We start from the raw sequence: 227,599 nt of genomic DNA, 5'->3' as shown, positions 1-227,599 counted from the left end.
GTGAGGGCCAGCTAGTGTGCTGGTCAAATCCGATGCAAACGACTGATCAATTCGAATGCAAATGAGTGGGCAAGTGGAATGCAAATGGGTGGTCAGGTGGAGTGCAATTACCCACTTCGGCTCTGCGACGACTGTTTTCGCATTCGCTCCATCCACGAATCAATGAAGACGCTCTAACCGCAAAATCCTTGGCAGTCCATCGGCCAGTTCTGCTGACCGACGCTATATCCTGCTTCTGCAGGGTGCGATTGGGTACCGTGTCGCTGGAACTGTTCGTGGTAGCAGTAGCTCGGCGCGCCGCAATGTTGGCAGTAGCATCATGTAGGTAAATAAATAAAGCAATGCATACGTGGGTGATCGTTAGCCTGCGGATCTCTTCATCATTGGATAGTTTTGTTTAAGGTGGTGATTACCCGCAATGCCGTACCAAAACCAAAAAGGCTAATGCTACGGTCTTTGTTTGAGTCGTATGGCCATTCCACATACCTGGTCAGCACGGACGTCCCCGCGTTCATCGCAGCTACTAGATCTGCCTCCTGCTTTGGGGAAAAGCCAGGATCAGCAGGGGCGTTAACGGGCGCCGCTTTGTCGATGCGTAGGGCTATAGAAGAGCCGGGGAAGTGGTCATTCCCTACCTGCACAAAGTAGGAGGAAGCGCCGGAGACACCTACCATCAGGCTTGCTCTGGACATTGCACAATAATGAGTATCGCTCATGCCATCTAGCTTACAGCGCAGATTCCAGTTTTCATCATGTTTGTCCTTCAGGATATCAAGCACGTTTGTAGGCAGCCCTTGTACTGAGCCGCTCCCATCTGTGTAGTAGAAACGGTATTTGGCACCGTTGAGCGTTCCCGACTCTACGCGATGAAGCACATTATTCTTTCCCGACATCAGGTCGAAAGAGACGTGACAGACGACTGTCCCTCCTTGGAAAATCGGACCTACAACATTGACCATCTCTGGCGCGGCCACTGTTGGCTTATCCTTTTTGTACCCCGACTCATACTGCGTCTCGGGGCACTGTGCTGCTTGGATTACATGCGGTAAAAGGGCGGCAACCGCAATGGCGAGCGTGATGGGCCGAAAATTGTACATTTCATTAATCCCTTAATATGAATGGCCTGCACATAGGTAAGTGAAGGGCCGCTAGAACTAGAATTTCTGGATATCAGTGAGGGTTGCGGCAAACGCCTGGAGAATCTCCACCTTGCTTCGGCCGCCGCCGGTGAGGTGGATGAACTCATCAAAATGGATATTCACGAGCTTGCCCGTTCTCGGATTCATTAAGACACACGACCGCCACTCATAATTGCCCGTCTCTACAGCCGCCGCATAGCTTAACAGCCAGTACATTGCGACTTGCCTATAATCGGCAGCGGAGAAATTACCGGCTATGCATTTCACTTCGATCAGCGTAGATCCGGCAAAAAAATCGCCAGTTCCTGAGGCGATCCAGCGAAAGCCGGGTATCACCGGGGCCGCCCCATAAGCCGAGTCACAATCAGTAGCTACCTGCTTAACCATAGTCACCAGGTTGTCCGCTACGCGCAGGGCTATACGTTGATCATTCTCAGAAATTTCCGATGGGCTGATTGCATCGAAGAACCTACTCTGCCTGTCTGTTGCGGTAGCAACGCATTCTCCCCACGTCGGATTGTTACCAAGGACGCGCTGTTCACCTACGGCAAAAGCCAGTTCGAATAGCAAAGATTTTTGTAGTTCACTTGCCTGAATCGCTTCTGCCGGCACGACGATCACCGCACAATCGATAGCTAACTTGTTATAAAAGGACACGATGCCAGGCGTTAGCCCTGGAAAAATAGCGTTCAGTATGCCGGGAATATTTCGAGCAATCGTTCTAGGATCACGCCCAGCATTAGTTATCATCACACCAGCTCCGATAGAGACCGGCGAAGGTCGGACGATCCTGACGCTCTATTCCTAGCCTCCATGACTGTTCTAAGCTTGGCCCTATCTGACGGCGTAGGCCATCCCCTTGATCCCCAAAGGATTCGGCTGCGAGCCACGTCAATCGCTGACACTCAGCGTTGATTTCACTCCATCTGCTTGAGACAGAGCTGAAACCAGACCTGTCTTTCCATAGACGCCAGCAGTCTATACACGCTCTTTTGACTGTGTGGGACGAGTTGTATTTATAAGTACTTTGGACAAAAGCGGCTCTAGCCGGCGTTTGCGCAAACTTCAACACCCGAAGGTAGTGCAGCAAGCTGGCTTCAGCTTGCAATAAATGAGCAGAGTGGACAGCTACTCTATCTATCACCGCATCCAGATTGGAGTGGATTTCTTCATATTCCGCGCCTGCTCTGAGATTGGCTACACCTCGCATAATGGTTGACCATGAAGCGCGAAAGGCATGCAAGTTATTCGGTTCCAATAGCGTCGTGGCAAGCTGTAGGGCTACTACTGGGCTATGGAACTTAAGGGTCCTACCTATTTGGGTTATCAGGAAATTATCCGGGAGCGACTTTTGCAATTCGTTGCCGAGTAATTTCTGGACGTCTAGATTTTCGACAGTCATTTTCAGCGACTCATAATCCCCCTCGGGGTTATCAGAGTATGGATCATAATGTAGGTCGATATGTCTCAAGATTCCGGCGTTGGTATCGTCACCACCAAGCTGAGTAGTAACGTATTCCTCATAATGCTTAGCTGTCATCATGATAGTTTTCGATTTATTTAGCGTGATCCCATAGTCCGCGAGAGCATGTGATAAAAATGCAAGCCCTGCGTAAGCGGCGGAATTCGAATCTGCAATGAGCACATAGTCGTCAACATATCGGTGCCAACGTAACCCGTCATGCGTCATTCGGTGGTCGACAGAGTTCAAGAATAGCTCTGCCAGAATCCGCGAGCACTGTCCTCCGACAGGTAATCCGAAGGAGCGTCCCGCTGAAAACTTGGATAACAGTGCGGTGATTTGGTTACCTACCCTGCCATCCGGGAACAGGTCATCGATGAGGTTTTCTAAGTAATGATGCGAGATGTGTTCGTAAAAACTTGAAATGTCGGTTTGGACGACTACCGTCCCCTTGGGAGCGAGCGCAGCCTCTTTCGACGTAGCCTCTCTGAACACTCTCCAGGATGAGCCCCGGTCGAATAACTCAGACCCGCCCTCCGCCTGGAACCTATATGAGAAGGTTCGCTGATCACGTCTTTGTTCTAACTGATCGGCGATAGCTACGCCAAGTCCGTTGAAATAAATGCTCCAAAACGGGTGAAGTTTTGTAGTAACCCTGAATCCTGATGCACCGGTAGCGACCAAAAGGCGCTCGCTGAATACGGTTAATGCTGCGATTTTGTTCTTGCTGTTGGACACACTGTCTTTGCGAAGCTCCTCCGAAAAACCGAAAGCGACCTCGGCTAGCTCATTTTGCTTAGCTGAAACGAAATTCGTGTCGACATCGAAAGGTAGCGTGTCGTTGTCACCGTGCGCTCCGATATCAGCAGCGGCACGCAGAAAATGCTCAAGTGTTACTTCAGACATGTCCTTCCCCCGCCCGGCCGACGATCTCTGATAGCCGGGCTCAGTGCACCGACAATCCTCACCCAGCGATCATCTCAGTACGCCCAGTGCATGTCGATAGACGGCCAAGAGCTGTCGCCCACGCATGGCCTTTTCCAGCCCAAAACGATAATAATCGGAGCGGAGACGGCCTATTGAAAATTGGCAACATGGCTGAATCCGTCTCTTCTTCAGCATTCCATTATCGAAATCAGAGTAAGACTCATGGGCGCGCCCATCATTATCGGCAACAGCTATGGCCTCTGGGTCAGCAACAGCATGAAAGATACTTTTTGCGAGGTGCTAACCGCTGTCGCGACCTTGGAAGGCCATGATGTGAAGGCCATATATGAGGAGGCACCAGGTGTGGCCGGCACCTATGGTGTTCCAGGCGTGGGTATCCTTCTCGACGAGTTCTATATCTATCTTGGCGGATTTTCAGGCGTTCGACGCCACCTCGATGTTTGCCGAGTACGACTAGACGAAGTCAGAGAGTCTTGCGGGCTGTCGCCAGTTGCTGCCGAACGCATGGCTCACCTACTGGCATGGGCCGCATACCATATGGATGGCAACCCGATCCCTGTAGGCGGCTCTTTCTATGAGAGCTGGCCTCCTGACGCAGCTGAAACAAGGTAATACCCGCCTGCTTTCGGCCAGAAGCGGCCGTTCAGTTTCGGGCTGTTGTCGGCATGGTAGTGAATTCTGGTAGATGACGACTGCATTTCGGAACCAATATTCCTATAACTCCACGACGGCTTGCTGTTACCCTTTTCAGAAGGCCCCGCCGCAGCTCTCAAAGAATCGAGCTCAATCTACTGGCAAGCTACAATTAAACGATAAGTTGCGCGGGCTGTGCTGGCAGATGCAGTGTCTGAACCACCGTCAATCAAAGGAATGAAGAACCTAGTCATGAGCAAAGAATTAAACAACCAAGTCGCTCCACCACTGCTGAACACCCCTCTGACGATTACTCTGTCGATCAGTGAATTAAAACACCTGAATGCTTACCGAGAGGCGGTGTATGCGCTTCAAACCGAAAACTGGCCTACGGAGGCTAAAAAAGGTTCGGGGCCTGACGCGTATCGTAAGCATTTTAGGGAGCAGCGAGACGCAGCAAAAGAGGCCTTGGTGCAAATGCTCAATGATGCCGTTGGTGCGCAACCAGTTTGCGCTGACAAATAGGAAAATTGTAGTTGTCACCCCCGGCGCGTTAATCATCAAGGAGTCAAAGATGCATCCAATCGAAAAGGAAATTCTTCTCGACGAGGAAAGTCCAGTTTTTAAAGCAGAAGCAAAAGGTAATGGTGTAGAGGTTCATACTGCCAATGATCTCGAGTTTTACATCGTCCGTTGCGGAAAGGCTCTAAGCCATTTAAGCGGCTCAATGGACAAAGCTCGGTTGTCGCTGGAGCTATTAAATACGAAGTACCTTGACTCTATTTCTATGGAAGATCGGCCTAGAAGCGCTTTAATAGAGATGATGGTAGAGAATAGCATCATTAGAGTTCAATCAATATATGACCGGGCGCTAATTCTTACCAATAATATTTTAGATCTAGGGATTGACAATCAGTACATCCATCACCCGCTTATTGTCACGAATGAAAATGTTGTACGGTATGGTTTGGATAAACCTCTCAAAGCATTTAATAAGGCGTGTAGGGAGTTCAAAGATATACGAAATAGGGTAATTCACCATGATCGCTTCACTGAGGAGCAGTTCGATCAGTTATCCTTAATCATTAACGCAGACCATTTGGCTAAGACAGTAGGTAGAAAGGGGATTGTAAATGAAGATGTGCTGCGTGCGGTGATCAAGAACTACCTTGACTCTAAGCAGGAAGAGCTAACCAGTTACCTAGACGGAATAGAAACACGGCTTCATGAGCTTTATGACGTCATGCTGCCGGTTTATATTCATTACAAGGAAAAGTTTCGTAGGAAATAAATATTGTGCTGCCCAATACAAATTAGAGTCTCAGAGCAGAAATTTAGCGGAAAATAACACCGCGCACCACCGACCCTTAATTGAGCATTTTACAATATCCTCTAAATTAACAACGTACAGTTTTCGCCAGCCCTGCCGCTGACTGAACGACTACCCTCTCGAGGAGAAACAAAGTGACTGCTTTTGGCCGATTCTGTTGAAAAAGTCGGATTTTCAGATCGCCTAAACTCAGGCACGACCACCACTGGAGAGCCTACTCACCACATTGAGTGGTTTTTCGGCCCTTCGTTGACCGTTGCTGCTCTGTTATTGGGTTAATTTGAGGTTTTTTGCTTGGTGCAGGCGCACCTATCCCGTGACTGGTGGCCCTTGAGATGAAAATTTGGCCAGCCGTCGTAGGTTCTGCACCGCAGCGGCCAGCGTGAATTCATCCGTCGCGCCACTCATGCCACGTAGTCGCAAGCGATCCAATTTCAGGATGCGTTTGAGGTGGGCAAACAACATTTCGACCTTTTTACGTTCGTGGCGAGAGCGCTGATACGACGGAGTTACTGCAATGCGCCGGGCCGTATCCCGAGCAGCTTCATGGACGCTGCGGGCGATCTTACGAAACGCAGTGTTCGGGCAGCACTTGGTTTTCATCGGACACGTCGCGCAGTCGGTCTGTCTGGATCGGAAGATGATGGTGTTGGCTTTGGTGACGTGTGAGCGCTCATTTTTGAAGGCTCGCCATTCGCTGCGCAATGGGTTGCCGGCCGGGCAGGAGTACTCCTCAGCCTCGTCATTCCAGTGGAAATCGGTGCTCGAAAAACTGTCGTTCTTGCGCTCGGTTTTGTCCCACACCGGCACATGCGGTTCGATATCTTTCTCTTCCACCATCCAGGCCAACATCGGTGCTGTGCCGTATGCGGTGTCACCGATTAAGCGATCCGGTTTGATGTCGAACAACTCTTCGACTCGATCAATCATGGTTTTGGTACTCTCGACCTCAGCCGTTCGATGAGCCGGTGTCGGTTCTACATCCATGATCACGCCATGCTCGACATCAATCAGGTAGTTCGTGGAATAGGCGAAAAACGCTGGGCCACCCGGGGCGGCCGTCCAACGGGCTAAAGGATCAGTCAGCGATAAGCGCTTGGGAAGAGCTTCAGCGAGCCCCTCCTCATCGAGTGCTTCGAGGTATTCACTGACAGCACGAGTGCTCAGAGACGGGTCGCGCCAGTTGATCTCTTCATCGCTAGGCGCTCCATGTTGCCGACTCGCGTCCGCCTTGATGATGCTGGCGTCCACGGCAAAGCCTTCGCCCTTGACCAGACCCGCGTCCATGCAGCGATGCAGCACTTCATTAAAAAACCAGCGAAACAGATCGCTGTCCCGGAAACGGCCGTGTCGATTCTTGGAAAACGTAGAGTGATTAGGTACTTCATCCTCAAGGCTCAACCGGCAGAACCAGCGATACGCCAAGTTCAAATGAGCCTCTTCACACAAGCGCCGTTCGGAGCGAATGCCATAGCAATAGCCCACGACTAGCATGCGGATCATCAACTCAGGATCAATCGAAGGACGCCCAATTGGGCTATAGAAATCGGCGAGGTAGTGGCGCAGGTCGCTCAGATCGAGGCACCGATCAATGCTGCGCAGAAGATGATTTTTTGGGATGTGGTCTTCAAGATTGAACGAGTAAAACAGCCGATCCTGCCCACTCGATAACTGTCCCATCATGCTGCGTACTCTCCCGCTGGCCGATGGAGTGATTTTGCCGCAGATCAGTCGATGGAGCTACTCAGGGAATCAGTTAACCTTGGGAGCGTTTCCCTGCGCAATCAGCAGCGAGCGCTCAATCATTTCAACGGTGATGTATGGGACGAACCCCAGCCTTTCGCCCTTTTCAAAGTTTTTTTTGTAATCCTCTAACTGATCGACATCTTGCGCAATTGCTAGTGCAGCTAGATGCCTGAGTGGCATTGCTCCTTTGGCGTCTGTAGGTAAAGACCTGTAGAGCGCCAGGCCCGCATCTATATCTTGATTCTGAGCCCAAGATAACGCCCTGTCAGATAGCTCGACTACATCGTCAGCGCCAATGGTCTCTAACTTCTGGGGCGTTTCGTTGCTTACGATGACAGGTGAAAAATATTTTCCCTCCCCAAAGATGAACGCGACAGCATCCGAAAACGCTGTCGAGGAGATGGAGGGCGTGAACGAAACTCTAAAATGATCCGAGCGCTTCCCTATAGTCGGAATGATCTGGACTTGGATCTCGCCCAAACACTTGATGCAAAAGCGGTCACTTACCTCATCCTTTCCACAGGCCCAACCTTGTGCTTGCAAAATCGCACATGCCTCTTTCTCTGTCATGGTTCTGCTCTCCATATCACCTATCGGATGATACTGGTTTCTTAGGCTCTCAAGGGGGCGCTTTCTAGCCAACCTGCTTTAGCTGGTCGCGCGCTACAGATCGACAGGAGACCTACTTTTTCAACAGAATCGGCCGTTTGCTGCCACTCACGTTCCACGGTTCCCAGCCATCTGCGGCCCGTTACGCCAGGCTGTGATCGGCCATTGTCTATCAGTCGCGTATGCAAACTGCCTGGTAAACACGATGCAAATGACTGATTAGTTCGAATGCAAATAGATGAGCAGGCATGTGAACCCAACCAAACCCTCCTAAAAATCAGTCAGAAACATCTCACAAAGCCGAAAGACGCATCCACTTTGCCAAACCCTCCTCAGGCACGTATCGCCTTTAAACATGCGGCCTAGAAAGCTTAAACGCCGATTCAACCAGGCTCCCAAAAGAGTCGCCGTTTCCGCAAACCATCCCAGCAACCGCACAGCCCACCGTTGCCTCGCCAAAATCAGCCCTCTATAGTCCGTTCCGTCGTCAGCTTGATCGACGATGGGATTCGCAGCCCTAAAAAGGAATTACACCAAAAACCGTTAAACCCGACAGAGCCGATTTCCGGTGATGTCTTGTTCTACGGCTGTTCGATATTTTTCTTTCTTAGGGATTACTACCTTGAAAAATCAACACCCGCCCCGCCGCTTCACCCCCATGTCCCAAACCGCAACCGAATACCCTGTCCTCCTCATCGACAGCGACGCCCCGCTCAGCGAGCTTCACGCTTGCGCCAGCGAACGTCTCAACGCCGCCCTCGCCTACCTGCATCTGATGGCGTGCTCCAATGTGTCCGACTATGCCGAGCACGACATCAATACTGTCGCCAATACCGCTCGAATCATGGTGCAGGATGTGGCGGACGTGTTTACGGTGATGGAGCGGCGGGGGTTTGATGTGGCTACTGTGAGTTGATGTGATGTGAGCTGTGTGGAAACCCGCTTTGGCGGGTTTTCTGGTTTTTGGTGAACTTAAACAGGCGTACTGATCCGGCTTTGATAGTGCCTGTACCGCCGCCTTCGCAGCCTCGCGGGGGCTCGACAGCTCCCACCGTTTGATCTTTGTTCGACGCTGCCGGTGCGGCGATGGCGAGTGTTTGGGCGTGCCGCTATGATGTGGCCTTTCGTTTAACGCCCCAGGAAACGCCCATGCCCGCCCTCACCTTCCGCAACGCCCGCCCCGCCGATGCCGGCCGTTGCTTTGACATCGAAATCAGCGCTTACGAAGGCGATGAAGCCGCGACGCTGGAAAAGATCGCCACGCGCATTGCGCAGTACCCCGAGGGCTTTTTGATTCTGGAGGCGGATGGCGCGGTGGTGGGTTTTATCAACGGTGGCTGCGCGCATCAGGTGGTGATGTCGGATGAGGCGTTCAAGGAGTTGGTGGGGCATGCGGCCGAGGCGCCGAATGTGGTGATTATGTCGGTGGTGGTTGACCCGGCGCAGCAGGGCAAGGGTTATTCCAGGCTGCTGATGACTGAGTTTGTGCAACGCATGCGGGCGATGGGCAAGCAGACGATTCATTTGATGTGCAAGGAGCAGCATGTGCCGTTGTACACGCGCATGGGCTACACCTATGTGCAGCCTTCGCCGTCGGAACATGGCGGGATGGCGTGGCATGAGATGGTGATGGCGCTTTAACCGAGGAAGCGTTCCGTGATGACTGCAGCGCAGATTGAAATCAGCGACCAACCCCACCCCGACGCCGAGCGCCTGCTCGGCAACGGCCTGGCTGCGTTCAATGCAGCCATCACCGGCTCCAACGATCGCCGGCCGCTGACGGTGCTGCTCAAAGACCCTGACACCCGGCAGATTCTCGGCGGCATCACCGGCAAAACGTCCCTGGGCATGGCCTTCCTCGACCTGTTCCACCTGCCCGACGCCCTGCGCGGTTCGGGCCTGGGCAGCCAATTGCTGCAGGCGTTTGAAGACGAGGCGCGGCGGCGCGGTTGCCGCAACGCGGTGCTGTACACCCTGAGCTTTCAGGCGCCGGGGTTTTACGAGAAACACGGCTGGGTGCGGTTTGGCGAAATACCCTGTGAACCAGAAGGCAGCAGCCGGGTGTTTTTGTCTAAAGCGCTTTGATCAACGGCCATGGCGATGCAGCACCGGGCTGTGTAATGATCCCTGCTCGTTCCTCAAGGGATGGGGCCACCGCCATGACGCTGAACACCTCCGCTCACCCCGCGCAAGCGCCGCGCTTCTGGCGTGACGAGCGCTTGCCGTTCATTGAGGCGCGCACCATCGCGGACGGGCGCAAGGTGACGTACACCCGCCACTCCCACGAGCATTTTTCCATCGGCGCGATTACCACCGGGCGCAGTTATTACCACTACGGCGCGCAGACGTTTGAGATCAGCGCCGGCACGGTGGTGTTGATGAACCCCGGCGATGTGCATGCGTGCAACCCGATCTACGATCAGCCCTGGTCGTATCACATGCTGTACCTCGACACGCCTTGGCTAACAGACCTGCAATACCAGCTGGGTTTCAGCACCGACCAGGGTTATCGGCCGTTCAACACGCCGCACACCCGCGATACCGTGTTGTACAACGGCTTGATTGAACTCTACGCAATCCTGTTGGATGAGCAGGCCGAGTTGCTGCAAAAGCAGAGCGCGCTGGTGAGTTACTTCACCGAGGTGCAGCAGCGCTTGAACCCTTCGCTGACGCCGGTGCGGGAGGTCAACCACAAGCTGGAGCGCGCCGCCGAGTACATCCGCGCGCACTGCACCGAGGCATTGAAGCTGGAAGATATTTGCCTGGCGGCCGAGCTGTCGCCGTCGTACCTGATCCGCGCGTTCAAGCAGTATTACGGGCTCACGCCGCATGCGTTTCTGGTGAACCGGCGCATCCAGTTTGCCCGCACCCAGTTGCGCAACGGCGCGTTGATCGCGGACGTGGCGCTGGCCGCCGGTTTTGCCGACCAGGCGCATTTCCAGCGCACCTTCAAACAGCACTTCGCCGCCACGCCCGGGCAGTACCGCGACTTGCTCAAGCCATCAGCAAATAACCCACACTGGCCACCAGCAACGCGGCCATTGAGCGGTTGAACAGGCGCACGCCGTGCGGGTTGCTCAGGTAGCGCCGCAAGAAGGTGCCGGCATACGCCCAGCACGCCACCGACAGGTAGCAGATCACCAGGTACAGCGCCGCGAACAGCCAGACCTGGCGCGCATCGCCATCGGCCACAAACAAGCCCATGCCCGCCACGCAGGCCAGCCACGCTTTGGGGTTGAGCCATTGCATGATCGCGCCGTAGAGCATCGACGGCGCGGTGGCGGTGCCCTCGGCGTCGAGCCGGCCATCGTCGACCGCGAGTTTCCAGGCCATGTACAGCAAGAAGGCCACCCCGCCCCACTGGATCAACTGGGTGAGGAGCGGCCAGCGCATCAGCACTTCATGCAGGCCCAGGCCGATCAGCACCAACAGCAAGGTGAAGCCGACGGCGGCGCCGACTACGTGTTTCTGGCTGGCAACAAAGCCGAAGCGCGCGCCGGCGCTGAGCGCGACCACATTGACCGGGCCCGGTGTGATGGAGGTGGCCAGGGCGAAGGCCGCCATGGAAATGATCAGGCTCATTGCAGTTCCTTTTTATGATGCCGCATGAAGATGGCATCACGGTAAAGGGCTGAGCACGTGGGGTATTGAAGAAAATGCCCCTGGGTCCGTGGGCGCGTTCAGTTCAGGCGGGTAGCTGAGTGAAGATGTCTTCGAGGCCCAGCACGCGGCCGTCTTCGGACAGGATCTCGACTTTGCGCAGCGGCTTGAGCGCCTGCGCATCCAGCAAGCGGGTGCTGCCAGCCGCCGGCTCGGTGAAGGCTTCGCCCCATTGGGCGAGGGTGACGAGTACCGGCATCAGCGCGCGGCCTTTGTCGGTGAGTTGATATTCACTGCGCGCGCCGATTTCGCTGGTTTGCAGCAGGCCTTGCTCGACCATGTCCTTGAGGCGGGTAGCGAGGATGTTTTTCGCCACGCCCAGGTTCTTATGGAAATCACCGAAGCGCGTCACCCCGGCGTACGCGTCGCGAATGATCAACAGGGTCCACCAGTCGCCCACCACATCGAGCGCACGAGCAACCGGGCAGCAGTCGCCTTCCAGGCATTTGCGTTTCATCGTCGAGCCTCCCGGCAGTCAGAAATATTAGGTTGCATTATAGGACCAGCAGGCTCAGGATAAAAACGGTTTCATCATTAAACCTAATTCGTCGCCTGGAGTTCGTCATGGATATTCGTGGAAAAGTAGTACTAGTTACCGGCGCCAACCGTGGCCTGGGCAAAGCGTTCGTCACCGCGCTGCTGGCAGCGGGCGCCGCCAAGGTTTACGCCGGGGCGCGGGACCCGGCCAGTGTCGATATTCCCGGCAGCACGCCGGTTGCGCTGGACATTACCGACCCGGCCAGCGTGCAGCGCGCCGCCGAGCAGTGCAGTGATGTGAGTGTGCTGATCAACAACGCGGGCTGGCTCAAGTACGGCTCGTTGCTGGCCGAAGACAGTGTCGAGAACCTGCAGCAGCACTTCGACGTGAACACCTTCGGCACCCTGCGCGTGAGCCGCGCCTTCGCGCCGATCCTGGCCAGGCACGGCGGCGGCGCGCTGATCAATATCCTCTCGGTATTGAGCTGGCTGAGCCCGCCCGGCGCCGGCGGCTACAGCACTTCGAAGTCCGCCCAGTGGGGCCTGACCAACGGCCTGCGCGGCGAGCTGCGCGAACAGAACACCCTGGTCATCGGCGTGCACCCGGCCTACATCGATACCGACATGGTCGCCGATGTGCAGGCACCGAAAAGCACGCCTCAGGAAGTGGTCGCCATCACCCTCAAAGCCCTGAACGAAGACCGCGAGGAAGCACTGATTACCGACATGACCCATGCGGTAAAAGCCTCACTGTCCACCGACAGCCCGGTTTACCTCACTCAGTGATCAACGAAAAGTGCGCGCCCACCCCGGCGCGCACGCCCTCGCCCACGGCCAGCGCCACCGAGCCGGCGGCAAGCGAGGTGTCGCCACAGGCAAACACACCGGCCACAGAGGTTTGGCGCATGTCGTTGGTGTGCAGATAAGGGCCGGTGGGGCCATCGGCCAACTCACAGCCCAATTGCTCGATTAATGGGCTGATGCGTGTGCGAGATTGAGTGAATACGCCGTCCAGCGCTATGACCCGGCCGTCGGCCAATTCCAAATCAGCGCGGTCGCCGCTGATGCGCGTGACCTTCGTCCTTTCCAGCGACACCCCACGTCGATCCAACTGCGCCTGCTGTTCGGCATCCGGCGTAAATACGCCATTGGTGAACAAGGTGGTGGTGCCCCAATCCGGCAGCATCAATGCGTGATGCATCGCCAGCGGTGAAGTCGCCAATACGCCGATACGGCCTTGATCCAATTCGTAGCCGTGGCAATAAGGACAGTGAAAAACACGCGTGCCCCAGCGTTCCTTGAGGCCTTCGATGTCGGGTAATTCGTCGACCACGCCGGAGGCGAGGATCAGGCGCTTGGCTTTGAACTCGCCATTGCCATGGGTGCGAACGCTGAAACCACTCGGCTCGCAAGCAGCCTGGACCACGCTGTCTTGCACCCAGGTCACCGTCGGGTATTCCATCAACTGGCTGCGCCCTTCAGCGGCGATGACGTCCGGCGCCTGGCCGTCCTGGCCGAGAAAGCCATGAGAAGTAGCCGCAAAGCGATTACGCCGCTGCCCGGCATCAATCACCAATACCTTGCGTCGCGCCCGCGCCAATTGCAGACCCGCGGACAGGCCGGCATAGCTGCCGCCCACGATAATGACGTCATGCATCATGAAAGTGATCTCGTGTTGTGCGCTCGCGGTGGTCCGCGCGCTTTCACGACACACCATATGTTACGTAAAAATACCGCGTCAAGGGTCTCGCAACTTTTTAGGTTACAAACGATACTTTGCGCCGAATCGAATTGAGGTTTTTTGATGAGAAACGACACCCGCCTCTCGCGCATGCTGCATGTGCTGATCCATATGGGCCGCCATGAAGAGCGCGCCACGTCGGAGACCATCGCGCAGATGCTCGGCACCAACCCGGTCGTGGTGCGGCGCACCTTGGGCCTGCTCAAGGAGCAAGGTTACGTGCGCTCGGAAAAGGGCCATCAAGGCGGCTGGAGCCTGGGCAAACCCCTGAATGAAATTACCTTGCTGGATATTCACAACGCCTTGGGCACGCCGTCGATATTCGCCATCGGCCTGTCCACCGATCACCCGGCGTGCCTGGTGGAGCAAGCGGTGAACGCGGCACTGACGGACGCGTTCGATCAGGCGCAGGCGCTATTGATGGCGCGCCTGGGGGATGTGACGCTGGCGCAGTTGGCGGATGATTTCGATGAGCGCTACCGCATCGCAATCGCGCCCTGACCCGCTACAGCCCGCGATTACGCAGCCACTGCAAAAAGCCTTTCTTGACCGGCACCACGGGCGCCTCCTGGGTCAAGGCCTGCGCCGTGTGCACACGGAAATCCAGCAGCGCCTTCATTGCTTCGCTGATGTCATGCCGCGCATCCAGACAAGGTTTGAGGTATTCCCTCTCGATGCGATACAGCGTGCAGAAGGTCTTGGCCGAGAAGTCCGCCAGCGTCGCCTGATCCGACAAAATTCCCGCCTCGCCAATCACCTCGCCCGGCCCCATGCGCCCGGCTTCGAACTTGTGGCCAGCCTTGACCAACATCACCGAGACCACGCCGGATTCGATAATAAACAAATGGTCGCTGACCTCCCCCGCCGGCAAGATCATCTCGCCGGCGCGGTAGGTGTGCTGGGTCATGTTCTGGCTGAAGGTGTCCTTCTCTTCCTGGCGCAGGGTGGAGAAAATCGACGAACGCTCCAGCAAGGCCCGCGCGGCAGACATCGCCGGTGGCGCGCTGCTTTCGGTGGCGGACAACAGGCCTACGCCCGCCGCTTGCAGGTGCCGGAACGCCAGGTCGTAAAGCTGGTTGCGCACTTCGCGCTTGAGGGTCATGGCCGGCACAAACCCGCTGATTTCATATTCGACGCCGCCACTGGCCGAGGTTTTGAACGCCACGCTCGGCGCGGGCTTGGCCAGCAGCGGCCGGCAACCTTGCATCGCGCGCTCCAGCGCCTCGATCACGGTTTGCGGGCGCGCATGGGGGCTGACTTGCAGGCTGACGGCCAGGCCGAACATGTCCGCCGGGCGTGAGAAGTTGATGATCTTGGCTTTGGCCGCCAGCGAGTTGGGGATCACCGCCATGCTGCCCTGGGAGGTTTGCAGGCGTGTGGCGCGCCAGTCGATATCCGTGACGCGGCCTTCGGTGCCATCGATGGAGATCCAGTCATCCAGTTGGTAGGGCTTGGTGGTATTGAGGACGATCCCGGAAAACACATCGCTCAAGGTGCTTTGCAGCGCCAGGCCGACGATGATCGCCACGGCGCCGGAGGTGGCGAGCACGCCTTTGACCGGCAGGTCGAGCACGTAGGCCATGGCGGCGATGATCGCGATCAGGAAAATCACCGCGCCCAACAGGTCCTGCAACAATCGCCCGCCATGCCCGACCCGATTCATCATCACCGTGCCGAGCAACACCGTGAGGGTGCGCGCGGCGAACAGCCACCAGCCGATCTGCAGCGCAGTGGCCGCCAGGTGCAAGGCGGTGTTGTCGGCATACGGCGCGAGTTGCATGGGGTTCATGCCGTCGTTGAACAGCACGGCGCTGTAAACGGCAAAAATCGCCAAGCGCGCCGCGAGTTTCCAGTTGGCGAGGTTGGCGGAAATAAGACGCCACACGGCGATGTCGATAAAGATCAGCGCCACGGCGCACAACATCGGGTGATCAGCGATAAATGAGGGCATCCAGGCGACTCCAGGGCGAATGCCGAGAAGATCGCATGAAACAGGAACGCAGGAAAACAAAATGTGGGAGCTGGCTTGCCTGCGATGCAGGCACCTCGGTGTATCCGTTGCACCGAGGTGATGCTATCGCAGGCAAGCCCGCTCCCACAGGGGTATTGCGCCAGGCAATCAGCCCGCCATCTGCCCGAAACGCCCCGACTGGAAGTCGGCAAACGCCTGATGGATTTCCTGCTCGGTGTTCATCACGAACGGGCCGTGACCGACGATAGGCTCCTCAATCGGCTCGCCACTGAGCAGCAACACTTTAGCGTCATCGTTGGCCTCCAGCGTGAGCTGAGCACCATCGCGCTCGAACAACGCCAATTGCCCTTGGCGCGCCACCTCTTCGCCATTCACCCGCACCGTGCCGCGCAAAATAACCAGCGCAGTATTGCGCCCGGCGTGCAGGTCCAGCGTCACCGTTTTACCGGCGTTAAGGCGCAGGTCCCACACGTCAATCGGCGTGAAGGTACGCGCAGGCCCTTGAGTACCGGCGAACTCACCGGCGATCAAGCGCAGTTGCCCGGCGTCGTTGGCCAGCGGCAGCACCGGGATATCACCGTCGACGATGGTCTGGTAACCGGCGTCGGCCATTTTGTCCTTGGCCGGCAGGTTGACCCACAGTTGCACCATCTCCAGCGCCCCGCCGCTGCGGGCAAAGGCTTCGGAATGGAACTCTTCATGGATGATGCCTTTCGCGGCCGTCATCCATTGCACATCGCCGGGGCCGATCTTGCCACCGGCGCCGGTGGAATCACGGTGCTCGACTTCGCCGTCATACACGATGGTCACGGTTTCAAAACCGCGATGCGGGTGTTGGCCGACGCCGCGACGTTGATCGGTGGGCGTGAAATCGGCGGGGCCAGCGTGGTCCAGCAACAGGAATGGGCTGATGTGCTTGCCCATCGAGTCGTAGGAAAACAGCGTGCGCACCGGGAAGCCATCGCCGACCCAATGGGCGCGGGGGCTGGTGTAGATGCCGATGAGTTTTTTCATGGTGTACCTCCAAAGTACGACCACCATAAGGCTGCTGGCGTTTGAGCACTAGCCGGCAAACGCGGCCTTATTCGTTCTATGTATAGGACAGTGCTTTGTCCGGGGGGCTGGCGCCGAAGCCTTGCAGTATGCGGGCGGCAATGCCTTGGCTGACAGCGTTGACCAGCCGCGCTGTGCCGTCTGGTGTTTGGGCGGAAGAGGACAAAAGCCGTTGAAACTTCCCACGTAATAGCCGGAAAAGCTCTACAGATCTCTCCTTAAAACCTCTGCAAAGTCCTTCGCCTGATCACACAGTGCGAGGGATTGCAGATGGTTTTTTTCGTTAAAGCCCAGGTTTTTTGGGCTGTCGCTTGAACCCGGCCATTGGCAGGCTGGCCCTGGCCCCAATGGATGCAAAGACGGTCGATGTTGAAACTGTCTTGCGCGACTTTAGAGAGTGCCTAAACACCTTTGACGACTGGGCTGCGAGCTTCTGGAGCTTTTCGGCGCTGGATGTCGAGCAGGTGTTCAAGGTCGGCGACGAGGTGGCGCTGGTTGCGCCCATCAACCGCTCCATTTTTCCCGGCAGCACCGTCGCCACGTGCCAGGCCAACGGCACGTTGACCCTGGTGCACATGTTCCAGAGCACGCGGTTTGTGCCCATCGGCAACACGCCGGTGGTGCTGCAACGCGTCGATCCCAACGGCGGCCCACTGGGCGAGCCGATCCACAAGACCATCGGCCCCAGCGGCATTCTCGAAATCACCGAGTGTGATCGCAACCAGCAGTACCGAATCAGCTTCTATCCCAACGTTTCCACGGAGCACGTCAAGGCGCTGTACGCGTCTTATCAGTCGGTGATCGGCGAGCTGGAAGCGCGCCTGCGCGGCGAGTGGAACAGCACGTTCCAAGCGCAGTGGAAAGACTATACGGACGCTACTGCGCTGGATCGGCGCCGGATGGTGGAAGCGGCGTTTCTCAGTGGCATGGGCAAAGCGCTTTACGGGCTGTGGGACAACTTAACCCAGCTGTATGAGCTGTTGGCGGACATCAAGCCCAACAGCGAAAAGCTGCTGCAGTACATCTCCCAAGCCGAGCTTGATGAGCTGCTGAAGCTCGGCAACGACGCGATTGCCAACGGCCTGCTGGTGCTCAGCGACGAGCCGCTGCTGTTCATTTATGTGTCGGCGATGGTCAGCTGGATGCGAATGCTGCCGCCGCAAGAAATGAACGAGCTGATGGGGGAAATCACCGGCGAGGTGTTGATCAACCTGCTGCTGATCTGGGCGACTGCGGGAATGGGTGTGGCGGTGCGCTTGGGTACGCAGGTGCTGGGGCACATCAAGTCTGGGCGGACGCGGGATCTTCTGGAGTTGTTGGCGACAAAGCTGGTGATGCCCAGGTTGGAGCCGCATGCCGTGGTGGTGAAGCCGTTGCTGTTGAGTAGTACGGCGACGCCGATCAAGACCGTGCCGGTTGCGTCGTTGAAGGCGGGTGAGCAGTTGGTTTCCAACGCGGTGCCTGCGGTTCGTAAGAAGACCCAGCAGACGGCATTGGTGCGCCAGGAACATGTCGACGATGTGCCCGCTGCGGGTAAGAACCCGAACGGCGATGCGGCGGCCCCTGCGGACAAGACCGCCACCAATGGCTGCCCGGTGTCGATGGTGACCGGGGAGGAACTGCTGACCCTCACCGATGGCACCTTGGATGGGGTTTTGCCGTTTGAGTGGACGCGGCTGTATCGCACCAGTGCGGTGGACGTGGATTGCGGGTTGGGGTTTGGCTGGAGTCATGCGCTGGCGCAGCGGTTGGTGGTGGATGGCGATTCGGTGGTGTGGACGGATCATGAGAACCGGTCGACTGCCCTGCCCTTGCCTACGGTGGCTCGGCCGGCGATTACCAACAGCTTGGCCGAAGCCGCGATTTACTTGGGTGCTTTACCCGATGAACTGGTGCTGGCTCAGGCGTCGCGTTTCTACCATTTCCGCGACGGTGTGCTGACCACCATCAGCGATGCTTATGACAACCGACTGCGCATCAGCCGTGATCGTTTGGGGCGGATCGAGCGGCTGGATAACGGTGTAGGCCGGTGTTTGTTTTTGCGCTACGAACAGGGCCGCATTGCTGCGGTGGACTATCAGGTTCATCGCGCCAAAGGGCATGAACCCTTTGAATGGGTGACTGAACAGAACGTCGTTTCATACGCCTATGACGAAGTTGGACGGTTGGTTTCAGCGACCAACGCTGTCGGTGAAAGCGAGGTTTATCGGTACGACGATCAGCACGTCATTCTGGAACGGCAGTTGGCCGGTGGGGCAAGTTTCTTTTGGGCGTGGGAACGGGCTGGCAAGGCGGCACGCTGTGTCCGGCACTGGGCCAGCTTTTCGCAGATGGACACGCGGTATGCGTGGGATGACAACGGCCGGGTCACGGTTCAGAACGCTGATGGCAGTCGGGAAGTTTACGTCCACGATCAGCGGGCGCGGCTGGTGCAGCGCATTGATCCCGACGGTGCCGAGCACTTCAAATCCTACGATGACAAGGGCCGACTGACGGTCGAGCAGGACCCGTTGGGGGCGGTGACGGCGTATCAGTACGACGACGCCGGACGTTTGGTGGCGTTGTTTCCTGGGGAGGATGAGCCGACTTCCTACGAGCATGACAACGGGTTCGTACGGGTAGTACGGCGTGGTGAGGCGGTCTGGAAGTATGAGCGCAACGATCAGGGCGACGTCATTCGTAAGACCGATCCCGACGGCCACATTACTGACTACAGCTACAACAAATACGGGCAACTGACCGGGATTTGGTATCCGGATAACAGTTGTCACCGGCTGGTCTGGAATGAACGTGGTCAGTTGCTTGAGGAGCAGCTGCCGAATGGCGGTATCAAGCGCTATCGCTATGACTATCTTGGGCGCAAGGTTGCGCACGAGGATGAACAGGGCGCGCTGACTCAGTATCAATGGGACAGCGTGGGTCGGTTGACTCGTGTTGTGTTGCCAGGCGGCGCGACGCGGGAATACAGCTACAACCCCTACGGAAAAATCACCGCCGAACGCGATGAACGGGGCCACGTCACCCGCTACGAATACGCCGACGGCCTGCACCTGATCAGCCGCCGCATCAATGCCGACGGCAGCCAGGTCAACTACCGCTACGACAACGTACGGTTGCTGCTGACCGCCATCGAAAACGAAGTCGGCGAAACCTACCAGCTCGATTACCACCCCAATGGCCTGATCCAGCAGGAAATCGGTTTTGACGGCCAGCGTACCGCCTACGCCTACGACCTCAATGGCAACCTGCTCGAGAAAACCGAATATGGTGATGACGGTAGTCAGCTCGTCACCGGCTACGAGCGAGACCACGCTGGCCGACTTGTACGAAAAACCCTGCCCGACGGCAACCTTGTTGACTACGCCTACGACCGCCAAGGCAACCTTCTCAGCGTCGACGACGGGCACTGGGCGCTAGCCTACGAATACGACCCGCAAAACCGGCTCACCGCCGAACACCAGGGCTGGGGCACCTTGCGCTATGGCTACGACGCCTGCGGCCAGCTGCAAAACCTGCGCCTGCCGGACAACAACCGCCTCACCTTCAACCACGACAAAGGCGGCCACCTTTCCACCGTTGAACTGAATGGTGAAACGCTCACTTCTCACCTGTTCAAAACCGGTCGCGAGCACCAGCGTCAACAAGGCCAGCTCCTCAGCCATTACCACTACGACGAACAAAACCGCCTGCACGCCCATGCTGTCAGCCAACAGCAACACACCCTTTACCAACGTCAATACGACTACGACAAAACCGGCAACCTCACCCGGGTTCTCGACACCCGCAAAGGCGAACACCACTACCACTACGACCCCCTCGCCCGTCTGACTCGGACCGATCACTCGCAAGGCGTGCAAGAACGCTTCGGCCATGACCCTGCGGGCAACCTGCTGATGCAGGATCGACCGGGCCCGGACATCGTGGCGGGGAATCGTTTGATGATCCAGGGCGATCACCATTACGACTACGACGCCTTCGGCAACCTGATCCGCCAAAGACGCGGCAAGGGCCATCAACTTGTCACCGAATATCGCTACGACTGCCAGCATCGGCTGATCGGCATTACCCAGCCGAACGGGAAAACCGCCAGCTATCGTTATGACCCGTTTGGTCGACGGATCAGCAAAACCGTCGACGACATCACCACAGAGTTTTTCTGGCAAGGCGACAAGCTGATTGCCGAACACCATGCAGATCGCCATCGCAGTTACATCTACGAACCGGACAGCTTCCGCCCTCTGGCACTGCTGGAAGGTTTTGGTCCGAAAGAGACCCAGCCTTACCACTATCAACTCGACCACCTCGGTACCCCGCAGGAACTCACCGCCCCCGACGGTGAAATCGTCTGGTCGGCGCACTACCGCGCCTATGGTGAAATTGCCCGACTCGACATAGATAAAGTCGACAACCCGCTGCGCTTTCAGGGCCAATATTTCGATGCGGAAAGCGGGCTGCACTACAACCGCCATCGCTACTACAATCCGGACAGTGGTCGCTATCTGACACCCGACCCGGTGAAGTTGGCGGGTGGGATCAACGCGTACCAGTACGTGCCGAACCCTACGGGGTGGGTAGATCCGCTAGGACTCAGTAAATGTCCTGGTAATTGCGGTCCCTTTGAGGACGTCGTAGATCCGGCAAACAGTGCAATAGTCAAAGGCAGCCAGCCGGCGCTGCCTGCACCTGAAGAAATCGAGTGGACAGCTCATGGGTATAAGCACAGCCCCTCAAAAAAAATGCCTTGGAAAGATATTTTGGCTACAACAAAGTCCGGCCCAGCCAAGTACAAGCCAGGCATAAATATTGAAAATCTGGAAAGAGAAGCCTATAAAAATGGCAGAACAGTTACTAATGGAAAAACGTGGAAAGTGATGGAGTATCCTGAGAGCATTGGCGCCAGCGAAGGAGTATCTAGCCGTTGGATACGTATTGAATTAAGCGCGAAAACAATCCACGGCCACCCTATATCAGAGCAAGAATTCCGGAGATTAACTAAATGATTTCGTTAGATTTTCTACAAGGCAAAGTAACTTACGACGAACTCTCGATGTTGCAGGAATCAGGGATTGAGCATCAAGCCCACCATCTGAAAGAGGACTTGCTTCAAGTGGAGTATCCACACGGCTTCCTAATTGACGTAGGTTGGTATCCTTCATTCGACGCAAAAGGGCACTTCCAAATAAAGGTCGTTAAAGACTATGAATGGGAATCTCCCACTTTAACGCTTACCGCGCAGTCAATTGATTCGCTAATCGAGCAACTGCTGCTCGCTCAAGTTTCGATTAGCGCAGAACTTCAAAAAACGCCAATTCATTGATCGATTGAAAACATCTAATGAAGCGTGTTCCCCCAAGCTGGTACCTGCGACGAGCACACTCGCTCGCCACAGGACCACGGACCGGAAAATGATCGCGCAACGGCAGAGTTAGCAATATCAAACGTATTAGATGACAACAAAGCCAAGATTAGCAACTTTTTCAAAGGGCAAAACAATCAAGTTGTCATTATCCAAAAAGTCAAACACCCTATAGGGACCAGCTTTAAAAAAGAACACCACGACTTCCGTTCCCGGAACGGAAATTCACCTTGTCATTCGCAGAGATAACAACATGCATAATGGCTACCGAATTCATACTGGATTTCCAAACCCATGAACCAAGACTATCCCGAACTACAGCAATTCCTTGCAGGCTATTTTAATCAAGATTGGGTGCACGACTACAAGAACGCAGATGATGTAATTGACTTTTTCATCTCCGATGTTTCTGCGGACGTACTATTCGAAGTACAGTCAGAATTAGACAGATTAATAATGACCAACAAGACGGAGCAAGAGCTTCAAGACTATTTATTCGCCGACATTGGATGCTACTACTATTATCTTAACGAATGGAAGGACGCTCGAACGTGGTTGAAACATGTGGCTTCAACCCTGAAAAAACAAAGCTTCAAATAAAAAACAAATAAGGCAGCAGAAAACCTTGTAGTGAGCGAGCTTGCGTTGAGCTGAGAAGCAGCCCCAATAGGAGCGGACGAGGTACCACCACTACGATCCCCTCGCCCGTCTGACTCGGGCCGATCACTCACAAGACGCACATGAACGCTTCGGCCACGACCCGGCAGGCAACCTGCTAATGCAGGATCGACCCGGACATCGTTGCCGGTAATCGCCTGATGATCCAGGGCGATCATCAGTACGACTATGACGCGTTCGGCAACCTCATCCGCCAACGACGCTGTAAGGGTCACCAACTTGTCACCGAATATCGCTATGACTGCCAGCATCGGCTGATCGGCATTACCCAGCCGAACGGGAAAACCGCCAGCTATCGTTATGACCCGTTTGGTAGACGGATCAGCAAAACCGTCGACGACATAACCACAGAGTTTTTTTGGCAAGGCGACAAGCTGATTGCCGAGCATCACGCGGATCGCCATCGCAGTTACATCTACGAACCGGACAGTTTTAGGCCTTCGACACTACTGGAAGGCTTTGGCCCGAAAGAGACCCAGCCTTACCACTATCAACTCGACCACCTCGGAACACCGCAGGAGCTGACCGCGCCTGACGGTGAAATCGTCTGGTCGGCGCACTACCGCGCCTACGGAGAAATTGCCCGCCTCGATGTCAGCAAAATCGACAACCCGCTGCGTTTCCAAGGCCAATACTTCGACCCGGAAAGCGGGCTGCACTACAACCGTCATCGCTACTACAATCCGGATAATGGTCGTTACCTGACGCCTGACCCGGTAAAGCTGGCAGGTGGGATCAACGCGTACCAGTACGTGCCCAATCCCATGGGGTGGGTAGATCCGCTAGGCTTGAATACATGTCCAGGTGGAGATGGTTGCAAGCCAAGTGCTAACGTTCAAAACCCAACTCGTATATTTTAACGGCACTTTCAATATTCGACCTTGAACAAATCAAAGGTGAAGCGTTGTAAAACTACGACCCTAACAATAAAAAAGACAGAGAAAAAATCATTGTTCTTTTTTTTGAAAGACCTTATGTATCCAACGTTCAATCCTTCGATGAATGGTGCCGAGATGAAATTCCGTGAAGACGGCACGCCTTTTACTCTGTTTCCGCTCAAGGAATAAAAATGCTATTTCACCCATTTTCCGAGCACATACCTTTTGATGCGAGCTTGTATTATTTCGTAGGAGTTTTTGACATTTACGACAGAGAGGAAACCAAGGGAGCAGAGCTTCACGCCTATGACCCCAACGACAAAAAAGATAGAGAAAATCTAATTCTCAAATATTGCCTGGATCCATACAACAAGCTTTCCTATCGCCACCGATACAAATTAATGGAAAACCTGGACGCCGCATTAAATACAGAAAACTTTGATTTTCATTGTTTTTTTGAGGATGACCCAGATAAATATTCAACGATGGCATGGGACGAAACAGAAATAGTTGACCCTCAAAGCTTTTTTGCCGACATCTACCGATTAGCCAACGAGGTTTGGAAAGACGACCTCCAAAGAGCCAGTCTCGAAGACCCATCCACATGGTAAGAACACCACTTGCCTCACTGACAACCCCAACCCTGTGGCGAGCGAGCTTGCTCGCGTTGGGTTGCGCAGCGGTCACAATAAGCCAGCTGGCCAGAGAATCGGGCTCACCGGAATGAGTGAGCCCTGCAATCAAATCAGCGCTTGGAAAGCTCCATAATCATCCGGCTCAACAGATAAATCCGCGGCGCCACACTCTCCACCTCGGCATATTCCTCCGGCGTATGAATATTCCCACCGACAATCCCAAACCCATCCAACGTCGGCGTCCCCACCCCGGCGGACAAACTCGCATCCGCCGCCCCGCCGCTGCCTTCAATGGTTAACTTGCGGCCCAGCTCCCCATAAATGCCCTGGGCAATGGCGACCAACTTGTCCGATTCCGGCGTTTGCGGCATGGGTGGCAGGCCTCGCAGCAAGCTGGTCTTCACTTCGGTTTCGGGGATCAACTTATTCGCTGAAACACGCGCCAGGTCTTTCTCGATTCGATCAAACTCCTCCGGCAACGCTGCGCGTACATCCGCCTTGGCGGTGGCTTGGTCGGGGATGACGTTGGTGCGGTCACCGGCCTTGATGACCGTGAAGTTGATGGTGGTTTTCTTTTCTTCATCGCCCAGTTTGCCCAGTTGCAAAATCTGGTGCGCCGCTTCCATGGCGGCGTTGCGGCCCAGTTCCGGGGCGACGCCGGCGTGGGCGGCTTTGCCTTTGACTTCGACCACGGCGGTGGCGCTGCCTTTGCGCCATACCACCAGGCCGTCGGCTGGGCGGCCGGGTTCGAGGTTCAGGGTAACGTCGTGGCCTTTGGCGGTGTTGCGGATCAGCTCGGAGGCGGCCTCGGAGCCGGTTTCTTCGCTGGCGTCGAGCAGGAAGGTGATTTGTGCGTAGTCCTTGAAGCCCTGGTTTTTCAGGACTTTCAGCGCGTAGATACCGGCGACGATGCCGCCCTTGTCGTCCATCACGCCCGGGCCATAAGCGCGGCCGTCCTTGATGTGGAACGGGCGTTCGGCGGCCGAGCCTTCCTTGAACACGGTGTCCATGTGGGCCATCAGCAGGATCCTGGCTTTACCGGTGCCCTTGAGGGTGGCGATCACATGGCTGTTGTTGGCGGCCTTGTCCGGCACCAGTTCGATGCTGAAACCGAGCTGTTTCAATTCATCGACGGCGATGTCGCGCACTTGGGTCAGGCCTGGCTCGTAGCCGGAGCCCGAATCAATATTCACCAGGCGCTCCAACAGTTTCAGGGCCTCGGCCTTGTACTGCTCGGAATCCGCCTGGATCTGTTTGTGGGGTTCGGCGCTGTAGGCCGGCATTGCGAAGGACAAGGCCAGGGTCGCGGCCAGGAGGGTACGGGAGAAGGAAAAGAGCATGGACCGATCCTTGTTTTTTGTTGGGAGGGGCTGCGACACCCTACCCCACTAAACCGACCGCAACCAACTCCCCTGCACTGAGCTGACCCGGTTACGCCCGCTGCTCTTGGCTTCATACAAGGCCTGGTCGGCGTCGTTGAGCCAACTGGTGGAATCGGCGTGGGCCGCTTGATACGGTGCCAGGCCGATGCTCAAGCTGGCGCGCAGGGTCGGGTCCTGCGCATACGCTAGCGCACTGAAGCGATCGCGCAAGGCATCCATCACTTCCGTGGCTCGATTGAGTGGCATATCCGGCAGAATCACACAAAACTCATCGCCGCCATAACGCCCGGCCAGGTCGGAGGTCCGCAGGTTCTGGCGCAGGACTTTACTCAATTGGCGCAGCACGATGTCGCCAGTGACATGGCCGTAGGTATCGTTGATGGTCTTGAAATGGTCGATGTCGATCAGCGCAATGGCCGCGCCTACCTGCTCGCGGCGGCAGCGCTGAAACTCGATTTCCAGTTGGTCTTTCCAGGCACCGTGGTTGAGCAGGCCGGACAGGCTGTCCGTGCGGCTCAACGCCAGCAACTCGCGTTTGTGTCGGGCCAGGGTCACGGCCTGGCGATAGCAGATCCAACCCAGCGCCAGGGGATACAGCATGAGGATCGGCAGGCACGCATACAGCTGGATCTCGGTCGTCACGGCGATAAACGCCGGACCAAACATCAGCAACGACAGGCCAATACCCAACCCCTGCGCGACCCAACCGGCCAACATAAAGCGAAACCCGCCGATGGCGACGTTGTTCATGGTCATCATCGACACGGTGGTGACGCTGGGCAGCGGGTTGAAGTGCATGGCGCCGACCCAGAACCCGCCGCAAAAGGAGTCGAACAGCAGGTTGCGGCGTTCGCTGCGCAGTGAATTGCTCACGCGGCGCGACCATTGATAGGCGAGGTGCGGCCAGACAAAGGCGTTGATCACCATCCACACCCACACCCACGCCGGTGGGTGAAGGGGATACATACCAAACACCACGCACACGAAGCCGAGCGTCAGCCCCAGTGCACGTGATTTATACAACCGTGAAGCGAGCGGAAGTCCTTTTCCTCCGGCAGCTGACATGGTCGGGTGTAATCCTGGATGAATGCCTGGAGTCTATCAGGGCAACGGCAAATCGCCACTACCGCTCATAAGGCTGTAGATCAGGCCATTCAGTGCGAAAAACCGCGCGCCAGCATCAACGCCACACCCAGTAGCAACACCGCCGTGACTCGCTGCAACAACACCCGGCGCTTGGGGTTTTCCAGTACGTGCTTGATGCGCTGGCCGAAATAGCAGTACAGGCAACCGCTGGCAAATTGCAGCGTCAGAAAGGTTAACCCCAGGATCGCGATATCCGCCGATGAGCTGTGCTCACCTGACCCGGCAAACTGCGGGAACACCGCGCTGAACATGATGATGGTCTTGGGGTTGGAAAACCCGGTCAGCAAGCCTTTGCCGAACAGGCTGCGCGAGCCTTCCACGGCACCGTCCTTGTTGATCGCGACGCCGCTGCTGGTCCACTGCTTGTAGGCCAGGTAGAGAATGTAGGCCACGCCGACAAACTGGATGGTCTGGGTAATGGCGAGGTTACCCTTGATCAACTCCGAAAAGCCTACGGCAAAGATCAGGATCGAAATCAGATAGGACACCGTGGCGCCGATCTGCGCCGGGATCGAGCTGCGCAGGCCGTCTTTCAAGCCCAGGCTCAAGAGCAGCAAAGTCATGGGGCCGGGGCTGAAGGTCATGGTGGCGCAAAACAGCAGAAAGTAGAGAAACGAAGACAGCGTTAACGCAGTTGTCATGGTCCGGGACCTTGGATTGAAAAAAACAACGGGGCGGGCCACGCAAGCGCCCGCCCCTGGGCCCATCAGGCGACCGCGATTTCGGTCGTCAGGGATTCGCGGTACATCAGCGCCAGGTCAGCCAGGGCAGCTTTGGCGGTCTGGTTGCGGGTTTCGAACGCCACCAGGCCTTTCCAATTGGTTTCGACGATGGCCTGCATCACGTCGGCGTAGTCACAGTTGCCGTCATGAATGCCGAAGTGCTGGTCTTGCACGCCGTTGTTGTTGCTGAAGGAAATGCCCTTGATGAGGTGGTGATACTTGCGCACCACTTCCGCCGGCAGGCCGTTTTCGATGTTGGCGTGGCCGGCATCCAGGAAGAAGTACACGTTGCTGTGCGCTTGCAGGCGCTCGAATACAAAGGCGTATTCGGCTTCATGGGTAAAGATGTAGTGGAACGGCCGGTAATTGACGTAGTTGGACAGGTTCTCCAGGTAGATATCCGTGCCCTTGGCCTCGGCGTAACTTGCCAGTTCCTGTACCGACTTGAGGTAGTGCTCCAGGGCAACCTTCTTGGCCATCAGCACCATTTTCGGCTCGACGATGCAGCCACCGTGAATGATCAACGGCGCGCCCAAACGGCTGGCGATGTCGATCTCTTTTTTCACGTACTCCACGGCCGCCACACGGAACGCCTCGACGTCACTGCCCAATGGCGCCTTGAAGTTGCCGTGGAATATTGGCTTAACACCGGTCGCCTCGATGTGCGCCTGCAGGCTGACGATGCGTGCCTCGGTCCAGTCGTCGACCATTTCACCAAACAGGCTGCCGTCGATGTACCAGTGGGTGCAGTCGCCTTCGACAGCGGTTTGCAGGCCTTTTTCGGCGCCGAGGTATTTCTGGTGAGCCACACCGGTACAGAACGGCACGGTGGGGTTGATCAGTTTGCTGTCCATGGAGCGATTCCTTTCGTTGATGGAGGGTTAAAGTTCGATGGCCATGAAGTCGGCCTTGGTCACGCCGCAATCGGGGCATGTCCAGTCTTCAGGCACCTCTTCCCAAGGGGTGCCTGCCGGGATTCCGTCCTCCGGAATGCCCAATTCTTCTACGTACATAAAGCCGCAGGGTGCGCACATATAAGTCTTCATAAGGATGCGAAATCCATTGCTCGCCTGTAGGGAATGTCGCCAACTCCTGGCGAGATGGCGCGCAGTCTAGGGGAGCGGCATTGCACAAGGCAGGTAAAGTGATGCCTAATCCGGCCTAACTTCACCGGTAAAAGCACCGGCAAAGACAAGGAAGGTTTATGTTTGTATCCGCCATCGCCTTTGTGGAAGGCACACCCAAGGTCCAGCAGATCGTCGCGGCGTTCAGCCAGGCCATCGAGAGCGGTGAATGGGCGCCCGGCAGCAAGTTGCCATCGGTGCGTGAGTTGACCCAGACCCTGGGTGTGAGCAAATTCACCCTCAATGAGGCACTGGACCGTCTGCGCGGGCGCAACCTGCTGACCTCAAGCCAGGGGCGCGGCTACTTTGTGGCGATGGAAACCGCCCACCCGACTTCGGCGACCTGGGTCGACCTGCTGCCCCAGGACCTGCTCAGCGTGTTGCGGCGCCCGCTGGTCACCGTCAGCGGCGAACTGCGCCCCGGTGGCGGCCACTTGCCGGAGGAATGGCTGAACGGCGAAGCCATCCGCCAAACCCTGCGCAGCGTGGTGCGCGCGCCGTCGTTGCGCATCGCCGGGCTGGGCACGCCGGCCGGGCTGTTACCGTTGCGCCAAGCCCTGCAACAGAAACTGCACGCCGAAGGCCTGTCGGTGCCGGTCGAGCAAATCATCACCACCCCCAACACCGTGCAGGGCCTGGACATGCTGATGCGCCTGCTCGCACGCCCCGGCGACACCGTGCTGCTGGACGCGCCGTGTTACTTCAACTTCCACGCCAACCTGGCCCTGCACGGCGTCAAAGTGGTGACTATCCAGCGCCGCCCCGACGGCTTTGACTTCACCGCCCTCGAACAGCTGCTGGCCGAGCACCGCCCCAGCCTGTATCTCACCACCAGCGTGCTGCATAACCCCACCGGCCACTCGTTCAGCCCCAGCCAGGCGTTTCGCCTGCTGCAACTGACCCAGCAGTACCACTGCCATATTGTCGAGGATGACCTCTACGGCGACTTGCACCCCAACCCGCCGCCCCGACTGGCCACCCTGGCGGGCCTGAACCAGGTCACCTACCTGTCGGGGTTCTCCAAGATCCTCAGCGCCAACACGCGCGTCAGCTATGTGGTGGCCGCGCCACAACTGGCCGCCAACCTGACCAACATGAAGTTGATGAGCGGCGGCGTGACCTCGGAGCTGTTCGAACAGATCGTCTATCGCATGCTCAGCGAAGGCAGCTACGCCAAACACCGCAAGCGCATGGTGCAACGGTTGATGGAATCGGGTGGGCGCGTCGAGCAATGGCTCAAGCGCTGCGGCTGCGAATTGCCGATGGCCTATGAAGGCGGCATGTTTATCTGGGCGCGCCTGCCAGCGGGCGTAAACGGCGAGTTGCTGGCCCAGGAGGCATTGAAACGCAGCATGGTATTGGCGCCGGGTGCGCTGTTCGGCTATGACCCCGCTCACCTCAACTCGATGCGTTTCAATGTTGCCCACAGTGATGAGCCACGCGCGCAGCGGGTGTTCGAGGCGCTGCTGCTCAAGGCCGTGCGCGCCCCTTGACCCGCTGCAAACCGATCACGTTTAGCGACGATGCGCCAACGACCTCACACAGCGATCCCCCAGGCTTTGCACGCCCTGCACCAGCACCACCAACACGATGACCGTCACCACCATGATCTGGTTGTTGAAACGCTGGTAGCCATACCGTATCGCCAAGTCGCCGAGGCCACCGCCGCCGATCACGCCGGCCATGGAGGAAAAGCCGATCAGCATCACCAACGTCAACGTCACCCCGGCTACCAGCGCCGGCAAGGCTTCGGGCAGCAGGACTTTTAGAATCACATGGCGGATATCACCGCCCATGGCCACAATGGCCTCGATGCGGCCCTTGTCCACTTCATCCAGGGCGTTCTCGACGATGCGCGCAAAAAACGGAAAGGCGCCGATGGTAATCGGCACGACCGCCGCCGTGCTGCCCAGCGTCGTGCCGACGATCAAGCGTGTCAGCGGAATCAACGCAATCAACATCACCACAAAGGGCAATGAACGCCCCAGGTTGATCACCCCGCCCAACACACGGTTGAGCCGTGGCAGGGGGAACAGGCCACCGCGTCGGCTGATAAACAGCACCACGCCCAGCGGCAGGCCGATCAACAGTGTGAACCACCCCGCCAGCAGCACCATGTAGAGGGTTTCGCCTGTTGCATTGAGGAGCAATTGAAGCACGTCGTTCCAGTCGGTTTTCATACGGCCCGCACCACTTGCAGGCTGGGCGCCAGCGAGCGGCCCAGGCGCGATGCCGGGTCAGCCTGCAATTGCAGCAAGGTGCCGCTCTCCACCACGCGGCCCTGCGCCAGGGACACCGCGCTGTCGCAGATGGCCTTGACCACCTCCAGTTCGTGGGTAATCAACACGATGGTCACCCCCAGCTGTCGGTTGATGTCGCGCAACAGCTCAAGGATCGACGCGGTGGTTTCCGGGTCAAGGGCGCTGGTGGCCTCATCCGACAGCAAATACGCCGGGCGCGCCGCCAACGCGCGGGCAATACCCACCCGTTGTTTTTGCCCGCCAGACAATTGCGAAGGAAATGCCTGGGCCTTGTCGCCGAGCCCTACCAGCGCCAGCAACTCGGCCACCCGCGCCGCTCGCTCAGCCTTGGGCACCTTGGCGATTTCCAGCGGCACGGCCACGTTATCCGCCACGTTGCGCGAATGCAGCAGGTTGAAGCCCTGGAAGATCATGCCGATGCGCTGGCGTTGCTCGCGCAATTGCTTGTCGCTCAGTTGGGTCAGGTCCTGACCATCCAGCAGGATGCGCCCGCTGGTTGGCCGCTCCAGCAAATTGAGGCAGCGCAGCAAGGTGCTTTTGCCCGCCCCGCTGCGGCCGACGATGCCGAAGATCGACCCGTCGGCAATCTGCAAAGACACGTTATCCAGCGCCGCCGGCTGGCCACCGGCGTAGGTTTTGCTGACCCCTTCGACGACGATCATTCGGCCGCCACCGGGATCACCGAACCGGCATATTTTTCGCTGATGAACTGGGCAACTTGCGGTGAACGCAGGTCCTTGGCGAGCTGCTTGATACGCGGGTCGTCCGCCAACCTGGGCGTGGTCACGAGGATATTCGCGTAGGGGTTGCCCTCGGCCTTTTCCAACCCCAAGGCATCTTTGGCCGGCACCAACCCGGCCTCCAGCGCGAAGTTGCCATTGATCACCGCCAGGTCCACATCGTCCAATGCACGAGGGATTTGCGGCGATTCGATTTCCAGGATCTTCAGGTGCCTGGGGTTCTCGGCAATGTCCTTGGGCGTGGCCTGGTCCTTGGACGCATCATTGAAACCTGGCTTGAGTGTTATCAGGCCATTGGCTTGCAGCAGGTAGAGCGCGCGGCTGAGGTTGGTGACGTTGTTCGGCACGGCCACGGTGCCTTTATCCGGCACCTGGGCGAGGCTGGTATGGCGATGGGAATAGATGCCCAACGGTTCGATATGCACGGTGGCCGCCACTGCGAACTTCTGCCCGAGGGCCTGCTCCTGTGAGTTGAGATACGGCAGGTGCTGGAAGTAATTGGCGTCCACATCACCGTGGGCCAGCAACTCGTTGGAGTTCACGCCGCTGGGGATCTCGATGATTTTCAGGTTCAGGCTCGGGTCAAGCTTCTGCACGTATTCGAGGATCTGTGCATGGGGAATCGGGTCGGCGGCGACGCGCAACGCATCGGCGGCCGACACACTGAATGAGGCCAGCAACGCCGCCAGGGTAAGTGCGGTGGTTTTCAATATCGTGATCTCCTGATCAGGCGGACAGTGCTTGGGGAAGTGTGGCGTCGGCGTAAAAACGTTGGGCGACATCAGGGTGCGAACGCAGGCGGCCCTTGAGGTAATTCCAGCCGACATCGCGCAGCAGCGGGTTACGCGGGTCGCTGGCAGGGCCATGTGCATCACGCAGCAGTTCCGGCGCCAATGGGTACACCGGCACCACCGCATCCAGCTGTGCGCCGAGGAAAAACGCCAGGGACAAGCGCTCGCTGCCCACCGGCGGCGAGACCACCCGGTGCACGGTGGCGCGCAGATAGCCGTTGCTGGCCAACTCAAGCAATTCGCCGATATTGACCACCAGCGTACCGGGGCGCGGCGCGGCGTCGATCCAACGGCCCTCCTCCACTTCCACCTGCAAACCGGCTTGCTGGTCTTGCAGCAAGAAGCTCAGGAAGCCGGAGTCCTTGTGCGCACCTACGCCCTGGCGACTTTGTTGTGCATGACGACCGGGGTAGCGGATCAGCTTGATGTGTTCGTTGGGTGTGCTGCCGTACAGCGCGTCAAACGCATTCTCGGGCAGCGACAGCGCCTGGGCGAAGGCGCGCAGCAGGCGCAACGACATCTGCGTCATCGCTTGCTGCCAGGCCAGCACCCGAGGCTTGAGCTCGGGCAAAGCGGCCGGCCATTGGTTCGGACCTTGCAGGCGCGCCCAGGCGGCCGGGTATTGTTCTGCATCCAGGGGCTCGCGCTCGGCGCCGACGTCGAACTGTTCGCGCAGGTCGGGCTGGCCCCGGGTGATCTCCGAAGCGGCGCGGTTGTAACCGCGAAAGTGCGGGGAGTTGAGCATGCCGACCGCGCGCTTATCGGCGTCGGGCAAGGCGAAAAATGCGCGTGCCTGCTGCTGCACCTGGCTCAACAGCGCCGGGTCGATCCCGTGCCCGGTGAGGTAGAAAAACCCGATATGCCGCGCGGCAGATCGCAGCTCATCAAGGAATTTGCCGCGCTGCTGCGGGCTGCCGTCGAGCTGTGACAGGTCCAGCAACGGCAACGTGGTAATTGATTGCAGCATCAAAGGCTCACTCCATGAACGTCTTGGGTTGGAGCGACCAAGCTAAACGATCTTAAAAACGCGTAATAAATACCTTTTTAGAATTAGCTTAGGCGCTGGGGTGAACGATCCCCGCACGCGTGCCTGTCGGTTTTTTGCATCGCCGTGTATCTCGTTATCGCCAGATACACTGCAATACAAAGGGCACAAGGCAAAGCAGGCGCCGATGGCTAGACTGCGGCTCATGAGCATTTAACGAGGAAGGCAGCATGGATCATGTCGATCACATCCTGATCGTCGATGACGACCGGGAGATCCGCGAACTTTTGGGTAATTACCTGAAGAAAAACGGCATGCGCACCACCGTGGTTGCTGACGGCCGCCAGATGCGCAGCTTCCTCGACACCACCCCGGTTGACCTGATCGTGCTCGACATCATGATGCCCGGCGACGACGGCTTGCAGCTGTGCCGCGAGCTGCGGGTGGGCAAGCACAAGGCTACGCCGGTGCTGATGCTCACCGCGCGTAACGATGAAACCGATCGCATCATCGGCCTGGAAATGGGTGCCGATGATTACCTGGTCAAACCCTTCGCCGCCCGTGAATTGCTGGCGCGGATCAACGCAGTGTTACGCCGCACGCGCATGCTGCCGCCGAACCTGGTGGTCAGTGAGAGCGGGCGATTGATTCGTTTTGGGCGCTGGCGCCTGGACACGACTGCCCGCCACCTGCTCGACGAAGACGACACCCTGGTGGCCCTGAGCGGCGCGGAATACCGCCTGTTGCGGGTGTTTCTCGACCATCCGCAGCGCGTGCTCAACCGCGACCAATTGCTCAACCTGACCCAGGGCCGCGACGCCGATTTGTTCGACCGCTCCATTGACCTGTTGGTCAGCCGTCTGCGCCAACGCCTGCTGGATGATGCCCGCGAACCGGCCTATATCAAGACCGTGCGCAGCGAAGGGTATGTGTTCTCCCTGGCTGTGGAAATCCTCGGGGCCACGCAATGAAATGGCGGTTCGGCTGGCCGCGCACCCTGGCGTCGCAGTTGTCGCTGATCTTCCTGATCAGCCTGGTGTGTGCCAACGGTTTGTCCTTCAGCGCGCAGTTCTACGAGCGCTATATCAGCGCGCGCACGGCCATGCTGGGCAACCTGGAGAACGATGTCTCCACCTCGGTGGCCATCCTCGACCGACTGCCCGCCAACGAGCGCGCCAGTTGGTTGCCGCGTATCGACCGGCAGAACTACCGCTACCTGCTAAATGCCGGCGAGGCCGGTGAGCCGATGAACAGCGATGACGTGCCGATGGCCGCCACCTCGATTTCACAGGCGCTGGGTGAGCAGTACGCGTTGACCTTGCGCAACATTCCCGGCATGCAGAAACACTTCCAGGTGCACCTGACTCTGGCCGATGGCAACCCGATAACCCTCGATGTGCGCCCAGCCGCCTTGCCCGTCGCCTATTGGTTGCCCGTGGTGCTGGTGCTGCAACTGGTGCTGTTGCTCGGCTGTACCTGGTTTGCCGTGCGCCTGGCCATCCGCCCGCTGACTCGCCTGGCACGCGCCGTCGAAACCCTTGACCCCAACGCACACCCCACGCCTCTGGACGAGAAAGGCCCGGCCGAGGTTGCGCATGCGGCGATAGCGTTCAATGCCATGCAAACGCGCATCGCCGAATACCTCAAGGAACGCATGCAGATCCTTGCGGCGATTTCCCACGACCTGCAAACACCGATTACCCGCATGAAACTGCGCGCCGAATTTATGCAAGACTCCGCCGATCGCGACAAGCTGTGGAGCGACCTGGGCGAAATGGAGCACCTGGTGCGTGAAGGAGTGGCCTACGCCCGCAGCGTCCACGGTGCCACCGAGGCCAGTCACCGCATTGATCTGGACGCCTTTCTCGACAGCCTGGTGTTTGATTACCAGGACATGAACAAGCCTGTCAGCCTCACCGGCAAAAGCGCCCTCGTCCTCGACACCCGCCCCCATGCACTGCGCCGCGTGCTGGTGAACCTGCTGGACAATGCCCTGAAATTCGCCGGCAGCGCGGAACTGGAAGTCGGCTCGACCGCGTCCGGGCAGTTGTCCATCACCGTGTCAGACCGTGGGCCTGGCATTGCCGAAGATGAATTGGTGCAGGTGATGCAGCCCTTTTACCGGGTGGAGAGCTCACGCAATCGAGGCACAGGCGGCACCGGGTTGGGGCTGGCGATCGCGCAGCAGTTGGCGGTGGCGATGGGCGGCTCGCTGACCTTGAGTAACCGAGTAGGCGGCGGATTGTGTGCGGAGGTTCGGTTGCGTCTTTAGTGCGGCCTTTAATGCACATTGCTGATAACTAAAATAGAAAATGATTCAGTATTTTAATAATTAGGTTAGAACCAACAGGCATTTTACAGACCCGCCCGCTGCCCTTACTTTTGACCCGAGTGACCGACCCCACGCCCGGAGGAGGTGTCAATCCCGTCATTAGCAAGGACAGACCATGAGCATTGAATTCATCGGCTATATCGGTGGTCACCACGCCTCCGAGATCCACCCGCGCAGCGGCCCTACCCTGCAACCGGACTACGTCGAAAGCGTGGCCCGCGCCCACGAAGCCGCAGGGTTCGACCGCGCCCTGGTGGCCTTCCACTCCAACAGCCCGGACAGCACGCTGATCGCCGCACATGCCGCCAGCGTGACCCAAAAACTGCAATTCCTGATCGCCCATCGCCCAGGCTTTACACAACCCACGCTGGCTGCACGCCAATTCGCCACGCTGGACGTATTCAACGGTGGGCGAACCGCCGTGCACATCATTACCGGTGGCGACGACCGTGAACTGCGCGCCGATGGCAGCCATATCGGCAAGGACGAACGCTACGCGCGCACCGACGAATACCTCAGTGTGGTACGCCAGGAATGGACCAGCGAACAGCCCTTCGATTTCGACGGCACCTACTATCAGGTAGAGGGCGCACACTCGACGGTGAAATCGCCGCAGCAGCCGCATATTCCTGTGTATTTCGGTGGTTCCTCCAAGGCCGCCATTGAGGTCGCGGGCAAGCATGCCGACGTGTATGCGCTGTGGGGTGAAACCTACGAGCAGGTACGCGAAACCGTGACCCAGGTGCGTGCGGAAGCGGCCAGGCACGGGCGTACAATTCGCTTCAGCTTGTCGTTGCGACCGATCCTCGCCGAAACCGAGGAGCTGGCATGGGCGCGGGCCGAAACGATCTTGCAACAGGCGACCGCACTGGCCGAAAAGAATGGCTTTGTGCGCCGTGAACCGCCGAATGAAGGCTCGCGTCGGTTGCTGGCAGCAGCGGCGCAGGGCTCGCGGCTGGATAAGCGTTTGTGGACCGGGATTGCCGGGTTGCTCGGCGCGCAGGGCAATTCCACTTCGCTGGTAGGCACCGCCGAACAAGTCGCTGAAGCGTTGTTGGATTACTACGACTTGGGCATCACCACCTTCCTGATCCGAGGATTCGACCCGCTCAATGATGCGATCGACTATGGCAAACAGCTGATCCCGCTGACCCGCCAGTGGGTCGCAGAGCGCGAGCAGGCCAAACAGGTCGCTTAAGCCCCCCAAAAAACCCAGTGTGGGAGCGGGCTTGCCCGCGATGACGGTGGATCAGTGGATATTTCCGTTGACTGACACTCCGCATTCGCGAGCAAGCCCGCTCCCACATTTTGCCCTGCGTTTTACCCAAGTAAACGTGCCAGTTCTTCTGCGCAATAGTCACCAAACAATTGCCCCGCCTTGGTCAACGGCGCACTGCCAGGGTGGATGGCGCTGTTGGCAGGCGGTGATGTCATATCGCTGCGCATGCCCGATTCGATTCGCGCCTGAGCCGCGCACAACCCTGATTGGCAACACAGACCTACTGTGGGAGCGGGCTTGCTCGCGATGGCGGTGCATCCGCCAACACTTCTGGCAACGAACACCCCGCCGCCTGAGCCGCCTCTTTGCCAGGCACCCAAAAATGTCATGTGTGCGGGCTTGCTCGCGAGTGCGGCAGGCCAGTCAGCATGTGTATGACTGATCCACCGCCATCGCAGGCAAGCCAGCTCCCACATTTGCCCTGCGTTTTACCCAAGCAAGCGTGCCAGTTCTTCTACGCAAGTCGCCAAACAATTGCCTGGCCTTGGTCAACGACGCACTGCCAGGGTGAGTGGCGCTGCGCATGCCCGATTCGATTCGCGCCTGAGCCGTGCACAACTCTCATTGGCAACACAGACCCACTGTGGGAGCGGGCTTGCTCGCGAAAGCGGTGGGTCAGCCGATATTTCCGTTGACTGACACTCCGCATTCGCGAGCAAGCCCGCTCCCACATTTTGCCCTGCGTTTTACCCAAGCAAGCGTGCCAGTTCGTCTGCGCAATAGTCACCAAACAATTGCCCCGCCTTGGTCAACGACGCACTGCCAGGGTGAGTGGCGCTGCGCATGCCCGATTCGATTCGCGCCTGAGCCGTGCACAACCCTGATTGGCAACACAGATCTACTGTGGGAGCTGGCTTGCCTGCGATGGCGGTGTATCCGCCAACACTTCTGGCAACGAACACCCCGCCGCCTGAGCCGCCTCTTTGCCAGGCACCCAAAAATGTCATGTGTGCGGGCTTGCTCGCGAGTGCGGCAGGCCAGTCAGCATGTGTATGACTGATCCACCGCCATCGCAGGCAAGCCAGCTCCCACATTTGCCCTGCGTTTTACCCAAGCAAGCGTGCCAGTTCTTCTGCGCAAGTCGCCAATCAATTGCCTGGCCTTGGTCAACGACGCACTGCCAGGGTGGGTGGCGCTGCGCATGCCCGATTCGATGCGCGCCTGAGCCGTGCACAACCCTGATTGGCAACACAGACCTACTGTGGGAGCGGGCTTGCTCGCGAAAGCGGTGGATCAGTCGATATTTCCGTTGACTGACACTCCGCATTCGCGAGCAAGCCCGCTCCCACATTTTCTACTTGTTCAGTGATTTCAAATTCAGTTTTTGTAATCGGTATCGGTGCGTTCCAATTGCCGAATCAACGCATTCCAATGCCGTGCCACGCCCGGCCCTTCGCCATTGCTGAATACCTTGGCCTGCTCTTCCACCTTGGCCACCACCTCTGCCGGCGGGAAGATCAACTCAGCATTGCCGCCCGCCTGCGCCGCAATCTGGATAGTGCACGCGCGCTCCAACCCTTGCAGCTGCTGGAACGCATGCTCCACGCTGACGCCAGCCGTCAACAGCCCATGGTTGCGCAAGATCATCACACTCTTGTCACCCAAATCCGCCACCAGCCGCTCACGCTCATCCAGGTCCAGGGCCACGCCCTCATAGCCGTGATAGGCCACCCGGCCGGAGAACGCGATGGAATGTTGGGAGATCGGCAACAGGCCGTCTTTTTGCGCCGACACCGCAATACCGTCACGGGTGTGGGTGTGCAGCACTGCTTGCAGGTCGTGGCGGGCACAGTGAATGGCGCTATGGATCACATAACCGGCGTAATTGATGCCCAGGCCGGTCGGGTCATCGACCAGGGTGCCGTCGAGGTCGACCTTGACCAGGTTGGAGGCGCTGATTTCATCGAACAAAAGCCCGAAGGCGTTGATCAGAAAGTGCTCCTGCGGCCCCGGCACACGGGCGGAAAAGTGCGTGTAGATGTGGTCGGTCCACTTGTACAACGCCGCCAGTCGATAGGCCGCGGCCAGTTTGACGCGCACCTCCCACTCTTCTGGCGTGACGCGCTGGCGAACGTTGCTGGAAACGCTGGAGATCGGGGTGACGCTGCTCATGGCAAAACTTCCTGGATAGCCTTAAGGACTTCCAGTCAGCCTATGGGATGGCAAAAAATAATAAAAATCACATTTTAATCTAAGCTAATTATTATTTTTTTTCATAACCATAATGCTCAGGCCGCGTCCCGCAGCTTGTGCAACGACGCCGCCACCCACTGGCCAAACGCATCCACAGGGCTTTGCAGGTTGCCCAGGAAGTGCGGGTAGATCAGCCACAAATCCAGCACCGGTTTGAAGTCCTTGAGCGGCATCACCGCCAGTTGCTCGCGATGGGCGCTGCGCTCCAACAGCGGGCGTGGCACCAGGCCCAATCCCAGGCCGTCAGCCACAAGCCCCAATTGCAGCTCGGTGCCAAAGGTTTCCAGGTTCACCCGCAATGCCAAACCTTGATCGGACAGCGTGCGCTGCAAACCGGCACGGAAACCGCAGCCATCCGGGTTGAGAATCCAGCCATTCTGGTACACGTCCGCCAACTTGCACGGCTTCTTCGGTAACTGTGCCTTGGCGCACACCACCACCAGCTCCATCTTGCCGATGGACTCACCGACAATGTTGTCCGGGAATATCTTGCCGGCCGGGAATAAGGCCGCCGCCGCATCCAGCTCGCCGCGCTCGATCTTGCCCACCAACTGGCTGCCCCAGCCGGTGGCGACTTGGGCGCGCAGGTCCGGGTATTCGGTACGCAGCTGCTTGAGCGCATCCAGCAGCACCACATCGCCGATGGTTTGCGGCACGCCCAGGCGCAGCACGCCGGTGGGCGGCGCGTCCGTGGCCACCAGTTCACGCAGTGCATCCATCTCACGCAGGATCAGGCGGCATTGCTCATAGACCCGGGTGCCAATCAGCGTAGGCTTCAGAGGCTTGGTATTGCGGTCGAACAGCTCCACACCCAGCGCCTGCTCGAAGTTCTGCACACGGCGGGTGATGGCCGGCTGGGTCAGCTGCAACGACTCGGCTGCGTGGCTGATGGACTGGCAACGAATCACTTCGACAAAGGCATCGATATCGTCAATTTTCATTTGGGCCGCACATAGAGAACAGTCATTAAGATGTGTGCGAAGCATAGTTGCCGCAACGCTGCCTGGATAGTCCATGCTGGGATCGATAACGTCTAACGCTATTCAGACCGGTTCTAAATTACCTAAAGCTATAAGCTAATCATTAAAAAATAGCATATTAAATATAAACATTATGCTTATATAAAACCATCAACAGCACGATGGAATTGCCATGACCCAGGCCCCGCACCCCGAGAGACTCAGAGCCTTTATAGGCGCCCTGGCGGAATTGATCGACGGCAATCCACGCGAAGGCGACCTGCTGCACCGTGGCGGCAAGTTACTGGCGCAACTGGTCAGCCACGATGACTGGCTGCCCGACGAATACGCCCAGCCCGACCCGCAGCGCTACCAGCAATTTTTGCTGCATGCCGATTCCCGCCAGCGTTTCAGCATCGTCAGTTTTGTGTGGGGGCCGGGGCAAAGCACACCGATTCATGACCATCGGGTGTGGGGGCTGATTGGCATGTTGCGTGGCGCGGAGTTTTCCCAGGGTTTCGAACGCGCGCCTGACGGCAGCCTGGTGGCCGAAGGCAAGCCTGTTCACTTGGTGCCGGGCCAGGTCGAGGCCGTGTCGCCCAAGGTGGGGGATATTCATCAGGTCAGCAATGCACACAGCGACCAGGTGTCTATCAGCATCCATGTGTACGGCGCCAACATCGGTGCCGTGCGCCGCGCGGTGTACCAGCCCGACGGCAGCGAAAAACTGTTTATCTCCGGTTATTCCAACGCCTACCTCCCGAACATCTGGGATGTGTCCAAAGAAAAGAGTCCTGCCCTATGACCACCGTATCGACCCGCAGCTTTGCCCAGATTCGCCAGGCCTTGTTGGACCGTGAGGAAGTCGCTCTGGTCGACGTGCGCGAAGAAGCGCCGTTTGCCGAGTCTCACCCGCTGTTCGCTGCGAACATCCCGCTGTCCAAGCTGGAACTGGAGGTGTATTCGCGCATTCCACGCCGTGATACGCAGGTCACCGTCTACGACAACGGCGAGGGGCTGGCGCAGCGCGCCGTTGAGCGCCTGGTTGCGCTGGGCTACACCCAGGTCAGCCAGTTGGAAGGTGGGCTAGACGGTTGGCGCCGAGCCGGTGGCGAGCTGTTTATCGACGTCAACGTGCCAAGCAAGGCCTTTGGCGAACTGGTCGAAAGCGAACGGCATACGCCGTCCCTGGCCGCTGAACAGGTGCAGGCCTTGCTCGACAGCCAGGCTGACGTGGTGGTGCTCGACGCGCGCCGTTTCGACGAATACCAGACCATGAGCATCCCCACCGGCATCAGCGTGCCCGGTGCCGAACTGGTGTTGCGCGCCCGAGAACTGGCGCCGGACCCGGCCACCCGTATCATCGTCAACTGCGCCGGGCGTACCCGCAGCATTATTGGCACCCAGTCACTGATCAATGCCGGCATTGCCAACCCGGTGTCGGCCTTGCGCAACGGCACCATCGGCTGGACCTTGGCCGGGCAGAAACTCGCCCATGGCCAGTCGCGCCGCTTTGCGCCAACCTCCGAAGAACACCGCCGGATCGCCGCCCAGGACGCGCGTCGCGTTGCCGACAAGGCCCGCGTCGGCCGCGCCACGCTGGCAGATCTGCAACGCTGGCAGCAGGAACCGACCCGCACCACCTACCTGTTCGATGTGCGCACCCCGGAAGAATTCGAAGCCGGCCACTTGCCCGGCGCGCGCTCCACGCCGGGGGGCCAACTGGTCCAGGAAACCGACCACGTCGCCAGCGTGCGCGGTGCGCGACTGGTGCTGGCGGATGACGATGGCGTGCGGGCCAATATGTCGGCGTCCTGGCTGGCCCAGCTTGGCTGGGAAGTGCATGTGCTGGACGCTCTGCAACCGGCGCATTTCAGTGAACACGGCGCCTGGGTTGCCCCGGTTCCCGCGCCGCCACAAGCCGAACTCATCAGCCCACACACCCTCGCAGACTGGCTGGGACATGGCGACACGATCGTGTTGGACTTCACCGCCAGCGCCAACTACGTGAAACGCCATATTCCGGGGGCCTGGTGGGCGCTGCGCGCGCAATTGCCCGAGGCCCTGGCCAAAGTGCCGGCTGCCCAGCGTTACGTGCTGACCTGCGGCAGCAGCCAACTGGCTCGCCTGGCGGTGCCCGAGGTCGAAGCCATTACCGGCAAACAGGTGTTCCTGCTGCAAGACGGCACGGCCGGCTGGATCAAGGCGCAACTGCCGCTGCAGGAAGGTGAAACCCATCTGGCCTCGCCGCGCATCGACCGTTACCGCCGCCCCTACGAAGGCACCGACAACCCCAAGGAAGCCATGCAGGCTTACCTGGATTGGGAGTTCGGCCTGGTCGACCAACTGGCCCGCGACGCCACCCACGGTTTCCATGTGATCTGACCCATCACCTGACGCTACAGCTGCACCGCGAACGGTGCAGCGCCCCAGGACATCCGACCCCTTCTCCAGGCGGAGGTATCCGTACCCCTTTAACAAACGCCTGGAGTTTGTCCCATGCTGTTCACCACACCGTTCAAGCGCCTTCTGCTGGGCGCCGCCCTCGCCTTGGGCCTGGTCACCACCGCCCACGCCGCTGACCTGCAACCCCTGCGAGTGGCCAATCAGAAATCCACGATCAAGGCGCTGCTGGAAGCTTCCGGCGAAACCAAAAACGTCCCGTATGAAATCAAGTGGTCGGAGTTCCCGTCCGCCTCGCCGTTGGGCGAAGCCTTGAATGCCGGCGCCGTCGATATCGGTGCGTTGGGCGATGCACCGTATGTGTTCGCCCTGGGTGCAGGGGCATCGCTCAAGGTGGTCAGCATCATCCACGCCGAAGGGCGCAACACCACTGCGCTGTTGGTGCCCAAGGATTCACCGATCAAGACCGTGGCCGACCTCAAGGGTAAAAAAATCGTCACCGGGCGCGGCTCCATCGGCCATTACCTGGCGATCAAGGCCCTGGCCAGCGCTGGCCTGACGACCCAGGATGTGCAGTTCATTTTCCTGCTGCCCAGCGAATCGCGCCTGGTACTGGATAACGGTACGGTCGACGCCTGGGCCACATGGGACCCCTACACCACCGTGGTCACCTCACAGAGCCAGGCCCGCGTGTTGATCAGTGGCAACCAGTTGCTGAGCAATCACCTGTACTTCGCCGCCACCCGCCAGGCCATCGCCGAAAAACGCACGCAACTGGATGACTTTGTCGCCCGCGTCGATCGCGCCTACGCATGGGCCAACGTGCACCCCGATGAGTACGCCGCCGCCCAGGCCAGGATCACCGGCCTGCCGTTAGCCGTGCACGTGGAGGTGGCCAAAGACACCCATCTGTCCCCCGTGCTGATCGACGACGCCGTCATCAGCGGCCTTCAAGCCACAGCCGACACCTATCAAAAAGAAGGCCTGCTGCCCAAGCACATCGACGTGTCGCAGGGCTTCGACAAGAGCTTTAACGCCGAGCGTGTCCCCAATTCCCAAGCATCGCGCTAAAAGGAGCAGCACATGAGCAAGCCAGGTCAATTGAAGCCACGCCATTTGAAACTGGGCGCCATGGTCCACGGTGTCGGTCACGGCTGGGGCGAATGGCGCCATCCGCAGGCGCAAGCCAATGCCAGTACTCACTTTGGCTTCTACAAACAGCAGACTGAATTGGCCGAAAGCGCCAAATTCGACTTCGTGTTTATCGCCGACAGCCTGCACATTCACGCCAAATCCAGCCCGCACTACCTCAACCGTTTCGAGCCGCTGACGATCCTCTCGGCCCTCGCCGCATTGACCACTCATATCGGCCTGGTGGCGACGGTGACGGTGAGCTACACCGAGCCTTACCAGGTGGCGCGCCAGTTTGCCTCCCTGGACCATATCAGCGGTGGCCGCGCCGGGTGGAACGTGGTGACCTCCTGGCTGAGCGGCACCGCCGATAACTTCGGCAAGGCCGAGCACCCGCCACACGCCGTGCGCTACCGTATCGCCAAGGAACACTTGAATGTGGTCCAGGGCCTGTGGGACTCCTGGGAAGACGACGCCTTTGCCTACGACAAACAGAGCGGCGAGTTTTTCACCCCGCACAAGCTGCATGCCCTGAATCACAAAGGCGAGTTTTTTTCGGTGAAAGGCCCGCTGAACATCGCCCGCTCGCGCCAGGGCCAGCCGGTGGTTTTCCAGGCGGGCACCTCGGAAGATGGGCGTAACTTTGCCGCCGAAAATTCTGATGCGATTTTCGTGCACGTCGAGAATATTGAAGAGGCCAAGGCCTACAGCGCCGACTTGAAGCGCCGCGCCAAGGGCTTTGGCCGTGACGCCGACAGCCTGTCGATCTTGCCCGGCATCCGCCCGATTGTCGGGCGCGATGCAGCGGAGGTGGAACGCCGCTATCAGCAGGCCGTGGACCTGGTGACCGTAGAGGACGCCATTGTGGCGCTGGGCCGTCCCTTCAACGACCACGACTTCAGCCAATACCCGCTGGATGAACCGTTCCCGGAACTCGGCGACCTGGGCGCCAACAGTCAAAAAGGCGGCTCCGACCGCATCAAGCAATTGGCCAGGGACGAAGGCCTGACATTGCGCGATGTGGCCCTGCGTTTTTCGCGGCCCAAACGCGATTTTGTCGGCACCCCGGAGCAAGTCGCCGATGCTATCCAGACCTGGTTTGAAGCCGGCGCCAGTGACGGCTTCATCATCAACTCGGTGCTGCCGGACGGCTTGCAGTTCTTCACCGAGTTGGTGGTGCCGGTGCTGCAACAGCGCGGGCTGTTTCGCACCGAGTACAGCGGCCATACCTTGCGCGACAACCTCGGGCTGCACGTGCCGGCCAACCGTTACAGCGTGGCTGAAGCGCCCCTCAAGGCCCTGGCTTGAACGATGCGGCTGGCTCCCGATAACGCTGTGTCAGGCAGCCTATTCATTGGCTGAACCACCGCCATCGCGAGCCAGCCCGCGCCCACATTTGACTGAGTACAGACTCATGACTCAACCGTCTTTACGCTCCGTGGAAGTCGCCAACTTCGAAGCCCTGCTCGAACGCCTCAGCGCTGAATTGGCCAGCAACGCGCATTTGTATGATGAGAGCGGCGCCTTTCCCCATGACAATTTCAAGCGCTTGCATGAGCATGGATTGGTCGCCTTCACCGTGCCCAAAGCCCTGGGTGGAGGCGGCGCCAACCTGCCCCAGGCGCGCAAAGCCATCAGCGCGATTGCCAAGGGCGAACCCTCTACCGCACTGATCCTGGTGATGCAGTACCTGCAACACACACGCCTGCAAGACAGCAAAACCTGGCCCCGGCACCTGCGCGTGCACGTCGCCGAAGACGCGGTGCGCAACGGTGCGCTGATCAACGCCCTGCGCGTCGAACCCGACCTCGGCACCCCGGCCCGTGGCGGCCTGCCGGCGACCACGGCGGTGCGCACCGCCGAAGGTTGGCGCATCAGCGGGCGCAAAATCTACTCCACCGGCAGCCATGGGCTGAGCTGGTTCAGCGTGTGGGCGCGCAGTGACGACGCCGACCCGTTGGTCGGTGCCTGGCTAGTGCCCAAAAACAGCCCGGGTGTGAGCATCATCGACACCTGGGACCACCTGGGCATGCGGGCTACCTGCAGCCATGAAGTGGTGCTCGATAACGTGTTGGTGCCGCTGGACCACGCCATCAGTGTGAGCCCCTGGAGCGCGCCGCAGCCGGAACTCGATGGCGATGCGTTCCTGTGGATGTCGGTGTTGCTGTCGTCGGTGTATGACGCCGTGGCCCAGGCTGCGCGGGACTGGCTGGTGAATTGGCTGGAGCAACGCAAGCCGTCCAATCTCGGCGCCGCGCTGTCGAGCTTGCCGCGTTTTCAGGAAACTGTCGGCCATATCGACACCCTGCTGTTTGCCAACCGCAGCCTGCTCGATGCAGCCGCCGAAGGTCACACGCCTGCCGCCAATGCCGCGCAGCTTAAATACCTGGTGACCGGCAATGCGATTCGCGCCGTGGAGCTGGCCATCGAAGCCTCGGGCAACCCTGGCCTGTCGCGCCACAGTCCGCTGCAACGGCACTACCGCGACGTGCTGTGCAGTCGCGTGCATACGCCACAGAACGACGCCGTGCTGCAAGGCGTCGGCAAAGCTGTCTTCGCCCAACGTGCCCCAATCTGAAGAAGGAACGCTCATGAGTCAGGTGATTATCGCCAGCCAACTGGACGAAGACTATAACGATGTGATTCGCGAACGCCTCGCCTCGATCCACCCGCAGGCCCAAGTGATCGGCGTGCCCGCCGGCGTACCGAGTGACCTGCCGCCCCAGGCCAATATCCTGCTGCTGCGCCCGATCAACGTGCGTGGTTACACCGCGCCGGACACCCCGCCGCCCGGCTGGCCCTATGGCGCGCAGTGGGTGCACCTGGTGTCATCGGGCATCGACTTTTATCCGCAATGGCTGTTCAACGGCCCGCCGGTCAGCACCTCCCGGGGCAGCGCCGCCGATAACCTCGCCGAGTTCGCCCTGGCGACGATCTTTGCCGCGTCCAAGCATTTGCCGGACATCTGGGTGAAGGACGCCCAGTGGCATTTCACCGCACTGCGCCCGCTCAAGGGCACCACCCTGGGCCTGCTCGGCTTTGGTGCCATCGGCGAAGCCCTCGCGCACAAGGCCCTGGCCCTTGGGATCAACGTGGTCGCACTGCGCCAACGCGCGGCGCCCATTGCGGTGGAAGGCGTCGAAACCGCACGGGATATCCACGACCTGTTCGCCCGCGCAGACCACCTGGTGCTGGCCGCGCCACTCACCGAGGCCACGCGGCATATCGTTAACCGTGATGTGCTGGGCAGCGCCAAGCCGGGGTTGCACCTTATCAACATTGCGCGTGGTGGTCTGCTGGATCAGGCGGCGTTGCTGGAAGCGTTGGACAACGGCCAGATCGGCTTGGCCTCGCTGGACGTGACCGAACCGGAACCGTTGCCGGACGGGCACCCGCTGTATACCCATCCGCGTGTGCGCTTGTCGCCCCATACCTCAGCCATTTCGACTAACAGCAAGCAGGAAATTGCCGATACGTTCCTGGCCAATCTGGAGCGTTATGTAGGCGGTTCGACGCTGGCCAACCGGGTCGATCGCTAAGCCGAACGCCTACAAAAATGTGGGAGCGGGCTTGCTCGCGAAAGCGGCGTATCAGCCAAACCCTATGTTGACTGAGCCGATGCTTTCGCGGGCAAGCCCGCTCCCACAGTGGTCATGTGTTGTGTCAGTGACTCAGCAGCCGCCGGCCAGGCGTTCGCGTAGAAACTCCAACAGTGCCTGCACCGGCCTTGAGCTTTGCCGGTGCTGCGGGTAAACCGCAGACAAGGTCAGCGCTTCGGGGGTGAAGTCTTCCAAGATTGTGACCAGACGCCCATCCTGCAAGGCATCGGCGACGATAAACGTCGGCAGATACGTGACGCCCAACCCGGCAATGGCCGTGTCGCGCAGCAGCTCGCCGTTATTGACGCGCATGCGTCCGCTGACATTCACCGACTGCACCTTGCCCTTGGTCAGGAATCGCCATTGCACCTGGCGGCCATGGCCGTAGGGCAGGCAGTCGTGGTCGCCCAAGTCTTCGGGTTTGAGCGGCGTGCCGCGCTGGGCCAGGTACTCGGGACTGGCGCAATACACCCGTTCGACACTGCCGATGCGCCGCGCGATCAAGGTGGAGTCTTCCAGCGTGCCAATTCGCAGCACCAAGTCATAGCCCTCGCCGATCAGGTCCACGGGGCGGTCGCTCAGGTCGACTTCCACCGACACGTGCGGGTGGCGTTGCAGGAACATCGGTAACAGACAGCCAAGATGAGCCATGGCAAACGACAACGGCGCGCTGAGGCGAAGGGTGCCGCGCGGCTCGCTGTTCTGGCCGGCAATGCCCTGCTCCACCTGCTCGACTTCACCGAGCAGGCGCAAGGCGGATTCGTAATAACTCTGGCCCAGCGGCGTCACGTCCAGACGACGCGTGGAACGGTTGAGCAGCCGCACACCGAGGCGGTCTTCCAGCTGGATCAGACGGCGGCTGACAAACTGCTTGGACAGGCCCAGTTGCTCGGCGGCGGCGGTGAAACTGCCGGACTCCATGACCTGGCAAAACAGGCGCATGTCTTCGAAGGGATTCATTGTCGCTTCTCGGTGGACATTTTGCGGTTTTATAGCCTGTCGGTAGCCACACCACAAACCCAATGTGGGAACACAATCAAATGTGGGAGGGGGCTTGCTCCCGAAAGCAGTGTGTCAGCCACAGACGAGGTGACTGAAATACCGCTTTCGGGAGCAAGCCCCCTCCCACAGGGTTTTACCTGAATGCCTGAGGGCCGGTTACTTGGCGGTAAACGCCGAGTAGCTGTTCATCAGGTTGCGGTAGTTGGGAATACGCGGCGACAGCAGGTTGGCCAGGCCTTCCATGTCGTTGCGCCAGTCGATCTGCAACTCGCAGGCCACCGAGAACCAGTTCACCAGGTGCGCACCCGCCGCGCTCATGCGTGCCCACGACGCGCGTTGCACGGCTTCGTTGAACGTACCGGAGGCGTCAGTCACCACGAACACTTCGAAGCCTTCAGCCAGCGCGGCCAGGGTCAGCACGTTGTTCTTGAATTCGTTGGGCGAGAAATGCTGCACCAGCGAGATCAGGCCGGTCTGGTGGTCCACCAATAGCACCACGGCGTCGTCTTTGTTCAAGCGTTTGTAAGTCATCGGGTAGCTCCTTTGGGGGTTGAGAGTCAGAAGGCAAAACACGAGGAGCCAAACGCGCCCCAGAAACACTGGAAGTCGCTCGAAGGCGCCCTGGAACACAAGGACACCCTGGGCACCGGCTCGGTGATTCGCCCTGGCGATGTGCAACTGATGAGCGCCGGCAGCGGCGTGGCCCACAGCGAGTTCAACCACAGCCAGAGCCTGGGCGTGCACTTTCTGCAAATCTGGATCGTGCCGAATGTGGCCGGCGCCGAACCGCGCTATCAACAGGAACACTTCAGCGCGACGCAGAAACGTGGACGCTTGCAGTTGATCATCTCGCCGGATGGCGCCGAGGGCTCGCTCACTGTTCGCCAGGATGCGCGGGTGTATGCCGGGCTGTTCAAGGGCGACGAAGCCGCGACCCTGGACCTGCCGCCGGATCGCCATGTGTACGTGCATGTGGCCCGGGGCAGCTTAGAAATCAACGGCCAGCGCTTGCAGGAAGGCGACGGCGCCCGCGTGCGGGACGAACGCCAGATCCGCCTGAGCCAGGGCGACGATGCCGAGGTGCTGGTGTTTGACCTGCGCCCTCAGGAACTGCCGCAGATGCCATGACCGTGTCGACGATGGCCCGCAAAACGGGCCATCGCTGGCGTCGATAGTCACCATCAGCGCAATGAAGTTCTCTTAAAAAATCCAACGCGTAACATCAAACCCATGCCAAACGGCAACTCACTAAAACACTCGGAGCACACCACCATGAAACGCCAAATCTTGCTTAGCCTCGCTTTCTCGGTACTCGCTGCAAACGCTTTTGCTCATCCGGTTGTCGCTGAAGGCGGCGCGGATCGCCTGCAAGGTAACCACGTAGCAGAAGGCGGTTCTGATCGTCTGCTGGAGCGTCGTGTCGCCGAAGGTGGTGCTGATCGCTTGCAGGAACGCGGCCTGGCCGAGGGTGGTGCTGACCGTCTGCAAGAACGCGGCCTGGCTGAAGGCGGTGCTGATCGTCTGCAAGAACGCGGCCTGGCCGAAGGCGGTGCGGACCGTCTGCAGGAACGTCGCCTGGCTGAAGGCGGTGCGGATCGGCTGCGCGGCAACAACGCATAACCCCGCACTGTTTGCGGGGCACCCCAAACCGGCCTGATCAGCCGGTTTTTTTTCGTCCCCGATTAATGCAGGTTGTGGTCCACCCACAATACTGCCTTGCCGATCTGTTGCCGTGCCTCAATGCGTTCATGCACCTGCTGCACCGTCTCCAGGGTGTAATGCCCCTCGATCGCCACTGTCAGCGCCCCCTCCAGCATGGCCGCAAATACCGCATTGGCGCGCCGTTGCACGGTCGCCCCATCGGCCATATGGTCGGCCAGCCGCGGTCGCGTCAAAAACAACGAGCCCGCCTCCCCCAGCTCAATCGGGTCAAGGTCGGTCAGCGAGCCCGAGACGTTGCCGTAGTTGACGATCAAACCGCGCGTGCGACAAGCCCGAAAACTTTCACGCAAGGTATTTTTGCCCAGCGAATCGAAGACCACGTCCACCCCTCGCCCGCCAGTGGCGTGCAAGACCTGGTCGGCAAATCCATCATACGTCCAGGCCTGATGGGCGCCGCGCTGCCGGGCAATCGCGCATTTCTCGGCGGTGCTGCCGGTGGTGAACACCGTCGCCCCCAACCGACGCGCCATTTGCACCAGCAATTGCCCGATGCTGCCGGACGCCGCGTGAATCAGGCAGGTACTGCCTGCTTGCAAACGCGCCACCTCGTCAATCAGGTAGTGCGCCGTGCAGCCCTGAAACATCGCCGCAGCGGCTTGATCAAAGGGGATTGCGCCGGGAATCTGCGCGACTTTGTCGGCCGGCACATTGGCGTACTCGGCATACGCGCCCCAGGCAATGCACCAGGCCACGCGATCGCCCACAGCCAAGTGACTCACGCCGGGGCCGACTTCCACCACGACACCGGCGCCCTCCATGCCCAAGGTGCACGGCAGGCGCACCGGGTAAGTGGCGGAGCTTGCGTATTTGCCTTGGCGCGTATGAATGTCCATGAAATTGATTCCGGCGCAGGCCACTTTGACCAGCACATGCCCGGCTGTGACCTGGGGTTTTGCAACGTCGTGGCGAAGGTGGGCGACTTCGGGACCGCCATAGGCTTGCAGGGTGATGGCTTTCATGGGGAACAACTCCGTTTGCACTGGGAAGCGGCCATGGTAAAAGGACATGATCGGCTGGAATATTCCCCAATCTCTCCCAGCCTCTGTGCGGAAATAACCCGATGTTCGATTGGCAGGATCTGTATTACTTCACCGTATTGGCCCGCACCCAGTCGCTGTCGGCAGCCGCCCGCGAGTTGCAGGTGGAACACGCCACCGTCGGGCGCCGCGTCGATGCATTGGAAAAAGCCCTGGGCGTGAAACTGGTGGACCGCCTGCCCCGCAGTCGCCCACTCACGGCCCAAGGCATGGCACTGGCCGAATTGGCGGCAGGCATGGGCGAGATGGCCACCGAAGTGCTGCGCCTGTCGCGCGTCGCCTCTATCGAACTGGCCGGCACCGTACGGGTGAGTTGCCCGCCGTCCATCGCCAACCATTGCATCGCGCCTCACGTGGCGCGGTTGCGCGCCCAGTACCCGCAGTTGAACCTGGTGCTGATGCCCTCCACGCAACTGGCCGCGCTGGACAAGGGCGAAGCCGATATTGCCTTGCGCACAGTGCGTCCCGACGAAGACGCACTGGTGCGCCGCAAGGTCGGCGTGGTGCGTTTTGGGCTCTATAGCGCGCCTGAATTCAACCAGCTACCTGCCGCGCAGTGGACCTTCATCGCCTACGACAGCAGCCGTGACCACCTGCCCCAACAAGCGTGGCTGCACCAACTGCGCGGCCAACGCCCAATCGTTTTTGCCGCCAGCGACCTGATCACCCAGCAGATGGCCGCCCGCGCGCACGTCGGCGCCGTGGTGCTGCCCACCCTGGTGGGCGATCACGACCCGCTGCTGGCGCGATTGCCCACGGCCACCGACGGCCCGGTGCGCGATATCTGGCTCACGGTGTACCCCGATATCCGTCGTTCGCCGTCGGTGAAAGTGGTGATGGAGTTTCTAGTGGAGTGCGTTGAAAGCAAGGCACAGTTACGTCGCTGAATCAGCCCGAAACTGCCAGGAATTTCTTGCGATACGCTGCCGGCAGCATCCCTACGCGCTGCTGGAACAGGCGGCGAAACGAGTTACTGTCTTCATACCCGACCGCGTAGGTGATGCTGTCGAGGGTCATGCGCGTCGATTCCAGCATCTGCTTGGCGCGCTCCAATCGCAGGGTTTGCACATAGGCGATGGGCGTATAGCCGGTCGCCTCCTTGAAACGCCGCTTGAAATTGCGCACGCCAAAGCCAAAACGCCGGGCCACGTCGTCAATCACCAGCGCCTGGGCAAAGTGCTGTTCCAGCCAGCGTTGCACCCGCAGGATCGCCCCGTCGCCGTGGCTCTTGGGCAACGACCACACCGCATACACCGACTGCTCGGTGCGCACGTTGTCGATCAGCAGGTATTTGCCACAAGTATGCGCCAGCTCCGGTGAGCCGAAACGGCGGATCAGGTGCAGCATCAAATCCATCGCTGCACTGGCACCACCGCAGGTGATCACGCGATTTTCTTCGCAGAGGATCTGCGCGTCATCCAGGACCACATCCGTGTAACGCCGTCGGAAAAACTCGGCAAACGCCCAGTGGGTAGTGGCGCGCAAACCTTGCAGCAGACCGGTCTCCGCGAGCAAGAAAGCCGCCGTGCACATCGACGCCAACACGGCCCCTTGGGCATGCTGTTCACGCAACCAGGGGCCGTAGGCAGAAAAAGTCGGCAAGGCATCTTTGAGGGTAAAGAGGAAGCCGGGGATAAGGATCAGGTCGGTCTGGCGCACCTGCGCAGTCGCGCACGCCACCTGCAAACGCTGCCCGCCCCAGGCGTCCACGGCCTGGCCGTCGAGGGAGGCGACCACGATCTCGAACGGCGGGCTGTCGGCAAACAGGTTGGCGGCACTGAGCATTTCCAGGGCCAGGTTCGCACTGGCGGCGGAGCATTGATCGGCCAGGAGCAAGGTAATGTGCATAAAAGAGCCCGCGTGCGTTTTTCGCATGAAATAAGTCATTTGCGCACCTACCTTAGCCGATCTCGCGCCCGTAAAGTGCCGCCACTGATCAACTGCCTGGCGCTTTTATGAATCTCTGGTTTCGCTTGCTGTTCATGTTGTCCCGCCGCCCCTGGCGCAAGCCCGCCCATGGCTTGGCAACCACCGTGGTGCGCATGCGGGTGTGGCCGCTGGACCTGGATATCAACCGGCATGTCACCAATGGCCGGTACTTCTCCCTGGCGGACGTCGCGCGGATGGATTTTGTACTGCGCACCGGCGCGTTTCGCGTGGCCCTGCGCAACAAGGCGTTGCCGATCGTAGGCGATACCTGGGGCAAGTTTCGCCGCGAGTTGAAGCTGTTCGAAGTGTTCGAGGTGCACACCCGCATGCTCGGCTGGGACCACAAATGGAGCCTGATGGAGCACCGTTTTGTCAGCAAGGGTCGGGTGGTGGGCGTGGTGGTGATGCGCGGGCTGTTTAAATCAGCCAAGGGCACCCTGCCCCCGGCAGATTTTCTGCGGGAGCTGGGCTTGGCCGAGGCGTCACCGCCTATGCCACAGTGGCTGAGCGACTGGGCGCAGAGTTGTGATGATATGAGTGTGCAGTTGCGCGAAGAGGAGCAGGTTTGAGGTCACAGCGCTGACGCGTACTGCCCTTCACTTACCGGCTCCAACCAGTCCACCACCTTGCCGTCCAGCACCTCGGCAATCGCGATATGAGTCATCGCGGTGCCGGGCGTAGCGCCGTGCCAATGCTTGACGCCGGGGGCAATCCACACCGTGTCGCCGGGGCGGATGGCACGTACCGGCTGGCCCCATTCCTGCACCAGCCCGGCGCCGGCGGTGACGATCAATGTCTGCCCCAAGGGGTGGGTATGCCAGGCGGTGCGTGCGCCCGGTTCGAAGGTGACGGTGGCGCCACTGATGCGTGCGGCATCGGTGCCTTTGAAGGGCGCATCCACGCGCACGGTGCCGGTGAACCAGTCGGCAGGGCCTTGGGCTGAGGGTTGCGAGCCATTGGGGGTGATGGTGAGCATGGGGGTCTCCTGTGCGCTGGATTCTTGAACGAGCAATGACAGCGAGAGCGCTGCGGCGGCGAATGTTTTCAACGGTCGTTCTCCGATTGAAGGGCTGGATTCAATCTAACAGCACCCTATTGAGATAATTAGCCGCTAGAATCTGAAAATACTTATGAGAGCTGCTCATCAATGCTCAAAGAAAATGCCAATGACCTGCTCGCCTTCCTGGCCGTTGCGCGCGAGCGCAGCTTTACCAAGGCGGCAGCGAAACTTGGGGTGTCGCAGTCGGCACTGAGCCATACGATCCGCGCGCTGGAAGCGCGTTTGGGGCTGCGCTTGCTCACACGCACCACACGCAGCGTGTCGCCCACCGAGGCCGGGCAACACCTGATCGACACCGTCGGGCCGCACTTCGATGAAATCCAGATTGGCCTGGAAGGCCTGAGCAATTTGCGCGACACGCCCTCGGGCACGATCCGCATCAACGCCATGGACCATGCGCTGGAGGACATCCTCTGGCCGGTGCTCAAACCTTTCCTGGCCCAATACCCTGACATCGCTATCGAAGTCTGCTGCGACTACGGTTTCGTCGATATTGCCGCCCAGGGTTTCGACGCCGGCGTGCGCCTGGGGGAGGACGTGGCCGAAGGCATGATCGCCACTCGTATCGGCCCGGACATGCGCATGCTCGTCGTCGGTTCACCCCGCTATTTTGCCGACCATCCCCTTCCGACGACGCCACGCGACCTCACGGCCCACGCGTGCAACAACCTGCGCCTGCCCACCAACGGTGGCCTGTACGCCTGGGAATTCAAAAAGGCCGGGGAAAGCCTGAACGTGCGGGTGTCAGGCCAAGTGACCTTCAATGGTGTGTACCAACTGCTCAAGGCCGCCGTGGACGGGTTTGGCCTGAGCTACATTCCTCAGGACATCGTGGCGCCTTACTTGGCGGATGGCCGCTTGATCGCCGTGCTGGACGACTGGTGCGCCCCCTTTGCCGGTTTTCACCTGTACTACCCAAGCCGGCGACAGGCTTCGCCGGCGTTTGCGTTGCTGGTGGAAGCGCTGCGTTATCGCGGCTGAAGAAAACGCGCTCATGACTACCAGCTCTCTCCCAAACCCAGCAGGCCCAGTATCTGCCGGCGCAGGCCCACCAGATAAGGGTCATCGCGGTGCCGAGGGTAAGGTCGATCAATGCTCAACTGCGCCTGAACCTGCGCCGGGCGGTCACTGAACACAATCACGCGGTTGGCCAGCAGCAAGGCCTCCTCCACATCGTGAGTCACCAATAACGCGGTATAGCCTTGGCGCTGCCACAGGTCGATGAGTTCCTTTTGCATGGTGATGCGAGTCAATGAATCGAGTTTGCCCAAGGGTTCGTCGAGGATCAGCAATCGCGGCTGATTGACCAACGCCCGCGCCAACGCCACCCGCTGCGCCATGCCGCCAGAAAGCTGTCGAGGGTACGCGCGGGCAAACGCGCTAAGGCCGACTTTTTCCAACGCCTCATCCACCTTGAAAGCATGCGTCTTGAGCAAACCCTGGGCCTCCAGGCCAAGCGCCACGTTGTCCCACACGCGGCGCCACGGGTACAGGGTCGGGTCCTGGAAGACCACCACGCGGCTCGGGTCCGGGCCGAGAATGGGTTCGCCATCGGCCAACAGCCTGCCGGCGTCAGCCGGTTCCAAACCGGCCACCAGGCGCAGCAAGGTGGATTTACCACAGCCCGAAGGCCCGAGCAGCGCCACACACTCGCCCGGTGCTACGTCCAGCGAAACCCGCTCCAGCACTGGTAGAGGGTGCCCGTCCAGGGCAAAGCCGTGACTCAGATTTTCTATCCGCAGCGCCAACCCCGTCGATGCCGATGCCGCGTGTGCCAGGGCTACCATTTCATTGCTCCTTTCTGCCAGGCCAGCAAGCGGTCGCGCACCAGGAACAACCCGGTGATCAACCCCGAACACGCCAGCGCCATGATCAACAAGGCCGCGTACATATTCGCGTACGCCGCCCACCCCTGTGCCCATTGCAGGTACCAGCCGATGCCGGATTTCACCCCCATCATTTCCGCCACTGCCAAGGTCGAGAATGAGGCGCCCAGGCCCATGAACAGGCCGACAAACACATGGGGCAACGCGGCGGGAATCGCCACCTTGAAAACCAGGAAAGCGTGCTTGGCACCCAGGGTACGCGCCACGTCGTAGTAGGCTTTATCCACACTCGCCACGCCGGACCAGGTCAGCACCGTGACCGGAAACCAAGTGGCCAGGGCGATCAGGAATACGCTGGCGCTCCAACTGCTGGGGAACAGGAAAAAACACAGCGGCAACAAAGCCGTCGACGGCACCGGCCCAAGGATGCGCAACACCGGGTGCAGCCAGTAGCCGATCCGTGTGGACCAGCCGATGGCCACGCCCGCGACGAAGCCGGTGGCCGCCCCCAACGCTACGCCCGAGCCCAGCAGCAACGCCGAATGCAACAGACTGTCGGCCAGGCGTGCGTAGTCTTCGATATACACCGCGAGCAACGCCTGCGGCGGCGCGAAAAATGGCACCGGCAGCAATGCCAGTTTGGCGGTGAGCAGTTCCCAGATGCCCAGCAACACCGGCAACGCAATCAGCCAGGGCCCGGCATTGCGCAACCGTCGGCCCAGTATGGAAAAGTGCCGCCCCAACAGGCTCAACCCAATAAACAGTGCGGCCATACCGACGCACAGGTTGGCCAGCCCCTGAGTCATCGGCCAATGGCGCGTCGCGTTGGGCCAGTAGCTGATCAGCAGCGCCACTGCGCCCCAGGCACCCACCACGCCTGCGCCCTGCCACCAGACTTTGAATGCCAGAGGCGGGTTCAGGGCCGTCGTATCAACTGAAGACATCAGCGGTGATCTCCTTGGCGAACTCCACCGGGTCGGTGCTTTTGCTGATCACTTCCACGGTTTTCAGGTCGGTGACGTAAGTGGTGATTTCCTGGGTCAGCGCCGCGCCAACCGCATGGTGGCCGTGGGTATGGTCATGCAGAATCGCCTGCACTTCTTCGGTGGAAGTGTTCAGCGCATAGGCCTGGAAGCCCTTGGCGACTTCTTCCGGGTGCTGCACGGAATAGTCATGGGCTTCCAGAATGGCCTGGGTCAGCGCCGCGACCACGCGCTTGTCTTCGCGCACCAACTTGCCGGTGACGCCCACCACGCAGCAGCTGAGGTTGGCGTATTCCTCCACCAGGTTGGTGGACAATTCACGCGCCACACCGGACTTGATCAGGCGGTACATGAATGGGTCACTGCCGCTGACCGCCTGCACTTCCCCGCGCTCCAGGGCCGTGCCCAACAGGTCAGCCGGGTACAGGCGCCACTCGACATCGCGCACCGGGTCGACACCGTGTTTTTTCAGCAGGATCGAGAAGAAATTACGATCCGGGCTGGCCATGTCGGTCACGCCGATGGCCTTGCCCTTGAGGTCTTCCAGCTTGGTCACGCCGCCGTTCACCGCACTGAGCAGCCGCAGGCAACCGCCGTGGGTGCCGGCGGTGAGTTTCACATCAAAGCCCTGCTCCAGAGCCTTAAGCCAACGCAGTGCCATGCCCACGCCCGCATCGGCCTTGCCGGTGGCGATGGCTTCGAGCAGCACTTCGGTGGAGTTGCCGAAGTTGACGAGTTCAACGTCGAGGTTGTGCTTCTTGAAAAAACCCTGGCCGTGGGCAATCACCACCGGGGCCAGGCATACGGCATTGAGGTTGACCGCCAGCTTGAGTGAGCGCGGCGCGTCAAGACGGATAAAGTCGCCAGTACCGGCGGGCTCCTGTGGGGTGTTGTGCCCCGCATGTTCGTCGGCTGCCAAGCCCAGGCGTGGCAGCGACAGCAGCAAGGGACTGGCCAGGGTGATGCCGGCAAGGCCCAGGAGCCGGCGGCGGGTTAAGTGATCAAAAGCAGCCATGCGAAATATCCCTTTAAAAAATTCAGTTGTTGAGATCGGCCAGCCCCAGATGCTCGCGCAGCGTCGAGCCTTCGTACGCCGTGCGGAACACCCCCTTGCGCTGCAAATGCGGAATCACACTCTCGACAAACTCGCTGAACGAGCCCGGCAAGTAACCCGGTGAAATCACAAACCCGTCGCAGCCTCCCTGCTCGAACAGCTCGGCCAATTGGTCGGCGATCTGCGCCCCGGTGCCCACCAGTTGCGGCACGCGCACACTGCTGGCAAAGATGCGGCCGAGTTGTTCCAGGGTGATTTCGGGCCCCTGCATCAGCAGCTTTTCGGCGGCCGCCGCAGGGATCAATGGCGACCGGGCCACTTCGGCCAGCGTGGCGTTCAGCGGGAATGGCGACAGGTCCACATTCAGCTGCGAAGCCAGTGTCACCAGGCCCAACTCAGGCCGCGCCAGGGCGTTGTGCTTGTCGCGTTTGGCCCGGGCTTCGGCTTCGCTGCCGCCAATAAACGGCATCACCGCCGTCAGCACTTTGCAACTGTCGGCGTCGCGGCCTTGTTGCACCACGTGGGCGCGCACGTCATCGCGGAAGGCACGCATGGCCGCCAGGTGCGGGTGAATGGTGAAAATCGCCTCGGCCCAGCGCGCGCCAAACCGCCGACCGCGCCCGGAAGAACCCGCCTGGATCAGCACCGGTCGACCCTGGGGCGTGCGTGGAATATTCAGCGGGCCTTCCACCTTGAACCAATCGCCTTGATGCTGCACCGACTGGATCAGCGCAGGGTCAGCGAGCACGCCACTTTCGCGGTCCAGCTTGAGCGCGCCCTTGCCCCAGCTGTTCCAGAGTTTCAGCGCGACCTCGACAAATTCATCGGCGCGGTCATAGCGCAGGTCGTGCTCCAGGTGCTTGTCCTTGCCGAACAGGCGCCCTTCACTGTCGTTCATCGAGGTCACGATATTCCACGCCGCGCGACCCTTGGACAGGTGGTCGAGCGTGGCGAATTCGCGGGCGATATGCGCGGGTTCGTAATAGGTCGTGGAGCGGGTCGCGCCCAGGCCCAGTTTGGTGGTCTGGCCTACCAGGTAGGAGAGGATCGGCAATGGGTCGAGGCGCGTAGCGTCCTGGGCGCCGTAGCGCAAGGCGAATTCGCGCGAGCCGCCCATCTGGTCGCCCACGGCCAGGCGATCAGCGAAAAACAGGAAGTCGAACAGGCCTTCTTCTACCACTTTGGCGATGCGTGAATAGTATTGCGGGTCGAGGTAATTGCCGACGGTTTCGGGGTGGCGCCACACGGCGTGGCTGTGCACCACGGGACCGCTCAACAGGAAGGCCGATAAGTGGATTTGGCGGCGTTTTGTCATGAGGAGCCTTAGCAGCGAGACGTAAAATATTCAGGCCCAAAACTTATATTAATAATCACCTATTATGAAAGAACGATATAATTCTATGGTTATGCCCGATTCATCGAAACCTTGAAAAAGCCCCCTAAGCTCAGATCGAAAGAGTATTTATCGAATGCTTTTTAGAACTTTAAGCTTGAAGATATTTCGCTGAAAATCGAGCGCGCCATGTCTATCCGTCGTCCCCTCGCCATTGTTATCGGGCTGCTGGCCTTTTCCGTCGCCGTGAGCGCCGAGGCTCAGGAAACCGTGCGCATCGGTTACCAGAAGTCTTCGACCCTGATCACCCTGCTGAAAACCCAGGGCACCCTGGAAAAAGTCCTCAAGGCCGACAATATCGACGTGAGCTGGCACGAGTTTCCCAGCGGCCTGCCGTTGCTCGAAGCACTGAATGTGGGCAACGTCGATATCAGCGCTGACGTGGCTGACACCGTGCCGATCTTCGCGCAGGCGGCCCAGGCCAAGCTCACCTACTTCGCCCAGGAAGCGCCCTCGCCGTCAGCCCAGGCCATCGTGGTGCGCAAGGACTCGCCGATCCAGCAGTTGGCGGATCTGAAAGGCAAGAAAATCGCGGTAACCAAAGCGGCCGGCACCCACTACTTATTGATCGCCGCGCTGGCCAAGGCGGGCCTGGCCTTCTCGGATATCGAGCCGGCCTATCTGTCACCGGCCGATGGTCGCGCAGCGTTCGAGAACAACAAGGTCGACGCCTGGGTCACCTGGGAACCCTTCCTCACCAGCGTGCAACGCCAGCTACCGACGCGCACCCTGGCCGATGGCGCCGGGCTGGCCAGTTACAAGCGCTATTACCTGACCGGCACGCCTTACGCCAAGGCGCACCCCGAGGTGTTGAAGTTGGTGTATGAGCAGTTGGAAAACGCGGGTAAATGGGTAAAAACCAACCCGCAGGACGCGGCGAAAGTGCTGGGCCCGCTGTGGGGCAATCTGGATGTGGCCACGGTCGAAGCCGCCAATGCGCACCGCAGCTATGAGGTGCAGCCGGTGACGGTGGACCAGTTGGGTGAACAGCAGAAGATTGCCGATGCGTTCTTCAAGGCGGGGCTGTTACCCCAGGCGGTGGATGCGCAGGCGGTGCAGACGTGGACGCCGTGAGGCCAAGCGTCGCGCCTCATTCGTCAAGCGTGCCTTGATATAAAACCTATCGCCGTTTGTTCTGAGAGCCTGTTAGTTATCACAGTAGACGCTCCCTGCGATGCTTCTTAGTCTGAAGTGGTCAACCCACCCTGCAAGGAACATGGCCATGGCATTCGTCGAAGACTACAAAGGTTATCGAATTGAGGCAGGGCCATCCGGCGGTCACTACGACAGCTATGGCAACCTGGTCGGTCAGGCCAACGCCTATCGCGTTCTAAAACCAGATGGAAGCAGGACCGTGAGCCAACCGACGTTAGCTGACTCGAGGGGTTACATTGATACCCAAACCTTGTCTCGTACAGACATGCCTCGCTATCAAGTCCGTGTATAAAATGGGTAGGCCGCCGGTGGGCGTGAACGGTCAAAGAAGGGGAAAGGTTTCATTTGGCCAATGCGTTTGCCGGGCCGTTACTGGGCGCCGAGGGCGAACCGGTGAGTTCGCTGATGGTGGTGGACTTTGATGATCAAGCCCACGTGCAGAAGTGGCTCGCGACAGCGCCGTTTACTCGCAACGGCTTGCTCCATCAGGTAGACGTGCAGCTGTTCCAGAACCGTTGGCCGCAGAAAACCGGCTTTCCTGAGGCTTGACGGGTTGGCGAGCGGGTAAACAAGCGGCTCGGGAAATGGTACAACGGGTGTCCCCTGCCGCCTCTGGAGACCGCCGCCCATGACGTCCAAACTCGAACAACTCAAGCAATTCACCACCGTGGTCTGTGACACCGGCGACCTGGAAGCCATCAGCCGCCTGCGTCCGGTCGATGCCACCACCAACCCGTCGCTGCTGCTCAAGGCCGCCGCCATCCCGGAATACGCCGAGCTGCTGCGCAACGCGGTGAACCTGTCCAAAGGGGATGTGGGCCTGGCGTGTGACCACTTTGCGGTGTCAGTGGGCGCGGGCATTCTCAAAGTGATCCCGGGACGCATCTCCACCGAAGTCGACGCGCGCTTGTCCTTTGACGAAGACGCGCTATGGGCCAAGGCCAACCAATTGATCGCGCTGTACGACCAGGCCGGCATCGGCCGCGACCGCGTGCTGATCAAACTGGCCTCCACCTGGGAAGGCATCCGCACCGCCGAGCGCCTGGAAAAAGCCGGCATCCAGACCAACCTCACGCTGCTGTTCTCGTTCGCCCAGGCCGTGGCCTGCGCCGATGCGGGCGTGTTTCTGATCTCGCCCTTCGTGGGCCGCATCTACGACTGGTACCGCAAAAATACCGGCCTGGACTATACCGGCGCCGAAGACCCGGGCGTGCAGTCCGTGACGCGCATTTATAACTACTACAAAGCCAACCAGATCAACACGGTGGTCATGGGCGCCAGCTTCCGCACCCTCAGCCAGATCGAACAGCTGGCCGGTTGCGATCGTCTGACCATCAGCCCGGACTTGCTGCAAAAACTTGCTGAGGATACCGACCCGCTGGTGCGCAAATTGGTGCCGGGCGCCGAGGGCGAAGCGCGTCAGCAGTTGACCGAAGCGCAGTTCCGCTGGGCGTCGAATGAAGATGCGATGGCGACTGAGAAGCTGGCGGAAGGGATTCGGCAGTTTGCGCGGGATCAGGAGAAACTCGAGGCCGTGCTGGCTGCCTTGTGATAATCCTGCCTATGAATCACAGGCTGTTTATCAAAAGCCGGAAGTAGAATGACGAACAGGGTCTCAGAACGGCCCTTTCGTCATCACCTGCTCATCAATAAACCGGCGCAACATCCCGATCCGCTGCGTATAGGCATCACTCAAGCAACTCACCTGCGCGCCGCACGCACGACGCTGCTTGAGCCACGCGCCTTGCCCGTCCATTAACGAGCCCCGCGCGCCCATGGCCATGAAGTGTTTGTTCAAGTCGTAGAGCAACGCCATTGTCACGTCCTGGTCATTCAGGCCGACGTGCTTGCAGACAGCGATTTCGTCTGGCGCCCTGGCCTTGGCACAGTCGAAACTGGCGGCCGACGCTACAGGGCTGAGCAGCAGCCCGCAAACACCCGTAAGAACTGCAACAGCAAGGGTTTTGATCATCAGACGTTTGCTCCTCAGTGACGCACCACACCCTGCCCGAACCGATGAATCGCCAGGCAATACCCAATTAACGCCAGTGCCGCCAACAACCCGCCTGCCGCGCCGATCCAGGCGAAGCCGAAGTGGCTGCCAACCCAACTGCCCATCAGCGCGCCGCCGCCGATGCCGATGTTGTAGATGCCGGAAAACATGGCCATGGCCACGTCGGTGGCGTCCGGTGCCAGCACCAGCACCTTGGACTGCATGGCCAGGCCGAAACCCATGATCGCCATGCCCCAGACTATGCTCAGGCCGACGAGGTACGACTCGGCGCCGCTCAATGGCAGCATCAGCGCCAGGCACGCGGCGAGCAGGAACACTGCGCTGACCACGAACAGGTGCGGGTTGAAGCGGTGCACCAGGCTGAACAACAGCGAGCCGATGATGCCCGCACCGCCGAATACCAGCAGGATCAGGGTCACCGCGTTGCCGCTCATGCCGGCGACGCCTTCGACGAAGGGTTCGATGTAGCTGTAGGCGGTGAATTGCGCGGTGACGGTCATGGCGGTGAGCACATAGAGCGCCACCAGTGCAGGGCGTTTGAACAACAACGGCAGGCTGCGCAGCGAGCCGGAGTTCTGGCTTGGCAGCGGCGGCAAGGTGCGCGCCAGCCAGAACACCAGGGCGGCGGCGAACGCGGCAATCACCAGGAACGTGGTGCGCCAACCCATGGCTTCACCAAGCAGGCGACCCAGCGGAATACCCAGGACCATCGCCAACGACGTGCCGGTGGCCAGCAGGCCAAGGGCTTGCACCTGTTTGCCTTGTGGCGCCAGCCGCACCGCCAGCGACGCGGTGATCGACCAGAACAACGCATGGGACAAGGCAATGCCGATGCGGCTGACCATCAGTAAGCCAAAACTGGTGGCGACACTGGAGAGAATGTGGCTGGCGATAAACAGGCCGAACAGCACGATCAGCAGCTTGCGCCGCTCAACGTTGCGCGTCAGCAGCATCACCGGCAGCGAGGTCAGCGACACGATCCAGGCATAGATGGTGAGCATCAGGCCGACGCTGGCGATGGGCATGTCGAAGCTGGCGCCGATGGCGCTGAGCAAGCCAACGGGCACGAATTCGGTGGTATTGAACACAAAGGCGGCCAACGCGAGGGCGATGACCGGTTGCCAATTGGCTTGGGGCGTTGCGGCTGAAAGGCTCATTGACGGGCGAGGTACTCTGGCGGTGATCAAACGGCCACGCAGAACAAGCGCCGCCGCCGAGCATTCTATAGGTTTCTCGGCCCTTTGTTGGCGCGGATCGTCGCCGTGGAGCTTATGGCGACGTCATGGTAATCACGTAGTTGCCCGACTGAATCGGTTTGCCGGCGTCGTCCACCAGTTGATAGCGCTGGTCGTAATAACGCCCGTTGCCGCTGTCCGACACCAGCTTCACATGGGCCGTATTGACGCTGGCCACCGGCGTCACATTGCGCACATCGAGGTGGCTGCCGCGATTGGACTGGGCACAGCCGGTCAGTTCCATCACTGCACCGCTGCGCGCATTTGTCGCACACCCCGGCTCGACGATGGCGCCTCTGAACTGAATGGTGCCTTGCCCCACTGTCTGCGCGGCACCACAGGCACCCGCCCATAGGCAAAACAGGCCGGTAAACACCGAAATACCTTTAACGTTCATGCCGACTCTCCTTATTGGGCTCTCAATAAGTAAGTCGTCTGGCCGGCCTTTAACTTGAGGTGATTCGGTCAAGGGTGTGATCTAGATCACGGATCCACCTGCCCCATCAGCTCAGGAATGCTTTCCGGCCGCCGGGCATAGCGCTGGGCCAGCGCCGCACACACCATCAACTGGATCTGGTGAAACAACATCAGCGGCAGAATCAACACGCCCATGGTTGCCCCGGCAAACAGCACCTGGGCCATCGGCACACCCGTCGCCAGGCTTTTCTTCGAGCCGCAGAACAGGATGGTGATGCGATCTTCCTGGTTAAAGCCGAAGGCCTTGCCCAGCACGGTGGACGCGACCAGCACCAACGCCAGCAACACACAGCACGCCACCACCAGGCCGCCGAGTTCCCACAGTGGGATCTGGTGCCAAATGCCTTCGTTGACCGCTTCGCTGAACGCTCCGTACACCACCAGCAGGATTGAGCCTTGGTCGACGAACTTCAGCCAGGATTTATTGCGGCCGACCCACTCGCCAATCCAGCGCCGGGCGATCTGCCCGGCGACGAAGGGCAGCAACAGCTGCACGCTGATTTTCAGGATCGCGTCGACGGTGGAGCCCGCGTCACCGTGCACATTGAGCAACAGCGTCACCAACAACGGCGTAAGAAAAATGCCGAACAGGCTGGAGGCTGCCGCACTGCAAATCGCCGCCGGGATATTGCCGCGCGCCAAGGAGGTGAAGGCAATCGCCGATTGCACGGTGGCCGGCAGCGCACACAGGTAAAGCATGCCCATGTACAGGTCTTTGCCGATCAGCGGCGACAGCACCGGCTTGAGCGCCAGGCCCAGCAACGGGAACAGCACGAAGGTCAGGCTGAATACCAGCAGGTGCAGGCGCCAGTGGCCGGCACCGGCGACGATGGCCTGGCGCGACAGCTTGGCGCCGTGCAGGAAAAACAGCAGCGCGATGGCCAGGTTGGTCACCCAGCCGAAGGCCACGGCGGTTTGGCCACTGGCGGGCAGCAGTGACGCGAGGATCACTGTGCCGATCAGGGTCAGGGTGAAGTTGTCAGGTAGAAAACGTGGGCGGGTCATAAGCAATTCTTCCAGGGGTTGCCAAGAGCATCGTCGCGACTCTAACGTAACGGCTTGTTACCGACTAACGCCAATGAGCCAGTAAATGCCGCCTAAAAGACATGACAAGACGGTTCGACGCAGTGTGCCCGGCCTTTCCAGCCTGCCACGGCCGGTGTATGGGCGTACTGAATCACTGCCCAACCGGGCCCTGACGCGCCGGCACAGTCACCCGTGGGTGCAATTGTCCTACGCGATTTCCGGGGTGCTGGAGATCCAGACCAGCGTCGGCCGTTTCGTCGCACCGCCCCAGCGCGCGGTGTGGATTCCGGCGGGCATGCCGCACCGGGTGTTCAGTTCGCCGCACACGGAAATGCGCAGCCTGTACCTCGATTGCAGCGTCACCACTTGGGCGGCTGAGCGTTGCCAGGTGCTGGAGGTGAGCAGTTTGTTGCGCGAGTTGATTCGCAGCTTCAGCGAACTGCCGGTGGAATATGCCGAGAATGGGCCGGACGGGCGCCTGGCTCAAGTGGTGTTGGACCAACTTGCCGCCGCGCCGCAGGTGGACTTGATGCTGCCGTTGCCCCATGACTCGCGGCTGCGGCAGATTTATCGCAGCCTGAACCTGCACCCGGAGCAGCAAACGACGCTGGGGGCGTGGAGCCAGAAGCTGGGGGTCAGCGAAAAGACCCTCAGCCGGTTGTTCCTGAGTGACACCGGGTTGACCTTTCGCGCCTGGCGCCAGCGCTTGCGCCTGCTGAGCGCCCTGCCCGCCCTGGAACAAGGCGAGCGGGTCACGGATGTGGCGTTGGCGTGTGGGTATGAGTCGACGTCGGCGTTTATCAATGCGTTTCGCCAGCAGTTTGATGCGACACCGGGTGAATTCTTTCGCTGATTCTTAGACGACGAAAATCCAATGTGGGAGCTGGCTTGCCTGCGATGACGGAGTGTCAGCTGACATATTTTGGGCTGACCCACCGCTATCACAGGCAAGCCAGCTCCCACAAGTTGTGCGTATCTCAAGTCAAGCAGGTGACTCAGCTGCCATTCCCGCCATGGGCCTCTTCAAAGAAGTAATCCTTCCAGCTCGCCGCCTTGTTCTTCAATACGCCCAGCGCCTGCAACTTCTCGGCATAGATATAGGTGCGCTGCGGCACGATGGTGAAGTCGATTTCCGGGTCCTGGACGATTTTCTCCACCAGGTCCAACGGCAACTTGGATTCTTCTACACGGATATACGTTTTGGCGGCGGCAGGCTTGTCGGCCTTGATGATCTGCTCGGCCTCGGCCAGGGCATCGTAGAACGCCTTGTAAGTCTTGGGGTTTTCGTCGTGGAATTTCTCGGTGGTGTAAAGCACGTTGAACGACGCCTGCCCGCCCAGAATGTCGTAGGAACTGAGCACCTTGTGCACGTTGGGGTTCAACAATTCCTGGTACTGGAACGGCGGGCTGGAAAAATGCGAATTGATCTCCGAACCGCCGGCAATCAAGGCGGCCGTGGCGTCCGGGTGAGCCAGGCTGATGGAGATGTCGTCGAACTTCTTGTAGTTGGCATCGCCAAACTGCTTGGCGGTTTCAATCTGCAACGTGCGTGACTGGAAGCCCACGCCCGCCGCCGGCACGGCAATGCGGTCTTTCTCGGTGAAGTCCTGGAGGCTCTTCACGTTCGGGTTGTTGGTCAACAGGTAATTGGGCATCGAGCCCAGGGAGGCGATGGCCTTGACGTTCTGCTTGCCCTTGGTGCGGTCCCACAAGGTGAGCATCGGCGGTACACCGGCCGACACCACGTCCAGAGCGCCGGCCAGCAGCGATTCATTCATCGCGGTGGCGCCGGAAATGCTGTTCCACTCCACCTGGATATCCAGGCCCTGCGCCTTGCCGTGTTTTTCGATCAGGTGCTGGTCGCGCACCACATCAAGAATCAGGTAACCGATACCGAATTGTTGGGCGATGCTGATTTTGCCCTCGGCCTGGGCGCCAGGGCTGAGCAAGGTACTCGCGGCCGCGAGGGACGCGGCCAGCAGGGTCAAGGAGGAACGCTTGAAGGTCATGGGGAATTTGCCGCGTTTTCGAGAAGGTGATGAAGCCTAGCGGCGATTTTTAAGACTGGAAAAGAATATCGGGATCTATTCTTATGCAATAAATCCACAGCATCGAGCTGCTATATTGCGCCACTGCTTTCGCCGCCGTGAGTCGCCCCATGCTGCGCACCAACCTCAATGAAATGCTGATCTTCATGGCCGTGGTCGATGGCGCCAGCTTTGTCGCAGGCGGCCAGGCCATGGGGCTCACGCGCTCGGCGGCCGGCAAGGCGGTGATGCGCCTGGAAGACAGCCTGGGGGTGCGTCTGTTGAACCGCACCACCCGCACCTTGAGCCTGACCGATGAGGGCCGCGCGCTTTACGACCAGGGTTTACAGATTCTTGCCGCTGTCGACACCGCGCAAAACAGCATCGGCCAGCCCAGTGGCACGCCACGCGGGTTATTGCGACTGACACTGCCCGACGCCTTTGGGCGGCGCGTCATCCTGCCGCTGCTCACTACCTACTTGAAAGCCTGGCCCGAGGTGCAAGTAGAAGCCAGCTTCACCGACCGCATGGCCGATATTGTCGAGGACGGCTTCGACCTGGCGATCCGCATTGGTGGCGAACATGCCGACCGCCAGTTGATATCTCGCGTAGTCGCACGCTATCGAGCGTTGCTTTGCGCATCGCCCACCTACCTCGCCGAACACGGCACACCTCGTGACACGGACGCCCTCGCCCACCACGACTGTTTATATTTCAGCAGCCGCACACGCAAACAAAGCTGGCGCTTTCGCGACGAACACGGCGAATGGCTCAAGGCCCCCGGCCGCAGCCGCCTGCGCCTGGACAGCGGCGAAGCGTTGCGCGACGCCGCCGTGGCAGGCATGGGCATTGCCCTGCTGCCGGACTTCCTGATCGCCGACGACCTGGCCAACGGCCTTCTACTGCCGGTGCTGCCCGACCTCAACGCCGGCAACGTCGAAATCATGGCCATGTACCCGAGCAAGCGTTACCTGGAGCCTCGGGTACGGCGCTTTATCGACCTGCTTGCCGAACAGCTACCGGACTGATCAATCGGCGTGGGCCACGGCCTTGATCTCGACGATCTGCGCATCCGACGCCAGGTAGTTCACCCCCACCAGCGTTGCCGCCGGGCGATGCGTGCCGATGTAGTCCTTCCACACGGCCACCACCGCCTCGAAATCGCGCTTGGCGTGCACCAGGAAAATATCCACGGCGGCGATGTTCGAACGACCGACACCGAACCCGGCCAACACGTGATCGAGGTTCTCCAAGGTCTTGCGGGTTTGCGCAGCGGCGTCGCCATCGACGAATTCGCCTTCCAGCGTGTGGGAAAACTGCCCGGCGATGAAAATCGTGCCGTTGACGCTATAGCCCTGGCTGACGCTGTGGCCCTCTTCCCATGCAACGCCGTGGTTATAGATAGAAGTCTGAGTGCTCATGTCGTTTTCCTGTGGGGTTGATTGGGGAAACTCTAACAAGGCCATTGGCGAATGGACGTCAACACTGAAGCGAGCACCGTTCGCGCAAAAAATCCCCATGGATGCTGCTCGGCTGGTATTGTGCCGCGCTTTGAAAGACTGCCGAACCTGCGAGGAAATGGACGTTGAACACTGACGATAAAATGACCGGGGACCTGTTCGAGGTGGATAAGCGCCTGTCACTCAAGCCCGTGGTGGACTTCAACACCTACCTGCGCAGCGCCTTCGGCGACGGCCCCTGCACTTGTGTGCGTTGCGCTGCGGCCAACGGCGATGAGACCGGCTATGCGTTCCAGCACACCTTCCACTTTGACGGCAAACCCACCCACCGCCGCTTCGCCTCAACGGCGGGCAGCGATGTGTTGATGGCACTGAAAAAAGCCTGGTTGTCGTACACCAAGACCGAGCTGCCGCTCAGTGGCGTATTGGTGCTGGACACGGTCAAGGAATTCGTCGAGCCGCAGTTGCACAAGCGCCTGGCGCCGCTGTTTCTGGCCAGTGAACTGGTCAAGGATGTGGACGGGGAATTACGCATCCAACCGCAGGCAAGCGCGTAACTTAACGTTTCCCCGCCCCTGGTAAAGCGGGCACTTGTTGTGGCGAGCGGGCTTACCCCGCGTTGGGCAGCGCAGCGGCCCAACAAACGGGTCTGCTGCGCAGTCCAACGGGCGCAAGCGCCCTCGCCACAGGTACAGCGTTGTCGCCTATCAGTTACTGACGCGCCGCCTCCCACTGTTTGAGCAAGTCGTTGTAACTCACGGTTTCCCCTTTCGGTTTCTCGTTGGCCAGTTTCGGCTTCGGCGCGCCCGGCTGGTCGAACCAGTATTGGGCATCACGCTCGGGGTTCATTTTCGGGCCACACACCGGCTGCACCTTGGAGCGTTCCAGGCGCGTCATGATCGCGTCCTGCTCCTTGGCCAGGTTGTCCAGCGCCTGTTGCGGGGTTTTCTCGCCGCTGGCGGCGGCCGCGATGTTGCTCCACCACAGTTGCGCCAGGCGTGGGTAGTCCGGCACGTTGGTGCCGGTCGGGGTCCACTCCACCCGGGCCGGGCTGCGGTAGAACTCCACCAAACCACCGAGTTTCGGCGCCAGGTCGGTCATCGCCTGAGAGTTGATGTCGGACTCACGAATCGGCGTCAGGCCGACGATGGTTTTCTTCAGCGAGACGGTTTTTGAGGTGACGAACTGCGCGTAGAGCCAGGCCGCGAGTTTTTGCTTCTCAGGTGTCGACTTGAGGAAGGTCCAGGAGCCCACGTCCTGATAGCCCTTCTTCATGCCCTTTTCCCAATAAGGCCCGACTGGCGAGGGGGCCATGCGCCATTTCGGCGTACCGTCGGCGTTCACCACCGGCAAACCCGGCTTGGTCATGTCGGCGGTGAAGGCGGTGTACCAGAAAATTTGTTGGGCGATGTTGCCTTGGGACGGCACCGGGCCGGATTCGGAGAAGGTCATGCCCGCCGCTTCCGGTGGTGCGTAGGCTTTCATCCAGTCCACGTATTTTTGCGTGGCGAACACCGCCGCCGGGCCGTTGGTGTCGCCGCCGCGCGTTACGCTGGAGCCCACCGGGTGGCAGTCCTCCACGCGAATGCCCCACTCGTCCACCGGCAAACCGTTGGGCAGGCCTTTGTCGCCGCCACCGGCCATGGAGAACCAGGCATCGGTGAAGCGCCAGCCCAGGGACGGGTCTTTCTTGCCGTAGTCCATGTGCCCGTAGATACGCTTGCCGTCGATTTCCTTGACGTCCTCGCTGAAAAATTTGGCGATGTCTTCATAGGCCGACCAGTTCACCGGCACGCCGAGGTCGTAACCGTATTTTTCCTTGAACTTGGCTTTCAGCTCCGGGCGCTCGAACCAGTCAGCGCGGAACCAATAGAGGTTGGCAAATTGCTGGTCGGGCAATTGATAGATCTTGCCGTCCGGCGCCGTGGTGAAGGAGAGGCCGATAAAGTCCTTGATATCCAGGGTCGGTGAGGTGAAGTCCTTGCCTTCATTGGCCATCAGGTCGGTGATGGATTCAGTTTTTCCATAGCGAAAGTGCGTACCGATCAAGTCGGAATCGTTGACCCAGCCGTCATAGATATTCTTGTCGGACTGCATCTGGGTTTGCAGCTTCTCCACCACGTCGCCTTCCTGCAGCAGGTCGTGGGTCAGCTTGATGCCGGTGATTTCGCTGAAGGCCTTGGCCAGCACCTTGGATTCGTACTCGTGGGTGGTGAGGGTTTCCGACACCACGTTGATCTTCATCCCACGGAACGGTTCCGACGCCTTGATAAACCACTTCAACTCTTCGAGCTGCTGATCGGCCGTCAGCGTGGACGGTTTGAATTCGCTGCCGATCCATTTTTTCGCGGCATCTTCATACGCATCGGCCCAGGCCGTAGCGCTCAAACCGCTGAGGGCCAGTACGGCGGCCAATGAAATGCTATGTCGCAGCTTATTGTTTTTATTCAACATAGAGACCTCCTGGTTGTTTATTCACGGAGCACTAGCCCCAACGCATCACACACAACAGCCACACCAGGGACAGCGCGGTCGCCACCCAGATGCTCCAGCCGGTTACGCCGATCACCAGCAGATGCAGGTAGGCGCTGCCGAGAAGACCGATAAACAAGCGATCACCACGGGTGGTGCTGATCGGCAACAAACCGCGCCGCGGGATACTCGGCGAGCGCAGTTCCCAGGTGGTCATGCCCACCAGCAACAGGCCAATCGCCGCAAAGAACAACGCGGTGGGGGTGGTCCAGGCCATCCATTCCATCATCGACTCCTTTAGACCCGGCCCAGGGCAAAGCCCTTGGCCACGTGGTTGCGAACAAACCAGATCACCAGCATGCCGGGCAGGATGGTCAACACCCCCGCCGCCGCCAGTACGCCCCAATCGATACCCGATGCCGACACCGTACGGGTCATCACCGCGGCGATAGGCTTGGCGTTAACCGAGGTCAGGGTGCGCGCCAGCAGCAGTTCGACCCAGGAAAACATGAAGCAGAAAAACGCGGTGACGCCAATGCCGGAACCGATCAGCGGGATAAAAATCTTCACGAAAAACTTGGGAAAGCTGTAGCCGTCGATGTAGGCGGTTTCGTCGATTTCCTTAGGCACGCCGGACATGAAGCCTTCAAGAATCCACACCGCCAACGGCACGTTGAACAAGCAATGCGCCAACGCCACCGCGATATGCGTATCGAACAGGCCGATAGACGAATACAGCTGGAAAAACGGCAGCAAGAACACCGCCGGAGGCGCCATGCGGTTGGTCAGCAGCCAGAAAAACAAGTGTTTGTCGCCCAGAAAGCGATAGCGCGAAAACGCATAGGCCGCCGGCAGCGCCACACTCAGAGAAATCACCGTGTTCAAGCTCACGTAATACAGTGAGTTGAGGTAGCCGGTGTACCAGCTCGGGTCAGTGAAGATCACCTTGTAGTTGGCAAGGGTGAAGTCCTGCGGAAACAGCGTCAGCCCGCCGAGGATTTCGGTGTTGCTCTTGAACGACATGTTCAGCAGCCAGTAGATCGGCACCAACAGGAACAGGATGTAGATCAGCAACGGTACGACCTTGCGCTTGCTCATGTTGGCGGCCTCAGCGGTTGGCGTCGGAATGGGTCATGGCGGTGTAGAACAGCCAGGACACCAACAGGATGATCAGGAAGTACACCAGGGAAAACGCCGCCGCCGGGCCCAGGTCGAATTGGCCTACGGCCATCTGGGTGAGGGTCTGACTTAAGAACGTGGTGGCATTACCCGGCCCGCCGCCGGTGAGCACAAAAGGCTCGGTGTAGATCATGAAGCTGTCCATGAAGCGCAACATCACCGCGATCAGCAGCACGCTTTTCATCTTGGGCAACTGAATATGTCGGAACACCGCCCAGGCGGATGCACGATCAATCCGCGCGGCCTGGTAGTACACGTCCGGAATCGCCCGTAGCCCCGAGTAACACAGCAGCGCCACCAGGGAAGTCCAGTGCCACACATCCATCACCAGCACAGTGACCCAGGCGTCCATGGTGTTGGCGGCATAGTTGTAGCTGATGCCCATGGCGTTGAGGGTTGAACCGAGCAAACCGATATCCGCGCGGCCGAAGATCTGCCAGATGGTGCCCACCACGTTCCACGGAATCAGCAGCGGAATCGCCAGAATGATCAGCACCAGCGATGACCAGCGGCCCTTGGTGGGCATGGTCAGAGCGATGGCGATACCCAGCGGAATTTCAATCAACAGCACGCAGGCTGAATAGATGAACTGGCGCAGCAACGAGTCGTGCAGGCGCGGGTCGAGCAGCACCTGCTTGTACCAGTCGGCACCGACAAAGTAGCGGCTGGACTGGTCAAAAATGTCCTGCACCGAGTAGTTGACCACCGTCATCATCGGGATCACCGCACTGAACGCCACCAGCAGGAACACCGGCAACACCAGCCACCAGGCCTTGTTGTTCTGCACCTTGTTCATGGCAGCACCTCCAGCAGGTAATCGTCGGCATACACCATCAACCACTGCGTGGGGAAGCTGATCGAGGCTTTGCCTTCCGGCACCGGTTTGTCTTCGGCCAGGCGCACTTTCAACGGCGCGCCGTCGAGGTTGAGGGTGATGATTTTGTAGGTGCCCAGGTCTTCCACATGGATGACGTCGGCCTGCAGGGCGTCGGGGTTGTACTCGTCCCACACGTGAATAAATTCCGGGCGGATGCCGACCTGCAGTTTTTTGCAGTCGGTCTCACGGATACGTTGCTGCAATGCCGCGGATAAAGGCAGCAGCGTCCCGGCAAAACGCACCCCACCGGCTTCGGCCTGCACTTCGATCAGATTCATCCCAGGGCTGCCGATGAAATAGCCGACAAAGGTGTGGCTTGGCCGCTCGAACAACTCGCGCGGCGTGCCGAACTGCACGATCTGCCCGCCGTACATCACCGCGATCTTGTCGGCAAAGGTCGAGGCTTCGAGCTGGTCGTGGGTCACGTAGACCATGGTGATATTGAACTGCTCGTGGATCTGCTTGAGCTTGCGCCGCAGCTTCCATTTGAGGTGCGGGTCGATCACCGTCAGCGGTTCATCGAACAGGATCGCCGACACGTCGTCGCGCACCAGGCCACGGCCCATGGAGACTTTTTGTTTTTCATCGGCGGTGAGGTTGCGCGCCTTTTTGCTCAGCAGGTTTTGCAGGTCGAGGACTTCAGCTATTTCCTGCACCTTGCTGTGAACTTTCGCTTCGGCCATGCCTTGGTTACGCAGCGGAAAGGCCAGGTTGTCGAACACGGTCATGGTGTCGTACACCACCGGGAACTGGAACACCTGGGCGATGTTGCGTTTTTCCGGGGTCAGTTCGTTGACTACTGTGTGGTCGAACAGCACCTGGCCTTCCGAGGGGCTGAGCAGGCCCGAGATGATATTGAGCAGGGTCGACTTGCCGCAGCCAGACGGCCCAAGCAAGGCGTAGGCACCGCCCTGCTCCCACACGTGGTTCATTTCCCGAATGGCGTAGTCCTCAGGACCGCTGGGTGTAGGGCTGTAGCTGTGGGCGAGGTTCTGCAAATGAATCTCGGCCATCAGGCAACCCTCGCGACACGGCGCCCGGGTGCCTGGACCAAACGGCCCTGACCATCGAACACAAACAGTTTATGGGTGGGGATATACACGCGGATCGGTGCGTCGACGTCGTACTCATGCACCCCCGGCAGGTGCAGCACCAGCAGGAAGTGTTCGCTGCGCACATGCAGGAAGGTTTCCGAGCCGCTGATCTCCGCGACCTCCACGGTCACCGCCAGCTCCAGGTCATCGTCGTTGCTCGGCACCAGGCTGATATGGCTGGGGCGCACGCCAAAGCGGAACTCGCCTTCGCCGATGGGGCGCAGGTCGACGTTCAGCGGGAAGTGCACGACATCGGCGAAGCTCACTTCATTGCCGCTGATACGCCCGGGCATCAGGTTGATCGGCGGTTCGGAAAACAGCTCGGCCGCCAGCACGGTCTGCGGCTGGTGATACACCTCGGCGGCCTTGCCGCTTTGGATCACCCGGCCTTCGTGGAGGATGGTGGTGGTGCCGCCCAGGGCCAGCGCCTCGTTGGGCTCGGTGGTGGCATAGATCGCGATGGTGTGGCGGGCCTTGAACAGTTCGCGCATTTCCTGACGCAGTTCTTCACGCAGCTTGTAGTCCAGGTTCACCAGCGGCTCATCGAACAGGATCAACTCGGCATCTTTCACCAACGCGCGGGCCATGGCCGTGCGCTGCTGCTGGCCACCGGACAGTTCGAGTGGGTGGCGCTGGAGGAATTTCTCGATGCGCAGCATCTTCGCGGTTTCCAGCACTTTGCTCTGGATCAGCTCGTTGGACACACCGGCCTGGCGCAACGGCGAGGCGATGTTTTCGAACACGGTCATGGTCGGGTAATTGATGAACTGCTGGTAGACCATCGACACGTTGCGCAGGCGCACCGGCTTTTGCGTGACATCCACGCCATTCATCAGGATGCGCCCGCTGTCGGGCTTGTCCAGGCCAGCCATCAGGCGCATCAGGCTGGTCTTGCCGGACAGGGTACGGCCGAGCAATACGTTGAAGGAACCGGCTTCAAAACGCAGGTTGGCGTCGTCGATCCAGGTTTGGCCTTCGACGACGCGGGAGACATGTTCCAGAGTCAATGACATGACACGCCCTTTTTATTATTGGAATGAATCTGGCAACGATGCAGAGCGAGTTTCGTGCCAGAAGCGGCAGGTGGTTGATCTGTAAGGAAATGGGCGCAATACGCTGTTCAAGCGTGAACACAACTGAACAACCGAGGCTGAACAACTGAACAGGCGCGAGGTTGACAATGAACAGTTCTGAACAACAATTGATTGGCGACACAGATCTAAATTTTTGAACCTGTTCCTCCAGGTAGCGTTTGCAAGACTCCATAACAATAAAAAGAAGGTCGCCCTCATGGCCGAACCCCTGGCTCACGACACCCTTATCCAGGATTCCTGGCGCCGTTGCCGCGCATTTGGCCTGGACCACCAGAGCACACCGAGCTTCGACCAACTGCCTGCCGAAGGCATCAGCCAATTGCTGGAAAGCCAGCATTCCCTGGTGCAAACCACCCATCAGGAAGTGCTGCCCTACTACGAAAACATCCTGAGCAATTCCAACTGCCTGATCATGCTGGCCGACAACCAGGGCCAGGTCCTGACGTCGTGGGGCACCCAGCGGTTTATCGAGCCGAAACTGGCGCGGGGGTTCAATGCCGGCGCCAGTTGGCGGGAGCGCTCCAGCGGCACCAATGCCATCGGCACTGCGCTGGCGTGTGCCCAGGCGGTGCATATCGAGCACGACGAACACTTCCTTAAAGCCAACCGTTTCATGACCGGCTCGGCGGCGCCGATCTTCGATGCCCAGCGCGAAATCATTGCGGTGCTGGATGTGTCCAGCGACAGCTACCTGCCGCCCTCCCACACCCTGGGCATGGTCAAGATGATGAGCCAGACCGTGGAAAACCGGCTGATCCTCAACCTGTTTCGCGGCGAGCATTTTCAACTGACCTTCAACACCGGCCTGAACAACCTCGACAGCCAATGGGCGGGCCTGCTTATCTTTGATGATAGCGGCCAGGTGCTGTCGGCCAACCGCCGCGCCGATAACTTGCTGGGCATCAGTTTGTCGCGGGTGCTGATCGACAGTTTGTTCAAGGTGTCGTTGCTGGAATTGCTCAATCAGCCGGAGGGGCTGCCCTTCTCCCTGCAGGCGGCCGGGCGCAACCGGTTCCAGTGTTTATTGAAGCGGCCAAGGAAAATGCCGGTGCAGGCGCGCGTCTTCAGTGAACCCAAGCCCAGCGCTCCACCCCCGGCGACGCCGGCCCCGATCAGTCTCAAGACCCTGCACTTTGGCGACACCCGTGTTGAAAAAGCCGTGCGCCAGGCCGAGCGGTTACTGGAAAAGGACATTCCACTGCTGATCCACGGCGAGACCGGCGTGGGCAAAGAGGTCTTCGTCAAAGCCCTGCACCAGGCCAGTTCGCGCAGCCGGCAGGCGTTTATCGCCGTGAACTGTGCGGCGATTCCGGCCGAGTTGGTGGAATCGGAGCTGTTCGGCTACGAAAAAGGCGCCTTCACCGGCGCCAACCAAAAAGGCAGCATCGGCCTGATCCGCAAAGCCGATAAAGGCACCCTGTTTCTCGACGAAATTGGCGATATGCCGCTGCCGACCCAGGCCCGCTTGCTGCGCGTATTACAGGAACGCTGTGTGCAGCCGGTGGGCAGCAGCGAGCTGTTCCCGGTGGACTTGCGGATCATTTCCGCCACTAACCGTGCGCTGCGCGAATGGGTGCAGGCCGGGCGCTTTCGTGAGGATCTGTTTTACCGCATCGGCGGCCTGACCCTGGAATTACCGCCATTGCGCGAGCGCACCGACAAACAGGCGCTGTTCCAGCAGTTGTGGCAGCAACACCGCGAACCGACCCAGTGGGCCGGGCTGAGTGCCGAGGTGCTGGCACTGTTTGAGCAGCACCCGTGGCCGGGGAATTTGCGTCAGGTCAGCAGTGTGTTGCAGGTGGCGCTGGCGATGGCCGAGGAACAGCCGGTGCGCCCGGAGCATCTGCCGGATGATTTTTTTGTCGATCTGAAGGGGCCGACGCCGTTGCCCACCCATGAGTTTCTGGATGACAACACCGACCTGACACAACGCCTGAAGGCGGCGGGCGGGAATATTTCCCACCTCGCGCGGGAACTGGGGGTCAGTCGCAATACGCTTTACAAGCGCCTGCGGCAGAACGAAGCCTGATCGACAGCGGTTTGACCACCACCCGCCAGTCGGTGAAAGGCTCCACCTCGATCGGCAGGTTATCCGCCAATGCCACAAGCGCCGCCAGCCGTGCAGCGCTCGCCACAACGGTGCTTAACGCCAGCTCCATGACACGCCGGTGTAAATGCCCCGACCGTCGGCCGGCGTGGATCGCGCAACATCCATCCCCTTGTCGTCGTAACCCGGTGTGACGGTGTTGGCATAGCGCCGGTTAGTGAGGTTGCGCAGGTCGACCCAGGCTTGCCAGTCCTGCTTCGGTGCGTCGTAGCCGAACGTGGCGCCGAGTGTGGTGTAGGCCGCAGCAAAGTAGGAGTTGGCGTAGTCCACCGCCACCCGCGATGCATGCTCGGTGTTGAGGCTGGTGTAGAAACCGGTCGGATGGCTGTAGCGCAGTTGCGCCTGGTAGTAATGTTTGGGGATGCCCGGCAAGGTGTTGTCGCCGAAACGGTCATCGTTGCGGTAGTGGAAGTCGCTGAAGGTGTAGGCCTGGCGCAGGGCAAGCTGGCCGTTGCGACCACCGTCCCACAGTGGGCTGAGCAGGCCCAGTTCCACGCCTTGATGCACGGTTGGGCTGGCGTTGGACTCGGCAACAATCGCACTGCTGTTGGCGGTTTGGGCCTGGGTTTCGACCGTGAGCAATTCGTGGCGCACTTCGGAGCGGTACAGCGCCAGGTCCCACTGGCCGAACCACTGCTCGCCGCGCCCGCCGACCTCCAGGGTGGTAGCGGTCTGATTGCGCAAACTCACGCCTTCGCGTTGCAAACCGGTAGCCGGGCCGCTGCCGTTGGGAAAGTACTTATTGGAACCCCAGATCATCGACCACGCGTGCGGCGGCTCGACCGAGCGGCTCAGGTTGCCGTACACCTGCAATTGCGGGGTGAAGTCATACCGCAGGCCAATGCGTGGCGCGTAGTCCCAATCATGTTGACTGAGCGGCGCCTGGCCTTCGGGATAGGTGACCTGGGTTTCGCGGCGCGTGTAAATCGCGGCCAGGCCAGTGGTCAGCCACAGGTCCGGGACCAATTCCAGTTCGTTGCCGACATGCAGGACGCTGTCGGAGCCCAAATAGCTGTAGTCGCGAGTCTTGGTGCCGGGGGCATACGTCGCAGTGTTACCGACTGGGGTACGCACGTATTCAGAGGCGCCGTTGTTCGGCATCGCCTGGGTGGTGCGCAGGCCAATCGTGGTGTTGCTGTCGTGGCCGAACAGACTGTCCTGGCGGATGTAGTTGAAGGTGCCGCTGACGTCGGTGTAGGCGACTTTCAGGCGGTTGGTGCCTTCGCGCAGGTCCATCGGGTAGTCGTGATAGGCCAGCCCGACTTCGACGCGCGAATGATCGTCCAGCTGCAAGGTGGTCTTGTTGGCGATCCAGGTCGAGCCGGGCTGCAGGCGTTTGGAGTCGCGGGCGGCATTCAGGCTGTTGGCGGCGCTCGGGTCGTGACGGATCTGGTAGCGCGTCAGTTTGCCGGGTGAGTCGTTGGTGGTTTCGCGGTAGCGAAAATAGAAACGCGTCTCCAGGTCCGGATTGAAACGGTAACCGAAGTTGGCCGCGACGCCCTTGCCGGTGCCGGCGCTCTGGTGCTGGTAGCCGTCGGATTCGGAGTCGGTGAGGCTGATGTAGTAGTCGGCGTCCCCCAGCACCTGGCCGGAACTGATCTCGCGCTGGGCATAGCCGCGGCTGCCTGCTTCATAACGTAGTTGCAGCTTGGGCGCGTCATAGCCGGTATGGGTGATGTAGTTGACCGAGCCGCCCAGGGCCAGCGCGCCCTGATCAAAGCCGTTGGCGCCGCGCAGCACCTCGACGCGGCTTTGCCACAGTGGGTCCTTGAGCTCGTAGGGTGTGCCGCCCGGGCCGGTCAGCGGCAAACCGTCGAACATTTCATACAGCCCGGAGGCGTGGGCGCCGGGGCTGCGGTTCAATCCGGAACCACGGATCGACAGCTTCACCCCTTCATTGTTCGCCGCCTTGGCGTACACCCCGGGCTGGTACTTGAACACATCTTCGTTAGTGCTCACCCGGCCCTGTTGCACGCTGCTCATGTCGATGTAGTTGGTGCCACCGGGCACGCTTTTCAGCTGCGCCTGGGCCACTTCGCCCGCGCTGGCTTCGCTGCTGGTGACTTCGACGGGCGCCAGTTGCAGTGTCTCGGCGTGCGCCAGTGAACTGAGGGTCAAGGCGGCGAAAAGGAGCGGAGGTTGGCGCAACAGCATGGTCAGGTCCTTGGAATTCAGGGGCGTGACAGGCAGGGGGCATATTGCTGCCCATCACGCGAACAGTGATGGGAAGCCAGGCACGCTCACCAGGTCACGCCTTATTGACGGACCAGACCCTTCCCACAACCGCGTCAGACCGGGTTTGCTTTTTAAGTCCAAAATCGAATTAACACATGCGAACTCAGTATTTAACGAAATAACAGCCACGCATTATTGTTGAACCCCTGAGTCACCCACGACCCACGAGATCGCCCCCATGCCAACATCCGCCACCGTCATCGACTTCACCCTCCACCGTAAACGCCGCCAGGCGCGCGCAGCGGCCGAGTTGATGTGGGCGATCTACGCAGCGCGTGCAGGGCTTGCGGTGGTTGCCGCACAGGCGGCGACGCCCAGCGATACTCGCCGGGCGTAAACCGATGAATTTTCTGCAGGTGCTGGCCGAGCCCTCCGAACCGCTTCCCAAGCCTGGCCTGGATGACGACGACACCAGCCTGTGTGTGGCGCAGAACCTGCAACGGCTGCGCAGCAAACGCTACCTTTCCCTGGACGGCCTGGCACGCGCCTGCGGCGTCAGCCGGGCGATGCTCGCGCAGATCGAGTCCGGCCGCAGCGTGCCGTCGATCAAGGTGCTGTGCAAAATCGCCAAGGGTTTGAAGGTGTCGGTGGCGGCGTTCCTGGAAGATCGCGCCTTTGAAGGCGTCGAGGTGTTGCCGGCGCAACACAGCAAACGCCTGGTGAGTGCCGACGGTGCGTTTGTCAGCCGCGCGTTGTTTCCCTACGACACGGCGCGCCAGTCCGAATTCTACGAGATCCGCCTGCGCGCCCTCGGCGAGGAAGTCTCCGAAGGCCACGGCCCCGGCATCCAGGAAAACCTGGTGGTGGCCCAAGGCGTATTGGAAGTCAGCGTCAACGAGGAGCGCTACCTGCTCTCCACCGGCGACTCGATCCTGTTCTATGCCGACCAGCCCCACCGCTACCGCAACCCTGCGGACAGCGAGGCGGTGGCGTTCCTGGTGATCACCTACCCGGAACGGCTGGACTGAATGCAAAACGCCCCGATTAATCGGGGCGTTTTTTATTCTGCGGGATCTATCAGCAGGTGCAGCACATCATCGGCATGCCGTTGCAGCTCATCATCATCGGCATGGCGCAGTCGTTCATCAGCTTGTTCATCAGCATGCAGCAGTTTTCCATCATGGCCATGCTCATGCCCGGCATCGGCATCATTTTGCACTGCATGCTGTCGCCCATCAGGGTGCATTCCATCATGCACTTCATCATCGGCATCGACATGCCCATTGCCATCATCGGCATGTTCATGTCCGTCATCATCTTCATGGCCTCGGCCGACATGCACATCATCGACATATTGGCGCACTGCATCATCATCGGCATGCCGCAGTTCATCATCATCGCCATCATCTCGGCGTTGGTCTTGAACTGAGCCATGTCCATACCGGCCGCCGGCTTCAGGGTGCACATCATGGCGTCGCCAGCCATTTCGCACTGCAGGGTAGCCATCATCATCGGCATGCCCATCATCGGCATCATTGGCATGGAGGTGTTCATCGGCATCTGCATTGCGTTCATCATGTTCGAAACTCCGTAATCGACAGGAAAGGGCTAAGTTCTGGCGCCGATTCTAGAGACGCCCGGCGCAGGCGCAAGACGACGGCAGAGCAGCAGGAATGGCTGTTCGGCAGCACGCTTGGTTGATCTACACAGCTGTGAGCACCGCGATAACAGACAAACGGATGCATCAACGTAGGCAGCCACCGCTACAACCGCATAAACGCCGCAGTGGATATTCGATTCAGGCCTTGAGACCAATCTTAAGGAAATAAACGATCTAACCCGCTCAAGAAATCAGGCCCTTGGTCTCGTGTGTGAGAGGTTCCAGCGCCTGCATGAAGTCATCTGCCTCCGTCCCCGGCGGGAATCTGAACCCATACATCTCATCGCAAGCCAAAATGCGCGCGAGGGTGTCGCGCAGCTGCAACTCGCTCGGCGCGTTACGCAGCAGTTTCTGTGAAGGCAATAACAACTCAGCGCGAACACCTTGGGCGCTCGCGACGTCGATGACCGCAAAGAGGATAAATCGCAGGCGAACTTCGCGATCAGTAGACCAAACCGTTTTTCGCTTACCCAAGGTAGGCACTCATCGTCAAGAAAAGTCCGAGGCTATTGCCGACCCAGGGTGTGTTTCAAGCGCAGGGGCCTAACATAGGCCGTTTCCTACATGGGAAAGGGAAACACCGCACTGCCTGATCCAGCCACGCGTCACTGCACCGGCAGGAAGTTCATCAGCAGCAGGCTCTGCGCGTAATTGAGCGCGACACGTCGGTAACGCTCATCGAGCATCTGGGCGAGCAGGTCCAGACGCGCGACCACCTTGCCAAACTCAACGGCAAAACTGAGGTTGCTGCCCTCCTCTGATAGTTCATTGGAAAACAGCAGCAAGACGCCGTTGGCATCCTGACGCTGGCTGAGCAGCCAGGTGGCTTTCTCGATATTGCGCGCGGCGTTGCTGACAAATTGCGGGTTGATCGAGTCAGTCATATAAAACTGGGTGCGACCGCCGTGAGCCGTCACCAGCATGCTGCCGATCGCATAGATGAACGCCCCGACGCGATCGCCGCGAAATTCCGGGCCCAATGAATAGCTCAAAGCGGCCAGGTCATGGCGGTCCCCCAAGGCAGGCAGTGACTGACGGCTCTCGATGGCCTGGCGGATTGCCCGCGCAGCAGTCACCGCGTCCGGGTAGCCCGATTGACGCCACTGGTTGGGGTTGCGCAGGTAGAGCTTGTTCATCAGCAGATACAGGCTTTGCAGGTTGTCACGCATGCTCAGGGTTGCCATGCGATCGACACTGGTTTGAAAGAATTCATCGGGTTTGCCATCGCTGAACTGCCTGGCGATATCGCGCCCCTGTTGCTGGCTGCAACCGGTCGAACTGAATATAAACACCGCTGCAAACAGCAGCGGCCATCGGCTGATAAAAGCTATAAACGTTGGATCCATCGGCACCGGGTCTGGCTGCTGTCCACGCGCTGAATGAGCGTGGTCGTGACAGGAATAGATCAGGAGAATGAAAAAAAGTGCGGCACGCAGGCTTGGATCAGCGAAGGCCTACAGGCTGGGGGACCGTCATTAAGCGTGCAATCCTCTTGAATACTTGCCTGATCCTGCGAGTTATCGATGACGGGATAGATAGGCCTTGCACCGTGGTCTAGAGTGCAACGATGGGCAACTTATAAGAAAAGCCACATCAACCGATGATCAGCAGGTGAACCATGCAATTACGTATCAACCAAAAAGCCTATGAGGTCGATGCCGACGCCGACACGCCGTTGCTATGGGTGATCCGCGATGACCTGGGGATGACCGGCACCAAGTACGGCTGCGGCCTGGCCCAGTGTGGCGCCTGCTCGGTACTGGTGGACGGTAATGTCGTGCGTTCCTGCGTCACGCCGGTGGCCGCAGTGGTCGGCCGCGAGGTCACCACCATCGAGTCGATTGAAACCGATGACGTGGGCAAGCGCGTGGTCGCGGCCTGGGTCGAGCACCAGGTGGCGCAATGCGGTTACTGCCAATCCGGTCAGGTGATGGCCGCTACCGCGCTGCTCAAGCACACCCCTGCGCCTACTGATGCACAGATTGAAGCCGCCATGATCAACCTGTGCCGCTGTGGCACCTACAACGCCATCCGCACGGCCGTGCACGACCTGGCCGCCCAACCTGCCAGGACGGAGAGCGCCTGATGAATACGCGCAACGAAATACTCGATGCGCCATTGGGCGAACCGGTCAATCTGTCGCGCCGGCGTTTTCTGGCCAGCACCGCCGTCGGTGCGCTGGTCATAGGTTTCGGCCTGCCACTGGGCGCGTCCAGGGCTTACGCCGCCACGGCCGGCCCGGCAGAACGCGGGACCCAGGTGCCGGCATTTCTCGAGATTCGCCCGGACGGCAGCGTGCGCCTGCTCAGCCCCTTCATGGAAGGCGGCCAAGGCACCCACACCGCCATGGCGCAGATCGTCGGCGAAGAACTGGATGCCGACCCCGCCACCTTCGTGGTCGAGGCCGCACCGCCCGGCGAAGCCTATGTGGTGATGGAAAACGGTATGCGCATCACCGGTGGCAGCATGTCCATCCGCATGAGCTACCCGACCATGCGCCGCCTCGGCGCCCTGGCCCGCGCCATGTTGCTGCAGGCCGGTGCCGAGCAATTGGGCGTGCCCGTGGCCCAACTGACCACACAGCCCGGCCGCGTCGTACACGCTGCTTCCGGCCGCTCGCTGGGTTACGGTGAGTTGGCCGGTCGTGCCCTGGACATGCCGGTGCCCGACCCGGCCACGATTACACTGCGCGACCCCAGCCAGTTCCGCTGGATCGGCAAGCCGGTGAAACGTCTGGATGCCTACGACAAATCCACCGGCAAGGCGCAATACAGCATCGACCTCAAGGTAGACGGCATGCTCCACGCCGCCGTCCAGCACGCGCCACGCCTGGGCATGACCGTCGGCAGCCTGCGCAACCAGGCACAGGTCGAGGCCATGAAAGGCGTGCACTCGGTTCACCAACTGCCAGGTGCAGTGGCGGTCGTTGCCGAACGCTGGTGGCATGCCAAGCGGGCGGTGGAGGCGATCCAGGTGGAATGGCTGGAAGCGGCTGCCGGTTCGACCGTGCGCGCGATGCCCGCGGACTTCTCCAGCGACAAGTACCGCGACTTCCTCGCCGCCCAACAGGGCCCGGCCCGTGACGACGAGAACGAAGGCGATGTGGCCGGCGCGCTGGCCAACGCCAAGACCAAAATTGAAGCGACCTACCACAACCAATACCTCAACCACGCTCAGCTGGAGCCCCCTTCAGCCCTGGCGCGTTTCAACCCAGACGGCTCGCTGGAGGTGTGGTTGCCCAACCAGGCACCGGATATGTTCCGCGCCGACATGGCCAAGCGCACCGGGCTCTCCATTGAACAAATCACCCTGCACTCGCCGCTGCTGGGCGGTTTTTTTGGCCGGCATTTCCTGTATGACTCGGCCAACCCCTACCCGCAGGCCATCGCCTTGGCCAAAGCGGTAGGCCGCCCGATCAAACTGATCTGGAGCCGCGAAGAAGAGTTCCTGCGCGACGTGTTGCGCCCGGTCGCTGTGGTCAAGTTCCGCGCTGCGCTGGACGACAAAGGCTTGCCAGTGGCCATTGAGGCGGTCAGCGCCACCGAAGGCCCCTCCGAAGCCATCGCCGGCAAACAGGGCGAAAAACTCGACCCCACGGCGCTCGAAGGGTTGTCGGGCAAGTCCTACGCCATCCCCAACAAACGCATCGCGCAGATCTACGTCAAGGGCCCGGCCATGCTCGGCTACTGGCGTTCGGTGGGCAATTCGCTGAATGACTTTTTCTACGAAGCGTTCCTCGACGAACTGGCCGACAAAGGCGGCCACGACCCCTACGAGCTGCGCCTGCACCTGCTGCGCGACAACAAGCGGCTGACCACCCTGCTGCAAGCGGCGGGCGATTTGTCCGGTGGCTGGAAACGTGGCCCCTACACGGCCGAGGACGGCACGCGTCGGGCACGGGGCGTGGCCATGGCCTCGCCGTTCGGCTCGCACGCGGCGGTGATCGCCGAAGTGTCGATCGAAAGCGGCCAGGTCAAGGTGCACCATATCTGGGAAGCCATTGACCCGGGCAGCATCGTCAACCCGGCAATCGTCGAGGCGCAGGTCAATGGCGCCGTGGCTTTGGGCTTATCTCAAACGTTGCTGGAGGAAGCGGTGTACGTGGATGGCAAACCACGGGCGCGCAACTACGACCTGTACCCGATCCTGCCGGCTTCGCGTATGGCGCAGGTGCACGTACGGATCGTCGAAAGTGGCGAAAAGATGGGCGGCATCGGTGAACCGCCGTTACCCGCAGTGGCGCCAGCCGTGGCCAATGCGGTGGCGCACCTGACCGGCCAGCGTATCCGCAGCTTGCCATTGAGCCGATACACCTTCAGCTAACCGACAGGGAACGCCCATGAACAACCGACGATTGGCTGCAACCGCAGGCTGGCTGGCGCTGGCCTGCGCGGTCATAGCCGCACTGCTGGCGTGGTACGTCACCCGCCAGCCCGCCTCACCGCTCGAACACGAACAAACCACCAGCTTCGACCCGGCCCTGGTCAGCCGTGGCGAGTACGTTGCCCGCCTCAGCGACTGCGTGGCCTGCCACAGCCTGCCGGGCAAGGCGCCGTTCGCCGGCGGCCTGGAGATGGCCACCCCGCTGGGCGCCATTCACGCCACCAACATCACCCCGGACCGCGAAACCGGTATCGGCGCCTACACCGCAGCCGACTTCGACCGGGCGGTGCGCCACGGTGTTGCGCCGGGCGGCCGACGGTTCTACCCGGCCATGCCGTACCCGTCTTATGCCAAGCTCAGCGATGATGACATGCGCGCGCTGTACGCGTTTTTCATGAAAGGCATAGAACCGGCCAAGCAGCCCAACATCCCTAGCGACATTCCCTGGCCGCTCAACCTGCGCTGGCCCATCGCGCTGTGGAACGGGGTGTTCGCGCCGAACGCCACCTACGCCGCCAAACCCGGCGAGGATGCGCTGTGGAACCGTGGCGCGTATATCGTCCAGGGCCCGGGCCACTGCGGCAGTTGCCACACGCCACGCGGCCTGGCCTTCAACGAGAAGGCGCTGGACGAGTCCGGCGCGCCGTACCTCGCCGGCGCGTTGCTCGACGGCTGGTACGCGCCGAGCCTGCGCCAGGACCCCAACACCGGATTGGGCCGTTGGAGCGAGCCTGAAATCGTGCAGTTCCTCAAGGTCGGGCGCAACAAACATGCGGTGGTCTACGGCTCGATGACCGAAGCGTTCAACAACTCCACGCAGTTCATGGCCGATGAGGACCTGGCCGCGATCGCGCGTTACCTCAAGTCACTGCCCGGCGACCCGCAGCGTGACGGCACGGCCTGGCAATACCAGGCCGTGGCCGCCGACGCGCGCCCGGACATCCCCGGTGCCCACACCTACGCGACCCGCTGCGCGTCCTGCCATGGCCTCGACGGCAAGGGCCAACCCGAGTGGATGCCTCCCTTGGCCGGCGCCACCTCGGCACTGGCAAAGGAAAGCGCCTCGGCGATCAATATCACCCTCAACGGCTCGCAACGCGTGGTCGCCGCCGGTGTACCGGACGCCTACCGCATGCCAGCGTTTCGTGAACAACTGTCCGACCCGGAAATCGCTCAGGTGTTGACCTACGTGCGCAGCACGTGGGGCAACCACGGTGGCGCGGTCGACGCACAGGCGGTCGGCAAGCTGCGCGGGCATACCGACCCGGCCAGCAGCAGTCCGATTATTCTGCACATGCGCTGAAAAAGGCGTTCAACTCGCCGTCAGGTCAACCGAAAAACAACACCCATTCGGTTGCCTGGCGGTGAGTTCAACCCGCCACCGCTGGGTGCTGCAAATACGCTGCACCAACGACAGGCCAAGCCCCAGCCCTTCTCCCCGGCTGTGTTCACCTCTGACAAAGGGCTGGAACATCGCCTCGCGCTTGTGATCGGGAATGCCAATGCCGCTGTCCTCCACACGAAAACCGTGCTCGCTCAAGGTCAGTCGAATAAAGCCGCTGTCGGTGTAGTGCCAGGCATTACGCAGCAGGTTGCCCATAACCGACTGCAACAGCGTCAGGTTGTACTCCACGGGTGAGGTGTGTTCGCTTTCATAAATGAACTCGAGGCCTTTTTCGCGAATCATTCGCCCCCAGATTTCCACCAGGCCATCCGCCACGTCCTTCAACGTTGCTTGAGCGCCATGGCCCTGGGCACCCGAGGCCCGCGCCAGCATCAGGAAGGTGTCCACTAGTTGCCGCATCTCATCGGTGGCCCGCGCAATCCGGCCCACCTGGGCCACCGAACGTTGATCCAGCGAAGGGTCACCGAGCAACAATTCGCAGGAGCTGGCCAAGACCATCAGCGGTGTGCGCAGCTCGTGGCTGACGTCACTGGTGAACAGTTTTTCCCGGCTCAACGCATCGCGCAGGCGCCCCAGGGTCTTGTCGAAAGACAAGGCCAACTCCCCCACTTCATCCACGGCGTAATCCGGATGCAACGGCGGGGCTACATCCAGCAACTGGTCGCGATGACGCACTTGCCGCGCCAGGCGTACCACCGGCGCCATCACGCGGCGCGCCAACAAGCGGCCCAGCAGGACCGCCAACAGAATGCTCAGGATAAAACCCACCGCCACCGCGCCGAACAGCACACGCTCACGTTGCTTAAAGCTTTCCTGGTTGCGCATCAGCACGTATTGGCGCCCATCGACCACCTGAGACACCGCGTAGTAGGCCCGCCCCTGATAGTCGACCTCCTGGAAACCCGGCGCCAGCTCGGTCAGCAACGGGTCGAGCGCCAGGTCACCCTGCTCACCCTGGGCGAAAAACAATTCGCCTTTGCCCGGGCGGTGGCTCCAGCTGGCCGTGTCATCCTGGCGCAACAGGCGGTTCAACCCGCTGCCGAGGTCGGCGCTGGTGAGTTTGTATTCGACCACATGCACGGTGGCGATAATGCCCGCTGCAAACACGCCCGCCACGAAGGCGCTCATCAGCGCAAACACAATCACGATCCGTTTCGTCAGGCTGTGCCTGAAGTCCATTGCCATACGGGGTCCCACGGCTGTGTTCAACCTGAAATACCTGCTGAGTCGGGTAATGCCTTTCGACGCCGACGTTCGAACCAAAGATAGACCACGGACGTCGTGTAGCGCGTAAGCACCTGCGAAACCGCAAGCCCGCCACTCTCGCCATACCCCGCCGTGGGTACAATTCAGAACCGGCGTTATACCCGAACGCCTACGGCAGCGCACTCAGCAACACTGCCAGCGAGGTTATAAGCGTTGATGCAGTGCCTGGGTGTCGGGTGGAGAGGCGATTGAACAGGGCAGCCGGCTCGCGATAGGGGCTGATTTGTCGAGCAATAACCGTAGGCTACCAGCCGTACAAGACAGTCCAGAGGATACAGCCGGCAATCCATGCCATCCCAAAATTAAACGGCCACAACGCCCAACGCCTGAGGGACAAGGGGACGGACGCCAGTTCAGCCTCGGTCACATTCCCTCTTTTGACGTGCATTTTAGGCATTCCCAACAGTTCAGTGATCACGAGCATGCGATGAAACCTGTCGATATGCTGATTTCTGCCCCAAAACCGTTTGTTGTCGCAGACCAGCTTGTTCTCGCTGAAGCAGCTTTCCAGCGCGTCGAGCTTTGTGCATTCAGCATATAAAGTGAGCCCTGAGCCAACCAGCGCCCCAGCAAATAAAAAGATTGCCAGGATGAGTTGAAAATCCATGCTTAAGTGCCCTCTGGCTGAAAGATCAAATCACCGTCGATCTGTTCGATTTGCCCGCTCAGAAATGCACCGCCAGTGCCCAAGAAGTTACCTCCTGCATACCCTCCCGCAGCGCCGCCGATCACTGCGCAGGCCAGCGCACCGTTTCCTTTAGCCACGACGCCCAAAAAAACCTCACAGCCGCGACGGGCTAATTGCGCGCCCAGCTTCCCTCCCCAATGAGCCCCCGCCACGCCGCCCACCAACTTCCCCGTCTCCACATACTTCGCCCGCCGACACTGCGCCTCCCGCCCCTGCACACACGCCTCCTTGATCTCCAACCCTGCCACGCCCACGTCCAGTCCCAAGCCCACATAGGTCCCCTTTCCCAACCACTTCGACATCTGCGCAATGTCCCTCGTCCGCTGCGCATACCCGGCGATCTCGCCCTTATGCAGATAGCTTTTGGTTGAAATCCCCAACACCTTCTTCAACGCCTGATTGCCCTGCAACCCGGTGCCAAATCGCGCCGCGCCTTGCAATTGGGCGTCCAGCAGGCCGAACAAAGCCTTACGCTGGCGTAAAAACGCCTTACGATCCAAGCCACCGCTTTTCAGGTGCTGATGCAACCGCTCAATCTCTTCCAGCGTATGCGCCACTTCGTCCAGGTGCCGCGCCCACGCCGATGTCGCGCTGCCCACGCCCAACGAGCCATACCCCAGAAAGCTTTGCAGCAGGTCGTAGTTGTTGACCACTTGGGTTCCGGCGCCAGCGTCCAGCTCCCGACGAATCACCTCGGCCTGGCGCATCAGCCAGGCCTCCTCCCTCGAACAGCTCACGCTGTAGGTATCGGGCACAATTACCAACTGCCCCGGCGTCACCAGCCCAGGGCGCAGGTGCCGGTTCAACACGTCGAAATGATCGGAGCGCGGTCGACTCAGGGCGCCGTCCATCAACCGGGATTTCAAGCTGTGGTAGTCCGTCGTGCGCTCATTGATATAGCCCTGCGCCATGCCTCACATCCCTGGATGCAATGAAGATGGCGTCGGAATATAAGCAAGCGAATACGCCCTGGACACAAGCCCGGGAAGGCCGAGCAACATTTGGGAAGTTGCCTACATCGCGGGGAAGCAGCGCCTACAAAAAAGCCACTTACCGCCACGGTTTTAGGGCCTTGGGGTTCGGTGTAGAGCCCACGATGTGTGGATATCAATGGCAATCACAGGCAAGCCTGCTGCCCTATTTTAGGGGTCGGGTTAGTGGCATTTGGTCATGGTTTGTAAAGGGCCAGCAAGGCGTGTCTCTTTAAAATGCAGGACGTTTCCTAGACAATCCCTGCCGCCTTGTGCCTGTTGGAATCGATGACTAGTCTGCGGTCCGTCACTGCTCATCAGTGATCGGGTTTAGTCGCTCGGGGTTCAGAACAGGCGCATTGTCCCATGAAGTTTTATGGTGGCTGTGCGCAGGGCGCCTTCGGGCGCGCCGGGTTCCTGATCTGACCGGTCGACTAACCTGCGTACAGCCACCACCCTCGTTTAGTCGCGCAGAGTGTCGGTTCCTTGATCAGACAGGTACTAAACAATGAAAAAAGTTGTCCCCGATCCTCCCCGCAGTTCAACCAAAGACCGCGCCGCCTTCAATCGCGCCATCGACCATTACCTGCCCACCCAAGGTGTTCAAATCGAAGACCTGAGCTTCGAAGATGCCCTGCTCTACACCGCCAGTGTGCTCGACAGCGCGTCTGCCACGGCGCTCAATTGCAGTGAACTGCTGACGAGTCCCGAGCGGGCGAAGATTCTGGCGGTGTGGCATTTGCTGGAGCTTGCCAAGACCACCGTGGATCGCTCCATCGAGTGCCTGAACCCCGCGCATCTTCCCGCCTAAACTCAGTTAAACCCTGTGGGAGCTGGCTTGCCTGCGATAGCGATACATCAGTGAAAAATCCGCCAACTGAACCGCCGCCATCGCAGGTAAGCCAGCTCCCACAGTTGATTTGCGTCATTTGATAACGCTCATCACGTTTATTTACCGTTTATTTGACGTATTTTTCTCATTTCTGGCTCTACATTCGCCGCGCGCAAACATGCAAATGATTCCTATTGGTCCAGTCTCAATCGACCTCTCACGGGTTTCCCGTGCATTCATAAAAACCGGAGCGTTCAGCGTATGGCTTCCCGTCTACCTTCTTTCTTCACTAAAGCCCTGCTCGCCACCGCACTGCTCGGCGCCGGGTCTGTGTATGCCGCCGACTCCGTGGGCATCGTGGTGTACAACGCCCAGCACGAAAGCCTCACCAAGGCCTGGGTTGAAGGGTTCACCCAGGAAACCGGGATTCCGGTGACCATACGCAACGGCGACGACACCGAGATGGGCAACCAGATCGTGCAGGAAGGCGCGGCCTCCCCGGCTGACGTGTTCCTCACCGAGAACTCCCCGGCCATGGTGCTGGTGGACAACGCCGGGCTGTTCGCGCCGGTGGCGCCAGCCACCCTGGAACAAGTGGACGCCGCCTACCGCCCGGCCCACGGCAAGTGGCTGGGCATTGCTGCACGCTCGACGGTGTTTGTGTACAACCCAAGCAAATTGAAAGAAGCCGACCTGCCGAAATCCCTGCTGGACCTTGCCTCGCCAAGCTGGAAAGGCCGCTGGGCCGCCTCCCCGGCCGGTGCCGACTTCCAGGCCATCGTTGCCGCTGTGCTGGAATTGAAGGGCGAAGCCGCCACCCTCGACTGGCTCAAGGCGATGAAAACCAATGCGAGCATTTACCGGGGTAACAGCGCGGTGCTCAAGGCCGTCAACGCAGGCCAGGTCGACAGCGGCGTGATTTACCACTACTACAGTTTCGTCGACCAATCCAAGACCGGCGAAAACAGCAAGGACACCCAATTGCACTACTTCAAGCACCAGGACCCGGGCGCTTTTGTGAGCATTTCCGGTGGCGGTGTTTTGGCCTCCAGCAAACATAAAGACGAGGCCCAAGCCTTCTTGAAGTGGATTACCGGCAAAGACGGCCAAGCGATCTTGAAAGACGGCAACGCCTTCGAGTACGCCGTGGGCCAGAACGCCCAATCGAACCCCAAGCTGGTGCCGTTGGCGCAACTGGACGCACCGAAGGTTGACGCGTCCAAGCTCAACAGCAAAAAGGCTGTCGAGCTGATGACCCAGGCCGGACTGCTCTGATTGTTGCCTCAAGCCCCAGTGCCAGGTATCGCCCACGCGATACCTGCGCCACCACAACGACGCACCCAAGGCCTGTTCAGAGGCCGTGGGGGCACGTGGGTCACCAGTTTGTCAGTATTGGTTTCGCTGATGGCGCTGTTGCCGATTGCGTTTGTAATCGGCGTGTCGTGGCAAATCGGCTGGGCGCAAATTGAGGCGCTGGTGTGGCGCCCGCGCGTCGGCGAATTGTTGTTCAACACCGTGCTGTTGGTGGTGTTCACCCTGCCGTTGTGCGTGGTGCTGGGCATTGCGCTGGCCTGGCTGACCGAACGCACCAACCTGCCGGGGCGACGCGTGTGGTCACTGTTGGCGGTGGCGCCGCTGGCGGTGCCGGCATTCGTGCACAGTTACGCCTGGGTCAGCCTGGTGCCGTCGATTCATGGCTTGCCGGCCGGTGTGCTGGTGTCGGTGATTGCCTACTTCCCGTTTCTATACTTGCCGGTGGCGGCGACCTTGCGCCGGCTTGACCCGGCCATTGAAGACGTGGCCGAGTCCCTGGGCCTCAAGCCCTGGGCCGTGTTTGTGCGGGTGGTATTGCCGCAGTTACGCCTGGCAATCTGCGGCGGTGCCCTGTTGGTGGGCCTGCACCTGCTGGCCGAATACGGCCTGTACGCGATGATTCGCTTTGACACGTTCACCACTGCGATCTTCGATCAGTTCAAATCCACCTTTAATGGCCCGGCAGCCAATATGCTGGCGGCCGTGTTGGCGCTGTGCTGCCTGGCGATGCTGAGCGCGGAGTCCGCTGCACGCGGCCATGCCCGCTATGCGCGGGTCGGCTCCGGCAGCGCCCGGGACCAGCGCATCGTGACCCTGAGCACCCGCACCACCCTGCTCGCCCTCGGCTTGCAAGGCATGACCTGTGCACTGGCCCTGGGTATCCCACTGATCACCTTGGGCAAGTGGTTGATCGCCGGTGGCCGTGAGGTCTGGCAGTTCAGCGAACTGTTGCCGGCGCTGGAGCAAACCGTGCTGCTGGGGATAGCCGGTGCGGTATTGACCACCTGCGCGGCGGTGCCGATTGCCTGGCTGTCGATTCGGGCGCCGGGGCGCTTGCAGCGCATCCTGGAAAGCTGCAACTACATCACCAGCTCGTTGCCCGGGATCGTAGTCGCGCTGGCACTGGTCACGGTGACCATCCACTTCGCCCGGCCGATTTACCAGACCACGATTACCGTGCTGCTCGCCTACCTGCTGATGTTCTTGCCACGCGCGCTGGTGAGTTTGCGCGCGGGTATCGCCCAGGCCCCGGTGGAGCTGGAAAACATGGCCCGCAGCCTCGGTCGCTCGCCGGGCCGCGCGTTATGGCTGATCACCCTGCGCCTGGCCGCACCGGCCGCCGCTGCGGGGGCGGCGCTGGTGTTCCTGGCGATCACCAATGAACTGACCGCCACCCTGTTGCTGGCGCCCAACGGCACCCGCACCCTGGCGACCGGCTTCTGGGCGATGACCAGCGAGATCGACTACGCCGCCGCCGCGCCTTACGCGCTGATCATGATCCTGTTGTCACTGCCGTTGACCGGCCTTCTCTACCATCAATCCAAACGCACGGCAGGCCGATGAACGCCCTCGAACTCCACGCCATCTGCAAATCTTTCGGCACCCAGCGCGCCCTGGCAGACGTCACCTTATCGGTGCCCACGGGGAGCCGCACGGTGATCGTCGGGCCTTCGGGCTCCGGCAAGACCACTTTGCTGCGCATGATTGCAGGCTTTGAATTCCCCGACACCGGCAGCCTCACGCTGAACGGCCAGACATTGGTCGACGCCACTCACGCCGTGCCCGCCCACCAGCGCCAGATCGGGTATGTGCCGCAGGACGGCGCGCTGTTCCCGCACATGACCGTGGCCGACAATATCGGCTTCGGCCTGGCCACCAAGGGCGAGGCTCGCCACACGCGTATCGCCGAACTGATGGACAGCGTAGCCCTCGACGCCAGCATGGCCGGGCGTTGGCCCCATGAACTCTCCGGCGGCCAGCAGCAACGGGTGGCGCTGGCCCGGGCCTTGGCGCAACAACCACGGCTGATGTTGCTCGATGAACCGTTTTCCGCGCTGGACACCGGCTTGCGCTCGGCCATGCGCAAGATGGTCGCGCGGCTGCTGAGCGACGCGGGCATTACCACGATTCTGGTGACTCACGATCAAAGCGAGGCGCTGTCGTTCGCCGATCAGTTGGCGGTGATGCGCCAGGGTCGCCTGGTGCAGTCCGGTCACCCGATGGACCTGTACCAGTACCCCGTCGATGAGCAGACCGCATTGTTTCTCGGCGAGGCCGTGGTCATGCCCGCCAGGATCGAAGCGGGCTGGGCGCATTGCGGCCTGGGGCGCGTGCAGGTCGACAGCAAGACCCACTCCACCACGGCGCGAATCATGCTGCGACCGGAGCAATTGCAGTTGAGTACCACCGACGTTTCCGGCTGTCGAGGGGTGGTGACCGAACGCGAGTTCGGCGGCAATACGTGCACGCTGACTGTGGTGTTGCAACCCGATGACGCCGAGCCAGGCCCCGCCATTCTGGTGCGCAGTTCAGGCCTGCAAGCGCCTCCCATCGGCAGCGGGGTTCACCTCACCACGCTCGGTATGGCCCATGTGTTGAAAAAAGCTTCGCCCCTCAGTCTCAGCTAAGTTTCGGGGCCTACCTTCTCCCCTGCGCCCACCACCGCGCAGTCAAGGAGAGGTAACCCCATGAATGCCACAGCAGCCCGTTGGCTGAATAAAGTACCCGAGGTGACGCTGTCATTCTGGGTGATCAAGATATTGTCCACGACCGTGGGCGAAACCGGCGCGGATTACCTCGCCGTCAATGCCGGCTTCGGCGCTGGCTGGACCAGCCTCGGCATGGCTGCGCTGTTGGCCGTCGCGCTGTTCGGGCAGATGCGCACCAAAGCCTACACACCCTGGATTTACTGGCTCACCGTGGTGCTGGTGAGCATCGTCGGCACACAGATCACCGATATCCTCACCGATAAACTCGACGTCAGCCTGTACCTCAGCACAGCGATTTTTGCGGGCCTGCTCGCGCTTAACTTTGTGGTTTGGTATCGCACCGAGCGCAGCCTGTCGATCCGCGACATCGTCACGCCACGGCGTGAGTGGTTTTACTGGACGACGGTGCTCTGCACGTTTGCCCTGGGCACCGCTGCCGGTGACCTGGCCACCGAAGCGCTGGGCCTGGGCTTCACGCTCGGCGCGGTGATTTTCGCCGGTTTGATCGCCGTGGCCATGGTGGCCTGGCGCGTGGGCGTCAACAGCGTGCTGACCTTCTGGGTCGCCTACATCCTCACCCGACCTTTCGGCGCCTCCCTCGGCGACCTGCTGACCCAAGCCAAGACCTATGGCGGCCTGGGCATGGGCGCCAGTTGGACCAGCGCGCTGTTCCTCTGCGTCATTGTCCTGCTGGTGGCCGTCGCGCAAATCAGTGTCAGCAACCGCAAAGTCATCCCCCAATAACGACTCACCTCTAGGAAACCCTCATGCGCGTTCAAAACATGATCCGCCACGCCGCCATTGTTTCAGCGATCTTTATGCTGGGCATTGCCACCGGCTGCTCCAAACCTGCCGACAAACCCCAAGACACCGCCGGCGGCTCCACCGTCACGAGCAGCCAACCCCATGCGTCAAAACTGGGCGACCTGTCCGAATTCCGCGCCATCGCGGCGGACGTGTCGGCGCTCGTCGCCAAGCACGACCTGGCGGGTGCCAAAGCCCGCATCAAAGACCTGGAAACCAGCTGGGATGCCGCCGAGGCCGGGATCAAACCTCGGGCCGCGAACGACTGGCACGTGCTGGACAAAGCCATCGACCGTGCGCTTTCAGCCCTGCGTGATGGCAACCCGAACCAGGCCGACTGCACCGCCTCGATGGAGGACTTGCTCAAGACCTTCGATGCGATGAAAGGCTGACATCAGACAATCATGCTTCAATACAGACGCGGTGATCCTTTCACCGCGTTTGCTTTTGCTGCGGAGGCGACATGCGGATACTGCTGGTCGAAGACGACCCGATGATTGGCGATGCCATCCAACGCGCGCTCAGCGATGCGAGCTATGCCGCCGACTGGGTCAAGAACGGCCTCACCGGCCTCGCCGCACTCGACACCCAACCTTACGACCTGGTGCTGCTGGACCTGGGCCTGCCCGGCAAGGACGGCCTCGATGTGCTGGACAGCATCCGTGGGCGCAACAACCCAGTGCCGCTGCTGATCATTACCGCCCGTGACAGTCTCGATGACCGCCTGCGCGGCCTCGACAGTGGCGCCGATGACTATCTGCTCAAACCGTTCGACATCTCGGAATTGCTCGCGCGTATCCGTGCGGTGTTGCGCCGCAAAGGCGGGAACGCTCTGCCGTTTCTGGACAATGGCAGCGTGTCGCTGGACCTGCTCACCAAGCAAGCCAGCACCGACGCGCATCGCAACGTCGCCCTTTCCAGTCGCGAATTTGCGCTGCTGCAAGCCCTGCTGATTCGCCCAGGAGCAATCCTCTCGCGCAGTGAGTTGGAAGACCGTCTGTATGGCTGGGGCAATGAGGTCGAAAGCAACGCCATCGAATTCCTGATTCACGCCTTGCGGCGCAAGTTGGGCAGTCATGTCATCAAGAATGTCAGGGGCATGGGATGGATGGTTTCAAAAAGCGTTTGAGTGAATCGGTCCAACTGCGGCTGTCGGTCACCCTGTCCCTGGCCATTTTGCTGGTGGCGCTGGTGGCCAGCGTGTTTACCTTTGTCTCGGCCTTCGACGAAACCCACGAACAGCAGGACGACACCTTACGCCAGGTCGCGATGCTGTATGACCGCCAGCAGATGACCCTGCACTACCCACAAGGCCCGGCCATTGATGGCGATGACGAGGAATCCCGGGTGATCATTCAACACCTGGGTGACGGCCGGCGCGCCACGGGCACCAACGATGAAGCCTTGCCCTTGCCCTTCCCCACAGACCTCGCTGACGGGCTGTCCACCGTTGAGGTGACCGGTGAAAACTTTCGCGTGCTGGTGCACACCACGGCACGTGGCGAACGCATTGCCGTGGCCCAGGAATCCGATGCCCGCGACAAGGACGCCCGCGAAAGCGCCTGGCGCAGTTTGTTGCCGTTCCTGATCTTGTTTCCGGTGCTGCTGTTGGTGGTTGGCGATCTGGTGCGCAAGTTGTTTCGCCCGATTGGTGTGCTCGCCGCCGAGATCGACCAGCGCGCCGAGCAGGAACTGCACCCCATTGAAGAACAACACCTGCCCAGCGAGGTGCGCCCGTTTGTGGTGGCGATCAATCGTTTGCTGGCCCGCGTTGAGCAGTCGATGGACAGCCAGCGGCGCTTTGTCGCCGATGCCGCTCACGAACTGCGCTCGCCGATGACCGCCCTGGCCCTGCAAGCCGACCGGCTGGCCGCCACTGACCTGTCGCCCATGAGCCGGGAGCGTTTTGAGCCGCTGTCACGCGGCATTCAACGCGGCCGCACATTGATCGATCAACTGCTGAGCCTGGCGGCGGCGCAGTCGGCGTCGGAGCGCGTACAAACGCCGCTGTCGGTGCATGCCGTGTATCGCCAGGTGCTGGAAGACCTATTGCCGTTGGCCGAGCACAAACAGATCGATATCGGTGTTGAAAGCACTCAGGACGTGCAGGTGATGTTCAACGCGATGGACCTGTTCACGCTGGTGAAAAACCTGGTGGATAACGCCATTCGCTACACCCCGCCGGGTGGGCGTATTGACCTGTCGGTGGCGGTGATGGCTGACACCATTCAACTGCAAATCAAAGACTCGGGGCCCGGTATTTCAGTCGAGGAACAGGCGCGGGTGTTTGACCCGTTCTATCGCAGCCTGGGCACCGACGAGGCCGGTTCCGGCTTGGGTTTATCGATCGTCAAGGCGATCACCGATCGCACCGGGGCGCAGGTGCAACTGTCATTTACCGACGCTGAGGAGCAGCGCGGGTTGTGTGTCAGCGTGTGGCTTGCGAAATAGCCCTCAGCCGCCAGCTTTTTTTCGCCTGGATATTGCTCGCCAGAACTAAAAGTCCATAATGGACAAATTAGTTTATCTGCGGAGATAGCCATGTCCAGCACGCCTCAAGTGATTGACCAAGCCCAAGCGCGCGAACTACTCGCCAAGGTGGACGTGCCCCGGGTGCTGCGCAAGCTGTTCCGCGACCTGGCCGCCGGGCAGGCGGTGCAGCCGGCGCAGCAATGCGTGGAGTTCCCACGAGGGGCCGGCGATTTCATCAACTATTTGGGTGTGCTGGCCGAAGACGGGGTGTACGGGGTCAAGACGTCGCCCTACATCGTGCGCGACCAAGGGCCACTGGTGACGGCATGGACATTGTTGATGTCGATGCACACCGGCCAGCCGCTGTTGCTGTGTGATGCGGCCGAGCTGACCACCGAACGCACGGCCGCCACGACCGCATTGGCGGTGGACGCCCTGGCGCCCGCGGCAGCCCGACGCCTGGCGATTATCGGCAGTGGCAAGGTCGCCCAGGCGCACCTGCGCTATGTGCAGAACCTGCGCGACTGGCAGCACATCAGCCTGTATTCACCGCGCTTGCGCCGCGCCAGCGCCGATACCCTGGCCCATCTCACCGGCCTGGACCCACGCCTGACCGTCGCCAGCACCTGCGAGGCCGCGCTGGAAGACGCGGACGTGATTCTGCTCTGCACCTCGTCGGCAGGCCCGGTGATGGACCCCTCGCGCCTGAGCAAACCGGCGCTGATTACCTCCATCAGCACCAACGCCCCACGCGCCCATGAAGTACCGCCGCACTGCCTCAACGACATGCAGGTGTTCTGCGACTACCGCCAGACCACCCCGGGCGCGGCCGGCGAAATGCTGATCGCCGGCGAACAACATGGGTGGGACAAGCGTGCCGTCGTCGGTGACCTGCCCGAATTGCTCAGCGACATGGCGCAGCGCCCGAACTACGACCGCAGTGTGTTTTTCCGCTCGATCGGGTTGGGCCTGGAAGACGTCGCACTGGCCAATGCGTTGTATCAAATCCAGCGCTAACCCCTTTTTCAGGAGATATTCATGAGCCATGCAGACTTCATCATCATCGGCGGCGGCATTGCGGGCGCTTCCACGGGTTTCTGGCTGTCGCAGCACGGAAAAGTGCTGGTGCTGGAGCGTGAAAATCACCCGGCCTACCACGCCACCGGGCGTTCGGCGGCGCTCTACACCGCCGCTTATGGCACGCCGCAAGTGCGCGCGTTGACCCTGGCCAGCCGCACGTTTTTTGATAACCCGCCGGCGGGCTTCTGTGAGCATCCATTGCTCACGCCGCGCGGTGAAATGACTGTGGATTTCAGCGGCGACCCGGCGGAACTGGAAAGCCAATACCAAAGTGCCAAAGCCACGGTGTCGCAGGTGCAGCGCCTGACTGCCGACGAAGCCTGCGCGCGGTTGCCGATCCTGCGTCGCGAAAAAGTCCACGGTGCCATCTTCGACCCGACGGCCAGCGACATCGACACCGACGCCCTGCACCAGGGTTATTTGCGCGGCATCCGCCGTAACAACAGCGAAGTACGCACCGACAGCCACGTGCTGGGGCTGAGTCGTGACGCCGAGGGCCTGTGGCAGGTGCGCACCCAGGATGCGACGTACACCACGCCCATCATCATCAACGCCGCCGGGGCCTGGGCCGACCATATCGGCGGGCTGGCCGGCGCGGCCTCCATCGGCTTGCAGCCCAAGCGTCGCTCGGCGTTTATCTTCGCCGGGCCCGAAGGCGTGGACACCCATCAGTGGCCGATGCTGGTGGCCCTCGACGAAGCCTTCTACATGAAACCCGACGCCGGCATGTTCCTGGGCTCACCGGCCAACGCCGACCCCGTCGAGCCGCAGGATGTGCAGCCCGAAGAGCTGGACATCGCCATGGGCATTTACCAGATCGAAGAAGCCACCACGCTGACCATCCGCCGCCCGACCCGGACCTGGGCCGGGCTGCGCAGTTTTGTGCACGACGGTGATTTGCTCTCGGGCTTCGACCCGCACGTGCCGGGGCTGTTCTGGGTCGCGGCGCAAGGCGGCTATGGCATCCAGACCTCACCCGCCATGGGCCAGGCCAGTGCGGCCCTGGTGCGCGGCGCGCCGCTGCCGGAGCAACTGACGCGGTTCGGCCTGGACGCTGGTATGCTCTCGCCCGTCCGCCTGGAGCCGCATTGATGAACACCGCTGAACACGAAAAGGTTGTCCAGAACTTCCGGGCGATTGCCGATGCGATCGCCACGTTGTTCTTCCCCCACGCCGAAGTGGTGCTGCATGATTTGCGCACGCAAAAAGTCGACTACATCGCCAATAACCTGTCGAAACGGGCCATCGGCGACGACTCGGCGCTGGAGGACATGCTCAGCGATGACATCCGCGAAGTGAATATCGGTCCGTACGAAAAGCTCAATTGGGACGGCCAGAAAATTCGCAGCCTGAGCACCGTGCTCCACGACCACAAAGGTCGCCGGTTGGCGGTGCTGTGCATCAACCTGAATATCTCGCTGTTCGAAAATGCCAAGGCGGCACTGGACCTGTTCCTGTCGCCGAGCAAGCTGATCCCGCAACCGGACTCATTGTTTCGCGATGACTGGCAGGAACGGATCAACACCTTCTTGCATGCGTGGATGCGCGAGCGCCAGTTGAGCCTGAATCTGCTGACCCGTGACCATAAACGTGAGCTGGTGCTGGCGTTGCATGCCGAAGGCGCGTTCAAGGGCAAGAGTGCGTCGAACTATGTGGCGAATGTGCTGGGGATGGGACGGGCGACCGTCTACAAGCACCTCAAGGAATTGAAGGGCTGAGCAGATCATCTTCGCAACACCACCGATCAACGGTGGTGTTCAGAGCCGTATTCGCAGTCAGTCGCCGTAGATATCCGACTTGAAGTACTGCTGTGAAATCTTCTGGTACTCGCCATTGGCACGGATGCCGTCGATGGCCGTGTTCAACTCACTGACCAATGCCGTATTGCCCTTGCGCACCGCGATCCCGGCGCCCTCGCCCACGTATTTCGGGTCCTTGAGTTCGGGGCCGACAAAGGCGTAGCCCTTGCCGCGTGGCATCGCCAGGAAGTCACTCAGGGGGATGGTGTCGGCAAAGATCGCATCCAGGCGACCTGACGCCAGGTCCATGTAGATTTCTTCGTTATTACTGTAGCGCTTGACGTTGATGCCCTTGGGCTCGAACACCTCGGTGGCGTAGCGGTCGGTGGTCGTGGCGCGTTGCACGCCGATGGTCTTGCCCTTGAGGCTGGCGTACTGGTCATCCACGGCTGCACCGTCCTTCATCACCAGGCGCGAGGACGTAAAGTAATACTTGTGGGTGAAATCCACCGATTTCTTGCGGTCTTCGTTGATGGTCATGGACGACAGGGCCATGTCGATTTTCTTCACTTTGAGGGAAGGAATCAGACCGTCGAACTCACCCTCTACCCACACGCACTTGACCTTCATTTGCGCACACAACGCGTTGCCGATGTCGTAGTCGAACCCGACGATTTTGCCGTCCTGGGTCTTGGAGGCGAACGGTGGGTACGCCGCCTCGATGCCGATGCGCAGGGTTTTCTCGGCGGCCAGCAAGTGGCTTGAGGCAATCAGGCTCAGGGCCAGGCCGGTAATCAGCGTGCGTTTCTTCATGATCGTTGTCTCGCAAGTTGTTGTTGGTTTGGCAAGCGCGAAGAAAGGGAGAAGTGAACCCTGTATTTGTACTTATAATTCCATACTGGACTTTTACGTATTGATCGTCAATCCACCGCTATCGCTGCCACTTCCATAAATCCTGATCCAAATCGCTACAGGTCCTGGACTCACTCGCAGGCACTGGATGGCAAAAACGGCGGTGATGAGCACGGCGGGCAAAATTATTGCCCGTCTCCATCGTTTCTCCACAAAACCTCCCATGAAAGTGCATGTTGATTACGCACAATTGCGATCGCCGTAGCGCCCTGTCGCGCAGGCTTACCAGGAGAAACAGCTGCTGGGCACCCTCACCCAGACGCTATGATCACTACTTGGCAACGTGGCCATGGACCGGCAGCCACGACAAGGCAGATAAGCGCGAGCACACGGACGCAAAGGCTCGCAGCGTATTCACCGAGCAGACCATGACTGATTTTCCCGTAGCACCGATGCCCCGTCCGGAGAGCGCCAGAGAAACCCAGGCACTCGTGCTGATTGCCGAAGATGAACCTGAAATTGCCGACATCCTGATTGCCTATCTCAAACGCAGTGGCTTTCGCACCGCACACGCACGTGACGGCCGACAGGCCCTGGAAATGCACCTGGCGCTCAAGCCGGACCTGGTGCTGCTGGATGTGCTGATGCCTCACGTGGATGGCTGGCAGGTGCTTGCCGAAGTGCGCCATCGCGGCCATACGCCGGTGATCATGCTGACGGCGCAGGACCAGGATATGGACAAGCTGATGGGCCTGCGCATCGGGGCCGACGACTACATCGTCAAACCGTTCAACCCGGCCGAAGTCGTCGCGCGCACCCAGGCTGTACTCAGACGTTCCATCGATTACCACTACCGCGCCAGCCCCACAGTGCTGCGGGTGGACGCGTTTGAAATTGATCTTGAAAGCTATGAAGTCACGGTGACCCTCGCCGGCCGCAGAGTGCCGCTGGCATTGACGGTGACTGAGTTCAGGTTGCTGGCCCAACTGGCCAAGGCGCCGAAAAGAGTGTTCAGCCGCGCCGAACTGCTGGCCCAGTGTTCACCGGAAAGTGACAGCCTGGAGCGGACGGTCGACAGCCATATCAGCAAATTGCGCCGCAAGCTCGAAGACCTCGGGTTACAAGGCGTACCCACCTGTATCCGAGGGGTTGGCTACCGGTTTGGGAGTGTCGCGTGAAGGGGCTCAATGGCTTGAGCCGCCAGATCATCCTGTCCATGTCCGCCGTGGTGTTGTGCGTGATCGCCCTGGCGGTGATCGGCTCCTATATTTTCTATGCGTTGCTATGGACGTACTGGCCACTCACGGACGAAGAAGTGGATGAGTGGCTGCCCGCCAACGTTGAATGGGTGTGGATGGCTTTGACCACGTGCGTGAGCCTGGCAGTGGGCTCGATTGTGGCCTTGAAGCTGTCTCGACGGATTCTGATGCCGTTGAACTCCGTGGCCGAGAACCTGCGCAAACTGGCCGACGGCGACCTGGATGTACAAGCCGTTGCCGGTGACCAGTCAATCGGCGAAGCGGCCATCCTGGTGGACGATTTCAACAGCATGGCTAAACGTTTGCAGCGTATGGCGCAGGAACAGGCGTTCTGGAATGCCGCAATTGCCCATGAGCTGCGCACACCGCTGACCATCTTGCGTGGGCGCCTGCAAGGCTTGGCCGAAGGCGTGTTCGAACCGGACACCGCGCAGTTCTACAGCTTGCTGGGCCAGGTAGAGGGCCTGACACGCTTGATCGAGGACTTGCGGGTGGTCGGCTTGGCCGACAGTGGCTACCTGGAGCTCAACCTGCAGGAAGCCGACCTGGCCACGGGCATTGAGGACGATGTGCGGCTGTTCGAACCCAGCCTCACCGCTGTCGGTTTTGTCCTGCAACTGGACCTGCAACGCCGCACGATGCGCTGCGACCCCGCAAGAATCCGTCAGGCGCTGCTGGCTCTTTTGGACAATATCCGGCGGCATGCGACACCCGGAAACGTGATCGTGCACCTGAGTACCCGCGACGGCTTCAACTACCTGCGTGTGCGCGATGACGGCCCCGGTATCGACGAACGCTTCGCGACGCATTTGTTCGAAGCCTTCCAACGCGGCGAAAACTCCCGTTCACGCGCCCAAGGCGGCAGCGGCCTGGGCCTTGCGGTGGTACGCGCCATCGCCCTCGCCCATGGCGGCGCCGTGACCTGCCGGCGCATGGAAAACGGCGGCACGCTGTTCGAACTCAGTTGGCATGTTTGATTTAACGAGGTACCGCGATGCGTATCTTTTCCTGGGCATTCAGGAAAACCACCGGCTACAGGCATTTTGCTTTGTTGGATGCCCGGCACGTGTGTATTGCGTTCAAGAGCTGTCGCGCAAAACCCGCCGGCGAGCAGTGGGTAGAAGTTGAGCGCGTCAACCTGTCCTGGCTCGGAAGAACACTCCCAGGCTGCACCCGTGCCGTTGAGCGAGTGTCAACATGAGCAATGACTTGGCCCGACTTGAGGCGTCGTTAAGACTGCACACGCTGCGCTTGAAAAAACTGCAGCGCGTCTGGGTTCCACTGCAGCAATGCGCGCCCAAGTGGGTAATGGTGTTGTGGATTGTGGGCCTCTGCGTGACCCTGGGCACCCAGTGCTACTGCCACTGGCTGGTGACCGCACCGATGATCTGCGTATTGATCGTGGTGGAAATTATCGTCGAGGAACGGCAAATGACGCTGATATTACGCGCGGACCACGCACGTGATTTGCTCAGGCAGGCGCAGCTTGACGGCGTGTATTGATCGCAGAGCGTTTCAGCACAATCAACGCGCGCACGTCGCAAAACCTTGGCCGCCAAGGAACGGCAGCCCCGGTTCAGCGTTTTACACGGCTATTTACAGCCGATTCGGCTCGGCAATTGGCCTTGCTTCGCCTTCAGCGCGGCCTGCACCGGCTGCGGCAATTGACTCCAGAACGTAAGCCCGGAGCGCTCTTCGATGTGATCAACCGTCACCTGATAATCACAGAAGTTCGCACCTTTGGGCGTTTCCTGATTCATCACAAACGAAGCATACATGCCGTTTTCAGGTGAGCTGCCAACGAAGATGATTTTCCAGTACCCACTTGGAATGGTATGGACCTTGTTCGTCCCCGGCAGCGTGCCGACAAAATGCTCATACAAAGGCCCGGTGGCGACATACACTTGGTCGATGCCTGGCGCTTTGCTGAGGTTGCGCTCCTGGTCTTCAAGATGCGCCCAGGGCCCCTGGTTAAGCTCGGCCTTTTGCGGCGTGATATTGGACAGGTAATTGAGGGTCTGCCAGTCAGGGACGCCGGCCATCGAAGCGAGATTGGCCTGATGGCCACGGTCGACTTTGAGCGCGACATTGGCGCCGTTGTAGTCCACCGGGTCGAGGGTTTCCCCTGCGGGGATATCCGGGTCTGTCTTCCAGTCGCGCGGGCGACCGCTGGCCGGGGTGTCCTTGGTGATTTTGTACGAGACCCAGTTCGCAAACTTGGTCGAGCCATTGTTGTTCAACGTGTACGCCTGACGGTTCAACGTCAGGGGACTGCCGCCAGCGGGGCACCCCACCGAACAGTTATCGAACGGCAATGCCTGCTGCGGCTGGGGAGTGATAGCGGATTCGCGTGTTCTATCAGGCGTCGTACAGGCCGCAACGAGCGGGATCAACAGAAACGCCAGGTGCTTGAACTTCATACTTCCTTGCATGGTGTAGCTCCTTGAGGGTGAATCAATGACAACGATAAATGGCACGTCGACTGCTGCGGTTCCTTCGCGAGACGACCTGCACACTAAACCACTCCAAACATTTCAATATGAGGAGAGGCTATGGTTTTTGTTTGTGATTCCGGCTGGCCGAATGCTGAATGCCGAGAGAGGCGCGATGAGCGCCTGCTAGAGCGTCAGCACCTGATGCCCACCTGGAGACTCGAGCGGAGCCCGTCACCAGACGGATTCGAACTGGCCCGCCCTGCGCTTAATCCTGTACAGGTTCGTACCGGATTGCCCTGGATGCCAGTGGCTTTGCGCAGAAACGAAAAAAGACGCCTAAGCGTCTTTTGTCGTTGACCCCAGCGCCCAGTGGGCATCTGTGGATCTATATTTGGAGCGGGAAACGAGACTCGAACTCGCGACCCCGACCTTGGCAAGGTCGTGCTCTACCAACTGAGCTATTCCCGCGTCTTGGTGGTGTGCATTCTATAGAATCCAGAACCCCCGTCAACCCCTTGATTCAAAAAAGTTTTATTTCTTTTCAACGGTGGTGCGCAGGTGAGGCCAGGCAGCGCGCAAATACTGGAGCATGGACCACAACGTCAGGCCAGCGGCGACGAGCAGCAAGGCATAGCCCATCAGAACCCAGAAGGAGAAGTCCGAGGGGTTGGCCAGCAGAATCACCAACGCGAGCATCTGCGCGGCGGTTTTCCATTTGCCCATGTTGGAAACGGCCACGTGGGCGCGGGCGCCGATTTCGGCCATCCATTCGCGCAGGGCCGAGACGACAATCTCGCGGCCGATAATCACCGCGGCCGGCAGGGTCAGCCACAGGTTGCCGTGTTCCTGCACCAGCAGGACCAGGGCGACGGCCACCATCAGTTTGTCGGCCACCGGGTCCAGGAACGCGCCGAAGGGCGTGCTCTGTTCGAGGCGGCGCGCCAGGTAGCCATCGAGCCAGTCGGTCGCCGCCGCAAAAGCAAACACCGAACTGGACGCGGCATAGCTCCATTCGTAAGGCAAATAGAACAACAAAATGAAAATCGGAATGAGCAGGACGCGTAGAACGGTAATCAGATTAGGGATATTCATCGGCACAACTGGCTACGAGGTGAGAAGGCATTCTACTCGCTGTGCAGACTTGCATAAATCAACTCAGCGAGCTTTTTACTGATACCGGGTGCTTTGGCAATTTCTTCAATGCTGGCACGGGATAGCTCCTGCAAGCCACCAAAATGTTTAAGCAGGTCACGCCGACGGGTCGGACCAACGCCTGCGACCCCTTCCAGGGTTGAGGTTCGGCGGGTTTTGCCACGGCGGGCACGGTGGCCGGTGATGGCAAAACGGTGGGCTTCGTCGCGGATCTGTTGAATCAAGTGCAACGCAGGTGAGTCACCTTTCAAGGTGAACTCATGCGCGGCATCATTCAAGTACAACGTTTCGAAACCGGCCTTGCGCGTGGCGCCTTTGGCAACACCCAGCAGAATCAGATCGGGAACGGCCAGCTCGTTGAGCACGTCACGGGCCATGGACAACTGGCCCTTGCCACCGTCTACCAGCAGGATATCGGGGAGTTTGCCCTCCCCGTCCTTCAATTTGCTGAAGCGCCGCGTGAGGGCCTGGTGCATGGCGGCGTAGTCATCGCCGGCGGTGACGCCTTCGATGTTGTAGCGCCGGTAATCGGATTTGATCGGTCCTTCCGGCCCGAACACCACGCAGGACGCCACGGTGGCTTCGCCGCTGGAGTGGCTGATGTCGTAGCACTCCAGGCGCTGGGGCGGCTCGTCCAGGTTAAGGACTTCGGCCAAGGCGTCAAACCGCGCAGCCACGTGCTGTCGATTCGCCAGGCGTGCGCTCAAGGCCTGTTCGGCGTTGGTCACCGCCAATTGCTGCCAGCGCGCGCGCGTGCCGCGTACGCGGTGGCTGATGTCCAGCTCGCGGCCGCGCAGCCCGTGGATCGCTTCGATCAGCGTGGGGAAGTCTTCGTGCACCACGTTGACGATCAGTTCGGACGGCAAGTCGCGCTCGGGGCTGCTGACGTAGTATTGGCCAAGGAACGCGGCCATGACTTCGGCCACGTCCTCGTCGATACCGGTCTGCGGGAAGAAATTCTTGCTGCCCAGCACTCGCCCGCCACGCACGCTGATCAGGTGCACACAGGCGCCGCCCGGGTTGACGAACGCGGCGATCACATCGACGTCACCCGTGCCGCCCTCCATGCTTTGCTGGTCCTGCACGCGGCGCAGCAAGGAGATCTGGTCGCGCAGTTCAGCGGCGCGCTCGAAATCCAGGGTGCTGGCGGCCTGCTCCATGGCGCCGGAAAGCTCATCGGTAAGCGCATTGCTGCGCCCTTCCAGGAACATCACCGAATGGCGCACATCCTCGGCGTACTCCGCCGGGTCAACCAGGCCGACACAGGGCGCCTTGCAGCGTTTGATCTGGTATTGCAGGCAAGGCCGCGTGCGGTTTTTGTAGAAGCTGTCTTCGCACTGACGCACGAAAAAGGTCTTTTGCAGCAGGCTCAGGCTTTCGCGGATTGCGCCGGCGCTGGGGTATGGACCGAAATACTTGCCCTTCTGCTTCTTCGCGCCACGGTGAATACTCAGGCGCGGGAAGTTACCGTCAGATAAATACACGTAGGGATAGGATTTATCGTCACGCAGCAGAATATTGTAGGGCGGCCGCCACTCCTTGATCAGCGTCTGCTCAAGCAGCAGCGCTTCGGTTTCATTGGCGGTGATGGTGGTTTCGACCTGGGCGATACGCGCCACCAGGGCGGCGGTTTTCGGCGCAAGACCGGTCTTGCGAAAGTAGCTCGCCAGACGGCTTTTCAGGTTCTTGGCTTTGCCCACATAAAGCAGGCGTGCCTCGCTGTCGAACATGCGGTACACGCCGGGGCGGCCACTGCAGGTTGAAAGAAAGGCACTCGGATCAAACGGTGTGGTCATGTCAGGCGCTGGCGTCCACCATGCCGTGACGCACCGCGAGCAGGGTCAATTCAACATCACTGCTGATGGCGAGCTTCTCGAAAATGCGATAGCGGTAGGTGTTGACGGTTTTTGGCGACAGGCACAGCTTATCGGAGATCGACTGCACTTTCTGGCAACCGACGATCATCAAGGCGATCTGGATCTCACGCTCCGACAGCGCATCAAACGGCGAGTCACTGGTAGGCTGGAAGGATTTGATCGCCAACTGCTGGGCAATCTGCGGGCTGATATACCGCTGGCCGGCAAACACCAGGCGAATGGCTTGCACCATCTCTGCCAGGCCTGCGCCCTTGGTCAAGTAACCGGCCGCTCCGGCCTGCAGAAGGCGCGTGGGAAACGGGTCTTCCTCGCACACGGTGACCACCACGACTTTAATGTCCGGGTGGCTGCGTAATAATTTGGTAGTGGCACCAAGACCGCCGATCCCAGGCATCTTGACGTCCATCAAAACCACATCGGGTTTCAACTCCCGGGCCTTGATCAGGGACTCCTCCCCCGACTCGGCCTGACCGACTACTTGCAGGCCATCGATGTCAGCCAGCATTCGTGTAATGCCTGTACGAACGAGATCATGGTCATCGACTACTAGCACCCTAATCAAGCAGACACCTCGCGATATGGTCTTATAGGTTGCTGAACACCTTAGCAAAAAACCAGGGCGCAGACCTAGCTGCAAGCGTCATATATATTGAGTTTGCGCCGGATACAGGCTTCTACCGAGCGACATACTGCAGATTATGCTGAGCAAAAGGTCAGGTTTGCTCGAACATCGGCTTGGGTTTTTTGTTATGCGCCGCTGAATGCTCCGCCAACGTGGTGGTCAATCGACGGATAGCATCCTGATCCTCCTTGAACATGGCTCGGTAGTTTTCAAGGATCTTTTCTTCAAGCTGACTCAGGTTTTCAAATTGAATGGGAGTGGGGCTCCCCGTCAGCACATATAAAAGGTCCACTCCACGCTCCGCCACGCGTGACAAATAGTCTGCCTTGGGCGCGCGGCCACCGCTCTCGTACTTACCTTGGGCGTTAGCTTCAACGCCGCCTATTTCACCAAAATTCTTCTGAGACAGGCCAAGACGTTCTCTTTCCTGCCTTAAGCGCGAACCGATTCCACTCATTTGGATGTATGATCCTTTATGGCACACCCCTAGAGGTGACACACTCATCTCGTTTTACACAAACTTGAACGGTTTTGAACTATGCCCGGTATTCGCACTGCTGCACAAGCCAAGGCTTGGTTGGAACATCAAGGAAAGTCAGTTCAAGCGTTTGCTCGTGAGCACGGCGTCGATCCAGCCACGACGTATCAAGTGCTCGCTGGGCGTAAAAAGGGACGGCGTGGGGAAGCCCATAAGGTGGCGGTCCTGCTGGGCATGAAAGAAGGGATTATCGTGGACGAACCTGTCGCTCAACTCTGCGAGACACAAGCTCTGTCCTGACAGCAGTATGCGCTTATTCGTACAGCGTGCCTGTTTTAGTCAAATGGGGTTGTGTGACACTCGCGCTCCATGCACCAGAAGCACTCCTCTTCCCCGACGATACTCAACCCCTGGCGCTGATACAGCCTTCTCGCCGGATTGGTCTTGAACACGGTCAACCGTAAAAGACCCAACCCCTGCGCACGCGCCTTGAGCACCATTTGCTCCAACACCCAACTGCCTGCGCCTTGCTTGCGACAGCGCTCGAGCATGTGCAATTCACGTATATAAAGCGCCCTGTGATCACGATTGACGCTGATAAACCCCATCACACTGTCATCGTTGCAGATCAGCCAGTTTTCACGCCCTGCCCAGGCGACGTCAAAGCCGCTGTCAGACCACAGCAAACCGTACTGCTGGTAATAGCGGTTCATGGCGTCATGGGTCAGCGTTCGCGCAAACGGCAGGTCCTGGCTTGTGGCAGCGCGCAGGTGAAAGGCCATTTAGAGCGCTTCCACATGCCCAGCCCAGTGCTCGCCATCGCGGCGGGCAATCACCAGCGCGTCGCCAATACCCGGCGCGGCAGCAAGCAGACTGCCATCGGCTGACCAGATGGCACTGCGACCCGCACAGGCCCAGCCACCGGATGGGCCACCGTGGTTGGCCATCAGCACCAGCATCCGATGCTCGGCGGCGTAACCCTGCAGGAGCGCACTGTCCGTCGCGTAGCCGCCTTCACTGATCAGCACACCTGCGGCGTACACATTGGCACCGGCTTCAGCCGCCTGACGCGGATGGCTGGCGTGGGAAAAGTCTGCGCAGACCGCCAGCGCAATGCGGTCATCCCCCCACTCGAGGGCTGCACCACCCTGCCCCGCGACAAACGCCACTTCTTCGCCCGGGTGCAAATGCTGCTTGGTGTAGACCGCCAGCGAACCGTCCGCGCCCAACACCAGTGCGCCGATCAGCACGCCTTCCCCGGGCGCCAGACGTATCGGCATGCCCACCACCGCCGTTAACCGCAACGCCTGCGCCCTGTCACGCAGCGGCTCAAGCAGCACATCGTCGGGTGCAATCGCCAGGCCGGCCGCCAGCGCCGGCTCATACCCGGTCAACGACAGCTCTGGAAACACCAACAACTGCACGCCCTGCGCCGCCGCCGTCTGCATAAACGCCAGGTGCCGCTGGATATTGGCCGGCACATCACCCGCGATGGAGGTGGTTTGCGCAGCAGCAAGGGTCAAGGCAGTCATGGTCGCGTCCTAGCAATAGATACCAAAGTGTAACCAGCATATCGGCACTCACCCCATAGCCGTAAGTCCCTCACGCGATAGAAATTACTGATTGAATCCTGCCATGCGCCTCTAGTAAGCTCCCCCCATCATTTGGAGAAACACCATGTTGCAACTCACCCACACTCAGGTTTGCCCTGCTGCCAGCGCATCGCGCTCGGTGTCGGCTGCCCGTGTGAACGGTTTGAGCGCACTGGTCAGCTTTTATTTTGGGTATTGGTTTAGCCACTGGCGCGCCTGATACCTGAAATCGGCGCCCACTACTCAAGGGGTCGCCTACCAGAGAAATCTAACCCCCGGTCGGCTCCCCGACCGGGGGTTTTGTTTTTTCAAGCCTTAATTATTTTGCATCACACCGAACACTAAAAGGACTCACGACATGAACTACGCCACCTATTACCGCTACGACACTTCCACTGCATGGCGATTTAGCAAGCTCCGTTCGGGACAGCCTGCCGCCTCCGATCGGTCACCTATTGGTGGCAAGCCAACACACGCAGCCAATACGGCCAATTGTCGAACACCCCAGTAGGGCAGAGCGTGCGGGAACAGCCCGCCGCTTGCCCAGGAAGCCTTGAATATGAACTCCTCCATCGCCGCTCTGCCCGTCTCTGCCCTGTCCAGCGCCAATGAGGCCCTGACCCAGCGCCTGCCCAGCTCCCTTGAGCTCAAGCACCGGTTGCCTCTCAGCCCGTTCCTCAATGAACAGATCCACGCCCATCGCCAAGCCGTGCGCGCCATTCTCAATGGCGAAGATTCACGTTTGCTGGTGATTGTCGGCCCGTGTTCGATCCACGACCCCGAATCCGCCATGGAATACGCGCGCAACCTGAAGAAGCTGGCACTTGAGGTCAGCGACCAGATGCTGCTGGTGATCCGTGCCTACGTCGAAAAACCGCGCACCACCATCGGTTGGAAAGGCCTGGCCTACGACCCGCACCTGGACGGCAGCGACGACATGGCCGCCGGCCTCACGCTGTCCCGCGAGCTGATGCGCGAAATGCTGCGCCTGGGATTGCCGGTCGCCACCGAGCTGCTGCAACCGATGGCCGCCGGCTACTTCGATGACCTGCTGAGTTGGGTCGCCATCGGTGCGCGCACGACTGAATCACAGATCCACCGCGAAATGGCCAGCGGCCTGGGCATGCCGGTCGGCTTCAAGAACGGCACCGACGGCGGGGTTGCGATTGCCTGCGATGCAATGCGCTCGGCGTCGCACCCGCACCGCCACTTCGGCGTCGACAGCCAGGGCCACCCGGCGATCATCCAGACCCCGGGCAACCCCGACACCCATCTGGTGCTGCGCGGCGGTCACCGTGGGCCGAACTACGACGCGCAAAGCGTGGCGCAAGTGAAGCATGACCTGGCCAAGTCCAAGGTCGCGGCGCGGATTATGGTCGATTGCAGCCACGCCAACAGTGGCAAGGACCCGTTGCGTCAACCGGCGGTGTTCAACGACGTGTTGGAACAGCGCCTGCAGGGTGACACCTCGCTGATCGGCATGATGCTCGAAAGTCATCTGTTCGAAGGTTGCCAACCGTTGAGTGCGTCGATGAAGTACGGCGTGTCGGTGACAGATGGTTGCCTGGGCTGGAACAGTACCGAGCAGTTGTTGCGCAGTGCGGCCGAGCGCCTTCGCGCGCACAGCAAAGCCGACTGACCGATGAGAATCAAACTGTGGGAGCTGGCTTGCCAGCTCCCACAGTTGAACGTCGCCGGGCTCAGGAAAGTGGGTACAGCGCCTCATCAAACTGCGCCAGTTGCGCAAACACCAAGGGCTGCTCATCCACCAACCCTTGCAGCCGCTGCTCATACGCCAGCAGAAAATCACGCCGCGCCTCGTCGCTGATATACGGCACATGCCACGCCACAAACGGCGCCAGCACCTCATACCCGACATACGCCAACGTACCGCGCAGGATCGGCCGCAACATATCCTCCAGCGGCCCATGAATCGCGCCTTCACCGAACATGTGTTCGCGCCCGCCCAAGGTCACCGTGACCAGCGCACGCTTGCCCGCCAACCCGCCCTGATCATAGAACCGCTTGCCGCCATAACACACACCGGACACCAGCACGCGGTCGACCCAGCCCTTGAGCATTGCAGGCATAGAGAACCAGAAGATCGGAAAATTGAGGATCAGCAGGTCGGCCCATAGCACCTTGTCCAACTCGCCCTGGATATCCGCCGCGATCGACTGTTTTTTTACACCCATGCGTTGCTCCAGGGCATACACCAGATACTCGGGATTCTCTCGCGTGGAAAAATCAGCCGCCGACGCCACCGGGTTCCACTGCATGGCATACAAGTCACTCACCTGCACCTGATGCCCCAGGCCTTGCAGCGTAGTCACGCCCTGGTCGCGCAACGCAGCGGTAAAGGACTGTGGCTCAGGGTGGGCGTGAACAATCAAAACCTTCATGTGAACTCCTCAAACGGTGTGCGCCGCCCGTTGGGCGAGCAAATGTTCAAGCCATTGCGAGGCCATTTTCGCTTCCGATGAAAACAGCAGGACGGTGCGCCTTTGGTTGTTTTCGCCCAGGGTCCCGCGCCTGTATGGGTCAACAGGCACAGGCATGTTTGAGCTCGATCAACGTCACGCCATTGCGTTTGAAGCCGTTGCGCAAGTCCGTCTGCAATTCATCCAGGCTCTTGGGTTGGTACACGGCGCAACCGAACGCCTGGGCAAACAGCGCAAAATCCGGGTTGCGCGGCAGCACACCGATGGGTTCGATATCCAGGCTCAGCATGTCGTCGCGGATCTGGCCAAGGGCGTCGTTATTCCACAACAGCACCACCAACGGGCTGTCCAGTTCCTCCACGGCGGTCGCCAGTTCCTGGGCGGTGTAGAGAAAACCGCCGTCCCCCACTAACACCAGGCCGGGGCGCAGCGGCGCACCGAACTTGGCGCCGATGCCGGCGGGAAAGCCATAGCCCAAGGTGCCGTAGCCGGTGGGGTGCAACCAGCTGCGCGGGGCGCGGCTTGGGTAAGCGTAGTTGCCGGTGTAGGCCAGTTGGGTCATGTCACTGCTGATGAACGCGTTGGCAGGCAGTTCGGCCTCGATGCGGTCAAGAATGGCTTGATGAATGGCCTGCAGCGGGCCGTGCCCAAGCGCTACCGCCTGGCGCAATGTTGCGACCTTTTTGATCGACGCGTCTGCGTGGCGCGGTGCAGGCGGTAACCCCTCGAGCAAGGCCAACACGGTCTGGTTGGCATCGCCGTGCAACGCCAGCGTGCAGGGGTAGAAATCATTGAATTTGCGCGGGTCGATATCCACCCGTAACAGCTCACCCTTGATTGGCAAACGCTCGCGCCAATAATCGGTGTCAGCCATTTCCGTACCGACCGCCAGCACCACATCGGCCTCGCTGATCAGTTGCCAGCCCGGTTCGACACACAGGGTGGAACCGGCATTCAGCGGATCGTTGATCGGCAGCAGTCCCTTACCCGCAACGCTGGTAAAAAACGGCGCCGCCAGGCGCGTACTCAAACGCTGTAACGCCTCGCTTGCTGCCAATGCGCCCCCGCCGGCAATGATCATCGGCCGTTTGGCCGCCGCGAGCGCGGCCACTGCCTGCTCCAGCACGTCGGCCGATGGCAGACCACGCCCTGGACGGCGGACCACCTCATTGCTCCAATCCCTTTTGACCGGTGCCGCCAACACATCCAGCGGCACCGAAATATGCACCGGCCGTGGCCGCTCGCTGTCGAACACCGCGTAGGCACGGGCGATCAGCTCGGGCAGATCCTCGGCACTCAATGCCACCGCCGAAAACGCGGTGATGGGAGCGGTGATCGCCCGCTGATCCTGGGTCTCGTGCAGGCTGCCCCAGCCTTTGCCGAGGCTGGCGGTGGAGTTGACGCTGGAGATCACCAGCATCGCAATGGAATCGGCATAGGCCTGGCCGATGGCGGTTGCGGCATTGGTGACGCCAGGGCCGGTGATGACAAAGCACACGCCGGGTTTACCACTGACTCGTGCATAGCCGTCGGCCATAAAACCGGCGCCCTGTTCGTGGCGCGTGAGCACGTGGCGAATGCCGCTGCCGGGCAGGCCGCGATACAGTTCCAAGGTGTGCACACCGGGAATGCCGAACACCGTGTCGACGCCATAGTTGGCCAACAACCGCACCAGCGCCTGGCCGCCGGTCACCGTTTTATCTTGCATAGCCATCTCCTAGTCGAATCAATGCATCGACCGCCGTGGCGCCCTGGGCATTGACCAGCAATGGGTTCACATCGAGTTCCAGCAACCGTTCGGCATTGGCACAGGCGTAGTCGGCCACCGCGCGAATCGCCGAGACCAACGCGTCCATATCCGCCACCTCACGCCCGCGAAAACCTTGCAGCAAAGCGGCGCTGCGCAGGCTGAGCAACGCGTTGCCAATCGCCTCGTCAGTGGTGGGCAGCAACAGGCTGCGGCTGTCCTTGAGCAGTTCCACCAGGATGCCACCGGCGCCAATCACCAGGGCCAGGCCGAAGTCGTTTTCACGCTTGATGCCTACGATCAACTCGGCCAAGGGCTGGGCTGCCATGGACTCCAATAGCAGTCGATCGAAGGCAACGCCGGGTGCATACGCGGCGATTTGCCCGCGCATCTGCTCAATCGCAGCGCTTAAAGCGGCTGCGTCTGGCAGGTTAAGCGCCACCGCCCCGGCTTCGGTTTTATGCGGTAAATCGGTGCTGACTGCCTTGAGCACCAACGGGTAGCCCAACACCTGTGCATCGGTAATCGCGCGTTCCGGCGTACTCAACACACTCGGTGGAGTGGGCAAGCCAAACGCGCGTAATGCCTGTTTGGACGCCCATTCATCCAGGGCCGCGCCATGGCCATCGAGGGCTTGTGGGCACAGCGGTTCGAGGATCGATTCGCCCCGCTCAAGCAAGACGCGACGATGGTTTTGGTAGCCAGCAATCCGGCCCCATGCCGCGAGCGCATCTTCCACCCCCTGCAAGGCGGGAATGCCGTGGGCATGCAGGCGTTCGCGGGCATGGACCGGCAACAGCTCGGGAAACGCCGAGGTGACGAAACCGCTCTTGCCATGTCGGCCGAGCGCTGCGCAAAACAGCGCCAACAGCAGGTCGCATTCCTGGCGCTCGCCGGTAAATTCGGCCGGGTAATCCAGCACCAGCATGGCGGCATCTGCGTCGGTGCGCAGGGCCGTGTCGAGCATGCTATGGAGTGCTTCACGGTCGCCCCAGATGGCGGTGGTGAAATCCAATGGGTTGACCAGATTGGCGTAGCTGGGCAGCACCTGCGCCAGTTCAGCACGCTGGCCTGCGTCAAGTTTCGGCAGGGCCAGATGGTTGCGCTCGGCGTAATCGGCAATCAGCCCAGCATCACCACCGGAACAGGCCAGCGCGATCAGGCGATTTCCTGCCGGCAGGTTGCCGCACGCCGCCGCCTTCAAGGTTTCGACAAAACTCACCGGCCCGCTCACCCGGATCACGCCCAGACGTGCAAACAAGCTGTCGTACAGCGCATCGGAGCCGGACAGTGAACTGGTGTGACTTAATGCCAGCTCGGCGCCTAGCTGCGAGACGCCGGTTTTCAGTGCGATGATCGGAATGCCTTTTTCCAGGGCTTTGTGCGCCGCACGGGCAAAACCCGGCACATTTTTCAGGCCTTCCAGGTGCAGGCCGATGGCGGTAACGCGCGGTTCGTCGAGCAACACGTCCATCAATTCGGCCACGCCCAGTTGTGCCTGGTTACCCACTGAAGCCATGTAGGCGACCGGCAATGAGCGGTCGCTCATCGACAGGTTGTAGGCAAAGTTGCCGCTCTGGGTCAGTACCGCGACGCCCTTCTCGACCGTCTTGCCGCCATGGGCCACCGGCCACAATGCCGAGTTGTGCAGGTAGTCCAACAGGCCGTAGCAGTTGGGGCCGAGCAAGGCCATGTCGCCTGCCACTTCTAGCAACTGCTGTTGCAAGGCTGCACCGTCGGCGCCGGTTTCGGCAAACCCTGAGGCGTAGCAAATAGCTCCGCCCGTGCCGATGGCGGCGAGTTCAGCGATGCAGGTCAATGTCAGTTCACGGTTGGTGGCGACAAACACCGCATCCGGGCCGCACGGCAGATCAGCCACGCGGCGGACACAAGGGATGCCGTCGAGGCAGTCATGCTGCGGGTTGACCAGCCACATTTGCCCGGTAAACCCGCCGTCGGCGCAGCGCTTTAGGGCGCGAGCCATGCTGCGCCCGCCGACAAATGCCAGATGCCGGGGCGCCAGCAGGCGCTTGAGGTTATCGCGAATAGCCTGGGACATAAGCGTTCTCCGCGCCGATCAGCGCAACAGCGGCCGCAACAGTTCGCGCGCAATGATATGGCGCTGGATTTCCGAAGTGCCTTCCCAGATCCGTTCGATCCGTGCGTTGCGCCAGATGCGCTCCACCGGTCCTTCATCCATCAAGCCCATGCCGCCGAAAATCTGCACGGCGTCGTCGGCGACCTTGCCCAGGGTTTCGCTGGCAAACAATTTGGCCATGCCGGCCTCGCCGTCGGTCATGCGGCCCTGGTCCATCTTCCAGGCAGTGTGCAGGGTCAACAACTCGGCAGCGCGAATCTGCGTGGCCATGTCCGCCAGCTTGAAACTCACGCCTTGATAGGTACCGATGGGCTGGCCGAACTGCTTGCGATCCGCCGCCCATTGCAGCGATACGTCCAGCGCCCGCTGAGCCTGGCCGACGCAATTGGCGGCGACCATCACGCGCCCTGCGGTGAGCCAGGCATTGGCGACATCCCAGCCTTTGCCCACTTCACCGAGCACCTTGGACGCCGGGACGCGGCAGTCGTCGAAGAACATCTCATAGGTGTGATAGCCGCGGTTGCTGACGCACTTGGGACCTCGGCGGATGGTCATGCCCGGGGTACCCCGGTCCACCAGAAACGAGGTCACCTCATTGCGTGGGCGCCCGTTGTATTCATAGGTGTCGGTCACGGCAAACACGATGGCGAAATCGGCGTGCCCCGCATGGCTGATAAAGTGCTTGCTGCCGTTGATCACGAAGTCATCGCCGCTGCGCACGGCACGGGTCTTGATGGCGTTGGCATCCGAGCCGGCACCCGGCTCGGTCAGCGCGAAGCAGTCGATTTTCTTGCCCTGCACGCAGGGCAACAAGTAGTCCTCAATCTGTGCGCCAGTGCAGGCCATGAGGATTTTCGAGGGGCGCGCGACAAACACATGCAGTGCCCACGACACCTTGGACAACTCCCGTTCGATCAGCGCCTGGGACAGGTAATCGAGGCCGCCACCACCGACCTCTTCGGGCATGTTGAAGGCATAGAAACCAGCAGCGATGGCCTTGTCACGAATCTGCGCAGCAAGCGCCGGCGAGACCTCATCGGCGCGGTCCACCGCCGCCTCATGGGGCAGCAATTCCTTGATCACAAAACTGCGTACCGCGTCCACCAACATGTCTTGTTCTTGGCTGAGTTGGAAATTCATGGCGCTACCTGCTCGGGGGGTGTTGTTGTTATTTGCCGCAGAAGTTCGGGAGGCGTTTTTCCATGGCTGCGCGCAGGGCTTCAGCACCATCGGCACTGCGTCCACACAACAACCCAGCGGCCAGTTCGGCCTGCAGTTGCTCGGGCAGGCTGCGATCGGCGCCTTCGCGAATCAGGGCCTTGGTCTGGGCGAAGGCGAAGGTCGGGCCGTTGGCCAGGCGCGTCGCCAACTCGGTGGCGTGGGCGTGGAGTTGATCATCGGCGACCACCTCGCCCACCAACCCGGCAGCCAGCGCGCGGTCGGCGCTCCACAGTTCATCGAGGAACAGCAGGCGCTTGGCCTGTTCGCTGCCGATCAGGCGCGGTAAGTGCCAACTGGCACCGGCATCCGGCGAGTAAGCCAGGCTGGTGTAGCCGGCCTTGAAGCGTGCCGACTGCGCGGCGATGCGCAGGTCGCAACACAAGGTGAGGTCCATGCCGGCGCCGACGGCAGTGCCGTTGATCGCAGCAAGAGTGGGTTTGTCGAGGGTGTGCAGGCGGGTCATCAGGGCGTGGGCGGTTTCGGTCCAGCCGTAGGTTTCCAGGGCACCACGCGATTCGGCTTCGGCCCACTCCGCCAGGTCGGCACCGGCGCAGAAGCCACGCCCGTTGCCGGTCAAGACCACCGCACGCACGGCGCTGTCGGTGTTGAGCGTATCGAGCAAGGCATGCAGGTGCTTGAGAGTCGGGATGTCCAGTGCATTGCGCTGGGCCACCCGGTTGAGGGTGATCCAGGCAACGCCTGCTTGCACATGGGTAAGCACGGGCGAATCGGTAGTCATGGCTTCCTCGAATTATTTTAATTGGCTTGAGGGGTGCGACATGGCGAGATACTAAACGAGTGTTCAGCAAGGAGGCAATCGGCAAACTGCAAATATTTTCAGGGGGGAAATATCGACCTGGACATTGCGTCCAGGCGGTGAGAAAGGCTCAGGTTTTGAGCTGGTAACGTTGGCGACCGCCACTCTGCAAGCCGTCGACCCAGGCTTCGCAAATCTGGATGCCCTGCGCCGGCGTAAAGGTGCCAGGGTTGAGCCCAGACTCCAACCACAACCCATCGAGCAAGGCGCTCAAGCCGATGGCGGCCAGGTCGGCGTCGAACTGTTTCCACCCCTCCTCCCTGGCCATGTCCGTCAGGGCCGAGCGCATGATGGTGCGGTACTCGCCATAGGAATGTTCGTGGGCCTGGTTGATCGCCGGGGCCGTCTTGACCGCGCCCCAGAATACCAGCCAGGCGTCCAGCAGTTGCGGGTCGAGCAGTTGTGGGGAAAAGGAGCCACGAAACAACGCCGACAAACGTTCCCGCGGTTGCGGTGGCGCCTTGGCCATGGTCTCGCGCAACAGGCTCATGACTTGGGCGGTGATCGTGCGATAGGCCTCGGCCACCAGCTCATCCTTGCCCGAATAGTGATGACTGATCAGCCCCACCGACACCCCGGCCTCGGCGCTTATCTTGCGAATCGACGCGCCCTGGAAGCCATCGCGCTTGAGGCAAGTAAGCGTCGCCTGGACCAGATTGGCCTTGCGCAATTCCGGCTCCATGCGGGAGAAACGGGATTCCTGGGTCATAGGGCGATTTCCTGCGGTTGAGTCGGCTGCACGACTCTACCTCAGTCGCGGTAACCGGGCGACACCCGATCCAGCATCCGCAGCAACGCCACTCGTGACTTCTGGTAAAGAGTCCTTTTCGGGTTCGGCGGTTTTTCCGAAGGAACGACGCGGGGATACTCGACTCCATTGTTCACCCCCCTTCTGGAGTTACTGATGTCTATCCCGACCCAAAACGTTCCCGCCTTCGGCCTCGGCACCTTCCGTCTGCAAGGCCAGGTGGTCATCGATTCCGTGAGCAATGGCCTGGAACTGGGCTACCGCGCCATCGACACCGCGCAGATCTATGAGAACGAAGCCGATGTCGGCCACGCCATCGCCGCCAGTGGCGTGCCGCGTGATGAATTGTTCATCACCAGCAAGATCTGGGTGTCCAATTTTGCCGATGGCCTGTTGATTCCCAGCCTGCGTGAAAGCCTGAGCAAACTGAAGACCGACTACCTGGACCTGACCCTGATCCACTGGCCGTCACCGGAAGACCAAGTCCCCGTGGCCGAATTCATGGGCCAGTTGCTTGAAGCCAAGCGCCTGGGCCTGACGCGCCAGATCGGTATTTCCAACTTCACCATTGACCTGATGAAGCAGGCCATTGCTGCGGTGGGCGCCGAGAACATCGCCACCAACCAGGTCGAACTGCACCCGTATCTGCAAAACCAGAAGGTCGTGGATTTCGCTACCGCCCAGGGCATTCAAATCACGTCGTACATGACCCTGGCCTACGGTGAAGTGCTGAAAGACCCGGTGCTCCAGCAAATCGCCGAACGCCATCAGGCCACGCCTGCGCAAGTGACGTTGGCCTGGGCCATGCAGTTGGGCTATGCGGTAATCCCGTCGTCGACCAAACGCGCCAACCTGGAGAGTAACCTCAAGGCCCTGCAACTGACCTTGAGCGCTGCCGACATGGCGCAGATTGCCGGCCTGGAACGTGGCCACCGCTTGACCAGCCCCAAGGGCATTGCGCCGAAGTGGGATTAAACCCCCGCTATCGGCCTGCAGGATAACTCCCGCAGCCACGGCAACACCCGCAGGCCCGTGGCGGCCTCGGGTGGGTCGATGATGTCCATGAAATGTTCAAGGTTGACGTTGTCCGGCACTCCGGGCAGGCGTACCAGCACAGACGGCATTGCGCCAGCGGGTTGGCCTGGGTCCAGGTGATCGTAGAGCAACACATGGCGTACCTGGGGCTGCGGCCCGCAGACATGAGCGGCAAGCCCCGCATTGATGATCAAGACATCGAAGGGTTCGGCCGGGACTGCGGTGAGAATCTGGACTTCTTCGTAGGTTTGCACCGGCACAATCCGGTGGTACCCCAACTGATTGAGCATTTTTTCGATGTACAGCCGTTGCAGGTGCTGTTCATCGGCAATCAGGATGGTCAGTGCTTTGTTCGGCATGGCAAACCCCTGGGCTGGCAGTACTCGTCAATGAGAGCGGCTCATTTTCCAGACATATCCAGAAGACAAAATCAGCCATGTTCCCCCTTCACGTAGGAGTTCTCCCAAATTCACCGAATGACCGTAAACCGCAGTCATGAAGGATTGCAGTAGTCATTCAGTCGTTTATGCAAATCGTCAATCGCCTCGTCTACCGCTTCAATCGCAGCCCCCAGTGCGGTGCGCTCCTGTCGTTCACAGACCCTCTCCAACGTTTCGCAACAGGTGGTCAGCGCTTGGGCCTTGACCATTCGCGCCCCGCCCTTGACTCGATGAGCGAGGTCATGCAGCCCGCGAAAACTGACCTGGCGCTGCAGCAACGGGAGCCTCACGCGGTCAGCTTCCAGGCTGTCGAGCAACGCGTTCAAGAGTTCCTTGAGCGCTACTTGATCGTCCCCCGTGACGACCCTTAGCGAACCCAAATCCAATACCCCATCAACGTCGGGTACGCCTGGGCTGAACGCAAGCGAGGCCAGCGCCGAGCGTAAGTCCTCAAGCCCGGCCGGTTTGAACAGGCAACCATCCATGCCCGCCTGCCGACAGCGCTCGGTTTCTTCCGGTTGTGCATTGGCGGTAAAACCCAGCAGCAGGCAGGGTTCCAGCCCTTGCTCACGCTCTTGCGCACGAATGTCACGTGCCAAGGCATAGCCATCCTTGAGGGGCATGTTGCAATCGGTAATCACCACGTCGGGATGCTGGGTTTGCCAACGCTCAAACCCCTGAACCCCCTCTTCGGCAGTGATAATGCGATGCCCCAGAAAGCTCAGTTGCCGGGCCAGCAGCAAGCGGTTAGCCGGGTAGTCATCCACGACCAGAATGTCCAGTACACGGGTCGGCCGGACGGCTGGGGCCGGGGCCGAAACCTCGGGCGGCAAGGCAGCCGTCCTGGCAAGTGTCAACGTCACATCCAACCGCGTACCCTGCCCGAGCACACTGCTCAACTGCAGCTTCCCGGCCATCATTTCGCACAGATTACGGCTGATCACCAAGCCCAAACCCGACCCGCTGCGCGCCGACTGCTCGGTATTGCTGCCCTGGATAAACGGGTTGAACAGGCGCTGCTGGTCCTCGGCGCTGATGCCAATGCCGGTGTCTTCTACCCATAACCTGAGGCTCAGATGGTCTGCATCAGGCGCCGCAGAACTGTGTGCGCCCAACCGCACCTGGCCATCGGCGGTGAACTTGATGGCATTGCTCAGCAGGTTGGAGACCACCTGCTTGAACCGCAACGGGTCGATCAACACCGGGCAGTCAATCAGTGGGTCAAGCTCTACCTGCAGCGACAGGCCCTTGGCCCGCGCCAGCCCTTCGAACACCCGTGCCACCGACATCAACAGTTCATGCGGGTTGGCTGACTCCAGGGCAAGAGACAGGTGGCCAGACTCGATCCGGGCAATATCCAGAATATCGCCAATCAATTCCAGCATGCTGTGGGACGCAACCGAAGCGACGGCCAAGGCATCGCGGTCGGCGTGCCCCTGCTCGGCGTTGGCAAGCGCCAACTCGATCATGCCGATCACGGCGTTCATGGGCGTGCGAATTTCGTGGCTCATGGTCGCCAGGAACGTGGTCTTGGCACGGTTGGCGGCATCGGCTTCCTCCTTGGCTTCCTGCAACTGGCCCAGGAGCCGCTGGCGCTCGCTCACATCCACCCAACCGGCAATCATGCCCACGACGTTCTCGTCGCCATCACGGTACGGCAGCATCCAGTGGTAAATGGTCAACACCTTGCCACCGGGCAACCTGAGTACCCGATCATGAATCTGCGGCTCGCCACGCTCCATCAGCCGCAGGTAATCCTCATGGAAAGACTGAGCCTGCGGCGGGTTGCCGGTGTCGGTTTCTGTCACCGTCTTGCCGATCATCGCTTCGAGCTTGAAGCCGAAGACGTCCAGGAACGCACTGTTGCAAGCCATCAGCCGGCCCTGGCGGTCACGCACGTAAATCGGATGAGGCGTACCGTCGATCAGTACCCCCATAAAGCGCATCTGGTCGCTCAATGCCCGCTCGGCCTGGGCACGTTTGCGTATCAGACTGCGCAGGTAAATCGCCCACCCCAGGGTTACCAGCAGCAATACCGCCGCCAGGCCAAACCCTTGGATAATCGCACTGCGATGGCGCAACCAATGGTCTTCGATGATCACATCGGCACGCCATGGGTTGGCCAACTCATCCATTTCCTGAGGGCTGATGCTCAGCAACGCCTTGTCCAATATCGAGTACAACTCCAACTCGCCACGGTTGACCCCGAACGTCATGCGTACCGGATCAGAGCCCACCGTGCTGGTCACGCGCAAGCGGTCACGGTACTGAAAGGCAATAAGGTAACGCGCATAGATCAACGAATTGACTGCCCCATCGGCACTGCCGTTGGCCACCAGGGCCATGGCCTGCGTAGGGCTCCCGGCCTCCACAAAGTGGATACCGGGGTAGTCCCGATTGATGACCTCACGCAGCGCGTTGCCGCTGGTCACCGCGAGACGTTTTCCGATCATGTCCTCCAGGGTCATCGTGCCGGGGTAGTCGCTGCGGCTGACCAGCACCAGCGGGTTGGTCAGGTAGGGCCGGGTAAAACGCACCTGATCAGAGTCTTCGATGCTCGGCGCCACCACCGCCATCATGTCTGCCCGGCCCTTACTGACCGCGTCAATTTGCTCGGGCATCGAACCGCCGGAGACCACATCGAACTTCAAACCGGTACGCAGGCTGATCCGCGATAAAACGTCCGCACTCAGCCCCTCTAATTGCCCCTGTGCCGTGAAGGATGCCAATGGCAGCATCAGGTCGGACGCAACCACTCGGACCCGCGGGTGCTTCTCGAGCCAGCGCTGTTCACTGCGGCTCAAGTGCAGCCGTTCGGCCCCCAGAAAGCCAAGGTTACCTGCACTCCAACGGCGCAAGATTTCCATCTGTTCGTTAACCGAGATCGACCTCAGCGCAGTATTGATGATACGCAGCAGGCGAGTGTTGTCGCGGGTAACGGCGAACGCGAAGGCGTTGGATTCCAGGATGGAAAAATCCGCCATTTGCACATTGTTGAGGTGGTTACGGTTGATCTGGTAGTTGGCGGTGATGGCATCCCCGAGATAAACATCGGCGCGGCCGAATGCCACGGCGCCGATGGCTTCGAAGATAGAGGGAAACAGTTCCACGTGGGCCTTGGGGTAAAAAGCCTCTACGACGTCGGGCGGCATGTAGTGATAGAGCATCGCCACGCGCTTGCCTGCCAGGTCGACGCTCAGGGATTGGGTGTCTCCGGTACGGGTAACCAGAATCGGTTGATCATTGGCATAGGAACGCGACAGCACCAACTGTGGGTCACCTGCTTCAAACCCGTTGGCCGATCCAAGGAAATCAATGGCGCCCTGCTTGAGCGCCTCGATCACTTCATCGCGCGTATCGTAGCGCCGGACCTCAACGGTGATATTCAGCGACTGTGCGAACAACTTCGCATAGTCAGCCGTGACGCCTTCAAGCTCGTCGTTGTTATTGGTCAGTTCGAAAGGCCCGTAATCGGGAGCGGAAACCCCCATCAACAATGTTCGCCGCTCGCGCAGCCAATGCCAGTCCGCTTCCCCCAACACCACGGATGGGCCTGTACCGTCAACGTTGGAGTGCCCCAGCAACCGCAGGGTATGGGGCTCATCAAGGGCCGCAGCCATCATCGGAAGCAGGCTCATCAACAGCGTAGTGATGAACCCTCGAACCTGGGCATGGGTCATTTCAAATCAGATCAGATGATTACGCTGGGCAAACTTGGCCATGTGTACCACGGACGACATGCGCAGCTTCTCCTTGAGCCTCGTCTTATAGGTACTGATGGTCTTGTGGCTCAGCAGCATTTGATTGGCGATTTCGTTATTGCCCAGCCCCAGCGCCAGCATCTGCAACACCGCCAGCTCGCGATCCGACAGCAACTGCACCAGCTCCAACTCCGTAGACTGCAAATCATCACGGCGCACCGAACTGCTCGGCAAACTGGGAAAGCAGCTGTAGTTGGACATCACGGCCTTGATCGCTTTTTGCAGCTCGTCCAGTTCCCCTGTCTTGGCGACAAACCCCATCGCGCCTGCACGCATGCAACGCGAGGAAAAGAACTCCGGAAGGTACGACGTCAGTACCAGAATCTTGCACGGCAAGCCCAGCGCCTTGACTCGGCCGATCACCTCCAGCCCCCCCAGCTTCGGGATTGCCAAGTCGAGAATGATCAAGGCTGGGCGCCCCTCTCTGGCCTTCTGCACGGCATCGGCACCATTACCCGCTTCATCAATGTCAGTGAAGCCTTCCAGCGTCAGCAGATGGCGGACGGTTTTGCGGATAAACGGGTGATCGTCAACTATTAACGCTTTGCTCATAACACTCCCCTGAGAGGTAAGTAGACTTACACACCACACGGGACACAGGTACCTGTGAGAAATGACAGTGCCGACCAGCGGTGCTGCCCTCACTCAGGACGATAGCCAGGCTATGCCTGGTCCCTTTCGATTGAAAACAGGCCGAACACGTACAGCCAAACGGCTGCCGCTGGCTAGTTGCAAGGGCGCAACCTTAGCAACGAAATGACGTTTCAATCGAAGGGATAGTCCCAACCAAATGTAGGACTTTTCCTCGCGAAAGCATTCCCAAGCCAACGTCTGGTCATGCTTTGCAGGCGCAGGCTAATCGGTGGTACTCGGGCTCCAGAAGGCCTGCACCACCAGGGTCGATGTGGAGATACGCGCCACCAGTGCATCCAGTTCGTCACCATCGACTGACGTGGCGGCAAGGGTGGCCTCGATTTCCACTTCTTCGCTGCCGAATGGGCGTACGTCGACGTCGCTGGCCGGGTAGTTGCAGCGCGCCAACTCGGCTTCCAGCAATACCATCACCGCCTGTTGCTGGCTGCGCCGTGCGATGACATACAGGATGTTGGTGACCTCTGCCGACACCACGTCCAATGGCTGACGGTTGATGTTATTGACGATCGGCCGCAGCAAGGTATTGGCCGCCAGCACAAACAGCGTGCCGAGCAGCGCTTCGAGAATCAGGTCGGCCCCTGCACAAGCCCCCACCGCCGCCGAGGCCCAGAGCGTGGCAGCGGTGTTGAGCCCGCGCACATTACCTTCCTCACGCATGATCACGCCGGCCCCCAGAAAGCCGATGCCCGAGACCACATACGCGACGACCCGCACGGCACCTTCCGCGCCGCCCAGGCGGTTGGCCATGTCGACGAAAATCGCCGCGCCCACCGCCACCAGCACGTTGGTGCGCAAGCCCGCCGTGCGCTGGCGGTACTGACGCTCGAAGCCGATCAAGCCACCAAGGATAAACGCCGCGGTGAGGCTGACCAACGTGTCGACCAGAGTGGTGAGGTTGATGTTGTTGATGGCTTGCATAAAAAATCTCCTTGAATGCAGCAGCAAGCTGATTGCACCGTTGGCCCATGTGGGCGCTGGCTTGCCTGCTCCCACATGGGCCAACGGTATTACGGAATAAGGCCGGTTATTGCCAGCCAAACTTACGGATATAGAAGCCTTTCACCGCCTGGGTCAGCGCCATGTACGCCAGCAAAATCAGCGGCAGGAACACAAAGTACAACGACGGCAGCGCCTGCAATTTGAAGTAGTGCGCCAGCGGCCCCATCGGCAGGAAAATCCCCACAGCCATGATCACACCGGTCATCACCATCAACGGCATCGCCGCCCGGCTTTGCAGGAACGGGATTTTCGGGGTGCGGATCATGTGCACGATCAGCGTCTGGGTCAGCAGCCCCACCACGAACCAGCCGGACTGGAACAGGGTCTGGTGATCGGGCGTGTTGGCATCAAACACATACCACATGAGTGCAAACGTGGTGATGTCAAAGATCGAACTGATCGGACCGAAAAACAGCATGAACCGCCCCACTTCACCCGGCTGCCAGCGCTGCGGCTTGGCGAGCATTTCGTCGTCGACGTTATCGAACGGAATCGCGATCTGCGAAATGTCATACAGCAGGTTTTGCACCAGCAGGTGCATCGGCAACATCGGCAGGAACGGGATAAACGCACTGGCCACCAGCACCGAGAACACATTGCCGAAATTGGAACTGGCGGTCATCTTGATGTACTTGAGCATGTTGGCGAAGGTGCGGCGGCCTTCGAGCACGCCCTCCTCCAGGATCATCAGGCTCTTTTCCAACAGGATGATGTCAGCCGCTTCCTTGGCAATGTCCACGGCGCTGTCCACCGAAATACCGATATCCGCCGTGCGCAATGCCGGCGCGTCGTTGATACCGTCGCCCATAAACCCCACCACATGCCCGTTGGCCTTGAGCAGGCGCACGATGCGCTCCTTGTGGCTCGGTGTCAGCTTGGCGAACACATTGGTGGTTTCCACGGCCTTGGCCAGCTCGGCGTCGGTCATGTCTTCAATATCGTTGCCCATCAGCAAGCCCTGTTGTTCCAGGCCCACTTCGCGGCAGATTTTGGCCGTCACCAGTTCGTTGTCACCGGTCAGCACCTTGACCGCCACGCCATGGGCTTTCAGGGCCTTGAGTGCCGGCGCGGTGCTCTCCTTGGGTGGGTCGAGAAAAGCGACATAGCCGATCAGCGTCAGGTCTTTTTCATCCGACAGGCTGTAGGTGTCGCGCCCCGCCGCCATGGGCTGCGCAGCCACCGCCACGACGCGCAGGCCTTCTTCGTTGAAGGCCGCCGTCACCTGGCGAATGCGCGCCAGCAACTCATCGGTCAGCGCTTCGTTGGTCTCACCATGGCGCACGGTGTTGCACACCGACAGAATCTCTTCCACCGCGCCTTTGCAGATCAACAGGTGTGGCTGGCCCTGCTCGGCCACCACCACCGACATGCGACGCCGGTTGAAGTCGAACGGAATCTCATCGACCTTCTGGAACGCCGTGCCGACTTGCAAGTCGCGGTGCACTTCAACGTGTTCGAGCACCGCCACATCCAGCAGGTTTTTCAGGCCGGTCTGGTAGTAGCTGTTGAGGTAGGCCATTTCCAGCACGTCATCAGACTCTTCGCCCCACACGTCCACATGGCGCGCCAGAAAAATCTTGTCCTGGGTCAGGGTGCCCGTCTTGTCGGTGCACAGCACGTCCATGGCGCCGAAGTTCTGGATCGCGTCCAGGCGCTTGACGATGACCTTCTTGCGCGACAGGAACACAGCGCCCTTGGCCAGCGTGGAGGTCACAATCATCGGCAACATTTCAGGGGTCAGGCCCACGGCAATCGACAGCGCGAACAGCAATGCTTCGGTCCAGTCACCCTTGGTGAAACCGTTGATGAACAGCACCAGCGGCGCCATCACAAACATGAAGCGGATCAGCAACCAGCTGACTTTATTGACGCCATGCTGGAACGAGGTGGTCGCACGGTCAGTGGCGGTCACGCGTTGCGCCAGCGCGCCGAAATAGGTGCTGTTGCCGGTGGCCAGAACAATCGCCGTCGCCGCACCGGACACCACATTGGTGCCCATGAACAGGATGTTTTCCAGGTCCAGCGGGTTACGCGCCTGACTGTCGTGCTGGTGGACGAACTTCTCCACCGGCATCGATTCGCCGGTCATCGCCGCCTGGCTCACAAACAGGTCCTTGGCGCTGAGCACGCGACAGTCGGCGGGGATCATGTCGCCGGCCGACAGCACGATCAGGTCACCCGGCACCAATTGTTTGATCGGCAGCTCAATGCGCTTGGCCTTATCGCGGCGCAACACCGTCGCGGTATTGCTCACCATGGCTTTCAAGGCGTCGGCAGCCTTGTTCGACTTCGCCTCCTGCCAGAAGCGCAACAGGGTCGACAGCACCACCATGGAAAAAATCACCGTGGCCGCCTTGATGTCGTCCGTCAGCAAGGAGATCAGCGCGAGCAAGGTCAGCAGCAGGTTGAACGGGTTCTTGTAGCACTGCCACAGGTGCACCCGCCACGGCAGCGGCTGCTCATGCTCGACCTCGTTGAGGCCGTACTGCACGCGCAAGGCGTCGGAATCCTGGGTGCTCAACCCCTCGACATGGCTGCCCAATTTGCCCAGCAATTGCACAGCACTGCTGTTGGCCGCGACCACCAGGGTTTGCGCCAGGGTCGGCGGTACTTCGCGGCTGACGTTGGCGTCGGTCACGGTCTCGAGCATCGCCAGGCGGCGGAAATGCCGGGCAATGTGCCGGGTCCGCAGGAAACCGGCGAAGAACTCTTTCAGCAGTGTGAGGTTCATGGTGTAACTCCTGCGCGAGGAAACCTTCGTGCAGGTACGACCGACTGCACTGCGCCCTTTTTAAAGGCACAGTCAGCTTGGCCCGCCGGCCATAAAAGGCAGGCGCGTCCGTAGCCTCCTGATTGCGATCAGGTGCTGGTCAGCGTCGATGAGAGGGGTTGGGGCAGGTGCCAGGACTGGCCGCTGCCGCGATGCCGCTTCTCGCTTTGTTGGCGAGACAACGGCATCAGAAGAATGCGCGTTACCTTGCCAAGTATGTGCCGGTTACCGAAACCGGCCGACTACTGTCACTCGAACAAGTACCCACTTAGGGTCTCCGCTATTGATGAAAACGCGCGGAGTTTACGCCCCGACTCCGGGGGAGTAAACCGTAGGAAAGTTTACCAACAGGGAATAGGTGGATTCTTCAGGGTGGGTTCAGGAAAGCATTCGGCGTCACAACAGTGAACTGAGAAAGCCTATGGCAACGAATGAATAGAAGGCGCCGCAAATCAGGCCGAATGATTTACGCGTCCGCGTGAAAAACGGTTCCGCCGAATGGGCGGAAAATACCAGGGCGTAGGTACAAAAAATCAGAAACCCCAACAGCGCACAGCCCGCCACCAGCACAAAACTGGTCCAGGCCGGCGCATTGGCGCTAAGCCCGACGGTGGTCACGGTGAACCAGGTCAAGGCCGCCTTGGGGTTGGTCAAGTGAATGCCCAGCCCCTGCAAATAGAACCCCAGGTTTCGGGTCTGTTTTTCCCGCACCCGTGCCACCATGGTGGCGTTGTGAGCCAGTGCGCCACGGATGGACTTCCAGGCGAGGAAGAACAAGTAGCACGCACCCAGTACCTTCAGCCACAGCAGGATCTGGGTGTTGGACATCAACAACGCCGAGACACCGGCAGCGGTCATCGCACCCCAGCACAGCGACCCGGAAATAACCCCGGCCGCCAAGGCCAGGCCTGGCGTACGCCCGTAATTGAGGGAGGTATTGGCGATCGCCAGATTGCCAGGCCCAGGGCTGGCGGTGCCGATCACGTAGACGCCCAGTGCCGCCACGAAACTCGAAAACTCGAACATAGATGCTCTCTTACCCGTCGCGCCAACGCGCAGTGAACACTTCAAGCCACAAGCGGCTTGAAGTGACTTGCCCAAAAACTACTTGAAACAACGATGATCCGGCTCTTGGGCACGAATCTGCTCCATCCAGGGTTTGAGTTCCGATTGTTTGTACAACCGCTCCCCCCAGTTCTCCGGCGAGACCGGCAACGGTCGCCCCACCAGGATGTAGTCGGTCAGCAGATGAATAAACTGCTGCAAGCAATAGGCCCCGACATGCAGGCGCAGGGACGATGCCGTCTCGGCGGGCGCTACATTGAAGCGCGCAACATTGATGATCTGGCCACTGTCGACCGACGGCGCAAGGTGGTGGCACGTCGAGCCGTAGGTTTCATCGTTGTAGTAAATTGCGTAATGCTGACTGCCCAGCCCGCGATACTTGGGCGGCGCTGGGTGCAGATTGATCGCACCCTTGCGCGCATTTTTATAAATGCTCTCTGGGAAGATGAAATCGCCACGGTAGGAAATGATCCAGTCGCCTTCCCAATTATCCAGGTGATAAGGGTAAGGATCACCCGGGTCCCAACAAAACACCTCAAGGTTGGAGAACACGGTCTTGGCGAATTCCACCCCATGATCGCACCAGTCCATGGTGCACACCGACAGCAGGACTTTGTCCTTGCACGGCTCGATTGTCTGCATCTTCACTGCTCCATTTCTACGTAATTTGGGTGAACGCGCGATACATCGCCTGACGGCTAATGAGCCACGGCCCGCACCACCGCACTGAACCGTTCAACCATTTGCGCCAGCTCGTCTTCACGGGTGATAAATGGCGGTGCAAACAGCACATGATTGCCTTGTACGCCCTGCACGGTGCCACTGCCCGGGTAGATCAGCAGGCCGCGTGCCAAGGCCTCTTGCTTGAGCGCTGCCGCATACGCACCACCGCCCTTGAACGGCGCCTTGGTGGCGCGGTCTTGCACAAATTCAACCCCGACAAACAACCCTCGCCCGCGCACATCGCCAACGGTATCCAGGTCACTCAGGCTTTCCTTGAGCCAACTGCGCAGCTGCTCGCCGCGCTGGCGCACCCGGGCCAACAGTTCGTCTTCAACGATGACCTGCTGCACCTCCAGGGCGATGGCACAGGCCAGTGGATGGTTGACATGGGTTTGGCCGTTGCCCAATACGCCCGAGCCCCGCGCCATCACCGAATGCACCTGTTCACTGATGAGCAGCGCTGAAATCGGCATGTAACCGGCCGCCAGGCCTTTGCCCACGGCGACCATGTCCGGCACGATGCCGTCGTCGGCATACGCGAACATCTGGCCGGTGCGCCCCATCCCGGCCATCACCTCATCGAGAATCAACAGCACATCGTGACGCTCGCAGACCGCCTTGATTTTGCGAAAGTAACCCGGCACCGGGGGAACAGCGCCGCTGGTCGAACCCACCACGGTTTCGGCGAAAAACGCCGCGACATTTTCGCTGCCCAAGGCGCGGATTTTCTGGTCCAGTTCTTCGGCCAGGCGGGTTGCATACTGCTCTTCAGTTTCGTCGTGCCGCTGATCACGGTAGGCGTAACACGGCGACACGAACTCGGCCGCCGGGAACAACTGGCCAAACACCGACTGACGCTGCGGGTTACCGGAAATGCTCAGGGTGCCCAGGGTGCTGCCGTGATAGCTCTGGCGCCGGGAAATAAACACCGACTTATCCGGCAGCCCCCGCTCGCACTGGTACTGGTAGGCGATTTTCATCGCCAACTCCATCACCTCCGAGCCTCCCGACAAAAACTGCGCTCGCGCCAGGCCGCCGCTGCCGGCCACCAGGTGTTCAGCCAGTTCCTCCGCTGCCGCCGTGGTGAAACTGCCGGCATGGGCCCAGGCGAGTTTTTTCGCCTCCCGCTCGAACGCCGCAACGATGCGCGGGTGGCCATGGCCCAGGCTCGACACCGCGACACCCCCACAGGTGTCGAGGTAGCGTTTACCCGCCGCATCCTCCAGCCAGCACCCGGCGCCACCCACCGCAAGAATCGGTGAGGTATTGAGGTTTTTGTAAATCACCTTTGACATGGACACAGATCCTTAGGCCGATGGCGTTACGGTTGATTGACGGCGTGATCCCACGCGGACGGCGCCTGGTGGAAGCGACGGCCAAACCGTGAGGAATGCAGCACCGAGCGCGTCAACCCGACGGGCAGGAGTACAACCATGAACACGATAAACGCGAGAAATCTCAGCATGGAAAAAGCTCCGGAAAGTTAGGGGTCACGATCAGTCCAGCGGGATTTCGTTGCGCCAGTCGACGCTTTCAACAAAGGCAGGCTGGCCCGGCCGCTCCAGTACGTAACGGCCGAGTACCAGAACGTCCATTTCCGTGCGCATAAAGCAGGCATACGCTTCCTCCGGCTTGCACACGATGGGCTCGCCACGCACGTTGAACGAGGTATTGACCAGTACCGAACACCCGGTGCGCTGCTTGAAACTGCGCAGCAGGTAGGTGAACGGCGCGTTGTTTTCCTCGGTCACCGTTTGCACCCGCGCCGACAGGTCGACATGGGTTACTGCCGGCAATTGCGAGCGAATATTGTTGATGCTGCCCAAGCCACGCTCCGGGCCACCCTCTTGCAGCGATTGCGGGGTTTTGATGGCGTCCGACACGGGCGCGACCATCAACATGTAGGGGCTTTTTTCACAGATATCGAAATAATTCCCGGCGTCCTCGGCCAGTACTGCTGGCGCAAACGGGCGGAACGACTCGCGATACTTGATCTTCAGGTTCATCGTGCGTTGCATCTGCGGGTTGCGCGCATCGCCGAGAATCGAGCGCGCGCCCAGGGCCCGCGGGCCAAACTCCATACGGCCCTGAAACCAGCCCACCACAGCGCCATCGGCCAGTCGGCTGGCGACCTGGTCATACAGGCCGCTGTCGTCATAGCGAATGAAGGGGTATTGGTTTTCCAGCAGGAATGCGGCGATTTCTTCATCGCCGAAGCCCGGCCCCAACAGGCTGCCGCTCATGGCGTCCGACTTGCTGCTGGCCAGGTGCGGGCGGCCGCAGCGCTTGACCGCATGATCCATCGCGGCACCCAAGGCGCAACCGGCATCCCCGGCTGCCGGTTGGATCCAGATCGAGTCAAAACGCCCGGAGCGACTAAGCACGCCATTGGCCACGCAGTTCAATGCGACCCCGCCGGCCAGGCACAGATTGCGCTGGCCGGTCTGCTTGACGGCGGCCGTCGCCAGCCCCAGGACCACCTCTTCGGTGACTTTTTGAATCGACGCCGCGAGGTCACATTCACGCTGCGATATCGGGCTTTCGGGTTGGCGGATCGGCCCTTCGAAAAGCGCTTCGAAGGCCTCCCCGACCATGCGTTCACCACGCAGGTACTCGAAGTACTTCATGTTCAAGGTGAACGAGCCGTCGGGGCGGATATTGATCAGTTCATCGCGAATCTTGTCGGCATAGATGGGTTGACCATACGGCGCCAACCCCATCAATTTGTACTCCCCCGAATCGACCTTGAAACCACAGTAATAGGTCATCGCCGAATACAGCAGGCCCAGGGAATGCGGGTAGGAAATCGAGTTTTTCAGCTCAAGGCTGGAGCCCTGGCCTTGCCAGATGGTCGTCGAATGCCATTCGCCAATGCCGTCGATGCACAGCACTGCGGCGTTCTCGAACGGTGAGGGATAAAACGCAGCGGCCGCGTGAGAACGGTGATGCCGGGACGCCTGGGTGCGCGGCGCCTTGCCCCGTCCCAGCGCCTCGAGCTGCTCATCGACGAACTTGAGCACGTTCCACTTCCAACGAATCCATTCCGGCATCGCATTGATAAACGTGCGGGCGCCGCCGATGCCGCCACTGGCGAAGGAGGACATCACTCGGGAGAATTTCTCCTGAGGGTCTTCGTAATAGACCACAGCCTCCAGGTCATCCAGGGTAATCCCCTCGGCGTCCAGGCAGTACGCAATCGCCTGGGCCGGGAATGCCGGATCGTGACGCACACGGGTGAAGCGCTCTTCCTGAGCAGCAGCAACGGGCACACCGTCCTTGACCAAGGCGGCAGCACTGTCGTGATAGAAGGCAGATATCCCTAAAACATACATAGCCATTTAAGTGTGCATCCTCATCACATCATGCCAATCCATGGAGTTGCTTGTGCCCACCGAGCGGTGAGCGGCACAGCAACTTTCTAGGCGTTTCAAAACCATCCTTGAGCGAATGGCAGACTTTTTATGACCGGTATCAACGACACCACCAGCACCAGGCTCATGGCGATATTGAAGACCTTCAAATGCCGCGGCCGCGTCAAGAAGCGCCGCAGGTACTGCCCAAAAAAAACCCACACCATCGAGCACGGTGTGCCGAACAAAAAGAACAACAGTGCAATCAAAAAAACCTGCAGGGTGTAGCCGCCCAGGGGCGACGTGTAAGCCAACACCGCGCCCACCGCCATGACCCAGGCTTTCGGATTGACCCACTGAAACAACGCCGCGCCAGTGAACCCCAGGGGCTTGCCGGACTTGTCAGCCAGGTCGGCGGTGGGCGAGCGGGCGATCTGATACGCCAGAAACAGCAGGTACACCGCCCCGATCACTTGCAACCCATCATGCAGGCTCGGGTACTGCCGAAAAATCGCGCCGGCGCCCAGGCCGACCGCCACCACCATCAACGGAAAGCCGATGTTGATCCCGGCCACGTGGCGCAGGGTGCGGCCCATTCCGAAGTTGGCGCCCGAGGACATCAACATCACGTTGTTCGGCCCCGGCGTGACGCAGGTGGCGATCACGAACAATGCAACCGCGTAGTAATCCAGAATCTGCATCACTGCCCCCTTATCAACGGTAGTCTTCCAGCGTGCCGCGCCGACGGATATCAACGGACACACAATGGAACCCACCGCTCAAACTGCGGGCATGCCGCATCTTCAACGGCGCCACATCGATGCCATGGCGTTCCAGCGCACGAATCAACGGGACTTGCTGGTCGTTGATCACCGCCAACGACGGGTTGACCATGATGAAGTTCATGCCCTGCCAAATGGATGCGCGTGGGTAGGACCAGCAATAACCGGTGTCCACCATGTCGGGCGCCCAGATAATGTCCCAGTGCTTGAACACTTCCGGCACCTGGTCCTTGGCGATACGCTCAGGGTTCAACACCACCAACCCGGGGCGTACCAGGGTGATCGTGGTGTCCAGGTGCGTACCGTCGTAGAACCCACTGAGGGCGTGCACCCGGTATTGATCACCGAGCACTCGCTTGAGCCATTCGTAGCCCAGCCGATTGCCACTGCGCGACTCCAGGTAAAGGATGTCGCGCCCCATACGCAGCACGTTGGCTGCATCGAAGATAGGTTCCTCATTGGCAATGATCGACCCTTCACGCGGGTTCACCCGGTAGGTGTTGTCACCCAGTTGCGGCTTGGGGGCCGAGATCCAGTTGGCGCCGCTGGCGAAATACGCTTGCAGGTGTTCACGGTAGGCGAAAGGTTCGAAGTAGCGGCTGCGCAAGGCCATCGGCGCTTCAATGATGGTCTTGCCGATCGGCAGCAGGACATCCCGAGGGCAGTAATTGTATTCACCGTCGGTCTTCCAGTCGGACGTCCCGAAGACCTCGGCGTGGAAGGACTTCTTGGGGCGGCGTACGGTAACGCCATGCCCCACCAGAAACGCCGCGAACGCGTCGAGGTCTTCTTCGGCCTCTGCAACGACCTGCTCGGGATAGGGGCCCGACGGAATCTCATGCATGGCGTCGTGATGTTCGCTGTAATCAAGGGCGAACAGGCCTTTGTCCGGCCGAGGCACGCGCGCGCCATGGGCAATACCCACGATCATTTCCTCGAGGGGGTCCCATTCGTTATGCACTTCTACCAAAGACATAGTTGCTCCTCGTGGCGTTACTGATCGGTCACGTGCGTCAACACTTCCCGAGTGATCGGCAGGTGATGGAGATAGTCATTTGAAGCCGTTGCCCGCTCCGTACGCGGTAACACGCGCCCCACCGATGACAGGCCCAGCCGACTCAATATCGAGTCCCACTTGCTCGGCATCGGCGCCAGTGATTCATAGCCCACGCGTACGCGCTGCCATTGCTCGGCGACGGCTTCAGCCGTGGCCAATGGGCGCATGTAAGCGTCAATCGCATCGGCAGCCCAGGCTGAGTGCCCGGTGGAAACGTTGTCGATGGTGTTATGCAGATCAACGAAGGCGGTGCTGAAACCGTAGTGCCGCAGAAAACGTCGCGCAGAGCGATAAGTACCGCCCACGCCGGATAACTCCATCGCCAGGTTCATGCCGAGAATTTCCGGCATAAAGGTCACCGGCAGTTTCCCCAGGCACAGCCAATACACCGGCAAGCGGAAGGACGCCTCGTCCAGGCGCGGGTCCTCGGCAAATTCACGGCTGCCGGTTGGCGCCAGCTCGAAATCCATCTCGCGCAAGCCATCGCGGTAGATCTTCGGATGATTGAGCGCAGCGATGCCGTTGCCCAGCTCATCCCAATACGTCTGAAACAAGCTGTAGCCGACATGGGAAGACGCCAAACCCACATCGGTAAAACCTTGCAGCCAGGCACCGTCGATCAGCGTCAAGGGCGCCAGTTGCAGGGTTGAATCAATGATTTCTTCACGGCTCGGCATTTGCGCGGGGTCGCTGTTATCGAACTGCTGGCCGTGCTGGTCATGCTTATCGAGCAACCAGGCGCGCAGCACATGGGTGCCCCACTGCTCGGGCAGCTGGCGCCCGGAGGTTTTCAGCGACCGCTGCGAACGCGCCAGCCAACGGGACACATAGGCGTGAGCGAATTGCAGCGTGGAGGCCTCCAGCGCCCGCCCCTGCAAGACAAAATACGCTTCGCGCAAACTCTGGGGCCAATGGCCAACACTGACCTCGGCGCCCACGGTTTGGCGGGCTTCAATGGCCACGTTATCGACCGGTTGTCGAGGCAACTGCTGACTGCCGGCAAGCTGGGGTAACGCGTCGATCCATTGGCGAATCACGCTCAAATCCGCCTCACTGAAAATGCGGAACATGCGGCCCGTCGGCGCCACCAGGCTGGTCACCAACAGGCTTTTTTTCGCGTTGCCGGGGACGATCAAGCGGCTGCGGGACAGCACATCCAGCAAGGGCGCAGGGTCGGTCTGTGCCTCCCCAAGCCAGAGCGCCAGGCTACGGCCTTCGATCAGGTAGTTCTGGTGATACACCGCGCCGACCCTGGCCAGGCGCTGCACCAACTGCATCATCGCCTGCTGCGGGCAAGTGGCCGCCAACGACGCGTTGTACAGTCGAGCATTCCAGCGCTGTAACGCGCCAAACACCCAGCTGGCCCCACGCATCAACCGCGCCTGCCGTTCCTCACTTTGCAAGGCAACCTGGCGCGCAACCCACTGGCTGATCTGGCGCAGCGATGCCGGCTCCATGCCAGGGAATGACTCACTCAGGTCCAGGCGCCGCACCTCCAGCGCCACACCGTCGAGTTGCCCCATCGCGGCCCAGCCGGGGCATAACCCCACTGCCCGCAACACCCAGTCGATACCGCACAGTTCATCACCAAATTCATCACTGCGACGGCTCAGCGCCAACAGTAATGCGGGCAATTCAAACGCGTCGTCACTGAGGTCCGGCAACGTCGACAGTTGCTCAGGCGCCAGGGCATAAGCCGTCAGTTGCAACTGGCCCAGCAGCGCTTTGAAATGATGGGCCCGCGACGCATTCGGGTAACCGACGCCCACGTCATGGGCAAACAATTGCATGATTCGTAGCTGTGCCGGGTCTTCGAAAACCCCAGGCGCACTCATGCCCTGAAGCCAGCAGCCGAGCACCGAGGCCATCGGCGCCGAGTAAATGGCCAGCGCCTGGGCAAAGGCGCGGGTGTTGTTGCGTTCAGCGGCCGCTGCCGCAGCGCTGGCGTATGCCGTTGCCTGAGACACTTGCCACTGGTCGATCCGAGGCGACAGCTGCGACAGCTGCGTTGGCTCACCGCTGCCCAACATACGGTTGAGGTACGCAGCCTCCAGAAAACATTCAGGGTTGAGCGCCAGGCGATACAGCTCGCGCCACCTGCCCTCTTCCATCATGCGTGTTGAAACCGAGCCATCCATAGCCAATACCTTGTCCAATCAAACGTCAGAACATTGGATAAATAGAGGAGTCGGGTTTTTTCTTCTTCTTTCCAAACAGGCGCTGAAAAAACTTTTTGATGGATTTCATGAGCAAGTCCTTTTACCGAGTGACATCAAGAATAAGTTTCGAAACCAGGTCATTGCCGAAGTCGGTGAAGTGAATACGGTCAACAAACTGCCAGTCGTCCGGGCCCAGGGCCTCTGCCAGCAAAGGCGTGATATCGACAAAGCCGACCCCCATGCCCTGTGCCCCGGCCCGGAGCCGATGGGCGTAGGCTTCACGCACTGAGGTTTGCAGGATGTCGCCGTACACGTCGGTAAAGTTTCCTGCCTGGTCCAGTTCGGCGAACAATTGCTGTTCCTCAGGGCTACCGGTTTCCCGTACCCAACCGGCCAGGGGTTGCAGGATGAACGTCAACTTCGCGCCCATATCAGCGGCCAGGGCACGCCAGATATCCAGGTGCTGCAATGTCAGGTTGGCGGCGTAGTCAATCTGTTCCTGCATCGACTGCGGCGCCGGGCGCTCAGGCTCCTGGGCCTTGCCGAACAGATTCGACAGGCTCCACGAAGTGGACGCCGGCTCCGCTGGGGCCAATGCGTCGAAAAACTGATGGCAATTGAAGAACGCCCCATACTCGCCGCGATAATTTTCGGGCTGCCGAGCCAGGCCGAGGTTGTTGAAACCGGAAAACAGCACGATCTCGTCCACCTTCGGCAAACGGTGCTTATTAAGGGTGAACAGCGTCAATTCTTGAGTGGAGTTGAAACTGCGACCGCCAAAATTGAGCCAGTGCTGGCCACGGGGGTCGTTTTGAGTGAGGCGCGACGCCAGTGTCTGGCTGTCAGCACTGGCGCCAATACCGAATACGGTCGAGCTGCCCGCCAACAACCGTACCGGGCCACTGCTTTGGCCGCCGTCGGCCACCGAGTAGCGCGTGGTCAACGACTCCGAGTAGCGAAAACCTGCCGAATCGGTATTGACCACGAAGGAGCGATGGTCAGTCGGGTGAAAGTACATCAAATAAGGTAACCAACGAACCTCGCCACCATCGGTGAACTTCTGTTCATATTCGGCCATTTGCGGTGTGAGCGTCATCCTTGCCGTCATTGCGCGTGGTCCTCTCGCTATTCGCTGGGCAGATTCAGGTATCTGTATTTGTCATGCCGGGCATGTCTTGAAATTTGACCGTGCCAGGTGTTGCCTTGCCATTTTGCGACTACCCTGTCCAAGGCCCTGTGCACCGTTACGGGGCTCATCATCCCAAGACGACGATGTGTATTGCAGATACAGAAACATCTAATCTTTTAAATACAGATTGGCTTTTTTGTAAGAAAATTCTTCAAAAAAAGGTGCCTCTGTACCTTCTTAAGTAACAGATGAGCAGCTACAGTCAGACCATGACTCTTTATCTGAACCTCGCCGAATTTATCAGCAGCCGCATCGAGCAGGGCCTTTATGGCCCCGGCGAGCGCCTGCCCTCTGTGCGCACGCTCAGCCATGAGCACGGCGTCAGCCTGACGACCGTGCAACAGGCCTACCGTGTATTGGAATGTTCGGGGCTTGCGATACCACGCCCCAAGTCGGGCTACTTCGTGCCGGCCAACCGACGCATCGCGCCATTGCCACAAATGGGCCGGCCGATCCTGCGCCCGGTGGACATTTCCCAATGGGATATGGTCCAGGAGCTGATGCGCTTCGATGAGAACGCCGATATTGTTCAATTGGGATGTGGCATGCCGGACATCACCGCGCCCACGCTCAAGCCACTGCTGACGGCAATGGCACGCATCAGCCGGCGCAGTGATAACGCCAGCCTGCAGTACAACCGTATTCAGGGTGTATTGGCCTTGCGCGAGCAGATCGCAAGGCTGTCGATTGACTCGGGCTGCCGCCTGAACCCGGCCGATATCGTCGTCACCAGCGGTTGCCAGGAAGCCCTCTCCACCGCCATACGCGCGATTTGCTCGCCCGGCGACATTGTCGCCATTGCCTCGCCGAGCTATCACGGGATGATGCAGATCCTCAAGGCGGCCGACCTCAAGGCCTTGGAGATTCCCACCGACCCGGTGACGGGTATCAACCTGGAAGCCCTGGAAATGGCCATGGAGCAATGGCCGATCAAGGTTATCCAGTTGACCGCCAACTGTAATAACCCGTTGGGCTACATCATGCCTGACGAGCGCAAACTCAAACTGATACGCATGGCCCAGCGCTTCGACGTCCCGATCATAGAAGACGATATCTACGGTGACCTGTCGCACCGCTATCCGCGGCCGCGCTCACTCAAGTCCTTTGACGAGGACAATCGGGTGCTGCTGTGCAGTTCATTTTCCAAGACAGTGGCACCTGGCTTGCGGGTTGGCTGGATCGCACCAGGGCGCTATCTGCCACAGGTGCTGCACATGAAATACATTGGCTCCGGCGCCACGGCCACCCAGCCACAGCTGGCGGTTGCCGAATTCATCGCCAAGGGCAATTACCTCCTGCACCTGCGTCGAATGCGCAAACAATACAAACGCAATGGCGACCTGATGAGCGAGTGGGTCAACCGCTATTTCCCGGCGGGCACCCGCGTCAGCCAACCCCAGGGGGGCTTTACGCTCTGGGTCGAACTGCCCGAAGAGTTCGACATCTATACCCTCAACCAGCTGCTCGAAGCCCAGGACATACAAGTGGCGAACGGCAATATGTTCTCGGCAGCGGGAAAATACCGAAACTGCATCCGCCTGAACTTCGCCAATGCACCGACGCGCAAAGTCGAGATGGCGGTACTCAAGGTCGGGCAAACCATCAGCCAACTGAAGCAACTGGAAACGCACGGCGGCCAGGCCCGCCAGGATGGCCCAACCGTTTGAGGTGGTACCCAACGGGCTGGTTGCACTGGCGCTGTTACGGCGAGCCTGGTCGATCCCGACCGACTCGCTGCAGGTACTCATCCACCTGCCCGCCTGTCAGCGCCTTGATTTGAATCGACACGCTATTGACCTGTCGCCCCATCGTAATCCCTTCACGACGTCGTACCTGCACATACCCAAGCCTGGGCCAAAAGCGCTCGGCCTTGTGATTGCCGATGACAACGGTCAACCGCAACCACTGGGCACCTTTGCCGATAGCCCACGCCTCAAGATCCGCATGCAACTGCCGCGCAAGCCCGGTGCCATGCAAGCGCGTGTGCACCAGCAACAGCCCGATATGCCACACACCGGCAGCCAACAGGTCGGCGGCAATGTTCACTGCTGCGACCAATTGATCATCAGCATCGCGGTAACCCAACCAGTACATCCGGCTGCAGCGCCAGCCTGCGGGCAAATGCCCCTGCAACTCTTCGTGCGCCTCAGTCGGCAAAGCGGGCTCGCCGTTGACGGCGATGAAATAATCCGGCGCCTGCTCAAAAAACCGCTGCAGTTCAGCCGCATCGCCGACCTGCAGTTCAACCACTCGAATACCCGCGACGGAGCAATCCGGCAACGGCGGTGAATCAACGTCCATGTTCAACTCCGTTCAGTCGTCCCGCGTCAGCACTTCCAATAACTCAATTTCAAAGCGCAAGTTGCTGTTGGGCTTGATATGCGCGCCCATCGAGCGTTCGCCATAGGCCAGGTGCGCGGGCACACACAACGTGCGCACACCGCCGACCTGCATGCCCATCAAGCCTTGGTCCCAACCCTTTATCACGCGCCCGGTGCCGATCACACACTGGAACGGCTTGCCGCGTTCCCAGGACGAATCGAACACCGTGCCGTCCTCCAAAGTGCCGGTGTATTGGGTGGTAATCAGCGCACCTTTGACCACGGCTTTGCCGGCGCCCACGCGGATATCAGTGATCTGGAGTTCGTCGTTACGCATGAGGGGCTCGTTGAAGGTGTAAAGGCTGGGGTTTTCCCAGAAACGGGTGGGTTTGGCAAGTGCAGGAACAGTCTGATCAACAGGAATATACCTACGAGAAGGGAGCATAGATGGTAGCCATGAACCCACCCTGCTTATCTGGGGAAACCCCCAATGGAAAAACAGCACCACCCGGTAAAACGCTAGGCACCGTTTTTTGCAAAATGGAAAATGTTTGCAGAGCGAATGACTCTAACAGTCTCTGAGCATTATGGTTCTGAGGGCTGGGAACGCATGTGGATGTCCATAGTAAAAAAATACGAAGGTATTTCATTTCGTGATTTGGTGAAAATGCCAACCACAGCGGCCTGGTACCAAAGTGATCCTGGTAATGTTGGCGGGATGGGTATGACTGCCCGGGAATCTGCTGTTTTCTACTCCATTGGAATTGGTGACGGCAGTTGGGGAACATTCTATGACGTGTGTTCGCTTTACCCTTTACGCACGGCAATATTTGGGTTCAGTAGTCACTTGCAATTGATCCACGGACGCGTAAACGCGGAGGGTATGCCCATAGAGCCACCTTATCTGAACTCGACAGAAATATTCGATTTAAATAAAAAGGCTTACTTTTAAGAAACCAAATTATATTGGACTTGGTTCTCTGGCTGAGTCCCTGCTCTTCATAAAGCCGACGAGCCCTGGGAATCCCTGTACGAACATTTAATTAAAAGCCAGTAAGGACTGCTGACCAGTAGCTCAGTAACAAAACTAAAAAATGACCGTGATAAACATCTGTAAAAAAACCTATGCAAACTTCAATGGCGGCTTCACCCTGCAAGACTATCCTGAATACGAAGTTCAAACTCAGACATAAAGGAATCAGACCACAACGCAACGGGAATCATCTGACTATCACTTACACACTCTATCGCCTCTTATAAACATTCAACCACCCCGGTTGCATAACAATAAGAGGTCACCTCCATGAACGAACCAACGAGCCCGGCACGTATCGCGGTTATCCAACTTGATCCCCAAGTCGGAATGACCAACCGAGCGGATAACCTGCGTCAGAGTCTTGTACTGGCAACCGAAGCTGCAAACGGCGGAGCCAATCTGATCGTGCTGCCGGAACTCACCAATTGCGGGTATTTTTTCAACAGCCGCCAAGACGCCTTTGATCACGCCGAGGTGGTTCCGGACGGTCCCAGTGTGCGCGCGTGGATTGACTTCGCCGTCAGGCACCAGGTGTATCTGGTTGCTGGCCTAAGCGAAATCGACGCAATGCAGCTGTTCAATACTGCCGTATTGCTGGGCCCCCACGGTTTTATAGGCAAGTACCGCAAAGCTCATTTATGGAATCTGGAAAAGCTTTGGTTCACTCCCGGCAATACGGGCTTTCCCGTGTTCGAAACGCCGATCGGCCGCATCGGCTTACTGATCTGCTGGGACATCTGGTTCCCGGAAGTACCACGTATTCTCAGCCAACAAGGCGCGGATATTATTTGCAGCCTAAATAACTGGGTGTGGACGCCACCACCGCTATTCGATGAGGCAGGCAAATGCATGGCGTCCTACCTGACGATGACTGCCGCACATGTGAATAACGTGTTTATCGCAGCCGCAAGCCGCATTGGTGAGGAGCGGGATGCTCGCTACCTGGGATGCTCGTTGATTGCAGGCACCAACGGCTGGCCGATCGGCGCTGTAGCTTCGGCCAACCGTCAGGAAATTTTATTTGCTGACATTGATATCACCAGCGCCCGGAGCGCACCGATCTGGAACAGCCTCAATGACCTACAACGTGATCGACGCAATGATCTCTACGATCAAATGCTCGGGTACGCCCAACATCCTGCTCTACCGCGTTGATGGGAGGGCAGAAGATGGAAACGCTCTCTACCGATACAAAACGCGGCCATTCACGGGCAGAAATCATCGTCATTATTTTGGGTTTAATCAGTGCATTGCTGGTGCTATGGGTAGCAGTCAATCATCACGGCTCTTGGCCAAGCTATAGCGAAATGGTCGCAAGTCTGCCCCATCCTGTCGCATGGCTGCGATGGATACTGGGGGATATCAGTGAATTCGCCTTCTACAAGCATGAACTCGCCTCACTCGGTTTGCTGAGCGGCGCCTATTTGGCGTGGTGGGCTAGCAAGCGCGGTAAAACCTGGCAGGGCTTTTCCATTTCATACGGAACTGGACTATGGCCTTGGCTGGTGACCAGTTCGCTCTTAGGGCTACTGCTTAGCAATTTACTGTGGGGCTGGAGCGTTACCGCTCAAACGTGGCAACCGACCACATTCGCGGCCTTCATTTCGTTGCCGGCGGCAATGGTGCTGATGTTTGGCGGCGGCTGGAAGGTTGCGCTCATTGGCGCACTATTGGGGGCATTACTGGTTACGCCGATGTGCTTGATAATCGTGAACTTCGTATGCGTACCGCTGGATTTACCTCCGGTAATCGGCAATGTGCTGGGCATGGCCGTGGGTAGTGTCTTAGCTTTTTTACTGTGTCGTCATGCGCCATCATTGATGCGCTCAGACTACAAGCCCCCCGCCAGACCCCTGCAGGGCAAACCACCCACTTATGGTGTCGTCTGGAGCCTGCGTCGAGTTTTGGCCGACTTTTCCGAAGCACCGTCTTTCGGAAATGAGCTGGCCAGTCTTGGTCTGCTAGCAGGCGTATTGCTTGCATATGCTTTGAACCCCATCAGCCCGGTTTATGGGTCAGGATTGGTCTTGCCACTGCTAGGGGCGCAAGCACTGACATCGGCACTGGGCGTAGTGTTCTGGCGACACCAGTGGATCAGACGAGGCTGGTATCCAACTTACATTCCATTGGTTTCAGTAGTGCCCGCAGCCGTATTGACCTATGGCAGTAGTTGGATGGTGATTGGCTCAAGTGCGCTACTTGGTGCTCTGATCGCACCGCCATTGGCATCAGCCATTGCAGGACGATTGCCAGCAGACTTTCATCCGTATATTGCGAACGTGATCTCAATGGCGGTGAGTACGCTGTTGATCGTGCCGTCGGTGGGCTGGTTAGTCCAAATGTGAGGTTGTTCCCACGCGGCGCCCTTCGCGCAGCGTGGGAGCAGTCAACGTTCTTGTCCCTCACAACCAATGCCAAAACCGGCTCCAAAACCCACGCCCCAAATCATTCTTGCAGCCCGCATATTGCGCCGCATACATCTGCGAACGCGCCTGCACCTTGCTGGCCACGGGCGGCAGCCAGGCTTTGGCCGCATAGGTACGCTGGCGGTAGCCGCCCCAGCCTTCGTGGTAGTTCAGGTATTGGCCGTAGGCGTCGTATTTGTAAACGCCGTTGATGGTGTAGGTCTTGTCCATGTACCAGCCGATAAAGTCGATGGCGTCGTCGAAGTCCCGCCGGCTGGCGCCGCTGCGGCCGGTGCTCTTGCGGTAGTCGCTCCACACTTCATCCTTGGCCTGGGCATAGCCGGCGGCGGTGGAGACGCGGCCCCAGGGGATGATCCACAGCAAGTATTTGCGCGGGGCCAGGGCGTCCTGACGGAAGCCGGACTCCTGATACATGATCGCCAGCGGCACCTGGATAGGCACGCCCCAGCGTTTTTGCGTGACCTTGGCTGCATCGTACCAGTCATCTTTTTCGCGAAAGATGCCGCAGATGTCGTTGGGTGTGCGTGGCGGCGACGTACCGCACGCCGCCAGCATTGAGGTGAGTAATAACAACCCGACAGTTTTGCCTGCGCTCAAAGTGCACCTTTGCGTGATCCGCGTAAAAAGCCGGCATTTTACGCGTTCAGCAAAGCGGCGTCCTTGCCGCAAACACTTTTAAGCCAATGGCACTCGGCGAGTGGTCAGCGCCGTACGCCCGACGAAGAAGCTCAAGGCTGCGCCCAACAGCAACATGGCCAAGGTGCCCCAGGCTGCGCGGGAGAGCTGTTTGGCCGCCACTTCACCGGCTTCACGGGCTTTCTGCTCGGCCTGCTGCTTCAGTTCGTCAACCTTTTGCATGGCTTGCTGATAGGCCTGGGCATAGTTGTCGACGATCTGGGTCGCTTCCTCTTTGCTCTTGCCGGTACGGGCCGCGACGATGTTGACCAGTGCATCTTTATCCGCAGCGTTCAGCGCGGGTTCACCCGACGCTTTAACGCGTTCAAACCACTGCTTCAATGCGTCGCCGGCCTGGGCTGGATCGGTGGCGGCAGCGGTGGCCGATTGCTTGCCGTCAGCGGCAGCCTGGTCAGCCTTCTGCTCAACGTTGGCCGGGTCCAATTCAGGTTTGCCGCTTTGCTTGAGCAGTGTGTCCAGTTGGCCTTGCAGGCTGTTCCAATCCAGCTGGATGCCCTGCTCGTTCAACTGCTGCTTAACAGTGTTACCAATGCCCGGTGCTGCTGCCGCAATGCCGCTGCCGGCAGCCGACAGGCCTTTGCCCACGACGTTGCCAGCCGTCCCGACCACACTGGCAGCCAAACCCGCCAACAGCCAGGTGGTGAGCAAGGTGGTGACGGTCCAGGTCAACACGCCGTGCAAGCCACCACGGTCCGGCGCAGTGCGGCCAGCCACAAAGGCACCGGCGCCGATGGCGATCAATGTCGACACGAACAGCCAGATCCCGGCGCCCGTACCAAAGCCACTCAGTGGGTTACCTGCTTGCATTGGGTTGACGGCACTCGCCCCGATAGCCGTGCCCAGCACACTGAGCACCAAATAGGTCACCAGTGCAATTGCGCTACCGGCCAATACCGAGCTCCAGGACACACGAAACAGCGAACGATTGGTTTCATAGACAGTGGTCATACACAGGTCCTTCACAAGTTATGAGAGCAAGGCAAAGTGCCTTGATGGGTGTGAGTGTGGCGAAAGGACATACGTTCAGTCGTGGCCAAAATGCACTAGGTCGACTGGTACATTCGCACTTCCCCACCCACACTTTCTCTGCACTATCCTCAACCCCGGGTGTCGTACCCCCAAGAGCTATCTACCGGGAGAAACCATGAGCCAGGATGTCCTCGCGAAAGAAACCAACCGCCGCCATTTGCAGCAGATCATCTCAGGGTTATCCGACGGTGTGATTCTGGCCGAGGTCGACCAGACCATCCTCTGGGCCAACGAAGCCGCGTTGAACATGCATGGGGTGAGCGACATCGAGCAGCTCGGCGCCAATACCAAGCAATACGCCGAGCGCTTCGCCTTGCGCTACCGCAACAACCATCCGTTGCCGCTGGACAACTACCCGCTCAGCCGCGTGGCGGCCGGTGAAGAATTCAGCGACGTGATAGTGGAAGTCACCCCCGCCGCCGACGAAGACCGCCGCTGGGTCCATCGCTTGCGCAGCCTGGTACTGAACGACGCTCACGGCGAGCCGGAGCTGTTGGTGCTGATCCTCAGCGACGCCACCGAGTGGGCCAGCGCCGAGCAGCGTTTCGAGAAAACCTTCAACGCCAACCCGGCGCCCGCCGTGATCTGCCGCCTGAGTGACTTGCGCTACATCAAGGTCAACCAGGGTTTCCTTGAGATGACCGGTTACAACCGTGACCAGGTCATCGGCCGCTCTGTGTATGAACTGGATGTGCTGGAACACGCCGAGCGCAAGGACCTGGCCGTGCAGCGCCTGGGCGAAGGCGCGACCATCCCGCAGATGCAGGCCGAACTGCGCCTGCCCGAGGGCGGTAGCAAGCTGGTGATCGTCGCCGGCCAGCCGTTGGACATGAACGAGGAAGACTGCATGTTGTTTTCCTTCACCGACCTGGAGCCGCGACGCAAGGCGGAAACCGCCCTGCGCCAGAGCGAAGAACGCTTCGCCAAATCCTTCCGCCTGACACCAGTGCCGACGCTGGTGTGCAGCGCCGCCAACCGACAGGTGGTGGATATCAACGAAGCGTTCATGAACATCACGGGCTACATCAGCGAAGAACTGATCGGCAAGACCGTCGAAGACATCCACTTTATCGACAGCGCCCAGGCAGGCGCGCAGCTGTTCGCCACCCTGGAAAAAGCCGGCAACCTCGACGGCCAGGACCTCAAGGTGCGCAAGAAAGGCAACGAGGTGATCGACTGTGTGGTCTCCGCGGACACCGTGCTCATCCAGGACGTGCCCTGCTACCTGTTGGTGATGATGAATATCACTGAACGCAAACGCTCGGAGCTGGAGCTGGTGGCGGCCATCGAGGAAGTGATGCAGGACGCCTCCTGGTTCAGCCAGACCCTGATCGAGAAACTGGCCAACGCCAAGAGCGTCAACAGCCCCAATTTGCCGAGCGTGAGCTTTACCGATTTGACGGCCCGTGAGCGTGATGTGCTGGGCTTGATTTGCGAAGGCCTGGCCGACAAGGAAATTGCATCGCGCCTGAAACTGGCCCCTAACACTGTGCGTAACCACGTGGCCACCGTGTACTCCAAGCTGGGCGTGCACAGCCGTAGTGCAGCCATCGTGTGGGCCCGTGAACGCGGGCTGTTCGCCGGTGAATTGCGAGTTAAAAGCAAGAAATAGAGTGCAAATGCACTAGTGCGACCAGTGCAAATTCGCCTTATTGCGTCGCGATGCGCTGCTTAACCTTGAAGAGTGGGCACAGGGCGTTTAGTCCCGTGCCGTAAAGGTTTGATCTCTTTGAGGAATGCACCATGAAAAGCGAACAAGTCAAAGGCGCCGTGGAGAAGGTCGCTGGCAAGGCCCAGGGTTTTATCGGCGACCTGACCGGTGACGAGCAATTGCAAGCTGAAGGTGTTGCCCGCCAGGCCGCAGGCCAATTGCAGCAAACCTATGGCGACGCGCTGGATACGGTGAGTGATTTTGCCAAAAACAAACCACTGGCTACCGTGGCTGTTGTTGCCGGAATCGGTCTGCTCGTGGGTCTGTTGCTGCGTCGCCGTTGAGGAGGCTGAGCACCATGTTCACGCTCTCCCAATTGCGTAACTGCATCGAAGAAGCCCTGCTGCCGCTAACCTGCGAATTCACCTTGTGCCGGGACGCTTCGCTGACACTGAAAGTGTTCGATGCCGAGAGTGGCCGGGTTGACCTGGTGGTAACGGGTATCAGCGTCAACAAGTTGCAGTCGGCCCATGCCGTGGAAAACATGGTCGAAGAACTGCGCTATGAACTGCAGAGCAACACCATGGGGCGGCTGACGCTGGACGACCTGCCCCTGTCGCCTTCGGCGCAATAACTGCGCGTTACTCAAGCGGCCGCGGTTTCAACGACGCGCCAATAAAGTAAAACACCCCACCGCCCACGATAAACGCCGCCAGCATGTAGAACATCGCGTGGGCCGGCAGGCTGGCCAGCACCAGCCCGCACAATACCGGGCCCAGGGCGGCGCCGAGGTTGGTCAGGTTTTGCGCACCGTAGTACATGCCCCGCAGAGGGTCCGGGGCAATCCGGTCGATAAACATGTACTCGGCCGGAACCACGATAATCTCCCCCACGGTGAATACCGCCATCGCCAACACCCACCACAGCACACTGGTGGACAGTGCAAAACCAATCACACCCAACATGAACATGCCCAGGCCAGCGATCAGCCACTGGCTCAAGTAACGGTGGGAAATACGCCGGCCAATCACATACTGCAACGCAATCACCAGCACGGCGTTGGTGGTGAGCACCGCACTGATCACACTGTAGGTGTATTCGGCAGTGCTGGTAGTCATCAGGTACTGCGACAAGTAGGCCGTGAACTGGCCGAACACCACCGCGCTGAGCAAACCGCCGACGGTGAAGCACACCAATCGGTGATCGCGTAACAGCACGCGGCCAACAGCCAGGAACGACACCGGTTTCTGCGCGGCATCGGCAGTCGTCAACGTGCGATCGCCCCAGCGCCAGTACAACAGAAAGAACCCCGCGCCGAGCAGCGCCGACAACATAAACGGCAGGCTGATATCCCCCTTGGCCACCATCGCGCCCAGAAACGGCCCCACCGCATAACCGATGTTGGTGAGCGTGTACTTGATGGAGAACACTCCACTGCGCGCGTCTTCAGGCAGCAGGCTGGCAAAGCCGGCTTTGATTGCAATATCGATGACGGCATACGCGAGGTTGATCAGGATCAGGCAGCCGTAAAACAGCCAGAGGTGGTGGGCCACGACCGTGCCGACAAACCCCAGTACAAACAGCGCACTCAAGGCGAGCAGCAGTGGGTAACTGTGGATACGGTCGACCAGAAAGCCACCGTACACGCCGAGCAATGAGCCGACGATCAATGAACTGCCGATCACCAGACCGACTTGGGTAATGTCGAGGCCGAAGTGGTCGATCAGGTAAATCACCAGGTACGGAAAGGTGATCGCCTTGGCCAAGGTCAGCAGTAACGTGGCGCACAACAGCAGGTTAACGCTACGCGGGTAGTTTTTCAGGGTGGCAAACATCCTGCTCTCAGCCTTTGAAGGTAACGCGACCGGTGTGGTCGGTTACCTTAGCGCAAGCGCCAGGAAAAAAGACCGGTCATTTCTTGACGGGAGTGATCTCGAGAATGGTGCCGTTGGTGGTTTTCAGCAGCACAAACCTGTCACCCACCCGAGCCCACTGGCTATCTGCCTCAGGCTGCTTGAGGCCACGCTTCTTCCAGTCGCTGACCGCCGATTCCTTGCGCATCAGCATATCCGGGGCGCGGTCGCCCTCTTTCAGGTCGCGGGCGTTAATGCTTGAAGGCTTTACGGTTTCTTGGGGCGTATCACCGGCCTGCACGACAAAACTGGCGGTGGACAGGCCGGTGGCGACCAGCAGGCAAGCGGCGAGGGTTTTAGACTTCATGGGTGCTCCTTCAATGAATGATGCGTACCCAGGTTCCGACCGCGGACGCGCGGAATCATTCAGCCAGAACTCGACTTCAAGGCGGGTTATACAACGGCCACCGGCGTGCCCTGATGAAACACCATCCGCCACTGCCCAGCCTCTTCGCGCCAGACTGAACTGCGCAACGAATGCCCGACCCCTTCCCGATAGCCGCGATAAGTCACCAGCGCTACGCCTTCACCCAACACGTTCACCGCAAACCCGGTCATGCTCCGCGCGCAAAACACTTCATCCAACAAGCCGGCAATTATTTCGGCCTTGCTGCCCCAAACATTCCCGCTGGCGCCAAACTCAAAAAAATCATCGGCCAGCAACTGCGACAGTCGGGCTGCGTCTGAACGTGTGGTGCACCCCTGCAGCGCCTGTTCCTGCTCGAATAAAAGCGCTTCCAATGCCATGTCCATTGCTCCCATGAAATAAATCCTGTAATTTTTCATGAAATTTATCGAAATAAATTTCATGAACCAACAACAAGAACTCGACACCCTGGCCGTCCTGATCCACGACCTGCGCAAGCACAAGAAACTCACCCTCGCCCAACTTGCGCAAAAAATCGAGCGCTCGGTGGGTTTCCTGTCTCAGGTCGAACGCGGCTTGTCGCGCCCGACCGTGGCGGACCTGACCGCCATCAGCCACGCCCTCGATGTGCCCACCACCTACTTCTACAGCCTGCCCAAACCCAAGGCGGTGGCCTGGGTCACCCGCCCCAACGAGCGGCGCACGGTGTATTACGCCAATGGCATCACCGACATCCTGGTCTCGCCGAGCATGAACGCCGCCTTTTCGATGCTCGACAGCCTGCTCGCACCCGGCGCCAACAGTGGCGAACACACCATGAGCGACCGCGCCGAGCAGGCCGGTTTTGTGCTGGAGGGCGAGTTGACGCTGTGGGTGGACGGTGAGGACGACTCGGTCACGCTCGGCCAAGGCGACAGCTTCCACCTCGCCAGTTTCGCCCATTGCCGCTACGCCAACCTGACTGAGCTGCCCGCCCGCGTGCTGTGGGTTTACAACTAGGAGCGACACCCGTGAAAAGCCATTCATCCAGTTTGCTGGCCGAAGTACGGACTTTCCGCCAGAACCATCCCGAGGTGCGTTACGTCGACCTGATCGCCCTGGACATTCCCGGGCATTTCTACGGCAAGCGCTACCCGGTGGACATGCTGGAAAAAGTCGCCGCCGGCAGCCCGTTGAAGCTGCCGCAAAACGCTGTGCTGCTGGGGGCTCAGGGCGGATTGTTCAAGATTGGTGACTATTGCTTCCACGATGGCGACCCGGACGCCAACCGGCGCCTGGTGCCTGGCACGCTCAAGCCGGTGAGCTGGGAGTCACAGCCGCTGGGGCAAATGCTGATCACCTCGGACGGCACCGAAGCGCCTATCGAATTCGAACCCCGGGAAGTCTTGGCCAAGGTCCTGGAGCGCCTGCACCACAAAGGCATCCATCCGGTGGTGGCGTTCGAGTTGGAGTTCTATCTGTTCGATAAAAAGCTCGACAGCGGCCTGCCGCAATTTGCCCGCGACCCGCTGAGCGATGACACCGATGACCAGCCCAACCTGCATATCGAACGGCTGTCGCGCTTTTCCGACGTGCTCGACGATATGGCACAAACCGCCAGGGACCAGGGCATCGACATCACGGTGATAACCGCCGAACTTGGCCCCGGCCAGTTTGAAATCAACTTCGGCCACCTTGACGACGGCTTGCGCGCCGCCGACTGGGCCGCCCTGTTCTGCCGCAGCACCCGAGGCGTGGCACTCAAGCATGGTTACCGCGCCAGCTTCATGGCCAAGCCTTATCTGCAATACCCGGGCAGCGGCATGCATGTGCATGTGAGCCTGTACGACGGCGCGGGCAACAATGTGCTGGCGGCGCACCAGCAACAACCGCTGCGTCACGCCGTGGCCGGCTGCCTGGAACTACTGCCGCACTGCATGCCTATTTTCTCGCCCAACCACAACGCCTTTCGCCGCCTGGGTGGCACGGTCAATGCGGCGACCCGCGCCAGCTGGGGCTTTGAGGACCGCGACGCGTGCGTGCGCATTCCCGAGTCCGACCCGCGCAACCTGCGTATCGAACACCGCCTGGCCAGTGCCGATGCCAACCCGTATCTGGTGCTGGCAGCGATTCTCGCCGGTCTGGAGCATGGCCTTGAAGCCAGGCAAGAACCCATCGCCCCCTTGAACGAAGACCGTAACAGCGGCGCCGACTTCCCCCTGGAAATGCTCGATGCCGTGCGCGCCATGCAACATCAACCGGTCGTGCGCGATAAGCTGGGCGCCGAATTTGTCGACGTGTATTGCGAGAACAAACGCCAGGATCACCTGGCCTTTCAACAAGAGATCAACGCGCGGGAATACCGCTGGTTTCTCTAACGCCCTGGAACCCCCGATGACCGAGCAAAGCGCCCCAGCCCTCAAGGAAATCTTCAATTTCGAGCGCCTGCAACACATTGCCAGCGAGATGTCGGCGGTGTACCCGGCATTCGACGCCAAGGGGTTCCTCAAGCACGCCAAGGCAGGGCTTGCCGAGTTGTCGGTGATGCAGCGCATGGCGCGGGTCAGCGAAAGCCTCCACGCCGTCATCCCACTGGATTATGCGCAAACCCTCAAGCTGCTTTACGCCCTCGCCCCGCGCCTGAACAGTGGGTTTGTCAGCCTGTTCCTGCCGCACTATGTGGCCAGTTACGGCCAAGGTGACTTCAAACGCTCCATGGCCGCGCTCAAATATTTCACCACGTTTGGCTCGGCCGAATTCGCCATCCGCCACTTTTTGCTGCACGACTTCAAGCGCACGCTGGCCGTGATGCAGGCATGGTCGCTGGACGCCAACGAACATGTACGGCGCCTGGCCAGCGAAGGCTCGCGCCCGCGCCTGCCCTGGTCCTTTCGCCTCGCCGAAGTGCAGGCCAACCCCGAGTTGTGCGCGTCGATCCTCGATAACCTCAAGGCTGACAGCAGCCTGTATGTGCGCAAATCCGTGGCCAACCACCTCAATGACATCACCAAGGATGACCCGGATTGGGTGCTCAGCCTGATCGAAGGCTGGCACCTGGATAACCCGCACACCGCGTGGATCGCCCGCCATGCACTGCGCAGCCTGATCAAGCAAGGCAACACCCGTGCGCTGACAATAATGGGCGCCGGTGCCAGGGCCGAGGTGAAGGTTCACCACCTGACGGTCACCCCGGCCGTGATCAACCTGGGCGAGCGCATCAGCCTCTCTTTCAGCCTGGAGTCCACTGCCGCCACCGCACAAAAGCTGGTGGTGGACTACGCCATCGACTATGTAAAAAGCGCGGGGCATAGCGCAGCCAAAGTGTTCAAGCTCAAGGTGCTTACCCTGGATGCGGGCGAGCACCACAGCATTCGCCGCGAACAACATATGCGTGAGCTGACCACACGCAAGCACTACCCAGGCAAACACTGGGTACACGTGCTGATCAATGGCGAGAAGCTCGCCAGCGCCGAGTTCGAGCTGAATAAAGCCTGACATTTCTTACACAAAAGGCTCTAGAACGGGCCTTTCAGACCAATAAATTGTAGAACAATCCTGGCCTTAGCTATTGAGATCAATTATCATCTGCGCCTTCTTGCTACCCACAGGGTAGTTGTTTCAATGTGTCACCCGAGGCGCCCATGTACCGTTTTTCGTTTCACCGCCCTTTGATTGCCCTCAGTCTGGGGCTGGTTACCCACTCCGTTAACGCCGCACTGCAACCCATGGCCGAAGCCCCGCTGGCCGGCGACACCGAGTTGCATTGCCACTTCAACCGCGATGCCAGTACCGACTGCACCACCACCTATCACTACACAATCCTTGCGCCCAACGGCCGCGAAATACTCTCGCGTATCGACTTCGATTACTCCGAAGGCGACACCTTTGAAGTAATCAGCGCCCAATCCACCCAGCCAGGCGCCAGGCCGATCGCGCTGGATGCTGCGCAAATCGACACCCGCACCGCGCCCAACCCGGACCAGGGCTTTCGCCGCGACAAACAGACCTCCCTGGCCTTTCCGAACCTGCGCGTCGGTACACAGATTCGTTACACCGTGCGCGAACATCGCGCGGCCAAGCCGCTGATGACCCAGTTTCACTACGCCCTCAAGTTCGGCCCGAGCGCTGTCCGTCGCGACCACGTCAAGGCACGCTTTACCGCTGAGCGACCGATCCAGTGGCGCAGCGAACTGTTCGACGATTTCACCGTGACCGCGTCGGCCGACGGCAAGACCCTGGACGTGGTACAAAAAGCCCCGATTTACCTCAACTACATCAATGAATCCCCTGGCGCCGCACTGTTGCGCATACCGCGCCTGGAAGTGGGCAGCGCCCTGGATCGCCAAGCGTATTTCGGTGATTTCGCCCAACGCTACAACCAGATCCTCGGGGCCACCCTGCCAGCGCAAAGTGCCGCGGCCGTGGCCGCCGCGCGCGGTTTACCGCCGGCTGAACAAGTCGCCGCCCTGATGCAGCACATCAATGATCACTACCGCTACCTGGGCGACTGGCGCGCTACAGAGCGCGGCTATGTGCCGTTCAATCTGGCTGAAATCGAGCAGCATGGTTATGGCGATTGCAAAGACCTGGCGATCCTGCTGACCGCCATGCTCAAGGCCAGCGGCATCAAGGCCGAGACGGCGTGGGTCAGCCGTGGCGAAGTGGTGGATTCCTTGCTGATTCCCGGCACCAACGCGCCGAACCACGCCATCGTTCGCGCCGAAGTGGATGGCCAGGTCTGGTGGCTCGACCCGACCAACCCGGTGTTCGCCCCAGGCCAGACGCTGCCCGACATCCAGGACCGCTGGGTGTTGGTCAACGACGCCCAAAGCCAGGTGCGCGAAGAACATATCCCGCTGGAGCGTCCCGAAACGAGCATGCGTCTGAACAAGCAGGTGCACTACGACAAGCAAGGCAACGGCGCGACTCAAGCCACCATCGTCTTCAGCCGCCTGCCGCTGATGCAAATGAGCGTGTCCGACCGCCAACAAGGCACCACCGCCACCGACCAAGAGTTCTGCGCGCGCTTCGGCAACGAGATCAGCGACTGCCACATCACCCGCCCACCCACAGCGTTTGTGGTGCACGACGGCTACACCGTCAGCGCAACCTTGAACGACCATCGCGCCCTGGAAAAACTGGCGAATGACTACGTCTATACCGACGAGTCACTCAAAGGTCTCTGGAACGGCTTTATCAACTATCGCCGCCACGGCCAACAAGCAGATCTCTACATGGGCAACCCGGAAACCCACGACTACAGCTTCGTGCTGACGGGCGGGAAGATGGAAAAAGCGATCCCCGGCTGCCAGGTACGCTCGCCGTGGTATGACCTGGATCTGGAAGGGCAACGCACGGATGACGGGTTGCGTTACCACTATCGTCTGAGCCAGAAGACGCGTTGGTTGACCCACGCTCAAATCACCAGTGATGCGTTTGGCAAGATGATTGAAGATGCGCGGGCCTGTGCCGAACAGGTGCATCAGGTGGTAAAGCTCTAACCCCTGCCTGACACCACACAATCAACCTGTGGGAGCGGGCTTGCTCGCGAACGCGGTGGCTCAGTTAATACATTTACTGACTGACACGCCGCTTTCGCGAGCAAGCTCCGCCCACAGGTTCATCCGGTTTCTTCAACTGGATTCGCCGAGCAGCAAACCTTGCTCACGCGCGCACAATTCCACCACGTAATCCCACAACACGCGCAGCCGCACTGACTTGTGCAGCTCACGGCGCGAGCTGATCCAGTAGCTTCGCTGAATGCCCTCCCCCGGCAGCAACGGCACCAGGTCCGGATCGCCGGCAGCCATGAAGCATGGCAACACGGCAATCCCCAATCCCGAACGCGCAGCCTGATGCTGGGCGATCACGCTGGTGCTGTGGAACACCACCTTGGGGTTTCGGCAAAAGCTGCTGAGGAGTTTAAGTTCCTGGCTGAACAGCAGGTCGTCCACGTAATCGATCCAGGCGTGGGCGGCGAGGTCTTCGCGTTTCTCGATCGGCGGGTTACGGTCCAGGTAGCCACGGCTGGCGTAAAGCGCGAGGCGATAGTCGGTGAGTTTGCGCGTGACCAGTTGATCGACGCTGGGTCGTTCGAGGTGGATGCTGATTTCCGCTTCGCGGTTGAGGATGCTGACGAAGCGCGGCACGGCCACCAGTTCCACTTCCAGCCCCGGATAACGCTCAAACAGCCCGCCCATGCGACTGGCGAGGAACATCACGCCTAACCCTTCGGCCACACCCAGACGAATCTTGCCCAAGGGCGCGGCGCGATGGGTGAGTTCGTCTTCGGCCAGCAGCGCAACGTTTTCCATGGCTTCGGCGTGTTTGAGCAGGGCTTCGCCGGAGGGCGTCAGCTCGTAGCCCTGCGCGTGCTGGACAAACAACGCGGTGCCGAGGCTTTTCTCGATCGCCTCGATGTGACGGGCCACAGTGGCGTGGGTGGTTTTCAGGCGCTGCGCGGCGGTGAGCAAGCGGCCACTGCGTTGCAACTCAAGAAAAAACCGCAAGTCATTCCAGTCGAACATGTCGTCTCCGTTGCGAGAGCCTGAGCCGCGCTGTTTAAAAACGCACAGCAGCTGGGTAAAAACTAACATTTTTAAGACGAAAACTAACAACTAGGATGGAGCCAATAAGAAAAACAAGCGAGACCTCAGATGCCCATTGCAGCTGCTGAATACGATTACGTGGTAGTAGGCGCCGGCCCCGCAGGTTGCCTGCTGGCCAATCGACTGTCCGCCAACCCCGCCCACCGCGTGCTGCTGCTTGAAGCCGGTGGCCGCGACAATTACCCCTGGATCCATATCCCCGTCGGCTACCTGTTTTGTATCGGTAACCCTCGCACCGACTGGTGCTTCAAGACCGAAGCCCAGGAAGGCCTGCAAGGCCGTGCACTGAGTTACCCACGAGGCAAGGTGCTGGGTGGCTGCTCGTCCATCAACGGTATGATTTATATGCGCGGCCAGGCCCGGGATTACGACGGTTGGGCAGCGCAAGGCAACGCCGGCTGGGCCTGGAAAGATGTACTGCCGCTGTTCAAGCAGAGCGAAAACCATTTTGCCGGTGGCTCGGAGTTTCACAGCGACGGCGGGGAATGGCGCGTTGAGCAACAGCGCCTGCACTGGCCGATCCTGGATGCCTTTCGCGATGCGGCGGCGCAAAGTGGCATTGCGCCGATCAGCGACTTCAACCAGGGCGATAACGAAGGCTGCGGCTACTTCCAGGTCAACCAGAAGGCCGGGGTACGCTGGAATGCGGCCAAGGCATTTCTCAAGCCGATCCGCCAGCGGCCTAACCTGACGGTGCTGACCGAAGTGGAAGTGGACCGTGTGGCGCTGGAAAACGGCCGCGCATCGGCGGTAGTCGGGCGTCAGCACGGCCAGCCGGTGAGTTGGAAGGCGCGCAAGGAAATCCTGCTGTGCGCAGGCTCCGTCGGTTCACCGGGCATCCTGCAGCGCTCGGGGATCGGCCCGTCGAATGTGCTCAAGCCGCTGGGCATCGACGTGCTGCATGAACTGCCCGGCGTCGGCGGCAACCTGCAGGATCACCTGCAATTGCGGCTGATCTATAAGCTGGAAAACGCGCGAACCCTGAACCAGATCGCAGGCACCGTGTGGGGCAAAATGGGCATGGGCCTGCGCTATCTGTATGACCGCAGCGGTCCACTGTCGATGGCGCCCAGCCAGCTCGGCGCCTTTGCTCGCTCTGACCCGGAACAGACCTCGGCCAACCTTCAATACCATGTACAACCGCTGTCCCTGGAGCGCTTTGGCGAGCCGTTGCATGCATTCCCGGCATTCACCGCATCGGTCTGCGACCTGCGCCCGCAGAGCCGTGGCCGTATCGATATCCGCTCGGCAAACCCGGCGGATGCGCCATTGATCCGGCCCAACTACCTCAGCCATCCGCAAGACCTGCGGGTAGCCGCCGACGCGATCCGCCTGACGCGCCGCATTGTCGCCGCACCGGCTTTGAGCGCGTTCAAACCGGTGGAATACCTGCCTGGCGAGTCGTTGCAAACCGAAGAACAACTGCACGAAGCCGCCGCGCGTATCGGCACGACTATTTTCCACCCGGTGGGCACCTGCCGCATGGGCAGCGACACCGACGCCGTGGTCGACGCCCAACTGCGCGTGCATGGGGTGCCCGGCCTGCGCATTGCCGATGCCTCGGTCATGCCCCGCATCACATCCGGCAACACCTGCTCACCTACACTGATGATTGCGGAGAAAGCCGCGCAGTTGATCCTTTCGCCGAACACAAGGAGCCTCGCCCCGCAGAAAGAAACGGTTCATGCAATCTGAATAGCGGCGCCACACCCGGCGCCGACAGTGGAACAACAATAAATAATCACTGTGAGGGATACCCGATGTCAGAACACGCTCAACCCCTGGGCTCCGCGGTCCGCGCGAGCACCGGCAGCGAATCAAGGAAAGTCATTTTCGCCTCGTCCCTGGGGACGGTGTTCGAGTGGTATGACTTTTTCCTGTACGGCGCCCTGGCGGCGGTGATCAGCAAGCAGTTCTTTGCCGGGGTCAACGACACCACGGCGTTTATCTTTGCCCTGATGGCCTTTGCCGCCGGTTTTGTCGTGCGGCCGTTTGGCGCGCTGGTGTTCGGCCGCCTGGGCGACATGATCGGGCGCAAGTACACCTTCCTCGTCACCATTATTTTGATGGGCGTGGCGACATTCTGTGTCGGACTGTTGCCCACCTACGCCAGCATCGGTATTGCGGCGCCGGTCATCCTGATCGCGCTGCGCATGTTGCAAGGCCTGGCGTTGGGCGGTGAGTACGGCGGCGCAGCCACCTATGTGGCCGAACATGCGCCCGCCGGTAAACGCGGCTTGCACACCAGCTGGATTCAATCCACCGCCACCCTCGGTCTGCTGCTGTCGCTGCTGGTAGTGCTGGCCTGCCGTTACTTCACCGGCGACCAGTTCGAAGTGTGGGGCTGGCGTATTCCGTTCCTGTTTTCCATCGTGCTGCTGGGCATTTCCACCTGGATTCGCATGAGCCTGCATGAGTCACCCGCGTTCCTGAAAATGAAGGAGGAAGGCAAGGCCAGCAAGTCGCCGATCCGCGAGTCCTTCGGCAAGTGGGAAAACCTCAAGGTGGTGCTGATCGCGCTGTTCAGCATCAACGGCGGGCAAGCGGTGACCTTCTACGCGGCGCAGTTCTACGTGCTGTTCTTCCTCACGCAGTTTTTGAAGATGGACCCGGCGCTGGCCAACATGCTGTTGATCATCAGTGTGGTGATCGGCGCGCCGTTCTTTATCCTGTTTGGCTGGCTGTCGGACAAGGTCGGCCGTAAGCCGGTGCTGATGCTCGGCTTGCTGCTGGCCACCGTGCTGTATTTCCCGATCTTCAAGGGGCTGGCGCACTACACCAACCCGGCGATGGACCAGGCCAGCCACCAGGCCCCGATTACCGTGCTGGCCGACCCGGCCACGTGCACCTTCCAGTTCGACCCGGTGGGCAAGGCGCGTTTTGACAGCCCGTGCGACAAGGTCAAGACCTTCCTGGTCAAGCAGGGCCTGCCGTATAGCAGCGCGGTAGCCCCGGCGGGCAGCCCGGTACAGGTGAGCGTCGGTGACGTGCGCATCGATGGCTTCGACGAAGCCGCCCTGCGCGGCGCGGTGACCCTGGCCGGTTACCCGACTTCGGCGGACATGGCCCAGGTCAACAAGGTGATGGTGGTGGTGCTGATCGTAGCGCTGATCCTGATCGCCGCCATGTGCTACGGCCCGCTGGCGGCGTTGATGGTAGAGCTGTTCCCGACGCGTATCCGCTACACGTCGATGTCGCTGCCCTACCACATCGGTAACGGCTGGTTTGGCGGGTTCCTGCCGACCGTATCGTTTGCCTTGGTGGTGTACACCGGCGATATTTTCTATGGCTTGTGGTACCCGGTGGTCGTGACCGGGGTGAGCTTGATCGTGGGGTTGTTCTGCCTCAAAGAAACGCGGAATGTGGACATCGATAACAACTGAGTCAGCTTCAAGGGGCAAGCTGCAAGCGGCAAGTAGGAGCTGATCGGCCTCTACTTGCAGCTTGTAGCTTGAAACTTAAAGCTGTACATCCATACAGATAATGGTTGCTCAAATCCTTCTGACTAAGCATCCTGCAAGGCATCAACCCGATGTGATGTGATGACCATGCGGCTGTACCTCTGTGAAAAACCCTCCCAGGCCAAGGATATCGCGGCCGTACTCGGCGCCAGTCGCCGTGGCGATGGCTGCTGGCTGGGCAATGGCGTCACAGTGACCTGGTGCATCGGCCACCTGCTGGAAACCGCCCCGCCCGATGCCTACGACGCCAAATACAAGCGCTGGGTGCTGGCCGACCTGCCGATCGTCCCGGAAAAATGGAAGATGCTGGTCAAGCCCAAGACCGCCAGCCAGTTCAAGGCGGTCAAGCGTTTGTTGGGGGAAGCGCAGGAGCTGGTGATCGCCACCGACGCCGACCGTGAGGGCGAGATGATCGCCCGTGAACTGGTGGAGCATTGCCGTTACCGCGGGCCCATCCAGCGGTTGTGGCTGTCGGCGCTGGATGACGCCTCCATTCGCAAGGCCCTGGCCGCGCTCAAGCCGGGCGCCGAGACCTTCAGCCTGTATCACTCGGCCCTCGGCCGCTCGCGCGCCGACTGGCTGATCGGCATGAACATGAGCCGTTTGTTTACCTTGCTCGGGCGCCAATCCGGTTATCAAGGCGTGTTGCCGGTGGGCCGGGTGCAAACCCCGACGTTGCGCCTGGTGGTGGACCGCGACCGCAGCATCGCAGACTTTGTGCCGGTGGCTTACTGGGCCATCGATGTCGACTTGCGCCATGAACGCATGACCTTCACCGCGCAATGGCGCGCCAGCGAGGACGCCTGTGATGATCAGGGCCGCTGCCTGAACCCCCAGCTGGCTCGGGAAGCGGCCGATGCGATGACCAATGCCGGGACTGCGCGCCTGATGAAACTGCGCACCGAACGCATGCGCGAGGTAGCCCCCCTGCCCTTCGACCTCGGCACATTGCAGGAAATCTGCTCCAAGAAGCTCGGCCTCGGCGCCCAGGAAACCCTGGATGTCGCGCAATCCCTTTACGAAACCCACAAGGTCATCACCTACCCGCGCAGTGACTGCGGCTACTTGCCGTTAAGCCAGCACGGCGACGCGCCAAAGATCCTCGCAGCGTTGGGCCGTGCGGATGCGGCGGTGAACGAGCTGATGCCGCATATCGACCCGCAACGCCGTTCGCGGGCCTGGAACGACGCCAAGGTCAGCGCGCACCACGGCATCATTCCTACCGGCGCAGGCAAGGATGTCGGGCAGCTCACCGGCAAACATCGTGCGGTCTATACCCTCATTCGTGCGCGTTATCTGGCGCAGTTCCTGCCCAACCATGAATACGATCGTACCCAGGCGGATTTCGACTGCGCCGGCCAGGCGTTGCGTGCAGTCGGCAAGGTCATCATCGAGCCGGGCTGGAAACGCGCGCTGCCCGAAGCGCTGGCGCCCGCCAAAGGCCGAGAGGCCGCCGCGCCACAAGCGTTGCCGACGCTGGTGCAGGGCCAGGATTATGCGGTGGCCAAGGTCAACCTCAAGGACCTCTGGACCCAACCGCCCAAGCCATTCACCGAAGGCGACTTGATCAAAGCGATGAAAAACGTCGCCAAACTGGTGGAAGATCCGCTGCTCAAGCAAAAACTCAAGGACACCACCGGCATCGGCACCGAAGCCACGCGCGCCGGGATCATCCAGGGCCTGCTGGACCGTGGTTACCTGGTCAAAAACGGCAAGGCGCTTTCAGCCACTGCGGCGGCGTTCAGCCTGATCGACGCGGTGCCACGGGCGATCGCCGACCCCGGCACCACCGCGATCTGGGAGCAGGCACTGGACATGGTGCAAAGCGGTGAAATGAGCCTGGAAGAGTTCGTCGCCAAGCAGGCCGCCTGGATGAGTAAACAAGTGGCGCGCTGCAATGGCATGCGCATGACCATCAGCGGCCCGGCCAGCCCTGCGGGCCGAGGCGCTACGCCGTGGAAAAAGAAACGCAAGAGCACACCGCGCAAAACGACAGCCACCCCCACCAAGCGCGCGAAAAAACCGACAAATGCTGGATAACGTCGAAAAAATCCGGCGAATGACGTTTTTCGACGGGTTTAACGCCGCTTTGGACCTTGCTCCGCCGTGGGCCGTCTAGGATTCTGTAGGTGACCCGCTGACTTCCTAACAACAACACCGGAGTGGCCGCCATGAAAACCGTTGCACAAGTGCTCAAAGCCAAGGACCAGAAGAATCACGACGTCCACACAATCCAATGGGACCACACCGTGTTTGAGGCACTGGTGCGGATGTCCGAGAAGAACGTCGGGGCCTTGCCGGTCGTCAAAGAAGGCACGGTTGTAGGGATCATCAGCGAACGTGATTACGCACGTAAACTCATCCTCAAAGGCTTATCGTCGGTCACCACAAGGGTTGATGAGGTGATGAGTTCACCGGTGATAACCGTCGATACCCATAAAAGTGTCGAGGAATGCATGAACATCATGACCGACAGTCACCTGCGCCATTTGCCGGTTGTCGAAGACGGCAAACTGCTGGGCCTGCTCTCCATCGGTGACCTGGTCAAGGAAGCCATTGCCGAACAGGCTGACCTGATCAAGCAACTGGAGCAGTACATCCGCGGCGAATAGGAGACCCCATGCTCGACACGCTGGAATATCAACAGGACCACCTCGATACCCTGCACCGGGCCATGGCTGAACGGCGCTTTTTGGTGTTGACCGGCGCGGGGATCAGTACGTCGTCGGGTATCCCTGACTATCGCGACAGCGAGGGCGTGCGTCGAGGCAAGGCGCCAATGATGTACCAGGAATTCCTGGCCACCCCTCAAGCGCGGCGCCGCTACTGGGCGCGAGCGATGCTGGGTTGGCCACGGGTACGCATCGCCCAACCGAACAAGGCTCATTGGGCGCTGGCGACATTGCAGCAACGTGAGCGCATCAGCGGGTTGATCACGCAAAACGTCGATGCCTTGCATGACCAGGCGGGCAGCCATGAGGTGATCGAGCTGCATGGCAGCCTGCATTGGGTGCTGTGCCTGGATTGCCAACAGCGCAGCGAGCGCGATGTGATCCAGCGGGTCATGGAAGATCAGAACCCGTACCTGGCCGGTGTTGATGCCGTGCAGGCGCCCGATGGCGATACGCTGCTCGATCCTGCCTTTGAAGAACGCTTCCAGGTCCCCCACTGCCCTTACTGCAACGGCCAACGGCTGAAACCGGATGTGGTATTTTTTGGCGAGAACGTCGCCCAGGCAACGGCGGCCAAGGCAATGGCCGCTGTGGCACACGCCGAGGGCTTGCTGGTAGTGGGCTCATCGCTGATGGCCTACTCAGCGTTCCGCCTGTGCAAAGCAATGGTGGAACAAGGCAAGCCAGTGATTGCCATCAACCTGGGCAAGACCCGTGGGGATGAGCTGTTGCAGGTAAAGATCGAGGCCTCATGCGAGCGGTTGTTGCCCTTGCTGGTCGAGCGATTGGGACAGTAGGAACACTGCAGATCAAAAAATGTGGAAGCGGGCTTGCTCGCGAAAGCGGATTGTCAGTTAACAAATGTTTAGCTGACCCACCGCATTCGCGAGCAAGCCCGCTCCCACAGGGTTCGTATGTTGGTTCGACTATCGTGCCCTTCGACCAACCGCACAAAAAATGACGCCCGAGTCACGTTTTCCCGCATTCTCCCGTCCCTGCTGCGATTTATGTAGTGCTCTAAAAAAATCACTACATAACCGTTGACGTAACCTTTTTGTCCTTGCATTATCGAGACGTCTCCCGGATCGGGAGCGTTGGTAACAAGCGTTTTGAACAAGCTCGTCTGACCGCCGAGCTGTTTTTTCCGGATGGGCACTGCCCACAAGGCAGATTGATGAAGCTGACCGGCTCGAAAGAATCGGTACAAGGGGCTCAAACGCTGCTTGTCTTCGTTATGAAACCATTGCGTAGCAGTTCATCAGCAAGACTACATGCATCAGGTTCAAGACCCTGCCCGTATTCGGCAGACCGTCACTGACGCCCGGTTTTCGGAACCGGAGACAACTAAGCAGTATTAACGAATCAACTGATAGATCGCCAACTGGTCAAGGGGCTTACACATGAATCTGAACAACCAACCTACTATTGATGAATTGGCTGAGATGTTCGCAGCGCAGAAAGACAAACTCGACGACCATATCCTGTGGATTGGTAAATCGGGCGAAGTCAATATTGACTGCCTGGCGCCCCATACCGAAGAAGCCGAGTTCGACCGCAATCACCATGAACTGGCGGCACGCCTGAAGATGTACCGCCGCGGCCAGGGTTATGTTGGCAAGAAAGCGGCTGCCGATCGCAACTTTATCGAGCAAGTTTTCCATACACTTAATACCGAATGGCAGCACCTCAAAGGCCAGTCGCAGGTTAAAGTGATTGATAGATACTGCTGATAAAAGAGTCACTTAATTTTGAGCCCGCTCGTTTATTCGAGCGGGCTTTTTAATACCTGATTTTCAAAAACCTTATACCCGTGCGGGAAACCTGCCCTTCGCCGCTTCATCGCGAAAAATATCAAACAACACCTGCGCCGCCGCCGACAATTCATGCCCGGGTTTGGTCAGAACACCAATGGGCCGCTCGATCACCGGATCACTCAACGTAATGCAATGGGCACCCGCCTCCTCCATCTGTCGTGCGCACAATGCCGGTACGGCGCTGACGCCCAGGCCGCTAGCAACCATCTTGCCCACCGTTGCCAGTTGATGGCTCTCCAGCGCTACCGGCAATTTCATCTGCAAGGCGCCCAAGTGTTCCTCCAGCATCACCCGCACCGTGGAAGGCCGTTGCAAGGTAATGAACGGTTGCTCCAATAAGGTTTTCCAGTCGATTTCGGCACACTGTGCCAAGGGCGAGTCACCCGGCACCACGGCTATGAACCGGTCCAGGTACAACGGTGTGAATGCCAATGACGAACCTTCCGAGGGTTCGAACGCCACGCCCAATTCCACCTGACGGTCGCGGACCATCTCCAGTACCTGCTCGTTGATCAGGTCATGCACCGTCACGTTCACCTGAGGGTAACGTGCGCGGAATATCTTCAGAATCGGCGGCAGCAGGTTGCCCGCAAACGATGGCATGGCAGCCACTGTGACCCGGCCACGCTGCAGGGTGAAGCGCTGGCGCAGCTCGTCCTCGGCGTTGTCCCAATCCGCAATCAAGCGCCGCGCAAGGGGTAACAACGATTCACCTTCAGGCGTGAGCGCGACGTTGCGGGTATTACGGCTGAACAGGCGGCCACCCAAGCCCTCCTCCAGCCCTTTGATCGTCAGGCTCAGCGCCGATTGGGAAAGGTGCAGGCGCTCGCAGGCAGCGGCGAAACTCAGGCTCTGGGCCACGGCGAGAAAGGCACGCATCTGTTTAACGGTCATGAGGTTGCTCCGAACGACGGGTGGACTATGCTGTTTTCTAAATCAATCAACCTTAAAAAACAACTTAACAAATCAATCCGTCAGCGCAACACTCGGCTCATTGGCTGGCCCACAAACAATAAAAGAGGTGCATATGGCAGGTTTCGATAAACGCGTGGCGTCCTATGAAGAAGCACTGGCAGGCCTGGAAGACGGCATGACGGTACTTTCCGGTGGTTTTGGCCTGTGCGGCATTCCGGAAAACCTCATCGCCGAGATCAAACGCAAAGGCACCCGCGACCTGACGGTGGTTTCCAATAATTGTGGCGTCGACGGTTTCGGCCTGGGCGTGCTGCTGGAAGAAAAGCAGATCCGCAAAGTGATCGCCTCCTACGTCGGTGAAAACGCCCTGTTCGAGAAGCAACTGCTCAGCGGCGAAATCGAAGTAGTGCTCACCCCACAAGGCACCCTCGCGGAAAAAATGCGCGCAGGCGGTGCCGGCATCCCGGCTTTCTTCACCGCCACCGGCGTCGGCACCCCGGTTGCCGAAGGCAAGGAAACCCGTGAATTCAACGGTCGCCCGTACCTGATGGAAGAGTCCATCACCGGCGACTTCGCGATTGTCAAAGGCTGGAAAGCCGACCACTTCGGCAACGTCATCTATCGTCATACCGCCCAGAACTTCAACCCGCTGGCCGCCACCGCCGGCAAGATCACCGTGGTCGAAGTTGAAGAAATCGTCGAACCGGGCGAGCTGGACCCGGCGCAGATCCACACCCCTGGCATCTACGTCGACCGGATCATCTGCGGCACCTTCGAGAAGCGCATCGAACAGCGCACTGTCCGCAAATAATCCTCCAGCCCAAATAATAAGGAGACAAAAAATGGCTCTTACCCGCGAACAAATGGCTCAACGCGTCGCCCGCGAAATGCAGGATGGTTTCTACGTCAACCTCGGCATCGGCATTCCGACCCTCGTGGCCAACTACATCCCCGAGGGCATGGAAGTGATGCTGCAATCGGAAAACGGCCTGCTGGGCATGGGTCCGTTTCCGACTGAAGAAACCATCGATGCCGACATGATCAACGCCGGCAAACAGACGGTGACTGCGCGCATTGGCGCGTCGATTTTCTCCTCCGCCGAGTCCTTCGCGATGATTCGCGGCGGCCACGTCGACCTCACCGTGCTCGGCGCGTTTGAAGTCGACGTACACGGCAACATCGCTTCATGGATGATCCCCGGCAAACTGGTCAAAGGCATGGGCGGCGCCATGGACCTGGTGGCCGGCGCGGAAAACATCATCGTCATCATGACCCACGCCTCCAAAGACGGTGAATCCAAGTTGCTCAGCCAATGCAGCCTGCCGCTCACGGGCGCCAATTGCATCAAGCGTGTACTGACCGATCTTGCCTACCTGGAAATCGAAAATGGCGCTTTTGTCCTCAAGGAACGCGCACCTGGCGTCAGCGTTGAAGAGATTGTGAGCAAGACCGCCGGTAAACTGATCGTCCCGGACCACGTTCCAGAAATGCACTTCCAGTGAGGACAGATTCCATGCAAGACGTCGTGATTGTTGCTGCCACCCGCACCGCCGTGGGCAGCTTTCAAGGTTCGCTGGCCAGTATCCCGGCGCCGGAACTGGGCGCGGCCGTGATCCGTCGCCTGCTGGAGCAGACCGGCCTGGACCCCGCTCAGGTAGATGAAGTCATCCTCGGCCAGGTGCTCACGGCCGGCAGCGGCCAGAACCCCGCGCGCCAGGCGTCGATCCTCGCCGGCCTGCCCCATGCCGTGCCGGCCTTGACCCTGAACAAGGTGTGCGGTTCTGGCCTCAAGGCGCTGCACTTGGGCGCCCAGGCGATTCGTTGCGGCGACGCTGACGTGATCATCGCCGGCGGTATGGAAAACATGAGCCTGGCGCCGTACGTGTTGCCCGCTGCGCGCACCGGCTTGCGCATGGGCCACGCCAAGATGATCGACAGTATGATCACCGACGGCTTGTGGGATGCGTTCAACGACTACCACATGGGCATCACCGCCGAGAACCTGGTGGACAAATACGGCATCAGCCGTGAAGCCCAGGACGCCTTCGCCGCTGCCTCCCAGCAGAAAGCCACTGCGGCGATCGAAGCCGGCCGGTTTGTCGATGAGATCACGCCCATCCTGATCCCCCAGCGCAAAGGCGACCCGGTGGCCTTCGCGGTCGATGAACAGCCGCGCGCCGGCACCACCGCCGAATCCCTGGCCAAGCTCAAGCCCGCGTTCAAAAAGGACGGCAGCGTCACCGCTGGCAACGCCTCCAGCCTCAATGACGGCGCGGCGGCGGTACTGCTGATGAGCGCTGATAAAGCCAAGGCGCTCGGCCTGCCCGTTCTGGCGCGTATTGCCAGCTACGCCAACGCCGGTGTTGACCCCGCCATCATGGGCATCGGCCCGGTCTCGGCCACGCGCCGCTGCCTGGGCAAAGCCGGCTGGAGCCTGGGCGACCTGGACCTGATCGAAGCTAACGAAGCCTTCGCCGCGCAATCCCTGGCGGTGGGCAAAGAGCTGGAGTGGGATGCGGACAAGGTCAACGTCAACGGTGGCGCTATTGCCATCGGCCACCCGATCGGCGCCTCAGGCTGCCGTGTGCTGGTGACCCTGCTGCATGAAATGATCAAGCGCGATGCCAAGAAAGGCCTCGCGACGCTGTGCATCGGTGGCGGTCAAGGCGTAGCCCTCGCCCTCGAACGCAGCTGATTCAAGAGCAACATGGAAAAGGCCCGGTTCCACGAAAACCGGGCCTTTTCTTTGGGCAGCATTCCTGAAAAAACACGGTAATGATTTCAGTGTCAGTCGGTACGAGGCACCGCAAACACCGCACTCGCCCGCGCCACGACCTTCTCCCCCACCTGCAAGCTCGCCGTGGCAAACGCCATCTGCCGACCACGTTTATGATGTTCCAACCGCACCACCATCCACTCACCCACCTGCACCGCGCCCAGGTAGTCCAGCGTCATGCTCGCGGTAATTAACGGCAACGGTGGTTCACTGGAAAACGCCATCGCATACCCCATGCCGATATCCGCCAGAGTCGCCAACACCCCACCGTGCACCGTGCCGCGCCCATTGGCGTGGCGGTTGTCGGCGCGCAGGCCGATTTCCAGTTGCAAACCTTCACCCCGGCAATAGGCCGGGCCTAACAAGTCGAGCAACGGGCTGCTGCGCGGTAGCGAGACGAACCCTTGGGGCACGGCGTGAGCGATCATGGCGAGTTCTTCCTTGGCATAAGGTTTGAGGTGTACGCCTGGCTCTGCGAGGCTGCCATCACCATCAGCCACGCAAATCCTGTGCGATGCTTTGCGTAAATACGCCAGACCCGCTTTAATCGCGATCCATTTCCCCTGCACACCCCAAGGAACTGCAATGCGCCATCTGGACGGCACAACAAAACCGCTGCTTTTGATCGTGCTGGCCGGCCTGGCCCTGGCCGGTTGCTCGCCCAAGGACCACTCCCGTGCCACGGTGATCAATGGCGAACAGGGCCGGGCCGGGGCGCAGTTGGCCTATGAACATGAGCTGATGCTGGCGCTGCCCGGCGCCCTGCTTGCACCCCGCATGCACGCTACCCGTGAGGCTTGTGAATCGGCACGTTTCGGCGCCTGCAATATTCTGGGTATCACCGAAGATGACAATGGCGGCACGATCATCCTGCGCATCGCACCTACCGGCGTGGAGCCGATGGTCGCACTGGCCGCTGAAGGCGGAAAACTCGGCCAGCGCATCACTAGCGCCGAAGACCTGGCCGACGCGGTGGCCGATGTGCGCCGTCGCCAGGATCGCCTGCAAGCCCAACAGCAACGCCTCGACGAACTGGCCAAGCGCAAGGACATCACCGTCAGCGACCTGATCGCCCTGAGCAAGGAACAGGCTGCTATCGAAAACGAATTGCAGGAACTGGCACAGGTCGCCGCGGGCCAGCAACGTCGCCTTGATACCAACCGTGTGACCCTGAATTTCCGTTCTTCCGACGGTGAGAATCAACCCTCACGCTTCAGCCGGATGTTCAGCAACCTGGGTGACAACCTGGTGAACGGCACGGCAGACGCCCTGGAGCGCGCCAGTTATGTGCTGCCGTTTGTGATCCTGGCGTTCCCGGTGGTGTGGTTGTGGGTCTGGCTGTGGCGCCGGTTCGTTAAACGCCGCCCATGATCAGCGCTTCATACAGCGCTGATAGCGCTCATCCACCCGCTTGGCAAACCACGCCGTGGTCAGGTTGCGGGTGATCTTCGGGCTCTTGAGCACGATGCCCGGCAGGATCGCCCGTGGCATCGGCTTGCCTGCCGCCTTATCAGCTAGAGCAAATACACGCTGGTAGAGGGTGGTCTGCTCAAAGTCCAATTGCTCGCCCTGCTCCAGCTGGCTGCGGATGCTGGGGTTGCGCATGTCCAACTTCGAACCCAGCGAGCGCACCGCCAGCTCAGTGGTGCCCGGCAGCAGCGACCCGTAGCGAATCAAATCCCCGTCCAACGCCAGCTCGGTGCCGCTGGCACGACTGACGGCAGCCTGGAACGCAGCGTTACGACTGGCGTACCAGCCCGCGTTGAAATCGGCAAAGCGGTACAACGGCTGGTCGTAGTTCACCGGGTAACCGAGCAGATGGGTGATACCAAAATACATCCCGCCACGACGAGTGAAGACTTCGCGCCGAATCGTGCCATCCACGGTGTAGGGATAATCACGGGCGTGCTGTTGCGCAAAGTCGATGCTGACCTGCATGGGGCCGGCGGTATGCACCGGGTTGAAACCGCCAAACAATGAATTGCCCAAGGGCACCATGCTGATGAAATCATCAAAGATGCCGCTCAGGTCCTTCTCTGTGCGTGCGGCGTTGAGGCGATCGGCGTAAGTCTTACCGCTGGGCGAGCGCAATTGCAGCGTGGTCCGCACCACGAAGGCCGGGACATGGACCTTGCCGGCACGCCGCAGAATTTCATCCTGGGCGATCTTGCCCATGTTTGGCACGGGTGGGTCGACCTGGTAGGTGGACTCTTGCTCGGTCACCGCCAGCACAGCGCAGATATTCTCGGTGCTGGGGTAGATTTTCTGGGTGTCGAAGGCGGTGTAAATGTCCTGGCCCCAGCCACTGCGGTCGGGAACCGAGGTCGGCAACAGGCGCACGATCTGCGCCTTTACCTCGGCCTCGCTGCGTACAGGCTGCTGCGGGCCACGTGGGGTGGAGCAGCCGGCCAGCACCAGCAATGTAGTGAGGCACAGGATCAGACGGCTTGAATACATGGGGCTTCCTTGAGTAACGACGGGCCGGGCAATGCGGATATCGACAGGTAAGTCTAACCGGGGTTCGCCGACCTGCTGCACTCGCCAGTTATCACCGAACATGACAGGATCCGTCATCAGCCATTCGTACACGGAGTTGGATGCCATGCTCAGTCTGAATTTCTTCGTCACCTGCCTGATCGTCGTACTGATCCCCGGCACTGGCGTGATTTTTACCGTCTCTACCGGCCTGACCTCCGGCAAACGCGCCAGCTTGTTTGCCGCGCTGGGCTGCACCGCCGGGATCATTCCTCACTTGCTGGCGTCGATACTGGGCCTGTCCGCCCTGCTCCACACCAGCGCCTTGGCCTTCGAAGCATTGAAATTCGCCGGCGCGGCCTACCTGCTGTACTTGGCCTATGCCACCTGGCGTGACCGCTCGGCCTTTGCAATGAGCGACACGCCGACGGTTGCGACCGCGCGCAGCCTGATGCTGCGTGGCTTTTTGCTGAACATCCTCAACCCCAAGCTGACGATTTTCTTCCTGGCCTTCCTGCCTCAATTCGTAACGCCAGGCGGCACGGCGCCAGCCGTGCAGATGCTGGTACTGAGCGGCGTGTTCATGGCGATGACGCTTGCAGTGTTTGTGCTGTATGGCCTGTTGGCCAATGTGTTTCGTCGTGCGGTGGTCGAATCGCCACGTGTGCAGAACTGGCTGCGTCGCAGTTTTGCCACGGCCTTTGCAGGGCTCGGGTTAAACCTGGCGTTTGCGCAGCGCTGAAAACGTGTCGAATCGTGTTAATGGATCACTGACAAGGACTACTGAAACTTCCCACGTAATAGCCGGACAAGCTCTACAGATCTCTCCTTAAAACCTCTGCAAAGTCCTTCGCCTGATCACACAGTGCGAGGGATTGCAGATGGTTTTTTTCGTTAAAGCCCGGATTTTTGGGGCTGTCGCTTGAACCCGGCCATTGGCAGGCTGGCCCTGGCCCCAATGGATGCAAAGACGGTCGATGTTGAAACCGTCTTGCGCGACTTTAGAGAGTGCCTGAACACCTTCGACGACTGGGCTTCGAGCCTCTGGAGCTTTTCGGCGCTGGATGTCGAGCAGGTGTTCAAGGTCGGGGACGAGGTGGCGCTGGTCGCGCCCATCAACCGCTCCATTTTTCCCGGCAGCACCGTCGCCACGTGCCAGGCCAACGGCACGTTGACCCTGGTGCACATGTTCCAGAGCACGCGGTTTGTGCCCATCGGCAACACACCGGTGGTGCTGCAACGCGTCGATCCCAACGGCGGCCCGCTGGGCGAGCCGATCCACAAGACCATCGGCCCCAGCGGCATTCTCGAAATCACCGAGTGTGATCGCAACCAGCAGTACCGAATCAGCTTCTATCCCAACGTTTCCACGGAGCACGTCAAGGCGCTGTACGCGTCTTATCAGTCGGTGATCGGCGAGCTGGAAGCGCGCCTGCGCGGAGAGTGGAACAGCACTCTCCAAGCGCAGTGGAAAGACTATACGGACGCTACCCCGCTGGACCAACGCCGGATGCTGGAGGCGGCGTTTCTCAGTGGCATGGGCAAAGCGCTTTACGGGCTGTGGGACAACTTAACCCAGCTGTATGAGCTGTTGGCGGACATCAAGCCCAACAGCGAGAAGTTGCTGCAATACATCTCCCAAACCGAACTTGATGAACTGCTGAAGCTCGGCAACGACGCGATTGCCAACGGCCTGCTGATACTCAGCGATGAGCCGCTGTTGTTCATTTATGTGTCGGCGATGGTCAGCTGGATGCGAATGCTGCCGCCGCAAGAAATGAACGAGCTGATGGGGGAAATCACCGGCGAGGTGTTGATCAACCTGTTGCTGATTTGGGCGACTGCGGGAATGGGCGTGGCGGTGCGCCTGGGTGCTCAAGCGCTTGGGCATATTAAGTCTGGGCGGACGCGGGATCTGCTGGAGTTGTTGGCGACAAAGCTGGTGATGCCCAGGCTGGAGCCGCATGCCGTGGTGGTGAAGCCGTTGCTGTTGAGTAGTACGGCGACGCCGATCAAGACCGTGCCGGTTGCGTCGTTGAAAGCTGGCGAGCAGTTGGTTTCCAACGCGGTGCCTGCGGTTCGTAAGAAGACCCAGCAGACGGCATTGGTGCGCCAGGAACATGTCGACGATGTGCCCGCTGCGGGTAAGAACCCGAACGGCGATGCGGCGGCCCCTGCGGACAAGACCGCCACCAATGGCTGCCCGGTGTCGATGGTGACCGGGGAGGAACTGCTGACCCTCACCGATGGCACCTTGCATGGGGTTTTGCCGTTTGAGTGGACGCGGCTGTATCGCACCAGTGCGGTGGACGTGGATTGCGGGTTGGGGTTTGGCTGGAGTCATGCGCTGGCCCAGCGGTTGGTGGTTACGGGTGATTCGGTGGTGTGGACGGATCATGAGAACCGGTCGACTGCCCTACCCTTGGCTACGGTGGCTCGGCCGGCGATTACCAACAGCCTGGCCGAAGCCGCGATTTATCTGGGGGCTTTGCCCGATGAACTGGTGCTGGCTCAGGCGTCGCGTTTTTATCACTTTCGCGACGGTGTGCTGACAGCCATCAGTGATACGTATGACAACCGGCTGCGGATTTCTCGTGATCGCCTAGGGCGAATTAAGCGGCTGGATAACGGTGTAGGCCGGTGTTTGTTTTTGCGCTACGAACAGGGCCGCATTGCTGCGGTGGACTACCAGGTTCATCGCGCCAAAGGGCATGAACCCTTTGAATGGGTGACTGAACAGAACGTCGTTTCCTACGCCTATGACGATATTGGCCGACTGGTGTCGGCGACCAACGCTGTCGGTGAAAGCGAGGTTTATCGGTACGACGATCAGCACGTCATTCTGGAACGGCAGCTGGCCGGTGGGGCGAGTTTCTTTTGGGCGTGGGAACGGGCTGGCAAGGCGGCGCGCTGTGTCCGGCACTGGGCCAGCTTTTCGCAGATGGACACGCGGTATGCGTGGGATGACAACGGCCGGGTCACGGTTCAGAACGCTGATGGCAGTCGGGAAGTTTACGTCCACGATCAGCGGGCGCGGCTGGTGCAGCGCATTGATCCCGACGGTGCCGAGCACTTCAAATCCTACGATGACAAGGGCCGACTGACGGTCGAGCAGGACCCGTTGGGCGCGGTGACAGCGTATCAGTACGACGACGCAGGACGTCTGGTGGCGTTGTTTCCTGGGGAGGATGAACCGACTTCCTACGAGCATGACAACGGGTTCGTACGGGTAGTACGGCGTGGTGAAGCGGTCTGGAAGTATGAGCGCAACGATCAGGGCGACGTCATTCGTAAGACCGATCCCGACGGCCACATTACGGACTACAGCTACAACAAATACGGGCAACTGACCGGGATTTGGTATCCGGATAACAGCTGTCACCGGCTGGTCTGGAATGAACGTGGGCAGTTGCTTGAGGAACAGCTGCCGAATGGCGGTATCAAGCGCTATCGCTATGACGATCTTGGGCGGAAGGTTACGCACGAGGATGAACAGGGCGCGCTGACTCAGTATCAGTGGGACAGCATGGGCCGATTGACTCGTGTGGTGTTGCCAGGCGGCGCGACGCGGGAATACAGCTACAACCCCTACGGAAAAATCACCGCTGAACGCGATGAACGGGGCCACGTCACCCGCTACGAATACGCCGACGGCCTGCACCTGATCAGCCGCCGCATCAATGCCGACGGCAGCCAAGTCAACTACCGCTACGACAACGTACGGTTGCTGCTGACCGCGATCGAGAATGAAGTCGGCGAAACCTACCAGCTCGCTTACCACCCCAGTGGCCTGATCCAGCAGGAAATCGGTTTTGACGGCCAGCGTACCGCCTACGTTTACGACCTCAACGGTAACCTGGCGGAAAAGACCGAATATGGTGATGACGGCAGTCAGCTAGTCACCCGCTATAAGCGAGACCACGCTGGCCGCCTTGTACGAAAAACCCTGCCCGACGGCAACCTTGTTGACTACGCCTACGACCGCCAAGGCAACCTCCTCAGCGTCGACGACGGCCACTGGGCGCTAGCCTACGAATACGACAGCCAAAACCGCCTCACCGCCGACCACCAGGGCTGGGGCACCTTGCGCTACGGTTACGACGCCTGCGGCCAACTGCAAAACCTGCGCCTGCCGGATAACAACCGCCTGACCTTCAACCACGACAAAGGCGGCCACCTCGCCACCGTAGAGTTGAACGGCAAAAACCTCACGTCCCACCTGTTCAAAACCGGCCGCGAGCACCAGCGCCAACAAGGCCAGCTCCTCAGTCATTACCACTACGACGAGCAAAACCGCCTGCACACCCATGCTGTCAGCCAACAGCAACACACCCTCTACCAGCGCCAATACGACTACGACAAAACCGGCAACCTCATCCGCCTGCTCGACACCCGTAAAGGCCAACACGACTACAACTACGACCCCCTCGCCCGCCTGACCCGCGCCGATCACTCGCAAGGCGTGCAAGAACGCTTCGGCCACGACCCAGCGGGCAACCTGCTGATGCAGGATCGACCGGGCCCGGACATCGTTACCGGCAACCGCCTGATGATCCAGGGCGATCATCATTACGACTATGACGCCTTCGGTAACCTGATCCGCCAAAGGCGCGGTAAGGGTCACCAACTTGTCACCGAATATCGATACGACTGCCAGCATCGGCTGATCGGCATTACCCAGCCGAACGGGCAAACAGCCAGCTATCGCTATGACCCGTTTGGGCGGCGGATCAGCAAAACCGTCGACGACATCACCACAGAGTTTTTCTGGCAAGGCGACAAGCTGATTGCCGAACACCATGCAGATCGTCATCGCAGCTACATCTACGAACCGGACAGTTTTAGGCCTTTGGCACTGCTGGAAGGCTTTGGTCCAAAAGACACCCAGCCCTTCCACTACCAACTCGACCACCTCGGAACACCGCAGGAACTGACCGCGCCTGACGGCAAAATCGTCTGGTCGGCGCACTACCGCGCCTACGGAGAAATTGCCCGACTCGACATCGGAAAAATCGACAACCCGCTGCGTTTTCAGGGCCAATATTTCGATGCGGAAAGCGGACTGCACTACAACCGCCATCGCTACTACAATCCGGACAGTGGTCGTTACCTGACGCCTGACCCGGTAAAGCTGGCGGGTGGGATCAACGCGTACCAGTACGTGCCGAACCCTACGGGTTGGATTGATCCGGCAGGCTTGAATTCATGTCCTGGTGGAGATGGTTGCAAGTCAAGCGCTAACGTTCAAAACTCAACTAAAGGTGTACATCACGGAGAGCCCGCGTTACCTCAACTGACACGTGCGGAACGACTGGCAAAAATTGATGAGCTCGCAGAGGCAAATACCTACAGACGCTTGGACAAGCTCGAAGAGGAGACACCAGGCGCACATTTTTTAGAAAAACACGGCGCCCAGACAACACTTGAATCTCAGCTCGAAAGAGTCAGATCAGCAAAAAACCCAACAACAGGAATTGTTGAGATTTACACATCAGGTAAGAAAAAAGGAGAACCTAAATACCCACCTGCAGCAACGCATTACCTGAGCCATAGGGATCAGTTGAATTCGATATATCGAGCACAGCTAATATTTAGAAGAAACGGTCATGCAGCATCATTGGAGCCGATGGACATGGGAAGAGTGATTGGTGAAGGGTATTCCAGTGGCGACCTGAAATATAGTCAACAACGCAAAGCACGAGTAATACTAGATAAAGATGGAAAACCAAAAACTGCATATACCGAGTGATGGACATGAAAAAAAATCCAAGCATGGCAATAATCCGTGGATTACTGTTCACATACGACATTGAAAATACGGACAATCCGGAAAGAGAAGATTTCATCTCCTCAAAGAATGTAAACAATAAAGAAGAACTTATTGAGCTTTTTGACGAACTGACCAAGCCAGAATTTCTGTCTTATACAAAACCAGAACAAGATTGGTTCATCGAGTCGATCGAACACTACTTATCTATTAATGATGACTTCAACGCCGTATTTAAAACAATGGCAACTTACTTCAGCGACCCTATAGCTGATCAACGAATCTTTATGCAGATCCTTTTAAGCCGTTTAAAGCAATACATGGTCAGTTTTAAAGACCAATAGACATCATAAGAACGCCACCACTCGACGTTACAGCCCAACCCCCGTGGTGAGAGAGCGAACATGCTCGCTCTCTCACCACGGGTCTTCGCGATAACCCTAAATCCCGGCCAACGCCAAATCCATCGCAAAATACGTAAAGATCAAATCCGCACCCGCACGTTTGATCGACCCCAACGTCTCCCGCACCACCCGCGCCTCATCAATCGCGCCCGCCTGGGCACCAAATTTGATCATCGCGTACTCACCACTCACCTGATAGGCCGCCACCGGCAAGCGCGAGGCTTCGCGAATGTCGCGGATGATGTCGAGGTAGGCACCGGCAGGCTTGACCATCAGCGCGTCCGCGCCCTCTTGCTCGTCCAGCAGCGATTCGCGCACGGCTTCGCGGCGGTTCATCGGGTTCATCTGGTAGCTTTTACGGTCGCCCTTGAGGGCGCTGCCACCGGCTTCGCGGAACGGGCCGTAGAGGGCCGAGGCGAATTTGGTGGAGTAGGCCATGATCGGAATATGGGTGAAGCCGGCGTCGTCCAGGGCGCGGCGAATCGCCTGGACCTGGCCGTCCATCGCTGCCGAAGGGGCGATCACATCGGCGCCGGCACGGGCTGCGGCCACGGCTTGCTTGCCGAGGTTGACCAACGTCGCGTCGTTGTCGACATGAGCACCGTGCATCACGCCGCAGTGGCCATGGTCGGTGTATTCGCAAAAGCAGGTGTCGGACATCACGATCATTTCCGGCACGGCGTCCTTGATGATCGAGGACATGCGCGAAACCAGGCCGCGTTCTTTCCAGGTGTCGCTGCCGTTGGCATCCAGGTGGTGGGACACACCAAAGGTCATCACCGATTTGATCCCGGCACGAGCAAAACGCTCGATCTCACCGGCCAGTTTCTTCTCTGGGATTCGCACCACACCCGGCATGCTGGTGATCGGTACGAAGTCGTCGATTTCTTCTTCGACGAAAATCGGCAACACCAGGTCGTTGAGGGTGAATTCGGTTTCCTGGAACAAGCCACGCAGCTCCGGGGAGCGGCGCAGGCGACGTGGGCGAGCTTGGGGGAACTGGCTGGTCATGGTTTTCCTGACTGGATGCTAAAACAGTAGAGGCAATAATCTTTGGGGCCAAAGCTTATGCCCCCAGGCCCCGGCAGTACAAACGCCAAGGGGCCAACAGTGTATTGCGCGGCCCGTAACAATTCATTGATCTAGAGCTGTACACGCCCTTCGATGCATACCGCTACCGCGCCGCCGATCCAGATTTCATCGCCGCGATGCTCGACGCGAATACGCCCGGCGCGCCCCATGGCAGTGCCTTGACTGACCACGTAACGGCTCGGCGCAAGGCCTTCACTGCGCAACCATTGGGCAAGACCGGCATTCAGACTACCGGTGGCTGGGTCTTCCGGGGCACCATCGCCGGCGATAAAAGCGCGGACTTCGAAGTGCGTGTCGACATCGTCGCGCGCCGGGTCACACGGCGCGATGACGCCAATGGCCAACCCGTGCAGTTGCGCGTAATCCGGCTGCAAGCCCAGCACCTGGTCACGATCGGCCAGCATCAGCGCCAGCCAGCCCGCGCCATTGTCCACCCATTGGCTGCGCACAATGGCCTCGGGCGCCAGACCCAGCGCCAGGCGCACGCGCTCCAGCACAGGGGCCTCTACCGCGCCGGAACGCAATAACGGCGGCGCAATAAACGCCAACTCATCGCCCTCACGACGGACACGCACCAGGCCGATTTCGCACTCCTGGATGATCTCCTCGCCTTTCGGCACGCCGCCCGCTTGCAGCCAGGCATGGCAGCTGCCCAACGTCGGGTGCCCGGCGAACGGCAGCTCGTTGAGCGTGGTAAAGATTCTCACCCGATAATCCGCCCGCGAATCACGCGGCGTCAGCAAAAACGTGGTTTCGCTGAGATTGGTCCAGTTGGCGAAGTCGGCCATTTGCTGGTCGGTGAGGCTGTCAGCGCCCAGCACCACGGCCAACGGGTTACCTTTGAGTGAGACGCTGCTGAATACATCCAGCTGTTTGAAATCGAAAGTCGGCATGCTTCAACTCGGTATGTTCAGGCCGCGGATCACCGCAGGGCGCGCAACAAAGCCGTCCAGCGCGCGCAGCACGTTAGGGAAATCGGCGATGCCCACCAGGTCGCCGGACTCGTAGAAGCCAATCAAGTTGCGAATCCACGGGAACGTGGCGATGTCCGCGATGCTGTATTCGTCGCCCATGATCCAGGTGCGGCCCAGCAGGTGTTTTTCCAGCACGCCCAGCAAACGCCGAGACTCGGCGGCGTAGCGATCGCGCGGGCGTTTATCTTCGTATTCCTTGCCGGCGAATTTATTGAAGAACCCGACTTGGCCGAACATCGGGCCGATGCCCGCCATCTGAAACATCAGCCACTGAAGGGTTTCGTAGCGGGTGGCCGGGTCTTCGGAGAGCAACTGGCTGGTTTTTTCCGCCAGGTAAATCAGAATCGCGCCGGACTCGAACAACGCCAGCGGCTGACCGCTCGGGCCATTGGGATCGATGATCGCGGGGATTTTGTTGTTGGGGTTCAGGGACAGAAACTCAGGTGACATCTGGTCCTGGGTCTCGAAACTGACCTTGTGCGCTTCATAAGGCAGGCCCAGTTCTTCGAGCATGATCGACACTTTGACGCCGTTGGGCGTGGGCAACGAATACAGCTGCAAGCGTTCAGGGTGTTGGGCGGGCCATTTGCTGTTGATCGGGAAAGCGGCGAGTGCATTCATCGGAAAGTCCCCAGGCGGAAAGTCCTCATAATAACCACTGGCTCGGCGTCCTGCATGGGTCATGATTGCGCAACATAGCCGCGCTAATCTCGCGTGCTGACGAACCAAAGAGCGGATAAACACTCTTAAGTGCGCCATCAGGGTGAACGGAGACACTCGTTACAACGACACGGAAAACCGCAGGACGCCGGATGCGTCACTGGCGCCGGGCCTGTACGACTTAACCCCAAGCACGAAGACTCGACACTACAATGACAATCAAGCCTCTGTGCCTTGCTAAACGCCTTAAACGCTATTCATACATCATGTTGCCGCTGCTTCTGGTCGGCGGCGCAATCGGCCTGACGCTGGAGTCGCGGACCAGCCGCGCCGAACCGGTGGATGGCGTACAAACCCTGGTCTTCCTGCGTCACGGTGAAAAACCGGTCGGCGGCCTCGGCCAGCTCAACTGCCAGGGCCTGAATCGCGCGATGAACCTGGCGAGCGTATTGCCGGAAAAATTCGGCAAGGCCAATTACGTATTCGCCGCCAACCCGACACGCAACGTCGAGGAAGGTGAACACGACAATTCCTACAGCTACATTCGGCCGCTGATGACCATCAGCCCCAGCGCCATCAAGCTCGGCCTGCCGGTGAATATCAAATTCTCAGCCAATGACACCAGCGCCCTCGCCGACGAGTTGGTCGAAGACAAGTACCACAACGCGATCATCTATACCGCCTGGTCCCATGGCTATCTGCCGGAGCTGATCAACAAGGTGGCCAGTGAAGCCTCGGGGGAAAAACACACCATCACTGAGGATTGGTCAGGCGATGACTACGACACGCTCTATGTCCTGACCTTGACCTGGCATAACGGCAAAGCGTCGCTGCTGAGCCGCAATTACAAGCAAGGCCTGAATAACGGCCAGCAGACATGCCCGGACGCAACTCAAGTCAGCGCAGATATCTGAAGCCTGGGCGCCACAGGCGTATGATGCCCCGCTATTGAACCATCTGCGGATCTGCACCATGCCCAACCTCATCTCCCACCAGCCCAACCGGGGCTGGTCCTTCTGGTGGAAACCAGCGCTGTTCGTGCTGGTGGCCTGCATAGGCCTCTACTACGTGAAGTGGTCGCCCTACTACCTCAAGGCGTTCGTGGCGGCGGATAACCACAGCATCGGCGCCTCGATTCTGAATGACCAGCAAAGCTCGCCACTGGCAGCGGCGCTGGCCTATGCCCAGGTATATTTCCTGGCGATCTGGAAGGCCGCCGTGCTGGCGGTCATCCTGGGCTCGCTGCTGCAAGTGTTGATTCCCCGCGACTGGTTGCTGCGTCTGTTCGGCCGCGCCGGGCTGGGTTCGACCGTGCGTGGCGGGCTGTTCGCCTTGCCGGGAATGATGTGCAGTTGCTGCGCGGCCCCGGTGGCGGCCGGCATGCGCCGTCAGCAGGTGTCGGTGGGCGCGGCCCTGGCCTTCTGGATCGCCAACCCGGTATTGAACCCGGCAACCCTGGTGTTCATGGGTTTTGTGCTGGGCTGGGGCTTTACCGCATTGCGGCTGGTCGCAGGTATTGTGCTGGTGGTCGGCGTGTCCCTGGTGGCGCAGCGGATTGCCCGGCCCGACCAAGTGCCTGAAGCCGCACTGGATGCGGTGGCCGACGTCAGCCAGGTCGAGTCGCAGCCGTTCCTGAGCCGTTGGTTACGCACCCTGTGGCAATTGTTCTGGAGCACGATCCCGATCTATATCGTCGCCGTGCTGGTGTTGGGTGCTGCGCGGGTCTGGCTGTTCCCCCATATTGACGGGGCCATGGCCAACAGCCTGATGTGGCTGGTGCCGCTGGCGATCGTCGGCACGCTGTTCGTGATTCCTACCGCCGCCGAGATCCCAATCGTACAAACCATGATGACCCTGGGCATGGGCACCGGGCCGGCCGTGGCCTTGCTGATGACCCTGCCCAGCGTGAGCCTGCCGTCACTGTTGATGCTGCGCAAGGATTTCGATGCGCGCGTGCTGGTGACGGTGGCCGGGCTGACCATGCTGATGGGCGTGGTGTGTGGGTTGATCGGGGCGGTCCTTCTTTAGATTTCTGGCGACATTCAGGGCCCTTTCACGAGCAAGCCCGCTCCCACATCCAACCGGGCTCATCCTGTAGGATTGCGATCGAAATGTGGGAGCGGGCTTGCTCGCGAAGAGGCCCTCAAACCCACCGATTATTCTCGCCTGGCACTGCGCTCGCGCAAATAATCCACCACCGCGCCCTGCTCCCCCGCGAACTCGATCCGTGCGCCTTTGCTTTCACGCTGGAAGGCGTACATCGGGTCGTAATACTCACGCAGCAACCCTTCGATCCACACCCGGTGCAAGTCCACCGCACCGCTGCGGGCCTGTTCAGCCAAAGCGTCCTGCAAAACAGCCTGCAAGCGCTGGAAGCGCTCGCCGCCCAGCCGTTTGTGGATATTGGCCAGGCTCTGGGTCAGGCGCTCGGCAAACAGCGCCGGGCCATTTTCTCCAAACACCTGGATAAACTCGGCGCACAGGTCGACCACGTAATCACGCAAGATCCTTTCGACCCGGCCTTCAACGCTGTCTTCCAGCCACACCATCGGGAACGCCTGCATGCCTTTGTACAATGGCAATGGCAGCGCACAGCTGCCGATCATGCGGCTCTCATCCTCAACGACAAATTGCTCGATACCCGCCGCGCGTTTTTTCAGCAGGTCCACCGCCAGGCGGTTTTCGAAGTCGATGTTGGACGGTTGTGTCGTGGCGCGCTTGCCGAAGCTGGAACCGCGATGGTTGGCGTGCCCCTCAAGGTCCAGGGCGTTATGCAACTGGCCAAGCACCTCGGTTTTACCCGTGCCGGTCATGCCGCCCAGCAATACGAAATCACACTCGGCGGTCGCTTGCTCCACGGTATCCAACAAAAAGGTACGCATGGCCTTGTAGCCACCGCCGACGCGGGGATACTCGATACCGGCTTCAGTCTTCAACCATTGCTGCACGATCTGCGAGCGCAGCCCGCCGCGAAAGCAGTACAAGTAACCGTCAGGATTGGCCTTGGCGAACTGCGCCCACTGTTCGATACGCTCGGCCTTGATTGCCCCCGAGACCAGCTCATGCCCCAGCACAATCGCGGCTTGCTGGCCCTGCTGTTTGTAACAGGTGCCGACCCGCTGGCGCTCGTCGTCAGTCATCAACGGCAGGTTGATCACCCCGGGAAACGCGCCCTTGATGAATTCGATCGGCGCGCGGGTATCCATCATCGGCCGGTCGTTGAGGAAGATGTCGCGGTAGTTGGTGATGTCGGTTGCCATCAAAACACCTCTACCGCGTGTGTCTGTCGCTCAACCAGTTCACCGATCGGCTCCAGGCTCAGGCCCAGCTCGGCGGCCACCGCGTGGAACTCAGCGTCACCTTCGGCGGTAACGGCGATCAGCAGGCCGCCACTGGTCTGCGGGTCGCACAGCACGCGTTTGTGCAGCTCCTGCAAGCGCCCGAGTTTGCTCGAGTAGCTGTCGAAGTTGCGCAAGGTGCCACCGGGCATGCAGCCCTGATCCAGGTAATCCTCGATCCCTGCAAGGCGTGGGACTTTTTCGTACTCGATGCGGGCCGTGAGACCACTGCCGTCAGCCATTTCCACCAGGTGGCCCAACAGGCCGAAACCGGTGACATCCGTCATGGCCGTGACGCCGCCCAACTTACCGAAGCGGCTGCCGGGTTTATTGAGTGTGCACATCCAGTCACGGGCCACGCCGACATCCGCCTCGCGCAATTTGCCCTTCTTCTCGGCAGTGGTGAGGATGCCGATGCCCAGCGGTTTGGTCAGGTACAGTTTGCAGCCGGCGGTAGCGGTGTCGTTGCGTTTCATATGGCGCTTTTGCACGATGCCGGTCACGGCCAGGCCGAAAATCGGCTCCGGGGCATCAATGGAGTGGCCACCCGCCAGCGGGATACCGGCGGCATCGCACACCGAACGGCCGCCACGGATCACTTCGCGGGCAACCTCCGGCGCCAGCACATTCACCGGCCAGCCCAGAATGGCAATGGCCATCAACGGGTCGCCCCCCATGGCGTAGATGTCGCTGATCGCGTTGGTGGCGGCAATGCGGCCGAAGTCAAAGGGGTCATCGACGATCGGCATGAAAAAGTCAGTGGTGGAAACCACACCGCGTTCGTCGTCGATGGCGTACACCGCCGCATCGTCGCGTGAGGCATTGCCGACCCACAGATTGGGGTCGAGGTTCTGCGCGCCGCTGCCGGCGAGGATCACTTCCAGCACCTGGGGCGAAATCTTGCAGCCGCAACCCGCGCCGTGGCTGTACTGGGTGAGGCGAATCGGCTCGTTCATGGTGGACCTCAAGGTAACAAGTGGGCGGATTCTATCAGACAGCAAAAAGCCGGCTGGACTCTTGGGAGTTCAGCCGGCTTTTGGGTTTAGCCGTTACTGCCTGGCAGCGAGCAAACGCTTATGGCGATTGCGCCGCGCGATGTTCAGGCACTCGATCACCGCCGAGAACGCCATGGCCGCGTACACGTAGCCTTTTGGCACGTGAGCGCCGAAGCCTTCAGCGATCAACGTCATGCCGATCATGATCAGGAAGCCCAGGGCCAGCATCACGACCGTCGGGTTGTCGTTGATGAACTTGGCCAGTGGTTCAGCCGCCACCAGCATCACGATAACCGAGGTCACCACGGCAATGATCATGATCGGCAAATGCTCGGTCATGCCCACGGCGGTGATGATGCTGTCGATGGAGAACACCAGGTCGAGCAGCAGGATCTGACCAATCGCCGCGGCAAAGCCGATGGTCACCACATTGCCGGTGGTCGCCTTTTCTTCCGGCTCAGGGTCCATGCTGTGATGGATCTCGGTAGTCGCCTTCCACACCAGGAACAGGCCACCGGCGATCAGGATCATGTCTTTCCACGAAAACGCCTGGCCGAAGATCTCAAATACCGGGGCCGTCAACTTCACGATAAACGCGATAGTGCTCAACAGGCCCAGGCGCAACACCAGCGCCATGCTGATACCGATACGCCGCGCCTTGGCTCGGTGCTTTTCAGGCAATTTGTTGGTGAGGATCGAGATAAAGATCAGGTTATCGATGCCCAGCACGATTTCCATGACGATCAAGGTGGCCAGTGCCACCCAGGCGGTGGGGCTGGCGGCCAGTTGTAAAAGGTAGTCCATAGGTCAGTCCTGACGTTGTGCTGGGGAATTAGGCTTCTTTGTTGCTCGTTTCAGGCTCTTTTTCTTGCTGATCAGCCTTTTTTTGCGGACTGATCAGGCCTTGCGTCGCCTCACTCAATGCCTGCTCGGCGGCTTTGTGGGTGTCATCGATGGCTTGCTTGGCCGACTCGGTCGCCTTGCCCAGCACTTGCTGGGCGCTTTTTTCGACCTGATCACACCCGCTGATCACCACCAATGAAAGCGCAAGTAAGGCCGCCGCGCCCAGGGAATTGAGTTGCATGCTGTATTCCTCGTTAGAACCAGTGGGTCCAAATAGTGGCCCCTCGATAGCGAGGCATTCTATGCAGCTGAACAGTTCAGGAAAATTCGTATTTTTCTCGCGTATACTTCGATTTTTACGAAGTGTATACGACGATGCTCAATTACCGACAGCTGCATTATTTCTGGGTGGTGGCCAAGACCGGCAGCATCGTGCGCGCCTGTGAGCAATTGAACCTTACGCCCCAGACCATCAGCGGGCAGATCAGCCTGCTGGAGCAGACCTTCGGTATTGCACTGTTTCAGCGTGTCGGCCGCCAGCTTGAACTCACCGAAGCCGGGCGCCAGGCGTTGCCCTACGCTGAGCAAATGTTCCAGACCGGCAACGAACTGGAGGCGATGTTGCGCGCGCAGCCCAATGAACAGCAGATCCTGTTCAGGGTCGGCGTGGCGGATGTGGTGCCCAAATCCATCGTTTACCGGCTGATTGCACCTACGATGGAGCTGAGCGAACAAATCCGTATCACCTGCCGCGAGGACAAACTCGAACGTTTACTGGCAGACCTGGCGATCCAGCGTCTCGACCTGGTGATCTCCGACAGCCCCATGCCCACTCACCTGGACATCAAAGGCTACAGCCAGAAACTGGGGGAATGTGGCATCAGCTTTTTCGCCACCCAGGCGTTGGCCGACCAGTACGGTGGCGATTTCCCACAATGCCTGCAGGGGGCGCCATTATTGATTCCGGGGGCCGAGACAGTGGTGCGCAGCCGCTTGCAACGCTGGTTCGCCGAGCAGCAGATTCAACCGAAGATCATCGGTGAGTTCGATGACAGTGCATTAATGCAGGCGTTTGGCCAATCGGGCAGCGGAATCTTTATCGCTCCCAGCGTGATTGCCGACGAGGTGGTGCACCAGTACGGCGTGGCGCTGATCGGCCAGACCGATGCGGTGACCGAGTCGTTCTATGCAATCTCGGTGGAGCGCAAGGTCAAGCACCCCGGCATCGTGGCGATTACCGAAGGTGCCCGACGCGAGTTGTTTACCGCCCTGCCCTGACGACTCAGGCGTTGGATGCGACCGGTTGCCTGGCGGTCATCAGCCACAACGCCAGCAAGATCGACACCAGGATAAACCCGGACGCCGCAAAGCCCAGGCTGCCAAGGCCGAGGGTGTCGATCACATGCCCACCGACCATTGCCCCCAGGCCAATGCCCAGGTTGGCCCCGGCGATATTCAACGACGCCGCAAACGCTGGCGCATGGGGCGCGGCCTTCATCAACCGCACGTGGCTGACCAGGAACATCGCCGCCTGGGTCACGCCCCACACGGCCATCGCCGCCGCGAGGCCGACAGTGGAGTGAATCGCCGGGACCACCGCCACCATGCCCGCGATCATGAACCCACAGAACACCATGGATGCGATCAATGGGTGGCGATCCACTGCGCGCCCGCCGAGTGAATTGCCGATCAGGCCCACCGCGCCAAACCCCATCAGGCACCAGCCCACCAGTGTGCCGTCGAACCCGGCCAGGCGCTCAAGGATGTCTGCCAGGTAGGTATAAGCGGTGAACATGCCGCTGAACACCAGCACTGACAGCAGGATATGACCCTGCATCAACGGGTTGCGCAGGATCTTGAATTGCGAGCGCAGCGTCACCTGGTCGTTCTTCGGCTGGGTCACCGGCAAGTAGATGAACAGCAGCAACGCCTTGGCCAACGCTACGACCGCCAGTATGGCAAACGCGGTACGCCAGCCGAACATGTCGGAAATCAACGTGCCGACCGGAATGCCGAACACCGTGGCACAGACGATGCCGAAGCCGATTTTTTCGATGGCTCGCCCGGCGTATTCGGGGCCAACAATGTCCACCGCGGTTTCGCTGGCCAAGGCCCAGAACACCGGTAACCCCAGCGCCGGTATCAGCCGCGCGAACGCCATCACCCAAATATCGGCGCCAGCGCCGCCACGGTATTGGCCACGCCGAACATGATCAGGATGCTGATAAACAAGCGCTTGCGTGGGAAGCGCGCGCAGTACGCCGTCAGAAACGGACCGAACGCCGCCACGGTAAAGGCGAACAAGGTCACCAACAATCCCGCCTGGGACACGCTGACATTCAGGTCCCGGGCAATCGACGGCAGCAGGCCCACGATGACGAATTCTGTGGTCAACACAGTAAAGCCGGCGGCCGACAGCAGCAGGATGGGAAACAACATGAAAACTCCAGAAACGACGACATCAACGACAGCCCGAAGGGCTCGCTGACGGAGAGGAAAGATGAGAGAGGAGAATATTAACAGAGTATGTCTGGATTTTGCCAAAGCCTGCGGGTGTGGGTGACGCAATGCCGCACCGAACGGGACGCTTCCTACAGCATGTTAGACTCCGCACCTACTGCCTACAGCACTTTCCGCCTGCAATGCTGCGTTCTATTAAAAAAACTAGAGACAACTGTTTATGACTGCTGCCCCTTCCCTGTTGCAACGACTTCTGCGCGTTAGCCTGGTCACCCAAATTGTCTTCGGCTTGATTGCCGGGATCCTGTTGGCCCTGTGGATGCCCGAGGCTGCCCGCGCCACCGGCTTTATCGGCAAGGTGTTCGTCACCGCCCTGAAGGCCGTCGCACCGATCCTGGTGTTCGTGCTGGTCATGGCCTCGATCGCCAACCATAAACACGGCCAGGAAACCCATATCAAGCCGATCCTGTTCCTGTACCTGCTCGGCACCTTTGCGGCTGCCGTCGTGGCGGTGGTTGCCAGTACGCTGTTCCCGTCGTCCCTGGTGCTTGCCACCCATGACGTCGCGGTAAGCGCTCCCGGCGGCATCGGCGAGGTGTTGCAAAGCCTGCTGTTGAGCGTGGTGGATAACCCGGTGAGCGCACTGATGAATGCCAACTTTATCGGCATTCTGGCGTGGGCCATCGGCATGGGCATCGCGATTCGCCATGCTGGCGAAACCACCCGCACCGTGCTCGACGACCTGTCCAACGGCGTGACGCTGATCGTGCGCGTGGTGATTCGCTTCGCGCCGCTGGGGATCTTCGGCCTGGTGGCCTCGACCCTGGCCACCTCGGGTTTTGGTGCCCTGCTCGGCTACGCTCACCTGCTGGTGGTGTTGATCGGCTGCATGCTGTTCGTGGCATTGGTGGTCAACCCGGCCATCGTGTTCTGGAAGCTGCGCCGTAACCCCTACCCACTGGTGCTGATGTGCCTGCGTGAGAGCGGCATCACCGCTTTCTTCACCCGCAGTTCGGCGGCAAATATCCCGGTAAACCTGGCGTTGAGCAAACGCCTGGGCCTGCATGAAGACACCTATTCGGTATCGATCCCACTGGGCGCCACCATCAATATGGCCGGTGCCGCGATCACCATCACCGTGCTGACCCTGGCGGCCGTGCATACCCTGGGGATTGCCGTCGACCTGCCGACCGCCGTGTTGCTCAGCGTGGTGGCGGCAGTGTGTGCATGCGGGGCGTCGGGCGTGGCCGGTGGCTCGTTGCTGTTGATTCCCCTGGCGTGCAGCCTGTTCGGTATTCCCAGCGAGATCGCCATGCAGGTAGTCGCCGTAGGCTTCATCATTGGTGTGTTGCAGGATTCGGCGGAAACCGCGCTCAATTCGTCCACCGATGTGCTGTTTACCGCCGCCGCGTGCCTGGGCCAGGAAGAACAGCCGGCTTAACCCTCAGGCGAAAAAAAGCCCGGGGCGGTTCGTTGCAGAACCGCCCCGGGCTTTTTTGTACCTGGGTGCTTAGAACGCGCCCATGTAATCGCGCTTGCCCACTTCTACGCCGTTGTGACGCAGCAAGGCGTAAGCGGTGGTGACGTGGAAGAAGAACTGCGGCAGGCCGTAGGTCAGCAGGTAGGACTGGCCGCTGAAGCGCTTCTCTTTCGGGGTGCCTGGGCGGGTGATGATCTCGATGCCTTCTTTGCCATCGATTTGCTCGGGCTTGATGGTGTCGACAAACGCCAGCACCTTGGCGATCAGCGCTTGCAGGTCGGCAAAGGTCACTTCGCTGTCTTCGTACTTCGGCACTTCAATCTCGGCCAGGCGTGCGGAAACGCCCTTGGCGAAGTCGACGGCGATCTGCACCTGGCGCACCAGCTGGAACATATCCGGGAACAGGCGCGCTTGCAGCAGTGCATTGGGCTCGATGTTCTTGGCGGTGGCATGGGCTTCGGCTTTGTTCAGCACATCGCTCAGGGCGTTGAGCATTTGCTTGAAGACCGGGATGGAGGCGGCGTACAGGGAAATAGTCATGACAGTCTCGCGGTGATGGCAGGGTGTGTAACCAGCGGCGATTATAGACATGCCAGCCGCGTGTGCAGCTTGTCTTTTATTTTTTCAGGATTAGGCTAGGGGACTCACTGCATAGGGAAAGCGCGATGACCGCCGAGCACGCCACCGACACCCCAGAACCGCGCCTGAACAGCACGGAAATTCGCATCCTGGGCTGCCTGATCGAAAAACAGGCGACCAACCCGGAAACCTACCCCCTGACCCTTAATGCATTGGTGCTGGCCTGCAACCAGAAAACCAGCCGCGAGCCGGTGACGAACCTCAGCCAAGGCCAAGTCGGGCAAAGCCTGCGCGCGCTGGAAGGCCAAGGCTTTACGCGCCTGGTCATGGGCAGCCGGGCCGACCGCTGGGAGCATCGTGTGGACAAGGCACTGGAGCTGGTGCCAGCCCAGGTGATACTGATCGGGCTGCTGTTTCTGCGCGGGCCGCAGACGGTCAATGAACTGCTGACCCGCAGCGGACGCATGCATGATTTTGAAGATGCCGAGCAGGTGGTGCACCAACTGGAGCGCCTGATTGCGCGCGGGCTGGCGCTGTTGGTGCCGCGTCAGGCGGGGCAACGGGAAGATCGTTATACCCATGCGCTGGGCGATCCGGCGGATATTGAAGTGATTCTGTCGGCGCGGGGTAATCCGGTGGAGCGGTCGGCCGGTGCCGTCTCTTCGGATCGTATCGAAGAACTTGAAGCCCGGATTGCAGCGCTGGAAGAGCGCCTTTCGCAGCTGGAACAGGCTTAACACGGTCAACAGGTGGGAGCTGGCTTGCCTGCGATGCAGACACCTCGGTACATCAGGTACACCGGGATGATGCTATCGCAGGCAAGCCAGCTCCTACATGGGTTCTTCAGTGTTCTCTAGGCTCGGGCAAACGCCACGGCTTTTTCAAACTGCGCCTGCGTCGGCCGCACGCCGGTGTACAGCACAAACTGCTCCAACGCCTGGATCGCGATCACTTCCAGCCCGGTAATCACCCGCTTGCCCTGGGCACGCCCGCGCACAATCAGCGGCGTTTCGGCGGGGATCGCCACCACATCAAAGACGGTGTCCGCGGCATCCACTGCGCCAGCCTCAAAGGCTAACTGGTCGGCCTCCGCCCCGCCGGTCATGCCAATCGGCGTCACGTTGACCAACATCTGCGGGCGCAACTCACCCAATTGCGCTTGCCACTCATACCCCAGACCTTGTGCCAACGCCCGGCCTGCCGCCTCATTGCGCGCCACAATCACGCCGTTGGTATAACCACCGTCGCGCAAGGCACTGGCCACGGCCTTGGCCATGCCGCCGCTGCCACGCAGGGCAAAGGTCGCGTCTTTTGGCACTGCGTGTTTTTTCAGCAGCTGTTCGATAGCAATGTAGTCAGTGTTATAGGCCTTGAGATGGCCGTTGGTGTTGACGATGGTGTTGAGGGAAGCGATAGCCTTGACCGACTCATCCAGCTCGTCGACCAAGGCGATACTGGCTTCCTTGAACGGCATGGACACACCGCAACCACGGATGCCCAGCGCCCTAATACCACCGATCGCGCCGGGCAAATCCTGGCTGCTGAACGCTTTATAATAAAAATTCAAACCCAACTGTTCGTACAGATGGTTATGGAAACGCAAGCCAAAATTCCCAGGGCGCGCCGACAATGACATACACAGCTGGGTGTCCTTGTTGGGGTGCATCTGCATGGGTAACTCCTTTGAGTAAGCAATTCGGTACAGACCTTACACAACCTTTACCTATCGGCCGTGCTGTTTTTCAGAAATACGTTGTCTTAAAAGTATCCCCGCGACAATCCTTGAGTCTATTGATTGCAGACCACAAGCGCAGGGGCTAACCGAGGAATGACCATGATTCGTAAAATCCCCAAAATCGCCTTGCTTATCGGCGCACTCGCTATGGCAGGCCAAGCCTCCGCCCACGGTGGTGGTTGGGGTGGCCCGGCCGTATTGGGTGCTTTGGTCGGCGCAGCCGTAGTGGGCTCCGTGGTTGCCAGCCAATCCCAGCCGGTCTACGTGCAGCAACCGGTGTATGTCCAGCCGCAACCGGTTTACGCCGCGCCGCCGCCGGTCTACTACGCACCGCCACCACCGGTGTATGTGCAACAACAGGTTTACTACCGCCCGGCGCCGGTCTACTACGGCCCACCGCGCGGCTATTACGGCCCTCCCCACGGCTATTATGGTCGCGGCTGGTAACACGCAATTGAGATGACAGGTACAGGCCTCGCCTACACGCGGGGCCTTTTTTTGCCTGAAAAGTCCGGATTCATCCTGCCAAGGTCGCTCTGAGGACAATGGTCGACGCGTAATCGCACATGATTATGGCCAATGACCCCTTGCTCGAACGCGCCTCGCGCTGTCATGTTTGTGTCACGAAACACTCCCACTATCGACACTGTCCACCCAATAACAAACAGGACGACTGACCATGCCCACGCAAAACCCGCATCGAACCGCTGGCCTGTGTACGTCCAGCAAGGTCTACAGCGCACTGACCGAACTCAAGCACCTTGAGGGCCACCGCAGCGCAAAATTCCTGTCGCTGCTGGCGGAAAACCTGGTGCGTAAAGGCCTGCTCAGTGAACAGGAAGTGGTTTCCATGCTCGATCAAGTGGTGGATTGACGCCTGGCGTTAATGTCGACTATCGAGCCAGGTGATTTTTCCTACGGGCAAACAGCCAGTATGGTGACCTCCATAGCAATTGGAGGTACCTATGCCCACTGTTCAGATCATGTCCGTCATCGGCAGCGCAGTCCCCGCCCCTCTTCGTGAGCACGGGTTGCTGGCCTGTTGGTATCTGGTGCGCGATGGCGAGCCCATCAGCGGCCCGCTCACCTCGTTGTCCGCCGCCGAAAAACAGCTGCAGCAAGCGTCGAACTTCAGACTCCACGCATGAGCCTCACGCTCTGTAACGTCTAGGGCAACGGCAGCTTGACCCGTGGCTTGCTTTCCACGAACAGCGCCCAACTGGACATAAACAGCGCCGCTACCAGCGGACCGATCACAAACCCGTTCAGGCCAAACACAGACAGGCCGCCCAAGGTCGAGATCAGGATCAGGTAATCCGGCATCTTGGTGTCCTTACCCACCAGGATCGGGCGCAGCACATTGTCCACCAACCCAATCACGAAAACGCCGAACAGTCCCAGCACTACGCCCTGCCAGATCGAACCGCTCAACAGGAAGTAGGCAGCCACCGGCGCCCATACAATTCCTGCGCCGACCGCCGGCAACAGCGAAAGAAACGCCATCAGCACCGCCCAGAGCAACGCACTGGGAATGTCCAGAAACCAGAAAATCAAACCACCCAGCGCACCTTGGGTCACGGCCACCAGTACGTTGCCCTTGACCGTCGCGCGCACCACCCGGTTGAACTTGAGCTGCAACCGACGCTTTTGCGGCTCGGCCAGCGGCACCGCCGTGCGTACCTTGCGCACCAGTTCCGGGCCGTCGCGCAGCAGGAAAAACAGCAGATACAGCATGATGAAAAAGCTCACCAGGAAATCAAACGTACCCTGGCCGAAGCTGAATGCCTGGGTCGCAAAGAACTGGCTGCCCTGCATTGCACTCTTGACGATTTTTTCTCGCAGGCCTTCCAGGTTGCCCATGCCAAAGCGGTCAAGCAGGTGCTGGAAATAAGGCGGCAGCACGTTTTTGAACTGCTCGATATACCCCGCCACATCCAGTTTTCCGCTCTCGATATTTTTATAGAGCGTCGCGCCCTCTTGCACCAACAGCACGCTGGTAATGATCACCGGCAGAATCGCAATGATCAGGCACACCGTCAGGGTGGCCAGGGATGTCAGGTTGCGGTTCCAGCCAAACCGCAGCTGCAGGCGCCGCTGCATAGGGGCAAAGATAATGCCGAGGATCACCGCCCAGAACACCGCGCCGTAGAACGGCAGCAATATCCAGATAAAGGCGATGGTGACCAGGGCCAGCAACAACAGCAGGGTTTTGAATTGCAGGTTCGTTTGGTTCATGTCCGGTCCATGTCAGAAAGCAAAGGGCCTTCGTAAGCCCTGTTGCTTAGTCCGCTGCGAAACCTGGGAGTGCCCTTGTTTATAGAACGAGCATAGACCGCATCGCTCGATGGCTTGAAGTATCCGACCGCGCCTCACTCAACAGAGCGCGTATTGCGTGGTGTGTACGCCGATGACCACCAGGCCATCCTTTTCGTAGCGCTGCGCCGAGGTCTTTACACAGGGCCTGGAAGCCCTTGAGGTGTCGCGCGCGTGTCGCGAACCCGCTGGCGATACAAAGTCAGCAAAAGGACGATCTGGATCAATAAAGCCCGCTGCCGGCTCCTTTACCCTCGCGACCTTTTGCGACTTGAGCCCATGCCCCCTGTGATCGCCCCCGAGCTGCTCGCCCCCGCCGGCACCCTGAAAAACATGCGCTATGCCTTCGCCTACGGCGCCGATGCGGTCTACGCCGGCCAGCCGCGCTACAGCCTGCGAGTGCGCAACAATGAGTTCGACCACGCCAACCTGGCACTCGGCATCCACGAAGCCCACGCGCTGGGCAAACGCTTCTACGTGGTGGTGAACATTGCGCCGCACAACGCCAAGCTGAAGACCTTCCTCAAAGACCTGGCCCCCGTAATCGCCATGGGCCCGGATGCGCTGATCATGTCCGACCCGGGGCTGATCATGCTGGTGCGACGCCACTTCCCCTTGATGCCCGTTCACTTGTCGGTGCAAGCCAATACGGTGAATTGGGCCAGTGTGGAGTTCTGGCAGCAGCAAGGCATCTGCCGGGTGATTCTGTCGCGGGAGCTGTCACTGGAAGAGATCGGCGAAATCCGCCAGCACGTGCCGGCCATGGAGTTGGAAGTGTTTGTGCACGGTGCCTTGTGCATGGCCTATTCCGGCCGCTGCCTGCTTTCCGGGTATATGAACAAACGCGACGCCAACCAAGGCACCTGCACCAATGCGTGCCGTTGGAAATACCAGGCGGTGCCGGCGATGGAAAACGCCACCGGCGATATCGTCCAGGAGTTTCAGCCTACGCTGGGTATTGGTACGCCGACCGATCAGGTGTTTCTGCTACAAGAAACCCACCGCCCCGATGAACAGATGCCCGCGTTCGAGGATGAGCACGGCACCTACATCATGAACGCCAAGGACCTGCGCGCGGTGCAGCATGTGGAACGCCTGACCCACATGGGCGTGCATTCGCTGAAGATCGAAGGCCGTACCAAATCCCACTTCTACTGCGCGCGCACCACCCAGGTGTATCGCAAAGCCATTGATGATGCGGTGGCCGGCCGAGCCTTTGACCGTAACCTGATGACCGATCTGGAGTCCCTGGCGCAACGCGGCTACACCGAAGGCTTTTTGCGCCGTCATGTGCATGACGAATACCAGAACTACCAGAACGGCAGCTCGGTATCGGAACGTCAGCAGTTTGTCGGGGAATTGACCGGCGAACGCCGGGGCGAGCTGGCCGAGGTCAAGGTGAAGAACCGCTTTGCCGTGGGTCATCACCTGGAACTGATGACCCCCGCCGGTAACTTTCACTTTGACCTGGCCACGCTGCACAATGCCAAGGGCGAAGCCATCGAGGTGGCGCCGGGGGATGGGCACACCGTGTATGTACCGCTGCCGGCGCAGATGGACCTGCAATTTGGCTTGCTGATGCGGGATATCTGAACGCGCGTGGGCCTGGTATTAACCTCAGACAACCCAGCCTCCAAGCCAGGTCTGGTTAGATCCTGAACTGACCGACAAGCTGCCCCAACCGCTGGCCGAGGTCCGCCAGGCTGCGCGACGTCTGGGCGCCCAGTTGGGTTTCATCGGCCACGCTGTCCACCGCCACGGCGATTTGATGCACGCTGCGGTTGATCTCTTCGGCCACGGCGGTCTGTTCTTCCGCCGCGCTGGCAATCTGCGCGTTCATGGAATTAATGGTGCCGATCAATTGGGCCATGGTGTCCAGCGACGCCCCGGCTTCGTTGGCCCGGGCCGAGGTACCGTCGCCCGCATCGCTGGAGCGGCGCATCGACTCCACGGCGGCCTCGGTGCCTTTTTGCAGGCGGTCGATCATGCCCTGGATTTCCTGAGTGCTGGTCTGGGTGCGACTGGCCAGGGCGCGGACCTCGTCGGCGACCACGGCAAAACCACGCCCGGCCTCGCCGGCCCGCGCGGCTTCGATGGCGGCGTTGAGCGCCAGCAGATTGGTCTGCTCGGCAATCGAGCGGATCACGCCAAGCACGCTGACAATCGACGACACGTCCTGTTGCAGGCTGTCGAGGGACACGCCGCTGCTGCGAATATCGTTCACCAGCGCATGGATCTGCGCGATGCTGCCGTCCACCACACGCTTGGCGGCCTGGCCTTCCACGTCAGTTTGCTGCGCCGCCACGGAAGCACCCTGCGCACTGCGCGCGACTTCTTGCGCAGCGGAAGACATCTGGTTGATCGCGGTGGCGACCTGATCGGTTTCGTGACGCTGGCGCTCCATGGCCTGCTCGGAACGCTGGGCCTGGTCCGATACCTGACTCACCAGGCCGGTGAGTTGCGCAGTCATCTCGGTGATCTGGCGCACCAGGCCGTGGATCTTGTCGACAAAACGGTTGAATGCGCCGGCCAGATCGCCCAGTTCGTCCTGGCTGGTAATGGCCAGGCGGCGGGTCAAGTCGCCCTCGCCCGCCGCGATATCGTCGAGGTTGGCTTTCATCAGGTTCAGCGGGCGCAGGATGGTATTGGCCGTCACCATACCCACGGCGGCAATCACCAACAGCACCACCACGGCCACGCCGAGAATGCTCAGCAGTACGCCTTCCATGCGTTTCTCGACCTTGGCCTCGACCACCGCCACCTGGCCTTCGATGCCGTCGAGGTTGACCGACGTACCAATCACCATGTCCCACTTCGGCAGGTACTCGGTGTAACCCAGCTTGGGCACCAATTCGGTCTGCCCCGGCTGGGTCGAGCTGTATTGCAGGTAGTGGGTGCCGTCTTTGCCGACCTTGACCAGGTCGCGGTTTACGTAGACCCCGTTGGGGTCGCGGTTGTCCTTGAAGCTCTTGCCGACGCCGTCCGGGCTGTTGCCCTTGAACAGGCGAATGGTCTCGGAGTCGTAGCCGAAGAAGTAGCCGTCCTTGCCGTAGGTGGTGTTGGACAGCAATTTGACCACCTCAGCCCGCGCGGCGGTGTCGCCCGGTGCGGCGGCATCGTAGAGCGGCTTGATGGTGGTCATGGCCACTTCCACATAACTTTTCAGCGTGGTCTTGGCGTCGTTGAGCAGGCGCTGGCGGGTTTCATCCACCTCATTGCGCGCCTGGCCCTGCAGAATCCACACGGTGGTCAGGCTGATGACCACGGCAAACAACAACACCGGCACTACAGCGAGGGACAGGACTTTGGCCTTCAAGCTCAGACGCATGGCTTTTCTCTCTTATTCGTGGCGACTTGAGAGGTTAACGGCCAACCGAGAAATATCTGTAGGCCCCAGGTATGCGTGGCCAGCGCCTCCATTTGTGGGTTATCAGAGGGTCATGGCAGCCAGCCAGCCAAATGCCAATAAAGGGATGTTGTAGTGCAGGAACGTCGGCACCACCGTGTCCCAGATATGGTGGTGCTGGCCGTCGATGTTCAGGCCGGAGGTAGGGCCGAGAGTCGAGTCCGATGCAGGCGAACCGGCGTCACCCAGCGCACCGGCCGTGCCGACAATGCACACGATGGCCAGCGGGCTGAAGCCCAGTTGCACGCACAACGGTACGAAAATCGCGGCAAGAATCGGCACCGTGGAAAACGACGAACCGATGCCCATGGTCACCAGCAACCCCACCAGCAGCATCAGCAACGCGCCCACCCCACGGCTATGGCCGATGAATGCCGCCGATGCTTCCACCAGCGAACGCACGTCACCGGTGGCCTTGAGCACTTCGGCAAACCCCGAGGAGGCGATCATGATGAAGCCGATCATCGCCATCATTTTCATGCCTTCGGTAAACAAGTCGTCGGTTTCACGCCAGCGCACAATGCCCGACACCGAGAAGATCAGGAAGCCGGCCAGGGCGCCGATAATCATCGAGTCCAGCCACAGTTGAATGATGAACGCCGAAGCAATCGCCAGCCCGGCCACCAGCAAGGTCAGCGGGTTGTACTGCACCGCCACTTGCTCGACCCGCTCGATTTTTTCCAGGTCGTACACACGCTTTTTGCGATAGCTGACAAACACCGCCACCAGCAGGCCGACCACCATGCCTAACGCAGGCAGGCCCATGGCGTGGGTGACGTTGACCTGGCTGATATCCACGCCGCTCTTGGCCACGTTGGCCAGCAGGATCTGGTTGAGGAAGATGTTGCCGAAGCCCACCGGCAGGAACATATAAGGCGTGATCAGGCCGAAGGTCATCACGCAAGCGATCAGGCGGCGGTCCAGTTGCAGCTTGGTCAGCACGTATAACAGTGGCGGCACCAGCAGCGGGATAAACGCGATGTGGATCGGCAAGATGTTCTGCGAAGCAATCGCTACCACCCACAACAAGCCGATCAACAGCCATTTGACGTGGCTGCCGCCGGTAGCTTCCTGACGATCGACCAACAGCAGCGCCTTGTCCGCCAGGGCATGAGCCAAGCCGGATTTGGCAATCGCCACGGCGAAAGCGCCGAGCAAAGCGTAGGACAGCGCCACGGTCGCGCCGCCGCCCAAACCACCGTTGAATGCCTTGAGCGTGGCCTCAATGCCCAGGCCACCGGTCAAGCCACCCACCAGGGCGCCGACAATGATGGCGATGACCACATGCACGCGGGACAAGCTGAGCACCAGCATGGTGCCGACCGCGGCGATGACTGCGTTAATCATGGTTACCTCAAGACAGAAACATAAAAACAGGCATACCCGCGCCCGGGCGGCCATTGGGTGGCGCCAGCGTGCAGGCTTTAAGAGGTCTTATTAGAGGGCGCGCACTTTGCAGCAGCCGGGCGCGCATGTCAAAAAACGGCGTCGTTTTTCAGCTTTCAATTGAACGTTTAAACAATAAAGAAACCGAAAAAGCGGCCGATAGCCTGACTCTCTGTGTTTTCAGGTTAAGGATGCTCCTCGATGTCCATCAGACAGCTCTCCATACAATGGAAAATCACCCTGCTCGCCGGCCTGTGCCTGCTGGGAATCGTGACCCTGCTGGTGGGTCTGTCGCTGTATCGCATGGAGCAGAGCTCGCAACAGGTCAAAGCCTCCAGCATGCAGATGCTCGACGAGTCCGCCCAGGCCCGCATCGAGGCGCAAGGTGAAGGACAGGCGCTGGGGATTCGCCAGCAATTCATGGATGCCTTCCAGTACGGCCATGGTTTTTCACGCCAGGTGCTGTTTTTGCGCGAACAGGCTGAAAAACGCTTTCTCGACGCCTTCGACACGCGCGAAGACCTGACCCGCCAGGTCAAGGCCGCGCTGCAGGCCAACCCGGATTTGCTCGGTTTGTCGCTGGTGTTCGAGGCCAATGCGCTGGACGGCAAGGATGAGTTGTTCGCCAACCAGGCGGAACTGGGCAGCAACGACAAGGGCCGATTCGCTCTCTACTGGTCGCAGCCGACACCCGGCAAACTGACCTCCATGGCACTGCCCGAAAGCGACATGTCCGACACCAGCACAGGCCCCAGCGGCGAGAAAGCCAACGCCTGGTTCACCTGCCCGCGCACCACCCTGAAACCCTGCGTCATCGAACCCTACTTTTATATGATCGACGGGCAAAACGTGCTGATGACCAGCATCGTCTTCCCACTGATGGTCAATGGCAAAGTCATCGCCTCGCTGTCGGCGGACATCAACCTCAACAGCCTGCAGGCCGTTAGCCAACAGGCCAGCCAGAAGCTGTATGACGGCCAGACCCAAGTCAGCATCCTCAGCTCCACCGGTTTGCTCGCCGGCTACAGCCCGGACGCCAGCAAACTCAGCCAGCGCCTGGACAAGGTCGACCCTGCCAGCGGTGCGCAATTGATCAACGCCCTGGCCAGCAGCACGCAGACCCGCAGCCTGCGCGCCGACCACCAACTCAAGGTGCTGGCGCCCTTCACACCGATTCCCGGCGGCAAACCGTGGGGCGTGTTGCTGGATGTGCCGGAAAAAGTCCTGGTGGGCCCGGCCGAAACACTCAAGACGCAGCTGGACGCCGATAACGCCCGTGGCACCTTGCTGGAACTGAGCCTGGGCCTGCTGGCTGCAGTGATTGGCTTGATCCTGGTGTGGCTGATGGCTCGCAGCGTGACCCGACCGATCCTCGGCGTGGCACGCATGCTGGAAGACATCGCCAGCGGCGAAGGCGACCTGACCCGCCGCCTGGCCTATGACAAGAAGGATGAGCTGGGGCAACTGGCCGGCTGGTTCAACCGCTTCCTCGACAAGCTGCAACCGATTATTGCTCAGGTGAAACGCTCGGTGCAGGACGCCCGTGGCACCGCCGACCAGTCCGCCGCGATTGCCAGCGAAACCAGCGCCGGCATGGAGCAGCAATACCGCCAGGTCGATCAGGTGGCGACCGCCTCCCATGAAATGAGTGCCACCGCCCAGGACGTGGCCCGCAGTGCCGCCCAAGCGGCACAAGCTGCGCGCGACGCCGACCAGGCCACCCGTGAAGGGTTGACCGTGATCGACCGCACCACCACCAACATCGGCAACCTGGCGGCGGATATGAGTACGGCCATGGCCCAGGTCGAAGGCCTGGCAGCCAATAGCGAGAAAATCGGTTCGGTGCTGGAAGTGATTCGCGGGATTGCCGAGCAGACCAACCTGCTGGCGCTCAACGCCGCCATTGAAGCCGCCCGCGCCGGTGAGGCCGGCCGTGGTTTTGCCGTGGTCGCCGACGAGGTCCGCAACCTGGCGCGACGCACCCAGGAGTCGGTGGAAGAAACCCGCCTGGTGATCGAGCATCTGCAAAGCGGCACCACCGAGGTGGTCAGTTCCATGGGCAACAGCTATCGCCAGGCCCAAGGCAGTGTCGAGCAGGTCGGCCAGGCGGTCACCGCCCTGCGCCAGATCGGCGATGCCGTCACGGTGATCAGCGACATGAACCTGCAAATCGCCAGCGCCGCCGAAGAGCAAAGCGCGGTGGCCGAAGAGATCAACAGCAATGTCGCGACGATTCGAGATGTGACCGAGTCGTTGTCGGAACAAGCGAATGAATCGGCACGGGTGAGCCAGGCGTTGAACAGCCTGGCGAATCAGCAGCAGGGGCTGATGGATCAGTTCCGCGTATAAGCGAATGGCACAAACCCTGGGCCCGATGAAGGGCCCCTGTGGGCGATCGCCCCCTCCCGCAGGTTGACCTGCGTTGCGTCAGCTTTGGCGTTTGGGCAACTCGACCAGCACTTTGAGCCCACCCTGCTCACTCTCCTGCAATTGCAACACCCCGCCCCACACCTCGACGATATCCCGCACGATCCCAAGGCCCAGGCCATGGCCGTCGACCTGTTCATCCAGGCGGGTGCCACGGCTGAACACCTGGTCGCGCTGGGCCTGTGGAATGCCCGGGCCGTCGTCTTCGACCGCCAGCAGATAGCTGTGCGCGGTTTCGCTGATACTCAAGCGTATTTCGGCGTCCGCCCATTTACAGGCGTTGTCCAGCAGGTTACCCAACAACTCCAGCAGATCTTCGCGGTCCCAGGGCAGTTGCAGGCCGGGCACAACGCGGTAGCTCAAATCCAGGTGTTCGCCGTGAATCATGTTCAACGTGGCCAGCAGGCCGGGCAGTTCCTTTTCGCAATCAAACAAGGTCCCCGGCAGCGTTTCACCGGCAAGACGGGCACGGTTGAGTTCGCGATTGAGGCGTTGTTGCACCTGCTCAAGCTGGTCGCGCAGCAACTTGCTCAGGTGCGGGTGGTCTTTGAGCACCTCACTCGACGCCGCACTCAACAACACCGCCAACGGGGTTTTCAGCGCATGGCCGAGGTTGCCCAAGGCATTGCGCGAACGCTTGAGGCTGTCTTCGGTGTGGGCCAACAGGTGGTTGATCTGCGCCACCAGCGGCTCGAGCTCCAGCGGCACTTGAGTATCAAGTTGCGAACGCTGGCCCTGTTGCAGTTGGGCGATCTGCTCGCGGGCGGTTTCCAGCGGCCGCAAGGCGCGACGCACGGTAACCCGTTGCAGGATCAACACCAGTAACAGCGCCGCCAGCCCAAGCACCAGACCAATCTGGCGCATCAGGCGGAAGCTTTCCCGCACAGGCGTGTAGTCCTGGGCCACGCTGATGGAAATCGACTGGCCGAAGCGCTTGTAGTCCGAACGCAACACCAGCAGTTGCTGGCCTTCCGGCCCCAATTGCAGGTTACCCTTGAGCCCGGCCTCGGGCAGGCGTGGCAGTTCCTGGTCCCAGAGCGAGCGTGAACGCCAGTGCGCGTCGGCAAAATCAATGCGGAAATAGTGCCCGGAAAACGGTCGCTGGTAAGCCGGTGACAGGCGTTGCTCATCCAGTTGCACACCGTTCGGCCCGCGCACCAGCGCCACCAGCAAGTTCTCGCTGTCGTTGCGCAACCCAGCGTCCAGATAACGCTGCAAACCGGCCTCGAACAGCCACAAACTGGTCTGCGCGAGCACCACGCCCACCACCACCATCACGCTGATCAGCCCCAGGCTCAGGCGCCGCTGAATCGACCTCATGCCGGGGCGGCGCCAAACCGGTAACCCTGGCCGCGCCGGGTTTCGATCACGCTGCGCCCCAGTTTGCGGCGCAGGTGGTTGACGTGCACCTCCAATACATTGGAGTCACGCTCGGTCTCACCGTCATACAAGTGCTCGGCCAAGTGGCTTTTCGACAGAATCTGTTCCGGGTGCAGCATGAAGTAGCGCAGCAGGCGGAATTCGGCGGCCGTCAGTTGGATTTCGTCACCCTCACGCAGCACACACTGGCGCCCTTCATCCAAGTGCAAGCCGGCCGCTTGCAACGTAGGCTGGTTGGCTTGGCCATGGGAGCGGCGCAACAGGGCCTGGATGCGCAAGTGCAGTTCTTCGGGGTGAAAGGGTTTGCTCAGGTAGTCGTCGGCGCCGGCCTTGAGCCCTTCGATACGCTCGGCCCATGAATCGCGTGCGGTCAGCACCAGCACTGGGGTGGCCAGGGCGGCTGCGCGCCACTGCGCCAGCACTTCCAGTCCGGGCAGCCCCGGCAAGCCGAGGTCGAGGATGATCAAGTCATAGGGTTCGCTGCGGCCTTGATAGGCTGCGTCGCGCCCATCCGCCAGCCAGTCGACGGCGTAACCCTGGCGCTGCAGGCCCGCCACCAGTTCATCGGCCAGCGGCACATTGTCTTCCACCAGAAGCAGGCGCATCAGTCGTCTTCCTTATCTTTGAGCAACTCACCAGTGCTGGCGTCGAGCTCGATTTCACGCACCACGCCTTCGACGGTCAACAGCTCGATTTCATAGATATAGCGCACCGGCCGCTCCTTGTGCTCTTCAAGCTCGGCATCCAGCAGTTTGGCGCCCGGGTAGCGCTCGAACGCCGGGCCCAGCAAGTGCTCCAGCGGGGCGATCACGCCCTTCTGGCGCAGGCGCAAGGCTTCGTCCTGACCAAGGTCATGGGCCGACAGGCTTGAGCTGGTCAGTATCAATACCAGCACCACCTGCCTGCCTGCGCATAGATTTACCTTCATTGCGTGTCCTGATGTTCCTGAGGGCGGCCCGGTTAGGGGCTTGGGCCAAATAGGCGATGGGGACAATGATACGGGCGGCGAACCGACCCGTGAGGGTTTTCACGTAAGCCTGCGTTTCTGGATGAATGTCCTACGCGACCCACGTTAACCCTGGCAACTTAACTGAAACTGAATTGCCACCATGGCAATTTGAGCCAAGCGCTTTTCCCTCATCGTGCCAGATTTTCTATACTGGCTCATTCGCGTCAAAAGAGACCGGTATGACAGCCATCCACATCAAGTTTCCCGCCCTGACTCTCAAGGCCGGCAAACGCGCCTATACGCGCATTCGCGAACAAGGCCTCGCGCCGGCAGACGTCGGTATCCTCCCCGGCGCGGCCGGGGGCCCCAAAGCCCTTGGTATTCAGGGCCTGGACCTGGCGCTGTTCGGCGATTGGCTGCCACGCGCGCCGCGCGAACGCGCACTCATCGGCGCGTCCATCGGCTCCTGGCGGTTTGCCAGCGCGTGCCTGCCCGACCCGGTGCAAGGCCTGCTCGACCTCGGCCGCCTGTACAACGAACAGCGTTTTGCCAAAGGTGTGACCATGGCCGAGGTCAGCCACAGCTGCCAGCGCATGCTCGATGATCTGCTGGCCGGCCGCGATGCTCGGGTGCTGGACAACCCCGACTACCGCCTGAACATCATGGTGGTCAAAAGCCACGGCCTGCTCGCCGATGACCACCGTGGGCGGTTGGGCCTGGGCCTGTCGTCGGTGATTGCCGACAACCTGCGGGGCCGCGCACGGCTGTCGCGGCATTTCGAGCGGCTGATCATCCACGACCCACGCCAGGCGCCGCCGGTGCATCCGCTTAAGGATTTCCCGTCGCGCTTCCTTAACCTGGAACTGGGCAACCTGCGCCAGGCACTGCTCGCCTCCGGCTCAATCCCCATGGTGATGCAAGGCGTGCGCGACCTGCCCGGCGCAGGCGCCGGCACTTACCGTGACGGCGGCCTGCTGGACTACCACCTCGACCTGCCCTACCACGGCGATGACATCGTGCTGTACCCGCACTTTACCGACCGGGTCATCCCCGGCTGGTTCGACAAGGGCCTGCCATGGCGACGCAGCAATCAACAGGGTTTGCAGGATGTATTGCTGCTGGCGCCGTCCAAGGACTACCTGGCCCGCCTGCCCTACGGCAAATTGCCGGACCGCAGTGATTTCAAGCGCTTCATGGGCGATGACCCGAGCCGCAACAAATACTGGCAAACCGCGATGAGCGAGAGCCAACGGTTGGGGGATGAGTTTCTTGAGTGGGCGGACAACGGCAAATTGGGCGAGCATTTGCAGGCCCTTTAACGCAACAGCGATCTCCTGACCGTGAGCGGTATCCTCGCCGCGCGTTCAGCCTGTTGTTGCATCGCCCCACCCTTAAAATTTCGCCGCAAAATGTAAGATTGCCAGCGTTCGAGCTTCACGCGCTATTCAGACGTCAGGCAGACGCGTATCACGCCCCAAAGCGGATGGGTCGGCGCACTGAATGCGCGCCGACCCATATTGCCAAGCGTCGAGCGTCAGTGACTGGCTTGAGTCGAGGCTGGCACGCCGCCCCTTGGCTGCGACCGGATATGCTGCAGCAGAGGATTCAACGCACCGCCCCAAATAACCGCATTAGCGAGTTTGGTAGGGTGGTTGATGGTGTTTCCACCCACGCTGCCGGGGTTGGTACTGAAATCCCCTAACCCATATATTTCAATATCACTTAAATCGGGAGCACCGTGAGCCTCGGGAACTCCCAAATTCGCTATCCAATTGGAGATGGTGCCCTCTGCGCCTGACACCACCAAGCCGACTTTACCGAAGCGCAGGTTGTTGAAGTCATACACGGAAATAACGTTAACGCCATTCAAATACACCTCGTGCTTCGCCCCGCGAACCGTCACTTTCACGCTGACCGAAGTTCCATCCGGTATGGGTGCGTAAACCGCTGACCGACCAATCACGGTGCCGCCCCAGTAAAGCAGAACCTGGTTGGCTGTCACTTGCGCCGTGTACTGACTCAGGCCTGAGCCCATAGACCGATAGCGAATACCGCCTATTTGTCCAGACCAACTGGGCATCGTGAAAGTAGCCGACAAACTGACATCCTGGCACGCCCTGTTGAACATCGCAGCGCCACGCCCCTTCAGGGTGTATTGCTCAGGCGAACCGGATACCGCGAATGTAGTGCCTGTTTCCGGACTCCAGCCGGTGGGATAGCTCGCAAGGTTATCGTCGCGAATAAAACTAAGCTTATCCACATCGACGCCTGCGCGGTGAAGATTGAACAGTCGGTTAATATCCAGGACGGTCAGATTTCGAACTTTCGCAACATCCCGCGCTGCGTCAGCCGCGACTTGAACCTGCTCTTGATGCCCAAAAGCAACGGACGGTAACGCGGCAGGCGCAATAGCAGTAGAAGGGACTTTTGACCAGGTATTCTGATAATCAAGTGACTTGAAATAATAGTCGGCGTTTACACTACTGCTTCCCGTAAGATCATTGGCACCAAACATATAAATCACGAGGTCAGGAGCAAAGTCCTTAACGTGGTCAGCCCAGCTCTTTCCCACAACGGAGCCGCCGGGCCATTGACGCGTGACCTCACTTCCCGGCTCCCTGTAGAAACCCGTCATCGGATTTTCGACAGCGCCCGCCTCCCCTATGTAATTACGGTTTGAGTACATCCCCATCCCGCGTCCAGCCAGGCTGAAATTACCAAAGGTGAAAGCAATGTCGGGATTCTGCTCGCGGGCCAATCGCATCAAGGTAGCCACGACGGAGTTTTCGTAAAGCCCGTCAACATCACCCTGGGAAATAGAGTCGCCGACAACGGCGATTTTAACTGCGCCCTCTTTAATAGCAGCGTCAAGCCGCTCCAGATTGCCCACGTTGGACAGCGTTGAGAAATCATCCGGCGCATTCTGGTTGCTCGGGAGGCTCGGAGCGCTAACGGAAATAGCGGGAGCGGCTAGCGTCGCGTCGTTTTGGGTGGGTGCGACCGCGCCAGCAAGATCCGCCCCAAATACGTATTGACCGGAACCAAAGAGGTTGAGTGGGACGCTAATGAAAAAAGCAATCAAGAAAATCAGTGGTTTCGTTCTGTAGTGCACAGGGTAAGCAGACACGTCGTGACACGCCAATTCAATAGAGAATTTTAATTCTACTGAATTCCACTTAATTTGTCGCAAAGGTGCATACCGAACGCCGAAACCTTTACTGAAGTGATGTTGAACTAAACAGCGCAGGTTTCTTCACCGTAACAGCCACGCTGTTATCGGGTTTCTTAATACGCTGAACTCAACGTCCTTCACCAGCGAATAATCTCTGCGCTCACTGCCTTGACTCTTTTTGCACTCGGATGTGCTCCGTCAGCGCCGAGAAAGATCCCGCCCAGCAGACGCTGTTGGCCAGCTTGGTTGGATGGTTGATACCGTTCCCTTCCGGCGTGTGATTGTGGGTGGCGCAGGCATCACCGCCGTAGAGGTCGAGATCACTCAGCTGCGGTACGCCATTCGCGCAGTAGTTACCTTTGTCTACGATAAATTCAGTCAGGGTTCCAGTGCCGCCGATGATCGCCACCCCGTGACTGCCACGGCGCAGATAGTTGTAGTCATGGACACTCAGTTGCAGCACATCGTTGACATATACCCTGTGCAGCGCGCCGCGAACATCAACCTGCAACACAACCTTTGAGCCGGACGCGATTTCACCAATGGCCTTGTAGCCAATGGTGGTTGCGCCCCAACAAAGAGCCAGAAAGCCCGACGAGACGTGCGCGCTGTATTGGTGTGCAGCCGAGCCCTTCGACCGATAACGCAGGGCGCAGGTCGTAAACACCCAGTTGGGGCAGCTAAACGTAGCCTTGATCATGATGTCCAGCGACTGCGCGTGATGCAGTGCCGACCCGGTGCCGCTCATTGAGCTCGCGTCCGCATTTGCCAGTGACAGCGTGGAGCCGTCCTCGACATGCCAGCCGGTTGGATATCCGGCGAAGTTGTCATCACGCGTGTAGTGGAGGTTGTCGACGTCAAAGCCGGAACGCAGCAGGTTGAATGCCCGGTTGATATCGACCAGCGTCAGGTTCAGTTCCCGGGCCACGCCGCGTACGCCATCAGCGGCGATTTGAGCCTCTTCCTGGTATCCCGCTGAAACGGCCGGCAGGGCTGTGGTGGATACCCCAATAGACGGAGCCTTGGGGAAATGGCTAATCAGCCCGACCACATACTTAAGTGCGGTCGTGTTCCCGACACTCGAGCCGGACAAATCGTTAGCACCGTGCATGACCATGACAAAGTCGGGAGCGAAATCCTTGAGGTGCGCCATCCACGACTTACCGACGACGGATCCTCCCGGCCACTGGTCAGTCACGGGAGCGCCGTCAGGGCGATAAAACCCGGTACTGAGGTTTTCCGGGTAGGGCTGCCCCACGTACGTCTCGGTTGCCAGTGCTCCGATACCTCGGCCTGACAGGCTGAAGTTGCCCACTACAAAGTTGATTGCAGGGTTCTGCTCGCGCAAAGCCCGCATGACCGTTGCCACAACCGAGTGCTCATAAAGGCCGTCGCGATCGCCTTCGACAATCGAATCGCCCGCAAAAGCTATGCGTACGGTGCCCTCGGAAATAGCTGCGTTGAGCCGGTCCAAGTTGCCCAGGTTGGAGAATATCTCGAAATCGGCAGCGGTCGGTTGCAGCTCTGTGCGGTCGGGGCGATCCACCGGTGCCAGTGCAAGACCAACGGTTTCAGGCGCGTACTCAAGGGCCGACGTTTCCTGCACCGGGGCGCCGTCTTGCGCCGCTTTCATGCCTGCCCAGCGCTTCAGGGTCTTACTCAGCCTTGCACGCCAGGTACGGTCTGAACGATCGCTCGCGCCATTCGGCTCGACAGAGTTTCTGTTGGTAAAGGCCATGATTGCCCCCGAGGCAAAAAAAAACGCTCAGTGGCGAGCCTTGAAACGGTTGGTATTATGCGGGTTTATCGGCGACCAGGAAGAGCGCGTTGCCAAAACAGGTTAGAATAGGCCCCAACTCGGTCGCCTGGCGCCAGTCGGCAAGCGCCGAATGGATGGCCTCAATCGCGCCCAGCGACGACCTATCAGTACATTGATCAGTGCATCTAAAACTGACAATCACTTCAAACCCACGCAACACAAGCCCTACAGGTCACACCGTGGAAATCTTCAAAGAGTTTACCTTCGAGTCCGCCCACCGCCTGCCCCACGTACCGGAAGGCCATAAATGCGGGCGCCTGCACGGGCATTCGTTCAAAGTGGCGATCCACCTGAGCGGCGACCTGGATCCCCATACCGGCTGGATTCGCGACTTCTCGGAGATCAAGGCGATTTTCAAGCCGCTCTATGAACGCCTCGACCACAACTACCTCAATGACATCCCCGGCCTGGAAAACCCGACCAGCGAAGTGCTGGCCAAGTGGATCTGGAATGAGCTCAAACCCCTGCTGCCGGAACTCAGTGCAATTCGTATCCATGAGACCTGCACCAGTGGCTGTATCTATCGCGGTGAATAAGCGATGAAGTGCTGAAGAACCACCTGCGGGTGGTTTTTTTATGCCTGGGAAGCACGCTTGATGCGGCATGTACCCGAATCCCATGGGTGTGGCCACTCATGGGAGGCGTCTGGGTTTATCGCGCCAAATCGTCAATGCGATCGAAACCGGTCGCCATGATCCGAGCTTGCCTCTGGCGTTCAAGATCTCCAAGGTGTTCGAATGCCGTATCGAGGCGTTCTTCGAGGCGCCGAAGGGCTGATCCATTTTGACAGGAGCACACTGCAATGCTGCGCCCCGCCACTGTTGCTGATGTTGCGACCATCGAGGCCATCGTCCAGGCCGCCTATTCGCCTTACATCGAACGGATCGGCCGCAAGCCCGGGCCGATGCTTGAGGACTACCGCCAGCAGGTCGAGGCAGGGCACGTACATGTGCTGGACAACGCCGGGCAGGTCCAGGGTTTTATCATCTTGCTCAACGCCGATAACCACCTGCTGTTGGAAAACCTGGCCGTCGCCCCAGATGCCCAGGGCCTGGGATTGGGACGTCAGTTGATGGACTTTGCCGAGCACAAGTCACTCGCTGCGGGTTACGCAACCATCCGCCTCTACACCCATGTAGCGATGACTGAAAACATCACGTTGTACACCCGCCGCGGCTATGTGGAAACCCATCGCATCGAGGAGCACGGCCTGCACCGTGTGTACATGACAAAGCGCCTTTAGGAGAACCTCATGGAAAACATCTGGCTGGCCCAGGCCAAGCGCCTACAGGCACTGGCGTCCACAGGGCTGCACTTTTGCACCGACGATTTCGAACGTGAGCGCCTTGAAGAAATTGCGCAGATTGCTCACAGCATGCTGGCGCAACTGGCGGATGTGCCGTTGGAACGCATCACCGGGCTGGTGTCGGATTTTGCCAAGCGTTATTCAACGCCGATGGTTGAAGTGCGCGGTGCGGTGATCGATGGCGACCGGATTCTGCTGGTGCGCGAATTGACTGATGGTTGCTGGGCGCTGCCTGGTGGTTATGCCGATATCGGTTTATCGGCGGCGGAAAACATCGTCAAGGAAATCCGCGAGGAAGCCGGGCTAAGCGTGACGGCGCGCGCGCTGTATAGCGTCACTCACAAGGCCAAGGGCCTCTATCGCCCGGACGTGCGGGACTTCTACAAGCTGTATTTCCTCTGCGAACGGGTGGACCAACTGGCGCCGATGCCCGGTTTCGAGACCACTGAAGTGGGCTTTTTTACCCTGGACGACCTGCCGCCGCTGTCCCGTGGGCGCACCATCGAAAGCGATCTTGAAGCAGCCTTTGCGTTTCATCGCGGTGAGGTCACCCAGACGCTGTTCGACTGATCCAATGTGTATCACCGCTGCACTGCTTTCGTGCCCGACCGGGCACAACGACCATGCAATGAGACGATACGCGCCTGTTTGGCTCCACATACACTGCGCTGCCGGTTTGGCACGCGCAGTGCAATAGCCCTGCGTCAGTCATCCAGGGAGCAAGGCCATGACGCAGCAAGAACCGGGCAACGATTACCCCCTCAGCGAAGTGCCGATGCATGCGCGCAAGGGCCTGGCGTCTACCGCCATGGTGCTGTTGGGGTTTACGTTTTTTACCGCGACCATGTTTGCCGGCGGCAAGCTGGGCGTAGCATTCAGTTTCACCGAGATGCTCGGTGTCGTGGCCCTGGGTAACCTGTTGCTGGGTATTTACGCGGCAAGCCTGGGTTACATCGCCTTCAAAAGCGGCTTGAACTCGGTGCTGATGGGGCGTTTCTGCTTTGGCGAGGTGGGCAGCAAGCTCAGTGACTTGATCCTTGGCTTCACTCAGATTGGCTGGTACGCCTGGGGCACTGCCACCGCCGCTGTGGTGCTGGGCAAGTATTTCGAATTGGGCCAAGGCTCGGTGCTGGCATTGATGGTGCTGTTTGGCCTGGTGTTCTGCGCCACGGCCTATGTGGGCTATCGCGGGCTGGAGATTCTGTCCTACATCGCGGTGCCGGCCATGGGCATTTTACTGTTTCTGTCGATAGGGGTCGCCACCCTCAAAGTCGGCGGCCTGGACGGCCTGTTGGCGGTGGTGCCGACAGGCGAGCTGGATTTGTCCACCGCGATTACGCTGGTGTTCGGCACCTTTGTCAGCGGCGCGACACAGGCCACCAACTGGACGAGGTTTTCTCGTTCGGCCAAAGTCGCGGTGCTGGCGAGCCTGATCGGCTTCTTTATCGGCAATGGTTTGATGGTGTTGATCGGGGCCTATGGCGCCATCGTCTATCAGCAGCCGGACGTGGTCGAAGTCTTGCTGCTCCAAGGTTTCGCGATGGCGGCGATGGCCATGTTGCTGCTCAACATCTGGAGCACCCAGGACAACACCATCTACAATTTCGCCGTCGCAGGCTGCAATTTGCTGCGCACCCGCAGGCGCAAGACCGTGACCCTGGCCGGCGCGGTAATCGGCACCCTGCTGGCGTTGCTCGGCATGTACGACCTGCTGGTGCCCTACTTGATTCTGCTGGGCACCGTGATCCCGCCGATTGGCGGGGTGATCATGGCGGACTTCTTCTACCGTTATCGCGGCCAATATCCGCGCCTGGCCGAGACCCGCCTGCCGGCCTTCAATTGGCCTGGGCTGGTAGCGTATGCCGTGGGCACCATGCTGGCGTTCCACTCGCCGTGGGTGGCACCGTTGGTGGGGATTGTTGCCGCGTCCTTGACCTACATTGGGCTGAGCGCAGTGCTGCGCGTACGGGCACCGCTGGCTGATGCACGGGGATGAGTCTGGCAGGCGTCTTGGGAATGGTAACCTTATGGCCGACGCGCCAGGCCGTACATCACAACAGCCCGGATAATCTGGCGTTGTCTGCCTGATTGTCATTAGCCAAGAGGAACTTGCCCATGCATATCATCAACGCCCGCCTGCGCAACCGTGAAGGCCTGCATGATCTGCACCTGGAACACGGCCGGATCGCCAGCATCACGCCACAAACCGTGGCGCCAACCTTAAGGGCAGACGACCTGGACGCCGCCGGCAACCTGGTGATACCGCCCTTCGTCGAGCCGCATATCCACCTTGATGCCACCCTCACCGCCGGCGAACCGCGCTGGAATATGAGTGGCACATTGTTCGAGGGCATTGAATGCTGGGGCGAGCGCAAAGCCACCATCACCCAGGAAGACACCAAGACCCGCGCCAAGCAAACGATCCAGGCCCTGGCCGCTCACGGCATCCAGCATGTTCGCACCCATGTCGACGTCACCGACCCCGACCTCACCGCACTGAAAGCCATGCTGGAAGTCCGCGAAGAAAGCACGCACCTGATCGACCTTCAAATCGTCGCCTTCCCGCAGGAGGGCATCGAATCCTACCGCAATGGCCGCGAACTGATGCAGGAAGCCATCCGCCTGGGCGCCGATGTGGTCGGTGGTATCCCCCACTTTGAATACACCCGCGACCAAGGCGTGAGTTCGGTGAAGTTTCTCATGGACCTGGCCGAACGTACCGGCTGCCTGGTAGACGTGCATTGCGACGAAACCGATGACCCGCACTCGCGTTTTCTCGAGGTTCTTGCCGAAGAAGCCCGCAGCCGCGACATGGGCACACGCGTCACCGCCAGCCACACCACGGCCATGGGTTCCTACGACAACGCTTATTGCGCCAAGCTGTTTCGCCTGTTGGGGCACTCAAAAATCAGCTTCGTCTCCTGCCCCACCGAAAGCATCCACCTGCAAGGTCGCTTCGACAGTTTTCCGAAACGCCGCGGCGTCACCCGCGTCAACGAACTGCTCGAGGCCGGCATGAACGTCTGCTTCGGTCAGGACTCCATCGTCGACCCGTGGTACCCGCTGGGTAATGGCAACATCCTGCGTGTGCTGGAAGCCGGTTTGCACATCTGCCACATGCTCGGTTACCGCAACCTGCAAAGCGCCCTGGACCTGGTGACCGACAACAGCGCCAAGGCCATGGCCTTGGGTGACCGGTACGGCCTGGAGCCCGGGCGCCCGGCCAATCTGTTGATCCTCTCGGCAGACAGCGACTACGAGGTGATCCGCAGCCAGGGCCTGCCGCTCTACTCGATCCGTAATGGCAAGGTGCTGATGAAGCGGCAACCGGCGCAGGTCGAGTTCTTGTAAAACCGACCACTATACGATCGAGTCGATATCCAACGGTTGCGGGTTCAACGGGCTGCTTTGAATGGGTGCAGGAATACTGGCGATTTGCGCCAATTCACGGTTTTCCCGGTGGCTGAACCAACGTTTCAGGCTGGGCTGCAACTGGCTGGATTGAGCGTGACTTCCATACACGTCACGCGCTTCCAGGCGGCGCCAACGCAAGGATTCCAGACGGCGACGGCTGGTGTGCAGGCGGTCAATTTCTGCGTTGAGTGCCTGGTTGTGTTCATGTCCACAGCCGCGCTGGTTCGCAGGGCGGCGACGCTCAAGTTCGCGGTTCTTGTTGCGCAACTGTCGAGTCATGGTTTCTAGCGCAAGGTCGAGTAACTCAAACTCTCTTGGCGTGACCAAAGGCCCCTGGCTATCCAGGGTTTGTTGCCAGCGACGCAAGGTGGCCCAGGCTGCCGGGATGTAGCTGGCGGTCATGAAATGCTGGTTCGCCTGGAACAGTTGTTTCAACAGGTTGTCGCGGCCCGGCATATCGCCATGCAGTTGCACCGCACGGTTACAGCCGGCCTCCAGGATGGATTCACAGCCGGGCGTCCATAACACCGAGGAGTGCGTACCGTCCGGCAGTTTGATCGGCATGAAGTGCTGTTGTTCGCCGTGATGCTGGTAAGGATTGCCCCCCACGCGTACCAGGCCTGCCGCAAACAGCAGGCCGCCTGCTGCGGGAGCACTGAAGAGCGTGACGGCGCCCGGGACCCACAGTTTGGTGGTGGTGTTCATCCACGTGGCGGGGACACTGGGGACCGGGTCGTTGTGGTTGACGATGCGATGGTGGATCAGGGATGAGGCACCGTCAGCGAATTCCGAATCGGCGGCGCGGGGCGCGCCATAGGTGTAGAGGAGGATGTTGTACTGCGACCCGGGAACTCGGCGCAGCCCTTCTGCCAGCAGCAAAGCGATGGCGCCTCCCAGGCTGTGGCCGCAAATCACAATACGCTGGCCGCTGTGGAACAGATCGAGGTAGTGCAAAACGAAATCTCGCATCGCTCGATAGGCTTGGTAAAAGCCTTCATGGGCGTTGCCAACACCTTCGGAAAATGGCACTTGGTGGGCATTTGCGTCTCGTAGTGCGTCGGCACCGCTGGCGGTACCTCGCACAGCGATCAGGACTATTTCATCATGGTGAGTGATGAAAGCTTGAGTGTCAGTACCGAACTTTTCATCATCGAAAAAATGTAAGCGCGCAGGATGCTCCTGCTCATGCTCCAATGCCGGACGATTCTGTGGGTATAGCTCCGGATCGAAGGGAAGGATTTCAAAACGCAGGGAGTAAGGAACCTCTTGATAAAGCGGATAAAAACGCTGGACTTGCTCGGGATCAACTCGCCAGGCGTCCTCAAATAGCGACAGTTTTTCAGCAAACAGATTTCCAACCGTTGGGTCCAGCGGGAAGGACACATGGTCAATAGGTTTCTTGGGCGGTTGCTGACCAAAATCGCAGTAACTCAAAGTAGACATCAGAGCCAATTGATACAGGTTCAACGCGCAGAAGCTGTCCTCAATAGACAGCATCGGACGCAGTGCTCGCAGCGGTCTGACTTCCAGTACAGAGTGCTGATTCGGGAATAACACCACCCCTGACAAGGCAGGTTGAGGTGGTCCAAATCCCAGGTCCGCCATCATTTTCAATGCATGGCGTTGGGGGCGATGAGTTCGAGGCGTCACCGGTGGAAGATGGGCGACATGGCGAACCAAATCCCGCACCTCAACCTGGTAAAACCTGTCTGCTTGCGACTGTGCCGGATTACCTTCGGTACGCCGGCCATCTTTAGTAGAAAACCTGGTCTGCTCGGCGCGAATTTGAAGTTCGGTGATAGGTAGCTCGTACGCAACGCGAGTCCGCAGTTGGTAATACGGTGCTTGCGCCCCGGAATACAGACCATCAAATTTGAGTACGACCGGACCGCAGTAAAAACCTTGTAGTCTTGCAAATCCCTCACCATTCAATCTGCCGTCGTACTGGCATCCTGTACTGTCGTAAAGGGTGTATGGAAGCCCGCCATAAGCCTTTCCACTGCCAGTTTCATCTACCAAAGAAAAACTCACCCAGTGCCCTTTCAATGCGCAAGCGGGCATCTTCCCACTGAAAAATGGTTGCTTCCATGCGTCCAGTTTCATGAACTCGCTCCTTATTCATTGCACGTTGGGTAGACATCACATATGCGCCCATCCGGCATTTGTATGGGTTTAAAGTCTGTAGTAAAGCCGCCACAAGCCCCCGTCAGGTCTTCGAAACTCGTTCCTCTGCAACGCTTCCACCCTCTCGGAACCGCTATCCATCTGTCTCTAAACGCAGGTAACTCTTGCTTGGTAACAGTCAGCACCAATCGGAGTTTCTTACCCTCGATCTGATCACGTTGAGCGCCACCGCCCGGCTTTGTTTTTTCTGGCAGCCCCATTGCATCCAACGAATGGCATTGCAAAATTTTCCTGATCGCATGCAATGGGCCCACCGTCCGAAAATGCCATCGACATTGCCCTTGCAACACCTGAACCCCAGATTCGGGCATGGTCGGAAAATCATCTGGCAGGCGATCTCGAATAGCGATACTCCCAAAATCCCTGCCGACGTCCGTGTCCCGCTTCCCCCACCTCCCATAAAACTCGAACTGAACGCTGTGCAGCACCGAAGGGCAACCTTCAATGGTTTCGCTTAACGGCAGCTCATAACTCACCCGGTTGGCCACCGGGCTGAACTCAGTAAAAAAGACCTTCCGCTCTGGTCGCTTGCCTCTACGTACTGGCAACGTGCAGGTCTCACCTGTAGCCGGGCGGTAATTAGCAGCAGTTTTAAGTTCAAAATCCGCCGGTAAATCCACCTCCAGCGTAAAGCGATCAACCGGCCCCACCGCACACCCCGACAGCCATCCCATTCCAAGCGCAACCCAAACGCTGTGTATCAACCTACTCATGCGTATCTCCCAACCTTCGCCACTGCTCCACCACCCGTTCAAAATGATCACCTGGCGCCTCGCCCACCATCGGCTGCCAGCGAATCACGCTGCTTTGCGTCGCCTCTTCCAACCTGTGCACGACCAAAAATTCGAGCTGCTGCGGCTCCCGCCATTGCCAGGCACGGGCTTGTTGCAGCACTTGGTCCAGCCAGACCCGGGGGTCTTGGAATTCAACCAGCGCGGCGAGGCTTTCGCTGTGCTCGGTCAGCAGGTAGCGCAGGATATTGGCGTGCAGGATGACTTCGGCCTGGGGGTTGGGCGTGTTCAACCAAGGTGCAGGTACAGGGATCGAATGCTCGCCGGGCGCCGGGTTTTCGCTCTGGCACCAATGGCCGTCGTGCCAATAGCACACACTGATCAGTGGGCCGAGGAACGCCGGCCAATGCTCGTTCGGCAGATGGACCAGAGCGCGGGCCAACGTACGGTTATCTTGAAAGCGATACAGGGTCTGGCTTCCAACCGCCCCTACTACCAGGCGGTCGCGCCAGTGTCGGACCACGCCAGACAGGTCATCGTCGGGCAGGCTGCCCAGCCAGCCCCAGTTCGCCTCTGGATACTGCAACAGGTCGACCAGCGCGGGCTCACCCACCTGCTCCAGCAGCAGAATAACGGGGCCTGCCGCTGCCAGCTCGGCCACGGCTGTTTCACCGTACAGGCTGCAATACTGCGACAGATTGCGGCCCGCCAAGAGCGATTGGCGTGCGTCGTGGTTACCGTCAAGGATCAAGCACAGTCGGCGCCCCGCTTGGTGCTGTTGGGCCATCCACTGGCCTGGCTCACTCGGCATCACGCGGCCCTCTGCGTGACAGTGCAACGGCCTTCGCGACATTGCTCACACACCGGGCAGAAGTCCGCGCCCAACTGTCGGGCCATGTCCAGAATGGCGCCCTGCGCCGCCGAGATATTCGGTACACCCGCTGCCCACAAAGGGTTCGCTGGCCTGGTCACGTGAGGCAAGCCACCGACGGTAATTGGCCTGCTGCTGAAAATGCCACCCGCCTGGATCAGCAGGTGCTCGCCCCCGGCCTTGAAACTCAGATGCGCACCCGCGTCGATGACCAGGCTGGCGCCTGCCTTGAGGTAGATTTGCTGCCCAGCCTCGATGACCATGGACTGACCAATATGTGTCTGGCTGTCACCCTGCACGTGTAAATGATCGCTCGCTTTGAGCTCGACCTTGCGATCACCCGTAATGGATCGATACTCCCCGTTTTCCAGTTGAACCGTGCTTAACCCCCGAATAATTTCACGGCGCTCTCCGGCCACTTCCAAGCGGCTGTCATGGCCCACCCGCTGCTCCAGATCGCGTTGGGCGCGCAGGTAGATGAGTTCCTCGCCGTGGCGGTCTTCAAGGTGCAACTCATTGGCACCCGCGCCGCCCTGGGAACTGCGGCTGCGCAACACACTGCGCGTCTTGTGTTGCGGCAAAGGATAAGCAGGCATGTGCAATGCATTGGGCAAGCAACCGTTGATCAACGGCTGATCGGGATCGCCCTCCAGGAAAGTCACCAATACCTCCATGCCCACGCGCGGAATCAGCATTGCGCCAAAGCCATCTCCCGCCCAACCGGATGCCACCCGCACCCAGCAACTGCTTTTGTCGTCGGTGTTGTCCAGGCGGTCCCAATGAAAACGCACTTTCACCCGGCCATAGGCGTCGCAATGCACCTCCTCGCCTGCCGGCCCCGTCACAGTGGCGGTTTGGCTGCCTTGGATGGTCGGCTTCGGGTGTTTGAGGGGCGGCCTGTGCGCTGCGCGCCAGGGTGTTGCGGTGAATCGGTTGCGATACCCCTGGAATGTGTCAGCCGCAAACACCGCTTCCTCCAGCACCTGCGGTTGATAGCCCTCATGGCGCACCGAGGTGAGCAACCACAAGTCGTTGCAGGCAGGATCGGGGTGTTCACACAGCTCAAGAAAATGGCCGCTGCTTAACGCCGGTTGATCGCTCTTGCCCAGTGCGCGATGACGGTCGCTTTGATGTCGCTCCAAGCCACGACGCGCCAATTGCCGGCCCCGCGCATGAGCAGTGAAACCGGCGGGATAACGATAGTCTTCGAGGGGTTGCGCCGATGCAGGGCCGGCCGTGTCTTGCAGGCGCAGCGACGGATGCTGGAAGTCGTGATCGCGAAGCATCATTTGCCGAGTGCGGGTTTCCAGGCACAGGTCGAAACGCCGGATCGCTCTCGCTTCGCCTGCCAGCTCGCCCGTCGAGCAAAAGCGCTGCGCAGCCAAGCGCCGAAACACAGTCTGGTCATCACCGAACACCAGCAGATGATTGTTCGGGCTGTGGCGAAAATGGTAATGAATGCCCTCCTCCTCACACAACCGCTGGATAAAGTGCAGATCGGTTTCCGCGTACTGCACGCAGAACGTGCGTGGCGGGTAGACCACAGGGCCGAGTTCGAAGGCATAGGCGTCGGCAAAGATGCCATGGTGCTCAAGGACCGCCGCAATGATCTGCGGCACGCTGCGTTGTTGGAAAATCCGCTGGTCGCGCCGATGGGCAAGACACGCCAGGCGGGGGGCCAGAGTGAGATGGTACCGGGTGAGTCGAACGCCCGGGTCATACCGGCCGACCGCGTAGACCTGCCCGTGCAGCCCGGCATCGGCTTCGCCGAAGTCCAGGTAGGCGGGCTGGTGGAGCAGTGCCTCCAGATCAAGGGAGGGATTTTCACTGACTAATTGCAGTTTAATGAAAAAGGGTTGATCAACGACTTCGCGGCCTTTGAACGCCAGCACCTGAAAGTCGTTATTTACTTCTGGAAGTATCAATTTGAAACATGAAAAAGCAAACGCATCAACCATCCGCAAGTTACCCATCATCAATGATTTGATTGAAAGGCTTTCTCCCTTCGGATGCTGATTTAACTGCCGGGAAAAAGCGCCTGAATGCGTTGAAGCTTAGCGATTCCAGGCGAAAAGCGGCCCTTAAAAGATAAAAAAGAAGTTTCGTACGGTGTAGCCGGAAGTGTCTTTTACAGAATAAGACAAAAGATTAGTTACCCTCCTCCAACAACGAGAACACTCCCACACTAACTCTACAAAATTACCTAACAGACAAGGAAACAGCTGACACTTATTAAAGATATCAGCTGCACTTCCAAATTCAGGTTTGCGGGCGTGCAGCCCCGAACAAACTGACGCTCAGCAGCGTTTCACCCTGACTCTGCAACCGTACCGGCGCCGTGCCACCCGGCATGACCACCGCCACGTCCCCTGCCTCGACCCAACCCGCCCGCCACGCTGCGCATGCCACCGCGCTGGCGCTGGTCCCGGAGGACGCGGTAGGCCCCTCACCCCGCTCAAACACGCGCGCGATAAGCTGATTGCCTGTAGACCGAGCGGCCCATTGCAGATTAACCCCGGCCAAACACGGTTGGCCGCGCCCGGCTGGTGGCGCAAAAGCAATCGCCTGCAGCGGCTCAAACAGTGAGGGGTGGAGCATCGACTGATTGTCAGGTAACGCCGAGGTTTGCTCGACGAGCGTGACGCAATGGGGATTACCGACACGGACAAACTGGCTTTGTGCCCAGTGCCGGTTGATCGCCGCCAGCGCGTCGACGTGACTGAATTCACGCGCGCCCATGGCAACCGAATCGATACCGCAAGCACCCACCGCTGCTGGCCCAAACTCCGGCTGTCCCAGGGCCAGCCAGAATCCTGCAAGCTGTTCGTAGACCGCAGGTTCCACATAGGTCGCAAGGGGTGACGCGGTATCCGCGTTGTCGTGATGCACCCGCAACTCACAGCCTTGAGTCATCAAGCCTTGATCAGTGAGCGACTGAGAAAAAATCGTCAGTCCATTACCACTGCGCTCGGCAAGTGAGCCGTCCGTATTGACGATCAGTACGTCAAACGGCGGCGCCGACTGGAAGGGCCCGACCAATAAACCATCGCAGCGGTGTGCCTTGGCATCCGCTGCACGCGGCAACGCGCCCCATCCACATTCGGACGCGATAGCCGACGAAGCCCAATCCTTGCGTGTGTTCGCGGCCAGGTCGGCGCGCTCGGGCACGTCAATGCCTCGGTTGCGCAAATAGCCCGGACTGACCACGCCATAGATATTGCCCCGTGCGTCGTAGAACAGGGTCATATCGCTACCTGACTGAAAATCTTCATCGGCTCATCCGTCCAATTGCATTCACATTTGGCGGCAGCGTATTACAGAACGGTCGTCCCGTGGGAAGTGAGCTGGAAGGTGGTAATCCAACGCAAGATAGCTGGGGTTCGTCCATTCTCGCGCAGATTACGCACCTTCCAGACCACCGCCTGAAGGCTCGATAGCCTTTGTGTGGTCGCGGCCCTTGAGTGCGTTCCAAGGCTATAAAAATAAATTCCCCGCCTGCGCGCCAATCCCCATCGCCAAGGGAACCCGGCTCGCTCGACAGGGCCTGATGTGCAAGGATGTCGCGCCGGACATCGTTCGTTGAACGCAAAACCAAGGATTTTTCATGACTGCCATCCCCACCCCAGCGCCCGTGGTTCCCGGGCGGCTGGAGCAAATGTCGACCCGTATTGCCTTTTTCATCGCCGGCTTCGGCATCGCGGCCTGGGCGCCGCTGGTGCCGTATGCCAAAGCGCGCGCAAATCTCAATGAGGGCACACTGGGCCTGTTGCTGTTGTGCCTGGGGGTTGGGTCGATTATCGCCATGCCCGTCGCGGGCGCCCTGGCCTCACGCTATGGCTGCCGACGCGTACTGACGGCCGGCACCCTCATGATCTGCCTCGCGCTGCCAATGCTCGCCACAGTCAGTTCGATTCCATTGCTGATGGCCGCGCTGTTCCTGTTTGGCGCAGGCCTGGGCAGCGTGGATTCGACGGTCAACCTGCAAGCGGTAATCGTTGAGCGCGCCAGTGGCAAAACCATGATGTCGGGCTTCCACGGTTTATTCAGCCTGGGCGGCATTGTCGGCGCGGCGGGAGTGGCCGGGTTGCTGGGGCTGGGCCTGTCGCCGCTGCAGGCAACACTGGTGGTGATCGTCATCATGGCGGCGGCACTGCTCAAAGCCGGACCGCACCTGTTGCCCTACGGCAGTGAAAGCTCGGGCCCGGCGTTTGCTGTACCGCACGGTGTGGTGCTGTTTATCGGCTGCCTGTGTTTCATCGTATTTCTGGCCGAAGGTGCGGTGCTGGATTGGAGCGCAGTGTTCCTCAGCGCCGAGCGTGGCCTCGATGAAGCCTATGCCGGCCTGGGTTATGCGGCGTTCGCCTTGACCATGACTGCGGGGCGCCTGACTGGTGATGCCATCGTTCGACGACTGGGCGCCACCCGGGTGATCGTGATTGGCGGCACGCTGGCCACCGCCGGCATGTTGCTCGCTACGTTATTCCCGGCCTGGGAAACTGCATTGCTGGGGTATGCGTTGGTAGGTGCCGGTTGTTCAAATATCGTGCCGGTGCTGTACACCGCCGTCGGTAAACAGAAGGTCATGCCGGAACATATCGCGGTGCCGGCCATCACCACCCTGGGGTATGCCGGCATTCTCGCCGGCCCTGCAGTCATCGGCTTTATCGCTCACGGCAGCAGCTTGAGCACCGCCTTTGTGCTGATTGCAATGCTGCTGGCCGGCGTGGCTATCAGCGGCAAGATTCTCAAGGTGTAAACCGCTCACCGCACAAGGCCAGGGTGTTACCTGGCTTTGTGTGTCGCGTACTGTTCCAGCCAGCGCTCCAGGCTTTTGTTGCAAAGCCATCCCTCGTGCCTGGGGCGACCAAACATACGCGTGTTATTGGCGCGCTCCAATGAGCGTAGTAAACCCGGGCGCTCAATGATGTTTTTTGCCGTGTACACGCAGTGTTCGCTGTACTTCTTCCTGGGTAACCCAGTGGCGGCCTCCAGAATGGGCATGCCCCGTGAATCGGTGTCGTCGGGGTCATTCATCACGGTTTCAAGCAGTGCAATGTCCAAATATTCAACGGTTTCAAAAAACACCGTGCGGTCTTTGGACGTGTCCCTCAATGGTTTGAAATAGCCTTGTAAAGCCTGCACGACCTCGGTGTTGCCCTGGCCATGAAAAGGGTCCTGGCTGAAGGCGCTGGAGGAGCTGTTGCCCCGTAATGCGGCGGCGGCGGCGTTCAAGCTGTCGCGGGTGATATACCCCGTGCAATCGATGATCGCGTCGTTCAGCGACGGGCGATTGAGAATTTCCCTGATCACCAGAATCATACGGTCCCGCACATTACTCTCCCGTCAACGCTTGCGCTGCGATCTGGCGCAGCGACGACTGCGTCAAGCGACCTTCTTTCAAGAACGCATGCAGGTCGCCAAAGTGTCTCTCCAACTCGCCCGCCAATTGGCTATCCGTCGAGGTCGGACCGGGAGGTGTGGTGTTCGCGCGAGCAGTGGGTGCATTCTGCAGCGTCTGGTGGCGCAGCGAAGACAGGCCTGCGCGCAACAACGCAGGCCGTCGTACCGGCACATCCGGCGTTGCGTATTGCGCGTCGCAAGGTGGATGAAAAACGGGTGGCGGCGAAACCCAACGGGCCTCTGGCCCGCCCATCGTCGTTGGCTGCCCGCACGGTATTGCACCATCAATCTTCATACGTCATCTCCCACCTGTTGCAGATCTGTACTTGCCTGAAAGTCACCATCAAGGTGCCCCCAATCATCGAATTGATGCCTGGGCAGCAAGCAGCGGATATGTGGTTAGTGGCGTGCAATAGTTCCGGTCAACGGGCGAATACCCATAACAGCATGTAAAAAGACCCTGAGACGCCGGTTAAAGCTGGCCTTTGCCCACGCCACCAGGCGGCGAGGCCATTGGTCAGCGCGGCCCACATGCAATGGGCTTGCCTCAACCCCTTGGCATCCGGCTGGCTTGCATGCCCCGGCGCAAGCAGGCCACGGATAAAATCATCGGCGACTGGGGCCTGGAATTTGCGCTGGCCCACAAAGGCTTTCACTCGCAGCGCTTCGGTGGCGTGCACCTTGCGCAGCGCTGCTGATGCCCCGTCCACGTTTACCGATGTTGAGCGAGCAAGGATATGCCGGCAGTGGAAGGCGCCACGGCCAGCGGATTGGCCGGATTGAAACAAAGTTGAAGTCATGTCTGGGCCCTGGCTCAGCGTCTGAAAAGCGACCAGTACGATCAAATCCTCTGGTTATAGGCTGTGTGGCAAACGCGCGAAAACAGTTCCTGCGCAGGCCGTACGCAAGTGGGTAGCCGCTGGGTAAACAGGCAAAAAAATCGCAGCCCGTGAGCTGCGATGTTTCATTTCAACGGCCGGTCAGAACCCGACGCTTGCCTGTACGAAGAACGTACGCGGCTCGCCAAGGTACAAGCCGGAATTGTTGTCACTGGAGCGTGTGTAGTGCTGCTGGTCGAAGACGTTTTTCACACCCACACCCAGTTTAAGGTTCGACAGTTGCGCACCGAAGTCATACCCGCTGCGCACGTTAACCGACACATAACCCGCGATATCCCCGTATTGGCCATCGGCGGTGCCTTGGGTAATGTAAGTGGTGCCGGTGCCGGGCGCGCGCTGGCCGGACTGGGCATAGACGTCCAGGTTATGGGTCCAGTGGTTGATGTCGTAACGCAGGCCCAGTGTCGCCACTTCACGAGAGTACAGCGGCAGGTCGCGGCCCTTGAACGGTACATCGCCTTCGGAGGTGGCCTTGGTGTAGGTGAAACCGGCGCTGGCGGTCAGGCCGTCGAGGCGTGGGTCCAGGTGCGACAGGTCATAGTGGGCCGAGGTTTCGATACCCTGGTGTTTGGTGGCACCCAGATTGGTCCAGCCCACGTCATTGCTGACGTATTGCAACTCATCCGAGAAGTCGATGTAGAACAGCGTCACTTCGCCGCCCCAGACGCTGTCGTTGTAGCGCGTACCGATTTCGTAGGTCTTGGCTTTTTCCGGGTTCAGGCCGTTGGCGGTCTGGTCACCGTTACCGCCCTGCCCGAGTTGGAAGTACTGCAGGCTACCGAAGGACGTTTCGTAGTTGGCGAACAGTTTCCAGGCGTCGGAGACGTGGTACATCACGCTCAGGGCCGGCAGCGGCTCGTTGTTGCTGACCTCGCGATTTTTCTCCTGGGTGCGCACACCGTTCAAGGCGACTACCGGGCGGTCGTGCCAAGTGGTCTTGATGTCTTCGAAGCGAATGCCCGGGGTAATGGTCCACTTGCCGATATCGATTTTGTTATCGATATAGAAGGCGTTGGCCTCGGTGCCGCCGGTGCGGTCCTGGTAGACGTGCCCGTCGTTCTGGCCGCCCGGCGTCGGTACGTTGTTGACCAGGTTGAGGCTGCTGGCCTGCTCGTGCATGCCTTCCTTGAGGTAGCGATAACCCAGACTGACTTCCTGGGTGCTCGGCCCCACGTCGAACACGTGGGACACCCGTGGTTCGATGCCGAAGGTGTAGTAGGTGCGCGGGTAGGAGCTGATGGTCTTCAGGTCGCGGTTGGCGATGTTGCTGCCGCGGAAACTGTCGGAGTAGTAAGTCAGCACTTCGGCCTGGGTACGGTCGTCGATCTGACGGATGTACTTGAAGGACACGTCCTTGCGCCGGCCGCTGAAGCTGTCCCAGTCACGCACCGACTGGTACGGGTTGGCGCGGAACTGCTGCTGGGTCAGGCCACCGGGCATATCGGCGCTGGCATCGTAGTAGTGGAAGTTCAGCGAGAAATCGTCTTGATCGGTCGGTGCCCAGTGGGTCTTGAAGATCACATCGTCGATGTCGTTGCTGTTGTTACTGCTGCGATAGCCATCACCCTTGACCCCGGAATACAGCAGCGCTGCGCCGATACCGTTGTCCGCGGTGCCGCCGACGAAGGCGTTTTCAATGTGTTTCCAACCGCCGTGGGCCGAGGTTTCCAGGGTGGTGCCGACGTCGCCGGAGAATTTTTCCGGGATGGCGCGGGTCACGAAGTTGATCACACCACCGACGTTCTGTGGCCCATAACGCACGGAGCCGGCCCCGCGCACCACGTCGATGCTGTCCAGATTGCCGGCGGAAATCGGTGCCATCGACAGTTGTGGCTGGCCATACGGGGCGAACGCCGCCGGCACGCCATCGATCAGTACGGTGGAGCGTGGCGACAGGCGCGAAGTCAGGCCGCGAACGCCTACGTTCAGGGAAATGTCGCTGCCGCCGGTGCCGTTGGCTTCCTGCACCTGTACGCCAGGCACACGGCGCAATACGTCACCGACGTTCATCGCGCCCTGCTCCACCATTGCTTCGCGGCGGATGACCGTCCGCGCGCCAGGGTGGTTCTGCACCACTTCGGCATTGGCGTCGCCCAGCCAGTCGCCGACCACCTTGATGTCGGTGACGCCCAACTCCAGCGGCGAGCCGGCTTCGCCGGTGCCGTTGCTCTGCGGGCGCAGGGTCACGGAGCCCGCGTCCATCTGATAATCCAGGCCGCTGCCGTGCAGCAATTGGCCCAGTGCTTGTTCGGGCGAGACATTGCCATCTACCGCAGGGGCTTGTTTGCCCGCAACCATCTCAGGGCTGAAAAACACTTGCAGGGACGTTTGCTGGCCCAACTGGCTCAAGGCTGCGCCCAACGGCTGGGCCCGAATATGGATGCCATCGGCAGCGTAGGCTGCAGGCAACGCGGCGCTGACAGCCAGTGCCAGGGCGAGTGGAGCCCAGCAGGCGATTTTAGTGTTGCTCACTTTATTGTTGTACACGGCGAGTTTTTTCACGTCGAACCTAGTCCTGTGATCGCAAGAGTGCGCGACTGTTAATGCAAACCAGTTGCAGTTGCAGAAGAAGACGTAGAACTCGAAAAAAACCTGAATCTCAGCGTGAAATAATTTCCTGACTGCCATCCGGCAAGGCGCGCACCGCGACCGGCAGGATGTGCGGCAAGGCTTTGAGCAAGGCGTCGGTGTCGCTGGACTTGAACACGCTGGTCAGGCGCAGGTTGCTGACCGCAGCGGTATTGACCCGCAACGGTTGCTCGCGGTAGCGCGATACCTCCCGCACCACTTCGCCGAGGGTGGCGTTGTTGAACACCAACTTGCCGGTGCGCCAGGCCGTCAGCTCATCGGCATTCACCGCATACGCCGCTGCAACTTGCCCTCGAGGATCAACATGCGTGCCCCGCCCCGCCGTAAGCGTGACGATTTGATCCGACGAGCGCCCCTGTACCTTGACCGTGCCGGCCTCGACCACCACGCGGGTCTGGTCGTCATCGCGGCGCACATCAAAACGCGTGCCGGTGACCGTCACCTGCCCGGCCCCGGCAGCGACAATAAAGGGACGGCGGG

The 227,599-nt window shown here is 59.8% G+C and carries 217 protein-coding genes, 1 tRNA gene and 5 pseudogenes (2 of these 223 running past the window's edge); 104 read left to right on the top strand and 119 right to left on the bottom strand.

The genetic code is table 11. The features are described from left to right. Positions 1-4, top strand: partial view of a hypothetical protein gene (locus A7J50_RS32085; RefSeq protein WP_257784303.1) — the 3' portion only. The gene continues 122 nt to the left of window position 1, outside the view; only the last 4 of its 126 coding nucleotides appear in the window; the start codon falls outside the window, past its left edge; its stop codon occupies positions 2-4. A gap of 376 nt (positions 5-380) precedes the next feature. Here the strand turns inward: A7J50_RS32085 and A7J50_RS11605 are convergent, their stop codons facing one another. The 3 genes from A7J50_RS11605 to A7J50_RS11595 are packed head-to-tail and all read right to left on the bottom strand — an operon-like array spanning position 381 to position 3,507. After that, positions 381-1,097 (bottom strand): hypothetical protein, encoded by a 717-nt coding sequence (locus tag A7J50_RS11605; protein ID WP_064451910.1) that lies wholly within the window; start codon positions 1,095-1,097, stop codon positions 381-383. 57 nt (positions 1,098-1,154) lie between these two features. Continuing rightward, positions 1,155-1,889: a hypothetical protein gene (locus A7J50_RS11600; RefSeq protein ID WP_064451909.1), complete on the bottom strand. Its 735-nt coding sequence runs from the start codon at positions 1,887-1,889 to the stop codon at positions 1,155-1,157. Beyond that, positions 1,879-3,507: an RNA-directed DNA polymerase gene (locus tag A7J50_RS11595; RefSeq protein WP_064451908.1), complete on the bottom strand. Its 1,629-nt coding sequence runs from the start codon at positions 3,505-3,507 to the stop codon at positions 1,879-1,881. Before A7J50_RS11595 ends, A7J50_RS11600 begins: the two co-directional genes overlap by 11 nt. Before the next feature lie 243 nt (positions 3,508-3,750). Here A7J50_RS11595 and A7J50_RS11590 point away from each other — a divergent pair, with 243 nt between their 5' ends. The 3 genes from A7J50_RS11590 to A7J50_RS11585 all read left to right on the top strand — a co-directional run bounded on the left by A7J50_RS11590 (position 3,751) and on the right by A7J50_RS11585 (position 5,473). Continuing rightward, the gene (locus A7J50_RS11590; RefSeq protein ID WP_064451907.1) at positions 3,751-4,161 is read left to right on the top strand and encodes a hypothetical protein; all 411 of its coding nucleotides are present in this window, start codon (positions 3,751-3,753) and stop codon (positions 4,159-4,161) included. Between the two features lie 273 nt (positions 4,162-4,434). Further along, the gene (locus tag A7J50_RS31380; protein ID WP_156526271.1) at positions 4,435-4,707 is read left to right on the top strand and encodes a hypothetical protein; all 273 of its coding nucleotides are present in this window, start codon (positions 4,435-4,437) and stop codon (positions 4,705-4,707) included. A 49-nt stretch (positions 4,708-4,756) separates the two neighbouring features. Beyond that, positions 4,757-5,473, top strand: a complete 717-nt coding sequence (locus tag A7J50_RS11585) for a Cthe_2314 family HEPN domain-containing protein (protein ID WP_064454912.1) — start codon at positions 4,757-4,759, stop codon at positions 5,471-5,473. A 348-nt stretch (positions 5,474-5,821) separates the two neighbouring features. Here A7J50_RS11585 and A7J50_RS11580 read toward each other — a convergent pair whose 3' ends face one another. Both A7J50_RS11580 and A7J50_RS11575 read right to left on the bottom strand, forming a co-directional pair. Further along, positions 5,822-7,195, bottom strand: coding sequence for an IS1182 family transposase (locus A7J50_RS11580; RefSeq protein ID WP_064451906.1), 1,374 nt, complete (start codon positions 7,193-7,195; stop codon positions 5,822-5,824). 69 nt (positions 7,196-7,264) lie between these two features. Further along, a complete protein-coding gene (locus A7J50_RS11575) occupies positions 7,265-7,828 on the bottom strand; it encodes a DUF6990 domain-containing protein (protein WP_064451905.1) in 564 nt (187 codons plus the stop codon). 661 nt (positions 7,829-8,489) lie between these two features. Here A7J50_RS11575 and A7J50_RS11570 point away from each other — a divergent pair. From A7J50_RS11570 to A7J50_RS11555, 4 genes are all read left to right on the top strand, one after another. Beyond that, positions 8,490-8,783 carry a fructose-bisphosphate aldolase gene (locus A7J50_RS11570; protein ID WP_167353691.1) on the top strand — a complete coding sequence of 98 codons (294 nt, stop codon included), beginning with the start codon at positions 8,490-8,492 and terminating at the stop codon, positions 8,781-8,783. A 233-nt stretch (positions 8,784-9,016) separates the two neighbouring features. Then, positions 9,017-9,508 (top strand): GNAT family N-acetyltransferase, encoded by a 492-nt coding sequence (locus tag A7J50_RS11565; protein ID WP_064451903.1) that lies wholly within the window; start codon positions 9,017-9,019, stop codon positions 9,506-9,508. Positions 9,509-9,526: 18 nt separating this feature from the next. Then, positions 9,527-9,952 carry a GNAT family N-acetyltransferase gene (locus tag A7J50_RS11560; protein WP_064451902.1) on the top strand — a complete coding sequence of 142 codons (426 nt, stop codon included), beginning with the start codon at positions 9,527-9,529 and terminating at the stop codon, positions 9,950-9,952. Positions 9,953-10,026: 74 nt separating this feature from the next. Further along, positions 10,027-10,920, top strand: coding sequence for an AraC family transcriptional regulator (locus A7J50_RS11555; protein WP_064451901.1), 894 nt, complete (start codon positions 10,027-10,029; stop codon positions 10,918-10,920). Here the strand turns inward: A7J50_RS11555 and A7J50_RS11550 are convergent. Both A7J50_RS11550 and A7J50_RS11545 read right to left on the bottom strand, forming a co-directional pair. Continuing rightward, positions 10,862-11,449 (bottom strand): LysE family translocator, encoded by a 588-nt coding sequence (locus A7J50_RS11550; RefSeq protein WP_064451900.1) that lies wholly within the window; start codon positions 11,447-11,449, stop codon positions 10,862-10,864. The two genes, A7J50_RS11555 and A7J50_RS11550, sit on opposite strands and share 59 nt — an antisense overlap. Positions 11,450-11,552: 103 nt before the next feature. After that, positions 11,553-11,984 (bottom strand): winged helix-turn-helix transcriptional regulator, encoded by a 432-nt coding sequence (locus A7J50_RS11545; protein ID WP_064451899.1) that lies wholly within the window; start codon positions 11,982-11,984, stop codon positions 11,553-11,555. Positions 11,985-12,091: 107 nt separating this feature from the next. Here A7J50_RS11545 and A7J50_RS11540 point away from each other — a divergent pair, with 107 nt between their 5' ends. Beyond that, positions 12,092-12,790 carry an SDR family oxidoreductase gene (locus tag A7J50_RS11540; protein WP_064451898.1) on the top strand — a complete coding sequence of 233 codons (699 nt, stop codon included), beginning with the start codon at positions 12,092-12,094 and terminating at the stop codon, positions 12,788-12,790. Here the strand turns inward: A7J50_RS11540 and A7J50_RS11535 are convergent. Next, the gene (locus tag A7J50_RS11535; RefSeq protein WP_064454911.1) at positions 12,780-13,664 is read right to left on the bottom strand and encodes an NAD(P)/FAD-dependent oxidoreductase; all 885 of its coding nucleotides are present in this window, start codon (positions 13,662-13,664) and stop codon (positions 12,780-12,782) included. The two genes, A7J50_RS11540 and A7J50_RS11535, sit on opposite strands and share 11 nt — an antisense overlap. A 144-nt stretch (positions 13,665-13,808) precedes the next feature. Here A7J50_RS11535 and A7J50_RS11530 point away from each other — a divergent pair, with 144 nt between their 5' ends. Next, positions 13,809-14,246: an Rrf2 family transcriptional regulator gene (locus A7J50_RS11530; protein ID WP_064451897.1), complete on the top strand. Its 438-nt coding sequence runs from the start codon at positions 13,809-13,811 to the stop codon at positions 14,244-14,246. A gap of 4 nt (positions 14,247-14,250) precedes the next feature. Here A7J50_RS11530 and A7J50_RS11525 read toward each other — a convergent pair whose 3' ends face one another. Further along, the gene (locus tag A7J50_RS11525; RefSeq protein WP_064451896.1) at positions 14,251-15,696 is read right to left on the bottom strand and encodes a mechanosensitive ion channel family protein; all 1,446 of its coding nucleotides are present in this window, start codon (positions 15,694-15,696) and stop codon (positions 14,251-14,253) included. Positions 15,697-15,864: 168 nt separating this feature from the next. Then, the gene (locus A7J50_RS11520) at positions 15,865-16,731 is read right to left on the bottom strand and encodes a pirin family protein (protein ID WP_064451895.1); all 867 of its coding nucleotides are present in this window, start codon (positions 16,729-16,731) and stop codon (positions 15,865-15,867) included. Between the two features lie 386 nt (positions 16,732-17,117). Here A7J50_RS11520 and A7J50_RS11515 point away from each other — a divergent pair, with 386 nt between their 5' ends. The 5 genes and pseudogenes from A7J50_RS11515 to A7J50_RS11495 all read left to right on the top strand — a co-directional run bounded on the left by A7J50_RS11515 (position 17,118) and on the right by A7J50_RS11495 (position 24,293). Continuing rightward, the gene (locus tag A7J50_RS11515) at positions 17,118-21,770 is read left to right on the top strand and encodes an RHS repeat-associated core domain-containing protein (RefSeq protein ID WP_237140901.1); all 4,653 of its coding nucleotides are present in this window, start codon (positions 17,118-17,120) and stop codon (positions 21,768-21,770) included. Next, entirely contained in the window at positions 21,767-22,087 is a 321-nt protein-coding gene (locus A7J50_RS11510) for a hypothetical protein (protein ID WP_064451893.1), read from the top strand. The genes A7J50_RS11515 and A7J50_RS11510 overlap by 4 nt, the downstream gene beginning before the upstream one ends. Positions 22,088-22,420: 333 nt before the next feature. Then, positions 22,421-22,726, top strand: coding sequence for a contact-dependent growth inhibition system immunity protein (locus A7J50_RS11505; RefSeq protein WP_064451892.1), 306 nt, complete (start codon positions 22,421-22,423; stop codon positions 22,724-22,726). 85 nt (positions 22,727-22,811) lie between these two features. Beyond that, positions 22,812-23,628, top strand: a pseudogene (locus tag A7J50_RS11500) (RHS repeat domain-containing protein); the annotation flags it as partial. Positions 23,629-23,873: 245 nt separating this feature from the next. Next, positions 23,874-24,293 carry a hypothetical protein gene (locus A7J50_RS11495; protein WP_064451890.1) on the top strand — a complete coding sequence of 140 codons (420 nt, stop codon included), beginning with the start codon at positions 23,874-23,876 and terminating at the stop codon, positions 24,291-24,293. A 134-nt stretch (positions 24,294-24,427) separates the two neighbouring features. Here A7J50_RS11495 and A7J50_RS11490 read toward each other — a convergent pair whose 3' ends face one another. The 5 genes from A7J50_RS11490 to A7J50_RS11470 all read right to left on the bottom strand — a co-directional run bounded on the left by A7J50_RS11490 (position 24,428) and on the right by A7J50_RS11470 (position 28,613). After that, on the bottom strand, positions 24,428-25,657 hold the full coding sequence (locus A7J50_RS11490; RefSeq protein ID WP_064451889.1) for a M20/M25/M40 family metallo-hydrolase: 1,230 nt from the start codon (positions 25,655-25,657) through the stop codon (positions 24,428-24,430). Between the two features lie 48 nt (positions 25,658-25,705). After that, on the bottom strand, positions 25,706-26,764 hold the full coding sequence (locus A7J50_RS11485; protein WP_064451888.1) for a diguanylate cyclase: 1,059 nt from the start codon (positions 26,762-26,764) through the stop codon (positions 25,706-25,708). Between the two features lie 89 nt (positions 26,765-26,853). Next, complete coding sequence (locus tag A7J50_RS11480; protein WP_064451887.1) at positions 26,854-27,486, bottom strand: LysE family translocator; 633 nt, start codon at positions 27,484-27,486, stop codon at positions 26,854-26,856. A gap of 65 nt (positions 27,487-27,551) precedes the next feature. After that, positions 27,552-28,421, bottom strand: coding sequence for a sugar phosphate isomerase/epimerase family protein (locus A7J50_RS11475; RefSeq protein WP_064451886.1), 870 nt, complete (start codon positions 28,419-28,421; stop codon positions 27,552-27,554). Positions 28,422-28,448: 27 nt separating this feature from the next. Beyond that, a complete protein-coding gene (locus A7J50_RS11470; RefSeq protein ID WP_016968943.1) occupies positions 28,449-28,613 on the bottom strand; it encodes a rubredoxin in 165 nt (54 codons plus the stop codon). A 158-nt stretch (positions 28,614-28,771) separates the two neighbouring features. Here A7J50_RS11470 and A7J50_RS11465 point away from each other — a divergent pair, with 158 nt between their 5' ends. Then, positions 28,772-30,184: a PLP-dependent aminotransferase family protein gene (locus tag A7J50_RS11465; RefSeq protein WP_064451885.1), complete on the top strand. Its 1,413-nt coding sequence runs from the start codon at positions 28,772-28,774 to the stop codon at positions 30,182-30,184. 21 nt (positions 30,185-30,205) lie between these two features. On the opposite strand, the gene A7J50_RS11460 is transcribed toward A7J50_RS11465, so the two are convergent. Genes A7J50_RS11460 through A7J50_RS11445 form a run of 4 tightly spaced genes read right to left on the bottom strand, consistent with a single transcriptional unit; the run spans position 30,206 to position 33,450 of the window. Continuing rightward, positions 30,206-30,871, bottom strand: a complete 666-nt coding sequence (locus tag A7J50_RS11460; protein WP_064451884.1) for a methionine ABC transporter permease — start codon at positions 30,869-30,871, stop codon at positions 30,206-30,208. Further along, complete coding sequence (locus A7J50_RS11455; RefSeq protein WP_082895865.1) at positions 30,868-31,614, bottom strand: methionine ABC transporter ATP-binding protein; 747 nt, start codon at positions 31,612-31,614, stop codon at positions 30,868-30,870. The genes A7J50_RS11460 and A7J50_RS11455 overlap by 4 nt, the downstream gene beginning before the upstream one ends. Next, complete coding sequence (locus A7J50_RS11450) at positions 31,611-32,405, bottom strand: MetQ/NlpA family ABC transporter substrate-binding protein (protein WP_064454910.1); 795 nt, start codon at positions 32,403-32,405, stop codon at positions 31,611-31,613. Before A7J50_RS11450 ends, A7J50_RS11455 begins: the two co-directional genes overlap by 4 nt. A 13-nt stretch (positions 32,406-32,418) precedes the next feature. Next, positions 32,419-33,450 carry an isopenicillin N synthase family dioxygenase gene (locus A7J50_RS11445; protein ID WP_064451883.1) on the bottom strand — a complete coding sequence of 344 codons (1,032 nt, stop codon included), beginning with the start codon at positions 33,448-33,450 and terminating at the stop codon, positions 32,419-32,421. Positions 33,451-33,698: 248 nt separating this feature from the next. On the opposite strand from A7J50_RS11445, the gene A7J50_RS11440 reads away from it, so the two are divergent. From A7J50_RS11440 to A7J50_RS11430, 3 genes are all read left to right on the top strand, one after another. Then, positions 33,699-34,439, top strand: coding sequence for a response regulator (locus tag A7J50_RS11440; protein ID WP_064451882.1), 741 nt, complete (start codon positions 33,699-33,701; stop codon positions 34,437-34,439). Then, a complete protein-coding gene (locus tag A7J50_RS11435; RefSeq protein ID WP_064451881.1) occupies positions 34,436-35,740 on the top strand; it encodes an ATP-binding protein in 1,305 nt (434 codons plus the stop codon). Before A7J50_RS11440 ends, A7J50_RS11435 begins: the two co-directional genes overlap by 4 nt. Before the next feature lie 175 nt (positions 35,741-35,915). After that, the gene (locus tag A7J50_RS11430) at positions 35,916-36,998 is read left to right on the top strand and encodes an LLM class flavin-dependent oxidoreductase (RefSeq protein WP_064451880.1); all 1,083 of its coding nucleotides are present in this window, start codon (positions 35,916-35,918) and stop codon (positions 36,996-36,998) included. A 122-nt stretch (positions 36,999-37,120) separates the two neighbouring features. Here the strand turns inward: A7J50_RS11430 and A7J50_RS32080 are convergent, their stop codons facing one another. The 3 genes from A7J50_RS32080 to A7J50_RS11420 all read right to left on the bottom strand — a co-directional run bounded on the left by A7J50_RS32080 (position 37,121) and on the right by A7J50_RS11420 (position 40,213). After that, positions 37,121-37,246, bottom strand: coding sequence for a hypothetical protein (locus A7J50_RS32080; protein ID WP_257784302.1), 126 nt, complete (start codon positions 37,244-37,246; stop codon positions 37,121-37,123). 1,150 nt (positions 37,247-38,396) lie between these two features. Then, the gene (locus tag A7J50_RS11425) at positions 38,397-39,191 is read right to left on the bottom strand and encodes a class II aldolase/adducin family protein (RefSeq protein ID WP_064451879.1); all 795 of its coding nucleotides are present in this window, start codon (positions 39,189-39,191) and stop codon (positions 38,397-38,399) included. A gap of 116 nt (positions 39,192-39,307) precedes the next feature. Next, positions 39,308-40,213, bottom strand: coding sequence for a LysR family transcriptional regulator (locus A7J50_RS11420; RefSeq protein WP_064451878.1), 906 nt, complete (start codon positions 40,211-40,213; stop codon positions 39,308-39,310). Between the two features lie 211 nt (positions 40,214-40,424). Between A7J50_RS11420 and A7J50_RS11415 the strand changes: the two genes are divergently transcribed. The 6 genes from A7J50_RS11415 to A7J50_RS11390 all read left to right on the top strand — a co-directional run bounded on the left by A7J50_RS11415 (position 40,425) and on the right by A7J50_RS11390 (position 47,304). Continuing rightward, positions 40,425-41,036, top strand: a complete 612-nt coding sequence (locus A7J50_RS11415; RefSeq protein WP_064451877.1) for a cysteine dioxygenase — start codon at positions 40,425-40,427, stop codon at positions 41,034-41,036. After that, on the top strand, positions 41,033-42,616 hold the full coding sequence (locus A7J50_RS11410) for a rhodanese homology domain-containing protein (RefSeq protein WP_064451876.1): 1,584 nt from the start codon (positions 41,033-41,035) through the stop codon (positions 42,614-42,616). The genes A7J50_RS11415 and A7J50_RS11410 overlap by 4 nt, the downstream gene beginning before the upstream one ends. Before the next feature lie 114 nt (positions 42,617-42,730). After that, positions 42,731-43,705 carry an ABC transporter substrate-binding protein gene (locus A7J50_RS11405; protein WP_064451875.1) on the top strand — a complete coding sequence of 325 codons (975 nt, stop codon included), beginning with the start codon at positions 42,731-42,733 and terminating at the stop codon, positions 43,703-43,705. Between the two features lie 12 nt (positions 43,706-43,717). Further along, a complete protein-coding gene (locus tag A7J50_RS11400; RefSeq protein ID WP_064451874.1) occupies positions 43,718-45,073 on the top strand; it encodes an LLM class flavin-dependent oxidoreductase in 1,356 nt (451 codons plus the stop codon). 106 nt (positions 45,074-45,179) lie between these two features. Then, positions 45,180-46,343 carry an acyl-CoA dehydrogenase family protein gene (locus A7J50_RS11395; RefSeq protein WP_064451873.1) on the top strand — a complete coding sequence of 388 codons (1,164 nt, stop codon included), beginning with the start codon at positions 45,180-45,182 and terminating at the stop codon, positions 46,341-46,343. Between the two features lie 13 nt (positions 46,344-46,356). Next, on the top strand, positions 46,357-47,304 hold the full coding sequence (locus A7J50_RS11390; protein ID WP_064451872.1) for a D-isomer specific 2-hydroxyacid dehydrogenase family protein: 948 nt from the start codon (positions 46,357-46,359) through the stop codon (positions 47,302-47,304). A gap of 132 nt (positions 47,305-47,436) precedes the next feature. Here A7J50_RS11390 and A7J50_RS11385 read toward each other — a convergent pair whose 3' ends face one another. Together A7J50_RS11385 and A7J50_RS11380 are read right to left on the bottom strand one after the other, a co-directional pair. Beyond that, entirely contained in the window at positions 47,437-48,324 is an 888-nt protein-coding gene (locus tag A7J50_RS11385) for a LysR family transcriptional regulator (protein WP_064451871.1), read from the bottom strand. 198 nt (positions 48,325-48,522) lie between these two features. Next, a complete protein-coding gene (locus tag A7J50_RS11380) occupies positions 48,523-48,897 on the bottom strand; it encodes an isochorismatase family protein (protein ID WP_064451870.1) in 375 nt (124 codons plus the stop codon). A 78-nt stretch (positions 48,898-48,975) separates the two neighbouring features. Here A7J50_RS11380 and A7J50_RS11375 point away from each other — a divergent pair. Next, positions 48,976-49,494 (top strand): annotated as a pseudogene (locus tag A7J50_RS11375) (pirin family protein); the annotation flags it as partial. 144 nt (positions 49,495-49,638) lie between these two features. Then, complete coding sequence (locus A7J50_RS11370; RefSeq protein WP_064451869.1) at positions 49,639-49,986, top strand: hypothetical protein; 348 nt, start codon at positions 49,639-49,641, stop codon at positions 49,984-49,986. A 62-nt stretch (positions 49,987-50,048) separates the two neighbouring features. Here A7J50_RS11370 and A7J50_RS11365 read toward each other — a convergent pair whose 3' ends face one another. Then, a complete protein-coding gene (locus A7J50_RS11365; protein WP_064451868.1) occupies positions 50,049-51,047 on the bottom strand; it encodes a quinone oxidoreductase family protein in 999 nt (332 codons plus the stop codon). A gap of 101 nt (positions 51,048-51,148) precedes the next feature. Between A7J50_RS11365 and A7J50_RS11360 the strand changes: the two genes are divergently transcribed. Beyond that, positions 51,149-52,012: a LysR family transcriptional regulator gene (locus tag A7J50_RS11360; RefSeq protein WP_064451867.1), complete on the top strand. Its 864-nt coding sequence runs from the start codon at positions 51,149-51,151 to the stop codon at positions 52,010-52,012. A 1-nt stretch (position 52,013) separates the two neighbouring features. On the opposite strand, the gene A7J50_RS11355 is transcribed toward A7J50_RS11360, so the two are convergent. Continuing rightward, positions 52,014-52,973 (bottom strand): GlxA family transcriptional regulator, encoded by a 960-nt coding sequence (locus A7J50_RS11355; protein WP_064454909.1) that lies wholly within the window; start codon positions 52,971-52,973, stop codon positions 52,014-52,016. A 107-nt stretch (positions 52,974-53,080) separates the two neighbouring features. Here A7J50_RS11355 and A7J50_RS11350 point away from each other — a divergent pair, with 107 nt between their 5' ends. Next, complete coding sequence (locus A7J50_RS11350; RefSeq protein WP_064451866.1) at positions 53,081-53,623, top strand: acyl-CoA thioesterase; 543 nt, start codon at positions 53,081-53,083, stop codon at positions 53,621-53,623. 2 nt (positions 53,624-53,625) lie between these two features. Here the strand turns inward: A7J50_RS11350 and A7J50_RS11345 are convergent, their stop codons facing one another. Further along, on the bottom strand, positions 53,626-54,030 hold the full coding sequence (locus A7J50_RS11345) for a cupin domain-containing protein (protein ID WP_064451865.1): 405 nt from the start codon (positions 54,028-54,030) through the stop codon (positions 53,626-53,628). A gap of 171 nt (positions 54,031-54,201) precedes the next feature. Between A7J50_RS11345 and A7J50_RS11340 the strand changes: the two genes are divergently transcribed. Continuing rightward, positions 54,202-55,095 (top strand): LysR family transcriptional regulator, encoded by an 894-nt coding sequence (locus tag A7J50_RS11340; protein ID WP_064451864.1) that lies wholly within the window; start codon positions 54,202-54,204, stop codon positions 55,093-55,095. Positions 55,096-55,112: 17 nt separating this feature from the next. On the opposite strand, the gene A7J50_RS11335 is transcribed toward A7J50_RS11340, so the two are convergent. From A7J50_RS11335 to A7J50_RS11320, 4 genes are read right to left on the bottom strand one after another with little or no spacing between them, the layout of a single operon-like run. Beyond that, the gene (locus A7J50_RS11335; protein WP_064451863.1) at positions 55,113-55,901 is read right to left on the bottom strand and encodes an ABC transporter ATP-binding protein; all 789 of its coding nucleotides are present in this window, start codon (positions 55,899-55,901) and stop codon (positions 55,113-55,115) included. Further along, complete coding sequence (locus tag A7J50_RS11330) at positions 55,895-56,884, bottom strand: ABC transporter permease (RefSeq protein ID WP_082895862.1); 990 nt, start codon at positions 56,882-56,884, stop codon at positions 55,895-55,897. The genes A7J50_RS11335 and A7J50_RS11330 overlap by 7 nt, the downstream gene beginning before the upstream one ends. Continuing rightward, positions 56,871-57,938 (bottom strand): ABC transporter substrate-binding protein, encoded by a 1,068-nt coding sequence (locus A7J50_RS11325; protein WP_064451862.1) that lies wholly within the window; start codon positions 57,936-57,938, stop codon positions 56,871-56,873. Before A7J50_RS11325 ends, A7J50_RS11330 begins: the two co-directional genes overlap by 14 nt. A 22-nt stretch (positions 57,939-57,960) precedes the next feature. Continuing rightward, positions 57,961-59,292, bottom strand: a complete 1,332-nt coding sequence (locus A7J50_RS11320; RefSeq protein ID WP_064451861.1) for an LLM class flavin-dependent oxidoreductase — start codon at positions 59,290-59,292, stop codon at positions 57,961-57,963. 207 nt (positions 59,293-59,499) lie between these two features. On the opposite strand from A7J50_RS11320, the gene A7J50_RS11315 reads away from it, so the two are divergent. The 4 genes from A7J50_RS11315 to tal all read left to right on the top strand — a co-directional run bounded on the left by A7J50_RS11315 (position 59,500) and on the right by tal (position 62,077). Further along, the gene (locus A7J50_RS11315) at positions 59,500-60,444 is read left to right on the top strand and encodes an aliphatic sulfonate ABC transporter substrate-binding protein (RefSeq protein WP_064451860.1); all 945 of its coding nucleotides are present in this window, start codon (positions 59,500-59,502) and stop codon (positions 60,442-60,444) included. 148 nt (positions 60,445-60,592) lie between these two features. Continuing rightward, positions 60,593-60,817, top strand: a complete 225-nt coding sequence (locus A7J50_RS11310; protein ID WP_064451859.1) for a hypothetical protein — start codon at positions 60,593-60,595, stop codon at positions 60,815-60,817. Positions 60,818-60,870: 53 nt separating this feature from the next. Then, positions 60,871-61,074 (top strand): YciI family protein, encoded by a 204-nt coding sequence (locus A7J50_RS11305; RefSeq protein ID WP_237140900.1) that lies wholly within the window; start codon positions 60,871-60,873, stop codon positions 61,072-61,074. A 79-nt stretch (positions 61,075-61,153) separates the two neighbouring features. Beyond that, positions 61,154-62,077, top strand: a complete 924-nt coding sequence (gene tal / locus A7J50_RS11300; RefSeq protein ID WP_064451858.1) for a transaldolase — start codon at positions 61,154-61,156, stop codon at positions 62,075-62,077. 63 nt (positions 62,078-62,140) lie between these two features. Here the strand turns inward: tal and A7J50_RS11295 are convergent, their stop codons facing one another. From A7J50_RS11295 to A7J50_RS11280, 4 genes are all read right to left on the bottom strand, one after another. Continuing rightward, the gene (locus tag A7J50_RS11295; protein ID WP_064451857.1) at positions 62,141-62,497 is read right to left on the bottom strand and encodes a lysozyme inhibitor LprI family protein; all 357 of its coding nucleotides are present in this window, start codon (positions 62,495-62,497) and stop codon (positions 62,141-62,143) included. A gap of 14 nt (positions 62,498-62,511) precedes the next feature. Further along, positions 62,512-63,696: a sugar transporter gene (locus A7J50_RS11290; protein ID WP_064451856.1), complete on the bottom strand. Its 1,185-nt coding sequence runs from the start codon at positions 63,694-63,696 to the stop codon at positions 62,512-62,514. 112 nt (positions 63,697-63,808) lie between these two features. Continuing rightward, a complete protein-coding gene (locus A7J50_RS11285) occupies positions 63,809-64,171 on the bottom strand; it encodes a hypothetical protein (protein WP_064451855.1) in 363 nt (120 codons plus the stop codon). 86 nt (positions 64,172-64,257) lie between these two features. Beyond that, positions 64,258-65,256, bottom strand: a complete 999-nt coding sequence (locus tag A7J50_RS11280; RefSeq protein WP_064451854.1) for a bile acid:sodium symporter family protein — start codon at positions 65,254-65,256, stop codon at positions 64,258-64,260. Positions 65,257-65,341: 85 nt separating this feature from the next. Between A7J50_RS11280 and A7J50_RS11275 the strand changes: the two genes are divergently transcribed. Beyond that, positions 65,342-66,130 carry an AraC family transcriptional regulator gene (locus A7J50_RS11275; protein ID WP_064451853.1) on the top strand — a complete coding sequence of 263 codons (789 nt, stop codon included), beginning with the start codon at positions 65,342-65,344 and terminating at the stop codon, positions 66,128-66,130. Between the two features lie 142 nt (positions 66,131-66,272). On the opposite strand, the gene A7J50_RS11270 is transcribed toward A7J50_RS11275, so the two are convergent. Continuing rightward, complete coding sequence (locus A7J50_RS11270) at positions 66,273-67,286, bottom strand: ABC transporter substrate-binding protein (protein WP_064451852.1); 1,014 nt, start codon at positions 67,284-67,286, stop codon at positions 66,273-66,275. Positions 67,287-67,435: 149 nt separating this feature from the next. Between A7J50_RS11270 and A7J50_RS11265 the strand changes: the two genes are divergently transcribed. Further along, on the top strand, positions 67,436-68,332 hold the full coding sequence (locus tag A7J50_RS11265) for a LysR family transcriptional regulator (RefSeq protein ID WP_064451851.1): 897 nt from the start codon (positions 67,436-67,438) through the stop codon (positions 68,330-68,332). Here A7J50_RS11265 and A7J50_RS11260 read toward each other — a convergent pair whose 3' ends face one another. Beyond that, positions 68,333-68,725 (bottom strand): RidA family protein, encoded by a 393-nt coding sequence (locus A7J50_RS11260; protein WP_064451850.1) that lies wholly within the window; start codon positions 68,723-68,725, stop codon positions 68,333-68,335. A 164-nt stretch (positions 68,726-68,889) separates the two neighbouring features. Between A7J50_RS11260 and A7J50_RS11255 the strand changes: the two genes are divergently transcribed. Further along, a complete protein-coding gene (locus A7J50_RS11255; RefSeq protein WP_064451849.1) occupies positions 68,890-69,321 on the top strand; it encodes a hypothetical protein in 432 nt (143 codons plus the stop codon). A 154-nt stretch (positions 69,322-69,475) separates the two neighbouring features. Here A7J50_RS11255 and A7J50_RS11250 read toward each other — a convergent pair whose 3' ends face one another. The 6 genes from A7J50_RS11250 to A7J50_RS11225 are packed head-to-tail and all read right to left on the bottom strand — an operon-like array spanning position 69,476 to position 75,399. After that, positions 69,476-71,218: an ABC transporter substrate-binding protein gene (locus A7J50_RS11250; protein ID WP_064451848.1), complete on the bottom strand. Its 1,743-nt coding sequence runs from the start codon at positions 71,216-71,218 to the stop codon at positions 69,476-69,478. Between the two features lie 31 nt (positions 71,219-71,249). Beyond that, on the bottom strand, positions 71,250-71,522 hold the full coding sequence (locus A7J50_RS11245) for a DUF2160 domain-containing protein (protein WP_064451847.1): 273 nt from the start codon (positions 71,520-71,522) through the stop codon (positions 71,250-71,252). A gap of 11 nt (positions 71,523-71,533) precedes the next feature. Next, positions 71,534-72,334: a carbohydrate ABC transporter permease gene (locus A7J50_RS11240; protein WP_064451846.1), complete on the bottom strand. Its 801-nt coding sequence runs from the start codon at positions 72,332-72,334 to the stop codon at positions 71,534-71,536. A gap of 10 nt (positions 72,335-72,344) precedes the next feature. After that, positions 72,345-73,211 (bottom strand): carbohydrate ABC transporter permease, encoded by an 867-nt coding sequence (locus A7J50_RS11235; protein WP_005789024.1) that lies wholly within the window; start codon positions 73,209-73,211, stop codon positions 72,345-72,347. Continuing rightward, complete coding sequence (locus A7J50_RS11230; protein ID WP_064451845.1) at positions 73,208-74,305, bottom strand: ABC transporter ATP-binding protein; 1,098 nt, start codon at positions 74,303-74,305, stop codon at positions 73,208-73,210. Before A7J50_RS11230 ends, A7J50_RS11235 begins: the two co-directional genes overlap by 4 nt. Further along, positions 74,305-75,399 carry an ABC transporter ATP-binding protein gene (locus A7J50_RS11225; RefSeq protein ID WP_064451844.1) on the bottom strand — a complete coding sequence of 365 codons (1,095 nt, stop codon included), beginning with the start codon at positions 75,397-75,399 and terminating at the stop codon, positions 74,305-74,307. The genes A7J50_RS11230 and A7J50_RS11225 overlap by 1 nt, the downstream gene beginning before the upstream one ends. A gap of 277 nt (positions 75,400-75,676) precedes the next feature. On the opposite strand from A7J50_RS11225, the gene A7J50_RS11220 reads away from it, so the two are divergent. Next, positions 75,677-77,509: a sigma-54-dependent Fis family transcriptional regulator gene (locus A7J50_RS11220; RefSeq protein WP_064451843.1), complete on the top strand. Its 1,833-nt coding sequence runs from the start codon at positions 75,677-75,679 to the stop codon at positions 77,507-77,509. Positions 77,510-77,623: 114 nt separating this feature from the next. Here the strand turns inward: A7J50_RS11220 and A7J50_RS11215 are convergent, their stop codons facing one another. Then, on the bottom strand, positions 77,624-79,741 hold the full coding sequence (locus tag A7J50_RS11215; RefSeq protein ID WP_064451842.1) for a TonB-dependent receptor family protein: 2,118 nt from the start codon (positions 79,739-79,741) through the stop codon (positions 77,624-77,626). Positions 79,742-80,000: 259 nt separating this feature from the next. Between A7J50_RS11215 and A7J50_RS31600 the strand changes: the two genes are divergently transcribed. Both A7J50_RS31600 and A7J50_RS11210 read left to right on the top strand, forming a co-directional pair. Next, entirely contained in the window at positions 80,001-80,159 is a 159-nt protein-coding gene (locus tag A7J50_RS31600) for a hypothetical protein (protein ID WP_167353689.1), read from the top strand. 4 nt (positions 80,160-80,163) lie between these two features. Beyond that, positions 80,164-80,790, top strand: a complete 627-nt coding sequence (locus tag A7J50_RS11210; RefSeq protein WP_064451841.1) for a helix-turn-helix domain-containing protein — start codon at positions 80,164-80,166, stop codon at positions 80,788-80,790. A 49-nt stretch (positions 80,791-80,839) separates the two neighbouring features. Here the strand turns inward: A7J50_RS11210 and A7J50_RS30550 are convergent, their stop codons facing one another. The 3 genes from A7J50_RS30550 to A7J50_RS11195 form a co-directional block, all read right to left on the bottom strand. Next, positions 80,840-81,340, bottom strand: coding sequence for a hypothetical protein (locus A7J50_RS30550; protein WP_082895861.1), 501 nt, complete (start codon positions 81,338-81,340; stop codon positions 80,840-80,842). 265 nt (positions 81,341-81,605) lie between these two features. Next, positions 81,606-81,896 (bottom strand): hypothetical protein, encoded by a 291-nt coding sequence (locus A7J50_RS11200; protein ID WP_064451840.1) that lies wholly within the window; start codon positions 81,894-81,896, stop codon positions 81,606-81,608. A 131-nt stretch (positions 81,897-82,027) separates the two neighbouring features. After that, a complete protein-coding gene (locus A7J50_RS11195) occupies positions 82,028-82,768 on the bottom strand; it encodes a hypothetical protein (protein ID WP_064451839.1) in 741 nt (246 codons plus the stop codon). A 272-nt stretch (positions 82,769-83,040) separates the two neighbouring features. Between A7J50_RS11195 and A7J50_RS11190 the strand changes: the two genes are divergently transcribed. Genes A7J50_RS11190 through A7J50_RS11180 form a run of 3 tightly spaced genes read left to right on the top strand, consistent with a single transcriptional unit; the run spans position 83,041 to position 87,108 of the window. Beyond that, positions 83,041-83,508 carry a (2Fe-2S)-binding protein gene (locus A7J50_RS11190; RefSeq protein ID WP_064451838.1) on the top strand — a complete coding sequence of 156 codons (468 nt, stop codon included), beginning with the start codon at positions 83,041-83,043 and terminating at the stop codon, positions 83,506-83,508. After that, on the top strand, positions 83,508-85,745 hold the full coding sequence (locus A7J50_RS11185) for a xanthine dehydrogenase family protein molybdopterin-binding subunit (protein ID WP_064451837.1): 2,238 nt from the start codon (positions 83,508-83,510) through the stop codon (positions 85,743-85,745). Before A7J50_RS11190 ends, A7J50_RS11185 begins: the two co-directional genes overlap by 1 nt. 16 nt (positions 85,746-85,761) lie before the next feature. Then, the gene (locus tag A7J50_RS11180) at positions 85,762-87,108 is read left to right on the top strand and encodes a c-type cytochrome (RefSeq protein WP_064451836.1); all 1,347 of its coding nucleotides are present in this window, start codon (positions 85,762-85,764) and stop codon (positions 87,106-87,108) included. Positions 87,109-87,117: 9 nt separating this feature from the next. Here the strand turns inward: A7J50_RS11180 and A7J50_RS11175 are convergent, their stop codons facing one another. From A7J50_RS11175 to A7J50_RS11165, 3 genes are all read right to left on the bottom strand, one after another. Next, entirely contained in the window at positions 87,118-88,389 is a 1,272-nt protein-coding gene (locus tag A7J50_RS11175) for a sensor histidine kinase (protein WP_064451835.1), read from the bottom strand. A 331-nt stretch (positions 88,390-88,720) separates the two neighbouring features. Further along, positions 88,721-89,083 carry a hypothetical protein gene (locus A7J50_RS11170; RefSeq protein WP_064451834.1) on the bottom strand — a complete coding sequence of 121 codons (363 nt, stop codon included), beginning with the start codon at positions 89,081-89,083 and terminating at the stop codon, positions 88,721-88,723. Positions 89,084-89,085: 2 nt separating this feature from the next. Beyond that, positions 89,086-90,075 (bottom strand): hypothetical protein, encoded by a 990-nt coding sequence (locus tag A7J50_RS11165; protein WP_064451833.1) that lies wholly within the window; start codon positions 90,073-90,075, stop codon positions 89,086-89,088. A gap of 568 nt (positions 90,076-90,643) precedes the next feature. On the opposite strand from A7J50_RS11165, the gene A7J50_RS11160 reads away from it, so the two are divergent. The 11 genes from A7J50_RS11160 to A7J50_RS11110 all read left to right on the top strand — a co-directional run bounded on the left by A7J50_RS11160 (position 90,644) and on the right by A7J50_RS11110 (position 101,063). Then, a complete protein-coding gene (locus A7J50_RS11160; protein ID WP_064451832.1) occupies positions 90,644-90,946 on the top strand; it encodes a DUF6124 family protein in 303 nt (100 codons plus the stop codon). A 282-nt stretch (positions 90,947-91,228) separates the two neighbouring features. Beyond that, a complete protein-coding gene (locus A7J50_RS11155; RefSeq protein ID WP_064451831.1) occupies positions 91,229-92,242 on the top strand; it encodes an iron ABC transporter substrate-binding protein in 1,014 nt (337 codons plus the stop codon). 129 nt (positions 92,243-92,371) lie between these two features. Beyond that, on the top strand, positions 92,372-93,844 hold the full coding sequence (locus tag A7J50_RS11150) for an ABC transporter permease (protein ID WP_237140916.1): 1,473 nt from the start codon (positions 92,372-92,374) through the stop codon (positions 93,842-93,844). After that, positions 93,841-94,908, top strand: a complete 1,068-nt coding sequence (locus A7J50_RS11145; protein WP_064451829.1) for an ABC transporter ATP-binding protein — start codon at positions 93,841-93,843, stop codon at positions 94,906-94,908. The genes A7J50_RS11150 and A7J50_RS11145 overlap by 4 nt, the downstream gene beginning before the upstream one ends. A 60-nt stretch (positions 94,909-94,968) precedes the next feature. Then, positions 94,969-95,733 carry a hypothetical protein gene (locus tag A7J50_RS11140; protein ID WP_064451828.1) on the top strand — a complete coding sequence of 255 codons (765 nt, stop codon included), beginning with the start codon at positions 94,969-94,971 and terminating at the stop codon, positions 95,731-95,733. A gap of 23 nt (positions 95,734-95,756) precedes the next feature. Beyond that, positions 95,757-96,185 (top strand): hypothetical protein, encoded by a 429-nt coding sequence (locus tag A7J50_RS11135; RefSeq protein WP_064451827.1) that lies wholly within the window; start codon positions 95,757-95,759, stop codon positions 96,183-96,185. Between the two features lie 71 nt (positions 96,186-96,256). Continuing rightward, a complete protein-coding gene (locus tag A7J50_RS11130) occupies positions 96,257-96,922 on the top strand; it encodes a response regulator transcription factor (protein ID WP_064451826.1) in 666 nt (221 codons plus the stop codon). After that, positions 96,898-98,244 (top strand): ATP-binding protein, encoded by a 1,347-nt coding sequence (locus A7J50_RS11125; protein ID WP_064451825.1) that lies wholly within the window; start codon positions 96,898-96,900, stop codon positions 98,242-98,244. Before A7J50_RS11130 ends, A7J50_RS11125 begins: the two co-directional genes overlap by 25 nt. Positions 98,245-98,334: 90 nt before the next feature. Beyond that, positions 98,335-99,282: an ornithine cyclodeaminase family protein gene (locus tag A7J50_RS11120; RefSeq protein WP_064451824.1), complete on the top strand. Its 948-nt coding sequence runs from the start codon at positions 98,335-98,337 to the stop codon at positions 99,280-99,282. Between the two features lie 21 nt (positions 99,283-99,303). After that, positions 99,304-100,437: an NAD(P)/FAD-dependent oxidoreductase gene (locus A7J50_RS11115; RefSeq protein WP_064451823.1), complete on the top strand. Its 1,134-nt coding sequence runs from the start codon at positions 99,304-99,306 to the stop codon at positions 100,435-100,437. Continuing rightward, complete coding sequence (locus tag A7J50_RS11110) at positions 100,437-101,063, top strand: helix-turn-helix transcriptional regulator (protein ID WP_064451822.1); 627 nt, start codon at positions 100,437-100,439, stop codon at positions 101,061-101,063. The genes A7J50_RS11115 and A7J50_RS11110 overlap by 1 nt, the downstream gene beginning before the upstream one ends. 57 nt (positions 101,064-101,120) lie before the next feature. On the opposite strand, the gene A7J50_RS11105 is transcribed toward A7J50_RS11110, so the two are convergent. Further along, the gene (locus A7J50_RS11105) at positions 101,121-101,897 is read right to left on the bottom strand and encodes an ABC transporter substrate-binding protein (RefSeq protein ID WP_064451821.1); all 777 of its coding nucleotides are present in this window, start codon (positions 101,895-101,897) and stop codon (positions 101,121-101,123) included. A 467-nt stretch (positions 101,898-102,364) separates the two neighbouring features. Between A7J50_RS11105 and A7J50_RS11100 the strand changes: the two genes are divergently transcribed. The 3 genes from A7J50_RS11100 to A7J50_RS11090 all read left to right on the top strand — a co-directional run bounded on the left by A7J50_RS11100 (position 102,365) and on the right by A7J50_RS11090 (position 104,698). Continuing rightward, positions 102,365-103,114: a response regulator gene (locus A7J50_RS11100; protein ID WP_064454907.1), complete on the top strand. Its 750-nt coding sequence runs from the start codon at positions 102,365-102,367 to the stop codon at positions 103,112-103,114. After that, entirely contained in the window at positions 103,111-104,172 is a 1,062-nt protein-coding gene (locus A7J50_RS11095; RefSeq protein WP_064451820.1) for an ATP-binding protein, read from the top strand. Before A7J50_RS11100 ends, A7J50_RS11095 begins: the two co-directional genes overlap by 4 nt. A gap of 220 nt (positions 104,173-104,392) precedes the next feature. Beyond that, entirely contained in the window at positions 104,393-104,698 is a 306-nt protein-coding gene (locus A7J50_RS11090; protein ID WP_064451819.1) for a hypothetical protein, read from the top strand. 89 nt (positions 104,699-104,787) lie between these two features. On the opposite strand, the gene A7J50_RS11085 is transcribed toward A7J50_RS11090, so the two are convergent. The 6 genes from A7J50_RS11085 to A7J50_RS11060 all read right to left on the bottom strand — a co-directional run bounded on the left by A7J50_RS11085 (position 104,788) and on the right by A7J50_RS11060 (position 109,738). Beyond that, entirely contained in the window at positions 104,788-105,627 is an 840-nt protein-coding gene (locus A7J50_RS11085; protein WP_064451818.1) for a DNA/RNA non-specific endonuclease, read from the bottom strand. Positions 105,628-106,022: 395 nt separating this feature from the next. Further along, positions 106,023-106,098, bottom strand: a tRNA-Gly gene (locus A7J50_RS11080). 63 nt (positions 106,099-106,161) lie between these two features. Beyond that, positions 106,162-106,722, bottom strand: a complete 561-nt coding sequence (gene pgsA / locus A7J50_RS11075) for a CDP-diacylglycerol--glycerol-3-phosphate 3-phosphatidyltransferase (RefSeq protein WP_053255497.1) — start codon at positions 106,720-106,722, stop codon at positions 106,162-106,164. A 32-nt stretch (positions 106,723-106,754) separates the two neighbouring features. Next, positions 106,755-108,578, bottom strand: coding sequence for an excinuclease ABC subunit UvrC (uvrC, locus tag A7J50_RS11070; RefSeq protein ID WP_064451817.1), 1,824 nt, complete (start codon positions 108,576-108,578; stop codon positions 106,755-106,757). Between the two features lies 1 nt (position 108,579). Continuing rightward, on the bottom strand, positions 108,580-109,221 hold the full coding sequence (uvrY, locus tag A7J50_RS11065) for a UvrY/SirA/GacA family response regulator transcription factor (RefSeq protein WP_017530522.1): 642 nt from the start codon (positions 109,219-109,221) through the stop codon (positions 108,580-108,582). Positions 109,222-109,372: 151 nt separating this feature from the next. Further along, a complete protein-coding gene (locus A7J50_RS11060; protein WP_064451816.1) occupies positions 109,373-109,738 on the bottom strand; it encodes a helix-turn-helix domain-containing protein in 366 nt (121 codons plus the stop codon). Positions 109,739-109,819: 81 nt separating this feature from the next. On the opposite strand from A7J50_RS11060, the gene A7J50_RS11055 reads away from it, so the two are divergent. After that, a complete protein-coding gene (locus tag A7J50_RS11055) occupies positions 109,820-110,059 on the top strand; it encodes a DNA-binding protein (protein WP_064451815.1) in 240 nt (79 codons plus the stop codon). Positions 110,060-110,094: 35 nt separating this feature from the next. Here the strand turns inward: A7J50_RS11055 and A7J50_RS11050 are convergent, their stop codons facing one another. Continuing rightward, positions 110,095-110,541: a GNAT family N-acetyltransferase gene (locus tag A7J50_RS11050; RefSeq protein ID WP_064451814.1), complete on the bottom strand. Its 447-nt coding sequence runs from the start codon at positions 110,539-110,541 to the stop codon at positions 110,095-110,097. Further along, a complete protein-coding gene (locus A7J50_RS11045; protein WP_064451813.1) occupies positions 110,542-111,291 on the bottom strand; it encodes a carbon-nitrogen hydrolase family protein in 750 nt (249 codons plus the stop codon). 619 nt (positions 111,292-111,910) lie between these two features. On the opposite strand from A7J50_RS11045, the gene A7J50_RS11040 reads away from it, so the two are divergent. Further along, positions 111,911-112,990 (top strand): 3-deoxy-7-phosphoheptulonate synthase, encoded by a 1,080-nt coding sequence (locus A7J50_RS11040; RefSeq protein WP_064451812.1) that lies wholly within the window; start codon positions 111,911-111,913, stop codon positions 112,988-112,990. A gap of 61 nt (positions 112,991-113,051) precedes the next feature. On the opposite strand, the gene A7J50_RS11035 is transcribed toward A7J50_RS11040, so the two are convergent. The 6 genes from A7J50_RS11035 to A7J50_RS11010 all read right to left on the bottom strand — a co-directional run bounded on the left by A7J50_RS11035 (position 113,052) and on the right by A7J50_RS11010 (position 120,384). Continuing rightward, positions 113,052-113,753, bottom strand: a complete 702-nt coding sequence (locus A7J50_RS11035) for an NAD(P)H-dependent oxidoreductase (RefSeq protein WP_064451811.1) — start codon at positions 113,751-113,753, stop codon at positions 113,052-113,054. A gap of 139 nt (positions 113,754-113,892) precedes the next feature. Further along, a complete protein-coding gene (locus tag A7J50_RS11030) occupies positions 113,893-115,500 on the bottom strand; it encodes a 5-guanidino-2-oxopentanoate decarboxylase (RefSeq protein WP_064451810.1) in 1,608 nt (535 codons plus the stop codon). Further along, positions 115,490-117,598 (bottom strand): acetate--CoA ligase family protein, encoded by a 2,109-nt coding sequence (locus A7J50_RS11025; RefSeq protein ID WP_064451809.1) that lies wholly within the window; start codon positions 117,596-117,598, stop codon positions 115,490-115,492. Before A7J50_RS11025 ends, A7J50_RS11030 begins: the two co-directional genes overlap by 11 nt. A gap of 18 nt (positions 117,599-117,616) precedes the next feature. Beyond that, positions 117,617-118,777 carry an acyl-CoA dehydrogenase family protein gene (locus A7J50_RS11020; RefSeq protein ID WP_064451808.1) on the bottom strand — a complete coding sequence of 387 codons (1,161 nt, stop codon included), beginning with the start codon at positions 118,775-118,777 and terminating at the stop codon, positions 117,617-117,619. A gap of 28 nt (positions 118,778-118,805) precedes the next feature. Beyond that, a complete protein-coding gene (locus A7J50_RS11015; protein WP_064451807.1) occupies positions 118,806-119,597 on the bottom strand; it encodes an enoyl-CoA hydratase/isomerase family protein in 792 nt (263 codons plus the stop codon). A 148-nt stretch (positions 119,598-119,745) separates the two neighbouring features. Continuing rightward, complete coding sequence (locus A7J50_RS11010) at positions 119,746-120,384, bottom strand: TetR family transcriptional regulator C-terminal domain-containing protein (RefSeq protein WP_064451806.1); 639 nt, start codon at positions 120,382-120,384, stop codon at positions 119,746-119,748. Positions 120,385-120,579: 195 nt separating this feature from the next. On the opposite strand from A7J50_RS11010, the gene dkgB reads away from it, so the two are divergent. Continuing rightward, the gene (gene dkgB, locus A7J50_RS11005) at positions 120,580-121,398 is read left to right on the top strand and encodes a 2,5-didehydrogluconate reductase DkgB (protein WP_064451805.1); all 819 of its coding nucleotides are present in this window, start codon (positions 120,580-120,582) and stop codon (positions 121,396-121,398) included. On the opposite strand, the gene A7J50_RS11000 is transcribed toward dkgB, so the two are convergent. From A7J50_RS11000 to A7J50_RS10940, 14 genes are all read right to left on the bottom strand, one after another. Then, the gene (locus A7J50_RS11000) at positions 121,395-121,817 is read right to left on the bottom strand and encodes a hypothetical protein (RefSeq protein WP_064451804.1); all 423 of its coding nucleotides are present in this window, start codon (positions 121,815-121,817) and stop codon (positions 121,395-121,397) included. The two genes, dkgB and A7J50_RS11000, sit on opposite strands and share 4 nt — an antisense overlap. 134 nt (positions 121,818-121,951) lie before the next feature. Next, complete coding sequence (locus A7J50_RS10995) at positions 121,952-125,578, bottom strand: transporter substrate-binding domain-containing protein (RefSeq protein WP_064451803.1); 3,627 nt, start codon at positions 125,576-125,578, stop codon at positions 121,952-121,954. Between the two features lie 6 nt (positions 125,579-125,584). Next, the gene (locus tag A7J50_RS10990; RefSeq protein ID WP_064451802.1) at positions 125,585-126,211 is read right to left on the bottom strand and encodes a response regulator transcription factor; all 627 of its coding nucleotides are present in this window, start codon (positions 126,209-126,211) and stop codon (positions 125,585-125,587) included. A 303-nt stretch (positions 126,212-126,514) separates the two neighbouring features. Then, positions 126,515-127,231 (bottom strand): MgtC/SapB family protein, encoded by a 717-nt coding sequence (locus A7J50_RS10985; RefSeq protein ID WP_053255480.1) that lies wholly within the window; start codon positions 127,229-127,231, stop codon positions 126,515-126,517. A 106-nt stretch (positions 127,232-127,337) separates the two neighbouring features. Continuing rightward, positions 127,338-130,043, bottom strand: a complete 2,706-nt coding sequence (mgtA, locus tag A7J50_RS10980) for a magnesium-translocating P-type ATPase (RefSeq protein ID WP_064451801.1) — start codon at positions 130,041-130,043, stop codon at positions 127,338-127,340. A gap of 435 nt (positions 130,044-130,478) precedes the next feature. Beyond that, positions 130,479-131,108, bottom strand: a complete 630-nt coding sequence (locus A7J50_RS10975; RefSeq protein ID WP_064451800.1) for a LysE family translocator — start codon at positions 131,106-131,108, stop codon at positions 130,479-130,481. A 78-nt stretch (positions 131,109-131,186) separates the two neighbouring features. Then, on the bottom strand, positions 131,187-131,789 hold the full coding sequence (locus A7J50_RS10970; RefSeq protein WP_064451799.1) for a formyltransferase family protein: 603 nt from the start codon (positions 131,787-131,789) through the stop codon (positions 131,187-131,189). A 56-nt stretch (positions 131,790-131,845) separates the two neighbouring features. Then, complete coding sequence (locus A7J50_RS10965) at positions 131,846-133,165, bottom strand: aspartate aminotransferase family protein (protein ID WP_064451798.1); 1,320 nt, start codon at positions 133,163-133,165, stop codon at positions 131,846-131,848. A gap of 26 nt (positions 133,166-133,191) precedes the next feature. After that, positions 133,192-133,335 (bottom strand): hypothetical protein, encoded by a 144-nt coding sequence (locus A7J50_RS31595; RefSeq protein ID WP_167353688.1) that lies wholly within the window; start codon positions 133,333-133,335, stop codon positions 133,192-133,194. Positions 133,336-133,366: 31 nt separating this feature from the next. Beyond that, positions 133,367-135,208, bottom strand: a complete 1,842-nt coding sequence (locus A7J50_RS10960) for a carbamoyltransferase (protein ID WP_064451797.1) — start codon at positions 135,206-135,208, stop codon at positions 133,367-133,369. An 89-nt stretch (positions 135,209-135,297) separates the two neighbouring features. Next, a complete protein-coding gene (locus A7J50_RS10955; protein WP_064451796.1) occupies positions 135,298-135,921 on the bottom strand; it encodes a LysE family translocator in 624 nt (207 codons plus the stop codon). A 13-nt stretch (positions 135,922-135,934) separates the two neighbouring features. Further along, positions 135,935-136,978: a hypothetical protein gene (locus A7J50_RS10950; protein WP_064451795.1), complete on the bottom strand. Its 1,044-nt coding sequence runs from the start codon at positions 136,976-136,978 to the stop codon at positions 135,935-135,937. A gap of 17 nt (positions 136,979-136,995) precedes the next feature. Then, complete coding sequence (locus tag A7J50_RS10945) at positions 136,996-139,197, bottom strand: iron-containing redox enzyme family protein (protein ID WP_064451794.1); 2,202 nt, start codon at positions 139,195-139,197, stop codon at positions 136,996-136,998. 121 nt (positions 139,198-139,318) lie between these two features. Beyond that, the gene (locus A7J50_RS10940; protein WP_064451793.1) at positions 139,319-140,326 is read right to left on the bottom strand and encodes an SGNH/GDSL hydrolase family protein; all 1,008 of its coding nucleotides are present in this window, start codon (positions 140,324-140,326) and stop codon (positions 139,319-139,321) included. 290 nt (positions 140,327-140,616) lie between these two features. On the opposite strand from A7J50_RS10940, the gene A7J50_RS10935 reads away from it, so the two are divergent. Further along, positions 140,617-142,074 carry a PLP-dependent aminotransferase family protein gene (locus A7J50_RS10935; protein WP_064454906.1) on the top strand — a complete coding sequence of 486 codons (1,458 nt, stop codon included), beginning with the start codon at positions 140,617-140,619 and terminating at the stop codon, positions 142,072-142,074. 34 nt (positions 142,075-142,108) lie between these two features. Here the strand turns inward: A7J50_RS10935 and A7J50_RS10930 are convergent, their stop codons facing one another. Together A7J50_RS10930 and A7J50_RS10925 are read right to left on the bottom strand one after the other, a co-directional pair. Beyond that, the gene (locus tag A7J50_RS10930) at positions 142,109-142,708 is read right to left on the bottom strand and encodes a GNAT family N-acetyltransferase (protein WP_064451792.1); all 600 of its coding nucleotides are present in this window, start codon (positions 142,706-142,708) and stop codon (positions 142,109-142,111) included. Between the two features lie 12 nt (positions 142,709-142,720). Next, a complete protein-coding gene (locus A7J50_RS10925; RefSeq protein ID WP_064451791.1) occupies positions 142,721-143,065 on the bottom strand; it encodes an FKBP-type peptidyl-prolyl cis-trans isomerase in 345 nt (114 codons plus the stop codon). 279 nt (positions 143,066-143,344) lie between these two features. Here A7J50_RS10925 and A7J50_RS10920 point away from each other — a divergent pair, with 279 nt between their 5' ends. The 3 genes from A7J50_RS10920 to A7J50_RS10910 all read left to right on the top strand — a co-directional run bounded on the left by A7J50_RS10920 (position 143,345) and on the right by A7J50_RS10910 (position 146,109). Beyond that, positions 143,345-143,680 (top strand): hypothetical protein, encoded by a 336-nt coding sequence (locus A7J50_RS10920; RefSeq protein WP_237140899.1) that lies wholly within the window; start codon positions 143,345-143,347, stop codon positions 143,678-143,680. A 351-nt stretch (positions 143,681-144,031) separates the two neighbouring features. Further along, complete coding sequence (locus tag A7J50_RS10915) at positions 144,032-144,919, top strand: nitrilase family protein (RefSeq protein ID WP_064451790.1); 888 nt, start codon at positions 144,032-144,034, stop codon at positions 144,917-144,919. A gap of 14 nt (positions 144,920-144,933) precedes the next feature. Then, positions 144,934-146,109, top strand: coding sequence for a hypothetical protein (locus A7J50_RS10910; RefSeq protein WP_064454905.1), 1,176 nt, complete (start codon positions 144,934-144,936; stop codon positions 146,107-146,109). Positions 146,110-146,166: 57 nt separating this feature from the next. Here A7J50_RS10910 and A7J50_RS10905 read toward each other — a convergent pair whose 3' ends face one another. Together A7J50_RS10905 and A7J50_RS10900 are read right to left on the bottom strand one after the other, a co-directional pair. Beyond that, on the bottom strand, positions 146,167-146,787 hold the full coding sequence (locus A7J50_RS10905; protein ID WP_064451789.1) for a hypothetical protein: 621 nt from the start codon (positions 146,785-146,787) through the stop codon (positions 146,167-146,169). Positions 146,788-146,865: 78 nt separating this feature from the next. Next, complete coding sequence (locus A7J50_RS10900; RefSeq protein WP_064451788.1) at positions 146,866-147,834, bottom strand: hypothetical protein; 969 nt, start codon at positions 147,832-147,834, stop codon at positions 146,866-146,868. Between the two features lie 196 nt (positions 147,835-148,030). Here A7J50_RS10900 and A7J50_RS10895 point away from each other — a divergent pair, with 196 nt between their 5' ends. The 3 genes from A7J50_RS10895 to A7J50_RS10885 all read left to right on the top strand — a co-directional run bounded on the left by A7J50_RS10895 (position 148,031) and on the right by A7J50_RS10885 (position 150,200). Continuing rightward, positions 148,031-149,527 carry a PAS domain S-box protein gene (locus A7J50_RS10895; RefSeq protein ID WP_064451787.1) on the top strand — a complete coding sequence of 499 codons (1,497 nt, stop codon included), beginning with the start codon at positions 148,031-148,033 and terminating at the stop codon, positions 149,525-149,527. A 131-nt stretch (positions 149,528-149,658) separates the two neighbouring features. Then, the gene (locus A7J50_RS10890) at positions 149,659-149,910 is read left to right on the top strand and encodes a CsbD family protein (protein WP_064451786.1); all 252 of its coding nucleotides are present in this window, start codon (positions 149,659-149,661) and stop codon (positions 149,908-149,910) included. A 14-nt stretch (positions 149,911-149,924) separates the two neighbouring features. Beyond that, positions 149,925-150,200 (top strand): DUF1652 domain-containing protein, encoded by a 276-nt coding sequence (locus A7J50_RS10885; protein ID WP_064451785.1) that lies wholly within the window; start codon positions 149,925-149,927, stop codon positions 150,198-150,200. 7 nt (positions 150,201-150,207) lie between these two features. On the opposite strand, the gene A7J50_RS10880 is transcribed toward A7J50_RS10885, so the two are convergent. From A7J50_RS10880 to A7J50_RS10870, 3 genes are all read right to left on the bottom strand, one after another. Next, on the bottom strand, positions 150,208-151,401 hold the full coding sequence (locus tag A7J50_RS10880) for an MFS transporter (RefSeq protein ID WP_064451784.1): 1,194 nt from the start codon (positions 151,399-151,401) through the stop codon (positions 150,208-150,210). A 76-nt stretch (positions 151,402-151,477) separates the two neighbouring features. Then, positions 151,478-151,786: an RcnB family protein gene (locus A7J50_RS10875; RefSeq protein WP_064451783.1), complete on the bottom strand. Its 309-nt coding sequence runs from the start codon at positions 151,784-151,786 to the stop codon at positions 151,478-151,480. A gap of 86 nt (positions 151,787-151,872) precedes the next feature. Further along, positions 151,873-152,289, bottom strand: coding sequence for a DUF4440 domain-containing protein (locus tag A7J50_RS10870; RefSeq protein ID WP_237140898.1), 417 nt, complete (start codon positions 152,287-152,289; stop codon positions 151,873-151,875). Here A7J50_RS10870 and A7J50_RS10865 point away from each other — a divergent pair. The 4 genes from A7J50_RS10865 (at position 152,288) to A7J50_RS10850 (ending at position 157,326) form a co-directional block, all read left to right on the top strand. Further along, positions 152,288-152,845, top strand: a complete 558-nt coding sequence (locus tag A7J50_RS10865) for a helix-turn-helix domain-containing protein (RefSeq protein ID WP_064454903.1) — start codon at positions 152,288-152,290, stop codon at positions 152,843-152,845. The two genes, A7J50_RS10870 and A7J50_RS10865, sit on opposite strands and share 2 nt — an antisense overlap. Positions 152,846-152,856: 11 nt before the next feature. Next, entirely contained in the window at positions 152,857-154,203 is a 1,347-nt protein-coding gene (locus tag A7J50_RS10860) for a glutamine synthetase family protein (protein WP_064451782.1), read from the top strand. A gap of 16 nt (positions 154,204-154,219) precedes the next feature. Next, the gene (locus tag A7J50_RS10855; protein ID WP_064451781.1) at positions 154,220-155,320 is read left to right on the top strand and encodes a DNA alkylation repair protein; all 1,101 of its coding nucleotides are present in this window, start codon (positions 154,220-154,222) and stop codon (positions 155,318-155,320) included. Between the two features lie 146 nt (positions 155,321-155,466). Next, a complete protein-coding gene (locus A7J50_RS10850) occupies positions 155,467-157,326 on the top strand; it encodes a DUF3857 domain-containing transglutaminase family protein (RefSeq protein WP_064451780.1) in 1,860 nt (619 codons plus the stop codon). Between the two features lie 132 nt (positions 157,327-157,458). Here the strand turns inward: A7J50_RS10850 and A7J50_RS10845 are convergent, their stop codons facing one another. Further along, entirely contained in the window at positions 157,459-158,352 is an 894-nt protein-coding gene (locus tag A7J50_RS10845; RefSeq protein WP_064451779.1) for a LysR family transcriptional regulator, read from the bottom strand. Between the two features lie 129 nt (positions 158,353-158,481). Between A7J50_RS10845 and A7J50_RS10840 the strand changes: the two genes are divergently transcribed. The 6 genes from A7J50_RS10840 to A7J50_RS10815 all read left to right on the top strand — a co-directional run bounded on the left by A7J50_RS10840 (position 158,482) and on the right by A7J50_RS10815 (position 166,296). Next, positions 158,482-160,128 carry a GMC family oxidoreductase gene (locus A7J50_RS10840; RefSeq protein ID WP_064451778.1) on the top strand — a complete coding sequence of 549 codons (1,647 nt, stop codon included), beginning with the start codon at positions 158,482-158,484 and terminating at the stop codon, positions 160,126-160,128. 65 nt (positions 160,129-160,193) lie between these two features. Then, positions 160,194-161,816, top strand: coding sequence for an MFS transporter (locus tag A7J50_RS10835; RefSeq protein WP_064451777.1), 1,623 nt, complete (start codon positions 160,194-160,196; stop codon positions 161,814-161,816). A 165-nt stretch (positions 161,817-161,981) separates the two neighbouring features. Then, positions 161,982-163,934 carry a DNA topoisomerase III gene (locus tag A7J50_RS10830; protein WP_064454902.1) on the top strand — a complete coding sequence of 651 codons (1,953 nt, stop codon included), beginning with the start codon at positions 161,982-161,984 and terminating at the stop codon, positions 163,932-163,934. 131 nt (positions 163,935-164,065) lie between these two features. Continuing rightward, positions 164,066-164,506, top strand: coding sequence for a CBS domain-containing protein (locus tag A7J50_RS10825; protein WP_064451776.1), 441 nt, complete (start codon positions 164,066-164,068; stop codon positions 164,504-164,506). An 8-nt stretch (positions 164,507-164,514) separates the two neighbouring features. Continuing rightward, entirely contained in the window at positions 164,515-165,363 is an 849-nt protein-coding gene (locus tag A7J50_RS10820; RefSeq protein ID WP_064451775.1) for an NAD-dependent protein deacetylase, read from the top strand. 603 nt (positions 165,364-165,966) lie between these two features. After that, positions 165,967-166,296: a hypothetical protein gene (locus tag A7J50_RS10815; RefSeq protein WP_053255450.1), complete on the top strand. Its 330-nt coding sequence runs from the start codon at positions 165,967-165,969 to the stop codon at positions 166,294-166,296. 72 nt (positions 166,297-166,368) lie between these two features. On the opposite strand, the gene A7J50_RS10810 is transcribed toward A7J50_RS10815, so the two are convergent. Next, positions 166,369-167,274 carry a LysR family transcriptional regulator gene (locus A7J50_RS10810; RefSeq protein WP_064451774.1) on the bottom strand — a complete coding sequence of 302 codons (906 nt, stop codon included), beginning with the start codon at positions 167,272-167,274 and terminating at the stop codon, positions 166,369-166,371. A gap of 133 nt (positions 167,275-167,407) precedes the next feature. Here A7J50_RS10810 and A7J50_RS10805 point away from each other — a divergent pair, with 133 nt between their 5' ends. The 3 genes from A7J50_RS10805 to A7J50_RS10795 are packed head-to-tail and all read left to right on the top strand — an operon-like array spanning position 167,408 to position 169,990. Next, positions 167,408-168,106: a CoA transferase subunit A gene (locus A7J50_RS10805; RefSeq protein WP_048729618.1), complete on the top strand. Its 699-nt coding sequence runs from the start codon at positions 167,408-167,410 to the stop codon at positions 168,104-168,106. Positions 168,107-168,137: 31 nt separating this feature from the next. Continuing rightward, a complete protein-coding gene (locus tag A7J50_RS10800) occupies positions 168,138-168,797 on the top strand; it encodes a CoA transferase subunit B (RefSeq protein WP_032886654.1) in 660 nt (219 codons plus the stop codon). Between the two features lie 11 nt (positions 168,798-168,808). Then, positions 168,809-169,990, top strand: coding sequence for an acetyl-CoA C-acetyltransferase (locus tag A7J50_RS10795; RefSeq protein WP_064451773.1), 1,182 nt, complete (start codon positions 168,809-168,811; stop codon positions 169,988-169,990). A gap of 92 nt (positions 169,991-170,082) precedes the next feature. On the opposite strand, the gene A7J50_RS10790 is transcribed toward A7J50_RS10795, so the two are convergent. Beyond that, complete coding sequence (locus A7J50_RS10790; protein ID WP_064454901.1) at positions 170,083-170,499, bottom strand: PaaI family thioesterase; 417 nt, start codon at positions 170,497-170,499, stop codon at positions 170,083-170,085. Positions 170,500-170,656: 157 nt separating this feature from the next. Here A7J50_RS10790 and A7J50_RS10785 point away from each other — a divergent pair, with 157 nt between their 5' ends. Next, positions 170,657-171,442, top strand: coding sequence for a DUF4349 domain-containing protein (locus tag A7J50_RS10785; protein WP_064451772.1), 786 nt, complete (start codon positions 170,657-170,659; stop codon positions 171,440-171,442). Here the strand turns inward: A7J50_RS10785 and A7J50_RS10780 are convergent, their stop codons facing one another. Continuing rightward, positions 171,443-172,528 carry a DUF1615 domain-containing protein gene (locus A7J50_RS10780; protein ID WP_064451771.1) on the bottom strand — a complete coding sequence of 362 codons (1,086 nt, stop codon included), beginning with the start codon at positions 172,526-172,528 and terminating at the stop codon, positions 171,443-171,445. 145 nt (positions 172,529-172,673) lie between these two features. Here A7J50_RS10780 and A7J50_RS10775 point away from each other — a divergent pair, with 145 nt between their 5' ends. The 3 genes from A7J50_RS10775 to A7J50_RS10765 all read left to right on the top strand — a co-directional run bounded on the left by A7J50_RS10775 (position 172,674) and on the right by A7J50_RS10765 (position 178,657). Next, positions 172,674-173,288, top strand: a complete 615-nt coding sequence (locus A7J50_RS10775; RefSeq protein WP_064451770.1) for a LysE family translocator — start codon at positions 172,674-172,676, stop codon at positions 173,286-173,288. 216 nt (positions 173,289-173,504) lie between these two features. Beyond that, the gene (locus A7J50_RS10770; RefSeq protein WP_064451769.1) at positions 173,505-178,295 is read left to right on the top strand and encodes an RHS repeat-associated core domain-containing protein; all 4,791 of its coding nucleotides are present in this window, start codon (positions 173,505-173,507) and stop codon (positions 178,293-178,295) included. 5 nt (positions 178,296-178,300) lie between these two features. After that, on the top strand, positions 178,301-178,657 hold the full coding sequence (locus A7J50_RS10765; RefSeq protein WP_064454900.1) for a hypothetical protein: 357 nt from the start codon (positions 178,301-178,303) through the stop codon (positions 178,655-178,657). A 96-nt stretch (positions 178,658-178,753) separates the two neighbouring features. Here the strand turns inward: A7J50_RS10765 and hemB are convergent, their stop codons facing one another. The 3 genes from hemB to A7J50_RS10750 form a co-directional block, all read right to left on the bottom strand. After that, complete coding sequence (gene hemB / locus A7J50_RS10760; RefSeq protein ID WP_053255439.1) at positions 178,754-179,728, bottom strand: porphobilinogen synthase; 975 nt, start codon at positions 179,726-179,728, stop codon at positions 178,754-178,756. 131 nt (positions 179,729-179,859) lie between these two features. Beyond that, the gene (locus A7J50_RS10755; protein WP_064451768.1) at positions 179,860-180,702 is read right to left on the bottom strand and encodes a PhzF family phenazine biosynthesis protein; all 843 of its coding nucleotides are present in this window, start codon (positions 180,700-180,702) and stop codon (positions 179,860-179,862) included. A 3-nt stretch (positions 180,703-180,705) separates the two neighbouring features. After that, positions 180,706-181,404, bottom strand: coding sequence for a glutathione S-transferase N-terminal domain-containing protein (locus A7J50_RS10750; protein WP_064451767.1), 699 nt, complete (start codon positions 181,402-181,404; stop codon positions 180,706-180,708). 251 nt (positions 181,405-181,655) lie between these two features. On the opposite strand from A7J50_RS10750, the gene A7J50_RS10745 reads away from it, so the two are divergent. Beyond that, positions 181,656-182,357, top strand: coding sequence for a hypothetical protein (locus A7J50_RS10745; RefSeq protein WP_064451766.1), 702 nt, complete (start codon positions 181,656-181,658; stop codon positions 182,355-182,357). Positions 182,358-182,415: 58 nt separating this feature from the next. Then, positions 182,416-183,471, top strand: coding sequence for a permease (locus A7J50_RS10740; protein WP_064451765.1), 1,056 nt, complete (start codon positions 182,416-182,418; stop codon positions 183,469-183,471). Positions 183,472-183,599: 128 nt separating this feature from the next. Here A7J50_RS10740 and mnmH read toward each other — a convergent pair whose 3' ends face one another. The 4 genes from mnmH to A7J50_RS10720 form a co-directional block, all read right to left on the bottom strand. Continuing rightward, positions 183,600-184,703, bottom strand: coding sequence for a tRNA 2-selenouridine(34) synthase MnmH (gene mnmH / locus A7J50_RS10735; protein WP_064451764.1), 1,104 nt, complete (start codon positions 184,701-184,703; stop codon positions 183,600-183,602). Further along, a complete protein-coding gene (gene selD, locus A7J50_RS10730) occupies positions 184,703-185,737 on the bottom strand; it encodes a selenide, water dikinase SelD (protein WP_064451763.1) in 1,035 nt (344 codons plus the stop codon). Before selD ends, mnmH begins: the two co-directional genes overlap by 1 nt. 93 nt (positions 185,738-185,830) lie before the next feature. Then, on the bottom strand, positions 185,831-186,580 hold the full coding sequence (locus A7J50_RS10725) for a TerC family protein (protein ID WP_064451762.1): 750 nt from the start codon (positions 186,578-186,580) through the stop codon (positions 185,831-185,833). Positions 186,581-186,608: 28 nt separating this feature from the next. Then, entirely contained in the window at positions 186,609-186,860 is a 252-nt protein-coding gene (locus A7J50_RS10720) for a hypothetical protein (RefSeq protein ID WP_064451761.1), read from the bottom strand. Between the two features lie 134 nt (positions 186,861-186,994). On the opposite strand from A7J50_RS10720, the gene nhaR reads away from it, so the two are divergent. Further along, positions 186,995-187,897, top strand: coding sequence for a transcriptional activator NhaR (gene nhaR, locus A7J50_RS10715; RefSeq protein ID WP_064451760.1), 903 nt, complete (start codon positions 186,995-186,997; stop codon positions 187,895-187,897). A gap of 4 nt (positions 187,898-187,901) precedes the next feature. On the opposite strand, the pseudogene A7J50_RS10710 reads toward nhaR, so the two are convergent. Beyond that, positions 187,902-189,058, bottom strand: a pseudogene (locus tag A7J50_RS10710) (MFS transporter). A gap of 241 nt (positions 189,059-189,299) precedes the next feature. Here A7J50_RS10710 and sstT point away from each other — a divergent pair. After that, the gene (gene sstT, locus A7J50_RS10705) at positions 189,300-190,520 is read left to right on the top strand and encodes a serine/threonine transporter SstT (RefSeq protein ID WP_064451759.1); all 1,221 of its coding nucleotides are present in this window, start codon (positions 189,300-189,302) and stop codon (positions 190,518-190,520) included. A 69-nt stretch (positions 190,521-190,589) separates the two neighbouring features. On the opposite strand, the gene A7J50_RS10700 is transcribed toward sstT, so the two are convergent. Beyond that, a complete protein-coding gene (locus A7J50_RS10700) occupies positions 190,590-191,099 on the bottom strand; it encodes a DUF1993 domain-containing protein (protein ID WP_053255427.1) in 510 nt (169 codons plus the stop codon). Between the two features lie 125 nt (positions 191,100-191,224). Between A7J50_RS10700 and A7J50_RS10695 the strand changes: the two genes are divergently transcribed. Beyond that, entirely contained in the window at positions 191,225-191,875 is a 651-nt protein-coding gene (locus A7J50_RS10695; protein ID WP_064451758.1) for a YceH family protein, read from the top strand. A 116-nt stretch (positions 191,876-191,991) separates the two neighbouring features. Here the strand turns inward: A7J50_RS10695 and A7J50_RS10690 are convergent, their stop codons facing one another. After that, the gene (locus A7J50_RS10690) at positions 191,992-192,810 is read right to left on the bottom strand and encodes a shikimate 5-dehydrogenase (RefSeq protein WP_064451757.1); all 819 of its coding nucleotides are present in this window, start codon (positions 192,808-192,810) and stop codon (positions 191,992-191,994) included. Between the two features lie 156 nt (positions 192,811-192,966). Here A7J50_RS10690 and A7J50_RS10685 point away from each other — a divergent pair, with 156 nt between their 5' ends. From A7J50_RS10685 to A7J50_RS10675, 3 genes are all read left to right on the top strand, one after another. Beyond that, entirely contained in the window at positions 192,967-193,320 is a 354-nt protein-coding gene (locus tag A7J50_RS10685; RefSeq protein WP_053255424.1) for a hypothetical protein, read from the top strand. A 232-nt stretch (positions 193,321-193,552) separates the two neighbouring features. Next, on the top strand, positions 193,553-193,747 hold the full coding sequence (locus A7J50_RS10680) for a hypothetical protein (protein ID WP_053255423.1): 195 nt from the start codon (positions 193,553-193,555) through the stop codon (positions 193,745-193,747). Between the two features lie 91 nt (positions 193,748-193,838). After that, positions 193,839-194,021: a hypothetical protein gene (locus tag A7J50_RS10675; protein WP_053255422.1), complete on the top strand. Its 183-nt coding sequence runs from the start codon at positions 193,839-193,841 to the stop codon at positions 194,019-194,021. Positions 194,022-194,040: 19 nt separating this feature from the next. On the opposite strand, the gene A7J50_RS10670 is transcribed toward A7J50_RS10675, so the two are convergent. Further along, on the bottom strand, positions 194,041-195,108 hold the full coding sequence (locus tag A7J50_RS10670) for an AI-2E family transporter (protein WP_064451756.1): 1,068 nt from the start codon (positions 195,106-195,108) through the stop codon (positions 194,041-194,043). 357 nt (positions 195,109-195,465) lie between these two features. Between A7J50_RS10670 and yegQ the strand changes: the two genes are divergently transcribed. Beyond that, positions 195,466-196,779, top strand: coding sequence for a tRNA 5-hydroxyuridine modification protein YegQ (gene yegQ, locus A7J50_RS10665; protein ID WP_064451755.1), 1,314 nt, complete (start codon positions 195,466-195,468; stop codon positions 196,777-196,779). Between the two features lie 55 nt (positions 196,780-196,834). Here yegQ and A7J50_RS32255 read toward each other — a convergent pair whose 3' ends face one another. From A7J50_RS32255 to A7J50_RS10655, 3 genes and pseudogenes are all read right to left on the bottom strand, one after another. Beyond that, positions 196,835-197,590, bottom strand: coding sequence for a methyl-accepting chemotaxis protein (locus tag A7J50_RS32255; protein ID WP_410524798.1), 756 nt, complete (start codon positions 197,588-197,590; stop codon positions 196,835-196,837). Between the two features lie 102 nt (positions 197,591-197,692). After that, a pseudogene (locus tag A7J50_RS32250) lies at positions 197,693-198,514 on the bottom strand (cache domain-containing protein); the annotation flags it as partial. Between the two features lie 102 nt (positions 198,515-198,616). Continuing rightward, positions 198,617-199,936: a Na+/H+ antiporter family protein gene (locus A7J50_RS10655; RefSeq protein ID WP_167353725.1), complete on the bottom strand. Its 1,320-nt coding sequence runs from the start codon at positions 199,934-199,936 to the stop codon at positions 198,617-198,619. A 243-nt stretch (positions 199,937-200,179) separates the two neighbouring features. On the opposite strand from A7J50_RS10655, the pseudogene A7J50_RS32245 reads away from it, so the two are divergent. Beyond that, positions 200,180-201,469 (top strand): annotated as a pseudogene (locus tag A7J50_RS32245) (HAMP domain-containing protein); the annotation flags it as partial. A 102-nt stretch (positions 201,470-201,571) separates the two neighbouring features. Continuing rightward, complete coding sequence (locus tag A7J50_RS32240) at positions 201,572-202,327, top strand: methyl-accepting chemotaxis protein (protein ID WP_407017733.1); 756 nt, start codon at positions 201,572-201,574, stop codon at positions 202,325-202,327. 78 nt (positions 202,328-202,405) lie between these two features. Here the strand turns inward: A7J50_RS32240 and A7J50_RS10645 are convergent, their stop codons facing one another. The 3 genes from A7J50_RS10645 to A7J50_RS10635 are packed head-to-tail and all read right to left on the bottom strand — an operon-like array spanning position 202,406 to position 204,713. Beyond that, entirely contained in the window at positions 202,406-203,725 is a 1,320-nt protein-coding gene (locus tag A7J50_RS10645; RefSeq protein WP_064451751.1) for a sensor histidine kinase, read from the bottom strand. After that, entirely contained in the window at positions 203,722-204,390 is a 669-nt protein-coding gene (locus A7J50_RS10640; protein ID WP_064451750.1) for a response regulator transcription factor, read from the bottom strand. The genes A7J50_RS10645 and A7J50_RS10640 overlap by 4 nt, the downstream gene beginning before the upstream one ends. Next, positions 204,390-204,713 (bottom strand): PepSY domain-containing protein, encoded by a 324-nt coding sequence (locus A7J50_RS10635; RefSeq protein WP_064451749.1) that lies wholly within the window; start codon positions 204,711-204,713, stop codon positions 204,390-204,392. Before A7J50_RS10635 ends, A7J50_RS10640 begins: the two co-directional genes overlap by 1 nt. Positions 204,714-204,973: 260 nt before the next feature. On the opposite strand from A7J50_RS10635, the gene A7J50_RS10630 reads away from it, so the two are divergent. After that, positions 204,974-206,053 carry a patatin-like phospholipase family protein gene (locus A7J50_RS10630; protein ID WP_064451748.1) on the top strand — a complete coding sequence of 360 codons (1,080 nt, stop codon included), beginning with the start codon at positions 204,974-204,976 and terminating at the stop codon, positions 206,051-206,053. 215 nt (positions 206,054-206,268) lie between these two features. Here the strand turns inward: A7J50_RS10630 and A7J50_RS10625 are convergent, their stop codons facing one another. Together A7J50_RS10625 and A7J50_RS10620 are read right to left on the bottom strand one after the other, a co-directional pair. Continuing rightward, a complete protein-coding gene (locus A7J50_RS10625) occupies positions 206,269-207,861 on the bottom strand; it encodes an SGNH/GDSL hydrolase family protein (protein ID WP_167353687.1) in 1,593 nt (530 codons plus the stop codon). A gap of 205 nt (positions 207,862-208,066) precedes the next feature. Then, complete coding sequence (locus tag A7J50_RS10620; RefSeq protein ID WP_156526269.1) at positions 208,067-209,644, bottom strand: SGNH/GDSL hydrolase family protein; 1,578 nt, start codon at positions 209,642-209,644, stop codon at positions 208,067-208,069. An 89-nt stretch (positions 209,645-209,733) separates the two neighbouring features. On the opposite strand from A7J50_RS10620, the gene A7J50_RS31375 reads away from it, so the two are divergent. The 7 genes from A7J50_RS31375 (at position 209,734) to codA (ending at position 214,382) form a co-directional block, all read left to right on the top strand. Beyond that, complete coding sequence (locus tag A7J50_RS31375; RefSeq protein ID WP_237140897.1) at positions 209,734-209,841, top strand: AlpA family phage regulatory protein; 108 nt, start codon at positions 209,734-209,736, stop codon at positions 209,839-209,841. Between the two features lie 63 nt (positions 209,842-209,904). Further along, positions 209,905-210,261, top strand: a complete 357-nt coding sequence (gene queD / locus A7J50_RS10610) for a 6-carboxytetrahydropterin synthase QueD (RefSeq protein WP_003190259.1) — start codon at positions 209,905-209,907, stop codon at positions 210,259-210,261. A gap of 67 nt (positions 210,262-210,328) precedes the next feature. After that, positions 210,329-210,502: a helix-turn-helix transcriptional regulator gene (locus tag A7J50_RS30540; RefSeq protein WP_082895858.1), complete on the top strand. Its 174-nt coding sequence runs from the start codon at positions 210,329-210,331 to the stop codon at positions 210,500-210,502. Between the two features lie 25 nt (positions 210,503-210,527). Continuing rightward, positions 210,528-210,968: a GNAT family N-acetyltransferase gene (locus A7J50_RS10605; RefSeq protein ID WP_064451744.1), complete on the top strand. Its 441-nt coding sequence runs from the start codon at positions 210,528-210,530 to the stop codon at positions 210,966-210,968. A gap of 9 nt (positions 210,969-210,977) precedes the next feature. Then, the gene (locus A7J50_RS10600; RefSeq protein WP_064451743.1) at positions 210,978-211,601 is read left to right on the top strand and encodes an NUDIX hydrolase; all 624 of its coding nucleotides are present in this window, start codon (positions 210,978-210,980) and stop codon (positions 211,599-211,601) included. 157 nt (positions 211,602-211,758) lie between these two features. After that, a complete protein-coding gene (codB, locus tag A7J50_RS10595) occupies positions 211,759-213,027 on the top strand; it encodes a cytosine permease (protein WP_064451742.1) in 1,269 nt (422 codons plus the stop codon). A gap of 119 nt (positions 213,028-213,146) precedes the next feature. Further along, positions 213,147-214,382, top strand: a complete 1,236-nt coding sequence (codA, locus tag A7J50_RS10590) for a cytosine deaminase (protein WP_064451741.1) — start codon at positions 213,147-213,149, stop codon at positions 214,380-214,382. A gap of 9 nt (positions 214,383-214,391) precedes the next feature. Here the strand turns inward: codA and A7J50_RS10585 are convergent, their stop codons facing one another. The 5 genes from A7J50_RS10585 to A7J50_RS10565 all read right to left on the bottom strand — a co-directional run bounded on the left by A7J50_RS10585 (position 214,392) and on the right by A7J50_RS10565 (position 221,477). Next, positions 214,392-216,548: a lipase family protein gene (locus A7J50_RS10585; RefSeq protein ID WP_064451740.1), complete on the bottom strand. Its 2,157-nt coding sequence runs from the start codon at positions 216,546-216,548 to the stop codon at positions 214,392-214,394. Between the two features lie 11 nt (positions 216,549-216,559). Continuing rightward, the gene (locus A7J50_RS10580; RefSeq protein ID WP_064451739.1) at positions 216,560-217,342 is read right to left on the bottom strand and encodes a hypothetical protein; all 783 of its coding nucleotides are present in this window, start codon (positions 217,340-217,342) and stop codon (positions 216,560-216,562) included. Beyond that, on the bottom strand, positions 217,335-218,171 hold the full coding sequence (locus tag A7J50_RS10575) for a DUF4123 domain-containing protein (protein WP_064451738.1): 837 nt from the start codon (positions 218,169-218,171) through the stop codon (positions 217,335-217,337). The genes A7J50_RS10580 and A7J50_RS10575 overlap by 8 nt, the downstream gene beginning before the upstream one ends. Continuing rightward, on the bottom strand, positions 218,171-220,189 hold the full coding sequence (tssI, locus tag A7J50_RS10570) for a type VI secretion system tip protein TssI/VgrG (protein WP_064454899.1): 2,019 nt from the start codon (positions 220,187-220,189) through the stop codon (positions 218,171-218,173). Before tssI ends, A7J50_RS10575 begins: the two co-directional genes overlap by 1 nt. Positions 220,190-220,490: 301 nt before the next feature. Beyond that, on the bottom strand, positions 220,491-221,477 hold the full coding sequence (locus A7J50_RS10565) for a diaminopimelate epimerase (protein ID WP_064451737.1): 987 nt from the start codon (positions 221,475-221,477) through the stop codon (positions 220,491-220,493). 358 nt (positions 221,478-221,835) lie between these two features. Here A7J50_RS10565 and A7J50_RS10560 point away from each other — a divergent pair, with 358 nt between their 5' ends. Further along, positions 221,836-222,987, top strand: coding sequence for an MFS transporter (locus tag A7J50_RS10560; protein WP_064451736.1), 1,152 nt, complete (start codon positions 221,836-221,838; stop codon positions 222,985-222,987). Between the two features lie 26 nt (positions 222,988-223,013). On the opposite strand, the gene A7J50_RS10555 is transcribed toward A7J50_RS10560, so the two are convergent. The 5 genes from A7J50_RS10555 to A7J50_RS10545 form a co-directional block, all read right to left on the bottom strand. After that, a complete protein-coding gene (locus A7J50_RS10555; RefSeq protein WP_064451735.1) occupies positions 223,014-223,562 on the bottom strand; it encodes a hypothetical protein in 549 nt (182 codons plus the stop codon). 1 nt (position 223,563) lies between these two features. Beyond that, positions 223,564-223,926 carry a hypothetical protein gene (locus tag A7J50_RS31370; protein ID WP_156526268.1) on the bottom strand — a complete coding sequence of 121 codons (363 nt, stop codon included), beginning with the start codon at positions 223,924-223,926 and terminating at the stop codon, positions 223,564-223,566. A 127-nt stretch (positions 223,927-224,053) separates the two neighbouring features. Then, on the bottom strand, positions 224,054-224,431 hold the full coding sequence (locus A7J50_RS31900; protein ID WP_237140896.1) for a hypothetical protein: 378 nt from the start codon (positions 224,429-224,431) through the stop codon (positions 224,054-224,056). A 180-nt stretch (positions 224,432-224,611) separates the two neighbouring features. Beyond that, positions 224,612-227,032: a TonB-dependent siderophore receptor gene (locus tag A7J50_RS10550; RefSeq protein WP_082895857.1), complete on the bottom strand. Its 2,421-nt coding sequence runs from the start codon at positions 227,030-227,032 to the stop codon at positions 224,612-224,614. Positions 227,033-227,129: 97 nt separating this feature from the next. Continuing rightward, a protein-coding gene (locus A7J50_RS10545; RefSeq protein WP_064451734.1) for a FecR family protein crosses the window boundary here: on the bottom strand, positions 227,130-227,599 show its end. 484 nt of this gene lie beyond the right edge of the window; 470 of the gene's 954 nt are visible here — the last part of the coding sequence; its start codon lies off the right edge, out of view; the stop codon is at positions 227,130-227,132.

Source organism: Pseudomonas antarctica, from assembly GCF_001647715.1.
Lineage (GTDB): Bacteria > Pseudomonadota > Gammaproteobacteria > Pseudomonadales > Pseudomonadaceae > Aquipseudomonas > Aquipseudomonas antarctica_A.
This window is presented reverse-complemented; position numbering and strand designations above follow the sequence as displayed.

Bases quoted from the DNA above. Each gene is read 5' to 3' on its own strand.
- A7J50_RS11605 (WP_064451910.1), bottom strand. From the start codon at position 1,097: ATGTACAATTTTCGGCCCATCACGCTCGCCATTGCGGTTGCCGCCCTT.
- A7J50_RS11600 (WP_064451909.1), bottom strand. From the start codon at position 1,889: ATGATAACTAATGCTGGGCGTGATCCTAGAACGATTGCTCGAAATATT.
- A7J50_RS11595 (WP_064451908.1), bottom strand. From the start codon at position 3,507: ATGTCTGAAGTAACACTTGAGCATTTTCTGCGTGCCGCTGCTGATATC.
- A7J50_RS11590 (WP_064451907.1), top strand. From the start codon at position 3,751: ATGGGCGCGCCCATCATTATCGGCAACAGCTATGGCCTCTGGGTCAGC.
- A7J50_RS31380 (WP_156526271.1), top strand. From the start codon at position 4,435: ATGAGCAAAGAATTAAACAACCAAGTCGCTCCACCACTGCTGAACACC.
- A7J50_RS11585 (WP_064454912.1), top strand. From the start codon at position 4,757: ATGCATCCAATCGAAAAGGAAATTCTTCTCGACGAGGAAAGTCCAGTT.
- A7J50_RS11580 (WP_064451906.1), bottom strand. From the start codon at position 7,195: ATGATGGGACAGTTATCGAGTGGGCAGGATCGGCTGTTTTACTCGTTC.
- A7J50_RS11575 (WP_064451905.1), bottom strand. From the start codon at position 7,828: ATGACAGAGAAAGAGGCATGTGCGATTTTGCAAGCACAAGGTTGGGCC.
- A7J50_RS11565 (WP_064451903.1), top strand. From the start codon at position 9,017: ATGCCCGCCCTCACCTTCCGCAACGCCCGCCCCGCCGATGCCGGCCGT.
- A7J50_RS11560 (WP_064451902.1), top strand. From the start codon at position 9,527: ATGACTGCAGCGCAGATTGAAATCAGCGACCAACCCCACCCCGACGCC.
- A7J50_RS11555 (WP_064451901.1), top strand. From the start codon at position 10,027: ATGACGCTGAACACCTCCGCTCACCCCGCGCAAGCGCCGCGCTTCTGG.
- A7J50_RS11550 (WP_064451900.1), bottom strand. From the start codon at position 11,449: ATGAGCCTGATCATTTCCATGGCGGCCTTCGCCCTGGCCACCTCCATC.
- A7J50_RS11545 (WP_064451899.1), bottom strand. From the start codon at position 11,984: ATGAAACGCAAATGCCTGGAAGGCGACTGCTGCCCGGTTGCTCGTGCG.
- A7J50_RS11540 (WP_064451898.1), top strand. From the start codon at position 12,092: ATGGATATTCGTGGAAAAGTAGTACTAGTTACCGGCGCCAACCGTGGC.
- A7J50_RS11535 (WP_064454911.1), bottom strand. From the start codon at position 13,664: ATGATGCATGACGTCATTATCGTGGGCGGCAGCTATGCCGGCCTGTCC.
- A7J50_RS11530 (WP_064451897.1), top strand. From the start codon at position 13,809: ATGAGAAACGACACCCGCCTCTCGCGCATGCTGCATGTGCTGATCCAT.
- A7J50_RS11525 (WP_064451896.1), bottom strand. From the start codon at position 15,696: ATGCCCTCATTTATCGCTGATCACCCGATGTTGTGCGCCGTGGCGCTG.
- A7J50_RS11520 (WP_064451895.1), bottom strand. From the start codon at position 16,731: ATGAAAAAACTCATCGGCATCTACACCAGCCCCCGCGCCCATTGGGTC.
- A7J50_RS11515 (WP_237140901.1), top strand. From the start codon at position 17,118: ATGGATGCAAAGACGGTCGATGTTGAAACTGTCTTGCGCGACTTTAGA.
- A7J50_RS11510 (WP_064451893.1), top strand. From the start codon at position 21,767: ATGATTTCGTTAGATTTTCTACAAGGCAAAGTAACTTACGACGAACTC.
- A7J50_RS11505 (WP_064451892.1), top strand. From the start codon at position 22,421: ATGAACCAAGACTATCCCGAACTACAGCAATTCCTTGCAGGCTATTTT.
- A7J50_RS11495 (WP_064451890.1), top strand. From the start codon at position 23,874: ATGCTATTTCACCCATTTTCCGAGCACATACCTTTTGATGCGAGCTTG.
- A7J50_RS11490 (WP_064451889.1), bottom strand. From the start codon at position 25,657: ATGCTCTTTTCCTTCTCCCGTACCCTCCTGGCCGCGACCCTGGCCTTG.
- A7J50_RS11485 (WP_064451888.1), bottom strand. From the start codon at position 26,764: ATGTCAGCTGCCGGAGGAAAAGGACTTCCGCTCGCTTCACGGTTGTAT.
- A7J50_RS11480 (WP_064451887.1), bottom strand. From the start codon at position 27,486: ATGACAACTGCGTTAACGCTGTCTTCGTTTCTCTACTTTCTGCTGTTT.
- A7J50_RS11475 (WP_064451886.1), bottom strand. From the start codon at position 28,421: ATGGACAGCAAACTGATCAACCCCACCGTGCCGTTCTGTACCGGTGTG.
- A7J50_RS11470 (WP_016968943.1), bottom strand. From the start codon at position 28,613: ATGAAGACTTATATGTGCGCACCCTGCGGCTTTATGTACGTAGAAGAA.
- A7J50_RS11465 (WP_064451885.1), top strand. From the start codon at position 28,772: ATGTTTGTATCCGCCATCGCCTTTGTGGAAGGCACACCCAAGGTCCAG.
- A7J50_RS11460 (WP_064451884.1), bottom strand. From the start codon at position 30,871: ATGAAAACCGACTGGAACGACGTGCTTCAATTGCTCCTCAATGCAACA.
- A7J50_RS11455 (WP_082895865.1), bottom strand. From the start codon at position 31,614: ATGATCGTCGTCGAAGGGGTCAGCAAAACCTACGCCGGTGGCCAGCCG.
- A7J50_RS11445 (WP_064451883.1), bottom strand. From the start codon at position 33,450: ATGCTGCAATCAATTACCACGTTGCCGTTGCTGGACCTGTCACAGCTC.
- A7J50_RS11440 (WP_064451882.1), top strand. From the start codon at position 33,699: ATGGATCATGTCGATCACATCCTGATCGTCGATGACGACCGGGAGATC.
- A7J50_RS11435 (WP_064451881.1), top strand. From the start codon at position 34,436: ATGAAATGGCGGTTCGGCTGGCCGCGCACCCTGGCGTCGCAGTTGTCG.
- A7J50_RS11430 (WP_064451880.1), top strand. From the start codon at position 35,916: ATGAGCATTGAATTCATCGGCTATATCGGTGGTCACCACGCCTCCGAG.
- A7J50_RS32080 (WP_257784302.1), bottom strand. From the start codon at position 37,246: ATGCGCAGCGATATGACATCACCGCCTGCCAACAGCGCCATCCACCCT.
- A7J50_RS11425 (WP_064451879.1), bottom strand. From the start codon at position 39,191: ATGAGCAGCGTCACCCCGATCTCCAGCGTTTCCAGCAACGTTCGCCAG.
- A7J50_RS11420 (WP_064451878.1), bottom strand. From the start codon at position 40,213: ATGAAAATTGACGATATCGATGCCTTTGTCGAAGTGATTCGTTGCCAG.
- A7J50_RS11415 (WP_064451877.1), top strand. From the start codon at position 40,425: ATGACCCAGGCCCCGCACCCCGAGAGACTCAGAGCCTTTATAGGCGCC.
- A7J50_RS11410 (WP_064451876.1), top strand. From the start codon at position 41,033: ATGACCACCGTATCGACCCGCAGCTTTGCCCAGATTCGCCAGGCCTTG.
- A7J50_RS11405 (WP_064451875.1), top strand. From the start codon at position 42,731: ATGCTGTTCACCACACCGTTCAAGCGCCTTCTGCTGGGCGCCGCCCTC.
- A7J50_RS11400 (WP_064451874.1), top strand. From the start codon at position 43,718: ATGAGCAAGCCAGGTCAATTGAAGCCACGCCATTTGAAACTGGGCGCC.
- A7J50_RS11395 (WP_064451873.1), top strand. From the start codon at position 45,180: ATGACTCAACCGTCTTTACGCTCCGTGGAAGTCGCCAACTTCGAAGCC.
- A7J50_RS11390 (WP_064451872.1), top strand. From the start codon at position 46,357: ATGAGTCAGGTGATTATCGCCAGCCAACTGGACGAAGACTATAACGAT.
- A7J50_RS11385 (WP_064451871.1), bottom strand. From the start codon at position 48,324: ATGAATCCCTTCGAAGACATGCGCCTGTTTTGCCAGGTCATGGAGTCC.
- A7J50_RS11380 (WP_064451870.1), bottom strand. From the start codon at position 48,897: ATGACTTACAAACGCTTGAACAAAGACGACGCCGTGGTGCTATTGGTG.
- A7J50_RS11370 (WP_064451869.1), top strand. From the start codon at position 49,639: ATGAAACGCCAAATCTTGCTTAGCCTCGCTTTCTCGGTACTCGCTGCA.
- A7J50_RS11365 (WP_064451868.1), bottom strand. From the start codon at position 51,047: ATGAAAGCCATCACCCTGCAAGCCTATGGCGGTCCCGAAGTCGCCCAC.
- A7J50_RS11360 (WP_064451867.1), top strand. From the start codon at position 51,149: ATGTTCGATTGGCAGGATCTGTATTACTTCACCGTATTGGCCCGCACC.
- A7J50_RS11355 (WP_064454909.1), bottom strand. From the start codon at position 52,973: ATGCACATTACCTTGCTCCTGGCCGATCAATGCTCCGCCGCCAGTGCG.
- A7J50_RS11350 (WP_064451866.1), top strand. From the start codon at position 53,081: ATGAATCTCTGGTTTCGCTTGCTGTTCATGTTGTCCCGCCGCCCCTGG.
- A7J50_RS11345 (WP_064451865.1), bottom strand. From the start codon at position 54,030: ATGCTCACCATCACCCCCAATGGCTCGCAACCCTCAGCCCAAGGCCCT.
- A7J50_RS11340 (WP_064451864.1), top strand. From the start codon at position 54,202: ATGCTCAAAGAAAATGCCAATGACCTGCTCGCCTTCCTGGCCGTTGCG.
- A7J50_RS11335 (WP_064451863.1), bottom strand. From the start codon at position 55,901: ATGGTAGCCCTGGCACACGCGGCATCGGCATCGACGGGGTTGGCGCTG.
- A7J50_RS11330 (WP_082895862.1), bottom strand. From the start codon at position 56,884: ATGTCTTCAGTTGATACGACGGCCCTGAACCCGCCTCTGGCATTCAAA.
- A7J50_RS11325 (WP_064451862.1), bottom strand. From the start codon at position 57,938: ATGGCTGCTTTTGATCACTTAACCCGCCGCCGGCTCCTGGGCCTTGCC.
- A7J50_RS11320 (WP_064451861.1), bottom strand. From the start codon at position 59,292: ATGACAAAACGCCGCCAAATCCACTTATCGGCCTTCCTGTTGAGCGGT.
- A7J50_RS11315 (WP_064451860.1), top strand. From the start codon at position 59,500: ATGTCTATCCGTCGTCCCCTCGCCATTGTTATCGGGCTGCTGGCCTTT.
- A7J50_RS11310 (WP_064451859.1), top strand. From the start codon at position 60,593: ATGGCATTCGTCGAAGACTACAAAGGTTATCGAATTGAGGCAGGGCCA.
- tal (WP_064451858.1), top strand. From the start codon at position 61,154: ATGACGTCCAAACTCGAACAACTCAAGCAATTCACCACCGTGGTCTGT.
- A7J50_RS11295 (WP_064451857.1), bottom strand. From the start codon at position 62,497: ATGATCAAAACCCTTGCTGTTGCAGTTCTTACGGGTGTTTGCGGGCTG.
- A7J50_RS11290 (WP_064451856.1), bottom strand. From the start codon at position 63,696: ATGAGCCTTTCAGCCGCAACGCCCCAAGCCAATTGGCAACCGGTCATC.
- A7J50_RS11285 (WP_064451855.1), bottom strand. From the start codon at position 64,171: ATGAACGTTAAAGGTATTTCGGTGTTTACCGGCCTGTTTTGCCTATGG.
- A7J50_RS11280 (WP_064451854.1), bottom strand. From the start codon at position 65,256: ATGACCCGCCCACGTTTTCTACCTGACAACTTCACCCTGACCCTGATC.
- A7J50_RS11275 (WP_064451853.1), top strand. From the start codon at position 65,342: ATGCCGCCTAAAAGACATGACAAGACGGTTCGACGCAGTGTGCCCGGC.
- A7J50_RS11270 (WP_064451852.1), bottom strand. From the start codon at position 67,286: ATGACCTTCAAGCGTTCCTCCTTGACCCTGCTGGCCGCGTCCCTCGCG.
- A7J50_RS11265 (WP_064451851.1), top strand. From the start codon at position 67,436: ATGCTGCGCACCAACCTCAATGAAATGCTGATCTTCATGGCCGTGGTC.
- A7J50_RS11260 (WP_064451850.1), bottom strand. From the start codon at position 68,725: ATGAGCACTCAGACTTCTATCTATAACCACGGCGTTGCATGGGAAGAG.
- A7J50_RS11250 (WP_064451848.1), bottom strand. From the start codon at position 71,218: ATGTTGAATAAAAACAATAAGCTGCGACATAGCATTTCATTGGCCGCC.
- A7J50_RS11245 (WP_064451847.1), bottom strand. From the start codon at position 71,522: ATGGAATGGATGGCCTGGACCACCCCCACCGCGTTGTTCTTTGCGGCG.
- A7J50_RS11240 (WP_064451846.1), bottom strand. From the start codon at position 72,334: ATGAGCAAGCGCAAGGTCGTACCGTTGCTGATCTACATCCTGTTCCTG.
- A7J50_RS11235 (WP_005789024.1), bottom strand. From the start codon at position 73,211: ATGAACAAGGTGCAGAACAACAAGGCCTGGTGGCTGGTGTTGCCGGTG.
- A7J50_RS11230 (WP_064451845.1), bottom strand. From the start codon at position 74,305: ATGGCCGAGATTCATTTGCAGAACCTCGCCCACAGCTACAGCCCTACA.
- A7J50_RS11225 (WP_064451844.1), bottom strand. From the start codon at position 75,399: ATGTCATTGACTCTGGAACATGTCTCCCGCGTCGTCGAAGGCCAAACC.
- A7J50_RS11220 (WP_064451843.1), top strand. From the start codon at position 75,677: ATGGCCGAACCCCTGGCTCACGACACCCTTATCCAGGATTCCTGGCGC.
- A7J50_RS11215 (WP_064451842.1), bottom strand. From the start codon at position 79,741: ATGCTGTTGCGCCAACCTCCGCTCCTTTTCGCCGCCTTGACCCTCAGT.
- A7J50_RS31600 (WP_167353689.1), top strand. From the start codon at position 80,001: ATGCCAACATCCGCCACCGTCATCGACTTCACCCTCCACCGTAAACGC.
- A7J50_RS11210 (WP_064451841.1), top strand. From the start codon at position 80,164: ATGAATTTTCTGCAGGTGCTGGCCGAGCCCTCCGAACCGCTTCCCAAG.
- A7J50_RS30550 (WP_082895861.1), bottom strand. From the start codon at position 81,340: ATGATGAACGCAATGCAGATGCCGATGAACACCTCCATGCCAATGATG.
- A7J50_RS11195 (WP_064451839.1), bottom strand. From the start codon at position 82,768: ATGGATCCAACGTTTATAGCTTTTATCAGCCGATGGCCGCTGCTGTTT.
- A7J50_RS11190 (WP_064451838.1), top strand. From the start codon at position 83,041: ATGCAATTACGTATCAACCAAAAAGCCTATGAGGTCGATGCCGACGCC.
- A7J50_RS11185 (WP_064451837.1), top strand. From the start codon at position 83,508: ATGAATACGCGCAACGAAATACTCGATGCGCCATTGGGCGAACCGGTC.
- A7J50_RS11180 (WP_064451836.1), top strand. From the start codon at position 85,762: ATGAACAACCGACGATTGGCTGCAACCGCAGGCTGGCTGGCGCTGGCC.
- A7J50_RS11175 (WP_064451835.1), bottom strand. From the start codon at position 88,389: ATGGACTTCAGGCACAGCCTGACGAAACGGATCGTGATTGTGTTTGCG.
- A7J50_RS11170 (WP_064451834.1), bottom strand. From the start codon at position 89,083: ATGGATTTTCAACTCATCCTGGCAATCTTTTTATTTGCTGGGGCGCTG.
- A7J50_RS11165 (WP_064451833.1), bottom strand. From the start codon at position 90,075: ATGGCGCAGGGCTATATCAATGAGCGCACGACGGACTACCACAGCTTG.
- A7J50_RS11160 (WP_064451832.1), top strand. From the start codon at position 90,644: ATGAAAAAAGTTGTCCCCGATCCTCCCCGCAGTTCAACCAAAGACCGC.
- A7J50_RS11155 (WP_064451831.1), top strand. From the start codon at position 91,229: ATGGCTTCCCGTCTACCTTCTTTCTTCACTAAAGCCCTGCTCGCCACC.
- A7J50_RS11150 (WP_237140916.1), top strand. From the start codon at position 92,372: ATGGCGCTGTTGCCGATTGCGTTTGTAATCGGCGTGTCGTGGCAAATC.
- A7J50_RS11145 (WP_064451829.1), top strand. From the start codon at position 93,841: ATGAACGCCCTCGAACTCCACGCCATCTGCAAATCTTTCGGCACCCAG.
- A7J50_RS11140 (WP_064451828.1), top strand. From the start codon at position 94,969: ATGAATGCCACAGCAGCCCGTTGGCTGAATAAAGTACCCGAGGTGACG.
- A7J50_RS11135 (WP_064451827.1), top strand. From the start codon at position 95,757: ATGCGCGTTCAAAACATGATCCGCCACGCCGCCATTGTTTCAGCGATC.
- A7J50_RS11130 (WP_064451826.1), top strand. From the start codon at position 96,257: ATGCGGATACTGCTGGTCGAAGACGACCCGATGATTGGCGATGCCATC.
- A7J50_RS11125 (WP_064451825.1), top strand. From the start codon at position 96,898: ATGGATGGTTTCAAAAAGCGTTTGAGTGAATCGGTCCAACTGCGGCTG.
- A7J50_RS11120 (WP_064451824.1), top strand. From the start codon at position 98,335: ATGTCCAGCACGCCTCAAGTGATTGACCAAGCCCAAGCGCGCGAACTA.
- A7J50_RS11115 (WP_064451823.1), top strand. From the start codon at position 99,304: ATGAGCCATGCAGACTTCATCATCATCGGCGGCGGCATTGCGGGCGCT.
- A7J50_RS11110 (WP_064451822.1), top strand. From the start codon at position 100,437: ATGAACACCGCTGAACACGAAAAGGTTGTCCAGAACTTCCGGGCGATT.
- A7J50_RS11105 (WP_064451821.1), bottom strand. From the start codon at position 101,897: ATGAAGAAACGCACGCTGATTACCGGCCTGGCCCTGAGCCTGATTGCC.
- A7J50_RS11100 (WP_064454907.1), top strand. From the start codon at position 102,365: ATGACTGATTTTCCCGTAGCACCGATGCCCCGTCCGGAGAGCGCCAGA.
- A7J50_RS11090 (WP_064451819.1), top strand. From the start codon at position 104,393: ATGAGCAATGACTTGGCCCGACTTGAGGCGTCGTTAAGACTGCACACG.
- A7J50_RS11085 (WP_064451818.1), bottom strand. From the start codon at position 105,627: ATGCAAGGAAGTATGAAGTTCAAGCACCTGGCGTTTCTGTTGATCCCG.
- pgsA (WP_053255497.1), bottom strand. From the start codon at position 106,722: ATGAATATCCCTAATCTGATTACCGTTCTACGCGTCCTGCTCATTCCG.
- uvrC (WP_064451817.1), bottom strand. From the start codon at position 108,578: ATGACCACACCGTTTGATCCGAGTGCCTTTCTTTCAACCTGCAGTGGC.
- A7J50_RS11060 (WP_064451816.1), bottom strand. From the start codon at position 109,738: ATGAGTGGAATCGGTTCGCGCTTAAGGCAGGAAAGAGAACGTCTTGGC.
- A7J50_RS11055 (WP_064451815.1), top strand. From the start codon at position 109,820: ATGCCCGGTATTCGCACTGCTGCACAAGCCAAGGCTTGGTTGGAACAT.
- A7J50_RS11050 (WP_064451814.1), bottom strand. From the start codon at position 110,541: ATGGCCTTTCACCTGCGCGCTGCCACAAGCCAGGACCTGCCGTTTGCG.
- A7J50_RS11045 (WP_064451813.1), bottom strand. From the start codon at position 111,291: ATGACTGCCTTGACCCTTGCTGCTGCGCAAACCACCTCCATCGCGGGT.
- A7J50_RS11040 (WP_064451812.1), top strand. From the start codon at position 111,911: ATGAACTCCTCCATCGCCGCTCTGCCCGTCTCTGCCCTGTCCAGCGCC.
- A7J50_RS11035 (WP_064451811.1), bottom strand. From the start codon at position 113,753: ATGAAGGTTTTGATTGTTCACGCCCACCCTGAGCCACAGTCCTTTACC.
- A7J50_RS11030 (WP_064451810.1), bottom strand. From the start codon at position 115,500: ATGCAAGATAAAACGGTGACCGGCGGCCAGGCGCTGGTGCGGTTGTTG.
- A7J50_RS11025 (WP_064451809.1), bottom strand. From the start codon at position 117,598: ATGTCCCAGGCTATTCGCGATAACCTCAAGCGCCTGCTGGCGCCCCGG.
- A7J50_RS11020 (WP_064451808.1), bottom strand. From the start codon at position 118,777: ATGAATTTCCAACTCAGCCAAGAACAAGACATGTTGGTGGACGCGGTA.
- A7J50_RS11015 (WP_064451807.1), bottom strand. From the start codon at position 119,597: ATGACTACCGATTCGCCCGTGCTTACCCATGTGCAAGCAGGCGTTGCC.
- A7J50_RS11010 (WP_064451806.1), bottom strand. From the start codon at position 120,384: ATGACCCAGGAATCCCGTTTCTCCCGCATGGAGCCGGAATTGCGCAAG.
- dkgB (WP_064451805.1), top strand. From the start codon at position 120,580: ATGTCTATCCCGACCCAAAACGTTCCCGCCTTCGGCCTCGGCACCTTC.
- A7J50_RS11000 (WP_064451804.1), bottom strand. From the start codon at position 121,817: ATGCCGAACAAAGCACTGACCATCCTGATTGCCGATGAACAGCACCTG.
- A7J50_RS10995 (WP_064451803.1), bottom strand. From the start codon at position 125,578: ATGACCCATGCCCAGGTTCGAGGGTTCATCACTACGCTGTTGATGAGC.
- A7J50_RS10990 (WP_064451802.1), bottom strand. From the start codon at position 126,211: ATGAGCAAAGCGTTAATAGTTGACGATCACCCGTTTATCCGCAAAACC.
- A7J50_RS10985 (WP_053255480.1), bottom strand. From the start codon at position 127,231: ATGCAAGCCATCAACAACATCAACCTCACCACTCTGGTCGACACGTTG.
- mgtA (WP_064451801.1), bottom strand. From the start codon at position 130,043: ATGAACCTCACACTGCTGAAAGAGTTCTTCGCCGGTTTCCTGCGGACC.
- A7J50_RS10975 (WP_064451800.1), bottom strand. From the start codon at position 131,108: ATGTTCGAGTTTTCGAGTTTCGTGGCGGCACTGGGCGTCTACGTGATC.
- A7J50_RS10970 (WP_064451799.1), bottom strand. From the start codon at position 131,789: ATGCAGACAATCGAGCCGTGCAAGGACAAAGTCCTGCTGTCGGTGTGC.
- A7J50_RS10965 (WP_064451798.1), bottom strand. From the start codon at position 133,165: ATGTCAAAGGTGATTTACAAAAACCTCAATACCTCACCGATTCTTGCG.
- A7J50_RS31595 (WP_167353688.1), bottom strand. From the start codon at position 133,335: ATGCTGAGATTTCTCGCGTTTATCGTGTTCATGGTTGTACTCCTGCCC.
- A7J50_RS10960 (WP_064451797.1), bottom strand. From the start codon at position 135,208: ATGGCTATGTATGTTTTAGGGATATCTGCCTTCTATCACGACAGTGCT.
- A7J50_RS10955 (WP_064451796.1), bottom strand. From the start codon at position 135,921: ATGCAGATTCTGGATTACTACGCGGTTGCATTGTTCGTGATCGCCACC.
- A7J50_RS10950 (WP_064451795.1), bottom strand. From the start codon at position 136,978: ATGTCTTTGGTAGAAGTGCATAACGAATGGGACCCCCTCGAGGAAATG.
- A7J50_RS10945 (WP_064451794.1), bottom strand. From the start codon at position 139,197: ATGGATGGCTCGGTTTCAACACGCATGATGGAAGAGGGCAGGTGGCGC.
- A7J50_RS10940 (WP_064451793.1), bottom strand. From the start codon at position 140,326: ATGACGGCAAGGATGACGCTCACACCGCAAATGGCCGAATATGAACAG.
- A7J50_RS10935 (WP_064454906.1), top strand. From the start codon at position 140,617: ATGACTCTTTATCTGAACCTCGCCGAATTTATCAGCAGCCGCATCGAG.
- A7J50_RS10930 (WP_064451792.1), bottom strand. From the start codon at position 142,708: ATGGACGTTGATTCACCGCCGTTGCCGGATTGCTCCGTCGCGGGTATT.
- A7J50_RS10925 (WP_064451791.1), bottom strand. From the start codon at position 143,065: ATGCGTAACGACGAACTCCAGATCACTGATATCCGCGTGGGCGCCGGC.
- A7J50_RS10920 (WP_237140899.1), top strand. From the start codon at position 143,345: ATGTCCATAGTAAAAAAATACGAAGGTATTTCATTTCGTGATTTGGTG.
- A7J50_RS10915 (WP_064451790.1), top strand. From the start codon at position 144,032: ATGAACGAACCAACGAGCCCGGCACGTATCGCGGTTATCCAACTTGAT.
- A7J50_RS10910 (WP_064454905.1), top strand. From the start codon at position 144,934: ATGGAAACGCTCTCTACCGATACAAAACGCGGCCATTCACGGGCAGAA.
- A7J50_RS10900 (WP_064451788.1), bottom strand. From the start codon at position 147,834: ATGACCACTGTCTATGAAACCAATCGTTCGCTGTTTCGTGTGTCCTGG.
- A7J50_RS10895 (WP_064451787.1), top strand. From the start codon at position 148,031: ATGAGCCAGGATGTCCTCGCGAAAGAAACCAACCGCCGCCATTTGCAG.
- A7J50_RS10890 (WP_064451786.1), top strand. From the start codon at position 149,659: ATGAAAAGCGAACAAGTCAAAGGCGCCGTGGAGAAGGTCGCTGGCAAG.
- A7J50_RS10885 (WP_064451785.1), top strand. From the start codon at position 149,925: ATGTTCACGCTCTCCCAATTGCGTAACTGCATCGAAGAAGCCCTGCTG.
- A7J50_RS10880 (WP_064451784.1), bottom strand. From the start codon at position 151,401: ATGTTTGCCACCCTGAAAAACTACCCGCGTAGCGTTAACCTGCTGTTG.
- A7J50_RS10875 (WP_064451783.1), bottom strand. From the start codon at position 151,786: ATGAAGTCTAAAACCCTCGCCGCTTGCCTGCTGGTCGCCACCGGCCTG.
- A7J50_RS10865 (WP_064454903.1), top strand. From the start codon at position 152,288: ATGAACCAACAACAAGAACTCGACACCCTGGCCGTCCTGATCCACGAC.
- A7J50_RS10870 (WP_237140898.1), bottom strand. From the start codon at position 152,289: ATGAAATTTATTTCGATAAATTTCATGAAAAATTACAGGATTTATTTC.
- A7J50_RS10855 (WP_064451781.1), top strand. From the start codon at position 154,220: ATGACCGAGCAAAGCGCCCCAGCCCTCAAGGAAATCTTCAATTTCGAG.
- A7J50_RS10850 (WP_064451780.1), top strand. From the start codon at position 155,467: ATGTACCGTTTTTCGTTTCACCGCCCTTTGATTGCCCTCAGTCTGGGG.
- A7J50_RS10845 (WP_064451779.1), bottom strand. From the start codon at position 158,352: ATGTTCGACTGGAATGACTTGCGGTTTTTTCTTGAGTTGCAACGCAGT.
- A7J50_RS10840 (WP_064451778.1), top strand. From the start codon at position 158,482: ATGCCCATTGCAGCTGCTGAATACGATTACGTGGTAGTAGGCGCCGGC.
- A7J50_RS10835 (WP_064451777.1), top strand. From the start codon at position 160,194: ATGTCAGAACACGCTCAACCCCTGGGCTCCGCGGTCCGCGCGAGCACC.
- A7J50_RS10830 (WP_064454902.1), top strand. From the start codon at position 161,982: ATGCGGCTGTACCTCTGTGAAAAACCCTCCCAGGCCAAGGATATCGCG.
- A7J50_RS10825 (WP_064451776.1), top strand. From the start codon at position 164,066: ATGAAAACCGTTGCACAAGTGCTCAAAGCCAAGGACCAGAAGAATCAC.
- A7J50_RS10820 (WP_064451775.1), top strand. From the start codon at position 164,515: ATGCTCGACACGCTGGAATATCAACAGGACCACCTCGATACCCTGCAC.
- A7J50_RS10815 (WP_053255450.1), top strand. From the start codon at position 165,967: ATGAATCTGAACAACCAACCTACTATTGATGAATTGGCTGAGATGTTC.
- A7J50_RS10810 (WP_064451774.1), bottom strand. From the start codon at position 167,274: ATGACCGTTAAACAGATGCGTGCCTTTCTCGCCGTGGCCCAGAGCCTG.
- A7J50_RS10805 (WP_048729618.1), top strand. From the start codon at position 167,408: ATGGCAGGTTTCGATAAACGCGTGGCGTCCTATGAAGAAGCACTGGCA.
- A7J50_RS10800 (WP_032886654.1), top strand. From the start codon at position 168,138: ATGGCTCTTACCCGCGAACAAATGGCTCAACGCGTCGCCCGCGAAATG.
- A7J50_RS10795 (WP_064451773.1), top strand. From the start codon at position 168,809: ATGCAAGACGTCGTGATTGTTGCTGCCACCCGCACCGCCGTGGGCAGC.
- A7J50_RS10790 (WP_064454901.1), bottom strand. From the start codon at position 170,499: ATGATCGCTCACGCCGTGCCCCAAGGGTTCGTCTCGCTACCGCGCAGC.
- A7J50_RS10785 (WP_064451772.1), top strand. From the start codon at position 170,657: ATGCGCCATCTGGACGGCACAACAAAACCGCTGCTTTTGATCGTGCTG.
- A7J50_RS10780 (WP_064451771.1), bottom strand. From the start codon at position 172,528: ATGTATTCAAGCCGTCTGATCCTGTGCCTCACTACATTGCTGGTGCTG.
- A7J50_RS10775 (WP_064451770.1), top strand. From the start codon at position 172,674: ATGCTCAGTCTGAATTTCTTCGTCACCTGCCTGATCGTCGTACTGATC.
- A7J50_RS10770 (WP_064451769.1), top strand. From the start codon at position 173,505: ATGGATGCAAAGACGGTCGATGTTGAAACCGTCTTGCGCGACTTTAGA.
- A7J50_RS10765 (WP_064454900.1), top strand. From the start codon at position 178,301: ATGAAAAAAAATCCAAGCATGGCAATAATCCGTGGATTACTGTTCACA.
- hemB (WP_053255439.1), bottom strand. From the start codon at position 179,728: ATGACCAGCCAGTTCCCCCAAGCTCGCCCACGTCGCCTGCGCCGCTCC.
- A7J50_RS10755 (WP_064451768.1), bottom strand. From the start codon at position 180,702: ATGCCGACTTTCGATTTCAAACAGCTGGATGTATTCAGCAGCGTCTCA.
- A7J50_RS10750 (WP_064451767.1), bottom strand. From the start codon at position 181,404: ATGAATGCACTCGCCGCTTTCCCGATCAACAGCAAATGGCCCGCCCAA.
- A7J50_RS10745 (WP_064451766.1), top strand. From the start codon at position 181,656: ATGACAATCAAGCCTCTGTGCCTTGCTAAACGCCTTAAACGCTATTCA.
- A7J50_RS10740 (WP_064451765.1), top strand. From the start codon at position 182,416: ATGCCCAACCTCATCTCCCACCAGCCCAACCGGGGCTGGTCCTTCTGG.
- mnmH (WP_064451764.1), bottom strand. From the start codon at position 184,703: ATGGCAACCGACATCACCAACTACCGCGACATCTTCCTCAACGACCGG.
- selD (WP_064451763.1), bottom strand. From the start codon at position 185,737: ATGAACGAGCCGATTCGCCTCACCCAGTACAGCCACGGCGCGGGTTGC.
- A7J50_RS10725 (WP_064451762.1), bottom strand. From the start codon at position 186,580: ATGGACTACCTTTTACAACTGGCCGCCAGCCCCACCGCCTGGGTGGCA.
- A7J50_RS10720 (WP_064451761.1), bottom strand. From the start codon at position 186,860: ATGCAACTCAATTCCCTGGGCGCGGCGGCCTTACTTGCGCTTTCATTG.
- nhaR (WP_064451760.1), top strand. From the start codon at position 186,995: ATGCTCAATTACCGACAGCTGCATTATTTCTGGGTGGTGGCCAAGACC.
- sstT (WP_064451759.1), top strand. From the start codon at position 189,300: ATGACTGCTGCCCCTTCCCTGTTGCAACGACTTCTGCGCGTTAGCCTG.
- A7J50_RS10700 (WP_053255427.1), bottom strand. From the start codon at position 191,099: ATGACTATTTCCCTGTACGCCGCCTCCATCCCGGTCTTCAAGCAAATG.
- A7J50_RS10695 (WP_064451758.1), top strand. From the start codon at position 191,225: ATGACCGCCGAGCACGCCACCGACACCCCAGAACCGCGCCTGAACAGC.
- A7J50_RS10690 (WP_064451757.1), bottom strand. From the start codon at position 192,810: ATGCAGATGCACCCCAACAAGGACACCCAGCTGTGTATGTCATTGTCG.
- A7J50_RS10685 (WP_053255424.1), top strand. From the start codon at position 192,967: ATGACCATGATTCGTAAAATCCCCAAAATCGCCTTGCTTATCGGCGCA.
- A7J50_RS10680 (WP_053255423.1), top strand. From the start codon at position 193,553: ATGCCCACGCAAAACCCGCATCGAACCGCTGGCCTGTGTACGTCCAGC.
- A7J50_RS10675 (WP_053255422.1), top strand. From the start codon at position 193,839: ATGCCCACTGTTCAGATCATGTCCGTCATCGGCAGCGCAGTCCCCGCC.
- A7J50_RS10670 (WP_064451756.1), bottom strand. From the start codon at position 195,108: ATGAACCAAACGAACCTGCAATTCAAAACCCTGCTGTTGTTGCTGGCC.
- yegQ (WP_064451755.1), top strand. From the start codon at position 195,466: ATGCCCCCTGTGATCGCCCCCGAGCTGCTCGCCCCCGCCGGCACCCTG.
- A7J50_RS32255 (WP_410524798.1), bottom strand. From the start codon at position 197,590: ATGGAGCGCCAGCGTCACGAAACCGATCAGGTCGCCACCGCGATCAAC.
- A7J50_RS32240 (WP_407017733.1), top strand. From the start codon at position 201,572: ATGGAGCAGCAATACCGCCAGGTCGATCAGGTGGCGACCGCCTCCCAT.
- A7J50_RS10645 (WP_064451751.1), bottom strand. From the start codon at position 203,725: ATGAGGTCGATTCAGCGGCGCCTGAGCCTGGGGCTGATCAGCGTGATG.
- A7J50_RS10640 (WP_064451750.1), bottom strand. From the start codon at position 204,390: ATGCGCCTGCTTCTGGTGGAAGACAATGTGCCGCTGGCCGATGAACTG.
- A7J50_RS10635 (WP_064451749.1), bottom strand. From the start codon at position 204,713: ATGAAGGTAAATCTATGCGCAGGCAGGCAGGTGGTGCTGGTATTGATA.
- A7J50_RS10630 (WP_064451748.1), top strand. From the start codon at position 204,974: ATGACAGCCATCCACATCAAGTTTCCCGCCCTGACTCTCAAGGCCGGC.
- A7J50_RS10620 (WP_156526269.1), bottom strand. From the start codon at position 209,644: ATGGCCTTTACCAACAGAAACTCTGTCGAGCCGAATGGCGCGAGCGAT.
- A7J50_RS30540 (WP_082895858.1), top strand. From the start codon at position 210,329: ATGTACCCGAATCCCATGGGTGTGGCCACTCATGGGAGGCGTCTGGGT.
- A7J50_RS10605 (WP_064451744.1), top strand. From the start codon at position 210,528: ATGCTGCGCCCCGCCACTGTTGCTGATGTTGCGACCATCGAGGCCATC.
- A7J50_RS10600 (WP_064451743.1), top strand. From the start codon at position 210,978: ATGGAAAACATCTGGCTGGCCCAGGCCAAGCGCCTACAGGCACTGGCG.
- codB (WP_064451742.1), top strand. From the start codon at position 211,759: ATGACGCAGCAAGAACCGGGCAACGATTACCCCCTCAGCGAAGTGCCG.
- codA (WP_064451741.1), top strand. From the start codon at position 213,147: ATGCATATCATCAACGCCCGCCTGCGCAACCGTGAAGGCCTGCATGAT.
- A7J50_RS10585 (WP_064451740.1), bottom strand. From the start codon at position 216,548: ATGAAACTGGACGCATGGAAGCAACCATTTTTCAGTGGGAAGATGCCC.
- A7J50_RS10580 (WP_064451739.1), bottom strand. From the start codon at position 217,342: ATGAGTAGGTTGATACACAGCGTTTGGGTTGCGCTTGGAATGGGATGG.
- A7J50_RS10575 (WP_064451738.1), bottom strand. From the start codon at position 218,171: ATGCCGAGTGAGCCAGGCCAGTGGATGGCCCAACAGCACCAAGCGGGG.
- tssI (WP_064454899.1), bottom strand. From the start codon at position 220,189: ATGGTTGATGCGTTTGCTTTTTCATGTTTCAAATTGATACTTCCAGAA.
- A7J50_RS10565 (WP_064451737.1), bottom strand. From the start codon at position 221,477: ATGACCCTGTTCTACGACGCACGGGGCAATATCTATGGCGTGGTCAGT.
- A7J50_RS10560 (WP_064451736.1), top strand. From the start codon at position 221,836: ATGACTGCCATCCCCACCCCAGCGCCCGTGGTTCCCGGGCGGCTGGAG.
- A7J50_RS31370 (WP_156526268.1), bottom strand. From the start codon at position 223,926: ATGAAGATTGATGGTGCAATACCGTGCGGGCAGCCAACGACGATGGGC.
- A7J50_RS31900 (WP_237140896.1), bottom strand. From the start codon at position 224,431: ATGACTTCAACTTTGTTTCAATCCGGCCAATCCGCTGGCCGTGGCGCC.